Genomic DNA, 230,686 nt, shown 5'->3' with positions numbered 1-230,686 from the left:
GCGAACGCCTACATCAACAACCAGTCCGCCCTTCACTACTTCTTTCACGGTCGCTTCGATGATTTCACCAGCTTGCATTTTTTGCTCAAGATCAGACCAAGAGGATTCCATCGCTACGGCTTTCTTGGAAACAACGAGTTCTTCTTTCTCGTCGTTTAGCTTGATGACTTTCACTTCGAAAGTATCACCAACCGCTACTACATCAGATACCTTTTCAACATGCAGTGGAGACAGTTCGCTGATAGGAATCAGACCATCGTACTTGTAGCCTAGATCTACAAGCGCTTGTTTGTCCTCAACTTTTGTTACGGTCGCTTTTACGACATCTCCTACGGAAATGGTTGTTGCATCCGTCAAGCTTACGTTCGTTTCTTCCATCATTCAAAAGACCTCCTTAATACCATCCAGTCCCAAACGTCTATGTACAGGTTGTGTACAACCTTACTACACGAAGCGGGAGCATGTATATTTTTAACTGTCGCCTGAAGGCTGGCAGTTAGTACTGATGAAGCCAGTAAGTTCCAGCAAATTTAGTATTCGTCCCTTTCGCAATTCTATACCGTTTGCTAAGAGAGATGCTGGTTCCGTAATTGCTTGATGTGCTCCATAATCAGATCGCTCGCTTCCTTCAACGTATCAGCGCTTGCTTTGGCCTCGCGCAGTTGAGTCAGATCGATCGGTTTACCGTAAACGATCTTAATGGAACGAAACGGTCGATATGGCCCGATAATGGCTACCGGAATGACCGCGGCTTCTGACTTGAGAGCAAACATCGCCACACCCGGCATTGCTTCCCCTGGTTCCCCTGTTTTGCTACGGGTTCCCTCTGGAAAGATTCCAAAGATTTTTCCATCTTCCAGCAATTTGAGAGTCGTGCGAATGGCCGCACGATCTCCTGCACCCCGTTTGACCGGAAATGCACCAAATTTGGTAATCAAAAAGGATAAGACCGGAATTTTGAAAAGCTCTTCTTTGGCCATGAAATGAACCTGACGCTCGATACCACTCCCGAGAAGGGGTGGATCCCACAAAGAAATATGGTTGGCACAAAGGATCACTGGGCCTTCCTTAGGTATATGTTCACGCCCGATCACTTGCCAACGAAAGACAAGCGAAAAAATGATGCGGAAAAAACCTCTGAATAAACGATAGTAACTCAATGGGTTGACTCTCCCGTTCGCTCGCAGATTTGCAAGATGCGATCGACCACCTGATCAATGGTCATTCCTGTTGTGTCTACCAAAACGGCATCTTCCGCCTGGCGCAACGGTGCTACTTCTCTCTGCATGTCCCGTCGATCTCGCTCTTCGATTTCTTTTTCCAGCTCAGCCAAGTCGGTCTGGGTACCTTTTGCGAGTAGTTCCTTCCAGCGGCGTTCTGCACGCTCTTGGATGGAGGCCGTCAGAAATATCTTCACATCTGCATCTGGCAAAACATGCGTACCGATATCTCTCCCGTCCATGACGACATTGCCTTGAGTAGCCAATCGTCGCTGGAGCACAAGCATTTGTTCACGTACGGAACCGTAGCTCGCAACAATGGAGGCGTACTGGCTCACTTCTGTGGAACGTATCCAGCTTGTGACATCGATTTCATTCCAGTATACATGTTGCTGTCCGTTTTCCCGAATCAGGTGAATCTTGTTTTTTTGCAAAAGTTCGGAAACTGCAGACTCATCGTTGATAGGGAGCTGATGATGGTGGACTGCCCAAGCGAGGGCACGATACATGGCACCCGTGTCAATGTACACGTATTCCAGTTGTCCCGCTACTTTTTGGGCGACAGTACTTTTGCCTGCTCCCGCTGGTCCATCAATGGCAATGTTCATTACTTCTCACCTGCTATGTACGTTAGTTCGGATGGGAATAAAACAAGAAAAGCTTCTGTCGAAGCCCTTTCCCATTCTTTGTGTGATGAAAAACGATATGGCGTTTTTCGAATTTGGCTGTGACCACTAGCGGTCTAAAAAACGATCCAAGACCGTTTTCTATGTTATCTATAATAGTACCATAGTATGGAAGCATGCGCAAACCCTTAGGGCTCTCTGGACACGCCTTCCAAGCGCTCTGTTTCGATTAATACGAGTCTTGCGGGTACGTACTGAATGAGGACTTCGCCTATAGTCAGTACAATCGCACATACGACAATTCCAATCATGATGCCTTTTTCTACGCGTTTGGAAATGCTGCGAAAACGATCGTTGTACTGACTGGTCAATAGGGTCACTTCCTCTGATGAAGCGTCAATCCACAACGCCTTTTTTGCGAAGCTCTAGCTGTCTCTCGTAACACGCTCTAACCACTTTTGCCCGATCTTGCTCACTGATTTGGGTGAACTTACCCGAAATCCATTGGTGCAAACCTTTTTCTTCTGCCGGTTTTTGTCTGACGATTTCCATCACAACAAAAGCGTGTTGAACCTGTCCACTTTTACTTGGAAGGGAAATCCAAACGTGCAAGTTGTCTTTTTCCTTCAAATGATAGCTTTCCTCACAGCTAAAAGACAGACCACCACCGCTGATATCCAGCGTTCGTGCCAGAAAATGATAGCGTCGAATCGGATCATCCAGTTTGACTGCGATGTCTACCGTGGTGTCAATTCTCAAGTAGTTTCGTCGCTGTGTGCGCACAATCTCCTCTTTGACCGGCAGTTGCAAAAGCAGTACAGGAATGTGATTGCTTTGCCTGCCGACAATCGCAGTGCGGAATTCATAGCGTGAGCCATCCTCGCCAACATACCAAACCAAGCATTCCGTCCCTGGTTGAAATATCCCAGTCCGTCCAGTGTTTTCGCAGGTTGGCAGCTCAATGGAAGCTACATCATCCTTCAAATCTGCCACACGGCTTTTGAAAGTTTGCAGCTCCGTTTCTTCTGAGGAACTCGTGAAGTTTAGTCTTATTGTTTGTCCTATTCGTGGAAGCATCATAAAGTAAATGTTCCTCCCCTTCCCTATCACCCTTTCCATTATATACCCTTTTGTTTCGAATCAGCAAATAGGGAAAGCCGCTAAAAAACTAGCTTTCCCCATGTTTTTTTAAACACTATTGTCCTTCGTTCTGTCCTGATCCCGTTTCCATTTTCACAACTTCTTCTTCTTCTCCATTCATTGCGTTGATATAGACCATGTACGAATTTCCTTCAAAGCTGCCTGTCATCTCCCACGTCAATACTTCTTTCCCATCGTTTTTCCCTTCGATAAGGGCAAGTCGCTGATCGGTTACTTTTACGCTCGGATTGACTTTTTTCCTTGCTTCTTCTTTGGAGAGACGGGGCTGTGAGAGCATTCTTTTTTTGTGATTAAACAGATACTCCGTCGAGTTATAGGCAGTAACCTCTCCATTGTCCAGCGCAATCTCGACGACCACCCCGTCCGGATAAATTCTGACGCCATCCTGAACAGGAACAAACGTAAAGAGTGCGTTGCGATCGTAGCTGTCAATCTCAGAAACCTGCATATTGTCAAATCCATGGTTGTGCAAGAACACGCGACCTTTTTCTTCCGCCTGCTTCATGTCCAGCTTTTCCTCGCCAACGTCACGCTCGTTCATCATCCACACAACTTTTCCACCGCGTTTGGTGACATCGAGGTTAATGGATGTCTTGTGCCCGTTTGGCGTGACACGTACGCTATACGCCGAGTATTCCTGGCCCTTGCCGTTCTCGTTTACTTCTACTTTCGCATCTCCTGGCTTCAACCCGAGAAACGCCAGTGCGTTCTTCTCTGCTTCCTCTTTGGTGGCGGGCTTGCCATCGATCCCTTTGATTCGCTGCTGCTTTTTCTTATCGAGACTCTGTATCCCGACGCCCCAGTCTAAATCAGGATATTCCTGCACTTTTTTCTCAATGGTTTGGAATCCGTCGATGATGGTATTGTCCTCATGGTTATCATTATTCGCTAATGCCGTCTCGACATCCATCCACCTCAATTGTTTGTCCATCGCGAGGGTTTGCACCTTGCGCAGCTCATCCTGGATATCCTTTGCTTGGGTATGCAGGCTCTTCAATGTCTTGTATTCACTTTGACTCAATGGCTGCTTGTCCAGATCACGAACAGCGACACGATAGGAAAAATCTGCGACTCTTGACAGCATTTCTTCGGTTTTACTAAACGCCATCAATGTCAATGGGAGTTGTCCGACATCCGCTTGTGCTGCATAGGCAAGCCGCCAAACATTCGTCAAGATTGGAGTCATTTGTTTGCGAGAGTTGACCACCAGTGATTTGCCAAGCTCATCGTGCAGCTTGTCCACATGATAAGTGAGATCGTGAAAAGCTCGTTGGTATGAGTTCTCCGCTTTGATCAGGACCGAGTTCTTCTCATTGTGCTCCTGATATCCCCACACACCAGCGCCTATTAAGGCAACCAGGGCAACGGGAAATAACACGCGTGCTGTTGCTCCATATACCATCCCTTGCCACTCCTCCTTTGATTACGCATCCATCATCTGCAGAAGATGTGTTTCCCGATCTTTTTGACTTGCGGCCTGGTCCATATCCAACCGGATGTTGCTGTATCCGGGTTAAAATAGTACGTGCAGCCTCCCGTCGGGTCCCAGCCGTTTAGTGCATTCTTCACTGCTTTCGTCGCACTTTCATTCGGTGTAAGCCATATTTGACCATCAGCAACTGCTGTAAAAGCGCGGGGTTCGAATATCACAGCCGAGGGCGTATCAGGAAACGAAGGGCTCTTGACGCGGTTCAAAATAACGGCTGCGACAGCTACTTGCCCTTCAAACGGCTCTCCTCTTGACTCCCCGTAAACAGCATTCGCCATGATTTTCAAATCATTGTCAGAGACCCGAGAAGGATGAAAGCTGGCTTTGGTTTTGGCCGTTTGTTTCTTTGCAGCAGGTGCAGCCATCTGCTCTTTTTGTACGGCAGCTACATTCTTTTCCTTCCAGACAACCTTGTATCCACTCAAGCCCGCTGCTACCAACATCACCAACACACCTGCGATCCAGATTGTACGCACGGCTGAATCCTCCTTGGCATGTATTGAAATCTTTGCATAGTGTTGGTGGAGGAAGATTGGATTATGCATGCAAATCTGGATATAGAAAAAGACCGATGCTATTTGCATCGGCCCACATAGTTTTGTCGCGCTTTTTTCAATTGGGAATGGAAAAGATCAGGACTCGTCAATCCGAAAATGCTTGTCGTTGTCACATAGGCACTGTTTGAACCCTGTTTCTATTTGCCCTCCAGGTTCTCGATGACCACGCAGTGTAAACTTTTCTCCACATACATTGCATTGAATTGTCACTTTTGCTCGTTCGGTTTTTAGCACGCACGTCTCCTCCTTACCGTCTATTGTGGACGTGAAGAGAGATTTTTAGAACCGAAATCGTGTGCTCTTTGTACCTTTTTTAAGCCCTGCCACCATAAAACGAGCATGAATGGGACAATCACTACCAACCAATTTTGCACTGCCAAAAAGATCACGTTGTACAGGGCATGCAAGCAGATCGGCAAGGTAATCGACATCCATAAAAAAAGCCGCTCATGTTTGGCGTCCTTGGAAAACTTGGCCCGTCCGAGATAATAGCCCATCCACACCGCAAACAACGCATGGCTGGATACCGGCAGAAAGGCACGCCAGATGGCGATGTTCGTTCCATTGATAACGAGGTAGAACAAATTCTCCAACGTAGCAAAACCAAGTGACACCGCAACCGCATAAACAATTCCATCGTATGGCTCATCAAATTCCAAATGTTTATAAACCGTAAAATAGATGACCATCCATTTAAAAAATTCTTCCACGACTGCGGATTGGAAAATTTCCGCGACTATGCCATCCCGCCAGTTCCATTCATTCTGCATGATGTACTGGAGCACCATAATTGGTACAACCAGCAGCATACCAAAGATAAACGACCGGATCACCATTGAAATCGGCTCCGGTTCGAGACTGTCACGCAGGTAAAAGTAACTTAAGATGGCGATACCGGGGGCAACTGCCGCGCCGATCAAAGCAATCATCTTTTATTACTCCTTTACACAAGACTATTGTTCATCGTACCATGAATACTGGTTGATGAAAACCCGCTACAGGAGAGAGATCATGTCAAAAAAAATTTTGGTAGTGAACACAGGCGGTACGATTGCCATGTCTGTCGATGACTCAGAAGGCGTAAAGCCATTGGATGATCAAGCAGTCAACAAAATCCTTCCTTTTTTAGAAAAACATGCGGATGTCACCATGAAAAATGTACTCAACCTTCCTAGCCCTCATATGACTCCTGCCATCATGAATCAGCTGCGGCTCGATATTGAGGAAGCCTTTCAACATGATCACTATGATGGCATTGTCATTACCCATGGGACTGATACGTTGGAAGAGACCGCATACTTCCTGGATCTGACATTATCGGTTAACGTCCCGATTGTCGTGACTGGAGCCATGCGCAGCAGTAATGAGCTCGGTGCTGACGGTCCCGTTAATCTCATTTCTTCCGTTCGCGCAGCCGCAGACTCTGACAGTTTGAACAAAGGCGTAATCGTTGTTTTTAATGACGAAATTCACGCAGCACGTCACGTAACCAAAACACACACGAGCAATGTCGCTACCTTTCAGTCGCCACAATACGGACCGATTGGAACCATTGCGAAAAAAAGCGTACAATACCACCATGCTCCACTGGATCGAGAGCATTATGCCATTACCCATGCAGATGCGAATGTGCCGCTGATCAAAGCAGTTGCTGGCATGGAGCCTTCCTGGCTTCAATTTTTGTTGGAGCAATCCATTGACGGACTTGTTGTAGAGGCGTTCGGATTAGGGAATCTCCCTCCCGCCATCATTCCTACCCTCCAGCAATTACTGGACAAAGGCGTGCCAATTGTGCTCGTCTCGCGTTGCTATAATGGCCAGGTGCAGGACATCTATGACTATGAAGGCGGAGGCCGCAAACTCAAAGAGATGGGGATCATCTTCTCCAATGGTTTGAATGGGCAAAAGGCACGTCTCAAGTTAATTGTAACGCTGCAAAAAACACGGACTTTCAAAGAACTGCAGCTGTTGTTCGACCAGTAAAGTATATGACAGTGACCTCCTGGCTCTTCAGGAGGTTTTTTGTCCTTTAACACATAACTTGAACGGTGCTGTTGTGGCGTGGAGGAAACAGGAGAAAACGCTCAGCTTCTTGGGTCACCCCCTGTGGGTTAGACTGCCCGCCCCCATGCAAAAAGCGAAACCGCGGCCAAAGTGGCCCTCTCAGGATGTGTTTCAGAGGTGGCCGCTTAAGAGCGTGTTTCGCTTTTTGCATTCCGTCTCGGTCGGTGTCCCTAAGATCTTCGCTTTTTTCTCCTGTTTCCTCTACGAGCTTTCCACTGGTTTTTAGTTGCCTTAAAAAGATTGAAGAATGTGATCAGTTACGCCAGAGAAGAATATTTCCAGGCGTAGCGACTTGTGGAGTCCTACCAAGCGGAGAAGGGATTCGCGGGCAAAAGAAACGCAACGTGCCCGCGCTACGAAGCAGCTACCACTTTTGCGTTTCCCCGCGAATGCCTTCGGAGCGGACAGTCTCAGCCCCCAGCAGGACGGAGCCTGGAGCCTAGACTGGAAATATTCTTCTCTCCACTACAGCCACATCACACGCCCTCAATAAAAAAGGCCCCGCCATAACGGCGAAGCCATGTTTTCTCAATATATGGAGGGTTGTTTGAAAAATTATACCCAACCGCGGAAGCGAGACGCCTCAGCCATCTTGCGGGCACCAACCATGTAAGCAGACAGACGCATATCAACGCGACGTGTTTGAGACATGTTGTATACACTTTCAAACGAACGAACCATTACTTTTTCCAACTTCTCTTCTACTTCTTCCTCAGACCAGTAGTAGCCTTGGTTGTTTTGTACCCACTCGAAGTAGGAAACAGTCACACCACCGGCACTTGCCAGTACGTCTGGAACCAGAAGAATTCCACGCTCAGTCAAAATCTTGGTCGCTTCCAGTGTAGTTGGGCCGTTTGCCGCTTCTACTACGATTTGTGCCTTGATGTTGTGAGCGTTTGCAGCTGTGATTTGGTTTTCGATCGCTGCCGGAACCAAAATGTCGCATTCCAGTTCAAGAAGCTCTTTGTTGGTAATCGTGTTGTTGAACAGTTTAGTAACTGTACCAAAGGAATCACGACGATCCAGCAAGTAGTCGATATCCAAACCGTTCGGATCATGCAGCGCACCGTATGCATCAGAGATACCTACGACTTTAGCGCCTGCATCATGCATGAATTTAGCCAAGTAGCTACCAGCGTTACCAAAGCCTTGTACTACTACGCGAGCACCTTTTACGTCAATGTTGCGACGTTTCGCTGCTTCACGGATACAAATCGTTACACCTTTCGCAGTAGCTGTTTCGCGGCCATGGGAACCACCCAGCGCAATTGGTTTACCCGTAATGAAACCAGGGGAGTCAAATTCACGGATACGGCTATATTCGTCCATCATCCACGCCATGATCTGTGAGTTCGTAAAGACGTCCGGTGCTGGAATGTCTTTAGTAGGGCCCACAAGCTGGCTGATTGCGCGAACGTAACCGCGGCTCAGTCTTTCCAGTTCGCGGAAGGACATTTCACGCGGGTCGCAAATGATACCGCCTTTACCACCGCCATATGGCAGATCGACGATACCTGCTTTGAGGCTCATCCAGATAGAAAGTGCTTTAACTTCATCCTCAGTAACTTCCGGGTGGAAACGAATGCCCCCCTTGGTCGGACCTACTGCATCGTTGTGCTGTGCACGATAGCCCGTAAACACCTTTACTTCGCCATTATCCATGCGAACCGGAATACGTACAGTCAAAACGCGTAGCGGTTCCTTCAAGAGTTCAAACATCGATTCTTGGTAACCTAGTTTCTCCAGTGCTTCCTTGATCACCGTTTGAGTTGAATGGAGCAAGTTCAATGATTCTTGCTTTTCTTTCCCTTCGGTGCTTTCGGTTACCACGTCTTGATTACCCATTACTTACCACCTCAAAAATGTTTTCGGTCAATGCCGCCTTTAGTATACACGCTTGTATCATTTATGAGAAGCTTAAAAATGTTTTTTTTCCATTTCGAAAACGTTTTCGTGCCTTGTTTTGCATAATCATTCAATTATTTCCCATACATTTTGAAATCGCTTTTACAGACTGCATTTTGTACAAACAGCTTCAAACTCATGTCAGTCATGCTTGTATTGTCCCCAAACTTGTTTCTTTCATTACAGGATTAGTGGATTTATGCCATAATGGAAAAAGTAATAGTGGAAGTTTATTCACGGAGGTGTTTTTATGAAAAAAAAGTCTATTTTGTTTGTTTTTGCCCATCCCGATGACGAAACGTTTGCTTGTGGGATTTCCATTTCCAAATATAGTGAAACCAAAATGGCCAGCACTCATCTATTGTGTGCAACAAAAGGGCAAGCAGGGAAAGCTGGTGAACCACCGTTATGCACACCGGAAGAACTCCCCCGCTTTCGTGAGCAAGAGCTTCGCGACGCTTGTGCCACACTCGGGTTCGATCAGGTAGACGTCTGGGAATATCAGGATAAGTTCCTAAACACAGTGCCCGTAGATGAGCTCGTTACTCGTATCCACCAGGCTATTCACCAGATCCAACCGGAAATCGTCGTCACGTTTGCACCACATGGCATCTCCGGACATCCTGACCATTTGGCGATTAGTCATGCTACTACCCAGGCTGTCATTTCTTTAGGCCCAGATACGAGTGTGCGAAAGCTTTATTATGCGACTCGCTCATCCGAGGAAGGATTTGGTACGATAAAGCCTCCCTTCACGGATCCAATCGAGAGCATTACGACGATCATTTACGCCCCTGAATATATGCCAAAAGTAGCAGATGCCTTGCGAGCGCACAGAACACAGCACCTATCGGTAGAACGCGTTTTCCCAGGTGTAACAAAAGGCGAGCACCATTCTGTTCCGCCAAACAATCATTACATCTTGGCTTGGCACAGTCTTCCGAACTATACCATTCAAGGTAAAGAGGCTGATTTTTTTGACGGCCTAGCATAATCTGTACAGACAGCAACAGCACCTAGTTGGTTGACTAGGTGCTGTTTTATATTCCCAGACATTTCTTTTTTGATTACGTGAAATGCCTGCATATTTCTTTTACAGCATCGTCGGCAACGATCACTTTCCCGTATTCTTCCAACACATAAATCGTTATCGGCGTCGCTTCTCCGTACTCAGAGAGGATCGCAATTAGCTTGTGATAACGCTCCTGATCCAAATCGACTTCCTCCAGTACCAGATGATATTTCCCCTGGTAGAAGTAGGCAGCTCCGCCATTGGTCAAAAGGGCGTTAATGCGATGGGCGGCTTCGACCATATGCTCAAAGTCCCGGAAGGCATACATGATCAAATCGCTTTCTTCCAATGTGACCTCTAGCTCGTATACATCCTCGTCTTCGAATTCTTCTTCTTTTCCGTCCTTTGAGCCCGTCTTGCCTCGCGTTACGATTACGACCATTCCCTGAGCTGGCAAGGCGAACACTTCAACTGCAACAGGCCCTGATACCTCAAACCCTAATTCGTGATAAGCCTGTTCCATCATGTCGTTGAACAGTTCATGAACTTTAGGAATGTCACGCCACATGTCTTCTTTTTCTATCCCGCGCTCTGAGAGGTCGTCAAAAGTTAAAAAGATTCGTATTTTATCTTGACCAAGGCGTTCAACACGCATGACTGTCCCTCCTCGCCATCCAGTCGTACTACAAAATATGATGGTAAGCCTGTAAGAGTTCTCCACATTCTCCGGCGAATACCTGTTGGCATTCATCCATTTTTTGATGGACTGGAAAATACGGGGTAGTCCTATCATATCACATTTAGTTACTGGAACAAAGCTACCATGACACCTACACTGCATTCGCCTATCGATGTCGAATCTACTCACAGAAAAAGAAACTTTGTTGTTACCTGTCATTTCCTGCGCTTTCCCAGGAAAAGTTCCCCTTCATGTTCTTCTTATGTATTTATATTTGGCTCTGCTAGTTCGGGTTCCTTCTCATTCATAAAGGTTTGTACATGAAAAAACGCCCAGAATCGGCGTTTTTCTACGTCTCATATTCACGCAGCCGTTTTTGAATCCAAATGGCCGCCTGTGTTCCATCGCCCATGGCAATCGATACTTGTTGAGAATGCTCATTGATATCTCCAACAGCCCATATGTTGGGATGATCGGTTTCTTTGGTTCGTGGATTCGTATGGATGTGGCCCTTTTCATGAATTTGCACGGAAAAACCACGTAAAAGCTCTGTCAAAGCATGAGCACCAGGAAAGGCAAGAAATGCTCTCTCTACAGACAAGCGTTCACCTGAAGTGAGTACGATTTCTTGCAATTGCCCCGCCGTATGATGAAGAGCACATACTTTTTCCTCTCGATACATAATCCCTCGATGGCTCAGTCCAAAGAGAGCCTGCGTATCCACCTGCACTTTTGCATGGTTAATGACTGTTAACCTGTTTGTATAATAAATAAGTTCCTCTGCCATCGAAACAGCGTGTAGGCCTGCTCCTATGATGGCCGTGTCTTTCTCAACTGTTTCATAGCCGTCACAGTCGGGACACAAGAAAATCGATATCCCTATACAATCAGAGAAGCCGGGGATCGTTGGAAACGGATCACGAATGCCAGTTGCCAAAACCAACGTTCGCGAAGTAAGCGTATGTATGCCATTTTTCGTATCTATCGAAAATAAGCCGCTTGCGTCAGTAGCAAGCTTTGTTACCTCATCTGTAATAAAGATTGCACCGTATTTTTGTGCTTGCTCCCTCCCCACTTGACGCAAAAAATCGCCACTAACCCCCTCCGAAAATCCGAGAATGTTTCGGTAGGCTTTGGCGATTGTTGATCGACCACCCGGCATGTCAATGACTGCAACGCGTCGAAGGCATCTTGCAAGTTGAATTGCGGTTTGAAGCCCTGCAATCCCGCCGCCGACAATGACCGTATCATACTCCACTTGCATCCACCTGCTTATCCTTTTCCCGATAGCATTGCCAGTGGAGCACAATCTCATTACTGAACGAGGGGAACCAAAACAATTTTTCCTTCGACGAGCCCTGCTTCTGATTGAAGCCCGTTGTATTTTGCGATTCGTCCTACATTCGAATTATTTCCATAGTACTTTCGTGACAGCATAAACAACGTTTCACCCTTCTTCACCACATGCTTGACGACCTTCGACTTTGTTGTAGACGGTGTTGAAGCTTTTTTTCCCGGTGTAGCTACTTTGCTAGTAGAAGTACTCGCGATCTGATTTGCCTTGTTTACAGGTGTACCAGTCGAAGTTTGGGCTGGGACTGGGCTTGCAGCAGGTGTCTGTACGCTTGAGGTCGTCTTCACTGCAGCCTCAACAGGTTTTGATTCGGGCGTTTTCGCCTTGGCAGGTGAATTGGTCACGCTTGCATTGGGATCAGCCGTATCAGGAAGAATGACGGATACAGGCTCCTTTTCACCTGCCTTGCTTCCTTGCGAAGTGGCACTCGCTTTGCTTACATCTTTCACTTCAACACTACCAGAAGCCGCGGACTCATGTGGGACATTGGCCCTGTACAACTCGAGACCAATCAACCCGAAAAAGACGAATCCAAACAAGTACAATCCCGGTTGAATCCACTTTTTAAACGAGAACGACGCTTTTGGGCGAGTATGACGGGAGCGTCGGGGTGGTAATGGATTATGCTCGAGATTCACTCTTCCTCCCCCTTTTTCTTGATCGTTTTTTGTAAATAAAAAGCTAACAAGACGTCAATAAGGATATGAGCCACAATCGAGGGCCAAAGGGACTGATAGTGGGAAAACAAGAGTCCCAAAATCCAGCTTGTACCAAATACACTTATGATCATGAGCGGTTTTTTCAAATAACGTACGTGGATCAGTGTAAAAATAAGACTGCTCCAAAAATTCCCGGTAAGCGATTGAATGACCCCACGGAATAGCCATTCCTCTCCCACTCCTACTACCATACAGACGAGAATCGTGGTAGATGGTAACATGGCGCCAAAAACTTTTTCATTGATACTGCCATCATCTTGCCATCGCTTAGGCAAGTAACGATCCATGAAAATACTCGCAATGATAATACCTACGGCTACAAACACGGCCCACAGCACGGCATTCCAGCCTGGCAAAGTAAACAAGGTCAGAGTAGCATCCCAGCCCAGCACCAATAAGCTACCGGCAGCAGCCACTCCCATCACGATTCCTTGTGTCAACCATAGATTCAGCCGAAGAGTGGCTTCATCCACCTCTAGCCGATCTTCCCTCACTCGATGTTTCTCTCCTTTATTTGTTCGGCAAAAGAGTGTCTAACGCCTGCCGCAAATTCCATTTGATTTGTTCATTCTTTACGCTTGCATTGTCATTCGTTTGGAAATACGCATCCTTCGTTAGACCGCATTTCTTACAGCAGTACAGATCAAATTGATGATCATTTTCTTTAAAATACGTATTGATGCTCGAGCGCAAACAGTTTTCTCCTCGTACGTAAGACACCATTTCTGCCAGCTTTTTTTGCTTAAAGCCTTTTCTTTTTTCCGTTTCCTGCCAAATGATTTGAGCCTTCGGATACGACTCTCCCGCAGCAGCGGCTTCGTATGATGCCAGTACTCTTTCCTTATAAAAGGCAAGAAGCGCCCCCATTTCTTCGGATATATCCATCATCGCCAAGGCCTCATTCGTCAAGGGTACTCCGGCGTTGCATAACTGCTCGTATTTTTGAACTTGCGCTTGTGTCGGGTACTCCTTCTCCAGCATGTGCTGATGAATCTGCAAATCGTCCCACGAAAATAAAAGCAGCGCATACCCTGGCTTGCCGTCTCGGCCGATCCGCCCGATTTCTTGTGCGTATGCCTCCAAACTGGCTGGCATTTGATAATGGATGACGTAGCGAATATCTGGCTTGTCGATTCCCATACCAAATGCATTGGTTGCAATAATAACATCCAGCTCTCCCGCGAGAAATTGGGACTGGATCAGCATTCGTTCCATGCTGTTCATGCCCCCGTGGTAACCGTGAACGCGTTTTTTCCCATCGAGTTGATAAGAGGCTGCCAACACATCTACCGCTTGTCGCGTGCTGCAGTAAACGATCCCAGGGCCTTGCAATCGATCTATCTGATCAAATACATACGAACGCCTGTCTCTTTCCTCTGAAACTTCAACCAGATCATAGGCGATATTCGCCCGATTAAGGGACTGCAACACGACGTCTTCCTTTTCAATGGAAAACAAGCTGCAAATTTCCTCACGAACAGTCGCTGTCGCAGTTGCCGTTACAGCCAGAACAGGAGGTGCTCCCAATTGTTTCACGACTTCCGGCAATCGCAAGTAATCTGTACGAAAGTCATGCCCCCATTGCGAGATGCAATGCGCTTCATCAATGGCCATCAGAGACACCCTCGCCCGCTTTAACACTTGTTGGACATAGGACTGTTGAAGTTTTTCTGGAGAAATATACAACAACTTGTACGCGCCTTCTGAGAGCCCTTTTAAGACTTCGCGGGACTCTGTCGGATCCTGCATGCTGTTCAAATAGGTAGCCGGAATTTTTTTTCGCGCGCGAAGCTGCTGCACTTGATCGACCATCAAGGAGATCAACGGGGAAACCACGACGGTCAGACCCGGCAAAAGCATTGCTGGCAGCTGATACGTCACTGATTTCCCGCCACCTGTTGCTAATAACCCGAGAACGCTTCTTCCATGCAGCAGACGCTCAATAATGGACTCCTGACCGGGGCGGAACGAGTCGTATCCAAAATGCAGCTTTAATCTGTCGTACATGAGCTGTTTATTCATTTTGCCCCCCTTGTCGCTCGTGCCAGTGCCAATCGGATTTGCAAATACGTTACTGTCGCTTCCAATTGATCCTTGATGAGCCGGAGTCTGCTTGTATCGAGGCGCTTACTCGTCTCCACGATCTCTTTTGCCAGCTCCTTTGGCAAATACGTTGTCATATCCCATTCCGGACAGCGCAGGGCAATCTCTACCAAATGATCTTCTATTGTACTCTCTTTCATTTGTCGTTTCTTCGCTATGTCTTTTTTGTCACAGCCAGTCTGAAGCAGTGCGTACGTTCGAGCAGCACTTTCAGTCAAACGTGGATCAAGCTTGTGCGATTCTGTGACAAGTTTTGATAAAAGAGGAAAATGATTGCTCTCTGCAAGCAGCGTCTGAATCGACGCGGCAAGTCCGTAACGAAATTGCAGCATGAGATAGCTACGACTCGTTTGGCGAATATCTGCTACTTGCCCCATGGTCTTGCCCACTTGTCCTGCTCCTGACAGTTGACAAAACAAAAGCTCCTGCACACCCTCATCCAAGGGCTCCCACAGTCGATAGAGCTCGTCAGACAGTTTCTGTTTCCAAGCATTTCGCATTGCCCCATCAGCCAATTGGTTTTTAACCCAGCGCTGTGTCGTCTTGTCCGTAACGACCGGAATAAAGCCCAGATCACCATGATGCATTTGTGAGATCGTCTGCACCATAAGATGAAGCCTGCTCCAAAATGGCTCGATTCGCTCCGCCAAATCGGACTGTGTAAAAGGTGCGAACCATACATCAAACCGATATTTTTGGTACGTATGTTTGGCATGCTGCAATCCTGTATCAGAAAAGGTAAATGTCGGCTTCGAGTTCGTTCCAATTGCATCAACAGGTAAAATCCAGCCCGACTGAAATAAAGTTGAAACTATTTTCTCCCAATCCTCTCTTGGAAAACGAGAAAACATCCGATAATACGGATAAAGGGTATACAAATGCACATCTTGCAGTGTCTGATTGGCTTTTCTGCCACGCAGTATGTAGTAGGCTGATTGCAGCGTTCGTTCATTGGCCAGAGGTAACATGGCATTCAAGGCGACCGCACATAAAAGGTCCTGCTCCTCTGCCGCACTGTTCCGACTGTTCATTGGTACTCCTTACATCATTCTATATTTTTCAAAGCGAAGGTAAGCGAAGTAAACTGCATCATGGATTTGGAGGATAGTATGACAAAACGATTGAAAAGAACTGAATTTATGATGGCGTACATGATCATCATAACACTTGCATGCACAGTTGGTGGATTTTTTTTCGGGGCCCATTATATGAAGACACAATTGGAATCGGAACAAGCCGCCGTACTCGAAGCTGAGAAAAAGGAAGCCGAAAAAGAAAAACTGCTGCGTGAGCAAAAGCTTTACAACGAACAGGACTTTATCCGATTTTACTATGCCGTTTATGCACCGATGCTTGATCTGAAGCAAGCACATTTTGATACGATGGATAAATGGAATCAAATGAACGAAACTGAACGGACGGATGGCTTGAAACAGCTCAGCAAATTAGCTGACCAGACAAGGAAAGAGCTGGAGAAGAACGTTCCCTTGCCGACATCCCCCATGCTGAGACAAGCTCACACCACTTTTACGAACAGTGTACGGGCGTATTTGGATAGTATGGAGCAGATTCGTTCCGATCAAAATAATGCTACGCCTGCTTCCATTGGAGCTAGCCTGACGCTTTTCCAAAATAATTGGCTAACCGCACAGGAAATGGTGTATCACTCCATCGCATCTTGGGAATCGGCTTATGTGGTGAAACAAGCCATGCCGAAGCAAGTACCTGAAGCCGTTAACACCGCGCAGTGGAAGCAGTATCCGTTCCATTACCGCACCTATCTCGCAGCTGTCGCCATGTCAGCAAGCAATCAATGGAGCAGCTATAATCCTGAGGACCTGACTGCAAGACTTGATCTGCTCATCGCTTCTAATGAAGTTCAAGCGCTAGGAATCAAGGATTTAGCCGCTGCCGTAAAGATTTTGAACGCGACGGATGCAGTATCTGCGGGAGATTTTAAACGTTTGAATACTCAGCTCTACTCTGTGCTGAAGGCGCCTGAAATCCCTCTTTATAAGTAGTCGTACATTTTTAGACTGATTCAATCTTGAAATCTTGTCACCAAGAGCATACAATGATCTATGATAGTGGACGTACCACTTCGGTATGGGAGGTGAAACCACGATGACTACATGGGTAGATAAAGATACTTGTATTGCTTGCGGTGCTTGTGGCGCCACGGCTCCTGACGTCTTTGATTACGACGATGAGGGCCTTGCGTTCAACAAGTTGGATGACAACTCTAACAGTGTTGAAATCCCGGATATCCTGCATGACGATGTTCGTGATGCTGCTGAAGGATGCCCGACCGACTCTATTAAAGTGGAATAGTATTCCATCTACTAATGGAAGAGACCTCTTACGTACTTCGGTATGTAAGAGGTTTTTCATTTTTCCCTCCTCTCCTCCACTGAACGAATGATCGACAACTTCCCGTTCCTTCTTTTGTGTTTTTTCGGTAAGATAAAAGCAACAGCAAAAACCGAACATTAAAATGCGTTTTTTCCATTTTTTGTGATGTCAATATCTCAATGTTCGTGTTTTGGTCATTTTCATGTTGCTTCAAGCAACAAATTGAGTATTATTCACGAACGATAACCGATATAAAATAATTAATGTTCATTTTTTCTCGTTTTTCTTCTTGACGGTGTTATTTTGACGTGATATCGTAAGTACAAATCTTACGAAACACCTTATAAAACAACAGCGATGACGAAGAAACGCTGTGATTGAGAAATCCCCAGAGAGCCGATGGTTGCTGCGAATCGGCGGTTTCTCCCACGGTTAAGCACTTCTGAGCTGCTGCGTTGAAAATGGACTCACCATCCCAGTAGACGCAAACGGTAGATCCGTTATCTCTTTTAGGTCATGTACCTACCAAGGCTCTTTTTTGAGAAAAAAGGAGCGAATGAGGGTGGCACCGCGAAGCAAAGCCTCTCGTCCCTCACTGTTCTGTAATAGGAGCAGTGTGAGAACGGGAGGTTTTTTTGATATGCACATATTTAGGAGGAGAGAACCATGTTTGCAGACAAAATGATTTTGAGAATCCCTGGCCCTACCCCCATTCCACCACGTGTCCAAACGGCGATGAGCCAACCGATGATTGGACACCGCAGCGGTAAATTTTCCGCTCTTTTCGCTCGTACTGCTGAAAGACTGAAGCCTTACTTTGGCACCAAGCAGGACGTATACATCTTGGCCGGTAGCGGAACGAGTGCTCTGGAGATGGGCGTCGTAAACACGCTCCAACCAGGCGATGAAGCTGCCATCCTCGTCAGCGGTGCATTTGGTGAGCGCTTTGCAAAAATTTGCGAGCGTTACGGTGTAATCGCCCATCGGTTGGAAGTACCTTGGGGAAAAGCAGTAACACCTGAATTGGTTGAAACATTCCTGCAAAAAAAGCCGCAAGTAAAAGCCGTATTCGCTACCTACTGTGAAACATCCACTGGCGTAGAAAATCCGATTGCTGACTTGGCGAAGGCAATCCGCACTCATTCGGACGCCCTCTTCATTGTGGATGCGGTAAGCAACCTCGGTGCGGTTCCATGCGAGATGGACGCTTGGGGTGTCGATATTGTGGTAACTGGCTCGCAAAAAGCTTTCATGCTGCCAACAGGTCTTGCCTTCCTCGCTGCGAGTGAACGCGCATGGCAAGTAATTGAGCAAAACAAATCGCTCGCCTTCTATCTGGACCTGAAAGCATACCGCAAGAGCTTGGCAGAGCAAACAACACCGTATACGCCTGCTGTATCTCTCATTTTCGGTCTCGCCGAGGTATTGGATATGATGGAGGAAGAAGGCTTGCCAGCTATCGTAAAGCGCCATGAACTGATGAGAGATATGACTCGCGCAGCGATGAAAGCATTAAACATCAAACTGATGGCGGAAGATCAGTACGCATCGACGACCGTTACTTCTTGCGATCCTGAGGGTGTCTTTCATGCAGAAGCTCTCCGCAAAATGTTGACTCAGCAATTCAACATCACGATTGCTGGCGGCCAGCAGCACCTGAAAGGAAAGATCTTCCGCATCGGGCACATGGGTTATTGCGAGCCATTGGATGTCCTGCAAGTCATTTCTGCCATCGAATTGTCGCTTCACCAAATCGGTGCCCCAGTTGAGCTGGGTGCTGGTGTAAAAGCTGCTCAGGAGGTGCTCATTGCACATGTATAAAGTACTCATTACAGACCCACTTAGCGAATTTGGAATTCAACAGCTCTTGGACGCTTCTGATGTAGAAGTTGTTCGTCAAACAAACCTCTCTCCTGCCGAACTGATCGATGTGATTGGCGACTACGATGCACTCCTCGTACGCAGCCAAACTCAAGTAACAGCTGAAGTACTCGCTGCTGGCAAAAAGCTGAAGGCAGTCGGTCGTGCCGGTGTTGGGGTCGATAACATTGATATCAACGCTGCCACCCAAGCAGGTATTCCAGTCATCAACGCTCCAGACGGCAACACCATCTCTACTGCAGAGCATTCGTTTGCCATGCTGATGGCTGTCGCTCGCAACATCCCTCAAGCTCACAAGAAGCTGGTAGACGGTACGTGGGATCGCAAAAGCTTCCAAGGGGTTGAGTTGAACAACAAAGTACTGGGAGTCATCGGTATGGGCCGTATCGGTTCAGAGGTTGCGAAGCGTGCGAAAGCATTTGGCATGACCGTCATGGGCTTTGATCCTTTCATGACCGAGGAACGTGCACAAAAGATGGGTGTAACCAACGCAACTGTGGATGAAATTTGCCGCAAAGCAGATTTCATTACCGTCCATACTCCGCTGACAAAAGAAACCCGCCATATCATCAGCACGCGTGAATTCGCGAAAATGAAAGATGGCGTTCGCTTGATCAACTGCGCTCGCGGGGGAATTATTGACGAGAAGGCTCTCTACGAAGCGATTACCACAGGAAAAGTCGCGGGGGCAGCTCTGGACGTTTACGAAGAAGAACCACCTGTAGACAACCCTCTCGTCGGTCTGCCACAAGTGGTAACGACTCCACATCTAGGAGCTTCGACGATTGAAGCACAAGAAAACGTGGCCGTAGACGTATCGGAAGAAATCCTGAAGGTTCTTCGTGACCAGCCATTTAAAAACGCCGTGAATTTGCCTTCGATCCCTGCGCACGTTATGGAAAAAGTCCAACCGTACTTTACGTTGGGTGAAAAGCTGGGCCATTTCCTTGCCCAAGTGACAGTAGGTTCTATTTCGGAGATTTCGATCAAATATAGCGGTGAGTTGACGGATGTAGACACGTCCCCGCTGACTCGCACAGTCCTCAAAGGTGTACTGTCCTTCCGCCTGGGCGAGGAAGTCAACTATGTGAACGCCCCGATTCTTGCAAAAGTGCGTGACATCACCGTAACGGAGCAAAAGGCAGCCCAAAACAAAGGCTTTACGAACTTACTGACCGTTAGCTTAAAAACGACGCAAGAGACACGCACAGTGGCTGGAACGCGACTCAATGGTTACGGTGCGCGTATTGTAAAAATTGACGACTTTGCGATTGACGTAGCGCCTGAGGGCTACCTCCTCTACATCCACCATAATGACCGTCCAGGTGTGATTGGTCGTGTCGGCTCAATCTTGGGTGAAAACAGCGTGAACATCGCAACGATGCAGGTAGGACGCCGTGATATTGGTGGAGACGCGATCATGATGCTGTCTGTTGACAAACCATTGACGCCAGAGCTTCTCGACACGATGGGTGAACTGGCGGAAGTAAAAAGCGTTACACAAATCGAGCTGTAGGCCTCTATCCAAATCGAGAAAACAGACCTGGCTAAATGCCGGGTCTTTTTCTTTACCCTTATTTTGGTTAGAGCTATAATGGGACAAGATAATTCTACACACCAAGGAAGGAGCTTCTTATGACGAACCAGGCATTATTCGCTATTGGTATCTTTTTAGTTACCTATGCATTTATTATTAGCGAAAAGTTACATCGAACCATCGTCGCCATGTCTGGCGGAATTCTCATGGTCTTGTTCGGGATCGTTACACAGGAACAAGCGATTCACCATATCGACTTTAACACGCTCGGCCTACTCATCGGGATGATGATTTTGGTTGCCATTACAGCACAGACCGGCGTATTCAAGTATATGGCCATCCGCGCAGCAAAACTGGCAAAAGGAAAACCGATCCGCATTCTCGTCTACCTGAGCTTGATCACGGCCGTTGCTTCCGCTTTTCTGGACAACGTCACCACCGTTCTTCTCATCGTTCCCGTGACGTTTAGCATTGCACGCCAGCTTGAGCTTAATCCGATACCGTTTTTGATTAGTGAGATCATCGCCTCGAACACCGGCGGGACCGCTACGTTGATCGGTGACCCGCCGAATATCATGATCGGCAGCTCTGTTCCCGAGCTCGACTTTATGAAGTTTCTCGTGAATTTGAGCCCCGTTATCATCGTGATTATGGCTGTAACCGTTGTTTGCTTGGTCCTGATCTATCGGAAGCAGCTAGTTACTTCGCCTGAGTTGAGTGCAAAAATCATGCAGTTAAATGAACGCGATGAAATTACTGACACCCGTTTACTGAAAAAATCCTTAACCGTCATGGCGCTGACGATTCTCGGCTTCATGCTGCATGGAGCCCTTCATTTAGAATCAGCCACGATCGCTCTGACAGGTGCATTTCTGTTACTTCTGCTCACAGGAGAGCACTATCTGGAAGATGCAATCAGCAAAGTGGAATGGAATACGATCTTTTTCTTCATCGGTCTGTTTGTCCTCGTCTCCGGTTTAGTTGAGACAGGTGTGATCGCAAAACTCGCCGATGAAGCGATGAAACTAACGGGTGGAGATTCACTGAAGACCTCCCTGTTGATCCTCTGGTTGAGTGCGATCGCCTCTGCCTTTGTTGACAACATCCCGTTTGTTGCTACCATGATTCCGATGATCAAGGAAATGGGAGCCCTCGGGATTACCAACCTGGAGCCTCTTTGGTGGAGCCTTGCACTTGGAGCGTGTTTAGGAGGGAACGGTACCTTGATTGGGGCTAGTGCCAACGTGATTGTTGCTGGCTTGGCTGCAAAAGAAGGACATCATATCGGCTTTTTCAGCTTTATGAAGGTCGCCTTCCCGCTAATGATCATGTCTATCTTGATTGCTCATGTCTACGTTTACCTGCGCTATTTTATTTGGTGAGGAGGAATCCCTATTGTTCCATTACACCTTTAATGAAGAGGAAATCGAGATCAAGGAACAAATTTCGCAGCAAGATGCTACCTACCACATTGTCGTTAAATCTGAGTCCATGCGAGCACGTGTCAAAGAAGTACGGCGTTATTTTGAGGGGAACAAAGACTACACGGATGTCCTGTTTTTTTCACGAGAGGATGGTTCTTTCGAAGTTATCGTTAGGGCTAACATGATTGAATCCTTTTTGATTCATGCCTTTCGCTTCAAATGCTTGAAATCGATTTGTTGGGAATAAAAAAACTCCGCCGTTTCTACATACGGCGGAGTTTCTTTGTTTACAGAATGGAAAGGATATCGCGAACATCATCGAGAATAAAATCTGCTTTTTCCTCTTCAAACTTGCTGCGCGCGTCTTGACCAGACAGACCAGTCAATGTCGCTGCAAACTTGCAACCGATCGAGCGAGCCGCTAGAAAGTCTGCGAGTGAATCGCCGACAATCAGCACTTCTTCTCCATTTTCGATTGGCAACGAAAAATGGACAGCATCGCTTATCGGTGCATCGAGTCCGAGCAACCCTTTTACATAGGAATAAGGGTGTGGCTTGGACATCGGCGCAAAGCTAGGAAATGCTTCTTCCGCATCGAGTACGTGAGAGGCAGTTACGACACGGTTTGGGTCGAACCATTCCAGTATGTTCATCTCACTGAGTGGAACATGCGTCTCGATGGTAGGGCGTCCTGTTCCAATCCCCAATGTGTATCCTTTTTCTTTTAACGTACGGAACAACTCGACCATTTCTGCTGGTGGTACAATCGGAATCTCGTCAGTCAAGAAGCCCTTCTTGCCTGGCTGCATGGTTTCACGGCCAATCGATGCCGCCACGCGCTCATCACCGAGATACCATTCTTGAAACGTCTTTTGAATCAATTGCCATAGATCACTATTGCGTGAAAACATTTCTGTTGAAATACCGCAACGCTCTTTTGCAATTTGATTCAAGTAGAGCAGCATTTCTGCTTTTTGTGCGGAACCTTTGGCAAAATCAGCGGTGAACGCTGCGTAGTCTACTTGGAAATCAGGAGCATAAGTGGCAGCCCACTCTTTCACTTTTGCCAGTTGCGGTCGATCAATTTGTTCGACAAGAAGGCTAGTTGCTTCTGGAACTTGCGTTTTAACCGCTTCAATCAACCGAATCAACTGATAGGAAAACGCGAGGAAAACCATGTCCCAGTTGGAGTTGATTCCACGTGACTTGATGAAGTTCAGCACTTCATCACGAGCGAAAACTTGCTCGCGCACTCGTCTGATTTGCGCTTCTTCTGGAGCAGGTGTGAATTCCTCGCCTGCAAGGCCCACATACTGCGGGCTGTACAAAAATTCCCACACTGTCAATGCAGAAGCATCAAAGTAACGCTCTTCACTCAACATAACCCCGTCAACATCAAATAAGATCGTTTTGATCATTTCTCTCTACACTCCTATTTGTTTTTATGTAGCATCAAGGCGATTGTAAAAGTCGTTCCCTCACCCAGTTTACTTTGCACACTGATGGTGCCCCCGTGTGCCTCGACAAGGTTTTTCGCGATGGCTAGTCCAAGACCAGTTCCACCTAGTCGTCCACGTGTACGAGCCTTGTCAGCTTTATAGAATCGTTCAAAAACAAACGGCAAATCTTCTTGCGGAATGCCACTTCCTGTATCGCTTATCTCAACCAGCAACGTTTTATCCCCGCGAGCCCGAATGGTGACGCTTCCCCCACTTGGCGTATGTCGCAGCGCATTATCGATCAAGTTCGTTAGTACTTGCTCCATCCGATCAGGATCAATGAGCACATGCGTGTGCGTCGTGGATATTTCGAGGAAGAGATGGATTTCGCGTTCTCTCGCCAAATTCGTGAATTTACGCTGAATGCGCTCCAAATACGGACGCAGTTCCATCGTCTCCTGGAACAATTCAACATGCCCCGCTTCCATCCGTGCCAAGCTGAGTAATTCATTCACCAGCTTGGTCATACGCGCTGACTCGTCATAGATGATCTGTGCCAATTCTTTATGCTCTTCCGGTGTAGCTACGATATCGTCCACAATCGCTTCACTGTACCCTTGCAACATGGATAAAGGTGTTCGCAGCTCATGGGATACGTTAGCTACGAAATCATTACGCATCTTATCCAGTTTGCGCTCCTGCGTGATGTCCCGAAGAACTGCGACAGCTCCACGGATTTGATCCCGATCATTCAAAGGTACCATGACAACGGACCATATCCGTCCTTGAACAGGGATATCCTCTGTCACTTCCTGTCCGGTTTGCAAAACCTGCTGATAGAACGAGAACAGCGGCACAGGCTCATCCAAATGCTCGAAATTCCAATCTCGCAAAAATCGTTCTGCTGGCGGATTCGTTACGGCCAGCTTGCCGTTCGCATCTATCATCACAACACCATCTACCATGCTTCTAAGAACGCTCGCCAGCTGCTCTTTCTCTTTGGACAGTGCATCAACTAACTGATTGAGCTTGCTTGCCATCGTGTTAAAAGAAGCCGCCAGCTCACCAGTCTCGTCTTGGGTCTTAATCGGGATTTCAGCATGAAAGTCCCCTTCCGCAATGCGATGGGCCGTTTCTTTCATCTGACGTAATGGAATCGTAAGACGTGATGAGAGGAAAAAGGCAAATACAGTGGTAGAGACAAATCCGATGACACCAACCACAAAGATTAAAAATCTGACTTCACTAACCGTATCATCAAAATCTTCAATCGCCTGATACATGACCACTGCTCCCGTTTTCCCTGCTGCCATTTCTAAAGGCACGGCGACCGCAAGCAGCTCATGCTTGTTGTTCGTGTGATCAGCGGAATTCTCCACATCAATATAAATCGTTTTGGGAGCAGGATGCTTACCTGCCAGCGCCTCTGGCAAACCCAATGCTGGATTTTGGAGCAATTGTGCTACTGGAATACGAGGGAGCCCAGCCCCCTCGCTCATACCGACTTGCTTGCCTTTTTCATCTAGAATGACCATACCCGTATGATGGACCAAGCCAAACCTGGAAGCCATCTCCATAGCTGCTGTCATATCCGGACTCTGCGCCAAACCGATTGCGATACCGTCTGCCAGATCGTGCAAATTCTTGGACTGTCGATTGCTATAAAAGCTGTCAAAGGATTGAACGAGCAACAAACTAAAGATCGTCAAGACGAGAGCAAATAAGGCAATAATGGTCATCCATAGCTTTCCGACTACACTGCGAAAAATAACGTCCACTTTACTTAGGCACCTCTAGCTTGTATCCGACGCCCCAAACCGTGGCGATCATATTGGCAGCTTGCGGAGAAACACGGTTCAATTTTTCGCGAAGACGCTTGATATGTGTGTCCACCGTGCGCAAATCGCCAAAGAACTCGTAGTGCCACACATCTTTTAACAGTTCTTCACGCGTAAACACTTTATCCGGTGACAATGCCAGATAGTGCAACAGCTCATACTCTTTTGGAGTCAGGCTCACTTCCTGGCCGCTTGCAATGACTTTGTGTGCATCGTGGTCAATGGTCAATTCCGGGAAAACAAGAACAGAATGACTGTTGAATGTCTCTGTCTTCAAATAAGCTGTTGCGGAAGAGCGACGAAGAATCGCTTTTACCCGGTACATGACCTCACGTGGGCTGAACGGTTTCACGACATAATCGTCCACCCCTGCCTCAAACCCGTGAACGCGGTTTGTTTCTTCCCCTTTTGCGGTCAGCATAATAATAGGGGTTGCCTTGAATTCACGAACACGCTGGCATACCTCAATCCCGTCCATTCCTGGCAGCATCAAGTCGAGCAAAATGATATCATAGTCACTTCCCACAGCCATTTCGACTGCTTGCTCTCCATTATCTGCTTCATCAATGAGGAAGTTTTCTCTTTCCAAATACATTTTCAGAAGTCTGCGAATGCGCTCTTCATCGTCCACTACGAGAATACGTGCCATTTTTTCCATCTGGAACACCTCTTGCTCTCATAATATCGTAAAACCGTTAGAAGATAGTCCAAAAAGCTGGTGGTAAAACCAGCTTTTCGAGGAAATTCTACACCCCAGCGTAAGAGTGCAAACCAGCAATGACCAAGTTGACCACGACCAGTGTAATCAAAATAATGACAAACCCGATGACGGACATCCATGCTGATTTTGCACCGATCCATCCTCTGGATAGACGCAAGTGCAAGTAGGCACTGTAGAAGAGCCAAACAATTAACGCCCATACTTCCTTCGGGTCCCAGCCCCAGAATCGTCCCCATGCCTCTTCTGCCCAAATCATCGCAAAGATAAGGGCCCCAAGGGTAAACACCGGGTATCCGATACTGATCGCTCGATAGCTAATCTCATCCAGTAGATCAGGATCGACACTCTCGACGGAAGGCTTGATAGCAGCCCCTAACCGTTTGCGGAAAATCAAGCGCATACCGCCGTAAATAACCACACCTGTAATAACTGACCACAGCATCGTGTTCAATTTACGTGCAGCGTCTTTTCCTTCCATCCAGGTAGGTGCCTCAAAGAGTGGTGACATCGGCCCTTCCTTGATGATGGTTGAATCAGCAGGTGCAACAATTGCAGGCAGGATATACTCTACTTTCGGTTTTACCATCTGTCCTGCTGCATTCATTTCTTCTTTCTTCATCTCGAATACCGTCTTTTGATCCATACGAGCAAACGTAGAATCCATCAAAATGAATCCAACGAGCATCAGGACCACAGCCAGCACGATCTCCAGCCATTTCGTACTTTTCGTGGAAATATGCTGTGGAACGGTACGGATCAAATACATCAGACCCGCTGCAAAACCAACCGCCAAAATCCCTTCACCCAGTGCAGCAGTCGTCACGTGAATATGCAGCCAGTAGCTCTGCAAAGACGGAATTAATGGGGTGATTTCCTTCGGGAACACGTACGAATACGCGAGCATGATAACCCCAAGCGGAAGGACGAACGCTCCAATCGAGGTCAGCTTGTAGATCCGGTAAATAATTAAGTAGGCCAAGATAATACAGTAATCCAAGAATGCCATAAACTCAAACATGTTACTCGTCGGGCTATGGCCGCCGGCTATCCAGCGAGCAATCACATACCCTGTTTGCGCCACAAAACCGATAACGGCTAACCAATACGCAATCCGTCCATAGCGCTCTTCATGTTGTTTGGGATCACGCCCTGCCCAGTTTTTACCCGTCACGGCTACAGCGAAGACGATAGACGAGATTACGTAGAGCAGGAACGCGATATCCAGTAACCAGTCACTCAGTTGAATGAGCTGCACGTTGTTAGTACCCCCTTTGAAGCTTTAGGCCTTGGCCTTCGTTTTATCTTCTATCGTGACAGGGAGCTCCGCTTGTTTAACCAGCCCATCTACTTCTCTGCGCAGACCGAACCAGTTTTTATTCGTGTGAGCTGCTACCAAGATACTTCCCTCTTGCGTCTGTACCCAAACCCGACGATGCTGCCAGAACACACCGATTGCAACACCCGCAAGGAAAATGAATGAACCGAAATAAATTAGTGGCAATGCTTTGTCCACCCGTACATTCAGCCCTGCAATATCGATTAAATCAGGCATTTTGATGTCGAGTGCGTAACGCGGATCATTTTTCTGTGTAAGTATGGTTCCTTCTAGATACACCAATTTTTCGTTATACGTGCCATTTTCTCCAATGAGTTCCAATGCCACCATCGGATTTTTAGGCAAATTGGTTTTCGTGGCCGGCTTCCCGTCTTTTCCCATTACAAAATCGGGGAAGTAATCCAAAATCCGTACCGTAAACCCATCCGCAATGGTTTGCTCGGGCTGTGGATTGTACAGATCAATTTTGATAAGGCCGATCTCTTTTTTATTGTTTTTCAAATCGACCACTGTAAAATTGAGCGCTCCAAGCTGCATCTCTTGCACGCCGCTTTGATAAATGTAGAGACTGTCCTGCTCCATCGGATGATTCACGACGATCGGCCCCCTCTGCACTTCTACCAAATCCGGCTTTTTCCCTGGAACGTCAGCGCTTTTATTTTCATACAAAATGGCCTCTGTCTGGTAGCTCTTCACGATGGCTCCGCCCTTTAGCTCCAGTTGCTCCGGCATTTCTTCTTCCGACCAATACTCTGTCGTGTAGTTCTCATTTTTTATGTAGTAAGGGGTATTCGGAATCGCCATTGTTTGTCCCTCACGCACCCAGACGTACTCGTCCAAGTAAAAGCCAGGCAGGCTTCGCATCAGGGTACCGACCAAAAACAAGATCAGTCCGATGTGATTAATGTAAGGACCCCAACGGCTAAAACGGCCTTTTTCAGCCATAATCGCCCGTTCCGTGCGGAAAATGCGGTATCCTTTTTCTTTCAAAGCCAGAGCGGAGGCGTCCAGTATCGCTTCCTGATTGGCTTCTGGAGCAAGTTCACCCTCTGCAAACAGCTTTTGCCCTTTCAAAAAGGACTTGTGCTGGTTCAATCTAGGCTTGTTTAACGCTTTATACAACGGTACTACGCGGTCCAAACTACAGATAACCAAAGAAGTACCGAGCATAACCAGAAGCGTCACAAACCACCAGGACGAGTACATATTGTGAAATCCAAGGCCGTAGAAAATCGTTCCCAGCGTTCCATACGTTTCCGTATAAAAACGGGCAACATCCGCTTCAGTCGGTACGGGTACCGGTATGTACATTTGTTGCGGAAAGATGGTTCCGACTGCGGACGCCACTAAAATGACAATAATGATACCGATTGCAATTTTGACCGAAGAAAAAAAGTTCCAGACTCGATCGATTACCTTCGTCTTATTTGTTTGAGAACGTCTTGCCATTCCTTCATAACGCATGTCAGGAAACGATGTCTGCTCGTGGACTTCCACATTCAAAGGCTTCCCGCAAGACTCACAGAGCAGCGTCCCAACCGGGTTGGTATGACCGCATTCGCATTTTCGCTGATCCATCATTGCTCCTCACTTACGGCAAGATTTTTGTTATTTTCGACTCAATCATCGCTTCATCTAACTGCCCGATAAAAATGTCCTTCACTTCTCCATCTGGGTCGATGAAAAAGGTCGTCGGAATCGGACCGATTCGGTACAGCTTTGTAATTTGCGATTGGCGATCGAGCAAAATAGGGAAGTCAATCCCGAACTGCTTCACGAATGGTTCTACGGCAACTGGCGATTCTCCGATATTGACGCCGACTACAACCAATCCCTTGTCTTTAAATTTCGTGTATTGCTCTTGCAATGCCGGCATTTCTTCCTTACAGGGTTCACACCACGTGCCCCAGAAATTGAGGACAACGCCCTTTCCTTTCAAACTTTCCAGAGTCAGCTCTGGTCCATTCAATTGCTCCAAACTAAAATTAGGAGCATCGCTTCCTACTTTCACAGCACCGGGGTCCTTCACAAAGCTGGAATAGAGTGCAAAGACCAGCGCTACAAGCAAAACACCCAATACCGCGATCCTGACATATGTACGATTGCTTTTGTTCATGACGCCTTACTCCCATCTACTGCTAATAAATTGCATCCTTTTCCCATTCTATTATAGCGTTCCTAGTTTTTCCGACAGCGCACAACTTATGAACAGATTTTGAACGAATCAATGTCTCGACCGCGGGCTGCGCTTCTTTTGCACCAATCCCCGCTTCAAGCTCTCCACTTCCTCATGAGTAAGCTTGCGAAATTCGCCCGGCTTTAGCCCATCTAATGTGAGAAATCCTAAACGAATTCGCTCCAATGTCAATACTGGATGGCCAATCGCCTCACACATTCTGCGCACTTGGCGATTTCGTCCTTCATGAATGGTCAGTTCTACTAATGCCCTCTGGCTGCTAGACTCTGTCTTCAACAATTTGGACTCACCGGGAGAAGTCATGCCGTCTTCCAAACGAATGCCGGTTGCTAGCTTGCGCACTTTTTCCTGACTGGGGATTCCCCTTACCCATGCCCGATACACTTTATCAATTTCATAGCTTGGATGTGCCAGCCTGTTGGCAAGCTCCCCATCGTTCGTCAAGAGCAGCAAGCCGGAAGTATCGTAATCCAAGCGGCCTACTGGATATACCCGTTCTTTTATTCCCTTCAACAGATCGATCACTACCCGTCTGCCGCGCGGATCTGTGACGCTCGTAATGACACCAGTAGGCTTGTACAGCAAGAGATAGACATGTTGCTCCAGCTTAACCTGCTGTCCATTCACCACAATTTTGTCCTTGAGCGGATCGACTTTTATTCCCTGCTCTCGTACTACTTGGCCATTTACCTGCACCTTGCCTTGCGCAATCAATTCTTCACAATGGCGACGAGAGGCGACTCCAGCATGCGCCAATACTTTCTGTAAACGTTCCATCGTTGGTTCACCTCTACAACATCATACCCATTCTTACTAGTGTGGACAAGAAAAAGGGAAAAACTTCCCCAATCCAGGAGGAAGTTTTACGTGCCTACACTATTTGAACTCTTTTAAGCAAAAATGTAGGAGACAATGAGGAGCGAGAATATGACGCCTGCCAGGTCCGACCACAAGCCTACCTTTAGCGCATAAGCAGAATTGCGAATGCCAACTGCGCCAAAATAAACGGTTAGGACATACAGTGTCGTATCTGTACTCCCTTGCATAGTAGCTGCCAGTCTGCCCAAAAAAGAATCAGGACCGTACTGTGCGATCAGATCTGTTGCAATCGCAAGTGAGCCTGTTCCCGTCAACGGACGAAGCAACGCCAACGGGACCAGTTCTTCCGGAAAATGCAGCAGGTCAAGAAGTGGTTTGAGCGCGCGAAGCAATAGATCCAATGCTCCCGACTCCCGAAACATACTTACCGCCACCATCATGGCGATCAGGTGCGGGAGTATGCGAATCGTAGTGGTTAAGCCGCCTTTTGCTCCATCTACAAACGTCTCGTAGACGGGGACTTGTTTCCGCCACCCATACAACAAGACAAAGGCAATCGTAACGGGAATGGCCCAAAGAGAGAGCAGGGATACCCATTGGTACATAAGGACTCCCCCTATCTGTGTCTTCGTATATGCCGATAACGATACATGCGATCAATCAACAGGGCGACAATGGTGGCAGCAAAGGAAGATAACAGCGTAGTGCCTACGATTTCTACGGGATTCACGGAGCCATACTGCATGCGAATCGCGATCATCGTCGTAGGAATAATCGTAATGCTCGCCGTATTGATCGCCAGTAGCGTACACATGGCAGCCGATGCGTTTTGCTTGTCTGGATTCAACTTTTGGAGTTCTTCCATAGCTTTCAGCCCCATTGGCGTTGCTGCATTACCAAGCCCGAGTAGGTTTGCGCTCATATTTGAGAGGATATATCCCATTGCAGGGTGCCCTTTTGGTACATCGGGAAAAAGGACTTGAATGATCGGTGACAATACCCGCGCCAATAGTTCAAGGAGTCCTGACTTTTCTGCAATTCGCATCATTCCCATCCAAAAGGCGAGAACACTGAGGAGTCCGAGACTAACGGTTACGCCCGTCTTGGCTCCCTCAAACGCTGCTGCGTTGATCGCTTCCATCCGCCCCGTCATGGCCGCAACGACAATGCTAATGACTATAAGCCCGAGCCAGATGACATTAAGCACTCCACAGCCCCCCTGACACTATTACCCAAAACTGCTGCCACATGGATCGTGGACCTTGCGGAGCTGCGAAAGTCGGCGCATCCACACTGACTAGCAACGGAACCTGCCCAATCATCTTCTCTTTTAAATAGAGTTGAAGAAACCCTGCCAGTTGACCATTCATCTGCGATGTTACCGTTGATTCTCCCATAACGACACGCTTGTGAATCCCCTCTGCCTCTGCCGTTTGCAGTGGATACTGAAATGCGTTTGTTGTGACAAGATGAGTCCCTGCTTCCAGTGTGACTGGCGTGTCAGGCTTTACCTCCTGCCCTTTCTTGACCAGCTCTTGCAGCGGATAATTCGCAAAGCCCCAGTCCATCAGCTTGGCGGAGTCGTTCCAGTCATCAGAAGCATTCAGAGTAATCGTCGCCAACTGCCTCCCATCCCGTGTGGCAGAGGAAGCCAGGCAGCGCTTCGCCAGTTTGGTGTATCCCGTTTTCACACCATCAGCACCGTTGTAAAGGTGAAGCATCTTGTTTTTGTTCAGTAGCCGCCGGTCCCACTGTTCGCCTTCCCATGAAATATCCTTGACCTTCGTTGAGACGATTTGACGAAATACCGGATTATGTAAGGCGTAGGCGGACAGCTTTGCCATATCTTCCGGGGTGGAGTAATGCTGGTTACTGTCATCTAAGCCATGCGGATTGGTAAAATTTGTGTGTTCCATTCCAATCATCGCTGCCTTTTCATTCATTAAATACGTGAATCCAGGCACTGATCCTCCGATGTGCGTTGCAATGGTGACGGCTGCGTCATTGCCAGATCGCAGCATCAAACCGTACAGCAGCTCTTCAAGTGTAAGCTTCTCTCCATTTTTCAAGTAGATGGATGAGCCTTCTACGCCTACTGCTTGTGGGGGTACTGTTACCTGTGCATCCAGTTTGCCCATCTCAATCGCTACGATTGCTGTCATCGTTTTGGTCAGACTCGCAATCCTCATTTTTTTCGTACCGTTTTTGGAATAAAGAATTCGTCCACTCTCTACATCGATCAGCGCTGCACCTTCGGCTGACAAGCTGGGTGGAGCTGCAGCAGCTTTTACCATCGCTGCCGGCGTAAGAGCCAGCTGTATAAAAAGAAAAACGACGAGTACGCCGGACAGATATTTTCGTATGTTCATAACCGTCCTCCCCATTTGAAAACTTGGGGCTCACTCATGCCTATTAGGCGAGAGATAAGCCATCGTTATACCACGATACACAGGTTTGTACCATAGTATATGGGGACGAGTCGTATGATAGTACGAAAAACTGTCCGGGCTGTAACTAGTCGTTTGTTGGTTCTTCTGCTTTTCCGAATAGCGCTGATGCTTCCAGACGCGCTTCTTCGATATCAAGATTGACAGGTGGTTCTGGCAAATCCCCCAGTTCCCGTAAACCAAAATGCTCCAAAAATTCCTTGGTGGTCGCGTACAAAATAGGGCGTCCGATCCCCTCTGCTCTCCCCGCTTCGCGAATGAGTTGTTTGGATAAGAGGGTGTTCAGTGCTTTTTCGCATTTAACGCCACGGATTTCTTCAATCTCCGAACGGGTCAGGGGCTGCTTGTACGCAACAATAGCGAGTGTCTCCAATGCTGCTTGCGATAGCGTTGACTGGCCTGGTGATGTTGCTAGCCGTTCGAAATAGGGCACATGCTCGGGCAGAGTGGTCAGTTGATACGCTTTTGCCACTTCCACGATTTGAATACCGCGTCCTGCCCGGCGGAAGTCAGCTTTCATGTCTTCGATCAAGTCGATGACCTCTTCTTCCGACACCTCAGTGATTTCACTGATTTCTTTGGCATCGATTCCTTCATCACCCGAGATGAACAGCAAGCCCTCGATTACGCCTTTCAGCTTGTCATAGTCCATCGGTATGGGCTCCTTCCGTTCCGTTTTCACATATGATGATGTCTTGAAACAATTGATTTTGTACACAGGTAATATGCTTAGCCTTCATGAGCTCAAGCAAAGCGAGAAAGGTCGTCACAATCTCTGTACGCGTCGCCCCTTTAGTAAACAACTCCGAAAACCGAACCATCCCACTGCCACGTACCGCTTGGCGTATCTCCGTCATCCGATCCTTGATGGAGATTTCGTCGCGCGACACCTTGGTCATCGGTTCTTTTTCTTTCGTTTTCTTTACCAGCTTTTCCAGCGCGTTGATTAAATCGTAGAGGGTCACATTCGTTACGGTATGATCCTCTTCACGCACATAAGGAGACAAATTCTCTGCGGGACGCGTAAAGACTTGATTACGACCGATCTCCATTTCTCGCAAGTTCTCAGCAAGCATTTTATAGCGTTTGTACTCCAACAGACGTGCAACCAGTTCTTCACGCGGGTCGATCTCGTCTACATCCATATCGAGGAACTGCTGAAAGACATGCTCCTCCTTTTTGGGTAACAGCATCTTGCTTTTAATAGAGAGGAGCGTAGCCGCCATGACTACGAACTCACTGGCCACATCCAGTTGGAGCTCTTGCATCTTGTCAATCGTCGCGAGGTATTGCTCCGTAATTTCCGCTACCGGTATGTCGTAGATGTCCACCTCAGCCTTGTCGATCAGATGGAGCAACAGATCGAGTGGTCCCTCAAAGGAATCAAGTTTGATGCTGTAAGCCAAAAGTCGTCCCTCGTTTCCGTTAGATGAACACGCTTAAGATACTATTTCCAATTTGTTGAACCAATTCTAGGGCGATCCCATGGGGAATACCAAAAACGATTGAGCTGACCCCCGGGATAAAGATTAATAATAGGAGAATCCACGGCCCGTAGACTTCATAATTGTAAAACTTCCCATCCCAACTCCGTGGAGACAAAAATCGCAGTATTTTGTAACCGTCCAATGGCGGAATCGGCAAAAGGTTGAAAATGAATAGAGCTGTATTGATCAAAACAGAAAATCTTAGTGTCCAATCAATTGCGTAAGCCAATTTTTCATGCATTCCTACTAGTACTCCGGAATTAATTACTACGAAATACACCAAGTAAAACAATACCGCGAGTATCAGGTTAATTAATGGACCTGCAAATGAAACGTAAACAATCCCTAATCGCTTGTTCCCACGGAAATGCAGAGGGTTGATCGGCACTGGTCTCGCCCACCCAAATGGACCAAACAGAATGAGAATCAAACCAAACGGATCAATATGCGGGATTGGATTTAATGTTAAGCGGCCCTCCGATTTCGCCGTATTGTCACCCAGCTTCCAGGCGACAAAGGCATGCGCCCATTCATGCAAAGTGAAAGCGATAACGAACGCAATCAAGCGAAACGGTACCGTTTTCCAATCAAAATGAAAAAGATCCATTGCTTCCTCCAATCATGCGCGTTCAAAAAGTCATCTTTTTGAACAACCCCTGATAAAAATCGTCTATCTTCTAGCATACCAGCAGATAGATAGGCTTACAACCCCATTCCAGCTGGAACCAGCATGCATCCTGACGAAAAAACACCGACAAGGTATCCCTCATCGGTGTTCATGAAACTTCTATTCGCCTACGTTTACTGTACCCATTTTATCGCCTTGTTTGATTGCATCAACGTGTTCCATACCGGAAGTGACGCGACCAAATACTGTATGTACGCCATCGAGGTGAGGGAAAGCATCATACAAGATGAAGAATTGGCTTCCGCCTGTGTCTTTTCCTGCGTGTGCCATGGAAAGGTAACCGCGCAGATGCTTGTGTGGGTTTCCTTTTGTTTCACATTTGATGGTGTAACCAGGACCGCCTGTACCTGTTCCGTAAGGGCATCCGCCTTGTGCTACGAAGCCAGGGATAACACGGTGGAAGGACAGACCGTTGTAGAAGCCTTCGTTAGCCAATTTCTCAAAGTTTGCTACTGTGCCCGGAGCTTCTTGATCGAACAGCTCCAGCTCGATTTGGTTACCATTTTCCATGGTGATGAGCGCTTTTTTCATATGTTGAGCCTCCATACCTTGTAAAGTTAACGTACCCATTCTACCATGGAGAACGATTGACGTCCAATTATCCCTCGATGCGGATCTGCTCTTCTCCAGGCAACTCACAATCGGTAATAAAAACAGTCCCTGCCCTTGCCTTTGCCACCATTTTTACATACGCTGCCTTCTCTGCAACTTGTTCCGCACTGGTGTACTTCCCAGCGTAAAGGACGACACCTGCCATTGACATCGATAACTCCTGACCGTCTCCCATTCTGCGCTTTTCATAAATGTCCGAAAAGTACGGCGTAAAAGCATCCATGATAAACAAAACAACATCATTCGCACACTGCGCGGTCGTAATCAGGATAAAATCATCTCCGCCAATATGACCGATGAAGTCAGACCCGCTTCCGTACCATTTCGAGGCTTCCCGCAACAAGTTCGCGGTTCGAACAATAATCTGATCGCCCACTTCAAACCCGTAGCGGTCGTTAAACCATTTGAAACGGTCGAGATCACAGTAGATGACTACATGATGATCATTCTGTTTCAGCCGTTGATTCAATTCCCTTTCAATCTGCACATTCCCAGGCAATCCTGTCAGCGGATTGGCAGAGCTCGCCATCTCGAGTTTGATGGAAGCCATTTTGTCCAACAGCTTCTGCACGGTAACGATACCGATGTACTCGCCATGCTCATCAATAATAATGACCACATCATATAAATGATAAGCATCTCTGGCCATCGCCCGCTTCGCTACCTCATCCAGCTTGTCGTCTTTGGTAGCTTTGAGCGGGTTGGTATTCATGATTTGAGAAACGGGCCTTTCATAATACAGCGCGATCCCGTATTGACCGCCGAGAATTTGATACAGAGAAAAGCGCATGACAAGTCCAACCGGCATGCCGTTCTCCAGCACAACCACGCTTTCAATCCGCTGATTTTGTTCGAAAATCTCATGGATGCGTCTTACTTTCACGTGCTTTTCAACGCTGATTGTCTTCGCCAAGATTTCCGTCATAGCTGGAGTGGGCAGCATTGGTTCTGCTTCTTGCTCAATCCGCCTTTCCATCGTAAAGTGCAGAAAGTTCATAGCCGTTCCACATAGCTGCGCCATCCCTTTGTCCGGCTTGCCTAAATAGTAGCCCTGTCCATAGATGACACCGACATCCATGAGCGTTTCCAGCTCACGCTCCGTCTCGATCCCTTCTGCTATGATTTTGCAGTTCACTTTGTCAGCAAAGGATACAAACGTCTCCAGCAACGCCTGCTTAATCGGATCGACATCAATATTGCGGATCAATGACATGTCGAGCTTAATAAAGTCAGGGTAGATTTCTGTAATCGATTCCAAGCTGGAGTACCCTGCTCCTGCATCATCTACGGCAATCATATAGCCTTGCTTGCGGTATTCCTCGATGATTTTTCGGAAGGCAGCGTAATTCGTAATCGCGTGGCGCTCTGTAATTTCAAAAACAATGTTTTGTGGCGTCAGCTCATACTCTGCCAAAAGCATCTGCACTTTGCCACGCAACAGAAACGGATCGTCAATCGCCCGTGGGTCCAAATTGATGAACATTTTTTCATGCGGCTTCAGGTAGCGTATATGCTCCAATGCCCGCTTGCGACATATATGCTCCAAGCGAAACACAGTATCCGTCTCTTGTGCATAATTGAACAAGGCAGTGGGAGTTGCAAAGAGACTGTTAACCGGTCCTCGCGCCAGTGCCTCCCATCCCAAAGCTTCGCCATTTGGCAAATGAATGATCGGCATGAAGTGCATCTGAACGTTTTCTTCTGCAAGCAGCTTGTGAAATTGTCTGATGTTCGCATATTTTTCGGAGGTAATCCCATACTTGGCCATATGTACAGCATGTTTGACAGAGGTATACATCTCTTTCACGATATCTTCTCCGATGATTTCCGAATAGCCAATATGGACACGAAGCTCCTCGCGATTGACGAAGCTGACTTGTCGATTTAACTGTCGTTCAGCCAACTCCTGAAAATGAATCGATAGCATTTGACAGTCTTCCTCACTCATCATTTTCGAAAAGGAGGTGTAGATCGCAAAATCATCTCCCCACAGCTTTTGAATCGCGATGATTCTCCCTTTGATTTCAAATGCTTGACGAGCTACAGCTGGCAAAATGCTTTCGAATATATGAAGAACTCTCTTGGCACTGGTATCGCCATAGCGATTCTCTACCTCTGTCAGCTTGACGATATCTATATAAAACATGACGACTTTCTTCTCTCTCTCCACTTCTTGCCGAATCATCGCCTTCATCCATTGGCGTTTGTCCAATGAAATATAGGGTATTCGTCGAAATCGCTTCATAAGAGACGACAACATGATGAACCGCTCCCCCTCACCCTTTCATTATGCCGAGAAAACATTAAGTAATCATGAATGGGAGATGAAGGAAATACAAAACCTTCCCAAACAATCGGGAAGGCTTGTGCATTTTTTATGAAATTTAGCGCATAAGCTGTGCGCGTTTTGGCAAAACATCATGACCGACTACTTCTGCGTACGTTTCACGTCTTACGACTACTTCTGCTTCTCCGTCCTTTACAAATACAACTGCCGGACGAGCGATTCGGTTGTAGTTGTTTGCCATCGAATAACCATATGCACCTGTGCTTGGAACCGCGAGAATATCGCCCGCTTGCGCTTCAGGCAGCTTCACATCCCAGATGAGCATATCACCTGACTCGCAGCACTTTCCTGCAATGGAAACAACCTCTGTGGCAGGTGCATTCATTTTGTTCGCAATCGCTGCTTCATATTCTGCATCGTACAAAGCTGGCCGCAGATTATCTGTCATTCCACCATCGACCGCAATATATTTCCGGACATTTGGAATGTTCTTTTGCGATCCAATTCGGTACAAGGTAGTTCCTGCATCCCCTACAATACTCCGACCTGGCTCGATCCAAATCTCAGGTAGAGGAATCTCCAGCGCTGTGAGCTCTTGGCGAACGATATCTGTAATGGCTTTGATATACGTTTCCGCTGGCTGCGGTGTATCTCCTTCTACATACCGAATACCGAAGCCCCCACCTACATTCAATACCTCTGGCAGGAATCCAAGCTTTCCTTTTGCTTCGCCCAACAGTTCTGTCAAACGTTTGACAGCGACGAGGAAGCCTTCTGTTTCAAATATTTGCGAACCGATATGGCTATGAACTCCTAATAAATGGAGATAATTGCTTTCGTGAGAGAATTGAATCGCCTCAAGAGCCTGACCGTTTTGCACGTCAAAGCCAAACTTGGAGTCGATCTGCCCTGTCGAAATGTATTCATGCGTATGAGCTTCTACACCCGGTGTGACACGCAAGAGAACAGAGACTTTTTCGTTCCGTTCTTCGGCCAATTGCGCAAGGATATGCAACTCATAAAAATTGTCCACAACGAAACAGCCAATTTTGGCATCAAGCGCCATGATTAACTCATCATGAGATTTGTTGTTGCCGTGAAAATGGATGCGTTCTACGGGGAATCCAGCTTGTAGGGCCGTATACAATTCGCCGCCAGATACCACATCGAGTGACAAGCCTTCCTCCTCAACCAGCTTACACATTGCCATCGTGCAAAAAGCTTTGCTCGCGTAAGCAACCTGGAAGGAAAAACCCGTATTGTGAAACGCATTGACAAATTCCCGACATTTGGTGCGAATTTGTTGTTCGTCATACACATATAGAGGTGTTCCGTAAGTAGCAGCTAGCTGTGTCGTATCACAGCCTCCAATTACCAGGTTTCCTTGTTCATTCACTCGACTTGTCCCGTGTAAGTACATGTTTCGTTTCCTCCCCAATTCATTCGCACCGATGATGTATAAAGACAATTTTTTATAGAGAAAGGCAACCGACGAGGAGCGTCAGTTGCCATACAGAAACTTTTGTTCGTAAGGCTTCCCTACAATTTACTACAAGGTTGTGCGTTTGACAATGGGTCATGTCATCCGTTTTCAGAATATTATTGCCGAGAGGAATTTTGCGAGCGAACGATACTCGGCCTGTTGTTTTTGCTTGGCACAGCCAGCCGTACCACAATATCCTTCATCCCTTTGTAGTTGAAAGGAATGAACGGCCATAAGTAAGGCGTATTGAGCGAACGAGTGGAAGCCAAGAAAATCAGGATGAGCGTAAGTCCGATCATCAGTCCCGGTGTAGAGAAAAAGCCCACCATGAGAAGCAGAAACAAGCGAATAAGTCGATTGGCCAAGCTCAACTCATAACTGGGAGTCGCATACATCCCGATTGCCGCCACTGCCAAATACAAGATAACCTCGGGTGCAAGGAGTCCTACCTTGATCGCCACGTCCCCGACCAGAATCGCAGCCAATAAACCTACAGCAATCGAGAGTGGCGCAGGCGTATGAATGGCGGCCATCCGCATCAAGTCCAGGCCGACCTCAGCGATCAAGAATTGTGCCAAAATAGGAATGCTGCCCATCTTTTTGATCCCTAAGAAATGAAGTGGCTCCGGTATCATGGAAGGGTGCATGACCAAAAGCAACCAGATCGGCAAAACAAAAACCGAAGCAAAGATCCCCAAAAAACGAACCCAGCGCAGATAAGCACCGATTACCGGTGTTTGTCGATACTCCTCCGCATGCTGTACGTGATGAAAATAGGTCGCGGGTGTGATCATGACGCTCGGGGATGTGTCTACATAAATCAATACATGCCCTTCCAACAGGTGAACCGCTGCCACGTCAGGACGCTCCGTATAGCGGACGAGCGGGAATGGATTCAACGTCTGCCCAATGATAAATTCTTCGACCGTTTTTTCCGCCATCGGTATCCCGTCTATCTGGATGTTTTGCAGACGTTCCTTCAAGGTGTTGACCAACTCTTCATTCGCTACATCCTGCAAGTAAGCCACAGCTACGTCTGTTTTGGTACGTTCTCCAATTTGCATGATTTCAAAACGGAGCCGTTGGTCACGAATTCTTCGCCGGGTTAGACTTGTATTGGTTATGAGTACTTCTGTAAATCCGTCATGCGCTCCCCGAACGATTCGCTCCGTATCTGGCTCCTGTGGTGAACGATTTGGCAGTATTTTTGCATCGAGAATGATCGCGTGGCAAGATCGGTCAATGATTAGTCCTACTTGACCGACAAGCAATTTGTCCATGAATTCGTCTGTCGTTTCCACCTTGCTGAGCTGGAAGAAAGGGATGAATTTGTGGAACAGCTGGTCGAACGCATCGTCCGCCAGCTCCCGGTCACGTACATCATTCAACTCACGCATGATCTGCGAAATGAGCAAACTTTCCGCGAAGCCGTTTATGTAATACAACAACATTCGTGTATGACCCACATAAAAATCATGGACCCCAATATCAAAGCTCTTACCAACACCAAGTCGGTCGTTCAAATACCTCTGATTCTCTTCAAGATAAGTCGAGATGGGATGCCGTTTTTCCGTGACTTGTGTCATGAGCGCCGCTCCTTTCCATTATCCATTGCACCGCTCTCGTTGTAATGGGACAACCGTTTTGCAAACGATCCCTGCCTTCCATTTTGCCGATATCTCCAATGCCGATGACATTCGGTACATGCAGGGCATTCAAGATATCTACGGTATCTCCATAAATATGATGCTGAAGCTGCTCGTCTGCGTACCCGTCCTTGTCCACCGCTTCTTCTACAATTTGTCCTTGGTTGTTTACGGAATAAGCGACTGTCGCACCCTTGACCCAGCGCGTATTCGAGGCGACTGCAATTGCACCGATTACTTCGATATCAGGATGCTTCACTACGTATTCGAGTGCTCGCTCCCCTCTACCCTTGCCGTAATCTCCGTTGTCATCGAACATGACGATAACAGGATCATAAGGTGTCATTTTAATCAGTTCGACCATCTGATTGCCTCGTAATGGAGTCGGATTCCCGGCAGACAGCGATATACATCGGCCACCAAATTGCTTGGCGACATTCTCGATAACTTTTTGGGCAATATGATCTCCGTCTGTCACCACTATGACTTTCCGGCGTACTGTGTCCATGCTGGGTCACCGCCTTTTAGCCTTTTACTGCCTGAACTTACCCTTTCGGTTTAAAGACGAGAGAGGCAAAAAATCCGAATGCAATCGCAGCCGATATACCCGCACTCGTGACCTCAAAAATCCCCGTTACCACACCGATCAACCCATGCTGCTCAACCTCGCTGATGGCTCCATGGTACAAAGAATGACCGAAGCTCGTAATCGGTACAGTCGCACCTGCGCCTGCGAAATCAATAAACTTGTCATACACACCGATAAAATCGAGAAATACTCCTGCCACGACCAGCGTACTCATGACATGAGCAGGCGTTAGCTTGCCAACATCCAGAAGGAGCTGACCTACTACACAAACCAATCCCCCTACGACAAATGCAATTAGGTACTCCATCATTTTCCTCCTTCAAGTGCAACCGCATGGGCGATGCACGGAATCGAATTGCCCTGTTGATAGCTTACCGGGCTTAAGAGTGCTCCCGTGGCGCAGACCAACACGTTTTTCAGCAACCCACGGTTGAGTTGATCCAGAATGTAGCTATACGTGACCACAGCACTGCTGGCACAACCGCTCCCGCCTGCAAATACATCTTGATCGGGGGAGTAAATCATCAGCCCACAATCGTTGTAGACTTGATCCATGTCGTATCCTTCTGTCAACATGAGCTCCTTTACAATCGGATACCCAACGGCTGCCAGATCGCCAGTCACGATCAAATCATAGGACTGTGGAGAGCGCCCCGTATCTTGAAAATGCGTCTGGATCGTCGAAACAGCTGCTGGCGCCATGGCCGTTCCCATGTCAAACGGGTCTTTAATCCCCATGTCCACTACTTTTCCCATCGTCGCATACGTAATGCGTGGGCCATTTCCCCCAATCCCGACCAATCCTGCACCGGCTCCTGTCACTGTCCACTGGGCACTTGGGGGCTTTTGGCCACCATATTCCGTTGGATAACGATACTGCCTTTCCGCTGTAGCATTGTGGCTACTGCAAGCGGCAATTGCCTTGTTTGCATAGCCTGCGTTTACCAAAGCCGCCGCATTTGCCAGTGTCAGCATCGAGGTAGAACAAGCTCCGTACATGCCCAAAAGCGGAATCGCCACCTTTTCTGCTGCAAAGTTGGTGGTGATGTTCTGATTCAACAGGTCACCGGCCAGAATGATATCCACATCCTTGCCCGTGATACCCGCCTTTTGCAGCAAGGTGTTGACTGCATCCTCCATCAACTGGCGTTCGGCGTCTTCCCACGTTTCTTGGCCTGCATACATATCATCGTGGATCTTATCAAACAAGTGCGCCAGCGGTCCTTCTCCTTCTTTTGGTCCCACAGCAACTGCCGAGCTTTGCAGACGAACATTTTGATCGAAGTGCCAGGTTTGCCGATTGACTCGTTTCACTGGTTGGTTGTTTGACACCGACAGCCCTCCCTTAGAAAAACATGTTGATCAGGCTCTTTAATATTCCCGCAATGAAAGCAGCTACAACCCCAAATACAATGACCGAACCAGCGAGCTTAAACATATTTCCCCCAACGCCGAGCACAAACCCTTCGCTCCGATGTTCGATGGCAGCAGAAGCTATCGAGTTGGCAAAGCCTGTAACAGGCACGGCTGATCCTGCTCCAGCATACTGCCCGATATTGTCATACACACCCAACCCTGTCAGCAAAACGGATAGAAAGATGAGCGTCGCAACCGTTGGATTGCTTGCCGTTTTCTCTGTAAATCCGAAGAAGGTAATATACATATTTTGAATGGCCTGACCCAACAAACAGATGGTCCCTCCTACCCAGAAAGCACGAAACGAGTTAAGCAGAACATTTCGTTTGGGCTGGAACTTGGAAGCCTGCTGTTGATACAGTTGTTTGGTCATCTGCATCGATTGGGGGTTTTTGGATTTTGTTTTGGTTGCCATGCCCTTTCACTCCCTTTGTAAGCTTTCTTCCTATATCCTTCCTTTTTCTAAAGATGCCTATGAATAGTGGTATTTACCATTTCACAGATGGAGCAGCCATTGCAGTAAGGAACCCGTCACTTTTCCCAAAACCACTGCCATCAGCAAAAAGAGAAGACTGCCATCCATGTGGATTCGCTTCGCTAATATTGGGAAGACATTCAGTACCTCCGTCAAGCCTGCGGCGAGTGTCCCGACAAATATCCCAGCAAACATCCCGTAAATCGAAGAAACGATAACCGGCAAATGAGCACCCCAGTGAAAAAAATCAATAAACGTAAAAAAAAGTGCTCCTGCCACCAGAGCCCATTCCAGCAAGCGAATATACCGATGAGCATTCGTTAATTGTGTCAACCTTGGAATGATGTCCAGAACGGTAATAAACGCGACCAGCCCGCTCCCTACTGCAAGACCTCCACCCAGCCCGATCAAAATAAGCAACAAGCACTTGATGACGCTCATTTCTTCGTCCGTTGGTTTTCCTTGTTTTCATTTTGTATGTAGTATTGATCAAGGCTTTGCTGATACATAAACAATTCCACTTCTAGGGGACTAGGCTCTTCGTTGATTTTTTTCTGGAAGATATGATTGAAAAACAGAATCATCCCCAAGCCGATTCCGATGGAGTAAGGAATTTGCATCCACAAAGGCTGGTGGCTTTTTTCACCGGTAATCAAATAGTAGATTCGTTCGTGAACCTGCATCATACTGACATCGGTATGGAAATTCATGATCGCCAATCCTGAGCCAATGAACAGCAAAATCCATACCATCGCCACCAAAATCGGGTTCGATTTCTTTCGTGGATTGAGCACTTCCACAATGATTTGGGGAGAACCCTGGACGTCCAGTTCCACGTCAGGATAGACAGAACGCAGCCTTTTAATCACCTGCATAATATCGATAATGATCAAATTGCCATCCGTTGGCTTTGTCTGGTAAATGGGCATCCGCTTTAACGCTTCCTCGCGCTCTCCATCCCAGTAAAGCTGGCAAATGTCCCCAAGCGTAATCATGGCTTGTGGCTGTACGGCCAATCGCTTTCTCAGGCGCAGAAACAACGCGTCTTTCATGGTACCTTCCCCTTCCATCACATACCTGATTATTCGCTAGTATGTGCCGAGCCACAAAAGCCATGCAAATAAACGGAAATGAACGTTTATTTGCTGACCGCAAGCGGTCACATTCTGTTTAATGAAAAACGTCGAGTCGTTTTTCACAAAACAAAACACCCCAGCCACCTAGTGACCGGAGTGTTTGCATCTGTTAATGCTCAATTTGGTCTTTGATCGTTTGCAAAATGCGCTTCTCGAGCCGCGATACCTGCACTTGCGAGATTCCCAGCCTCTCCGCTACTTCCGACTGCGTCTGATCCTTGTAGTAGCGCAAGTAGACAATAAGTTGTTCCCGCTCGCTCAATCGACTGATCGCATCCTTGAGTGCAATTTTTTCAAACCATTTGTTAACCCCTTCATCCGCAATCTGATCGATCAACGTAATGGGGTCCCCGTCATTTTCAAAAACCGTTTCATGGATGGAAGAAGGTGCCCGATTTGCTTCTTGCGCAAACACAACTTCTTCTGGTGTAATCCCCACCGCGTCCGCTACCTCAGCAATCGTGGGTGCGCGACCGAATTGCTTGTACAGCTCATCCTTTGTTCGTCGTACCTTATTGGCTGTTTCTTTGAGTGATCGACTTACCTTGACTGTACCGTCATCGCGTAAAAAGCGTTGAATTTCTCCAATAATCATCGGCACAGCATAGGTTGAGAATCGAACATCATAGGAGAGATCAAACTTGTCAACGGCCTTCAAAAGGCCAATACAACCGATCTGAAACAAATCATCCGCTTCATATCCACGGTTGATAAAGCGCTGGACGACGGACCAGACCAGCCGAATATTGCTGTTGACGAGAAGCTCTCTTGCCTCAGTGTCTCCAGCCTGACTTTTGGCGATTAACTCTTTTACTTGGTCATTGGTCAGAAATGGTTGACTCGCGTTTTTGATATCGGCACCCATAGGCACTACCCCTAATTTTGCAAGGCTTTGGCAAACGCCAGGCGTTTGGTGAGGCGCACAGTTGTCCCTTTACCCACAACTGTTGCCACTTCCAAAGAATCCATGAAATTCTCCATAATCGTAAAGCCCATTCCAGAACGCTCAAGCTCCGGTTTCGTCGTATAGAGTGGCTGCATTGCCTGCTCCACATCCTCAATTCCTCGTCCATTGTCTTCTACAATCAGATCAATGCTGTCCTCTTCAATTCGCACAGAGATCTGTACCACACCCTCTGGATTTTCGTCATAACCATGAATAATGGCATTTGTAACCGCCTCGGAAATAACGGTTTTAATTTCTTCCAGCTCGTCCATCGTAATATCGAGTTGGGAAATGAAGGCTGCAACTGCTACACGTGCGAATGCCTCATTTTGGCTCAATGCTGCAAACGACACTGACATAAAGTTACGCTGTACCATCATTACGCCACCCCCAGAACATGCAAAGCATCCGCTTCGTTTTCGCGAAACTTGATCACCTTGAATAACCCGGACATCTCAAATATTCGATAGATCGTAGGATTGATCGAGCAGACGTACATTTCTCCAGATCGGGCAGAAATCTGCTTGTATCTTCCCAAAATAACCCCGATACCAGAGCTGTCCATAAACGTCAAATCAGCCAGACTCAGCACAATATGGCGTATAGTAGAGCTACGCAGAAGGTCATCCGCCTTCTTACGCAACTCCTCTGCCGTATGATGATCCAGCTCCCCCTGCAAACGGATCACCAGCACGTCCTGCCGTGTCTCCATCGCAACTCGTAAACTCATAGCTGACACACTCCTTCTCCCTTGATAGAAACTCTCTTTCTTCCTCGGCGAAACCAATTCCTGCCAGCCGACAAAAGAACAAAAAAATCGAGCAGCCGCGCCATTCCAATCGGGGCAACTCGATTCTTTTCGCGCTCATGCTGTCTGTCAGTAGCTAATCAAAACGCTCTTGGTGGTTCGCTTGAGAATCTCCCACATGTTGGCTTTATCTACCTGATCTTCCGGGAACAGATCGATTCGATTTACTTCTTTGCCATCTTTCGTGCGGATGAAAATGTGGCCGATTATTTGGTCCTTTGCTATAGGTGCTTGAACCGCCTCATTGATGACAATTTCCTTCTGGAAGGTATCGACCGATTCTCCTTTTTTCATCAACAAACTAACTGCATGTGGTGTCACCGCGTTGATTTGCGGTTTCTGACCTTTATCCACAACGAGTGTGCGTACAGGTTCTCCCTTTTTGTACATCGGCATCACCTGAAAGTGTGTAAATGCGTAATTGAACATAGTTGATACTTCATTATTGCGCGTTTTTACATCAGGCTCACCCATGACGACTGCAATGACACGCATGTTGTTGCGTTTGGCAGTCGCTGTTAAACAGTATTTCGCTTCCCCTGTGTACCCTGTTTTCAAACCGTCCACCCCTTCATAAAAACGCACCAGCTTGTTCGTATTCACAAGCCAGAAGGGGCTCTCTGTATCTTTTCGCAAATAGTCTTGATACGTACCGGTAAACTTGGTGATGCCTTCATGCTTTAAGAGCTCACGTGACATGATCGCAATGTCGGCTGCGGAAGAGTAGTGATTCTCGGCAGGAAGTCCATTCGAGTTGACAAAATGCGTATTTTTCATGCCGAGCTGTTGTGCGCGTTCATTCATTCGCGCAACAAAACTCTCTTCTGTCCCAGCCAAGTGCTCAGCCATCGCAACTGAGGCATCATTCCCAGAAGCAATCGCAATCCCTTTCAACATGTCCTCTACCGTCATCTCTTCACCGGGCTGTAGAAAAATTTGCGACCCGCCCATCGATGCTGCTCTTTCACTCGTTCGAACCTTATCGGTAAGCTTAAGCTCTCCCCGCTCCACCGCTTCCATGATCAAAAGCATGGTCATTACTTTGGTGATACTGGCGGGTGGCATTTTTTCATTGGCGTTCTTTTCATACAAGACTGATCCCGTATCCGCTTCGATCATCACTGCGGATGACGCTTGTGGGGCAAAATGATTGTCACCCTTTTGCTGTCCAGCCTTTTCTTTGGCAATCGCCATCGGAGAAAAGATGGTAAAGCACATAACGAAGCATAGAGCGAGGTATCCATTCCGTTTCATAGCAGTCTCTTCCCTCCATTCATGGTTTTATTCTCACCATCACGAAAGGAAAATATTCACACAAAAACAGCAAGATTATCTTCTCAAAAGCACATCCGGTATCACGAAAAAATCCCTTCCGCTACCAGCAGAAGGGACACTTTCTTAAATGACGAAACGGCTCACATTTTGCGTTAGCTCGTCCGCCATTTTTTTCAATTGCTCCACGTTTTCATTAATGCGTGCAATCGAATTCAATTGTTCATCCACTGTCTCAACCACACCTGAGATGGATTCACTAATTTCATCCGACATAGTGGCAAGTCGCTGCATGGAGTTCGTCACAACCTGATTACCCGCCGCCATCTCTTCCGAGGTCGCCGTCATCGATTCGCTTTGCTCTGCAGCCGATTGAATCTCTGCCACGATATTTTGGAAAGCAGAACCTACAGACTCTACAGACTGTAAGCCTCCACTCACCATTGTAACGATCTCGTCCATATGCTTGCTCATATCCATTGCCTCATCATTGATCGAATGGGCAATGGCAGCGATACGCTCAGAGAAGGAGCTGCTTTCCTCTGCGAGCTTGCGAACCTCACTGGCTACAACCGAGAAGCCTCGTCCAGCATCTCCAGCACGGGCTGCCTCAATGGCTGCATTCAACGCCAACAAATTCGTTTGCGATGCAATACTCGTAATCATTTCGACGATACTTGTAATTTCACGAGCCCGCTCACGAAGACTGTGCATTTGCCCAGCAGTACGTTCTACCTCATTAGTCGCGCGTCTTACCGTATTGATTACGTTCTCCACTAACTCCATTCCGCCTTGCGCTCTCTCAAACGTACGAGTTGTGGCAACCGATGTAGATTCGGCAGCTACAGCCACCTGTTCAACGCCTTCCGATATTTCCGAGACGGTATTGGCCGTCGCTTGCACTTCATTCGTCTGCGTAGAAACGCGTTGGGCGATGGTTGAAATATTATCCGTAATGACGTTAATGGCTCCTTTGTTCTCTTGCGCAAACAGCGTCAGCTCATCTGTCGCTACGTTCAGCTGTGTAGCTTGTCCCTGTACAAGGGCAATCAGCTTGCGGAGTTCAGCCGCCATCTCATTCATTTTGCGGCCAACCATAGCCAGCTCGTCATTGCCGTTTACCTTTACGTTGATATTAAAATGTCCGGCGCCGATTTGATCCATATCCCGGGCTATCGCGAACAGGGACAGTCGAATCCGCTTCGCAAACCACCAGATCGCCCAAACCGAGAGTCCGATGATCGGCAAGCTGAAGAGCACGAAATACAGCCACATTCCGTCCACTTCACCATACACCTCGTCGGTTCCCGTGGACAAAACCACATTCCATTTCAACATCGGGATCGGTGCGAACGCTGCAAACGAATCAATTCCATGATCCGAGTACAGTAAACTGTTACTTGTCTCATGCTGCATCAGGGATAGCATCTCTTCATAATCTTTGTCACCTGCCAGCACGAGCTTGTTGTTGTTATTCGGATTTTGATGGGCCACAACCAAACCATCTTGTCGAACAACAAATGCGTAGCCATTCTCCATGAAAGAGATCTCAGGAATCTTTTGAATCATTTGGTCAATCGTAAAGCCAACAACGAACAATCGGCTCGTATCATCGGCTTTTTCGCCTACGGGTGTCGCAATATAAAGAAAACTCTTGTTGCTGCCTTCAACGATTTCTTCATCAGAAATGACCAAGGATTTCGTGGTTAGTGCTCTTTGGAAGTATTGCTTTTGCTTGAAGTCAATCTCATTTGTCCCGGTCAAGGAATACAGCGATTTCCCGGTAGCCGTGTCAATCAAATAGATTCTGGATACTTCTTTATGCGCCTGGCGCAATAGAGTAAACTGCTCCATGATAAGCGGCTGCAGCTCTGTCATCATCACACGCTTGGTTGCCGCCGATTTGGTGGAGTTTACAATCGCTTTTATGTCATCTTCCATGCTATTCGCATGCTGGTCAGCCAGCATTTTCGCCTGGTTAGAGGTAATGCTAAACAGCGTTGATTTCGAGAAGGAAAGGGCTATGTATTGCAAAGAACCGATAATAATAAGTACAAGAATTAGACCAAACACAATCATTTTTGTAGCAAGAGATCCTTTTAGCTTTTCCGTTGCTACTTGGCTAGTCAGGTTTACTTTTTTTATCAGATTCGAAATTCCCTCCTTCTTTTTCCATCGTGGCGACAAAAATTTACTCATGCTGCTTGCCCCCTTTATCACTGCTACAATTTTCCAGTGCAAGAACTCCGAAAAAATACCCCTGAAAAATGTGCCTCTGGGTACATATACCCATTTTTTTCAGAGGTAAAACCTCCCTTATGACGGGAAACGAGTTCCGGGCTGCACGAGTAGCCTCGGAACTCGTTATTTGTAGTTGATTTAGTTATACAAATGACAAGCTGCGAAATGTCCTGGCTCTACTTCTTTCCATACAGGTACGGATGCAGCGCACTCCGGCATTGCTTTCGGGCAACGGGTACGGAAATGGCAACCGCTTGGTGGGTTCATTGGGCTAGGTACATCGCCTTGCAATACAATGCGCTCACGATTACGCTCAACTTCTGGGTCTGGAATCGGAATCGCAGACAACAGCGCTTGCGTATACGGATGGAGCGGCTTTTCATACAAAGCATCACTTTCTGCCAGCTCAACCATTTTACCCAGGTACATAACCGCTACACGGTCGGAAATGTATTTTACCATGGACAAGTCATGGGCAATGAACATGTAGGTCAAGCCCATTTTTTCTTGCAGCTGTTCGAGCAAGTTTACAACCTGTGCTTGTACGGATACGTCCAAAGCAGAGATCGGCTCGTCACACACGATGAATTTTGGCTCTACTGCCAATGCACGGGCAATTCCGATACGTTGGCGCTGACCGCCTGAAAACTCGTGCGGGAAGCGGTTCATATGCTCAGGATTCAAGCTCACCAAGGAAAGAAGCTCCTGGATGCGCTCTTTGCGCTTCTGACCAGTCGCCAGGCCATGAATATCCAGCGCCTCGCCAATGATATCCCCGACTGTCATACGCGGATTCAAGGATGCGTAAGGGTCTTGGAAAATCATTTGCATGTTGCGGCGCATCGCCTTCATTTCCTGTTGGTTCAAATTCATAATGCTCTTTCCTTCAAACAGGACGTCCCCTTCAGTCGCATCATACAGTCTCAAGATGGTGCGACCTGCAGTGGACTTTCCACAGCCTGACTCTCCTACTACGCCCAATGTTTCTCCGCGTTTGATCTCAAACGAGATATCATTCACAGCTTTCAGAGTATTATCGCCAATCGAAAAGAACTTTTTCAGATTACGTACTTCAATTAGATTTTCACGTTTATCCACTGATATCCCTCCTTCTACGCACGGTTCTGAGCAAGCGGATGCTGAAGCCAACAAGCTGCTCGCTGAGTCGTGCTGATGTCGTTCAGCTCAGGATCGATCTCTTGGCACACACGCATCGCAGATTCGCAACGCGCAGTGAATCCACAGCCAACTGGCGGACGAAGAAGGTCTGGCGGTGTACCAAAAATCGGTGTCAGTGGCTCGTCACGGTTCAAGTCAAGGCGTGGTACCGAACGAAGCAAGCCTTTGGTGTAAGGGTGTTGCGGATTGTAGAAAATATCGTCAACTGTTCCTGTCTCGATCACTTTTCCTGCGTACATAACGATTACGCGGTCACACATCTCAGCAACAACACCAAGGTCATGCGTGATCAAGATAATGGAAGTGCCTGTTTTCTTTTGCAATTCTTTCATCAGGTCCAAAATTTGCGCCTGAATCGTTACGTCCAAAGCTGTCGTCGGTTCATCCGCGATCAACAGCTTCGGCGAACAGGCGAGAGAGATGGCGATCATTGCACGTTGACGCATACCGCCAGAGAACTCGTGTGGATATTGCTCCACACGTTTCTCAGGTTGCGGAATACCAACCATGGTCAACAGCTCAATAGCACGATCACGCGCTGCAGCTTTCGACATGTTTTGGTGTTTGATCAAGCCCTCGGTAATTTGGCTACCGATGGTCATTGTAGGGTTCAAGGAAGTCATTGGATCTTGGAAGATCATCCCGATATCTTTACCGCGGATTGATTCCATCTCTTTTTTCGACTTCTTGACGATATCCTCGCCATTGAAGAGGATTTGCCCCTTCTTGATTTCACCCGGAGGCATAGGAATCAGCTTCATGAGGGTTTGAGCGGTTACGGATTTACCGCAACCGGACTCCCCTACAATCGCTACAGCCTCTCCACGGTTGACGTGAAAATTCACACCGCGGACTGCTTTTACTTCACCTGCATACGTATGGAAGGATACATGCAGGTCTTTTACATCAAGAATGCGTTCCATAACGACGATCCCTCCTATTTACGCAGGCGTGGGTCTACTGCATCGCGCAGACCGTCACCGAACAAGTTAAATGCCAAGATGGTCACGGAAATAAAGATTGCCGGGAATGTCAAACGCCATGGATAGTACTTCATGGCCGGCAATCCCTCGTTAGACATCGTTCCCCACGATGCAATCGGTGCCGAAACCCCTAACCCGATAAAAGACAAGAAAGATTCTGCGAAAATCGCGGAAGGTACAGTCAAGCTCAACGTTACGATGATTGGACCCAAAGCATTAGGAATCAAGTGTTTGAAGATCAGACGGTTGGCGTCAGCACCAAGGGAGCGCGCTGCCAGTACAAACTCTTGGTTTTTCAATTGAAGGATCTGACCACGCACAATCCGGGCCATACCGATCCATCCCGTTATCGTCAAGGCAAGAATAATCGTTCCAACACCAGGCTCTAAAACAACCATCAACAAAATAACAACCAGCAGGTAAGGAATCGCAAACAAGATATCTGCGAAACGCATCATCATTTCATCTACTCTACCGCCATAGAAACCTGCGATACCGCCCCAGATCACACCAATGATCAGGTCAATGAACGCTGCTGCAAGACCTACTTGCAGAGAGATACGTGCACCGTACCAAATACGCTCAAATACGTCACGACCTAGATCATCTGTGCCAAACCAGTGTTCAGCAGACGGCTTTTTGTTCTTGCCAGCCAGATCCGTCGTAAAATAATCTTGTGGAGTTAGCCATGGAACCACAATGGCACATACAATCAAGGCAGCAATGAAGATCATCGAAATCATTGCGATTTTATTCATTCTCAAACGACGCCAAACGTCAGACCAAAAAGAGAGACTTGGGCGCTTAATTGCTTCAGCTTGACGAAGGTCAACGGAAATTGGCTCAAAATGTTCTTTAGTCAAGTTTTGCACGTGTCATTACTCCTTTCCTGCGTCCGAAAGTTTGATCCGTGGGTCTACCAAGGTGTATGCGATGTCAACAATCAGAATCATCACAACCAGGATAATGGAGTAGAACACGGTCGTACCCATGATTACCGTATAGTCGCGGTTTGTAATGGACAAAACGAATTCGCGACCAAGACCAGGAACACCGAAAATACGTTCAATAACGAATGCACCTGTCAAAATACCGGCAATCAGTGGACCCAGGTAAGTAACAACTGGCAAGAGCGCATTACGGATAGCGTGTTTTACAGTAATGGTAAAAGTGTGCAACCCTTTTGCTTTTGCTGTTTTGATGTAATCTTGACCCATAACTTCAATCATATTGGAACGCGTCAAACGCGCGATAAATGCCATCGGTGATGCGGCGAGTGCCAATGATGGAAGGATGGTGTATTCGAATCCTTCCCATTTCGCGATTGGAAACCAGCCCAAATTAATAGCGAAAATGTATTGGTAAAAGGACGCCAAAATAAAGCTTGGTACCGATAATCCCAAAACGGCGATGACCATTGCAGAATAGTCTTGCCATTTATTATGGTTTAGTGCTGCGATAACCCCTAACGTAATTCCACCAAAGATAGCGAGCAATAAAGCTTGTGCTCCCAAGTGAGCAGAAACTGGGAAACCACGATTAATCATGTCGTTAACAGTTGAAGATTTCTCCGTAAACGATGGACCGAGTTCCCACGTTACTACACCTTTCAAATATTCAAAGTATTGTTCGTGCAACGGCAGGTTCAGCTTGTACTTTGCCTCTAGTGCTGCCTTAATTTCCGGCGGGACCTGCTTCTCGGATGTAAATGGACCACCTGGTACTGCTTTCATGATGAAGAAGGTGGCCGTTACAATTAAGAAGAGCGAGATGAGCATAAAAATGATGCGCTTACCGAGATAACGGATCAACTAACTTACCCCCTTGGTAGATTTTTGATTGCTTTCACGTCCCATGTTTACACTGCGGAACGCTGCCGACACAGTGTAAAAATCGGCTGTGTAAATAACCCTTAGATCTCTTGCAATAAAGCTTCTCTCTCTATTTTCTTTTTGCTGGAAATGATGCCAGCTGATATTTATGGGAAGGGCTTGCATAGCAGAGGGTATATGCGCAACCATATACCCTCTGCCGCAAATCCCGTTTCCTTCGTTATGAAATTACTCGATGTATGCGCCTTTCCAATCCACGTCACCCAGGCCAGTTTGGTGAACGCCTTTCACTTCTGGCTTCTGTACCCAAGATTGCGTGTAGAAGTAAATTGGCATGATTGGCATTTCATCCATCAGGATTTGTTCTGCATCTGCCAAAATTTTCTTACGTTTCTCGAGGTCTGATTCCTGAGCGGATTGGTTCAACAACTCTTTATATTTTGCATTTTCCCAACGCGTATCGTTGTTTCCACCCATTTTATCCTTGTAGAGCTCCAGGAAGTTGATTGGGTCATTGAAGTCACCCAGCCAGCCCATCCGTCCAATCTGGAAGTTACCCTCATGCATATCTTCGAGGTATACTTTCCATTCTTTGTTCTCGAGTTTCACATCTACGCCGAGATTTTTCTTCCATTGGTCTTGGATGGCCTCAGCAATCTTCTTGTGAGCCTCAGATGTATTGTAGGACAAGGTAATCGGTGGCAGCTTGCTCATGCCAATCTCTTTCAGTCCCTCTTCCAAAAGCTTTTTCGCATTTTCTATATCCTTGTCTTTGAAATAGCCATTTGGATTCAGCACCATGGATGGAGGAACAGCGCCTGTTGCCGGGATTTGACCCGTTTGGAGAATGTTGTCGATCAAGCCTTGGCGATCGATCGAGTAGGCAAATGCTTTTCTCACTTTAATATTATTAAATGGCGGCTTTTCGGTATTGAACTTGTACCAGTACGTACCAGCGATTGGATTGGTTTGAATCTTGCCTTGCTCTTTCAATGCTGGAATCGCATCTGTTGGCAAAGCACTCATAGGTGCGCCAGCCCAGTCGATTTCGCCATTTTCGAACATGGAGAGCTCTGTATTTTCGTCTTCTACCATGGAGAATTCGATTTTGTCGAGCTTTACATTGTCTTTATCCCAGTAATTTTCGTTCTTCACGAGCACCATCTTGCTCTTGTGCTCCCAAGATTCGATTTTGAAAGGTCCGTTACCGACGTGCGAACTTGCTTCGCCTGCCCACTTCGGATTTGCATCAATTACTTTTTTGTTAACTGGGAAGTAGGTACGGAATGCGAGCAATTCCAGGAAGTATGGAGTCGGATTCTCCAACTTAACTTCCAGCGTCTTATCGTCAAGTGCCTTCACACCTACTTCATCAAGCTTTGCTTCGCCCTTATTTGCTTTTTCGCCATTCTTCACATAGTACAGTTGATATGCGTAGTTGGAGGCTGTTTTGGGATCGAGAGCACGCTTCCAAGCATACTCAAAGTCATGTGCTGTTACAGGGTCACCATTGCTCCATTTCGCTTCTCTGATTTTAAATGTGTAAGTGAGCTTATCATCAGAGACAGTGTAGCTCTCAGCGGCAGCTTCATGCGGCTTATCGTCGGTACCAATGCGCGTCAAGCCATCAAAGGTTGCCAAGATAATCGCGCCTGAAGTCGTGTCCTCTGCGAGCCCTGGATCAGTTGTAGGCGGCTCTGAGTGCAGGTTCATCTTTAAAACTTGTGGCTTCTTCTCAGCAGCTGGTGTTGCAGGCTGTGAAGGTGCTGGAGTTGCAGTTCCTCCTGCCGGTGGAGCGGCAGCTGGTTGACCTCCACCGCACCCTGCCAGGGCGGTTCCTAATACAGCAATCGAGCTCACAAGTGCAAACACATTCTTTTTCAACGCAATAACCCCCAGTACGTTTTTCTTTTTTGTCTTTTTTCTGAAAATAAAGGACGAAAAAAAATGAAAACTACACGAAGCTGCTTGACTTCGGCTGGAAGGCATCAACCCCTTTCATTGCAGGGTCACCTCGTCGTCTTGAACGAAAGAGAAGGTGTCTTTGTACTGCTTCAGTTCCAGTGAAACGTCTGCAGCTGCAATTCCTTCAATTTGAGAGAGTCGTTCGTTAACAAAGGTGATCAGCTCATCATTACTATGGAAACACGCTTGGATAATCAAGTCGTGCTTACCGCTATAAGCGCCTACAAAGCGTACTGCAGAAAATTTGCTTAATTTTTCTGCCACTTCTTTCTGCAAACCTAGCTTTGTGGTTAACCCGATGATAGCCTGCACATGTAAGCCTAATTTCTCTGGATCGGGTTGAATCACGAATTGGAAAACTCCATCTTGTAAAAGACGAGTGATGCGCGATCGAATCGTTCCTTCGCTCACGCCTAGTTGATGGGCGATTTCTGTATAGGGGATACGCCCATCTTCATGGAGGATTTGCAGAATCTGTCTGTCGACATGGTCCAGCTTTTTCATAAATACGATTTTCTGGGAACCTCCATCATTTTTTTACGAATTTCGCAATAATCTTTTACAAACAGTCTAATACAATAAAAGTAATCTGAAATGATAGCGGTGTCAACGAAATTTGACAAGTAGAATTATAAAACTTTATAAAGTCAATCCTAACAGTAAAATATATTTTATATAATAAAAAACGACTTTTATCTTACTATTGAATATGAAAAACTAGATTTAATCAACAATATTTTTTCGAAAAACTGTATTTTTACTCATAAAACAAGGCGTGCTCATGTGCTGTGCACGCCTTGTTTTATTTGATTAATCAACTAATATCCGGACATTCTATGCTTCGATAATTTTATAAATCAACGGTTGATCTCCGTCGATTGCCGTCGAAATTCGGAAGGCGCCTTCCATTTCTTTCAACGCATTTAGCAGAAGATGGTCTTCGTTGGCATGGATGGTGACCAAAACTTCTCCAGCCTTCACCTGATCCCCGCGTTTTTTGTGCAGAACAAGACCTACTGCCAAGTCAATTGGCATTTCTTTTGTCAATCTGCCAGCACCCAAGACAACAGAGGCATGACCGATCGCTTCCGCATCAATCGCGCTTACATAGCCGTCCTGCTCGGCCGTAACGGTATGAATGATCTTTGCTTGGGGCAGACGAGACAAATCATAGACGTCCTGCTTGTTTCCGCCTTGAGCCTCTACCATTTCCGCCAGTTTATCCACTGCTTTTCCGGAAGCCATCAAATCTTCGAGCTTCTTACGTCCTTCTTCCACATCAGTTTCAAGCCCACCCATAACAAGCATGCGGGAGCCAATAGCCAATACCAGCTCGGTCAAATCGCGAGGACCTTTACCTGCAAGTGTCTCTACCGCTTCTTTCACTTCCAGTGCATTGCCCACAGCAAAGCCAAGCGGCTGGTTCATATCACTGATGACCGCCACCGTTTTACGTCCTACTTGGCTACCGATTGCAACCATTGCATTTGCTAATGTTTCGGCCTCTTCAATGCTTTTCATGAAAGCGCCCTTCCCTACTTTTACGTCAAGCAGGATGGCATCCGCTCCAGCGGCAATCTTCTTGGACATAATGGAGCTTGCAATCAACGGGACAGCCTCTACAGTAGCTGTCACGTCACGAAGTGCATACAGCTTCTTGTCAGCAGGTGTCAGGTTACCAGACTGTCCGATTACGGACACGCCAATATCACGCACCTGCTGCAAAAATTGCTCGCGTGTACGTTCTACTTCGAAACCTGCGAAGGACTCCAGCTTGTCAATGGTGCCTCCTGAGTATCCAAGGCCTCTCCCAGACATTTTTGCCACCGGAATACCTGCTGCTGCTACCAATGGCGCAACAACAAGAGTAGTCTTGTCTCCTACTCCGCCTGTACTGTGCTTGTCTACCTTAATTCCTTGCAGGGAAGACAGGTCAAGCTGTTCGCCTGACCCTGCCATTGCCAAGGTAAGATCTCCCGTCTCTCTCGCAGTCATGCCACGGAAAAAGACTGCCATTGCCCATGCGGACATTTGGTAGTCAGGAATACTTCCATCTGTATAGCCTGTCACCAGAAATTGAATCTCTTCTGTTGTCAGTTCTCCGCCATCACGTTTTTTGGCGATCATATCGACCATACGCATTGTTAATCCCTCCGAATCCGTTACTTACATTTTGGCTACGATACCGTTGACCAGAGCCAGGAATTGCGATTTTACCTTTTCTGTTGTTTCCATAACTTCATCATGGGACAGAGGCTGTTCCAAAATGCCTGCTGCCATGTTGCTAATGCACGAAATACCAAGCACCTTCACACCCATGTGTCGTGCCACGATTACTTCTGGTACAGTTGACATCCCTACAGCATCCCCACCCAGCAGACGAAGCATACGGATTTCTGCAGGAGTTTCGTAGGTAGGACCTAACAGACCTGCGTATACACCTTCACGAAGCTGGATTCCTTGCTCGGACGCAACTTCATGGGCCAGCTTGCGGAGCTGTTTGGAGTAAGCCTCAGACATATCCGGGAAACGCGCTCCCAATTGTTCATCGTTTGCACCGATCAATGGATTGCGGAACGTCATGTTGATGTGATCGGAAATCAGCATGAGGTCGCCTGGGTTGTAGCCTTCGTTAATTCCGCCAGCCGCATTGGTTACAATAATGGTTTCTACGCCGAGGAGCTTCATGACACGGATTGGGAAAACAACGGCATCCAAACCATGTCCCTCATAAAAGTGGAAACGACCTTGCATCGCAACGACTTGCTTGCCTTGCAGCTTGCCAATCACGAGTTGGCCTTTGTGGCCGACGACGGTGGACACAGTGAAGCCAGGAATTTCATGATAAGGTATGATCACCGGATTTTCGATTTCATCTGCCAAAACACCCAGCCCTGATCCGAGTACGAGACCAATGGTAGGTTTTTCTGTCAATTTCGGTTCGATATATGCTACTGCGTCATGGAAATTTGCCAATTCAACTCTCTCCTTTTTTGTGTTTCTTCTATTATATAAATATTTATTTTTACTTAACCTTTATAAATGATTGAGGAAGCTCTTGCCAATCGCTGGAGCAGTTACCCCAAAATTGTCTGCGATGGTCGCACCCAAGTCCGCAAATGTCTCACGGATACCCAAATGTTGTCCAGCTTGAATACCCTTGTGATAGACAAGCAACGGAACATATTCTCTCGTATGGTCGCTGCCATGATGTACAGGATCGTTCCCATGGTCTGCTGTGATTACCAGCAAATCATTTTCTTGTAGCGCTTCCAAAAGCTCTGGAATACGAGCATCGAACTCCATCAAAGCCTGACCATACCCTTCTGGATCACGGCGATGACCGAACTTCGCATCGAAGTCCACAAGGTTAACAAAAGAAAGACCCGTAAACGATTGTTTCATCGTGCCCAGAATTTGATCTACACCGTCCATGTTATCTTTGGTACGAATAGATTGAGTAACGCCCTCATCTGCGTAGATGTCGCCGATTTTGCCAATTGCAATAGAAGCAAGGCCAGCATCTTGCAAACGATTCATGACTGTCGGAGCAAATGGCTTCACGGAATAATCGTGACGATTTGCTGTACGGCTAAAATTGCCCGGCTGTCCAACAAATGGACGAGCAATAACACGAGTAACAGCGAATTCATCACGAAGCGTCAACTCACGAGCAACCTCGCAAATATGGTACAGCTCTTCAAGCGGAACTATCTCTTCGTGGGCTGCCACCTGGAATACACTGTCCGCAGATGTGTAGACAATCACTGCACCCGTATTCATATGCTCTTCGCCAAGCTCCTCGAGAATGTCTGTCCCCGAAGCAACCTTGTTCCCGAGCACCTTGCGACCAATACGTTGCTCAAATTCCGAGATCAGCTCTTGTGGAAATCCATCTGGATACGTGTTAAACGGAGTAGACACATGCAGACCCATGATTTCCCAATGGCCAGTCGTCGTATCTTTCCCCATGGAGATTTCCTGCATTTTTCCATAATGGGCCATAGGAGTTGCTACTGGCGCAACGTTTTGGAGTGGTGCTATATTACCCAGTCCCAATTTTTGCAAGTTGGGCAATGAAAATCCTGCAACTCGTTCCGCAATATGGCCTAAAGTGTTCGCTCCTGCATCATTGAACTTAGGCGCATCAGGTTGTTCGCCAATCCCTACGCTGTCCATGACGATCAAAAAAACTCGTGAATACTGCATGTTAACGCCTCCTGTTTACCAGTCATTCATTTCTATCATCAAGTCGTCAGACGTCTGACCTGATTCAGAAAATTTTTCTCCGCCCGACAATCAGGCGGAGTCGATCGTTTTTTCATACTCATGCTCGCGGATGCGTCTTGGCATAAATGTCCTTAATCCGCGTTCTGGTCACATGTGTGTAAATCTGGGTGGTTGAAATATCAGCATGCCCAAGCATCTCTTGAACAGAGCGCAAATCGGCTCCATTTTCCAGTAAGTGAGTGGCAAAAGAGTGGCGAAGCGTATGGGGTGTAATCTCAGCACGGATGTTTGATTTTTGGGCATATCGTTTAATAATTTTCCAAAAACCTTGCCGTGTAATTTGTTTGCCCAAGTGATTCAGAAATAATGCTGTATCGCCAGTTCCTTTTACCAGCTTGGGGCGCCCTGCCTGCAAATAGTGGCGAACCATTTGAATGGCAACCGAGCCTAACGGAATGATTCGCTCTTTTGATCCTTTTCCCAAGCATTTGACAAAGCCCATATCCAGATTCACATCAGCACTATCCAGATTGACTAACTCCGAGACACGTATGCCTGTCGCATATAAAAGCTCCAGCATCGCCTTGTCCCGCAGCCCGGCAGGATGATTGACAGGAGGACTTTCCAAAAGACGTTCCACTTCCTCAACAGAGAGCACTTTCGGCAAGCGTTTCTCGATCTTCGGTGTTTCTAGGTGAATGGATGGATCTTTGTCTATGTATTTATCCCGAATGAGAAACTGATAAAACGCTCGTATCGATGCCATATTGCGAGAAAGCGTTGCTGTAGCACGTCCTTTTTCCCGTAAAACTAGCAAGTAACCAATGATGTGTGTACGAGTAGAATCCTCTATTCGAGTGACACCTTGCTCCTGTAAATACGAGGTAAAGGCCACCATATCCCGTTGATAGGATTCCAGGGTATTTCTCGATAACCCTTTCTCCACAGTCAGGAAATGAATAAACTGATCAATCAGACTGTCCATGAAGCTGTCCCCTTCAGCTGATAAGTATCTTGTATTGCTTTCCACAAAGAAAAAGAAACTCCTGCTTCTCCAGATAAAAAACTCAAACTTGCATTACTCTCCCGTTAAATAAAAGAGCTGCAGTCGGGCGACATAACCGTCAAAATCCTGTGCCTGAGAGGTATTGATGACTTTTACTACCTTCACTGCATTCCCATGCGGTTCATGATAAGGGTTTGCCGGGAGAAATTTGTCCGCCAGCAAGGTTATAATGCCGTAGGAGAGCAAGGTGCAGGTAATGAAAAGAAGCAAGAAACGAAGCCCCTCCATCACGCGGCGATAAGAGACCTTCATCCGTAAGCCTCCTTACAGACTTTCTTTCATTTATATGCACTTGTCCCTTGCTCCATTCGAATTGATCCTCTCTTAGGATTCCACAGGATTCGGTCTGCCATTACAAAAGCTCCCAAGGAAAAAAGAAAAACTTCTCCGTTACCAGAGAAGTCGACTTTATTTGAAGTCCTCCACGTTCACTTTATCTACACAACGATTGCAGATCCCGTAGAAGGTCAATCGGTGGTCGGTAATATAAAAGTTGTAAACATTCTTGACTTTCTCTTCTGCTGTGACAAGAAGATCTTCAAAAATTTCATCCACCGTACCACAATTGAGGCAAATGAGGTGATGATGGTGATAGGCAGCATTATCATCACGAAGATCGTAACGAGCTACGCCATCGCCAAAATTCATTTTATGAAGGATCTTCAGTTCGCTCAACAGCTCTAATGTCCTGTATACGGTAGCAAGCCCGATTTCCGGTGCTTTATCCTTCACCAACAAGTAAACATCTTCGGCGCTCAAGTGATCTTCTTCATTCTCCAACAACACGCGAACAGTGGCTTCACGCTGTGGTGTCAGCTTGTAGTTCTGTGAATGCAACTGCTGCTTAATTTTCTCTAATTTTTCTTCCAACATTAATGCCCCTCCCCGCTCGCATGAAACCTGTTCCTATTATAGTAGAGGGGCATCGAATAAGTCAAATGCATAAGTTATTACCTGAGAATTATTCTTAATTAAGCACGAGCTGCATCAGCCTAGGGGAAATGAAGGTTTCAAACAAGGCTGCAATCGTCAATACCACGAGCATGCTAAGAACAAGGACGGTATAGCCCATAAAATGCGGCATGATGACATCTCTTTTGCTCAGCACTCTCGTCCGGATGAGTCGAAGGGAAAAGGATATTCCGCTGACACCTACAATAAAAAGGGCCGGGACGACTAATAAATTTTGCGGGAGAACACCCACCATGGCGAATGTTACGCCTTGCCATTGGAGTTGACTCACCAAAAAACCGACGGTGAAACCAACCACGACTCCTTTTAAGAAGAGCATCAACAATATCATGGGCAGGCCAATGATGGATAACCCGAGTACCCACATGATCGCAATGGTCTTGGCATAATGACCAAACGCTTGCTGAAAATGGGCACTGGTCTCAGGGATTCCATCGCTACCAAGACTGTTGAAAAAATATTGCAGAAAACCGTACAGCTCCTGCTTCTGTGATAATGGCAGTGAATTGACGAGGACGGCTCCGAAAATAATGCCCATCGTAAACAGGACGATCGTGAACCAGTAGAGTGACTGATGTTCTCTCGCATAGGATTGGATAGTTTGTCCGACTCGTGAACGCACGTTTCGTCGCCTCCCGCTTCGCTGATTACTGTACAGCTTATGCGGACGAGTTCTTCCCTATGACAACCTACATCGGGACGATCTTTCCGTATGTACCGGCGCCGCCCTTTTGGACAGAGAGCTTCCCCTCTCGTGCTTGTACGATAAGCGAAGCGATTTTCTCTCCGACAACATGGGTGAGCTCTTCTTCGTTCACCCGATGCAATACGTTCATCTGTGTACCAAACGACCGATACAGCTTGTCCAACAATTTCGGACCAATTCCCGGAATGAATTCCAACGGGATTTGCTCGATATAAGGAGGACGGAATGCCGGATGCTGGCCGGCCTCTACATCGGCCAACTGATCAATGCGCGCCGCAACCCCTCGCACAATTCGCTGGAAGCCGCATTCCGGACATTTTCCTGAAGCATCCGCCGCGAGCAATGACTGGCACCCTTGGCACGCTGTCTGATGATATTTGCCAAGCTCGGGATGCAGACCGTAGTTCATATGAACCCCTCTTCCACCGATGCGCTTAATTGCTTTCACCCACTCTGCGAAGGAACGCTCTTGCATATACATGGCTTGATATTCCCTGCCTATCTTCGCCAGAGAATGGGCATCTGAGTTTGTGAGAAAGGTTTTGTCATGTAGCTCGGATATGCGGTCCGCCATAATGGTATTCGCACTCAACCCCAGCTCAACCGCATAGATAAGCGTAGGATTAAGTACTTCAGCCATCGAATCCGTACAGCTTCCATACAACCCTTTATGCGGCGTGAAAATATGTGCCGGGATCAAAAGGCCCTGCAATTGATGGACACAGGCTTGTAATTCCATAAGCGATACGTAGATACGCTGAGAACTTAAATGCACATTTTTGCAGCGTTCAGACAACCACGCGGTAAATTGCTTCATCTCTTGCAGCTTGGGCAGATAAACGAGAAAATGAGCTGCACCACGTCCTGGCTCTTTGATTTCTACTTCGCAACCCAAGATTAGCAAAGTATCTTTGTAGGAAATACCTCCATCCACCTGTTCAGCGGCTACTCCCTTTTCCAAGAGATCTACCAGCTCATCCTGAACCTCGGGCGAATGTGCATCGATGATCCCGATGACATCCATCCCTTTTTTCTCTGAGGCTTCCTCCAAAATTTTGGTGAGTGTCATTTGGCGAGAAGCCGTTATTTTCACAGGTTTACCCGTCCACGTACCACCGATGTGAATATGCATGTCGCAAAAATAGGAAGAAGGCATGGTTCTAGCCACGTTCGCGCAGCATTTTGTTTTCCCACGCAAACAATGCCACGACTGTCTTGGCATCTCGAATTTCTCCACTTTGATGCAGGGCATGCGCTTCTTCCAGTGTCACTTCCAGCACATCAACGAACTCATCCTCGTCCGGCTTGCTTTCTCCTTTTTTCAAACCAGTAGCCACAAAAACATGTAAAATTTCATCCGCGAAGCCTGGCGATGTGTAAAAAGAGCTGAGCGGTGTATACTGACTCGCAACGTAGCCAGTCTCTTCCTCCAGCTCGCGCATTGCACATGCGAGCGGCTCTTCACCTGGCTCCAGCTTTCCTGCCGGGATTTCCACGATCGTACGCTCCAATGGCTTGCGGAACTGTCGCACCACAACCATTTTGTTATCATCTGTGATTGGCAATACGGCAACCGCGCCTTGATGATTCACGATTTCTCGCTTGGCTGTGTTGCCATTGGGCAGAAGCACCTCATCCACCTTGACCTTAATGATTCTTCCGTCATAAATTGGTTGACTGGAAATGGTTTTTTCATATAAGTGATCATATTTACTCACTGTCGTCATCATCCTTTTTCCATAAAGTCGTTCTAAATCGTCGATTCCCTCCATAAGTTGGGAGCATAGAGCTTGTCCACCTTATTGTATCGGAGGAGATCATGAATGAAAACATATGTTAGCGAAAAGCAATTGCGTATGGTTGGGAAAGCTTGGGAGATCAAGGCTGCACTTCGTTTCTGGTCAAATAAAGACCTAACGCTTCAAGCGTACTTGCTGAAACGGGCGAATGCAGGGCGTCGTTAACCGTTTGGGCGATGTAGTCCAGAGTGTTGCCTACAAATTCGGCAGCCAACCATGCCGTCTGAAAAGGAGCGGGATCTTCTTGCCAATTTCGCCCCATTGTAGAAAAGGACAAGCTATACCCCTTTTCCAGTGATGCCAGTTCTGACAGGTCTGGGACTCTTCCCTTTATGAAAATATGCTTCCCCGCGATTTCTATCGCCTTCAATTGCCGTGAAAGAACTTCATCTCTTTCATCCCTGAAAATCGGGATTGCAACAAGGGTGGGACAGAAAACAAATCTGTTCAATAGCGATACTGTGTGGTGACTGACACCATAATGCCTCGTACGTGGGTCCCCAAAGCTGATTCTGGGAATAAAAAAAGGTGTTCCTCCGAGAGTGGATACGGCATGAACGACCTCAGCCAGCTGAATTCCGGAGAAGCCATAAGGTGTCCCCGTACCTGCTACCCCAGGTCCCAGCATACAAACAATAATATCGGCATGCTCTACATGGCGTGCAGCCAACAAGCCACTATGAATCGTCAACGACTCGCGATCTCCGCCCCACGCATGACCTGTCGTCACTGTCGCAGCCAAGCTCCCGATTGCTTTTAATTGATGGACGTGCTGGCTCAAGGCAATCGGCAAGGATGCGCCATCTGGCATGACATATACGATACGGGCATCTGGATTTTTTTTATGTAAAGCAAGGACAGCAACAGGTAGCAGACTGTGCAGCTCTCCGATCAAAACAGGGGTACCTTCCAAGGACAAGTCTTCTTGCACAAACAAAGGGTGGTACGGACTGGCCTGTTCTTCTACCGAATCAACCGCGAGTTGCCAAGGTGAATAGCGCATTTTCATGACATGCCCCCACTCATTCGGAAGGACATCTGTTTCCTCTGGTTGGGTAACTTTTCCGACGACAAAGTGATAACCGCCTGTCCCCAATTCAAGGCGAACAGCGGTTGTATTAATCAGAATTACATCGCCACTTTGATAATCCTCCTGCAAAAAAGACAGCACTCTCTCCATTTTGTATCCTGCAACCGATTCTGTCCGGACTTCGAGTATCTGCATGCCTGATTGCTTTTCCACCACTTTTTGAACCGTCCCCACCGCCAAACGAAGCACTCAGCCTCCCCCTTTCATGCCTGCCTCGTCCCCGAGCTTTCTATTCAGTCTATGATGAACAGTGGTTGTCTCAATCATGCAAACGAGTAAGCAAACGAACAAAAAGGCCGGAACCCCTCGCAAGGAAATTCCGACCTTCTTTTGGTTACTCTTGTACTTCTGCAATAACAGCAAGCACCAGCTCAGCCGCTTTGTTCAGTTCAGCGATTGGCATGCGCTCGTTTTTTGTATGGATTTCTTCATAGCCGATGGCAAAGTTTACGCTTGGCACGTTGTAGCCGTTAAATACGTTACCATCGCTTCCGCCGCCGCTTGCAACCAGCTCAGGATTACGGTCTACACGTTTAACCGCCGCAATCGCTTTTTGTACAACAGGCGTTTCTTCGTTGAATTTGTAGCCGTGGTACATAAAAATAACGTCATTTTCGCAAGTCGCACCCATCTCGGCTGCCACTTCTTCAAATGCTGTTGTCATTTTCTTTACTTGAGCTTCCAGCTTGTCCATAACCAAGCTGCGAGCCTCGGACCAAATTTCCACATAATCGGTTACGATATTGTACGCTTTACCGCCTTCAAAACGACCGATGTTTGCAGTTGTGTCCGCATCGATACGGCCCAGTGGCATGCGGGAAATTGCTTTACTAGCAACCGTTATAGCACTGATGCCATCCTCTGGATTCACACCTGCATGCGCTGCTTTGCCATGAATTTTGGTTACGATGCGGTATTGTCCAGCACCAGCTACTGTAATTTTTCCAACCGGGCCTTCCGAATCGAGGATGAAGCCCATTTCTGCTTTCAGCAGGCTGGAATCCATTGCGCGGGAGCCTACAAGTCCTGACTCTTCTCCAACAGTCAATACGACTTGGATCGTTGGATGTGGCAAGTTTTGCTCTTTCATGCTACGGATGCCTTCAAAGATCGCCGCGATTCCTGCTTTATCATCCGCACCGAGGATCGTCGTTCCATCGGAATAAATGTAGCCATCGCGAATTTGTGGCTTGATTCCGTTTCCTGGTACAACCGTATCCATATGGCTGCTAAACAGGATTGCTGGACCTTTTCCAGTTCCCTCCAAGGTTGCGATCAGATTGTTGGCACCATGTCCGGTTTTCGCTGCTGCGTCATCCTCTTCTACGGTAAAGCCCATCGCAATCAGTTTTTCTTTGAGAACTTTGTTGATCGCTGCTTCGTTCTTCGTTTCACTGTCAATTTGGACGAGCTCCAAAAATTCATTTAACAAACGCTCTTGGTTGATCGTACTCACACTCGTTACCTCCTGATCGTACTGCCCGATTTTGGTACATATTCACAAGTTCCAGTATACCGCAAAAAAATTTTTTCTACTACGTAAACGCCTATGATTCTTTCGGGTATTGGCACAGCTCATACAAAACGCCATTCGCTGCCTTTGGATGCAAAAATCCAATCAACGCATCGTGCGCACCCGCTTTGGGGACCTCGTGAATGAGCGGTACACCTTGCTCTTTTAATGTGACTAGACGACCCGCAACGTCATCTACATCAAAAGCAATGTGGTGAATGCCTTCTCCGCGTTTTTCCATAAATTTTGCTATCGGACTCTCATCACTCAGCGGTTCTAGTAATTCAATATGACTTTCCCCGATCTTTAAAAATGCCACTTGTACTTGTTCGCTCTCCACGATTTCGGTTCCAACCAACTCCAATCCCAATTGCTCGGTATAAAAGGGAAGCGTCTTTTCCAAGCTTTTTACCGCAATGCCGATATGGGCAATTTTTTTCGGTGCGCTCACGAATCATCATCCTTTTGTAAGTGGTTGTCTCATTGGCTACATTTCGGTACAATTTCAGCATGGGCGAAAAAAAGAAAGCCAATGATATCCTTTTCTTCATTCTAGCACAGCCACTTACAGAATCACCTGATAATTTCCTCTACCTTGAAAGGAGGTTTGATTAGAATGAGACACCAGTCACTCTTTGCAAAAATCCTGATCGGCATTCTAATACTCTCACTCATCGTTCCCACGTTTTTTTACTTTCAATAAACGAGTGCTGATAAACAATTAAAAACCCCTTTCCGACCGAAAAGCGGAAAGGGGTTTTTAATTGTTTATCAGCACTCGTTTTTATTTGTATACGTATACGCTGGAAGTTTTCGCATCCCAGCCAACTTTGTAACCAAGATTATCCGTAACGGTACGGATTGGAATCATTGGCATGCCGTTTTTGAGAACAACAGGTGTTGGCAGTTGAATTTCTGTTTTACCTACTTTTGCTGTTTTCGACCCAACTGTAAACTTCACGACTTTGGTTCCACTGATAACAGCAACACTTGTATTGTTCCATTGCGTAGTCAGTGCCAGTGCTTCTTTAAAGAATTGGGCTGGAACCATGGTCGTATTACCATCTGCAATGTAAGGAGCTACAGAGAGAGGATACGATTTGCCATGCAGGGTGAAGTTTGCTGTATTTACTTTAAAGGAAGCCGAGTTTGCAGGAATAGCTGTTGATGGTTGTTGCGGCTGTTGTGGTGTTGGCGTTGCAGGCTTTGGTTGAGCCGGGGAAGGCATCCCTACACCAACAGCACGCGCAAACAGCAATCCTCTTTCTTCGGAAGTAAACACGCTGATGCTATATGTGTTTTTCACAGCAGGGTTTACGATGTTCGCCGCTGGATTGATCACGACATTAGCATTTGTTGCCGCAGGAATATCCTGAGACGGATAAATCAGAACGTTTTGCCCACGAACGGCAACAAAATTCGCACCTACACCATTCACAGAGATGTTAGCTGGCGCGATGTAAGCCGGTACCTTGTAGCCTACCGGGAATACGATCTCGATGAAATCGCGCTGCTTTTGCAGACCAACACCCAATCCTTTGATTGCCACGTTCACACCCGTCTGCTTGCCAAGTGCATTTTGTGTCAATGCGATTGTTGCCGTGCTGTTGTTGGTACCTGTGTTTGGTACAGGTACTGGATTGGTCGGGTTGGTTGGGTTGGTCGGCGTCGGGTTCACAGAAGAGCCACCGATGCTGAAGGATTTTGATTCCAAGGTTCTTCCGGAAACAGTAGCCTTCAACGTATAGCTGCCAGCCGTTCTCGGATTGGAAATCCACGCTCCGTAAGTAACTTCAACCTTCACTCTGCTATTGGCATTGAAGCCGGTTGGCGCTACTAACGCGATTCTATTTCCAACTGCAGTTGCTTTTTTCGCTGGTTTCCCATTGAGTAAAAAGTCTGATGCAGTCAAAATGCCCGGCACCATGTCAGATGATGGGAATTCGAGAATCAATTCCCCATCTGCTTTCAATTCTTTGCTGCCGAAGTCAGCATCAAAGGTGTAGCTGGTGCGAGCTCCTGCGCCCGGATCGGACAGGTTCACTGTAAAGCTGTCGGAAGCGCTGCTAGAGCTTGAACCGTTCTTCGTAATTTCAACATCTTCTGATTCGTATGTAGTTCCATCATATTTCACTTTGAAAACATGCTTGCCTCCGGAATCAGGGTTCTCGATTCCAGCATCCTTGTCAAATTCCAAGGTGATGTAATCATCTGCGTCTGCACCACTCGGAATTTTGACATCAACCGTACTGCCACTAACACTGACAGATTTCGCTGTATATCCGTTTACTTTTACATCCTCTTCATCAATGCTTGATGGCAGCATATTTTTCTCTGGGAAAGTGACAGTAATCGTGGAGCTTGTCTCCAGCTCATCACTACCTTTGAGAGAAATTTTGCCAAGCTTGAGGCTGACTTTTTCTCCTGCTGCTTTGCTGCTCAACGATACGGCATAATCATTGCTAGACTTGCTACTGCTGCTCGAGCTGCTTTTTTTGATATCTACATCATCCGATTCCGAATCCTCGTCGCCCGCTTCTACACTGACGCTGTATGAACCTTTGTCATCGGGATTCGTGATACCGCTCGTAATTTTAATCTTAATTTTATCGCCTTTTTCTAAATCTTCATCTGTCTTGATTGTAATTTCTTCTCCATCAACACTTACTTTCTTCACATCGAAGCTAGCATCAATATCGTCCGAATCAATGTCATCTTCGATATCAAAATCAGAATCGAATTCAATAGTAATGGTTTCTCCACTATCCAGGTCTTCTTCTAGCTTGAATTCAATGGTGTAGTCACTTTCTTTACCTGCACCATCGTTGTCAGCCGTTACAGACAATTTTTCAATAGCATGTGCTTGCTGCGGTACTGACACAAATGGTGTAGCGGCCAGCGCTGATGCCAGCACTATTGGTAGTGCTTTTTTACTTTTCTCCATGTTTTTCCTCCCATGTTTACCCTTAATCTGGAAATTCTCTAGCGGGACGCTACCAGTCTACCACAAATGCTATCTGGTGGGAATCTCTTCTAGTTTAAGAGACACACTGGCTCCACTTGCTAAGACGAGGATGTCTCTAAAAAAGTTACATACGTAATGATCGATTTGGAAAATTTTTTTACGATTCTTTGATCAAAAAAACCAGGTCTTTACTTGACCTGGTTTCTTGACACCTTAGTACAGCTTGGTATCCGGTCCTACATTCTCAAGTTTTTGCTTCACACTTTGCAGGAATCGCCCACAAATCAGACCATCCAGCACGCGGTGATCCAAGGACATGCACAAATTGACCATCGACCGCACTGCGATCATGTCGTTAATGACAACAGGACGTTTTACAATGGACTCGACACTAAGAATCGCAGCTTGCGGAGCATTGATAATCGGCTGGGACAAAACAGAGCCAAAGGAGCCTGTGTTGTTAACCGTAAAGGTCCCGCCTGTCATGTCATCCATCGTCAATTTTCCTGCACGAGTGCGTGCTGCCAGATCATCAACTGCCTTCGCAATGCCAAGAATTGATTTTTGGTCAGCATGCTTAATGACAGGAACATAGAGAGCATCTTCCGTCGCTACTGCGATGGAGATGTTGATGTCCTTTTTCACAATGATTTTGTCATGTGCCCATGTGGAATTGATCATCGGGTACTCTTTCAGCGCTTCTACAACCGCTTTGATAAAGAACGGCAGGAACGTGAGGTTGAGCCCTTCTTTTTTCGCAAATTCGCCTTTTGCCTGATTGCGGAAGTTAACCAGATTGGTCACGTCTACTTCGACCATCGTCCAAGCATGTGGAGCTTCATGCTTGCTCTGTACCATCCGGTTTGCAATCGTACGACGAATAGACGTTACAGGTACAACTTGATCACCACTTGCAACCGGAATATCTACGGAAACAGCAGGAGCCGAAACTGATGCTGCAGGTGCAGGTGTTGAAACCACAGTAGATTGTTCGACTGCTGCCACGGGAGCCTGCGCGACCGTTTCTTTCACGGTCTCAGCTGGCTTTTGGCCGCCCGCGTCGATAATCGCTTGGACATCTTTGCGGGTAATACGACCGCCTGCTCCAGTTCCTACAACGCGGGACAAGTCAATGCCATGCTGCTGTGAAAGCATGACAACAGCAGGTGAATAACGTTGTTTTGGTCCATCGACGACTGGTGCTTGCTGAATGGATACAGCCGGCGCAGCTGCCTTTGGCTGCTCGGTTGCAGGCGCAGGCGCTTGTGGAGCCGTAGTTTCCGGCGTGCTAGCAGGCGCTGCAGCTCCACCTTCCGCACCACTTTCTTCTATATATAGGATCAATGTGCCGACTGCGACTGTCTCACCTTCTGGCACGACGATCTCAGTAACGCGTCCTGAAACAGTAGAAGGAACCTCTGCGTTTACTTTATCCGTCGTCACTTCAGCCAGCGAGTCGTATTTCTTGACCGTGTCGCCTACATTGACCAACCATTTGCTGATGGTGCCCTCGGTCACGCTCTCTCCGAGCTGGGGCATTAGTACTTTCGTTGCCATGATCCTTGGTCCTCCTCGCCTTAAAAGTTGGCCAGCTCGCGCATTGCTTCCAATACTTTTTCCGGGTTCAGCATAAAGTATTTTTCCATCGGCGGGCTGTATGGCATAGCCGGTACATCTGGACCACAAAGACGTTTAATCGGCGCATCCAAATCGAACAGGCAATGCTCCGCTACAATGGCAGCTACCTCACCGCCAACGCCGCCTTCTTTGTTGTCCTCGTGTACGATCAATACTTTGCCTGTCTTCGAAGCAGCTTCTACGATCGCTTCTTTGTCCAACGGATACAGAGTACGCAAATCGAGAACATGCGCACTGATGCCTTCTTGTGCCAGCTTTTCCGCTGCTTGCAGGCAGAAGTGCAGAGTCAAGCCGTAGGAGATGACCGTGATGTCTGTCCCCTCTCGCTTGACGTCCGCTTTGCCAATCGGCAGCACATAGTCGTCCTCAGGCACTTCGCCCTTGATCAAACGATAGCAGCGCTTGTGCTCGAAAAAGAGCACCGGATCTTCATCGCGAATGGCTGCTTTCAAAAGACCTTTTGCATCATAAGGTGTCGAAGGTGCCACTACTTTTAAACCAGGCGTGTTCGTGAACATCGCTTCCACAGATTGCGAGTGGTACAGTGCACCGTGAACCCCGCCGCCAAATGGGGCACGAATCGTGATCGGACAATGCCAGTCGTTGTTCGAACGATAGCGCATTTTCGCCGCCTCACTGACAATTTGGTTCACAGCCGGCATGATGAAGTCCGCAAACTGGATCTCCGCGATTGGACGCATACCGTAAGCTGCCGCACCAATCCCTACACCGACAATAGCGGATTCAGCCAGCGGGGTATCGATCACGCGCTCCTCGCCAAACTCCTCAATCAATCCGTTTGTCGCACGGAAAACACCACCGCGTACGCCAACGTCTTCCCCGAGGATAAACACATTGGAATCGCGACGCATTTCTTCACGCATCGCCATTGTAATTGCATCAATAAAAGAAATGACTGCCATAAAAGATCCCCCCTTATTCCCCGTATACGAATGTCATTGTCGATTCTGGTGTTGGATATGGCGCGTTTTCTGCATATTCAGTGGCTTCATCCACTTCCAGCTGCACGCGGGCGAGCATATCCGCTTCCTTGTGTTCGTCCAAGAGTCCGATCTCTCTCAAATAGGCAGCGAAAACAATCAACGGGTCCTTTTTCTTCGCTTCTTCGACTTCTTCTCTCGTACGATACACACGATCGTCATCGTCACTGGAGTGCGGAACAAGGCGATACATAACAGCTTCGATCAGCGTTGGCCCTTGACCACTGCGAGCACGTTCAACCGCTTCTTTCATGACGCGGTATACTTCAATCGGATCGTTTCCGTCCACACTGACTCCCGGGAAGCCGTAACCGATCGCACGGTCTGCTACACTTTCACAAGCCAGCTGCTTTTTCAGTGGTACAGAGATCGCATATTTGTTGTTTTCGCAGAAAAAGATAACGGGGAGCTTGTGGACACCCGCAAAGTTCGCACCTTCGTGGAAGTCACCCTGGTTGCTGGAGCCTTCCCCGAACGATGCATACACAACAAAATCTTTTTGCTTCATTCTACCTGCCAAAGCCATACCGACTGCGTGTGGCACTTGCGTAGTCACTGGGCTTGAGCCCGTCAAAATATTGTACTTTTTGCCACCGAAGTGACCTGGCATCTGTCTTCCACCGCTATTCGGATCTTCCGCCTTCGCAAAAGCGGACAGCATGCAATCACGGGCTGTTTGGCCAAAAACCAGAACCAAACCAAGATCGCGATAGTACGGGCACAAGAAATCTCTGTCTTTTTCCATCGCAAAAGCTGCTCCCACCTGAGCTGCTTCCTGACCCTGGCAGGAAATCACGAACGGTACTTTGCCCGCACGATTCAACAGCCATTGGCGCTCGTCAATTTTTCTGGCCAACAGCATGTAATAATACATGTCAAGGACTTGCGCATCGGTCAATCCCACTTGCTCATGTCGCTTGGTTGTCATCGTTACATTCCCTCCTCGCTAATTGTGAATCGCTTTTCCGTCGACAGCCTGCGCTGCCTCCATGATTGCTTCGGATAAGGATGGATGCGGGTGAATCGTCTGACCGATCTCCCACGGAGTCGCATCCAGTACACGGGCCAAGCCCGCTTCGGAAATCATATCTGTCACATGTGTACCGATCATGTGAACCCCTAACAAATCATTGGTCTTGGCATCAACGACCAACTTCACAAAGCCGTCATTCTCACCGTGGATCAGGGCTTTGCCCAGTGGCTTAAAGCTGAACTTGCCGATTTTCACATCGTAGCCTTGTTCTTTTGCTTCTTTTTCAGTGAGTCCGACATTTGCGACTTCAGGTCGGCTATACGTACATTTCGGAACCTTGGTGTAATCCATCGGGTGCGGGTTTTGACCAGCCATGTGCTCTACGGCGAGTATTCCTTCATGCGAAGCGACATGAGCCAATTGCAGACCGCCAATAACGTCACCAATCGCATAAATATGAGACTCTGCAGTCTGGAAAAATTCATTAACCACAACTACGCCACGCTCGACTTTGATTTCTGTTGCTTCCAAACCGATGTTTTCTACATTCGCTTGGCGTCCTACTGATACGAGTACCTTTTCGGCTTCAAAAGTTTGGAATCCATCCTTGACTTCCGCCTGAATAGAGACTTTGCCTTCCCCTTTTTCCAACGATTCAGGCAGCACCTTTGCTCCCGTCACGATGTTGACTTTCCGCTTTTTCAACAGACGAGCCAATTCCTTGCTCACTTCTTCATCCTCAAACGGCAAAATACGGTCGGCGTACTCCACAACAGTTACTTCTACACCGAAATCATTGAGCATGGAAGCCCACTCAATCCCGATGACACCGCCACCAACGATGACAACAGAAGCAGGCAATTGCTCCCACTGCAACGCTTCATCGCTTGTGACCACATAAGATCCGTCGATGACCAAACCAGGAAGTGTGCGCGGACGAGAACCTGTTGCCAGCAAAAGGAATCGTGGAACGATCATTTCTTGGTCCCCGTTTTCCTTTTCAATGCGCACAGCACCTGCCTGCGGAGAAAAAATGGAAGGCCCCATGACTCTTCCAAAGCCTTCAAAGACAGTAATGCTGCCTTTTTTCATCAAGTACTGAATCCCTTTGTGAAGTTGGTCGATAATGCCTTGCTTTCGTTCTTGTATTTTCGTGAAGTCATAGCCTACAGTACCGGCCGAGACTCCGTATTTGTCAGCTTCCTTCAGGGTGGAGAATACTTCTGCACTGCGCAATAGCGCTTTGGATGGGATGCAACCACGGTGCAAGCAAGTACCACCGAGCTTTTCTTTCTCCACGATTGCTACCTTCATTCCCAATTGGGAAGCGCGGATTGCCGCTACATAACCGCCGGTACCTCCCCCGAGGACGACTAAATCAAACTCTTGAGACACCACGATCTCTCCTTTCATTCGGAAAGCTACCCTGCGTATTTACGAGAATATGAATATTCAAAGAAAACCGTTTATGTATTCCTGGCCGCCCTCCATAGAAGAGCGGACAGGAGTAAGACTTTTATAGAAGAAACGTGATTAGCGCTTGTAAACAGTCTTGCCGTTTTGCAGGAAAGTATTACGTGATCTTGCCACACTTGCAATGCGCTCTTCCGCCATGCGGTCAGCAGCTTTGTAGGAAGCCATGCCATCACGTTCAGCGATTTCGTAAATTTTCAGGATGCTGTCATAGATCGTTTCTACTTTTTTCAGTGCACGCTCGCGGTTATAGCCTTGCAGTTCATCTGCCACATTGATTACACCACCAGCATTGATCACGTAGTCTGGTGCGTAGATCAGACCCATTTCGTGAATTTGGTCGCCGTGTCTTTCTTCTTTCAGCTGGTTGTTAGCTGCCCCTGCAATCACTTTTGCTTTGAAGAGTGGAATGGTGTCATCGTTGATGATCGCACCCAATGCGCAAGGAGAGAAGATATCGCACTCTACGCCAAAGATCTCGTTAACGCCTACGGCTTTCGCACCGAAATCGTTCACTGCGCGATCTACGTTTTCTTGATTGATGTCCGTTACGATCAAATGCGCGCCTTCTTCATGCAGATGGCGGCACAGATTGTAAGCTACGTTTCCTACACCTTGTACAGCAATCACTCGTCCGGAGAGAGAGTCGGAACCAAACGCCAATTTAGCGGCAGCTTTCATTCCACGGTAAACACCGTAAGCTGTGACAGGGGATGGGTTACCACTGGAACCGAATGCCGGAGAAACACCTGTGACGAAATCTGTTTCCAAGTGGATCATATCCATGTCTGCTACTGTTGTTCCTACATCCTCAGCTGTGATGTAGCGGCCATTCAGCCCTTGGATATAGCGGCCGAAAGCACGGAACAGCTCTTCGCTCTTATGCTCGCGCGGATCACCGATGATGACTGCTTTACCACCACCGATGTTCAGTCCTGCTGCTGCGTTTTTGTAAGTCATCCCACGACCGAGACGCAGTACGTCCACAATCGCCTCTTCTTCTGTTTTATACGGCCACATGCGCGTACCGCCGAGTGCTGGTCCTAATGTCGTATCATGAATGCAAATGATTGCTTTCAAACCGGAATTTTCGTCTTGGCAAAATACCAATTGCTCGTAATCGTACTTTTGCATGTAGTCAAAGATGTTCACTGAAGAAACCTCCCTAGTATCTTTCGTTTTCCGCTTAGGTAAGCAGGCGTAACAGTGGGCTCCATTTGGAGAATTTCCCGTCAAGAGGTATATGCAAAAGTCATGCCAATAAAATCAAACTTATGAAAGCGCTTTATTTACAAGAACGTGGAATGAGCATCCTCACGTCAAGTCTGCATTTTTTTGCATATACGCGCAAAGAATTGCGTGCAATATATTGCACAGTCACATCATTACTCTTCCTGCACATCCATGATGCCCAATTTTTCCATCTTGTAGTACAAACTGCGAATCGCGATTCCGAGGCGCTTGGCTGCAAGGGTGCGATTGCCTTTCGCTGCTGCCAGTTCCCGCAATATGTGCTGACGTTCTGCCTTTTCCACAGCTTCTTTTAACGTGGTACCAGTGGAACCCTCATGCTGGGCCTCTTCCTTTTTGGTTGAAACGATTCTTCTTTCCAGTGGGGGTAAATGCTCCGGCATAATGATTCGCTCGTTGATCCGCATATGAATCATCGCTCGGCCCAGTACATTCTCTAGCTCGCGTACGTTGCCTGGCCAGTGATAGGACAGAAGCATCTGCAATGTTTCTTCATGCAGCTCTTCTACATTCCTTCCGTACTCCAGATTGGCTTTTCGCAGCAAGTGCATTGCAATCGGCTGAATATCTTCCAAGCGCTGTCTGAGTGGAGGGATATGAATCGGTACGACGTGGAGACGATAGTACAGGTCTTCACGGAAACGTCCCGCTCCGATCGCAGCCTCCAGATTCACATGGGTAGCTGCAATGACACGAACATCGATGTTGATCGGCTTCGTTCCACCGACTCGCACAACCTCTCGCTCCTGCAGGACGCGCAAAAGCATGACCTGCATGCTCATGGACAGCTCGCCGATCTCGTCCAAAAAGATTGTTCCACCGCTGGCTTCCTCAAACAGCCCCCGCTTTCCTCCTCGACGCGCACCTGTAAACGCGCCTTCCTCATAACCGAAAAGCTCACTCTCCAGCAGGCTCTCTGAGATCGCTGCACAATTGACCCGGATGAATTGGTTGTATTTTCGTTCACTTGCATTATGTATGGCGTGGGCAAACAGTTCTTTCCCCGTTCCCGATTCCCCACGAAGAAGGACAGTTGCTGGTGTTGACGCCGCTTTTTTGGCTTGCTCGATCGCTTGCTGCATAGGCTCGCTATATCCGATGATATCTGCAAAGCTATATTTAGCCTCCAAATTGCGGATGATACGACGAGCTTTCTCCAGCTCTTCTGACAGGCGCTTGAATTCGGAGACATCGTGAATAACGCCAACGCTGCCTTTCAGTTCCCCATCGACCACAACAGGTGCAACATTGACAACGACGTCCTTGCGCTTTGGTCCCAATTTCATAGGGACGCCTCTCACTGCCTTCTTCGTTTTCAAGACTTGCATATGCATGCTATCGCCTTCTGAAATGTCTACCGTCGCTGGTTTCCCGATAATGTCGTCTTGCGAAAAGCCCGTAAGCCTCGTGTAGGCGGGGTTGATCAAAAGTCCATTCCCGTATTGGTCAACGACTGATATCGCTTCGTCCGACGATTGAATAATCGCTTGCAGCATGCTCTGCAAATCTTTCAAGTTCGTCACTTCTTCTGCCAACGCCATGATTTCTGTAATATCACGGAAAATGGCAACAGCTCCGACAACTTCTCCTCGATCATTCCGAACGGGTACACGGTTTGTAATAATCCGCGTCTGATTCGGCAAGACTTGCTCCTGATTCAATTCGGGAGAGCCTGTCTTTAATACAATATGTAACCGCGTGTTCGGTATACGCTCCGAAACTTTTGTATCCAGCACTTCACTCGCCTCGATGCCCATCAATCGCTCTGCGGCTTTGTTGAACAACGTAATAATTCCTTGGCGATTGACCCCGATAATCGCGTCATGCGTGGAGTTCAGCATCGTTTCCCGCTCCCGCTGATTTTGCATTAAGACTGCAATCAGCTTATCGCGTTCCCGAATCAATTTCATGACGATTCTCGTAAACGTTCCCGGGATAAGCACTGTCTTATCTTTCTTTAATTGCCTGAGATGCTCATACTCTCCCAGGTCCCCTGTAGCTTCTAAAATGACATCCAGATCCTCATCCAAATAAGGCCGATAATCATGATCGACGGGAATCCCCAGTGATTGGGCCAGCAGTATGCCTGGCGCGTCCGGCCGTTGATCGACGACAGCAACGACTTGTAATCGGTCCATCTGGTTTAGCATCCGCAGGAGTGCTGTTCCACCACGTCCCGCACCAACGATGAGCAGCTTGTGCATGCGAGAGACCCCTCACTTTTTGAACAACTACGATCTTACTCGTTACCATTGTACTCCAACAAACCGTTGATGGACAGGCGTTCTTCCCTAACGTGCGCTCGTTCGTGTGCTACAGGTACGGTGGACAAGGCTGTTCGCATCCGATATGATGAAAAGAACGAACTGCAGTTGTTGTGGTAGTTCAGCGTTAGAGAAAGGGGTGAACCACCCTTGGTTTTTCAGAAAATCATTGCACTCTTAATTATGGTAATCCCGGCGGCAATCGCCATGTACGGAATCAAATTAATCCGAGACGCATTCTTCTATTCTGCCTCTCCGGAAGTTGGATTTTTATGGGGAAAACTCATTTTAGGTATATTGGCTTTCGCCATCCCTGTATGGTTTATTGCCGGATTTATTCTCCATCACGAGCGCAAAAAAAATCGCGTACAGCCCCGTTTCATGATTCCTGAACCAGATGACGAGGACTAGACCAAACCGGACGAGCCAGTCTGGTTTTTTTTATGTTCAGCTTCTGTAACTCTTCCCCATTGATCGAGTCGGCGGAGCCAACCGACCTGTTCGATGACGCGGGAAAACGAACAAAATTCTGCCGCAACCTGAAGACACAGGAAAAGCACGAGCATACTCGCCTGTACATAAATCGGTGTCCCGATGACAAAGGAAAAGCCTGCTGCAAAACCCAAGGCATTCGACCCTGTATCTCCCAGCATGATTTTGCCGCCAGCGTCATGAGAAAACATGAGCATACTTGCAACGAAAACAGGGAGCCAAAAAATCCAGTTTGCCATCGCCGCACTGGCCCCACTTGTCCATAAGCCAAAAGCTCCTGCCAGTACTGTTAGGCACCAAAACACTTTGATCGCCCGTCCAGGCCGCAAATCAAACAAGTTAACGATATTGGGGGAGAGTGCAAGTAAACCAAAGGAAACAATGCCTGCCCACAACGAGTTCGAAAGAGAGAGGGAAAGACAAAAAGCCGTGCTTGTCCCGCCAATCAGCTTCCACATGCCGCTGGTCATTCGCCTCTCTCGCCATAGCACGCCGAAATGTCCACGAAAGCCTTTTGCCTCTCGATCTGATGTGCAATCATCACGCCATCCCCAAAAGGCCATTGTGATCATACCTGTTACAAATAAAAAACCGTGCCGGACAAGCTCGCTATTGACCCCTCTAAGCAAAAGGATTCCGATCAGAATTATCCCGGTAATAGCGCTCGAACATACGAGGATGAGCCCCCCTGCTGTCAGTACTGACTCTCCATCGTAATTGAATCGATTCATTCCCAGGGCTTTGAGCTTTTGTGTGCCGATTTTATGCAGCCGGCGGTCAAGCACCAGCGGAAAAACGACCGCGACGAGCATCAAGAGCATCATGATTTTCGTTTCCACTCTTGCCCCTCCCACCATTTCCAGCATAGCGTTCGGCTAATCGCGACAAACTCTTTCCCGCGATGACAGAAGCCTGCCCAATCATTTTTCGTTTCACGGTGCGAAAAAAAGACAGGGACCTCTGCTACACGATACCCTGCCCGCAAAACATCGACAGTGAGCCCTACCTCTAAGCCAAATCCTTTATCCTGGCTCCCCAATCGGTCAAGAAGCTCGCGACGTATTGCCCGTTGTCCCGATAAAGGGGCTCTTGCTTCAAAGCCTGTCAACATCCGGATACCATGATGGGCCAAGCCTTTTGCCAATCCGAGACCTGCTTTTACTTGCGGAGGTGGCAGAATAGCTACCGCCATATCACAGACATCTTGCAGAACTGGCGTAAGCAGATGCGAGGCTTCTGCTGCGCTGTCTCGCAAATCGCCGTCGAGAAGCATGACCACTTCTCCACTGGCGCACTTCCAGCCCAGTTGAACAGCTGCACCTTTCCCTTGATTGTGCGGTGCTCGAATCACCCTATCCGCCCACTTGCTTGCGATGTGTGCCGTCTCATCTTTACTGCCATCATCAACGACGATCAGTTCATCACAAAAAAAGCGTTCACGGATGGCACGGAGAGTATCACCGATAGAAGCCTGTTCGTTGAACGCTGGAATGACGACACTAACTTTTTTCACGCGAGCCCTTCCTCTCAGCCAATCTATTTTGCACTTGCTCCAAAAGAGCCCACTGCTTTGTAGGAGAGTCAGGCACTTCTACGACCTGAATCCAAGAATTCGCCTGTTTTTCCCGTAGCCAAAGCGGGGCATGCCTAGCTACCACCAAAAGCACCCCATCTTCCCAACTGTTTCCATCGCGGTAAGAAACCACTTCCATACCTACTGAATGCATCAGCTGCTTAATCTGTTCAGCAACGCTGCCATCCTCCTGCCAAACATACACTTTGCTTCCTGCAAGTTCATCCACATAGCGTATGCTCATAAGTTGGACAACTTCTTGGTTGCTGAGCTCAACTTCCTTAAGCAATCGATTCATTTGCTGCCTTAATTCATGGTTGCTTTTAAGAGCGCGGTCGTACTTGGCTTCCATATTGGAAAGAATGCCCTTTGTTCCTTGCGTTACCCATGTATGACCTGCCGTCCCTCCTAACAAGATACCTACTCCAAGCGCGACAAATATGGCAGCCAGTGAAATCAAATGATAGCGGAAGGGTATCATGTCTACCTCCATGAAAGTGCGTTGTTCATAAAGTCCACGTCCGCCACTGGGTCCAAATCATCTGTACAGCATGACGGGCGATCGGATTAATGACGAGTGCGGCTGAAACAGGCAGAAGCATAGCGACTATACACCAAGCCCACAGCTTCCATGACTCGCTCGGCCGATAGAGATGACTGACTCCTTTGGCATCAATCAGCTTTGTCCCGATCTTCGTGCGGACCAATAACGTGCTCGCCATACCTTTGCGGCCTTTTTCCAGAAAATCAATCATATTTGTATGGGCACCGATCGTGACGATCAGTTGAGCCTCCTTTTCGTACGCTAACAGCATCGCCACATCCTCGCTTGTACCAGGCGCCGGCAAGACATGATAAGGCAAACCGAGCGCTTTTACACGAGTCGTTCCAGGTGCTGTCCCATTTACAAAAGCATGTACGACGATCTCCGCGCCGCTTTGGAGCGCTCTGTCCGAGACACTGTCCATATCTCCCACAATCAGGTCTGGACGATACCCTGCTTCCATGAGGGCATCTGCACCGCCATCGACACCGATCAAAACAGGACGATATTCCCGAATGTAGGAAGACAGCGTCAGCAAGTCCTCTTTATAATGTTTTCCGCGAACGACGACAATGACGTGTCGCTGTTCCATTTTTGTATGTAATCGCACATGGCAAAGTGGTTTTAAAAAAAGGTCTTTTTCCTTACTGGCGTACAAAAGTGTATTGTCGATAAACGAAGAGAGTGTGTCATCCAACTTATCATGAGCTTCATGCCATCGGTTTAAAATAGATGGAACCGTCACCTGCTGCAGCCTACATACATGGACCCACTTCTCTTCCAATAGGATGTACAGATTTTCTTCGCGTATCGTTGCATACTTGCCCTCGGTCCATTCCATGAACGAATCCGACACATCTACATCCAGCACCTCATAGAGTGTGACACCGTTTGTTAAAAGTTGGCGAGCCCCTTCAGCCGGGTATTGCCCCGTCATGAATGGCGAAAGGTTGAGGACGACTTTTACCCCTCTTTCCAGTAAGGACTGTGCTGCTATCTCATCAACATCTGGATGATCAATGATGGCGATATGACGGGAGTGGAGACGTTTGCATAACTGCTTCGTCTTCAGATCAGCTGCTACGACAGCCGTGTATGAATGTGCTGCAGAACCTTTTTGTTTGCCCACTTTTCCACCTCCGCCCTTAGTATGCTAAATATTTCCTCCTTACATGCAAAAAAGAGGCTGTGCATCAAATGCACAACCTCTTTTAAGCGAAGCGTTTTCAGTTTAATCTACGCACCCTTGAGCATGTAGTAAATGATCAAACCATCTGCGAACAGGAAAACCATCAAAGATACAAAGCCAAATGCTGTTGCAAATTTGTTTTTCGCTCTGATGGAGCTCAAACAGCCCCAAGCAATAAAGAATGTGAAGATAAACATCAGGATGTCAAATAAAACGATTTTCATAAACGACAACTCCTTCACCAAGATGACGCAAACCGGAATACAATGGCAATTCCATTATATAGCTTCATGTATTATGAGACAAGCATATCCAAATTTGTGAACAAAAAGTTTCACAATTATTTCCCTTTTATTGTGCCACATGTTGCGCTGCCTATCCATATACTCCAGCAATCTTGCTCTATCCATTTGTCTTGCCCGGCTACGTGATCATGGATGGTGTGAACGAGGTCTTTCAATTCCGCATCGGTCAATTCATACAGAATGGAGCGGCCTTTTCTTGAAAGCAAGTCTGCTTCCAAATCAGACCAACTATCGTATTCTCGTCTTGTCTCCCATAGCATTGTCTTGTTCACCTGCTCAAGCCCTGCGAGCTTCATGGTGTTCTGCACCGTTGTATCATCCGGCCTGCGTTTTTGTTCGATCGTTAGCAAACGCGGGTATCGGGTAAAAAAATAGCCGCGAAAATGAGTCGGCGAGGCTGGCATATTGACATCGTCCATCGTCCGGTCTTGGATTAAGCAAATTCCTCCTGGTGCCAATAACCTGATGACTTCTTTAAAAAACTTCTGCAAGTCTTGCTCCGGGAAATGGTGGATCAATGCGCGAGCAAATACAATATCCGCACACTGACTCGGCAAGCCGGTTGCGCGGGCGTCCCCCTGTGCAAACGAAATCTTCGGATCGTCAGCACATTGCTCTCTTGCAGCCTCAACCATCACGTGGGAAAAGTCAACTCCCGTGACAGTAGCAGCCCCTAGCCCTGACCAAGCCCTACTGTAAATTCCACCGCCACAACCGATGTCCACGACGTTTTTTCCCACGGGATTGACGAGTGACAGGATCGTTTGACTCCACGAATCATCAGCGGTTCTCCCTGTATAGCTCAACTGGTTTTTCTCAGCGTGAAAATCAATTGTCATTCCTGTTTCGCCTCCATGAACTCCAGTCGGTTTCCAAATGGGTCCTCTGTAAAAAAGCGGATAAGGTGAGGTATTTCTTCGTCAATCCGAAACGATACCCCATTTGCTTGCAGATGCTCCATCAGCGAACCAATGTTTTGCACAAGGAACGCCGGATGTGCTTTTTTCGCGGGAATGAATCCTTCCTCTACGCCAATATGAATCATTTGAGCGCCACATTGAAACCATACACCACCTCGAACGAGAAGCTTCGCTGGCTTTGGAACCTCCGGCATTCCCAACAGCTCACCGAAAAACTTGCGTGCTACGTCCTCCGTTCCTGCTGGTGCTGCTAATTGTATATGATCGAGCCCAATCCATTTATGCTTTGTGGTCATCGTCTTCATTACCTCCTCTTTTTTTGCACAGAACCATCCATTCATCAATCTGATGGGTCATTACTCTGCCTTCCTTTGTGGTAAGTCCTAGATATTCTTTTTGCTCATCTGTAGCGTTCAGCAGCAGTTTTTCCACGCTCTCCTCCTGCTCAGATGATTCGGAAGTGCGCTGAACCCATGGTAAAAATTCAAATCTTTTTTTGCGTGCCTGCTGCTTTTGCGGAGTCAAGCCATTCGCTTCAAGCAAAGCGCCCCATTCACTTATGGAAAGACAGCGAACATGACTGGGATCGCGTGTTTTCTCTATTTCATTTATGAATGCCGAGAGTGACGACTCCTCAGGCGAAACGTTGTCGATAAAAAGAAACAACCCACCAGGGGACAGCACGCGACTCACCTCACGAACAAAAGCCGCTGGATCCGGAAAATGATGAGCCGCGATTCTGCATGTGACGATCTCGAAGGATTCATCCAAAAACGGGAGTGATTCTGCATCTGCCTGTACATACATCACATTCCGGACAAGCACTGCATCATTGGCAGTAGACGCCGCCATGAGCATCGGGCGAGTCAAATCCGTAGCGACGACCAAGCTCACATGTGGAGCCAATGTCCTTGCTACGTGCCCACCTCCTGTGGCAATATCCAGTGCCCGCCACTTCTCTGATGGCTGCAACCACTCCACCATCAGGTCCAGGTCGCTGCCTTTTGCATGTGTTTTGCTTTGCACGTATTGCTCTGCATTTTTGCCAAATTGCGCTTGCACGGCTTGTTTGATCTCCTCATGATTCATCGGGAACACCTCCTGCCCTAATCATATTCCAATGTTTGTCATCCTTGTTATAGAATACAGATAACTAGTTATCGAGAATTTGAATAGGGGGCAACTAACAGTGGACCGAGAAAGTCTTGAGGTATTTTTGACGATTGCTCGTCATGGATCAATTAACCGCGCTGCACAGGCATTATTTTTGGCGCAATCAACATTGACACACCGATTGAAGCAGCTTGAGCGCCAGGTTGGGAGTGCGCTTTTTGTTCGCACTGCCTCAGGCGTCAGTCTTACAGGCGAAGGACGTCGGTTGCTACCAGTTGCTACAAACATCGTGGAGCAAATGCGCTCCTTTATCCAAGAGAAAGAACAGCGCCAATCGATGAACATCGTCGCAGGAAAAGCCTTTGTCGCCTATGAGCTGCCACGGCTTATCGGAGAATATCGTATCGCCCATCCGGGATTTACTTGCTACGTCCGCTCTACGTTGTACGAGGAGTCTCTCAGCGCTCTGCTAACGGGAACGGCCGATATTGCCTTTCTCGGGAGTGAAATGTATCACCCGCACATCCATCAAGAATTCCTTCCCAGCGATCAACTCCTGCTCGTTATGGCCCCGAGCCATCCTTGGGCTAGCGGGTTTCCAGGTTATCAAGCATGGGGGACCGAGGAAATGATAGTGTTCGGGAATCATACCGCTCCTTATCGCCAACGCATTGACCGCTATCTGGCGCAGCAAGGAGTTTTTCCGAATATTATTATGGAATTGGACAGCTTCAATGCTGTTAAAAAAATGGTCGAACGCCAGCTAGGGATCACGATCCTTCCGGAAAGAACCATACAACAAGAGCTAGCGACCGGAAGATTGGTCGCGTACGATATCGCAAACGGTGAATTGGTGCGCCCCACACTCATCGCCTACCTGCACCCAAAAAAAGAGGACGATGCTTTCCAGCAATTCGTCCAATGGATCAAGGATCATTATTAACAAAAGTTCAATGTAGGGTTAGTACCGTAAGCTCCGGGCGACAAAATAAACGAACAGGCAAGATCGTCGTACCCAACCCTCTGTTGGTGTACACAGCCATGCCACCTACCTGATACAATCCTTGTACATATTTACGCCCGTATTGCGGCACCAAGAGATGACCAATGAAGGGCAAGCGCACTTGTCCACCATGGCTGTGGCCGGACAGTTGGAGATGCACGGGATGCTCTGACGCCCTATCAGCAAAATCAGGCTCATGGACCAACAAGATAACGCTGCCCTCTGGCGGGATATTTTCTAACGCTTTTGAAAGATCAGGTACACCATAGAAAATATCATCGACCCCCGCCATATATAACTGCTGGCCATCTTTGTGCACGACAACGTGCCGATTATCCAACACTTCGAATCCAGACGCGGCTAACCCATCCCGAACTTTTTGTTGTTCACCAGCTCGATAATCGTGGTTGCCCAAAACGGCGAATTTGCCTAGTGGAGCCAGGAGCTGATTGAAAAGGGGAACGGCGGCAAACAGAGGTCTCGTCACTTCATCCACGATATCCCCTGTGAAGCAGATCAAATCCGGTTTTTCGCTCTGGATCACGGCAATAACCGACTCTAACTCTTTCGGTTCAAAATAATGACCAAGATGGACATCACTGAAATGAATGAGCTTTGTCCCCTTGAAGCTTTCTGGCAATCCCGGTATCTTGATGGACAATCGCACGACATCAAGGGCTTTTCGTTCCCATACATGACCGTACACGCCAGTCGTTACACCGAGACCAATCAAACCCCCTACCCATTTCGTGACTTTGTGGAGAAATGATTTCCTTGAAATGGGGGCAAGGTTTGGATCATTCACTGTCTTTCGTTCGCTCATACCCATTGACGACAACGTCCAATCTTCCGGTTACCGGGTCAATGAGTAAACCATGGACGTCCACATTCGGTGGGAGGAGCGGGTGATTTTTAATCGTATCCACGCTATTTTTCACACTATCTTCTACACGATCGAATCCGTGCAACCATTTGTGCAAGTTAATCCCTGCATGTTGAAGCGTGGAGAACGTTTGAGCCGAGACTCCTCGCTCCAGCATCTTCTCCATGGTGCGCTTGCTGTCGATTGCACTCATCCCGCAGTCATAATGACCGACAACCATCACTTCTTCTGCATTCAATTCGTAGATCGCCACGAGAATGCTTCGCATGATACTTCCAAAAGGATGGGACACGATTGCCCCGGCGCTTTTTACGTGCTTGATATCCCCATTGTGGATGTTCATGGCTTTCGGCAACAGTTCAACCAATCGCGTATCCATGCAAGAGAGCACGACCAGTCGTTTATCAGGAAACTTGGTGGTTTGGTACTTTTCATATTCATGATTCTCCACAAATTCACGGTTAAATTCGAGAATTTTATCCAAATTGCGCACTTTTACAGCACCTGCCTCGCTCTTAGTAGTATGTATTTGTATCGTATGCTTTTCTATTTTACATAGGAGGATCAAAATCTCGCAAGGGACTCTGGCAGTTTATTATCAAATGGTTCATTTTGTCAGGATGTAATGCTGCTCGTCTAAACGAAATTTTTTTGGAGAAAAGAGTTCCTCGATCGTCGAGTAAATGGGTTCTCTTTTTGTGAATTTGTCACCTATCCATACCCCATACAGTTCAACCTGCGTCTTGTCGTGGTCAAGCAACTCTTCGCACCATGCACGGAGATGCATCATTCTGTCCATCCTTTTTTGATAGTCCTCTACGTATTTTTGATACTGACGGGGCCTCTGCTCTTCTGGGTACATCCCGAGTTTTACTTTATCAGGATGCTTGGAAATGCTAAATCTGCAAGCGCAACCCTCTTCAGTTGTCACCCACCATGCCTGTTTTTTCGGAAAACGCTTGAAAAAATGAGGGCTATTTTCTCGTGACAGCTTGCCCGTCAAAACATAAGGGGAGACTAGCGGATTAGGCTCAATTCCTGGTGTTTCTTTTATCATGACGAATAATTCTAGGCACATTGATTCAGTTCCTCCGGAAAGAGTACTTTTTTAGTTATAGTAAAAATTACCTAACTTTGGTAGAATAATCAAAAACATAATTAGGAGAGTTGCAGATTGAAATTTAGACTAGCCTTAATACTTGCACTAGCACTAATCCTTCCAGCTTGTAGTGAAACTGCAAGCACACCAGAAGTACCGCTACCTGCATATGTATTAGCCATTGACCGATTTGACGAAAGCACCGGAATGTGGATGGTTGCTTTAGCGACAGAATCAAATGATGAAAAGGAATTGCGCGCTTTAGTGGAAAATACTCGGACTCTAGCGAAAGACAAGAAAGAAGAAGTTAACTCCGTTTCTGTGACCATTATCAAACCAGATGGAAGGATTCCTTCCACTGTTACAGCATTTGGCAGAATTGCCTTGACGAGTAAAGGCATGGAACAAACCGGATTGAGTAGTACTTCCGAAATGGTCTTTGAATATAAAAACGCTCCCGCAGCAAGCCCCGAACAACCACCTACTACACCAGCTAAAGAAACAGCTAAGTGAACTCTGTAATTCTATTTAGTAAAATGGTATATTGATGATCAAAGCCAGGGTTAAAATACCTTGGCTTATTTCTTGCCCCGACACAATAGCCAATTCATCAGGTTAAAACTTGGAAAAGCTTTTCTAATTGTTCCTTATTTGCGAATGACTCATCTATCGATAAAAAGGATAATAAGGTAATTGCTTTTTGGGCTTTATTTGCCGCAAACATTTTGTGATGGCCATCCAATAAAAAATGACTATAAACCCATATCTCATCAAAATGATTTAACGGATATTTTATATCTAGGAAAGAAATGCTCAACGCTGTTGGTGTTTCTTTTAAATCCACTCTGTCCATGTAATCATTTATTGCTATAGGATTTAATGATTCACTGGATTGAATGGGTACTATATATTCTTCAATTTTCCTCATACTGCTAATATTCCTTAGCCCAGCCTTATAGTACTCAGTCCCATGTGCCTCTCTTTTCAGCCTAGGATACACCTTCAGCAAAGTTGCCATGTAATGACCATTGGGAATGAGACAGGATAAATCAGACATGAAATCTTGGTCCAGTGTATTTATCCCTTGATTTAATTTGTTGGATATTTTTGTTGGGTTTTTCATATCCATTCCTGAAGCCTCGGCATAAAAAAGACAGGTTTCACAATCTATACCTGTATTGGCTATCTCTTTTTCCTCAATGGCTAGATAGCGCTGACGATAACCAGCCTGCTTATACTCAATAGGTGATGTAGAAGAGCTAATTCTAATTTCTTTATAGGATAGCAGTTTGCTCATTTAATTTAATCTCCGAAGTATTAACCTTTAAATTTTGATGGGTTTTCAACATAACTTTCGATCACATAGCCACAATTTGTACAGATTCTATGAATGATCGCAGAATTAAGAGGAACAAACTTGCCGAAGGGAAACACTCCCGCATCCCCAGCTTGCCTCCCTTTTCCAATCTCTTTACACCCACATTTTGGACACTGCACATTTTGATTTTCCATTTTGCACCTCGCTTTTACTCTGTTTCGAATATTATTATAGATTATACAAACCATTTTTTGTTAATTTATTCTAAGAAAAGGAAGCTATAGAAAATTAGGAGTCAAACTCTACTAAGTCCTACCAACACAAAAAGACACTAGCAAGCAAGTGCTAATGTCCTTTGGTATTGGTTAAAAATCATCTACATGAGTATCTACATCCTAGCTAATCTTCGCCTCAATCCGCAGCTTGTCCGCCACCATGGCAATGAACTCACTGTTGGTCGGCTTCGCCTTGGTGTTGGAAATCGTATAACCAAACAAGCTGGAGATGGAGTCCAGATTACCACGGGACCACGCTACTTCAATCGCATGACGGATCGCACGTTCTACGCGACTAGCGGTTGTATTGAATTTCTTTGCAATGTCCGGGTACAGGACTTTGGTAATCGAACCGAGCAGCTCGACATCGTTGTATACCATTGTAATCGCTTCCCGCAAATACAAATAACCTTTGATATGCGCAGGAACTCCAATCTCATGAATGATGCTGGTGATGCTCGCGTCCAAATTGCGTCCGCGGATTTGCAGAGTAGCTTGCGGTTTCGCAGAAGAAACAAAAGAAGAGGCAGGTTTGGTTGTAATGATTTGACGGATGCGCTGAGCCAGCACCTCCATATCAAACGGTTTCAAAATGTAGTAAGCTGCTCCCAGCTCTACTGCTTTCTTCGTAATTTCTTCCTGCCCGAAAGCAGTCAACATAATAATTTTAGGTTGAGGACTTAAGCGCATGGCCTGAATTTGCTCCAAAACAGCCAAGCCATCCAGATGTGGCATGATGATATCCAAAATTAATACATCGGGTACACGTTCCTGCAGCAGTCGAACTACCTCATTGCCGTTGTAAGCAACACCCACAACATTCATGTCATACTGGCTACTGATGTACTCTTCCAACAGATTCACAAATTCTCGGTTATCATCTGCCAATAACACTTCAATCTTGCTCAAGGTCGTTCCTCCTAACAATGGACGGTCTTTTGGAAAGAAGGTGGCGTTCTAGAGGTTAACAAATCTAAAAGGATTAGTCCATACCATCTTTTTCTCTACAAAAATTATTCGACAAAGCAAATTCCATTCCTGCCAATGACGAAAGATTGAATGATTTAACTGATATTTCGACAAAGAATCCGTTCCTTATGAACCGATTCGTCAAAGGACTGCAAAAATCGGAAAAGCCGCCTCGCTTCGTTCGCGTGACGGCACTTCATTCAGGCAGCTTTGGTTGTATTCGTTCGGGATTCGGCAGTATCTCGCACATTCACGCCAGCATCCTGAAGCATCCATTCAATGTAGCAGCCATATCCGGAAGTAGGATCATTGACAAATACATGCGTGACGGCACCGACGATCTTGCCTTTTTGAATGATGGGACTGCCGCTCATCCCTTGTACAATGCCACCTGTCTTTTCCAAAAGGCGTTTGTCCGTGACTTTAATAATCATCCCTTTGGTTGCAGGAAAATGCTGCTTGACTACGTTTGCGATCTCAATATCGAACTCTTCTACCTTCTGACCTTCCACGACAGTAAGAATTTTGGCTGGCCCTTCCTCTACCTGTTCAGCAAGAGCGATTGGTAACGGCTCTTGATAATAGCTGCGTTTGGGCTCGTCCTTCATTTTGCCGAAAATGCCAAAAGGAGTGTTTTTGGTTATATTTCCGAGAACTTCACTTTCATTGTAGAAACGAGCAAATTTCTCCCCTGGGTTGCCACTTTGTCCTTTTTCAATCGATGTGACACTTGCTTGCACGATCTGGCCATCTCCTACGACAATGGCTTGACCAGTATCAACGTCGGAAATGACGTGCCCTAATGCCCCGTACGCTTTGGAATTTGGATCATAAAAGGTCAGTGTCCCTACTCCTGCCGCTGAATCCCGAATATAGAGACCCATACGGTATTCACTGTCTTTTTTGTCTTTTGCCGGGTGCAAAGTGAGCGAAAGCTTTTCCTTGCCACGAACGACAAGCAATTGAACGGAATGATTCTTTTTCCCCGTTTCGTTAATCAATTTCTTTACGTCGTTCATGTCATTGATGTACATGTCGTTCATTTTGATAATCATGTCACCGACGTGTATACCTGCCTGTTCACCTGGAGAAAACTTGTTTTTACCATCGTCAACTAAATGATGACCGACAACCAAAACACCCGCTGTTTGCAGCTTCACCCCGATTGACTGTCCACCAGGGTACAACCGCAGATCTGGCAATACATTTACTTTTACAGCAGTCAGCGGAATGTTATGCCACTTCACCTGCAATTGGGCTTCCCCAGCCCTACGCGGTTCAACGGACATAGGCCTGCTCAAATCAACGGATACCTCACGCGCCTCTGTCCCGTTAACATGCAAAATATCAGGATTGCTATTGATTAGCGTGCCCATTACCGGCACAGAGACCCGTAGTTGCTCGAGGGACCCTTCCATCAAACGCAATTCACGGGGAAAGGAGGACAGATCGCGGAACGGGGTGGAACTCACGACAAGTGCCGTGATGAGGAGAAGGAGACTTCCCATCCATTTTCTTTTGTTTTGTCGGATCACCAGTAATCACTCCTACCGTTCCCTACCTACACCTACAAAACAAAACGGTCAAGTCCGTTTTGATTGACCGCAAGCGGTCATGAGGGACACCTCCACCTTGTGTACCTTTAATGTTGCCACCAGCCAAGCGGATTATGTCAGGAAAATAACCCACTCAAAACATTAGAAAACCAGGCTTCACAAGCCCTTGGCGAGACCGTCGTTGTACTACCTACAATAAAAAAAGACTGCCAGCTAAATTAGCTGACAGTCTTTCGTTCACGGCCGAGAAGAATCATCTCGCGCGCATGTTCTTCTGTTTTTGCTGTTACCTCAGCCCCGCTTAGCATGCGAGCCAGCTCCGTTACCCGTTCATCATCAGACAAACGATGCACCAGCGTCTCTGTTTCATTCTCGCTCATTTCCTTTTTAATCAGAAAATGCGCGTCTGCCATGGATGCAACCTGTGGCAAGTGCGTAATGCACAAGACCTGGCGCTGCCCAGCGACCCGGGCGAGCTTTTCTGCTATCGCTTGAGCTGCTCTTCCGCTTACACCCGTATCGACTTCATCAAAAATAAGGGTCTCCACTTGATCAGTGCCCGCCAAAATCGTTTTAATGGCCAACATGACGCGAGACAGCTCTCCGCCGGAAGCAATTTTCGCCAAAGGACGCAATGGCTCACCCGGGTTAGGTGAGATTAAAAACTCGATCTGATCCATTCCGTTCGCATCAACGAAGCGCTTGATACCGTCGATTTCTACCCCGTCATCATCCGGCGTCTGTCTGACGTCGATGGCAAAACGAGCACGCTCCATGTGCAGTTCTTTTAGCTGCTGCTCGATCTCTTGTGCGAGTTTTCCTGCACATTCGGAACGAATAACCGACAATTCCAGTGCCTCCACTGCCAAATCGGCTGCAAGCTCCTGCAATTGCTTTTCCACCTGCTGAAGGCGATCTTCGTAGTGATGCATGTCATCCAATTCATCCTGAATCGTGGCAGCATACTCCAAAATATCGTCTACACTTTTGCCATACTTGCGTTTTAACGACTGGATTTGATCAAGACGGCGTTCTACTTCCGCCAATTGCTCCGGTTCAAAATCCATTTGGTACGACAATTGACGAAGGTTATGCACCACATCTTCTATCTGATAGTATGCCGATTGGACCATTTCCAAAATCGGAACGAGCTGTTCTTCGTAGTTCACACCACGCTCAAGCTCGCCCATCGCATGTCCTAACCAATCCATGCCCTTTTGGTCACCATGCAATGCGCGGTATGCATCTTGAATCGTTGAATAAACTTTTTCAATGTTCATCCACTTTTTCCGCTGCTGCATGAGCTTCTCGTCTTCGCCAGGCGTGAGGGTTGCCGCCTCAATTTCATCGAGCTGATATTGCAATAGATCGATACGCTGAACCAGCTCCCGATCATTGCGCGCCATACGCTCCAGATCTTGCTTTGTTTTGCGGTAAGCAGCATACAGGGTGCCGTACTCTTGCTTTGCAGCTCCCAACGCACTTTCCCCATATGCGTCGAGCCAATTGATATGCTTGTCTGACTGCATCAGCATATGCGTATCGTGTTGTCCATGCACCGTAACCAGCCATGGCCCCAACTCACGCAGCATAGCAAGGGTCACGAGCTGTCCATTGATTCGAATGATACTCTTACCTTGATTCGATATATCTCGGCGTACCACAAGCATACCGTCTTGCTCAATCTGGACACCGACATTGTTACAAACGGCAAGTCCAGGGTGACCAGGCGGCAATTCAAACAGCCCCTCCACCTCTGCACGAGGCTCACCGTAACGGACAAAATCAGCCGAAGCCCGGCCTCCTAACAACAGTCCTAGCGCATCGATAATGATGGATTTACCGGCACCCGTCTCCCCTGTCAGGATGTTTAACCCTTTTTGGAAAGAGACTGTCACTGATTTGATGATGGCAAAATTTCGGATCGAGAGTTCCACTAGCATCGCAAGCGACCACCTTCTACAACATTTCCATTAAGCGTTTCGTCACTTCATTGGTATTTTCTTTGGAACGGCAAATAATCAGGATGGTGTTGTCGCCACTGATAGTCCCCATGATTTCTTCCCATGGAAGGTTGTCAATCAGTTCAGCTACCGCATTCGCATGTCCCGAAAGTGTCTTCAGTACAATAAAATGATCGGCTTGGTCAATGCTAATAAAGGAATCCACAAGCATGCGTTTCAGCTTTTGCAGTGGATTGAATTTTTGTTCAGCAGGCATTGAATACTTATATCGTCCATCAGGGAGTGGCACTTTTACCAAGTGTAGTTCCTTGATGTCTCGGGATACAGTCGCTTGCGTCACGTTAAAGCCAGCAGTCCGCAAGCGGTCCACCAGATCATCCTGTGTTTCCACCTCTTGATTGCTGATGATCTCCCGAATACGAATATGTCGTTGCCCTTTGTTCATATGGATTACTCCCATTCCCCTTGTAATTTCGTTCGTATTGCTTCGAAAAAGCCACCTTTTTTCCACTTGATCAGCGGGGTAACACACGGTGACTTTTTAATGTAAATCTGATCGCCGCCCTCGAGTCGATACCCAAACTGCCCGTCAATGGACAGTCCCATCTCTTGATGAATGGCATCCACTTCGACCCGGATCGTTTGATTGCCTGACAGTACCATTGGTCGGGCCGTCAAGGAATGCGGAGCCACCGGTGTCAGTAATAGCATGTCCACATTGGGCGCCACTATTGGACCGCCTGCAGAGAGTGAGTATGCCGTTGATCCTGTCGCCGTAGAGACAATGACACCATCTCCGCTGAACGTTGCGACGTACTCATCATCCAGAAAGACCGCACATTGAATGATCCGGCAAAATGAACCTTTTGCAATCCCTATATCATTCATGGCCGTGTATGTCCCCAGTGTGATTCCTTTTCGCACCAAACAAGCTTCCAGCATGGCTCTCTTTTCAATGTCGTACTTTCCAGAAAGGAGATTGTCTACAGCCTGAGGCAGATGCTCCGGTTCCGCTTCCGACAAAAAGCCCAACGTACCTAAATTAATTCCAAAGATCGGGATAGAGTGACCGGCAAGCTGGCGAGCAATTCTGAGTAGCGTGCCATCGCCTCCCAATACACAAACCAAATCCGCCTGCTTCCCCATCTCTTCTACAGATGCGCCCAGTTCTGGATGCCCTACATCTGGTGCGACATGTTCATCCAGGAATACGTGCGCCCCTCTGTCCTCAAGTAAATACAGCAGTTCCCGTGCAACGATACGTGCTTCGGGTTTTCCTTTGTTCGCTATGATTCCAATTTTCTTCACGTGGTCCACCCCAAAACTGGTTGGTTGGAAATCCTTCTTGAACAACCTCATATTCAAGTATACAACTTCACATGCATAAATAAAAAGCCTCGTTTGTGACAAAACTCCCGAGGCTTTGGTTTTTCATCCTATTTCAAATTCGCATGCGCAGACGCAACTACCTCTGTCACGCATTGCAACCAAGCTTCCGAATCCATGCCGCCCTCACTTTTCTGGACATGCATAACAAATTCAATGTTTCCTTCCCCTCCTGTAATCGGAGAGTAATCCAAGCCTTTCAGTGCGAAACCCAATCCACTGGCAAATTGGCCAATGTCAGTCAGAACGCTCTCGTGTACTTCTGGATCACGGACGATTCCATTCTTTCCGACTCTATCCTTGCCTGCTTCAAATTGAGGCTTGACCAGGGCAAGGACGTCACCGCCATCGAGCAAAAAACGATACAACACAGGCAATATCAATCGCAGAGAAATAAACGATACGTCAATCGATGCTGCGTTTGGGCGTTCATGCTCAAAAGCTTCCGGGTCCATATGACGGAAATTCGTCCGTTCCATGACAACCACTCGCTCATCCTGTCGCAAGCTCCATGCGAGCTGTCCATACCCGACATCAATGGCGTATACAAGTCGCGCACCGTTTTGCAGTGCACAGTCTGTAAAACCGCCAGTCGAAGCTCCGATGTCCATCATAACACGATCCTTCATGTCGATCGCAAAGACCCGCAATGCCTTTTCGAGCTTGAGGCCCCCCCGACTCACATACGGGTGTACCTCTCCCTTCACCGTAATCGCAACATCCTCGGCAAATTTGGTTCCCGGCTTGTCACAGCGCTCGCCAGCTACTTGCACAAGGCCTGCCATTACGGCTGCTTTTGCTTTTTCTCTGGTCTCATAATGGCCTCTTTCGACCAAGAGAACATCGATCCGTTCTTTCCTTACACTCATGCTTCCACTACGCCCTTCGAAATTGGCATCAAGGATCGGACACGAGCAGCGATATTATCAGCTGTGAGACCGACCTCTTGCCGCTGTTCTTTCACACTTCCATGCTCAACAAAATAATCAGGTACCGCAACAACCTGTACATTCATTTCGTGATAGCCTGCACGATTGTAGCATTCAATGACAGCGCTGCCGAATCCGCCCATTTCACAGCCTTCTTCAACCGTAATGATATCGTAGCCTTCCTTTGCCAGACGGAACAAAAGCTCTTCGTCCAAAGGCTTGCAAAAACGTGCATTGACAAGCATCGGCTTGATTCCTTCTTCTTGAAGCTGATTGACAGCCGCCTCAGCAATTTCGAATACGTGACCAAACGAGAGAATCGCCACGTGTTTGCCTTCGCGTACAATCTCCGCTTTTCCGATTGGCAACACTTGCAGATCGTCATCCATTTTGACGCCACGAATTGGCAATCGCGGATAACGATAAGAGATCGGACCGCCTTTATATTCCACTGCTGTCTTCATCATGTGACGCAGCTCATTTTCATCCTTCGGTGCCATAATGACCATGTTAGGAATGATGCGCATGAATGCCACATCGTACATCCCTTGGTGTGTCTCCCCGTCTGCTCCGACGAGTCCAGCACGGTCAACGGCGAAAATCACATGGAGCTTTTGACGCGCGACATCGTGGATCAACTGGTCATAGGCTCTTTGCAAAAAAGTCGAATAAATCGCAAAGACCGGCTTCAAGCCTTGTGTTGCTAATCCTGCCGCAAATGTACATGCGTGCTGCTCTGCAATCCCAACGTCAAACAATCTATCAGGGTACTTCTGTCCAAATGGGATCAAACCTGAACCCGCTGGCATCGCTGGGGTAACAGCCACGATCGATTTGTCTTCATCTGCGAGCTTCATCATCGTATCCGCGAAAACAGACGTATACGTTGGTGCAGATTTCGGTGTATCCCCTGACTCGATTTTATACGTACCGATACCATGCCACTTGACCGAGTCAGCTTCAGCTGGCGCATAGCCTAATCCTTTTTTCGTGATGGCATGAATTAAAACAGGACCTTTTGTATGCTTGGCTGTTTTCAGTGTATCGAGCAAAAGCTCCATGTTATGTCCGTCGATTGGACCAATATACGTAAAGCCTAGCTCTTCGAAGAGAACGCCAGATACGAGCAAGTACTTCATGCTGTCCTTGAAGCGTTCAGCCATGTGAGCTAATTTGCCCCCTACAGCAGGAATGGATTTCAACAATCCTTCGACTTCATCCTTCGCCCATTGATAGTTCTCCGTCGAGCGAATTTTCCCCAAGTAGTTGTGCAAGGCACCAACGTTTGGCGCGATGGACATTTCGTTATCATTTAACACAACGATGACATTCTTGCGCTCATGACCGATGTGGTTCAAGGCTTCCAGAGCCATACCGCCTGTCAGCGCACCGTCTCCGATCACAGCAACGACATGGTTCTTTTCTTTTTTCAAATCCCGCGCAGTCGCCATCCCCATTGCGGCAGACAACGACGTGCTGCTATGCCCGGTTTCCCATACGTCATGCGGGCTTTCCACCATTTTGGGAAACCCACACAACCCTTTGTACTGACGCAAGGTCGGAAACATCTCCCGGCGTCCTGTCAGCATTTTATGTACATATGCTTGATGTCCGACATCCCAGATCAGCTTGTCCTTGGGACTGTCAAAAACATAGTGCAGCGCTAGCGTCAGCTCGACGACACCCAGATTCGGCGCGAGATGTCCGCCTGTTTTCGAGAGCGTTTCGATTAGAAACTGACGGATCTCGGATGCCAATGTATGTAACTGCGGTTGCGTGCACTTTTTCAAGTCTTGAGGATCATTTATAGTAGTAAGCAGCATTGGTATTCCTCACTTTCCACTGTTCGTTCTCCGGCGATTGTGCATGCTGCATATCAATCAAGCCACTAGAAAACCCGGCTTTTCTTATTGCTATAGCCGATTCCGCTTATTTTCAGCTTGATTCATTATAACGGTTTCTTAATAAAAACACCACTTTTGATCAACATATACGAATATGAAGGCGATATCTTGCATTTTCTGGTAAGATGGTTTGGAATACATAATCCGAACAAAAGAGGTGGACGTCCGTGAAGTTCTCACAAATTCAGTATGAGCGCATGGATATGGACAAAGTTGAAGGACAATTCGCGCAATTATTGGAAGCGTTTCAACATGCTTCAAGCTTCTCCGAGCAAGATACGATCATGGCTCAATTGAACAAACTGCGACAAGAAGTGGAATCTGCGCGGAATGTCGCACAAATTCGCCACACAATCAATACAGAAGATCCCTTCTACAAAGCGGAGCAGGACTATTGGGATGATGCAACTCCTTTGTATACTGGCATCGTTTCCCGCTACTATCAGGCGATCGTCGATTCTCCCTTCCGCGCTGAATTGGAAGAAAAATGGGGAGCACAGCTGTTTCGCATCGCAGAGAGCACACTCCGTACATTTTCTCCGGAAGTTATCACTGATTTGCAGGAAGAAAACCGTTTGGCCAGTCAATATGTCGCACTGAAAGCTTCTGCCAAAATCATGTTTGAAGGAGAAGAGCGAAACCTTTCGGAGATGGTTCCTTTTACAATTGCGAAAGATAGAGACATACGAAAACGCGCTAATGAAGCGAAGTATGATTATATGCGGCAACATACGGACGAATTTGATCGCATTTACGATACTCTCGTCAAGGTACGCACACGCATCGCCAAAAAACTCGGCTTCAATAGCTTCGTGGAGCTAGCCTACGCACGTATGAATCGTACCGATTACAACGCAGAAATGGTAGCCAGTTTCCGCCGGCAAGTGCTTGAGCACATCGTTCCAGTAGCGTCAAAGCTCGTTGAACGTCAGCGCCAACGCATTGGTGTCGATACACTAGAGTATTACGATCTTTCCTTTGATTTCGCTACAGGGAATCCAAGCCCGAAAGGCCCGCCGGAATGGATTGTGGAAAACGGGAAAAAGATGTATGCCGAGTTGTCACCTGAAACCGACGAATTTTATAACTTCATGCTAGACAATGACTGTTTAGATCTATTGAGCAAAAAAGGAAAGGCTACAGGCGGCTACTGTGAATACATCAGCCACTACAGACTCCCCTTTATTTTCGCCAATTTTAACGGTACCTCTGATGATATTGACGTACTTACGCACGAGGCAGGGCATGCGTTTCAAGTGTATGTAAGCCGGGATTTTGAGGTTCCTGAATATCATTTTCCAACCTATGAGGCATGTGAAATACATTCGATGAGCATGGAATTTTTGACATGGCCATGGATGGAGCATTTTTTCAAGGAAGATACCGACAAATACAAATTCTCTCATCTGAGCAGCGGTCTCCAGTTCATTCCGTACGGCGTCTCTGTGGATGAGTTCCAGCATGTTGTCTACGAGAACCCAGATATGACCCCGGCAGAGCGTAAACACGCTTGGCGTGAAATTGAGCGCAAGTACCTCCCGCATCGCAATTATGCACAGAATGAGTATCTTGAGGAGGGCGGGTTCTGGCAGCAGCAAACGCATATTTTCCAAAGTCCCTTCTATTACATCGACTACACACTTGCACAGATTTGCGCGTTCCAATTTTGGAAACGATCTCAATCTGAGCCGAAGCAAGCTTGGGAGGATTATTTGACGCTTTGCCAAGAGGGAGGCAGTAAATCGTTTCTCGAGCTGGTACAAGTGGCGAAGCTGTATTCTCCATTTGAGGACGACTGTATACCATCGGTGATTGGCGAGATTGAACAATTTTTAAATAGCATTGACGACAAAAGCTTGTAATAGGTAGTTACACAAAAAAGCTGGCATTTCCCGTATGGGTTGCCAGCTTTCCCTTATTTATTGCGATCACGCACGTAGTCGGCCAAAGGGCTGAGTGCTGAATTCTCGATTCCCGCATCTGCAAGCGCTGCTTTTGCCTCCGCAATCAATTCATCAAGACGCGCCTTCGATTCGGCTAGACCAAGAAGCGATGGGTACGTCGCTTTTTCCCGATCCGCATCGCTGCCAACTGCTTTCCCCAGCTCTTGGGCATCCCCTTCCACATTCAAGATGTCATCCTGAATTTGAAAAGCAAGACCAATGCAAACACCATAGCGTGTCAATGCTTCCATTTGACCTTCGGATGCTTCAGCGAGGTAGCCTCCCCCGCGCAAGGCTGCGATCAAGAGATCACCCGTTTTGTGACGATGAATAAATTCGAGCTGATCGAGGTTTAGGCGCTTGCTCTCCCCTTCGATATCAGCCATCTGTCCGCCAACCATGCCAGTTGCTCCTGCGCGTTTTCCCAGCTCCGCAATCAGTTTCACGGTAGTAGCCGCTGAAACATCCGCGCGATCCATGTAAGCTTCTGCAATGTATGCGAACGCTCTCGTCAGCAAGGCATCTCCTGCGAGAATGGCTGTTGCTTCACCGAATACTTTGTGGTTGGTCGGTTTTCCGCGACGAAGATCATCGTCGTCCATCGCAGGGAGGTCATCGTGAATCAAGGAGTACGTATGTATCATTTCCAAGGCAGCCGCAAATGCCACACCCCGTTCAATCGGCTTGTCCAGTGCTTCGAGGACCGCCAACACCAGCATGGGACGCAGCCTTTTTCCGCCTGCCATGAGCGAATACTTCATGGATTCGTACAAGTTTTCCGGAACTCCTTGCTGCTCAAGGGCAGGCAGGAGTCTTTGTTCTATAAAGGCGGTCTTCTCCACCAAATAACTCTCGAATGTATGCACGCCGATCATGATTCTCCTTCCACGCGAAAAGCCTTCTGCTTTACCTGTCCGTCTTCTTCCACCAACTGGGTAATCTTCGCTTCGATTGCATCCAGCTTTTGGCCACAAATTCTGGAAAGAGTTACTCCTTCCTGATAAAGCGTAATCGCTTCTTCGAGGGGAATATCTCCTTCCTCGAGTCGATTGACGACTTCTTCCAGACGCTTCATCGCGTCCTCGAACTGCATATCAGTCTCTTGTTCTGTTTTCTTGCGAGCCACTCTGCTTCTCCTCCTCCCGGTTCACTTTTTCCACACGCGCAGTCGCACTGCCATCACTTAATCGTACCATGATCTCGTCACCAGGGGCAAACTGTTCCACCGATTTCACGAGTCTGTCATTGGTGTATACGAGTGAGAATCCACGCTGCATGACCTTCAGCGGACTCAGTGCTTCCAACGTAGCTACACGAGCTGCGAATGCCATTCTTTTTTGGTTGAGACGCCCCAGCATCCGTTCGTCCAAGGTGGCGCGGAGTTTAGACAGATTTTTTCTTTTATCCCCGATTTGATCAGCAAGGCGATAGCGCTTGATCTGTTCGTCTAATCTCGCATAGCGTTCGCGTCTTCTTTCCAGCAAATGCTTCATCGATTGTCGCATCCGCAAATGTGCCCGATCCAATCGTTCTGCGGCTTCCTCGAGCCTCCGCTCCGGCTGGCGCATCGCATACGAATTGCTCAAGCGTGTCAAACGGTTTCTCTGCGCTGTCATGGTACCACGCACTGCTCGATGCATCCGTATTTCGAGCTGCCGCACTCTCTCGACCCATTCCAAATAATGCGGTACAGCCAATTCAGCAGCTGCTGTCGGCGTAGCTGCCCGGACATCTGCTACGAAATCAGCGATCGTCACATCCGTCTCGTGTCCTACAGCGGAGATGACAGGGATGAGTGATGCAGCAATTGCCCTCGCTACGTTTTCATCATTAAACGCCCACAGCTCCTCGATGGAACCACCACCGCGCCCTACGATGAGAACATCAATGTCAGGCTGATCGTTCATGATCCGAATTGCGGAGACAATAGATGCAGGTGCATCCGCACCTTGGACAACTGCTGGTGAAAGTACAATCTCTGCCTGCGGATATCGCCTGCGAATCGTCGTGCAAATATCTCGAATGGCCGCTCCTGTCGGAGAAGTAACGACACCGACACGTTTGGGAAAACGCGGGAGCATTCGCTTCCTCTCTGCTGCGAACAACCCTTCTTGAGCCAATTTTTCTTTCAGCTGCTCAAATGCTAAATAAAGCGAGCCGAGACCATCTGGCTGCATTTCTTTTGCGTACAACTGATATGCGCCGTCCCGTTCGTATGCAGAAATAGACCCGCGTACAATTGCTTTTGCCCCATCTTTTGGCAAGAAACGCAGGAAGCGGTTATGGCTCGCAAACATGACGACTTTGATGCGTGACTGCTTGTCCTTTAGCGTGAAATACATATGACCGCTGGAATGGTGGGTAAAATTGGAGATTTCCCCTCTCACCCATATATCTTGCAGGTGGGGTTCCTTTTCCAGCACCAGCTTAATATAACGATTGAGATCACTGACAGATAAGATATCTTGTAATGCCATGCGGCCCCTCCTTTACAAAAACTTGGCTTAGCCGTGCATGTAACAAGGACTATGCAAAAGAATGGATAAAGCTTATGCCTTATCCATTCTATAATAAGTTGCCGATTTTCTTCTATTGTTTTGCTTGCTTTTTTGCTGCCGCAACGGTATTTTTCAGCAGCATCGTAATCGTCATCGGGCCAACACCGCCTGGAACAGGTGTTAAAAAGCTAGCCACTTCTTTGACTTCGTCGAACTTGACATCTCCAACCAGCTTACCCGTTTCGATGCGATTCACACCTACGTCAATGACGACAGCGCCCGGTTTGACATGTTCCTTGCCGATCATATGAGCCCTACCGGTTGCTACGACGAGGATGTCTGCCTTTTGCGTGTATTCCTCGAGATTTTGTGTACGAGAATGACACATGGTTACCGTAGCATTTTCCTGTTGCAGTAGCAATGAGACCGGCTTACCAACGATGTTGCTTCGTCCGATCACCACGGCATGTTTACCTGCCATTGGGGTGCCTGTGCGCTTGATCAATTCAATAACCCCGTGCGGCGTGCAAGGAAGCATCGTATCATTTCCCAATACCATGTTTCCTACACTAATCGGATGGAAACCGTCCACATCTTTTTCAGGTGCTATGGCTTCAATTACCGCATGCTCTGAAATATGAGCAGGAAGAGGAAGCTGAACCAAAATCCCATTAACGTTCGGATTTTCGTTCAACTGTTGAATGATAACCAACAACTCTTCCTCTGTGATGTCAGCGTCCTTCATAATAATCTCGGATGAAATACCGACTTCCTCGCAGCCTTTTGCTTTCCCACGTACATAGGAGTGAGAAGCTGGGTCGTCCCCCACAATGACAACAGTCAACCCCGGTACGATCCCTTGCTTTTTCAATTCAGCTACTTCGTTCGCCAATTCGGCCCGAATACTCTGTGCTACTTCTTTTCCCTGAAGAATGGTTGCAGCCATGGAGAAAATGCCTCCTTTATCAACGTCGATACGTTAAGTGTACCGATTTCCCCCTCAGCTGTAAAGCCGAATTATAAAAAGTTCGCATTTATTTAATGTTCGTCTTTTGCTTCATCCACCCCAACATAGCGACTCCATAGGCATTATCACCGGAGTAAACGGGGTCACAGAAGTACAGCTTCGCCTTCACAGCAGGGTGTTCCAGGCGTTTGATCAGCCGCTCGCGTATGTAATAATTAGCAGCTACTCCTCCAACAATCAAGATGTCCTTCGGGTAGCCTTGCTCTACTGCATGGCGCAATGACTTCTCCAGTGTATTGGCAATGCATTGCTCTGTCGCCCGCGCAATCTCAGCAGGGCTCGTACTGCCCTTCTCCACTTCCCGCAAAAGCGATGCTTCTGGACCAGAAAAACTAAAGGAAAGCCCGTCAACCGCTGAAGAAATCCGAAACCCGCCTGTTGAGTCCTTGGCTAACTGTTCCAACGCGGGACCGGCAGGAAAGGACAGTCCGAGTGCCACACCAATACGATCGACCAGTTGACCTGCGTGCAGATCGATCGTCCCACCGATTTTCTCAATGGCATAACCGGCTGTATGACGCTCGCACAACAACAACTCGCTGGTGCCGCCAGACAAATGCACAGCCAAAAAGCGATCCTCTGTCGGACGCACCTCAGCGGTATATTCCCCCGCCGCGATATGTCCCTCTTGATGAGTCGTCAAGTGCAGGGGAACCCGCAAATAAGTCGCCAACGATTTCGCCAAGCCCTCGCCTACCTTAAATACAGGCATATAAGATCCGTCTTGCGGACGCGGCTTCTCGCTCACGCAAATCGCTGCAATCTCGTAATCCTTCCACTTCATCTCTTCACTTAATTCCGGCAGGTTCATCACATGCTGAAAGACGGCTTCGGATTGTTGCAGTCCGCGCTTGCCCTCCTTTACTTTCAGAAGGCGTTTTGCTTCTGCGACAATTCGGCCGTCTTCCTCAGCCAAGCACAGTGATGTCCGGTAATTGCTCGTGTCGATTCCCAACATTACCTTACTCATGCTTGTATCTCCTACCTGTTACGCCTGCTTGGTTTCACGTGATTGCAAGAAGCTCGACAACACACCGTTAATGTATCGGTGGGACTGCTCGTCGCTAAAGAGCTTCGCGATTTCAATCGCTTCGTTCATCACGACTTTGTCAGGAGTGTCTTGCTCGAACATGATCTCGTAAAACGCCAGACGAAGAATAGCTCGATCTACATTGGCGATGCGTTCCAATTGCCATCCACGCAGATACTTCTTGATTTCTGAATCAATCTCAGTCAAGTTCTTCAATACACCATCGAGGAGATAACGCAAATACTGTGCATTTTCCTCGGATTCTTCCATGACGAGGGCAACCGCATCCGTTAGCGGAACCTCTGCCATATCGATTTGGAAAAGACATTGGACTACTTTTTCTCGTGCTGTTCTTCGTTTCATACCATTCATTCACCTACTAATTAAAATGAGCTCGGACTTTCCTTCTATCACCGAAACTTGCCTGGCAAAATCTTGTCGAGTATTTCACGCAAGTCTTCTTTATGATCGAGCTTGCGACCAATATAATACCCGGTCCCGACAAACACAACAAAAACCAGTGTATCCCAAAATCCCACGAGAAGGTAGATGATGCCTAAAAAAAGTCCGGCCAAAACCCCCATTAGCTTCCCCTTGTGTTCCCACATTAACTCCCGCACCATTTACTTCACCTTCTATTCCACCCGTTTACGAGCCGCGTAGTTTTCCTGCTGAGCTACTTCCGTCACGACAATGGCTACCTCAGAAATGACAACACCAGCAATCCCTTCGACTTGCTCCTTCACGTCAGCCTGTAGCTTCTGTGTCAGTTCAGGCAATGGCGTCTCTCCATCTACTGAAACACGCAGGGTGATAATATTGCCGCTCTCGAGTGCTTTGACTGTCGTTTTCATATCGCGCACTCCTTTAACACGGCGCGCTGCACGCTCAGCAATGGTCTGGATCGTCTGAATCGTAATGTTAACCTCACCCAAATCACTGCGCTGACGGATTCCCCGTTCTACTTTAGGCTTGTTAGAGCGGAAAGAACTGAAAAAGAAGCGAAGGCTAACTACGAGGAAAATGATCGCGACAATGAGATAGGTGATGTTCGTACCCGCCAGCACCTGATCCACGTATGGACGGAAAAAATCTTGCGGGATCAATCCGCTGGTCGCTGCTATCGCGATGCAGGACAAAACAATGAGCGCAAAGCTGTAAATCGTCAAGATAAAGCGGTCAAACAAGTTCACAAGCACCTCTCCTTTCAGCCATGTTTGAAAAAGGAGACAAACACGGCACGCTCCAGAAAACTCCATGAATTTACGCGGAAAGCCTAAACAAAATCAGGTTTTCAAATGAGGAAAATGCCCCCTGTTCGTAGGGGGCATCCATCCGCTGCTTGTTAGCGCACGCGCTGGTGTTCTTCGACCGGTACTGGTGCCGGCGCTTTTTCTTCTGCTTTCAACTCAACATCAACGATATGTACGTTTACTTCAACTACTGAAAGACCTGTCATGCTCTCAATCGCATTTCGTACACTATCTTGAATATTTCGAGCGACTTCCGGGATGCGATGTCCGTATTTAACAATGATCGAAACATCCACCGCTGCTTCGCGGGAGCCAACCTCTACACGCACACCACGTGCTATATTTTTACGGCCTAAACGTTCAGCTATTTCTCCTACGAAACCGCCGCTCATTTGCGCCACACCTTCTACTTCGGACGCAGCCATGCCGGCGATCACTTCCAACACTTCGGGAGCGATCTGGACCTTACCAAGCTCTGTTCTATCTAAATCTGGAGTAAACTCTTCCATGCTTCGCACCTCCCTTTAATTTGTAATTCATTATACCAAGCACACCGTATTTTTACAAATCAGCCCTACTTACTCTTCATCCAGGTTCAAGTCGTAGGTTTCCAAGAATTTCGTATCGAAATTCCCGCTGACAAATACTTCGTGCTCCAATACCTTCAAATGGAATGGAATCGTTGTCGTAATACCCTCTATGACGAATTCGCTCAAGGCACGCTTCATACGGTCAATCGCTTCGTTACGATCCTTGCCCCACACAATCAGCTTGGCGATCATAGAGTCGTAGTAGGGCGGAATGGAATATCCCGCATACACTGCACTGTCTACGCGCACACCAAAGCCGCCTGGCGCCAAATATTCCGTGATACGACCTGGCGAAGGCATGAAGTTTTTCGCAGGATTCTCAGCATTAATGCGGCATTCAATAGCCCAGCCATCCAGTTGGATATCCTCTTGCGTAAAGGACAATGGTTGACCTGCCGCTACGGTCAGCTGCTCCTTGATCAGGTCAAAGCCAGTCACCAGCTCGGTTACAGGGTGCTCTACCTGAATACGTGTATTCATTTCCATGAAGTAGAATTGTCCGTGTTTGTCCAGCAAAAACTCGACAGTGCCCGCACCGTGATAGGAAACGGCCTTTGCCGCCGCAACCGCAGCTTCACCCATTTGTCGGCGCAGCTCTTCACTCAATGCTGGAGATGGCGCTTCCTCGATCAGCTTTTGGTGACGACGTTGGATGGAGCAGTCGCGCTCACCGAGGTATACGGCATTGCCATGCTTGTCTGCCATGATTTGAATTTCCACATGGCGCGGGCCTTCCACGAACTTCTCCAAGTATACCCCTGGATTGCCAAAAGCCGTTTTTGCCTCGTTTTGCGCCTGACGGATCGCTTTTTCCAAATCTGCGTCGTCTACAGCTACACGCATTCCGCGTCCGCCGCCACCCGCTGTCGCTTTGACCATGACAGGATAGCCAATCTCGTTTGCGGTGACTACAGCGTCAGCCACATCTTCGATCAGGCCTTCCGTACCTGGTACAGTAGGTACACCTGCCGTTTTCATCGTATCCTTCGCTGTGGACTTGTCCCCCATCTTCACAATTGCTTCTGGGTCTGGACCGATAAAGGCAATGTTGCAGGCGGTACAAATCTCGGCAAAGTCGGCGTTTTCCGCCAAGAAGCCATAACCAGGATGGATGGCGTCTGCCCCTACCTTGGTCGCTACACTCATGATGTTTGCTATATTCAAATAGCTTTCCTTGGATGCCTTTGGACCAATACAGTAGGCTTCGTCGGCCAGCTTCACATGAAGCGCTTCACGATCCGCTTCGGAGTAGACGGCGACCGTACGAATGCCCAACTCGCGGCATGCCCGGATAATACGCACGGCAATCTCTCCGCGATTGGCAATCAATACTTTTTGAAACATTCCGCTCTCCCCCACCTTATTCTGGCTTCACCAAAAACAATGCTTGGCCATACTCAACCAATTGGCCGTCTTCTACGAGCACTTTCACGATCTCGCCGCTTACTTCTGCTTCGATTTCGTTAAAGAGTTTCATGGCTTCCACGATGCAAACGACTTTGCTCGCAGTTACTTTGTCACCAGCTTGTACGTAAGGCGGCTTGCCTGGTTCTGGTGCGCTATAGAAAGTCCCTACCATTGGAGATACAATCTTGTGGAGATTTGCTTCATCCGATGCTTGTACAGCTGCTTTCGGAGCTTCTGCTGCGACTGGCGCTGCTGCGGCAACTGGCTGAGCCGGGATATGTGCTACTGGTGCTGCAACAGGAGCTTGAACCGCTGGTTGCGTGACGACAATCGTTTCCGTACCATTGGATTTTTTCAGAGACACCTTGGCACCTTCTGTTTCCAAGTTAAATTCTTGAATGGATGATTGATCAATTAACTTAATGATTTCGCGGATTTCATGCATTTTCATTACGAACAAGCACTCCTTCTTTTCTTTCAATAGAGGTTCGTGGAGTCCATTATGTATCCTTTTGGCAAACCATAAATCCATGGTAGCCTGTTGCCTATACCACGTCAAGAAAGGATTTCCCCGCTTCTTTTCCAACAGAAGCGAGAAAATCCTTACCATCATGCCCGTTTCCCTTGTCCCTTATAACGGGGGGCACAACCTAGTTTCTTAGGAAGACTTGTATTCAACGATAATGTTAGTGGCTGGGAGATTCAAGTGTTGCTTCACACTTGCGATGATCTCTACTACTTCATTTGCGCTTAATTTATCTTTTTGTACAATGACTGTCGCCTTGTCATTTTTGACGGTAACTACCGCATCCTGGTAACCACTCGCCTTGAGCATTTCTTCTGCAGTCATCGTAGCACTTTCCATATTGGACAATTCTTCAAACTTGGCCATCGCTTCTGCTACTGCCTGTGGAGAGGAATCCGTGCTGTTTACGATCGCAAGCTGTTCGTCTTTTTGTTGCTGCAGCATGGCTTCGCGTTTCATTTTGTATCCTTGGAAGATTTCACTCGCCGTTTCTGCAACTGGGACAACCGTGTTCGTTGCTGCTGGTTTCGCTTCCGGCGCAGCAGGAGTTTTGGATTCCTGCGTACCACTTTTACCGTCTACCGGAGTTTCCTTTGGAGCTTGATCGACAGGAGTTGCTTGTGGTGCGTGATCTACTTGCTTGGATTCAACAACCACACCGGAAATTTGTTCTTGTTTCTGGACGGCTTGCTCTTGTCCTGATGTTGGGACCTGTTCTTGCGGCCCCTTCACCAAGTAATATCCGGAGAGCACAACCATGACAGCAAGCATTGTCAACAACCATACCGTTTGCTTTCGCAGAATCATTCGCCATTACCTCCTACCCTTTTTTGGGCAATATGGATATTTTATAAGCGGGAACATCCAAAACCTTTTGAACGGCTTCAGTGATCCACGCTTTAACCTGGATGTTATCGGCCCCTTTAGCGACTACCAGGACCCCGCGGACTTGCGGCTTCAGTGTCTTCACGATGACGGGTGCATCTTGCTTCCCACCTTGTACGATGACGACCTGCTCATCTCGTGACTGGTCATTTTGATTGCGGGTTGCCTTTTCTTTGTCCATTTCCTGATTGGTTGAGGAACGAATGTTGCGGTTTTTTTCCACAACCAGCTCTGGTGTTGATTCCAGATTGACCATGACCTCCACTTCGCCTACGCCGACAACAGAAGCGAGAATATCGCGTAGCTGCGTCTCGTAAATGTTTTCGTATTCGGCAATGACATCGGTAGTCGGTGATCCCCCCAGCACCCGGGAAGTTGCATCGCCTCCAGGGGGACCTGGCGCCTCACTCCCTATATCTCCAAATCCGAGTGGCTGATCTTTTTCCACTCTGAGGAAATCCGTCAAAATCATAATGGCTACGCCAATTCCCAATATGACGATGAAATAATGCAGCGGCTTTAGTTTTTGGTTTTTGCCCTTGCTCCCCACTGCGATTTTCTTTTCTTCCTGCATCGTCTCGCCTTGTTGCTTCATGAACAGCGTTTTCAGCTTTTCCCATAATTGGTTCATTGTTTTCACCTCACTTCACTAACGGTATCCGCTACTGTTTTTCTCTTTCTTTCGATTCGTCCGTGATGACAACCTGACTCTTCGAAAGCCCCCACTCTTTGGCGACATCGTTTGTGATTTGCGCGTAAAGTGGATTGTCATGATGAGCTGTTGCTGCCATATCTGATTTGGGATCAGGTTGTATTTCAATTGGTTCGCCAATCGTAATCTCAACAGGCTGGATAGGTTTAATCGGTTCAATCGTGCTCTGCCCTTTTTGCTCTTCCTTGTTCGTGTCACCGACTACCAGCTCGATTCGCTCAAGGGTTGGCTTTTCCGGATTTTGCTGATTGACGGTAATCGTGACATCTTCGACAGTTACGCCGTACTGCTCTTTGACACTGGCTTTTACTGAGGACGCTACCTGTGACTGGACGTAAGCGGTCATCTGTTGGTTTTGTTGACCGAGCAGCTTGTCAGTGATGCGTTTCCACTCTGCCGAAGCAGGCTTGTTCAGCTCTTGTTGGTAGCGATCCAGACGAAAGGCCAAATCTTCCTGCGAGAGGCTGAACAGACTAAACACAGGAGAAATGATCGTCAGCAAAAGAATCAAGCCCATCACCATTTTTACGTAGCGTTGCAGTGTCGTATTGGGCAGGATCAGATCGAGGAAGGCAGCCAAAAGGACGAGCAGGATAATTTTTTTCAACCACAGTGTTAACCACGTCATCTCATCACCTACCGAACCATCATGGAGATGTTGCCCGCTGCAATAATGATCGTAATCGCCAGAAAGAACATCAAGCCAACCGTCGCCAAAGCAGCGAAGACGAACATAAGACTTTTCCCAATCGTACCTAACGCACTGATGATTGGGCTGTTTCCAAGCGGTTGGAGTACGGCAGATGACAGATTATAGATGAGTGCCAGTACCAGTATCTTCAAAGCCGGAAACGCGCATAGCATGATCAGGATCAAAACTCCCGCCAAGCCAACGGCATTTTTGACCAGTAGCGAGGCATTGAGTACGGTATCTGCCGCATCGGAGAACACACGACCAACTATCGGGATGAAATTGCCCGTGATGTATTTCGCTGTTCGGAGAGTGACCCCGTCCGCAACGGCTGAAGTCGCTCCTTGTATGGAGATGATGGCGAGAAAGATCGTCAGAAATGACCCAAGGACACCCATTGCAATATTGCGTAGCAAGGTCGCTAACTGCGTGACTTTGTACCTCTCTGAAAACAGGCTAACGATAGAGAGCATCGCTGAGAGAAACAGAAGCGGGAACACGACGTAAGAGATTATCATGCCGCTGGTGTTGATCATGAAAATAATCAGCGGGTGAAACATTGTGGCCGATGCCAGATTCCCTACCGAAGCAAGCAGCGCGATGACGAGCGGGATCATGGCCAGCATGAAATCAGACATGTTCGCGATTGCGTCTTTGGCATAGGTAATGGCGACGTGAAAGCTGTTGATCGCAAGTACCATCAAGACGAGATAAGTAATCGAGTAGGCCACTGTCGATACCGCATTGCGTTCAAAAGCGTTCTGCATCGTTTCGAGAATCATCGCAAAGACCGTAATGATAATGATAGAGCTGAGCAGCTTGCCATTCATCAAAATCTCATGAAAGATGAATTTTCCTATTCCTTGCAGGACTCCTGAAATACTGAAGTCACCTTCCTGCATGAGGATTTGGATAAAGCCTTCCGATTTCAAATCGGGCAAGTACCCTTTATAGTCTCGCTGCAACTGCTGCCAATACTGATCGACTCGGTCTAGCTGCAAGTGATCGACCTGTTGTTGCACGATTTGATTGATCGGTCCGGCTGCAGGTGCAACAGCGGGTGTCACAGCAGCAGACACAGATACCGGAAACAAGACAAGGAGCAAGAACCAGAACAGAATCAGCTTGCAAGTGTGTGCCATGGACATCCCACCTCCCTTATGCCGGCAACAAGTCGATCACTGTTTCGATAATGATTTGGATGATCGGTACAGCCATAACCAGTATGAGGACTTTTCCAGCGAGCTCGATTTTCGAAGCAATCGCACCTTGTCCAGCATCTCGGGTCATCTGTGCACCGAATTCAGCGATGTAGGCAATTCCGATGATTTTTAGAATCGTTTCCAGAAACACAAGGTTCAGATCTGCTTGAACCGCCAATCTTTCCAAAATCCGAATGACATCTGCTATTTTTCCGACGAGAAAGTAAAAGATGATGACTCCGCTCGCGATCGCCAGCAAAAAGGCGAACATCGGCTTCTGTTCCTTAATGACTAGCGCGAGAATCGTAGCCACCAGTCCTAGTCCGACAATTTGTACAATCTCCATCTGGAGCCCCTCCTCAGTTGAACAGGAAGACGCGTTTTACCTCAGAGAACAAGTCACCGATGTAATGGGACACCATGTACAGGACAATGATGAATCCGACCAGAGTTGCCCAATGCGCTATATCTTCCTTGCCCGCCTGCTTCAGGACCGTATGCAGGATGGCTGTAATGAACCCTACTGCTCCTATCTGGAAAACAGGTGTCAAATCAAAATCCACTGTGAACACCTCGCCTTTAGAACATCAGGATGACGACCAAGAGTCCACCTAAAAAGCCCAAACTCTTGTACATTTTTTCGTACTTTTCCTGTTCTGCCCGAGCCTCCTCTTCCAGCCCTCGCAGGTGGGTGACAGCTAGGCGCAAATGCTTTTGTTGGTCTTCCCGATCGGATGATCCGAGTACCTGACCTAGACTCTCAAGCACCTCTCGTTCTTGTCTGCGCAAGGCGGTTTGAGTCCAGAGTCTATTCATTGCTTGTTGCAAGGCTTCCTCAGCCGAATGCGCCTTTTCTGTCTGCAGGAATTCAGCGGCCAGAAGAAATACTTTCCCTACCTCTTGGGAGACGCGATGACCGACCTTCACAAACGCCCGCTGTAATGGGGTCATCCCGAACACGATTTCCGTTTCGAGCATTTGCAGAGCAACGAGCAGAGCCCGAAGCTGAACGGGACGATTCGCGTAATATTTGCCGATCTGCCAACCAACCATCGACGCCGAAAACAGGATGAGTACGGCTCCCATCAGCTTGACCATGCAACCTTCTCCCTTTCCACCACGTTCATGCTTTGATCATAGATGGCCTGGATTGTTCCGACACCTTTTGCACGGCTGAGTACGATATAGCGGGAAAAGGCTCCATAGCGAATCAGCTTGCCCAGCATGGGGCGTTCGGCTACTTCCTTGACGCTCGCTCCATGAGCCGAGCAAATGACGGCTACGCCTGCATGAATCGCTTCCCAGACTGCGTCGCCATCCTCCGCTCTCCCCACCTCGTCCACAATCAGAACATCAGGAGACATGGAACGAATCAGCATCATCATCCCTGCAGCTTTTGGGCAAGCATCAAGCACATCCGTTCGTGGACCGACGTCGCGTTGAGGAACTCCTTGCAAGCATCCCGCCAGCTCAGAACGCTCGTCCACAATTCCTACCTTGCGACTTGAAGACCACTCGCTCCCGTAGCTGATGGTTCGTGCCATATCACGTAGCAAGGTTGTCTTCCCGCACTGGGGTGGGGAGATGAGCAGCGTGTTCAGCAATTTGCCATCCTCAAACAAATACGGCATGACCTTCCTGGCCGCGCCTTTTTTCTCGCGGGCAATCCGGATGTTGAAGCTGGTCACATCTCTGATTCCCTTCACTTCTCCTTTGTCCAGCACCACTTTCCCAGCAATGCCAATGCGATGACCGCCAACCACCGTGATGTAACCCCTTTTCAACTCTTCTTCCAAGGCATAGAGAGAATGCTGGCTAACCTGATTTAAGAGCCTTGCAGCCTCTTCTGCTGAAAACAGCCATCCTTGCGCGGGTATCGAGGTGATTTGCCCCGACAGTGTCACATAGCTAGATTGTTGGCCAAACCGGACTTCTAGCGGCTGGTTTTGCCGAAGCCGAATCTCTTCCAAATTCTCTCTTACCGCGATAGGAAGGGCCGTCAAAATCGTGCGTAAAGTTGCTGGCAAAATCGCCAAGATCTCATTCATCAGGTACCCTCCTTTTGCAGCATTCTGTCTTTGTCCACTTTGACTTACCTCCATCCTATGCAGAGATGGACGAGATTTATGCAAAAAAAATAGCTTGCTCTCGTGCTAGAACGCGAGTGCAAGCTTTTCCTGTTGGGATCATCGATTATCCGTTTTCTTGTGATCCACCGGCTCTATTACATAGTGTCTAAAACCTTCCTCATCTTTGCCCTCATACAGATAGATTTCTTTTTGGCAGCTAGGGCATGCGAACTCGTAGGTCGTATCGAGATGGGGATCTACTTGTCCTTCAAACATTTGTGCGTCTTCATCATCATCCAAATCGTAGAAAGTCGCGTACTCGTCTTCATCGTCCTCGTCCTCACAATCGACAACCGTTTCGTACAAGTCATCATCATCTTCAAAAAGGTAGAGCTCAATGTCCTCTAAGTCTTCATCCAAGGCCTCTACATAATCCTCTGCCTCTTCCACTCGCGCATGAAGCTCTCTTAGCTGACCCTGCACCTCATTTAGAATCTCAATCATCTCTACCAACATTTTTCCTTCGGAGCTCTTCTCACCCACTTCCAACCCATCTGCCAACCCTTGCAAGTATGCGATTCGATTCGCCAATGATTCTGGCATCCACATTCCCTCCCATCCAATCTCTCCCACATATCGTTCCCCATCGTGATGACATTTACCAATGGAAGGAAATGGATAATCATTTGCGGACGCCAATCAAGATGCAGGAGATCCCCACCAAAATCCAAGCAATTTTGGCAAAGCTAACCCGATCCGACATGCCTAATAAACCGATTGTCGTAGTGGTGATCAAGATGATTGGCCCGACGATTGCAAGACCTGAATTAATGAGCAGAGCTTTTTCGACCTGGTTCACTTTCAAAATGAGCAAAGCTGCAATGATCTCGATACTGCCTGAGAAGACCCTAAGTGCCGCCATACCCATAATTGCTTTTTCCAACATACCGTCTCGTCCTCCCCTCCTTTCACTCTATGCCTGTACCACATCATTTCAGCACTTTTTCCATCACCTCTATAGGCTTTTGCCCTCACTCCTCTCCTCCACTGGGCATACACTGAACCATACGCCTAGAAGAAATGAGGAACTTGCCGATGATAGAGTGTGATCAATCGTTTTTGCCTGACAGCTGGGCAAACCCGTCCGGGCAAATACGAGAGAAGCCCCGTGTGAAGGGCTTAACCATGGTCATTGACAAAGGCCTTGGACTTACCGCTTATTCCGACTTGTTAGCGTTGGCTGCTCCCTATATCGATCTATACAAACTCGGTTTTGGCACCATCGCTCTGTATCCCCTCGAAATACTCAACCAAAAACTGACCCTCGCAAAACAACATGGCGTACACATCATGCCAGGAGGAACTTTTTTTGAAATCGCTATTCGTCACAATACGATTGCAGATTATATGAAGCTGATTCGCTCGCTCGGTTTTACTGCGGTAGAAATATCCGATGGAACGTTCCCTTTATCCTTCGCACAGCGTCAGGAAGCCATTAATTACGCGTTAGACAATGATCTGGTGGTCTACACTGAGGTCGGGAAAAAAGCGGCCGACTATCGCGCATGTCGAGAGGAATTGCTGGAGACGCTTAGCTTTGACCTGCACAATGGTGCCAGTCACGTGATTGTGGAAGCGAGAGAGAGTGGTACTGTCGGCGTATGCGACGGTGACGGCAAGATTGACGATTCCTTTGTCCGAGACATCGTCAATGCCGCCAAGGAAAAAGCCTCCCGACTGATCTGGGAAGCCCCACAAAAAGATCAACAGGTTTGCTTCATCAAAGCCATTGGCAGCGACGTTAATCTCGGAAATATAGCCTATACGGATGTATTCTCTGTAGAGACGCTACGGCGAGGATTGCGCGGCGATACAGCCCTGATCATAGATAGTGGGAGGTGTTTTCCGTGCGAATAGAAGTGGTGCCGACCGTGGAAGAAATTCGTTTTGAACAGATCAACAATCATGTTGTCATCGTCATTGATGTGCTTCGTGCCTCCAGTACGATTGTCACCGCATTAGGCAATGGTTTTCGTAGCGTCATCCCGGTCGAAACCATTGGGCAAGCGAACTCCCTGCGCGCCAACGACTGTATTTTGGCGGGTGAACGCCACTGTAAGAAAATCCCCGAATTCGACTGCAACAACTCGCCAACCGAAATCGCTTCTCTGGGGAAAACGGGGAGCCAGCTTATTCTCACCACGACGAACGGGACTCGCGCGATCCAAAAAGCAGAACGTGCCTCTGCTCTCTTGATTGGCTGCTTCTTGAATGCCACTGCATGCGTGCGGCACGCTCTTTCGTTTCATCTCGATATTACACTGTACTGTGCAGGTACCCGGTCGGAATTCGCTCTGGAGGACGGTCTGGCTGCCGGCTTGATGATCGCGCAGGCACAACAATCGTTACCGACCATCCAAATTTGTGATCTGGGTGAAGTTCTAAAAGCGAGCTACCTTTACTACGCAGGAAAGCTGAACGAACTGCTCCCCCACACAACAACAGGAAAAAGGCTGATCCAGCATCATCTCGCAAGCGATATACGTTACTGCGCTCAAGTGGATCAGTATCAAATCGTTCCTTATATCAAGGAGAAACGCATACTCCCACACCTTGTCTCATAATGTAAAAAGAGAACAGGGACAGGGGTTATGATGCCAATGATGTCTGGAGAAGTGATGCTCGTCATCCTGATCGTTATCGGTCTTATTGGGCGCTCGCCTATTATTGCCACTGCCGCGAGCATATTGTTGGTGTTAAAGTTAACGGCACTGGAGCGTTTTTTCCCAACGGTAGAACGTCGCGGTTTGGAGCTCGGCCTGCTCTTTTTGACCATTTCCGTACTGGTTCCATTCGCCAGCGAGAAAATATCATGGAAAGACGTCACGCCTCTTTTCACTACGGTCGTCGGCTTAACCGCACTGGCTGGTGGGGCCATTGCCACCTGGATGAATGGCAAAGGACTCGATTTGCTGCGCTCTGAGCCACATATGATTGTCGGACTCGTCATTGGCTCGATTATTGGGATTGTGTTTTTTCGCGGGATTCCCGTTGGTCCTTTGATGGCTGCTGGCATTACAGCGTTTGTGTTGAAGCTGTGGGAATGGTTTGGTAGCAAATAAAAAACGAAATCCCCCTCTATTACATGCAGGAGGGGGATTTGTCTTTGCTGTTTTAGCGTTTGGCGTTATTGGACGTCTCAAATGGAACTTCCCAGTTGAGGTCTTGGTATTGGCGCTGTTGGATAGCGTGTGACAGCTTTAATTCTTTCGGCTGTTTTTCAAGGTCGCGGATGAAGAATGTTCCTTCTACGTGCACACGCCCATCCTTACCTCGCTTATAAGTTCCGTTGCGGGAGACATTGTATTTTTGTTTAGACTCATCCTGTGCTGACCATTCGCTCGTGTCAACAATCCCTTCTGGAAGAATGGCCGAGAACGAGATCAGTGCACCCTTTCCAAAATAGGTCTCATTCCCGATTATTTCTTCTTCCTCCGTTGTTTTTAAGGTAAAGCCTGTCAAGGTATAGGTGCTGTCACTGTCCGTCACGGTCACTTTATCCTTTAACAAGGTATCCACCGGGATGGTTGCCTTAAATTTCGATGGCTCATACAGGTACAGGGAGTGCATTTTTAATTTGTACGATTGATCCTTTATTAGTGGAGTTATCCCATTCCATTTCGTAACTCCTTTACCGTCATCATGCACTTTTCCGCGGTACGAGTGCTTTACGTTGTTCTTTCGAATTTGGTTAAGCTCTTCATGCAACGCATCGTCCCATCCTGCTACCACGTTCCCTTTTTCATCGAATATTTGGAACGCGACTCCCATGTCGATAAAATACCTCTCCATTCTCTCCGCTTCTGTGAATACACCTGTTTTTGGCTCTTTTACAATCCAGCCGTTTTGCTCTTTCCATTTTTGGATTTGTTCTTCTCTTTCTTTTGTCCAGTTAATTTCCATTTCCATCATACTCGTGCTCGGTACCGTCATCATGTTTTGCAGAACGATCTCAATTCCATTTGTCGTGTATTTTTGTCCGATCTCTGTATAGTTCGCCACTGCCCTTGCCTTTTTCATATCAACCGGAAACTCTACCTTCCAGCTACCTTCTTTCCCATTCAACATGCTTGCTTCGACACCGACGATCATCTCATCTGGTAATGACTTGCTATCTTTCAAGAATCGGAAAATATCATGGCTGACGACAAGATATTCGCCTTCTTGACCGTAGGAATAGCCTCCACCCCCAGGATTTAGGTCTTCACCTGACTTGGTTTTGTAAATAAGCGAAAATGCGTCTTTTTCCGGATCAAACGGGATACGCTTGCCATTTTGATCCACGATATTGGCAATAATCGCCATCCGTGCTGGGTCTGCAACCACTTCTTTGACAACCAGTGTAATCCCTTGATCCGTCACCTTTTTATTGATTTCCTGGACATAACCCTTCTCTGCTGCCTGCTTCATTCCTTGGTCGATGCCTTGTATGGATTGTATGACACTGTTTACGTAGCTCGCAAAAGTTGGAGATACCATGGACCCAAACGTAATGATTGCCGTGACACTCGCTACGGCTAACGCAGTTTTCTTCAAAATGTTTACACTCCTTTTTTTCCAGTTTGGTTTTGGCTTCGGCAATTTCACTTGCTCTAATGCCGTCATCACCTGGGCAGTAAAATCTGTGGGCAACGCACTTGGAACGTGCAGGCTCGGAAACTCCTCGCCGCTATCCTCTTCCTCCATCATCTGCCGCTGACAGAGCAGGCAGTCTTCGACATGTCGTTCCAGCAGTCTAGATTCACCTGCAGATAGCTCATCAGCCAAATACTTGCGCAACTCTTCAGTTTTGGAGCAATTCATAGATAGCAGCACCTCCTGACATTTCTTGCGCGATACTAGCCCGGAGCTTTTTCTTGGCGTGATGGATACGCATTTGTACAGTTGTGACCGGAACATGCAAAATTTCACTAATTTCTTTGTAGCTCATCTGTTCCAAGTATTTCAGCAAAAACACAACGCGGTATTCTTCACCCAACGCCATGATTTGCTGCTGCAAGGTATCTTGCTTTTCTTTTTCCAAATAAGCTTTTTCGGGTGTATCGGATTCTATCAGCCTTGTCTCTTCCAAAGGTGTTTTGGCGTAGTGCTTATTCTTGCGCCACGCATCTATACACAAGTTGGACGCAATCCGATACAGCCAGGCCAAAAAAGCATCGGTCGGCTTATACTTATCCAATTGACAGTACGCTTTAATGAATGCCTCTTGTGTCAGGTCTTGGGCATCCTGTTGCTGCCCCGTCATTCGATAAAGATAGCTGTATAATCGATCTTTGTACTTGTCGACCAGGTGCGCGTAGGCATCCCGATGCCCTGTTTGTACCTGTTGTATGAGCAACCAATCATCCTGCAAAGGAAATCCTCCCATTTCAAAAAAGTTCGCTGCGCAGCGTTCGTTTTGGCAGGTTCATATGGATTAACGGATCATTTTGTATTTTCTTTCCAAAAATGATTACATTTTTTAAAAAAGTTTGAGTTAACATAGTGGAGGAGAAGAAAAAGCACAGGTCTCTTCGACTCTGACACGCCCGCAAGGGGGATTCACTGTCCGTCTCCACTTAAAAAAAGGGGACCGTCGAGCCAAAGCCACCCTACGGGCGGAAGTTTCTCAAGGAAGAAGTGTTCGACAAGCGTGGCCCCTTTTTGAAGTTCCGGCTGGGTAGGCGTTGTCAAGGTCTGCGAGCCCTGTGCTTTTTCTTCTCGCCAGCTTTGTTAGTCGAGTAATCGACAGCATAAGAAAACCGCCCTTGATAAGGCGGTCGAATGGCGCGTCCATCATTTCCATGAATGGTAGATATTTTCCGCATACCTGGTAATGGCTTCATCGTACTCTGGATACGGATATCCGAGGCTTTCTGCCACCGCTTTGGCGTACTTTCGAAATAGCTCATAGCAAGTGAATAACGCTTCCCACATGTCTGCGTAGCCACTTTCGCGATAAGTGGACAGTAGCGCTTCCCAATCTTCTTCAGGAAGATGGTGTTCGATAAATTTGCAGTTTTTCCCGACACTAAAGGTAAATCCTTTCTCACATCCGATTTGCCAAGCCATCATTCGCAATAGATTCGGTCGGGCGATTTCGTTGAGATGGTCAATCGCAAACAGGATTTCTTTTCTCGCCAGACCTTTGACAACGTAAGTAGAAACCATCCAAAATTCATTGCAGCAGTCATCAAACTCTCTAGCAGTTGGCTTTTTGATCCAATATTGATGATCGGAAGCGATCACCTCGTGTTTGACAAGCTCGTCCTTATCCAGCAAAACCTCAACCAGGCCGTCGCTATCGGCAAAATACTGCTCTGTCTCGTCTATCGGAATCAACGTCAGATCTACTTTATTTCCATCCTCAAATAGCATGAGATAGGAAAACCAATTCCCTAACTCGGACGGAAAAAGCTCCATATCCTCCGGTTTTTGCATCATGATCCGATTCCCAAAAATATCGAGCCATTGATCATTTTCCTTGAAAGAATCCATCTCTGTCACAAAATACGAAATATCATAATCTTGGAATGGATCAGCGGGTATATTTTTGTTCGTGCGTGACCCTTCCAAGGTTACCAAGCGGATTCGATCATCCCTCCTGGCGAAATCGATCAGCATGCCCATCATTTCTTGTTCCGTTCTCAATGCAGTACCCCTCCACCCTACTATTTCTCCGTTCCATTTACTTTAGTGGAACTGCATAATTTTTACAATACTGCATCAATAAAGGAGAAGCAAATAAAAAAAGCTGCACCCATATGGGCACAGCTTTTTCTTGCAATCCATACTTTTACGCGCGGGAAACGTATGCTTCCGTACGAGTATCAATGATCAGACGCTCTCCTTCTTCTACGAAGAGAGGAACGTTTACTACGAAACCAGTTTCCAAGGTTGCTTTCTTTGTTACGTTGGAAGCAGTGTCACCTTTTACACCTGGCTCACATTCGGTTACAACGAGTTCAACCGTATTCGGCAATTGAATGCCGATTGTTTCTCCGTTGTACTGCATGATTTGCACGTTCATGTTTTCCTTGAGGAAACGCAGTTCACGCTCGATTTGGTTGCGAGTGAACGTCATTTGCTCGTATGTCTCGGTATTCATGAAAGTGTACTCGTCTCCGCTCGCATACAAATATTGCATGGTGCTGGATTCGATGCGGGCAGGGTTAACTTTTTCACCGCCACGGAAAGTCATTTCCGTCGTGTTGCCGTTGCGCAGGTTGCGCAGTTTGGAGCGAACGAAAGCCGCACCTTTACCTGGTTTTACGTGTTGGAATTCTAGCACGGTATAAATATTGCCATCCACTTCGATTGTCAAACCGGTACGAAAATCGTTTACAGAGATCATGGTAGTCCTCCCAAATCAATCAATAACAGAATAAGTATAAATTACACAGGCAAAATGAGCAACTCTTTCGTGGACCTGTTCAGGTTCTCATGACCATCAGCTGTAATCCACACATCGTCTTCGATCCGAACGCCACCAAGTCCTGTTACATAAATGCCTGGCTCCATTGTCACGAGCATACCTGGCTCCAATACGAAGGTGCTGACAGTCGACAGCCCCGGCAGCTCGTGAACTTCCAGTCCGAGGCCATGACCTGCACTGTGTCCATATGCGTCACCATAGCCTGCTGCTGTGATGATATCTCGCGTTGCTGCGTCAGCGTCTTTTGCGGATACACCTGGCTTCAGTGCTTCTAAACCTGCCAACTGCGCACGCAGAACGATTTCGTAGATTTCACGCATTTTCGGGTCTGGCTCTCCCACAGACAACGTGCGTGTGATGTCGGAATGGTAGCCCTGATAAGCAGCACCAAAGTCGAGCGTAACCATTTCCCCTGCCTGAATCACTTTCTCGGAAGCTCGTCCGTGTGGCAGAGCGCCGCGCACACCTGACGCTACGATCATATCAAAAGCAGAGCCTGTCGCTCCTTGTTTGCGCATGAAGTATTCCAATTCCAAAGCAACATCGGATTCACGCACACCTGGCTTGATGTAGCCTTGAATATGCGTAAAAGCCGCTTCTGCGATCCGAACCGCTTCACGAATAATGACCATCTCAGATTCGTCTTTAAACATGCGGATTTTTTCAAGCAGACCGCTTGTTGGTACCAGCTCTACTCCGTCAAATCCTTTGTTCCAATCCTGATAGGTGCTAAAGGACACGCTGCTCTCAAATGCCAAGCGCTTGATCCCTTTTTCTTGCAGGAGCTTTGCAATCGCTTCAACAGCTTTTCTCTCGTTGTTTACCACCGTAAAATCTGGTGCCTGTTCTTGCCCTTGTTCCACATAGCGGAAGTCTGTGACGAGAAACGCCTCTGTTTCGGTGACAATTACCCATCCCGTTGAACCTGTGAAACCACTCAGGTAGAAGCGATTCTCTGTTTTTTCGGTAATAAACGCCTCTGCTCCAACTTGTGTCAGTGCCTCGCGCAATTTATGCAGACGTTGTTTCATGACAGCCTTTTCCCCTTTTCGAAAGCTATTATTTTTTTCCGATTTTACGGACGAGCGCTCTTAGTGCCCATTCATATCCATCGATTCCCAATCCGACAACTTGTCCAATCGCGATAGGAGCGATAACCGAGTGATGGCGAAATGGTTCCCGTGCATGAATATTGGAGATATGTACTTCAATCGTTGGCAGAGCAACACTGGCCAATGCGTCTCGGATCGCATAGCTGTAATGGGTGAATGCCCCTGGATTGATCAAGATGCCGTCATGGACACCTCTCGCCTGATGAATCGCGTCGATGAGGACACCTTCGTGATTCGATTGGAGATGCTCAAGCTTTCCACCCAACTCATCCATGACACCCTTCAGGATTGTCACCACATCCTCCAGCGTTTCCCTTCCGTAAACATCCGGCTCCCTTGTCCCCAATAAATTCAGGTTGGGCCCGTTCAGTACCAAGACGGAAGTCATCGACCATCCCTCTCCCTATAAAAGTTTTTTTATTAATGAAACATTTTACCACAAGCTGGTCTGGTTCCATAGTAGGCATTCATCTATGCAACATTACGAACATTGTTACATCCATTTTGACAAGGAATGGAGAAATCCTCCTACCTTGTGGACTCATTCCATGCATGATTCTCGTCTGACTGCTCGAGTATGATTGTCATTCCAATGAACAAGCCAAATGTCAAATACCAAGCGGCTTCCGTACTTAAAGTGGCGACCTCCCAATTTGCGATATGAAAGAAAAAGCCCGCTATCACTAACATGACTGCCCCGTAGACGAGTCCCAGCCACCACGCACGGATCCGGCTAAAAAGCAAGCTGAACACAAATGAGGCAACGGCTGTTTCAACGAACAGCACGATAGCACCAAGGCACACGCTCGTAAACGTATTTTCATCCTCGATGCTGATAAAAGGACGTGCAAACGATCCGACTCCGTACGGGGTCATGTTCAAAAAGTGAGCCATCAAACGAACGAGCCCCCAAATGATCGTTCCCCAGAATGCGACCTCCAAAATCTTCGAAGTGGAGATTCTTTTACTCCCTTGCCTGCCTTCTTCCGTATGGGATACGCGTTCTTGCTTGTGCTTTCGTCCTGTTTTGCTTATTTCCATTTCCATCACCTCTGTTCTCTAGTATGCTCTTCCTCTAAGCTTTTCACTTTTACTTTACATTTGTTGGAAAAGTGCGAACTCCTTGTAGCTTCAAGTCGCCATTTCCGTTAATATAGTGGTAAGGATGGTGATTGTATTGGCGCAACAAAACGTACCTAGCTACGGCGGTCAGGCCGTCATCGAAGGAGTTATGTTCGGTGGCAAAACCATGACTGTTACGGCTGTTCGCAAAAAAAATCATGAAATTGAGTATTTTGAATCCCCACGATCGGAATATAAATGGATTACTACGCTGAAAAAGATTCCGTTTGTGCGTGGGATTGTTGGTTTGGTCGAAGCCAGCGCCAATGGGGCCAAACATCTCAACTTCGCCTCTGAACAATACAGTATGGAGTCTGGAGAAGAAGTTTCTGAAAGTCCATCGAAGCTCACCATGATTTTAGGTGTTGCTGTCGTCGGGGTACTTTCTTTCCTGTTCGGCAAATTCGTATTTACACTCGTTCCCGTTTTCCTGGCCGACTTTTTACTCGGAAAATGGGTACCGGATGGCGTTCCTCAAACGTTGGCTGAAGGCGGATTTAAAATCTTGCTCCTCCTCGGCTACATTACAGCAATTGCACAAGCTCCGTTGATTAAAAGGCTTTTTCAATACCATGGAGCCGAGCATAAAGTGATTAACGCATTCGAATCCGGGGTAGAATTAACAGTAGCCAATGTACAAAAATTTTCCGCTCTGCATTATCGTTGCGGCAGTAGTTTTCTCATTTTCTCAGTGTTCGTCGGTGTAGTGATTTACTCACTGTTCAGTTATGACTCCCTGACGGAGAGGGTCGTACAACGCATTGTTCTTTTGCCACTGGTAATCGGCGTCTCTTACGAGGTTTTGCAGTGGACAAACAAGCTCCGTGATGTACCAGTCCTACGTTACCTTGGTTATCCAGGATTGTGGTTGCAAAAGATCACGACTCGTGAACCAGATGACAGCCAAGTCGAGGTAGCCATCGCTTCATTCCAAAAGATGCGGGAGCTTGATCAGAAGCACGTGCAGGAAAGAATGGTTACGACCGGATAACGTGAGGCATTTTTATTCCCATAGAGGTGAAGCCCTATGTTACGCCGCATTCCACCAGTGATTCTGATAGTGATCGTACTGGCGATTTACGGATTTTTGATAACACTCATCAATGATCCTGTCAGCACGATTGTCATCTTGGGATTATCCGTTGTACTTTTCTTGGTCGTGCGCAACTATTTACAAACCGGCTCCTTCTTTTCACAAGGCGCAGGCTCTGGCAAACCTAGACAGCCAAAGGTCAAGGTGAAGCCAAAGCCCTCCATTGCTCGGCAAGCTGTGAAGAAGCAGTCGACTACCCCGAGAAAAGATCATCCATTTCGTGTGATCGAAGGCAGCAAAGGGAAGCAAAAAGAGAAACAAGACGAAAAATCGCAAAATAATATCTCCCACTAAAAACAAGAACAGGTTGCCTGAATCGGCGACCTGTTTTTTTATTAGACCAACATTTTCGGAGAGCTATTGCGAAACACTTTGACGTAATCTTCAAAATCCCATTGCGCCAAAAATTTGTGAGCCGCTACCTCCCCTGACTCAAACAATTGTTGCCTCATTTCTTTAGACAGCTGAAATTGGGTGGTTCTCACCCCTAATGTATGGATGAAAATCGTCCGAACGGCTTTTGCCTTTTCCACATACAGGCGGTCATGAGCATCGAGCATGGTCGCCAGCAATCCCCGAGAGAAGGAAAAAAGACCTTTGATGCTAGTCGCTTCTCTCTTGTCCTGATCATCACTCAGACGAAAACCAATCGTCGGCCACCGCGGAGTCCCGGGTACATCAAATAACCACACGGGATAGTTACTCAATAATGCGCCATCGACAATATAGTGGACATGTCCAGTACTTTGCAGCTTTGCAGGCTGAAAAAAGAACGGGATAGACGAAGACATGCGAACCGCTCGTGCCACAGGAAAATGATCGGGTTCTACACCATATCGTGGCAAATCGTCGGGAAGTATAAGCATTTTTCCGTCAGTGACATCAGATGCAACAACTTTCAGCTTACCAGGAGGAAGATCTCCGAATGTTCGCACTCCTTTTCGCTGTAACAACTCCTCTATGAACAATTCGATTCGATCTGCTCGATAAATCCCTTCCCGCACGACTAGTTCATAGATTGGCCCGATGAGAGGGAGCCTGCCCAACCCCGAGTGCTTGAGAAAGTGAAGGTAATCCAGCTCTTCAAAGATCGGTTTCAACTCATGGCTAGAATAGCCTGCGCCGAGCAAAGCTGCAACAATGGAGCCAGCCGAGGTACCCGCGAGTCTTTCCCATGTGTATCCATTCTCCTCCATGACTCGCAAGGCACCGATAAAAGCGATTCCTTTTACGCCGCCACCTTCAAAGACTGCATCCGCTTTCACCTTGTTTCCCTCCCTAAAATTCCTCCCCATTCTCCATGTATAAGACGACGGCTCTTCCGTTACCACAAAGAAAAACGCAAGCCTGGTCGGCTTGCGCTATAATACGATAACGATATAGACTATTCCTCTTTTTGCTCATCTAACAAACGAATGTTACGAAGCTCTTCTATACGCTTTGGATCTGCCTCGAAGTACTGAACCAGATACTCCAGGCATGTAATCGATTCCCAGCTCAGGTGGTGCTCGATTCCTTCCACATCCTGATAAATATGCTCTTCATCCAAGCCAATGATCCGCATAAATTCTTCCAGAAGACTGTGACGGTCCACTAAGCGTTTTCCGATTTTCTTCCCTTTTGGCGTCAACACAAGTCCACGGTATTTTTCATAAACGAGATACTTGTCTTTGTCCAGCTTCTGAACCATTTTCGTGACCGAAGAGGGATGTACTTCCAACGCTTCAGCAATATCGGAGACACGAGCATAGCCCTTTTCTTCAATTAAGTTGTAAATGCGTTCCAAATAGTCTTCCATACTCGGCGTCGGCGGCATTGTGAACCCCTCATTTCCAAACCGTTATTTCATCTAGCCAAAAAAGGCACGTAGAAATATGATACCGTGTAATGAGAACCATTTGCAAGAGAAAAGTACCTATCGCAGCTGTTTTTCTGGTGTTGGGTTCATCATTTGGACATATTGTACGAGTTGTTGACCCAATTGCTCCATGCGCGCCTGCAAGCGCTCATCCTTCAGCTTGCCTTCAGGTGTAAAGGCATTGTATGCACTTGGGATGGAAGGGCTAGATGGCAACGGCCATGCGTGCAGGTTGCGCATGATTAACTGCAACGTGTTGACCGTGTTCGTAGCACCCATGCTTCCCCCAGCGACGCCAATAATGGCAACCTGCTTGTCACGCAAAATGCGCGCTTCTAAGAAGTCAATGGCATTTTTCAAAGCACCGGTCATTGTGCCATGGTATTCAGGCGAACCGATTACAAGGCCATCTGCATCAGAAATCGCTTTGACAAACCGATGGACAATTTCAGGATACGTACTGGTATCATCACGATCATCATACAGCGGCAGCTTCCAGTCCGCGAGATGAATCATTTCAACATCGGCACCTGCAGCCTTCGCGGCTTCAAGTACAATATGAATCGCTTGTTTTGTCGTAGAGTTGGCATTCATGCTTCCGGCTATTCCTACAATTTTCATGGTTTCACCCCATCGATAATCTAAATACTGGTATGTTCATCATTATATTCCATTAAGTATATTTTGTAAACATTTATGTTTATTTAATATCATCTGTTCTGAACTGACGTGTTTGTCTCATACACTTGTACCAAGTTGCAAGTGAGGATGATGCCTATGGACAAAGTCGCTTGGCATATCGCCGTGCTTTTTGCAGGGTCTGCGTTAGGTGGATTCTACTTGGGTGGATATGAGTGGTTACGCTTTTTTACTTATTTCGGTTCCTGGGGGACAATAGGCATTGCACTTGCGGCTCTTGGTCTCGGATGGTTCGGCGTCCAGCTGTTGACCTTTTGCCATCGGAAGCAAATTCGCTCCCTGTACGAGCTGTACTACGTATTGTGTGGCGAAGCGTTCGCTTCTAGCCTATCTGTTATCACCCACATTCTGCTGTTGGGCTATACAGGGGTCATGCTTGGGCAACAGGCAGATTTCCTACTGGAGGAGCTCTCTCCTCTATGGTTCATCCTTCTAACCATTGCAGCCATCTTCTTTATCATAAATCGTTGGAGATGGATTGTCACTGCAACAGCCATATCTCTATCCATCGGTTTCTTATTATTCGGATTGATTTTCAGCGCACAATCCCATGTGCCATTACCGAGCTTGGGTTATCAAATGAATGTGAACTGGCTGATTCACGCCGTATTTTTCCTTGCCTTGCATTTTCTTATTAGCTTGGCCACGACTCTACCTTTGGCAGTACGTGCGGCCCATGAGCGAACAGTTCAGATAGGGGCTATCATCGGAGCTGGAATCTTCCTTTTGTTCACGGTGTTAGGTCAAGCTATTCTTCTTGCCCACTGGCATGATGCCCACTCCTCTGTACTGCCTTTCAAACAAATTTTGGTTCAACTGATGACGGGTGGCGATTGGCTACTCGCTATCCTTTCACTCTTGCATGGCGGAGTCATTCTCGCAGCCCTACTCTACTCGTTGACACATCCAATTGCAACACGTCAACACCTGCAAATGCTGCCATTGATCATCGTCATGCTGCTTACCGTCTTTGTATTCTCTCTCCTCACACTCGTTGTTCCTTGGAGTATGTCTGTAATCGCCAGTGCAGCGACCTATTGCGGCATGTTCTTAATCGGCTGGTACGTTTGGAAGCATCAGAATTGACCTGATTGTCTACTCGTAGCTCCTGTGGTCAAGACAGAATCTTGACCACTTTTTTTGCATTACCACAAATAAAAAACGTCCCCCCAAGGAGACGTTTACTGCAAAGCCTCACTTTCCGCTCTTAGCTGTCCCCCAATTGGAGAACCCAGCGGATAAGCTGGCGTTGTTTGTTCCGTAATTTTGTGGATTGCTGAAAGAACCGCCTTTGTCGCCGTTGCGATTTGTTTCCGATCAATTTGGGACAGGGAATCATCTGTTGCTTGTCCAGTCCCTGCACTCGTCACAAGTCCCGTAGGAATGCCTGCGGCGGCCAAATAACCTGCTGCACCGTTTCGTTCGCGCGTCCTATCCTTGTCGGAAGGAGACACCCCCGCTGCTCTCAGCAGTTGGATTGGCAGATTTTCATTGCCCAGCGAATTGGTTGCAACAAGCTCTGCCTTTTGACTCCCCACCCCATCGACATAGAAGGCTGCAATCATGGCTTGTCGCTCTGTAGCTGATAAGGCATTCACATAAGCAATCGGTCCTCTGCTTCCCGAAGTAACCGCACCGAAGCTTACGAACCTCACTTCCGTATCAATCGACTTGTAAGCCATATCACGCGCTATCTCGAGTAAGGCCGCTACACCGGAGCCATTGTGATTTGCCCCAACAGATAACCCAGCGGAATCATGGTGAGCGGATACCATGACGACCTGCCCGGTATCGTTTTGATTGGGCTTTCGGCTTGCTACGATATTATACGAGGTTTGCTTAGTGGTTACGGCTCCTTCTACCTTTACGGTTCCCTTCACAGGCCGCTTGTCCATGATGCGTTTTTGGAGCTTCGTGCCATCCGCCTTGGACAAAGCGATCACAGGAACCGCCATATCCAGGGGTTCGCCCAGTGAAGCATTCCAACCTTCCTCTCGATCATTCCAGATGATAAGAGCAACGGCTCCGGCAGCCGCTGCTTGGCGTACTTTTTCTCCGAACGGAATCTCACCTCGCTTGACCAAGGCAATCTTCCCCCGAGATGCATCATTCGCAAAATCAACCGCTCTTCCCAAGCCTGCATCCACCACTTCTGCTGTCGCGGTTCCATTGATCCCAAAAGCAAAACTACTTACTGTCCATTTTTGACCAGGCCATTCTTCCATCGTCAGTGATAGAGAAGTAGGCTTTCGGTACGTATAATAAGAAAAAGGATCGAGCTTGGTCTTGTACCCGTAAGATCGTAGTGTATTTTCCACATAGACAGCTGCTGCAAATTCCGTTTCAGTAGCAGGTGGACGGGCTGTTCTCGCCAATTGCTCGACATGGCCGTACAAGCGTTCAGGATCGATCCAGTCTTGCGTTTCCTCTGCATGAGCACGATGTGAAAGGAAAGGTATCGGCAATATCGTTCCACAGACAAGCAAGGCACATAGCGCATAGTGACGGACAGATCGCATGGCACTCTCCCTTTCCTTCGCTGTTTGCTATTTATTATGGGCGGTTATGACAAAAAGAGTCTAGTCAGAATAGTTAGTCAAATAACCTCATCCTGCGCCATCTCTGGTCAACTTTCGTTTCCCTTCTCCCAAAACGTCGATTTTTCGAGTGACTTCCCTCCATATGAATTCTTAATAGAAAGGTGCTTTTCTCCGTAAAATTATTGATAAAGAAAAGGCGACTTTCAAATTGACCTATGTCCTTCCCTTTTGCTAATGTGGAATCAACAAAAAACCGTTTGAAAGAAACGGATTGGAATCCATTGAGGGGGAAGTATCATGCTGTATGTAGATGGCAAATGGGTAGAAGACGGGCAAGTCGCAGTTCATCCAGAAGACCGCGGTTACAACTTTGGAGATGGCATATATGAGGTAGTACGTATTTATAAGGGCCGCATGTATCAATGGGATGGACATCTTACCCGTTTGTTCCGAAGTGCCAAAGAAATAAAAATGGAGCTTCCATGGAGCGCAGAAGAGCTGACAGACTTAGCGAATCAGCTGATCGCCAAGAACAATATCACGGAGAATGATGACGCCAGCCTTTACCTGCAAGTATCTCGTGGCGCCTCTCCCCGTGTACACGATATTCCGTCCGGGATCAAGCCTGTGATCATGGGCTTTGTCCGTCGCAAGGATCGTCCTGTCGCCGATATGAAAAAAGGCTGGACCGCTCAGCTCGTCGAAGATATCCGCTGGCTGCGTTGTGATATCAAAACGCTCAATCTGCTAGGGGCTGTTCTTGTCAAACAATACGCAAAGGATGCAGGTGCCCAAGAATCGATTTTGCACCGCAACGGCATCATCACAGAGTGCAGCTCCTCCAATTTGTTCGTCGTGAAAAATGGCGAGCTGTATACGCATCAGGCTGACAATCTGATCCTGCACGGAATTACTCGCCAAGTGGTCATTGATTTGGCTCGGAACAATGGCATCACTGTACATGAAGAAGCATTCGACATGGCTTTCTTGAAGCAAGCCGATGAAATATTCCTCACCAGCACGACCGCGGAAATCATGCCGCTCATCTCGGTAGATGGCGTCGCTGTCGGCAACGGACAGCCAGGACCTGTCGTGCTTACGCTACAAGACTTGTTTGAACAGCATATCAACACGAGTGTTCTCGTGTAATGAAAAGAAGCTCTCCCGGTATGCGTATACATCCGAGAGAGCTTTTCTTTATTGTTTAACGACGCAAATTCCATTCGTCTGTAGCATAGCGCGTACTCACGAGTTCTTCTGCCAAAGCGAGTTCTTCATCTGTAAGCGTTGAAGGGATCAGCTCCACTTCCAATCCGGATGCAAAGCCTTTCGAGAACGCCTCGATGGATTCTTGGAGACTGATTGGCCGAGGGCTTACTTGGTTGATCGTCACTGCTTTTTGACGGAAGCTATCGATCATCCGTTGTTTTACCCGCTCCGATGGGAAATGCAAGAGCGAGAACAGCAAATCTACGTCCATATCAAGCAGAATAGAGCCGTGCTGAAGAATAACACCCTTTTGTCGGGTCTGAGCGCTTCCCGCTACTTTTTTCCCCTCTACCACGAGCTCATACCAAGAGGGCGAATCGAAGCAGGCGGATGATCCTGGAGAATTGTATTTTTCCTTCTCCTCTTCACTTGCCAAGGAGACCATTTCCGCCGAGAGTCCAAGGTTTTGGAAGCCGTGCAGAAGTCCCAAGCTGATGATTTTGTAGGCTTCCGTCACACTCGAAGGCATTTTCGGATGGTCTTCGGATACGATGACACTGTATGTCAGCTCCTGATCGTGGAGAACAGCACGCCCTCCCGTCGCTCTGCGAACAAAACCCAGTCCTCTATTTTGAACTTCCTCCAGGTTGATTTCCTTGATGGCCTTTTGGAAATAACCAATCGACAGTGTCGCCGGGTCCCACGTGTAAAAACGAACGGTCGGGGGAACCTTGCCCTCACTGTGCAACTGCAAAATTGCTTCATCTACTGCCATATTCATCGCGGGTGACATTGCTTCTGTCACGATATAGCGCCACTGTTCCATTTATGTACCTCCTCATTCACAACGCCTTCATTGTACGCTTCTGGCATGAAGGACGGCAAGCCTCTGATGGGCTAATTTGAGCAGAAAGAAAAGCCGCCCGTAACGACAGGCGACTTTTCCTGGAATCTAGAATTATGCTTGCGGTTGATAACGCAGAATTGGCTTTCTTGCCGCTGTCGCTTCATCCAAACGTTTGACCACAGTGGTATGAGGAGCCTCCTGAACGATTTCTGGCGTTTCCTCGCACTCGCGGGCAATTTGCAGCATAACGTCGATGAACTCATCGAGCGTTTCTTTTGTCTCGGTTTCGGTCGGTTCGATCATGAGGCACTCGTCCACGATCAACGGGAAGTAGATCGTTGGCGGGTGATAGCCGAAGTCGAGCAAGCGTTTTGCAATATCGAGCGTGCGTACGCCCAGCTTCTTCTGGATTACACCAGACAGGACGAACTCATGCTTGCAGACGCGATCAAATGGCAGATGATAAGCCGTTGCCAGACGACGCATCATGTAGTTGGCAGAGAGCACCGCATTTTGGGAAACTTGCAGCAAGCCTTCTGGCCCCATCGTACGGATGTAGCTGTGCGCACGAACGAGAATGCCGAAGTTTCCGTTGTAGCCTTTGACGCGACCGATGGAAGCCGGACGATTGCTGTCCCAGTAGAAGCTGCCGTCTTCCTTTTTCGCTACGATTGGTGTAGGCAGGAATGGCTCGAGAATTTTTTTCACGCCGACCGGACCTGCACCCGGACCACCACCGCCGTGTGGTCCTGTAAACGTTTTGTGCAAGTTCAAATGCACAACGTCGAAGCCCATGTCTCCCGGACGGGCAATTCCCAAGATCGCGTTCGCATTCGCACCATCGTAGTACAAGAGACCGCCGGCTTCATGGACGATTTTCGCCATTTCCACGATATCTTCTTCAAACAATCCGAGTGTATTTGGGTTCGTCAGCATCAAAGCAGCCGTATCAGGCCCTACTGCATCACGCAGCGCTTGAATGTCAACCAGTCCACGCTCGTCAGATGCAATGGTTACGGTATCCAAGCCAGCTACAGCAGCAGATGCCGGATTCGTACCATGTGCGGAATTCGGCACGATTACTTTGGTACGATGTCCTTCCCCGCGGCTCTCGTGGTAGGCGCGGATCATCATCAGACCTGTCCACTCGCCCGCAGCACCAGCAGCTGGTTGCAGGGTAACTGCGTCCATGCCTGTAATTTCACCCAGTTCTTCTTGCAGGTTGTACAGCAGCTCCAAAGCGCCCTGAACGGTTTCTTCCGGTTGGTACGGATGTGTCTGAGCAAAGCCAGCGTAACGGGCAACATCTTCGTTAATTTTCGGGTTGTATTTCATCGTGCAAGAACCGAGCGGATAGAAGCCATTGTCTACCCCGTGGTTGCGACGAGACAGTTCGGTATAGTGACGAACCAATTGCAGCTCAGATACTTCTGGCAGCTCAGCTGGCGTTTCGCGAATGAGGTGTTTTGGCAAAAGACTTGCCACTTCTACTTCTGGAACATCCAATGCCGGCAAATTGTAGCCCACACGGCCTGGTTTGCTCATTTCAAAGATCAGTGCTTTCTCCTGGTCGTTACGCACGTGTGATCGCCTCCAATTCAGCCGCCAATGTGTCAATTTCTTCTTTGGTACGCAGCTCGGTTACTGCAAGCAAGGTATGATTCGCAAACTCTGGGTAGTCGAGTCCGAGATCATAGCCCCCGATGATTCCTGCAGCCAACAGCCCTTTGTTCACTTCTGCAACTGGTTTGTTCAGCTTCACCACAAACTCGTTAAAGAACGGTGAGGTAAATACGATCTCCAAGCCTTTTGCTTGCAGGGCATTCTTGGCGTAATGAGCTTTTTGCAGGTTCATCATCGCCATTTCTTGTACACCCTGCTTGCCTAGTGCTGTCATGGCAATGGAAGCAGCCAATGCGAGCAGCGCTTGGTTTGAGCAGATATTGGAAGTCGCTTTTTCACGACGAATATGTTGTTCACGCGCTTGCAGCGTCAATACGAAGCCGCGTTTGCCATTTTCGTCCTTCGTTTGACCGACGATACGACCTGGCATTTTGCGCATCAGTTTGGATGTAGTAGCAAAATATCCGCAATGTGGTCCACCAAAGGATGCTGGGATACCGAATGGCTGCATGTCGCCCACTACGATATCTGCGCCCAATTTGCCCGGCGCCTCCAGTACACCCAACGCAAGCGGATTGGAGGATGTGATCAACAGTGCGCCTTTTCCGTGCGCAATTGGTTCAATCGCTCCCAAGTCCTCTACATTTCCGAAGAAGTTCGGATACTGCACGATGACCGCTGCTGTGTTTTCATCTACAAGGGCTTCCAGAGCCGCTGTATCCGTAACGCCATCGCTGTTGATACCTACTTCAACCAGCTCGACGTTTTGTCCATACGCATATGTTTTCAAAACACCGCGCGCTTCCGGATGTACAGCACGGGAAACGATGACGCGCTTTTTGCCAGTGTGACCCGCAGCCATCATCGCTGCCTCTGCCAAAGAAGTCGCGCCGTCATACATCGAGGAGTTGGCTACCTCCATGCCAGTCAGCTCACATACCATCGTTTGAAACTCAAAAATCGCTTGCAGCTCACCTTGGCTGATTTCTGGCTGGTAAGGTGTATAAGCGGTAAAGAATTCACCGCGGAGCAGCATGTGATTGACTGTGCTCGGCGTGTAATGTTGATAAACACCCGCACCTAGAAAGTTAACATGTGTGCTGAAGTTTACGTTTTTATTTGCGAGGTGTGTAAAATACTTCACCAAATCTGGCTCGGAAAGTGCTTCTGGAATATTCAAAGCACCTTTGAAGCGCACTTCTTCCGGAATATCAGCAAACAGTTCTTCTACACTCGAAATGCCGAGGGTTTCCAGCATTTCGCGCTTGTCCTGATCAGTTTGGGGCAGGTAGCGGTATTTCACGGACGGTGTCCTCCTCTAAAAGGATGTATGTGGTAGATCGCTTAGTTTTTTGGGCGTTTATAAAATGGAGCGGCAACGACTTCTGCTTTCAGACGTTTTCCGCGGATTTCTACTTCTACTTGTGTGCCTAACGCAGCATGCTCGGTTTTTACCAGAGCGAGACCGACGTTTTTCTTCAAGGTTGGAGATTGTGTTCCCGTCGTCACTTCGCCAATGAGCTCTTCCCCCACATAGACGGGATAATGCGTGCGCGGAATCCCACGGTCGATCATTTCGATCCCTACCAGCTTGCGTGGGGCACCGTTTTCTTTTTGTGCCTTCAGCACTTCTTGACCGATGAACGGCACTTTTTTGTCTACCTTGACAGCAAAGCCAATGCCCGCTTCGATCGGAGTGATGTCTTTGCTGAGCTCTTGGCCGTACAGTGGCAGCTTGGCTTCAAAACGAAGCGTATCGCGCGCACCGAGACCGCACGGCAACAGACCTTCTTCTTTTCCTGCATCAAGCAAGATGTCCCACAGCTCTGCTGCACGATCGGCATCCAAATAAATCTCGAAGCCATCTTCACCAGTATAGCCAGTGCGGGAGACCAATGACGGAATACCGCTCACTTGCACATCACGCTCAAAACGGAAAAAGCCGATTTGAGACAAATCTGTAGTCGTCAGCTTTTGCAGAATGGATTCTGCCAAAGGACCTTGAATCGCGATTTGTGCTGTTTCTGGCGAAATATTCTCAATCGTTACCCCTGGAATCAGATGTTCTTCTAGCCACGCATAGTCTTTGTCGATATTCCCCGCGTTGATGACGAGCAGGTAATGATCATCTGCATATTTGTAAACAAGCAGATCGTCTACCGTCCCCCCATCTGGGTAACAAAGCACACTGTACTGCGCCTGCCCGACTGCCAGCTTGGATACGTCATTCGTAGTCACACGCTGGAGATAAGAAAGAGCGTTTTCCCCTTTTACGTCCACTTCTCCCATATGAGAAACATCAAATAGACCAGCTTTTGTCCGAACGGCTTCATGCTCTTGACCAATGCTTGTAAACTGCACCGGCAGATCCCAACCTCCGAAGTCGATGGTTTTCGCGCCATACTTTGCATAAGAATCAAATAGTGGCGTACGTTTCAAATTGGACATGTGGCACCTCCTGTGAACAATAAGATCTTAGAAAACTTGGCTCGCTGAGCCTTTGGCGAGGCCTTAGTTGCACTTATGTCGATAGGAGTCTTATCGACCAAAACAAAACAGAGGGGGAAAAACGGGTACACCAAAATAATGGCGCCCATTTCTCCTCCTCTGTCCTTGGTACCTGAGAGTTACCTTGCGAATCATGTGAGGACTCTATCGTTCCCCACTTGCAAGTTTCCCCTTTGGTGGCTCATGTGAGCTCTCTCCAGAGTTGCGTCCAGTAGAGGTACTTTTGCCTGAGAGATTCACCGTTACCGGCTTGCTCCTTCGGCGCTGCCAAACATTCAAGCAGTCTCTCCCTACTACCTTCATTCGCGGTTGTTACATGGTCATACATAAGTTTTTGCTATCATTTCCATACTAATGGATGTACTACCTCTTTATCCTACCATGAGAGTCCAAAGTTGAAAATATACAAATTAACAGTCAGATTCAGAAAAACTTAACGAAACACATTGACAATAGATAAATGTTCAGTTTTTTGGCATTAACCATGAAAGTTATGGCAGAGCTATGTAAAGGAGTATCTTATATGCCGAATGTTCCTATTTCATTTGATACGAGCTGGATCAATCCGCTTACAGAACGCATGCAAGAAGATGGCCCTTGGGATAAGTGGGAGCTGTTCAAGCTCACATTGGAAGCGGAAGAAGCCATGGCTGTTCGCGAATTTGACCAGTTGCAATGTCTGAAATACCTTCCACTCTTGTCGCCATTTCCTCATCAGTTGGAGACGGCGAAACGTGTCCTGTTAGAGATGCGCGGTCGTGCCATCCTCGCAGATGAGGTCGGTCTGGGGAAGACGATTGAAGCAGGCTTGATCATGAAGGAGTACATGGTTCGCGGCTTGGCTAAAAAAATTCTCGTTCTGGTTCCAGCCTCTCTCGTGATTCAATGGACAAAAGAGCTTCATCAAAAATTCGGCATTGCAGCAGTCGCGCAAAAAAAAGAATATATGTGGCGGCAGCATGAGGTCGTTGTCGCATCGATTGATACAGCAAAACGTGATCCTCACAGGCGTCACGTACTCGACATCGATTACGACATGCTCATTATCGACGAGGCCCATAAACTCAAAAATAAACGGACACGCAACTATCAGTTCGTCAAAGAGATCCGCAAAAAATACTGCCTGCTCCTTACCGCAACTCCCATTCAAAATGAGATGGACGAGCTGTACAACCTCATCAATTTGTTAAAGCCAGGCCACCTTGGCCATACTTCCACCTTCTCTACCAATTACGTAGAGGGCAAACGCCAATCCAAAAACAGCGAGAAATTGCGGGAAGAAATTGAAAAGGTCATGATTCGTAACAAACGAAGTGATGGCGGTATCCAATTCACCAGCCGTCGCGTTCAGTCGATTCCGATTGACCTTTCCCCTGAGGAAATGACTTTGTACGAAGGTGTAACCCGCTTTGTCCGCGAGCAATACCAAACAGGATTTGGGGTTGGCGGCTTCAACTCTCTCGCTCTGATTACCTTGCAGCGAGAGGTCTGCTCAAGTAAGGAAGCTGCGTTCATGACGCTGTATAACATGCACCAGCGTACCGGCGAAGACTCTCCCTTGCGCTCACAAATTCTTGAGCTAGTCGAGTTGATCAAACAAATAGAGACGCATTCCAAAGCTGCCAAAACGGTTGAGCTCATTCAACAAATCAACGACAAAGTGATCATTTTTACAGAGTATCGGGCAACACAAAACTATTTGCAAAAGTATTTGCACGACCACGGCATTACTTCTGTCCCCTTCCGCGGCGGCTTTAAACGCAGTAAAAAGGACTGGATGACTGATCTTTTCCAAAATCGTGCACAAGTCCTGATCGCGACGGAAGCAGGCGGGGAAGGCATCAATTTGCAGTTCTGTAATCAAGTGATCAATTACGACATGCCTTGGAATCCCATGCGAGTGGAGCAACGAATCGGTCGTGTCCATCGCCTGGGCCAAAAAAGAGATGTGCACATTTACAATTTATCGACAACAGGAACGATCGAGGAGCACATTCTCAAGCTGCTGTATGAAAAAATCGACCTGTTTGAAATGGTCATTGGCGAACTCGATGATATCGTGGAACGCTTGAATTTAAGTCACTCCTTGGAAGACAATTTGGTTCAAATTATTATGGATTCCCGCTCCTCCAAAGAAATGGCGCTGAAGCTCGATAACATTGGACACGCGATTCGGGCAAGCAAAGTAACAAAAGATGCCGTCCCGCTTTCTGAGGCGGCTGACCAATAACTCTTGTTGGATACGAAAAAGAAATGAGGTCTCCTGATGCAGCAACAACAGGTCAGACAATTTGTCGAGCGGTATTTGGCGACTTTTTCTGCCCATATCGTCGAATCTCATCCGGATTATTTCACAGTCAAACTCCCTGTCGAGGTGGACAAAGATATCGGCAATCGCCCTTTTTACTGGAGCTGGGTGGATAAGATGAATTTGGCTTATCAGCCATTGGTGCTCACCTTTACTTTTCATCCGGATTGCATGCCTGAGGGTTTGCGATCCGAGCATCTGCATCTAGGGGCTGCCCGCATGCAACAAATTTTCGCTTCAGCCAAAAAGCATGGCAGCTTTGTCTGTATGTACGAGCAACAAGGCGGCCTTTTAGGCAATGCCGGTAAGCGTCGGTCAACCCCTCTCGTGCCTTGGCTCGGGATAAACTTGAAGGTTTCCCTGCTTTGTGACAAGCGACGTGACATTTTATTGTATTTGGGGATCAATTTGCATCAGCCACGTCTGGTGAAGGATTTCACTTCGTTTTTATTTTCACTTTCCTTGACCCCTGCGATCCCCGACTACTATTACACGTTGGATCGAAAGGTAACCATACAGGAAGCCCTCCAAATGGCACAGCAAGAAGTGGAACATACATTGGAACAAGAAGATCAGCAATGGGCAGAGGACGCGCGTACACGTTTGAGCGAAGAAATGGCCATCTTGGAAGCATACTATGAAGAATTGGCACGCCGTGAACCACAAGATGAGCAGAGAAACGCAGACGAAACCGAAGAAGAAGCAGAGCAACCAGAGTCGTCACTCGAACAAGAAGCCCCGCATCCCGAACCTGATCCAGCTGGGCCATCTTCTGTCGAACAGCCATTAGCTTTTGACGAATACCGGGCTTCTGGCGGACGAATCCTCGACTTTTTACGTGCAAATGGAATCCAAACCACTCCACGCGAAGAGATTCATCAGGCAGAATGGAAAAAGAGCACGCCAGATGAGGAAAGACAACGCCGAAAAGACGAGCTGGCATGGCAATACGAGCCGCGGATCGAGGTGTCGTTCATCAACGGTGGCTTGTTCTATTTATCTTCCGTTCCTCCGCTCATGCGGTCATCGAAAGCAAAAAGCATGCGACATCTCCCCGCATCAGGGCGAATCATGTAAAAGATCAACGAGAAAATGTGAAACAGAAAAGACACGTTGCAACAAATCTTTTTGTCATAGCTGGTTACAATAGGAATAGGTTAAGCCTTTACAAAAGGTGGTGCATAGTTGTGACCAGACGATTTCTTCCTTTTATCGCTGCTCTTTTGTCTCTGATGCTGCTTTCTTTACCAGCTTTTGCGCAAGACGAAGCAAGCTGGGACAAGCAATTCCAAGCACAAATTCGAGAATGGATGGATGCAATCGCAAGCCGAGACCCTCAATTCAAGCAATGGCAAGACGCAAAGACGGACGTGCAAACACTTGGTGCAGGACAGCATCAATGGCTGGTAAGTATAAAAAAAGCGGACAAGCAAGTAGGGTATTTGGTGATAGGCGAATCACCTGATTCCACTTCCCATGAGAAATTTGTTCTGCTGGAGTACGGTGTTGGGGAGTACATCTTGTTCGATGACGCTTTTGCTCCGAAAGAAATCGCGGCAGAGCCAGTTTATGACGGGTTCGCTTCCTACTGGCTGATCACCCAGAAGTCAGATACACAAATGGTCAATGCAAAAACGGGAGAAATGTATCCCACTTCCTTTCAAATTAGTGAGCCCGCTGTCGATGCTTTTGCAGGCGAGCAGCTCATACAAAATGGACAACGCCTGACTCAAATGAGAATTTTAAGTGCTGCCGAGGCTGATCCTTTTGATCATATCGGGTGGGTCAGCCAAATGAGTACAACGGATACAGACGTGTCCTGGAACCAATTGTGGCAGCAAAATTATACCTCTCCGGTTACCTTAGCCGTCCCGATTCATCAGTCACAGGTTTTGGCACCCTTTGTCGTGGGGTCCCTGCATTTATGGAATGACCAAAATGCTTATGTGGGCGTATGGGATGAGGGCCTGCGCTTTGTCCCGTATTCGTATGCCCATCGCGTCGGACGATTTTTCGTAAACGAAACAAGCTCTCCTGCCGAATAACCGGTTGGAGAGCTTGCTTTTTACGTTTTTGATTCACCGATGTTCTGTAGGAGAGAGACGTTCATGAACGGCATGAAAAATTTCATTGACCGTCATTCCCTCTGCATTAATGACGGGAGCTCCTGTAATCGTTTTGTTTTGATTACCCAGCACGTTGATATCCTGGCCTGTAATGACAATCGCATCTACAACCTGCTGCCAGTTGCCTAGATCAACAACATCGTAACCATTTTGACGCAGCATCTTGCACACTTCAGACAGGGAATTTTCTACCGCTACTCTCGCCATATGCACCCTCCGTCTTCGATCATGATAAGTTTATGAATTTTATTTGCGCCACAACAGTCGAATGGACATGGGAATAGCACCAAACCAGCGTGACGACCAGGACTCGCGTGGAGTCTTACGCAAACGGCGTTCATCTTTTGGGGTATCCACGTACTGAACAAACAGTTTCGTCAGGTACTTTAAATATTCCTGAAAGGACATCGCACTCGACCTCCTTCTTACTCGTGGATTCACACCACGGCGCAAGCGCTGTCCCCTCTATTGTTTCCCGTCCTGCGCTCTTTCAACCACTTGGCTCGTAATTTCCATCACAATATCGGAAAGACTCTTTCCTGTCGTATCCACCTGAATCGGTGCGAAATCGTATACACCTGCGCGCTCCGCCATTAAGGTTTTTACCCTTGTCGCTACTCCTCCTGCCAACAAGGGTCGGCCTGTATCGTTTTCCAAACGCTTGATAAGCTCCTCTTCCGTGGCATGCAGCGCGATTACGATGCCTTGCTCCATCATCATCTCTACGTTTTGCTTCCGCAATACAGCTCCTCCCCCAGTTGTTACTACCTGAGATCCTGCTGCCAGTAATTGTGCAAGACGTTTCGTCTCGACGTCTCGGAAATACGCTTCGCCTTGATTGGTGAAGATTTCTGGAATGCTGCGACCTTCGCTTTCCACAATCGCATCATCCAAGTCTGTATGCTTCATTCCCAAAGAGGCAGCGAGTGCGGCGCCAACCGTGGTTTTTCCCGTTCCCATAAATCCGACCAACACCAGGTTTTTCATTTTGTTTCTGCCGCCTTTCCAATCGTTCGGTGCGTATTGATCTTCACCGTTTTTTGTTGTTGATTGTACGCTGTCTCATATCCCAATGCTTTTTCAAAAAAGGACAGTGGAACCATCGTACGTTCTTTGATCTCGATTAACGGGCTGCCTAAATCTATTCGCTTCCCATCTACATCAGCAAAGCGCTCCCGTTCCTTTATAAATACTTCACGTCCATTTCCTTTTACGCGGATCATTTGTTTCTTGTCGTCCCAGCTAATCGCCAATCCCATTTTCTCACCGAGCTCACGCAGCGGAATATACACCGTATTTTGGGTGACCCGAGCCGGAATCGATGGATAAAAGCTCATGTTATTGATGATCGTGGTGATATAGGGCTCCAATTGCACTGCACCAAAGCCACTCTTATTTGCACTAGTGGTATACAGGGTGAAATATTTCGCTTCCCCTTGCAAAGTTTGCCCAAGCGCCTGATCGAGATGCTCTGCACCAATGACACTGCCATGATAATTTTGCTGGACGCGCTGCAAGAATCGCTTATAGGCGTCGTCACCGATTTTGCGACGCAGGTTGTCGAACAGGAGTGCGCCCCGCGAATACCAGGTCAGCTTAAACTCCTCTTCAGTGGCAAACTTCTGCAATGGCTTGTCCAGCTTTCCATTTGGATAACGCTCTTGCAAACGTTTGACATCACGGTTGTACTCATCCAGCAGCGTCGTAGCTGATTGGGCACCATAACGCTTCTGCAAGTAATGAGACACGCCGAGCTCCACCAGCCCCTCATCAAGCCACCCATGCGAGGACTCCAATGTAGCCACACTGTTGTACCACCAAAGATGCCCTACCTCATGCGGCAGCCAATGATCGATCAGATTGTTGTAATGCATGTCTCTTTTGAATACGGCGAGATTCGCGTATTCCATGGCGTACGTCGTTCCTGTACTTGTTTCCGCAATCGCCACGTGCGGATACGGCAACGGACCGTACATATCGATAAAAGTAGGAAATACCGATTGGGCAATGGTTTTGATTCTTTCGATGTTACCTTTATCAACGGAAGCAATATCAACCGTTAAATTCGGAGCAAATTGAATGGTTTCGATGTGATAAAGCGGACTTCCGACCAGTCCAAAGTTCAACAGATTTTTTGCTTGATAATGGACTTGCTGCTTACTGCCACCGATGGACTTCGTTTGTCCTCTGCCCCAAGAACTGACCCATTTGTAGCCTTGTGGCGAGGTAAATGACACATCGTAATCCCCATAGTGGTAAACGAATGGATCACCAAAATCAACGCGTTGCGGCGGGTTATACCAAACACCTTTTTGATTTTGGGCACCGAGCATCGGGTACCATGTCGTCAACGTCCATATATCGTCTTTGACCCCAAAACGTGTGCCCCTGCGCGGAACCGGGTTCTCGAATTCAATGGTCAAGGCGCCACGAAGCTCCTTGCCAAGAGGATTTGCCAGCTTCACCAGCGATTGACCACGTTCAAAAGAAAGCGGCTTGTCCTTGTAGCGAATCGACTTCACCGTCATTTTGTTCCAAAGGTAGTCGTAAATATACAGCCGTACATCTGGCGTTTTCGGGTTGTCGAATTCCAAGATCATGTTTCCGGTTATTTTTGCTTCGGACGTATGTAATTCAGCTTGAATCTTATATACAGGGTTCAGATCCTTTACATAAGACGGCAGAGGCGGATCATAAGAAAATGGATCGACGAACGTTTGCTCCTCCTCCGGTGATTGATTCATGGCAATGATTTGAGAAATAGCTGGCCAATACGCGACGACTCCAACTGAGCCAAAAAAAACGAGGATCGTCACACATACTAGCAAGCTCGTTTTATGTAGTGATTTCATGACAGCCCCCATATGATAAACCGCCCGGCGGCAGGCGCTATATGTTTTTGTTTCATTGTAGCAAATATATGTCAAACTGAGTAGAAATTCAGGAGATTCTGTAGAGAAAACGCCTGATTTGACGATGGTCTCCCCTGGGTAAAATAAAAAAGCCGCCACTCATTGTATCGTAATGATTGGCAGCTTTCTTTAGCTTTTACCAGGTTTCGTACATAATTTTTCCGGTCTGGCTAAGATCATAGCCCCCGACTGCTTCCAATTCCTTTTGAAACGGACGCGACCCGAGAACATCAAGAACGGCCTGAATGAGCGGTTCGTTGTTCTTGTTTTTCAACAAAACGAGGTCATAGCGCTCACGCACGGTTGGGACAAACTCCACGCCGACGAGTGAAGCTGCCTTTTCAATTCCCACCCCTACGTCTGCTTCGCGCCGCGCTACTACCCCTGCGACCGCCAGATGATTCGACTCTTCCCGTTCAAAGCCACTCACGTCATTCCCCGCTATTTTTGCAAGTCGAAACTGCTCTTCAATCAACGTGCGTGCACCGGACCCTTTTTCCCGATTGACCATGCGAATGCCCGGCTTCGTAAAATCGCTCCATGCTTTGATCTGTTTCGGATTGCCAGCCTGCACGTAGAATCCGGCCCAACGTGACAACATATTGATGACAACATAACGATGCCCACACAAAATGCGACGAATATACGGGACATTGTATTCATTGGTATCCCCGTCGTACAAGTGCGTGCTGACGATATCAGCCTTACCTGTATACATCGCCACGAGGCTGTTCAGAGAGCCTACGTACGAGCGAAGCGGTCGGTATGCCTCATCCTTTTTCTCCAAATGCCCCGCCAGTAGGTCCAAGCTAACATCCTGCCCGCTGATAATGATATTGCGGCCTGTACCAGCCTGCTCATGCCGTGACAATTGCTGAGCTTGTCCTGTCTCGCGGATGCTAACGGCTGAGGCTTGTCTGTACTCTCCCTTTGCTTTCGCCTTATACGCTTCCAGATCGCTTTCGTCTACGCGCATTTGCCGACCGACGCGATAAGCAGGCAGCTCTCCTTTTTTAATCAGATCGTAAACTGTCAGCTTGGAAATACGTAGAATTTTTGCTATTTCTTCGGTGGTATAAGAATTTTGTTGACTCATGACCCGCCTCCGTTATCTCCTTTGCTCTATTTTCAAACAAGTGTCGTAAAATCGCAATTGATTATTCATTACGAATCCATATAATCTAGTTATGTCCAGTTATAATTAATTATAACTTAATATAATTATGGAGGTCTTTTTTATGAAGAAGCACTGGTTTGCTATTTTCGCGGCATTTTGCTTGATGCTGACAGCTTGCTCGACAACACAAACAGCACCACAAGCAAGTGAGCCGGCCAAAACCGATGCAGTAAAGGTCGAACTGATGATTTCTGCTGCTGCTAGCTTGACGGATGCCTTGAGTGAGTTAAAAACCCAATATGAAACGGAACACCCGGGAACGACTCTCACCTTTAACTTCGGAGGCTCGGGCAAACTCGCCACACAAATTACACAGGGCGCTCCATCAGACGTATTTTTGTCCGCTAGTAAAAAAGACATGGACGGTCTAGAGGAACAGCAACTGATTATCAAAGACACACGCCAAGACTTCACGAAAAACTCGCTTGTTCTCATTGCCGGTAACACAAGTGCTGTGACTATCTCTTCTTTTGAAGAGCTGACCAACGCAGCGATCAAGCATATTGCCGTCGGTGAGCCTGAGACAGTCCCTGCTGGACGATATGCGAAAGAAACATTGGATACGCTGAAAATGTGGGATTCTCTATCCGCACAAATGGTATTTGGCAGTGATGTTCGCCAAGTTTTGACCTTCGTAGAATCCGGGAACGCGGAAGTCGGGATCGTCTATTCCAGTGACGCTGCAGCTTCGAAAAATGTAAAAGTACTAGCGACTGCCAAGCCTGAATGGCACAAGCCGATCGTTTATCCAGGTGCGGTCGTCAGCGCATCGAAAAATCCGGATGCAGCAAAAGCTTTTCTTGCCTACTTGACAAGCGACAAAGGAAAAGCGATCTTACAGAAGTACGGGTTTCAATAAACCAATCGAATTGAATTGGAGGTGGCAAGCGTGATCGAAACCAATCTCACTCCTTTGATGCTCTCCCTTAAAGTAGCTGCGCTCTCCACCTCCTTTGTATTTGTCCTTGGGATGGTTTTTGCCAGATGGATGACACAAAAGGATTTTTGGGGGAAGAATGTCCTGGAGTCCTTCTTTTTGCTTCCCCTTGTTCTACCTCCCACTGTTGTCGGCTTTGGCTTGTTGATGCTTTTCGGAAAAAACGGTTTTCTCGGCCAGCTATTGCATGAATGGTTCAATATTACCGTCGTCTTTACGCTGACAGGAGCCGTTATTGCCTCGATTGTCGTTTCCTTTCCGTTGATGTATCAGAGTGCAGTCGCTGCCTTCACAGGAGTGGATCGTCGTTTGGAGAATGCGGCACGCACGATGGGCGCTTCGGAATGGCGATTATTCTGGACCGTTACCTTTCCCTTGGCTTGGCCTGGCCTGTTGGCTGGGTTTGTTCTTTCTTTTGCCCGTGGTTTAGGGGAGTTTGGCGCTACGCTGATGCTCGCAGGCTACATCCCTGGGAAAACCGATACGATTCCCGTCGCCATTTATTTTGCTGTTGAGGCTGGTCAAATGGATAAGGCATTGTTTTGGGTCATCATTATTGTTTCCTTGGGGATGGGTACGACTCTCTGGCTGAATTGGTGGAGTCGTCGCAATGTACGCAGGTACGCCAATCAAAAGTAAGGCAGGTGAATGGTACATGCTCTTTGTCCACATACAGAAGCGTTTGCCTGATTTTATTCTGGATGTGTCCTTTTCGGTGCAAAAGGAAATTGTCGTGCTGTTCGGACCATCCGGCTCTGGCAAAACAACGATATTGAACAGTATTGCAGGTCTGGTTCATCCTGATACTGGCGTTATCCAATTAAATGAGAACGTCTTTTATCGTGAAGGACAGAAGCCGCTTCCCGTACAAAAACGCAACATTGGGTATTTATTTCAAGATTATGCGCTGTTCCCTCACATGACCGTCGAGCAAAATGTTCGATACGGTTTGAAAAAGGGGCATGAGCTGAATTTGGCTCCATTGCTGTCCACAGTGGGAATCGATCATCTGCTGCAAAAATATCCTCATCAGTTATCCGGGGGACAAAAACAACGGGTGGCACTCGTACGTGCGCTTGCTACTGAACCAGACATTCTGCTCCTTGATGAGCCTTTATCGGCGCTGGATGCGGATACGCGTAAACAATGCCAGGATGAGTTGCTTCGCCTTCACGCTATGTGGAACATCCCGTTTCTGCTGGTCACCCATGATCGTGAAGAAGCCGAGAAGCTCGCGGATGTCATTTTCCTGATCGATAACGGCACAATCAAAGAACGGAAAAATGAAAAAAGCCATTCAGCAACGTCCATTTCCCGATAATGGGATGGCATTGCTGGATGGCTTTTTACCTATCGAGCTGTGATTGGTTCAATTTTCACATCGTTTTGCTTTGCCCATTTATGTACCTCACCAAGGAATTGCAGGACGTCATGGCTCTCGTGATGGACACAAAGGGTATCGGCTGCCAAGTCAATGTGCTCGCCATTAACTGTCTGTACTCTTTGTTTTAAAACGAGCTGACGTGTCTGCTCCATGCGTTCTTCCTTACTGATCAGCACGCTTCCTTCCAACTCACGCGGAGCCAATCGACCATTCGGCAAATAAGCCCGTTCTGCAAATACTTCCTCTGCCACCTGAAGACCGTGTTCCAAGCCTGCCTCTACAAGCTTGCTGCCAGACAACGCATAGAGAATCAGTTCTTCATCAATATCCGCAATGGCTTGGACAACCGCTTCGGCTAGCTCAGGGCGTTCAGCCGCTTCGTTATACAGCGCGCCATGCAATTTCACATGGTGAAGCTCCCCGCCGAGTGCTTTTGTAGTTCCAGCCAAGGCTGCAACTTGATACAGCACCAGCTCATACACTTCATTGACAGACAAGTTCATCGAACGACGTCCGAAGCCTTGAATATCTGCATAACCGGGATGTGCCCCGATTTTCACATCATGCTTGAGTGCAGCTTCGATTGTTCTGCAAATAATATGTGGATCCCCTGCATGCAATCCGCAAGCAATATTAACGGAGGTGATCCATTTCATAATCCCCAAATCCTCTGATTGTCGGCCTCTGCTGAAGCCCTCTGCCATATCGCAGTTAATATCCAGATGAATCATGTATGCTCACCTTTCTTTCTCTAATCTATCCATTGAAAACGCATTCATACGCGTGGCTTCTCGTTTTCTTCCACTTTAGCATACCATGTACGCCAGTTTAACAAAAGCAAAAAAGCTGCCGAAAAATGGCAGCTTATGAACAACTATGTCGAACCAACGGTTGCTTGACTGCTTTCTTCTGTCTGTAAGGTTTCTGCTAGTGCCATTACCTGGTTCTTTTCTTGTTTATAATCGTATTCCTTTGCCTTATCCGGTCTGGCATTGTTGTACTCTACCGGGATCTCATGGCGATGGGAACGTTCAATTTTCGTTACAAAGTGCAGCTTTTCCATTATGCGAATCGTTTCGTCCAACAAATTGGCATCTACATACATCGAAACGTAATTTAAGCGCTTGGAGATGTAATGAATGGTGCCAAATTTGCGTAAATTTTTGGCGGCACGCGTGTTTTTCACCCACACGGCGACCCCAAGGCGTCGCTCTCTCATGTTTTGCCGTCGGTCTCCTTCCCAATCGTGGTATACTTGCTGGTGAAAGCTTATTACAGAAAGGAATCGTGGTCTATGCTGGCTACGTTTTATCATCAATTCGAGGAAGCGCTTCACCGCGAAAAAATCGTGACCCATAGCAGTTGGCAAACATATGCAGGCCAGCGCTTTTTCTATGTAAGCAGTACGCTCCCTGCTCCTCTCTTAACAAAGCAGCTCATGGAAACAGGAGAGCGTCTGACCACTGATACCAAATTAAAGCCAGAATGCATTTACGTGCGTTCAGATAACGTACAGCATGTGTACCGCTTCCGTTTTCGCGTACCTGACGAAAAGCAATTTTGCTGCGGCAATCTTTGTGAAGACTGTTTTCTGCTGCGCCAAAACGAATCGGGAACAGCGTAAATTACGATGGCTTTTTCACACTGCAGCCGCAGCTTCCGCCTGTCCCGCACCCACTGCCCTGGGCCTCTAAAAATGGATTGTTGCTCGGTACTTTGATCGTTTCCGATACGGAATGAGCAATGGTTCTACTCACCTGATACAAGAGCTCATCCAGAGCACCCTCTGCTCGCTTGAATGCCTGTACGGAATCCCTCAGTTCAATGTTGCGCTTCAGTTCCCGTACTTCTTTGGATATATGATTGTAATCCGGGTGATACTTCCCGAACCGTTGCACATCTTCGTACTGTTCCTTCTTAGCCTCGAACACGACGAGCAGACGTTGCACTTCCTCATCTGCTTCCATTTGGCGTTTGGCCTCCAGATACTCCGAGACCTCGCGCGATTGGTTAATCATCGTGGACAGCTCATGAGACTCCATGATCAACTGCGTCATATCCACAGCTTCCAATGTTTTCATAAAGCGAGACCTCCTTTCGCCGTAAAGCTTGAAAACTTTACGTCATTCCTGATTGTATCACGATGCACACCCTTAGTACAGATATTCGGGCACTACAATGCGCACTCGCTCGATGTTCTCAAGACGGTAACTCTGCTTGCCGCCCTGTCCGGCAATCGTAACCATCCAGTACCCCATTTCCAGGCGGACTTCTGTCGGTAGCCCTCGCAGCTTTTCTTTTCCGCTTTGCTGGATCTCGACTTCCAGCTTCAGTTCTATTGCGCGCTTAAACAAATCCCGCATGGATTGTGGATGATAAGATTGAAAATGCTTCGTCCACATTTTGGGTAGCGCGGCTATTTGCTCATTTTGCTCAGGGAACGTGTTTTCAATAGCATAACCGTCCCAAGGCCGTTCGATGAGGAGCAAACCTTTATTCCCAGCTTGACTGTTTTGTCGTGACTGGAACTCTTTGCTTCCGCTGGAAATATGCGACAGCACTTGCGGCTCATAGCCATAGTGTCGCAGTAATCGGATCAGTTCTTTTTCCTGCGAGAACGGAATCAAAAACGAAGTCGGCGATATCACTTGGGTAAGAAATGGGCGAAAGTCAGGAATGTCGCGCCATTCCTCCAGAAATCCAGCATGTGCTGTCCGTACGAGGAGGTACGGCTCCATTTGAATCTGCCTTGCTGTTCTCGCCCATTGGCTCACAACCTCAATCAAGCTCTCGGGCAACGGATGAACACAGGAGGCACGGAGCTTTTCGATGACTTGCTCCTCCGTCCCTCCTTGTGCCAAATACGATTGCAACAGCCTTGCTTGCAATTCACCCCGAATCAATTGCCCATCAAATTGGAGCTGGCAAAATCGGCTGATTTCCCATACATCCAACAACGGAACAAGAGGTGGGATTGTTATGGCACCTGTGGGGTCCACAAACCAGCCTTCCTCCGACGATAATCGCGGCAAACTGCTCCAACGCCAAAAAACCCCTCGTTCTTCGTCCATCCCGAGCTGAATCCAGCCCAAGCCTAACAACAAATGCATCCATTGCTCCACAATTAACTCCTCTGCATTGTCGGGCAAAGGGAATCCTGCTTCTTTTAGCATCCGCAATTGCTCATGGAGGGAACACCACTGCTCGACAGGAACCTGTCTCATCAATTGAATGAAAAATTCCCACCAGTCGCCATGCGGCAAAAATTGTTCCATGACGAGTTGGTACATTTCTTCCCAACGTACGAGGGGCCGTTGATGCAGCCATTGCTTCATTCGATCAAGATCGAGTACGAGTTCTCGCTCTTCCCTATGCACCAAGCTCAATCTGAGGGCAATATCAAGGACAACGGTCAAGGATAAGCCCTCTCTTTGTTCCTGATCGAGTGGCGGAATCACGATTCCTTTTACATGCTCGTCTGTCAGTGAAAGCAGCGGCAGCATTTTTTGCGACATCCTGCGATGAATGCTTCCTTTTTGCGTAATAGGAATTTGATTGTCTCGAATAAACAACAGAAGCCCAAAAAGATCCAGCTGTATCCCTCTGCCTGCTGATATATAATAAGGGAGCGTTTTTGAAAACGAAACAAAAGCCTGAGAGCCTTCCGGCAGCATTTGATTCGTCAACTGCTCTCGAACCTCTTGTGGCATCAAATAGCCAATCTCACTCCACATTTTCCGTACAGTCAAGATCAGTCCAAGCCGTCGCAATTTCGTCAAGCCGACTGACAGATGTCTGTGCTCTTTTGACGTTTCGCGTTCCCAGGTTCGTTTGCTAAAAAAACCTCTCGTCGCTTTGGTTACGAAAAGCCGGATAACGGTTCGTTCCAACTCATCTGCCTGTTTCCACACTTGCCCAATAAAAACGGGGTCCAATAATCTCGCTGTTAACTCTTGCTCTTCGGCAATCTGATATCGTTTGGTTTGTTCATGTAGAATCGCTTGTCGCGTTGATTCGGACAGGTATTCCAGCGAATCCTTCACACGCACGCCTGTCACCTCAGTCTATATGATGTTCGATTCATTACTTTTACCAATTGGAGGGATCTTGATGTTGCATGTATTTCCTAGTTTGCTCTTAACAGCAACCTTGGCAGTAACGGGTACACAAGTCTTGTCACCTCAACATCCTACCGTATCTGAGCCTGTGGCGAAAGAGGCTGTACAAGCAGATGCGACTTACGAGGCCGTTGCTGCTCCATATCCGCCTGCCGTGCAGGAAGCTTTGAAAAAAGTTCGAAAAAATGGCGGACACACAATCGTCCGTGCCAATGGAAAATCCTATGTTGTCGTGGGTGCGGGACAGCGCCCTACAGGAGGATATCGTTTAGTAGCGGATCAAGTCAAGCGGACAGGCCCTCATGCCTTTGCCGTACACGTTCGTGTACAAGCACCAGCAAAAGGTTCGATGAAAACCCAGGTCATCAGCTATCCGACTTTGGTGATTGCCCTTCCAGACCAGCAAGCAAAAGTCAGTGTGCATATGCGCTAATCTATCCACGAAAAAAGCCGACAGTTCGAATGCCACAAGGCGTATCGAAGTCGGCTTTTTTCCTTTTCCCAACAGTTAGCCTTGCTTATCAGGGCTTTACCTCAATGGAAAAGCTCTCTGCAACACCATACGACTCGTGGTTATTATGGGCCAATTCTACCTTGACCTCATGCTTCCCAGCCGGGATATCCTTCAATACATAGCTAGGTTCAAATACTTTGGCGATCTTTTTGCCGTCGAGGTACAGATGAACATGCCCTTCCCCGTGCTTGTTTTCTTTCCCCATGTTTTCGAGGGAAAAAGAGAAGTTCGTAACGGCCAATTTGAGCTGCAAATCATCTTTCTCAAGGGTATGCGTCACAGCGAGTGTCGGCGCTGCATGATGAGCGTGCGACTCGTCTGCTACCACTTCGGTTTGCTCTTGTTGGTTCGCATACACAAACCATTCCACACCAGCCGCAATGGCAATCAATAGAAACAAACGGAAAAGAAATCGTTTGGTTTTCACCGGAGCTGCTCCCTTCCAAAATGAGTCTTACCCCAGTGTGCCCGACTCCTGATTGGTTCATTCATCCATTTTTACATCATGATCTCCCTGCTATCCATACATACTCAGCTTTCCAATAGGCAAAAGTAACCACAAGATCTTTTGAGGAGGTCAATGACTGCGTATGAATGCATGGAACGAAACTCTTTCTATTTTTGCTTTAGGAGGAGTATATGAAATCGGCAAAAACATGTACGGGATTCAATGCGGGGATGAAATTGTCCTCATCGATTGTGGTTCGAAGTTCCCTGATGAGAGTTATTTAGGAATTGATCTGATCATACCAGACATTAGTTATCTGCTGGAAAATCAAGAAAAAGTACGCGCCTTGATTGTCACGCATGGGCATGAGGATCACATCGGAGGCATTCCCTATTTTTTAAGACAATTAAATGTCCCTGTTTACGGTACCCGTTTAACGTTAGGACTTATTGAATTGAAGCTGAAGGAGCATAACTTGCTTCATCAGTCCACCCTCATCTCTATCGATCGTCACTCAACCATTTCATTAGGCTCGCTCACGATCAGCTTTTTTCAAACAAACCATAGCATTCCTGATTGCTTGGGTGTCGTGTTTGAGACTAAAGCAGGCTCTATTGTGCATACGGGCGATTTTAAATTTGATTTAACTCCGGTGCACAAGCAATCCCCTGATTTGCACAGAATGGCTGAAATCGGGCAGAAAGGTGTATTGGCCTTGTTGTCGGAGAGTACCAATGCGGAGCGCCCTGGCTTTACTCCATCAGAAAAACACGTGGGAGATCGCCTGTTAGAAGCATTTAGTAAGGCACAGCAGAAAATATTTGTCTCGACGTTCGCATCCAATGTATACCGCCTTCAACAAGTCATTGATGCCGTAGAAGCGACGAATCGAAAGCTAGCTTTGCTGGGCCGAAGTATGGTCAATGTGGTCAAAATCGCATCGGAACAAGGCTATTTACGTATACCAGAAGACATGCTGGTGGAAGTCGAGGAAGTGAGCGAGCTCGATCCCGCCCGTGTCGCCGTCCTATGCACGGGAAGCCAAGGCGAACCCATGGCCGCTTTATCTCGATTGTCGACCTCCGGGCATCGACACATTAAAGTAGAACGCGGTGATACTGTCATCCTCTCTTCTTCCCCCATTCCAGGGAACGAGCGGAATGTAGCACGTATAGTCGATAACTTGTTTATTATGGGTGCCAACGTTATTTACGGCTCTGGGACAGGCATGCATGTGTCCGGTCATGGCTTCCAAGAAGAGTTGAAGCTCATGCTCACTCTCATGAAGCCAAAATACTTTATCCCCATTCACGGTGAGTATCGGATGCTCCATCAGCATCGTCTGTTGGCTGAATCCGTCGGCGTTGATTTCGAGTCCGTTTTCATTGTAAATAACGGGGATGTCGTGGATATTCAGGATGGTGTGGCGGTCCAGGAAAGAAAAATCCCTGCCGGAAATACCTTGGTCGATGGTTTAGGCATCGGTGATGTAGGAAATGGAATATTACGGGATCGCAAACATCTTTCGGAAGATGGCATTCTCGTGATCGTTGTGACGCGCAGTAAAACCGACGGCAAAATTTTGTCGGGTCCCGACCTAATTTCTCGCGGATTCATTCATGCCCCGGAATCAGAGGGCCTGTTGGAAGAAATGACTCGCATTGCATCTGAGGTGATCAACAATCTGCAGGAAGCGAATGTAAGCCAGTGGAACCGCCTGAAGCAAGGAATGCGGGAATCCATTGGGAAATTCGTATATGCCAAAACAAAGCGCAGACCCATGATCCTGCCGATTATTATGGATGTGTGAGGGAAAAGCCTTCTTTCCGGAGGGCTTTTCTAGCATGATATATTCAATCTTGTGGTGATTTTAAATGGTAAAATAGTTAGGCTCTTTACATTTCCCTTCTATCCCGAAACTAGCCATTCTGTTATCAATTCGTCGTTGAAATTAGTGCCGGGACATTTTGTAAAAGCATCATTTGAATTACCTCTGGAATTTATTGATTCGAAGTTTAAGAAGATAATGACATCAGAAATTGAACATAAATGGGGACAGAAAACCATCATCGTCATTCCGTATAATCTTATAGATGAGTAGGGAAAAGCCTTCTTTCCTGAAGGCTTTTCTATTAGGATGATTTAGCCGGATAAATACCATTTCGATAAAGGACAGCCATATGGCTGTCCTTTATTCATCGTAGACTTCTAAACGCAACATGAAAGCAGCTTATAGAAAATAGAAGCTTTAATCCGGTAATACTGTATTTTACTCATTCCTATTCAGGCCAAATTTAATAATTTGTAGGCTTTTCATTTCGAAGTAGACTGGATAAAATTAGAAAAAACTAAACTATAAGGTGATCTGAATGAAAACGCTCTTCCTTATGCTATCTTTAATTTTCGCAAGTCTTTCTTCTGACCAGCCTGACCAATCCACGAGTGTCTTTATTTCTGAAGGTGATAGTATGGCCCCTACCTTGAACAACAACGATCGTTTTCTTGCTGATAAAACCTACTATGACTCCCATCCAATTCAACGTGGGGATATCGTTATTTTCCAAGCCGAGAAAGATCGACAATACGTTAAAAGGGTTATTGCGCTGCCGGGAGAAACGCTTGAATATAAAGATGATATTCTCTACATCAATAACAAAGCTGTCGACGAACCATACTTAGCATCAGCAAAAAATGTAGCCAAAAAAGAAAATCTCAATCTGACTGAGGATTTTGGACCTATAACTATCCCCGAAGATACAATATTCGTTATAGGTGATAATCGATTGAATAGTCTAGATAGTAGAATTATCGGTCCGATTCATGTCAATCAAATATTAGGCAAGATGACTAACAAGTTGCCCTCAAATTAATTCGTTATATTTTTCCACGCTCCGTTTAAAGAGCGTGGATTTTTAACTCCCGAAATATTTTTCTTTTTTCCTCAAAATATCTTCTTCGCATCCCGCTCTTCCTTCAAAATCTCTACAGCCTCGCGAAAACGCATAGAGTGAACGACTTCCCGCTCCCGCAAAAACTTCAAGCTGTCCTGCAAATCAACATCATCGGTCATGTCGATCAGCCATTGATACGTCGCGCGGGCTTTTTCTTCCGCTGCGATATCCTCGTAAAGGTCGGCGATTGGATCGCCCTTGGCAGCGATATAGGCAGCCGTCCACGGTACACCACTGGCATTGTTGTAAAAGAGCGCTCGATCATGATTGGCGTAATGGTCACCCAGTCCCGCTTCCTTCAACTCTTCGACAGTCGCGTCTTTCGTCAGCTTATACACCATCGTGGCAATCATTTCGAGATGCGCAAACTCTTCGGTAGCGATATCGGTTAATAATCCAACCACTTTATTCGGGATCGTATACCGCTGGTTCATATAGCGCAGAGCGGCTGCCAGCTCTCCATCCGCCCCTCCGTATTGCTCAATCAAGTACTTCGCCATTCTTACATCGCACTTACTGACACGAACCGGATACTGCAGTTTTTTTTCATAGATCCACATCGGTTTCGTTATCCCTCTCTTCTAAACTTGCCAAGGCCATGGATCATCATTCCACTGCCACGGATAGCCTGAATAGCTGCGGCCAAGATTTTGCAAGGGCCCATACAACTTCTCATACTCGTTTGCCAAAACCCAGCGCTGTTCCGTTAAATCGTTAAACTGCTGGAGCGCATTCTGATCTGTTGGATGCGTATCTAAGTAAAGATTTAGCTCTACCAGCACAAAGTCAATCGCTTGCAGCTGTTCAAGCAATGCGTAATATTGTTCATCGCCAAATTTATTTTCAGCTGTCATGAGTGCCCCCTCCCCAAATGACTCTGTCTGGGATCATAAGGGCTAAAAAGTGCCGGCCATAGCGTACCTAATTTCAACGCTTCCATCGGGCTATATTGTGGCAAGTTCTCCGGCTGAAACGTCATGAACAGCTGAGGGGGCACCTGGTACGTCTTTACCCGAATAGGCGGACAAGGATCGTAGGGACCAACGTACGGAAAGTAGTCGCGTGTTTGCGAATGCAATGCCAATATCCTCCTCCAACTTGCATTGTCTGTTCCTTCATGACTACACTATGCAGCCCACCCAGTAGGCGTGATTACTACCCCAAAAAGAAAAACCGCTCTCCTCCTATAAGGAAAGCGGCTAATACCTACGATTACACCTGTCCAGTCCATTTCCCTTACCAAAATGCCATGAAGTCCGAAATACCGAGTAGGACAAACACAATTCCAGCCCATTTTTGCGTTACTGCCCCCCATTTCCTTGTGTTCTTCATGAGAGAAGGGCTATCACTTGCAACGGCAAGCAGCAGTAAAACGATGAGCAGCGGCAGCCCCGTCCCAAGTGCAAATACTGTCGGAATGATCGGCCCGAACGAGCTCGTGAACATCAAAGGCATCGTCAGTCCAAAATAGAGCCAAAACATGGTCGGACAAAACCCGAGGGAAAAGGCAACGCCAAGCCAAAAGGATTGTGTCTTTCCCTCAAATCGCTCCGAAAAACGCTTGATTTTTTCCTCAAAGGATTGCGTATGTAGAAATGGCAGTCGAATCCATCCGATTAAGAACAATCCAATCAAAATAAACATCGGTGCCAATAATTTTCTCGCCCACTGAAACAAAGGAATTGCTTGTGTTGAGAGTTGTTCGCCGAACGCAAATACGATTGCTCCCAAAGCAGAATACACGGCTGCTTTGCCAAGGATGAACATCCATACATGACCTCGAAAACTACCTTTGACGACGACATTCTTCCCGAGCACAGTAAAAGCAGCCACATTCCCTGATAACTGACACGGTGCAAACGCCCCGACGATCCCGAGCAACAACGCTCCAATCAACGGTGCTTGTTCACCCATTCCGTAATACAAATCGGAAAAAGGCTTGCTGATCCATGCTCCGTATTGATACAAGTACGAATACCAATCCATGCTTCTCCTCCGCTGGGTCTTCCTGTTCATTTATTTTACAGAAAGGTTGTGAGGAAACAATGAAGAAAGAAAAAAAGAAAGGCATTCGCCTCCCCCTTTGGTTCATCCCGTCACTTGCAAGCGCCCTATCATGCCGCTTTCTTTGTGTCCAGGGATCGTACAATAAAATTCATAGGTTCCTTCCTCCAATGCCTTCCACACTGTTTCAACAGACTCTCCCGGTTTGGCGTGCAAATGAACCACACCCTCAGCCATTGCTCCATGATGATGTTCCGTGCTTAATTCTGAAATCGTAACGATTTTTCCATGAGACACAACCTCGATATCGTGCTCTACATTGCCGTCATTTTGAAAGACGACCTTGATCTCCGTATTTTTTTTCACGGAAAATTGGTTCGGTTTATACGAAAAGTCGACGGCTGTGAGGTTGATTTCTGTCGGGCGATCGCCTGCATAAAGAGCCGGGGATGGAAACGGTAGTGATTGAAACCAGAAGAAGACGGCAAGCAGCAACACAGCTGGAGTGGCAGGATGATGAAAAAAGGAGGACCACTTCGATTCTTTTTTATTGGAATCAATCAGCTTGGCTACGAGCAGCATACATACGGTATAGAGCATGACGAAAACAAACAGGAGAGGCTCTACTTTTTCCGCCGGAACCATCTCACCCAGCATGGCACCCATCATCCCTCCCATGACGCCAGATAGGATTCCTTCTACAATACTCAGGATCGACAAGGGAACTCCTAGCAAAAAACCAGAAAATCCACCTGCCAGCATTCCCCACATAGTAGATACATAAAGGTCTCCTCTATAAACATCGCCGAGGATCAACCCACCGATCAAGCCAATCATCATACTAACAGACATCGTGCTCATCATGCCTTGCATATGATCGATTCCCTGCTTTCGTCGCCGCCATATAAACCATGTAAAGCAAACGTAAGCGAAACTGACGTAGATTAGGACCTGATACACCGCGCCCAAGATACCACCCCCGAGTATATTCCCCTCATTGTAAGGTATGTCCTACGCCAACAAAATAGGACAAAGCGAACTAGAAAAGGACACCCTCGTTGGATTCCTTCATTCTGCACTTCCCCATCTAAAATCAGGCCACGGCTACGAGTGCGCGTGTGTAAGGGTGAGAGGGATGATTCAAATCCCTCACGACCACACTCGACCACTTCCATGCCGCACACAACTAATAGCAACATAGCTATATTCCGCAATAATAAAAAAGCTTCATTTCTGAAGCTTTTTATTTCATCAGCTTATTCATCGTGGTTAACAGCTCGTCAATGACTGCGCTGTCCCCTTCTTGGATGCGTTCAATCACACAGGATTTCATATGCCCTTCCAAAAGGATGCGTCCCACTGAATTTAGGGCAGATTGTACCGCAGCAATTTGATTCAAGACATCATCACAATACACATCCTTCTCCACCATGCCTTTAATCCCGCGAATCTGTCCCTCAATCCGATTGAGGCGCGCCTGTAAGTTTTGCTTGGTCTTTTCTGAATGATGACTGTTTCGATCAGATGTATGACAAGACTGAACAACGTTCAATTCTGCACTTGACAATGAGATTCCTCCCCTAGCAAACATACGCTTCGATTATAATCAGAATTTTCAAAATGTAGCAAGTTCCATATTCACATATCCCTCAGGAAGACAGCCCCAATTCTTTTCGGACATTTTCCAATCCATATCGCTCGACAAACTTGAAAAACTTCTCTCTCTTTTTCCCTTGCGTCTGATACAACGTAATGATGCTTTGGACGATGGAGGATAATTGTTCTTCCTTCACCTGCTCGACCAGGAGCTCGGCTGTTTTGGCCTCCATTGTTTTCGATTGGCCTCCGACGTAGATTTCAAAGGTTTCTTTTCGCTTGACGATCCCGATATCTTTTACCAACGGCTCTCCACAGGCATTTGGGCATCCCGTATAACCGACTCGCATCGTAAAAGGAACGGTCATTCCTGCAATCGTATCATTCAAATTTCTCGCTGCCTCTAGCCCTTCAATCTCTGCTCCCTTGCAAAAAGAACAGACAGACAAATTCTTCACAACAGAGCCCGTTTCGTACACGCATAAGCCTTTTTCACGCAGCGCTTTTTTGGCATCCTCAGCCTTCTCTTCGTTCATCTCGACAAGAAGCTGCTGAAAGGTAGAAAGTTCAATTTGTGCATCCTCGCCAACGATTTGACCAATCGCCACCATATCTGTTGGCGTAAACACAGATCCGCCGACACGAATCTCTGGACTTACAGCAAACTGTACACGCTTCAAAAGGCATTCCTCCTGCACGATTTGAATTTGTATATTCGGTCAACCGAAAGCGTAAGAAAGGCTGCCATTCTACAAATACAGCCTTTCCCGCTCCCTTTGCTTAAACGACATCGTACCCTTGATCTTCAATGGTCTCTTTTACATTTTCCAGCGAAACAACGGATTCATCAAAAGTCACGCTTACTTGATTGTCAGCAAGGCTGACCGTTGCTTTGCTAACCCCGTCTAGTTTTTGAAGAGCACCTTCGATAGAGATGACGCAGTGATTGCAGGACATTCCTTGTACGTTCAAAGTGACATTCATTTTACATCCTCCTTTGTGTTTGGGAAGCTTAGCTTGATTACATTTTACGATACCCCTGTAGGGTATGCAATACCCAATTTTACTTTTCCTGCTGTGTACATACAAAAAAGCTCCCCATCTGTAAATGACAGGGAGTCTTCCTTACTCTTCTTGACTGAGATGATTTCTGGTGGGAACAAAAAACACTTGCTCCACCTCATTCGCAGATAATGGGCGACTATAATAGTACCCTTGAATTTCCTTGCAATGATTTTCTGTCAAAATGTCCAACTGATCCTTCGTTTCAATGCCTTCTGCAATTACATCCAATTTCAGATGCTTTGCCATCGAAATAATAGTGGCCACAATGGCTTTATCGTTATCATTTCGAGACAGGTCGGTTATGAAGGAGCGGTCAATCTTTAATTTGTGGATCGGGAACTTTTTCAAATAGCTCAAAGAGCTGTAACCGGTTCCAAAATCATCCAAGCTGATTCTCGTTCCGATTTTGTTTAACTCATGCAGGATACTGATCGATACTGCCGGGTCCATCATCATGCTCTCTGTGATTTCCAGTTCCAAAAAGTGCGGGGCAAGCTTGGTTTCCTCAAGGATATTTTTGATGTACTGGACGAGGTTCCGTTGATGGAATTGATGAGAGGACAAGTTGACGGAGACAGGTATCAACGGCCCCCCTTTATCATGCCACTGCTTCATTTGCCTGCATGCTTCGCGAAGCACCCATGTACCGATCTCATAGATCAACCCTGTCTCTTCAGCAATCGGGATAAACACTCCTGGTGAAAGCATCCCTTTGGTCGGATGATTCCACCTGACGAGTGCCTCCACTCCGATCATGCGATTACTTTCCGAATGAAATTGAGGTTGGTAGTACACTACCAGCTCATTTCGTTCAATAGCTTTTCTGAGATCACGTTCTATTTCAATATTTTCCAGCAATTGGACGTCAAAATCGGGCGTGTAGAACAGATGACCGTTTTTCCCCTGTTTTTTCACCTCGTACATGGCCGTATCCGCTTTTTTGAGCAGCGCAACAGCATCTGTTCCATGGTCTGGGAATATCGCCGTTCCAATACTTGCTGATATGTAAAATTCACTGTCTTTTAGCGAGAATGGCTGTTTCAACGCTTCAATGATCTTGTCCGCTAAACTCGCCGCTTCCCTTCGGTCCGCTCCTGTTTCGCAGAGGATCGTAAATTCATCGCCACCCATCCGTGCAATTGTTGCCTGGTACCCTTCCGCACTCTTTACGATTCTGTCGCTGACCCCCTGCAAAAAGATATCGCCGTAAGAGTGTCCCAAGGAATCATTGATCATTTTGAACCGATCAATGTCGATAACCATGACGGCAAAGCTCGATGAATCTTGGCTGCTTTTTTCAATGGATTGATGAAGGACTTGATTAAACTTTCTTCGGTTCGGTAAGTCGGTCAGCTCATCGTGATAAGCCAAATACCTGATTTTTTCTTTCACGCGATTCTCTTCGGTAATATCCTTTACAATGATGTGATTCCCAACAACTTCTCCCTCAATCTCAACCGGGACATTGAGTACACTCAGTTCTACGCGATTCCCGTTCGGATGTAGTATGGTGGTCTCAAAATGATTGCGAATGGGCTGAAAAGACTGGTCAAAAGAATCCTTGGTGATGTCCCTTTTCTCCTCAACAATATGCAAGCCAATTTTTGATACATGTTGATTGATGAATTCTTCCTCCCGCAGTCCACCAATCTTTGTGACAGCCGGGTTCATTTTGATAATACATCCACCTGTATCTAAGGAAATAATGCCGTATTCATTATTTTTATAAAGGGAACGATACCAGCTTTCATTTTCCTGAATGACCGTATCTTTTTGCGAGAGTCGTTTATTAATAAACAAGCCGAACAATGTAATGCCGATCAGTAAAAAGGTAGCCAAGACAATGATATAGGCCAAGGTCTCCGGCTCAATCTGCGTTTCCACCTCTGTTGTCGGCAGTTCCGTTACGTAGAAATGCGCTGCGACCATCCCGGTGTAATGCATACCTGCGATTGCAGCTCCCATAATGAGTGAACTGCCCAATTTGTATAAATACGCATATTTCGACTGATCACGGCGAAAGTAAAACAAAAGCCAAAGTGCCGCTGCCGAAGCAGTCGCTGCAATGATAATGGATAAAATGACAATCCACATATCATATGTAATTTCGATAATCATCGCGGCCATTCCAACGTAGTGCATCCCAGATATGCCAGCAGCCATCAAAATTCCCGCGATACCTAACTGTCTTGCATGTAGGTTGCTTTTCGTGACGGTAAACAAAGCGATGCTTGAGACAAAAATGGCAAGAATAACGGATAGGATGACATACTCCATGTCATACAGAACCTTAATGGGGAGGGTTAGTGCCAGCATTCCGACAAAATGCATGGACCATATTCCAAGCCCCATCGTTGTGGCACCAAAAATCAACCAGAGTAGCTGATGCTTCCCCTTACTTGTACTCACTCTGGCTGCCAGGTTGAGAGCAGAAAAAGAAGCTGCAACCGCGATTAAATAAGATAGTATCACTAGGAAACTGTCGTACGTCCCATGTATCTGGTGATCCAAACTCCTTCACCGCTTTCCTTTTGTTAATCTGGATGGTCTCACTTAAACCATGCTGCCTGATTCACTATAGCGATTTACCTGCAAGAAGGAATCGATTTCTTTTCCGGGCAGCGGTTTACTGTAGTAGTATCCTTGGACTTCATTACACATTTGTTCCTTTAGAAAATCAACATGTTCTTGTGTTTCTACACCCTCTGCAATAACAGCAATTTTCATGTTGTGTGCCATATGGATGATCGTTTTAATAATCGCTTGATTCCGCGGATTCAAATTCCGGACAAAGGATTGGTCGATTTTGAGCCGATCAATCGGAAATTGACTGAGATAGCTCAAAGAACTGTAGCCCGTCCCGAAATCATCGATACTGATGCTAATCCCGAGACCTTTCAAGCGATTCAAAATCCGAATCGTATAGTCTACATCGAGCGCCATGCTTTCCGTGATCTCCAGCTCCAAGTATTGCGGAGATAAGCCCGTTTCTTCCAGGATAGAGGTAATCATCTCAATGAGATTGTTTTGCATAAATTGGCGCAAAGATATATTCACCGCAACAGCCAGCTGTGTAAAGCCTGCTTCCTGCCACACTTTTGTCTGTTGGCATGCCGTTCGCATGACCCATTCTCCAAGCGGTACGATTAAGCCTGTTTCTTCTGCGATCGGGATAAATTGAATAGGTGGGATAAGACCAAGGTCTGGATGTTCCCAACGAATCAACGCCTCCATGCCGATAATCTGGCCCGTCTGCAAACGAATCTTCGGCTGGTAATGCAGCGTAAATTGTTTCTCATCCAAAGCTTTTCGCAGCTCTCTTTCAAGCTGCAGCTTTTTGGCTAAAACCTGATGCAGCTCCTCCGAAAAAAATTGATAGTTATTTTTCCCTTGCTCTTTGGCCAAATACATGGCAGCGTCCGCATGCTTCAACAGCGCCTCAATATCGTCTCCATCATCCGGATACATGCTGATGCCGATACTTGGTGTGATGAAGATTTCGATATGGTCTAACGTAATCGATTCGGACATGCTCGTAATGATTCGCTGCGCAATTTCACCAACCTCCTTGTGTGTGACACCCGTGAGAAAGATGGCGAACTCATCTCCGCCTAATCGAGAAACAGAATCCCCTTTTCGCAAACAACCGATGAGACGATTTGCTACTGCTTGTAAAAGGACATCCCCGATGGAGTGACCAAGCGTATCATTTATGTTTTTAAATCGATCCAAATCGATGAACATGACGCCGATTTTCTCGTCTTTTTGTTTTGCTTTGAGCATGGCCTTTGTCAGTTTTTCATGAAAAAGCGTTCGATTTGGCAGGTTGGTTAAGGAATCGTAATGGGCCATGTACCGAATCGTTTCTTCCGCCTTTTTCCTCTCGGTGATGTCAATCATGGAGCCTACCATTTCCACGATCTCGCCGTTTTCCTCGATAGGTGACAACGTAATATAATAATCATTTCCGGATAATTTCAGTTCGAAGGTAACAGGCTCGCCAGCAAATGCTCTGCGAAAATAGCGTTCCAATTGCTCCGCTACCTCATAAGGAAAGATTTCATACGACGTTTTTCTCAGCATTCTCTCAGACGTCAGCCCAAGCTCTTCGGCAATTTTCCCTTCACACAAGGTATAGGTGATTTTCCCTTTCGGATCTGTCACGATCTTGAACACGCAGTTTTGCAAGTTTTGGACCGTCCTGCGAAAATCATTCTGCAATGCTTCTGCCAAAGCTGCCTCTGCTTCAATGCGGTCGGTAATATCCGTCCGGATCGAAACATATTGATACGGAACTCCCCGGTCGTCTAGAAATGGCACGATGGTCGTATTCATCCAATATTCATTGCCGTTTTTGGCGCGATTCTTCACTTCGCCCTTCCAGACTCGTCCTTGCTTGATCGTTTCCCACATCAATTTAAAAAACGACTTGGAATGATAGCGAGAGTTAATGACCCGATGTGTATTGCCAACTAATTCATCCATTTCGTATCTGGAGATTTCACAAAACTTGTCATTTACATAGGTAATGACGCCTTTGTCGTCTGTAATCGCTACAATCGAAGATTCATCAAGGGCATTTTTGATATCGTGCAAGTCCTTCATCGTCTTTGAAAGCGAATCTTCCATCTGCTTTCGTTTCGTGATGTCCGTCCCGATTGCCACGTACTGATACAGGAATCCACTATCGTTCATGAACGGCACTAACGTCATGCTAAGCCAATATTCCGTACCGTCCTTTGCCCGATTTTTCATCTCGCCTTTCCATACTTTTCCTTGGCTAATGGTATCCCATAACGCTTTAAAATAGTTTCGCGGATGGAAGCCAGAATCGACGATGTTATGGTTTTTTCCGATTAATTCCTCTCTAGTAAACTTGGATATTTGACAGAAGTTGTGATTGACGTAGGTGATGATTCCTTTTTCATCAGTTATCGAAATAACAGATGACTCTTCCAATGCAGATAATGCATACTTTACATCTCTGATATGATTAAACACATGACACCCCCGTCTGATCTACCACTTATCTTCGAAATTTATGGATGGAATGCTGCAGCTCTTCGGCCATTTCGGAAAGCGTGCACCGTCAACTTCATAATAGTTGTTTCCTCCATCGTAATTCTACGAATTATCTCTTCTTTCTGTGAAAAATGTAAGTATTTTATAATCCCTTTCTCTTATGTAACGGCATTTTCCATAGGTCTTTTGACCTTTATTATCATACAACATCGTTCTGTAACATTTTTGAAATTCTTTTCGACAAGGAAAAAGCCCCGTCTGCCAAGGCGGACGAGGCTTACCTTTCCATTTATGCGGCTCATGTTTCTTGCATGTCTTATCGTTTTGGCGCCCGAAAACCTGCTTGCTGCGCTTCTTCCTCTGTCGCAAACCACATCTCCGCTTTTGTTTGCTCGTAGCTAGCCGAGCCAGGAACGTGATAGATTTTCTCGCCTTTGCTGTTGATATTGCCCTTGATGGTCTTGCCTTCTGGTGGTGCGGTGTCTGTGGTGGTATCGTTCTTGGACTGTTTTTTTGGCTTGGCTTTTTCCTTAGGAGCCTCTGCCTGCTCCCCTTCTAAAGCCCACAGTCCGCGATTCTGCTCCCGCGCCTCCCGCTCCGCTGCCAGGAACAGTTCAGCTTGGGCTACATTCGGTGGGATCGTCATGATCCGGGCGTAGCCGTCACGAACGAGCTTTTCATTGACAAAGGTACCGTCTTCCAAATATACGTAGGCAAGCAAACGCTTGTATTTGTCAAAGGGCTCGACATCAAACTTCAGCTTGACCTTTTTGCCAGTCAAAAGCTCCTTGGAGTAATTACTCGCTTCTTTCCCATACGGTTCGACTGGATGGTTGGGTTTCACTGTCTCTGGGGTGTCTACGCCAATCATACGGACTTTTTCCCCGCTGTCCAGCTCGAATGTATCGCCATCCACCACTCGTTTGATCACAGCACCCATCTCGCCGTTAGCTTCTGGCTGGCCGGACGATCCACATGCCGATAGCAAAAGAACCACTGCGAGCAGATACATGGTTAATCGTTTCATAGACTTCCTTCTCCTCTTCTACGTTGCATTGTTTTCCAGCGTAGTGGATTTGTCAACGCAGGTCAATAGGAGAGAAAAAAGTACAAACGTTTGCTTGTAAACGGGAAAAGATTAACCCCACCCCAGGAAATCAGGCAGGAATGGGCTGAGAAATACGGTATGGATGAAGCTGAACTTGGCTGGTTTCTGCATACACTAAATTCTGAAACAAAACCTGTATTCCCTGATGAGTACGGCGAATTGATCGGTGTGCTGCCTATTATGAAAACAACTGTGCTTGATGGTTTTACCTACACATTGACACATGCCATGCAACACAAGAATTTGAGCATCGTTCATGTCGAGATAAAATCGGGAATGACCGATGACGAAAACATGGGTAGGATACGCCCGCATCTCATGCTCGAAATCGCAAGCTCACAGGAGCACCATGTCCGCAAAAGCGGAGCGCGCGGCTCTGACCGAGAAATCTCCCTGCAGTTTATGGTCAGCCCTGCCCTCCCCGATCAACTCGATCGTGTTGGCTTCTCCTTGACCCCCTACGCAGCGCCCCGGGAACTGCCACCGCGCGAGTATGTTTTGGATAAAGTAGTCCATTTTGGGTAACGAAAAAAACGACCTTCGCGCAAGGTCGTTTTGTCTATACGTCCAGACTTTAGTCACGATCGGCACTAAACAAGAACAACAGGACGACCACGACAATAATAATCCATATAAATTCCTCGTTTTCGCGATCAAAAAAACCGTCGAACAGACCCATGGTGGAGTCCTCCTTTCCTTCTCGCTACAGCCTATGCAAAAGGCTAGACACGTGCCAGTAGTTGGAAGAGCCCAAAAGTGAAAGGCGTGTTCAAAAGATGATTTTTTGAAAAACCTCTCCAAGAATGTACTATTTACAAGTAGACAAGATCAAATGCGTGTATGTACCCAGCTGTCTTACTTCATTCGTAAAACCAAGATGAACAAGCTCCTGCAGTAATCGGGAGCGATCTGCATAACAGCGATCCTGTATATCTGCTATCACTCTCGTTTGACCTGCCTCCTCCAAGGCATTGAGATGGTCTTGTCTATGCCTCTCGTCCACAAACATCAAATCGGCAATGACCAATCTCCCCCCTAGCTTCAGTACGCGGCGACATTCCGCCAAGGCAAGCTGCTTCTGATCATCCGTCAAATGATGCAAAGCGTAGCTCGTAGCCACAAAGTCAAACCGATTTTCTAAAAACGGAAATGCGAAAAAGGTTCCCAGCTTCGTCTCGACCTCTGGGTGTTTCGCTCTGCATTGCTTCAGCATTTGCGGAGATTGGTCGAACCCGCTCATCCTAGCTCCTTTTTTCACGAGACGACCTGCGAGGTTTCCAGTACCTGTTCCGGCATCCAGACCGCACTCTCCCGGTTTGACCGCAACTGTCGCGACGACCTCCTCCAGTACGTTTTCGTACGATTCATGACCATTCCCGCCCTGTACCCATTCGTCGTAGCGATCCGCCCATTCATTAAAATTCCATCGATCCACCCAGTTATCACGTGTCTGCTTCAATCGCTTGTTCGCCTCTGCCAGTGTAAACAGCTCTCCGGGATCAATCGTCTCTCTGTCCCTGATTCGCTCAATCATCACTTCTGTCGTTTGGATGACCTTGCTCATTTCTACCCACCTTGTATACATAAACGAACGCTGCAGCTCTAAATAATGGAGAAGACTGCCTTCCTGATCCTTCATTTGAATCAGGAGTTCCCGAATGTCTTCTACCGCCATCCCGACCTCGCGCAGTGTAATGATGGTTTGCAGTCTCCAGACATCTTCCTCTGTGAACTGGCGATATCCGGACGCATCTGCTTTCGAAGGTTTGATTAGCCCTTTTTCTTCATAATATCGAATCGCACGCGGCGTTATTTGCAAGCGATGGGCCATGTCTTTGATTTGCATGGAACTCTCTCCCTGTATCAATCTTTCCTTATCATAAACCTTGACGCAGCGTGAATGTACAGAACGAAAGAAAAAAGCTGCCGGATTCTTTCCGACAGCTCGTTTCTACCTCATTAATGTGTCGCAGGTTCAGAAATTTGTTGGAGAGCGTCACTCGCCTCATCGTGGTGAACTTGACGAACAGCCATATCTCCCAATGCCACAATACCGACCAGCTTGCCATTATCGACAACGGGCAGGCGACGAATTTGATGCTGGGCCATAACCTTTGCAGCTTCATCAACCGTCATTCCCGGCTGACCGAGAATAATGTCCCGGGTCATAACAACCTCGGTTGCAGTCGATCCTTCATGCTTTTCAGCCAAACCGCGAATCACAATATCACGATCCGTAATCACGCCGATCACATCATTTTTTTCATCCACAACCGGAATGACCCCTACATTCCAATCGCGCATTTTGCAAGCCACTTCATACACATTATCCTTAAGCGTCACAGTAGCGACATCTTTTGTCATAATTTCGCGCAGTGTGCGATTTTCCAGCTTTGCCATTTCATTCTCCTCCTTTTGGTAATCAACGATTGTAGTTTGTCCGCTCATCTATCGTTTCATTCGCAAGAAAGAGTATGATATATTGCGCTTCTTCCAAAAACAGACTATGATTAATAAGTGAATATCTCACCCATTTTTAGGAGGAAAAAGAATGGTCATTAAGGACACGGGGATTGGCACAAAAGAAGTCTTTTTCGCCGATCTGGAGCACTACATGAGCGAACTCGGCTTTGATCGCGGCGCTTGGGATTACAAGCATGCTACATACGATTATAAAATCCAAGATAAAGGCAATGTCTTCTACCTGCGTATCGAAGCGAACGTAACAGAAGGCAAACTGGAGGATACGCACGCTGTCCTGAAGCTCGAAGATCCTTACATGGGCAAACATCTTTTCCCACACGGTCTGGATTACGATTACCCAATGCCGGACTCCGTTGTGAAAACAGCGAAATTGAAGCTGCAAATGCTGGGCGAGAAGCTGTCCTCACACTAAAAAATGAAATGGCACGGTGTACAGAGAGGAATCCCCTCTCTGTTTCACGTAAAGGGGGGTATTTTTATGAAGACGAGGGGCGTTCCTGACTTCTTGCTCCTGTTTTTGACCGCCCTACTTGTTGGGTTTGGCATAACCATGGTGCTCAGCTCCAGCTCTATTTTCGCTTTGACCAGCTTTACAAGCGGGGGCTGTAAATATTGTGGCGGCGATGAGCTCTATTTCGTAAAGCGACAATCCATTTTCTTACTGGTGGGTGTCTTTGGAATGCTGGTCGCCATGAACATTCCCTTCTCCTTTTATAAAAGGAATTTCTTATTGATTGCGCTGGTCAGCTTCTTTTCCTTGCTCCTGGTGCTCATACCGGGGATCGGCTATGAAAATAACGGAGCTCAATCTTGGTTTAAGTTCGGTTCAGTTACCATTCAGCCTGCAGAGTTTGCCAAGCTTGGCCTCATCCTGTACTTGGCAGCCATCATCTCCAAAAAAGGAAACGGAATACTGAAGCTCAAATCTGGTTTGATGCCACCACTGATGGTAACAGGAATATTTTTTATGCTGATCGTCGTCCAACCCGACCTCGGTTCTGCCGCCATCTTGCTCGGTTGCGCTTTGATCGTCATGATCTGTGGCGGTGCCAAAATCCGTCACCTCTTCGGACTTGGTGCCCCTGTTGTGACTGTTGCATTATTGGCATACATCACAGCGAAGCCACATGCCTTGAACCGGATCTACTCCTTTCTCAACCCGTGGAGTGATACAGATGGCACTGGCTACCACATTATTCAATCCTGGATTGCAATTGCACATGGCGGTCTGACTGGGACAGGCTTTGGAAAAAGCATTCAAAAGTATTTGTATTTGCCAGAGATGCATACTGATTTTATTTTCGCGATCCTGACAGAAGAGCTTGGTTTTATCGGCGCCTCTCTGTTCCTTTTGATCTATTTGCTTTTCTTGCTTCGCGGTATCCATATTTGTCTGCGGGTAAAAGACACCTTTGCCAGTCTTGCCGGTATCGGTGTTGTCAGTATGTTCGCCATACAGGCCCTCTTAAACATTGGTGGAGTAACGGGTCTGATTCCTTTGACAGGCGTACCATTGCCGTTTATCAGTTATGGTGGCTCCTCCTTGCTCGTATGTCTGCTCGCCACTGGCTTTTTGCTCAGTATTTCGCGGGAAGTCAGTCGACAGAAGGTAGAAGAGCAATTGCAAAAACAGCCATATGCCATGTAAGAACATACATAAGGGATACCGGATGCGTCCAGTATCCCTTTTTCTTACTCATTTCGAAGGAGTTCGATTGTTTCCACCCGTACATTCACGGCTTCCACATAAAGACCTGTCATTGTTTCCACCGCTTCTTTTACTTTTTCCTGCAGGACGTGACAGACGTGATGGATCTGAACCCCATAACGGACGGACACACGCATGTCAATGGTGACTCTGTCGTCTATTACGGATACGGTAATGCCTTTCGAGCCGCCATTCAGTTTTTTCGCCAAATCTTGATAGATTCCGCCAGAACGGACTGTGACTTCCAACACTTCTTCAACAGCAACACCAGCAATGATCGCGATCACCTGATCTGCTACTCTGATTTCGCCAAGCCTGTCAGCCATCAGGACGCCCTCCTCTTCGCCCGTTTCGTACTTCTCCCACTGGTTTCCTTTACCTTTTCTTTCATTATAAACAAATCATGCTTGGGCTTGGAAGGAAATTTGTTTTTTTCTCTCCGTTAGTGTCGGAGACGTGCAATGAATGTCAACGAGTGTCAACTGATTTGCGGCAAGCGCCTCCCGCAATACCGGCTCCAGAGCTTGTACCTCTTTGACGACCTTGCCACTGATTCCGCAAGCATGCGCCAATTGTTGAAAATCTGGATTCCGTAACTTTACTCCAAAAGGGATGAAGCCCGCCTGACTCATTTTGACCTCTTCTAATCCCAATGTCCCATTGTTCACCACGAGAATCACAATTGGCAACTGGAGTTGGGCCGCTGTCAGAAGTTCTGCCAGATTCATTTGCAATCCCCCGTCCCCAGTGACGCAGACGACCTGCTTTTCAGGATAGGTTAGCTTTGCAGCCACAGCCGCAGGCAACCCGAATCCCATCGTTCGCCACTTCCCGGAAAAGAGTGGGGTCTGTTTTTTCCCACGGAACGCACGATTAAACCAGATCGTGTGCTCACCCGTATCCAAGACGATAATCGCATCTTCATTTACTACTCCCCCAAGCGTATGCATCAAGGTTTGTGGCTTTACTTGTTCACTCGCTTGTTGGATGACTGCTTGCTCTGTCTCCTTGCCAAACTCTCCATGCCAACGCTTGATCTGTTCCTGCCACGCATCGTCCGGTTTGCGCGATTGCAAGCGTCTCATCCAGATCGGAAGGACATCGTCCAATTCAGCTGTGACAGACTGGAGGTAGGGATGTGCATGTATCGATCCAGGCTGATGATCTACTTGAATAACGGACAGCCTCTTTGGCAAAAAAGCGCGAGGGAACCAGCTCGCTCCGAAAATCAGCAACAAATCTGCTTCCGCTAAGGCATGTAAAGCTGTTTCGCTGCCCCCCTCTCCCCATCCGCCGATCACAAGTGGATGAGATTCATTTACCGCCCCTTTTGCTCCGAGCGACAGCAACACACCTGCCCCTAGCTGTTCCGCTAGTTTTACACACGAATCCGCCGACTTGCGAGCACCGATTCCAAGCAGTATGAGAGGCTTTTGCGCCTTCGCAACCTGCTCGCAAGCCAGCTCGATCTCCATCCGATCAGGATAAATGGCATGTGGAATGCGTGGGAGTGCTGCAAGGGCAGCATCTGAAGTCGTTTGGGGAAAGACGTCCTTGCAAATGGCGAGATGTGTCACTCCTTTTTGCTGCATAGCCATGACAAATGCTTTGTGCAAAGCACTTTGGATTGCATCTGGATGCGTAATCGTCGTCGAATAAAAACTGATGGGACGTATCATGTCCTCTTGTGAGAGAAATTGCTTGTACGCGCCACCCAGCTTGTATGTCTCCACTTGACCTGTAATCGCAATGACAGGTGCGCGATCCGTATGCGCATCTGCCAGTCCATTCAGCAGATTGACGAAACCCGGCCCCATCGTTGCAGTACAAACAGCCGGATTTCCCGTCAGTTTTGCTTCCGCACTTGCCATCATGGCCGCAGCAGATTCATGCTTGCAGGCAATGTATGGAATGTCGGATTGCTTCGCGATCTGATCCAGCCAGGCAAAGATTCCGTCACCTGCCACCCCGTATATTCGTTTTACTCCCCATCTAATCAATTGTTCCGTCAAATATTGCGCGACCTGCATCAAATCTTCCCCTTCCAGGACAAAGTGCACATACATTACTCGTAGTCTACGCATTCTCCAATATTTTACTAAGGCCAAAATGACGGAAGTTGGAGAACCTAACAATAATCAACTGATATTCAAATCCATACCCGAAGGAGGGTAAGAAATGAAACAGCCTGTCAAATGGCTGCTAGCTGTAGTAGTATTCGCACTTCTGGTTACGACTGCGGTTATGGTATCTCCCTTGCGCTCGGATGCATTCAGTAAGCAGATCGTCAAAGTAGGGGCAGAAGGCTCAGACGTGCGTGAAATGCAGTATCGCTTGAAGCACCTTGGATTTTATACAGGAAAAGTAGACGGCGTATTCGGATGGCGTTCTTATTGGGCGTTGCGTAACTTTCAGTATGAGTTTGGCTTAACCGTTGACGGTGTCCTCGGGGCGCAGACAAAAGTAAAGCTGTACAACGCAACGAAAAATTATAAGCCCACGGCTACTGATCTCAGGGTGCCACAAACCGCTACACCTGCACCATCGAAGCCTTCTAAGCCTACCTATCACGCAGCCGGGGTATCGGAGAACGACCTGCGCTTGATGGCGAATGCCGTTTACGGAGAGGCGCGTGGAGAGCCTTACATTGGCCAAGTGGCAGTAGCGGCTGTTATTCTAAACCGGACGAAAAACCCGGCCTTTCCCAATACACCAGCAGGCGTTATCTTCGAACCTCGTGCCTTTACAGCTGTGGCGGATGGTCAGATTTGGCTGACACCGAACGAACAGGCAAAAAAAGCAGTGAATGACGCACTCAAAGGGTGGGACCCATCAGACGGAGCCATTTATTATTTCAACCCGGATACTGCTACATCCGGTTGGATTTGGAGCCGCCCTCAAATCAAAAAGATCGGCAGACACATTTTTTGCCGCTAGCTTTCCATAAAAAAACAGGCACGACAGTGAACTGCGTGCCTGTTTTCCTATTCTCGTCTCATTTTGAACGTTGTGATTGCATATGCTGGGCCATTTTGACGAATCGCTCTTCCGGTTCTGTGGTCCCGCAAACGCCACATTGTATCATGTAGTTCTCACCTTTGTACGGCTGGTGAAACATATCGAGCTGTTCTTGATTGAGTTCTGCTACGACTTCGCCTGACTGCGGGTCCAGTCTTATATAGCGAGGAGTCTGCTCGATGACAGTGAACCTCATCCGATTCGATTTACATGTCGGGCACAACAAAGGCTGGGTCATAAAAAACACCTCACTTTTCTTGTTCATGGTTAGTTTTGTCCAGAACAGGAACTCTATACCTATGAGGTACTAGGGATGAGTAAAAATTGCTGAGGTGATGATATGAACTTGAAACTCTTTTTCTCATTAGTAGGCGGGAGCATGCTATTAGCTCTTTACGCCCACTATTTTTCTGGTAATGAAATGCTCCAATTCGTCACGTCTTCACTTGCCATCATTTTTTTGGCGGCTTGGCTCGGAAAATCGACAGAGAGCGTCGCCCATTATGCTGGGGACCGAATCGGCGGCTTTCTTAATGCTACCTTCGGAAATGCCGCCGAACTCATTATTGCTTTTTTTCTGGTGAAAGAAGGCTTGTTCGATATGGTCAAAGCCTCTATTACGGGTGCGATCATCGGAAATATGCTGTTGGTTCTTGGCTTGAGCACGTTACTAGGCGGTCTCAAGTACAAGGAACAAACCTTCAACAGCAGGCTGGCAAGTCACAATGCTTCCCTGATGACACTCGCGATCGTTGCTTTGTTCATACCGGCAGTCTTCATGTTTGAGCTGCCTATGATCAAGGTGGAGATCATCAGCATCGTCATCGCCAGCCTGCTCATCATTGCCTACATTTTGTGGCTCATCTTTTCGATGATTACCCACAGCGATTTTTTATCGGATATCGAGCCGCAAGAAAGTGATGCGGTATGGTCGAAGGGTGTCTCTCTCCTGATGCTTGCTGTCTCCACCTTTTTCGTAGCCGTTGTCTCGGAATGGCTGGTAGAGGGAGTACACCATGTATCCGAAACGTTAGGGTGGTCGGAGTTATTCGTCGGTGCTTTTGTTATTGCGATCATCGGGAATGCCGCAGAGCACAGCGCTGCCTTGCTTTTGGCACTAAAAGGACGCATCGGTGCAGCAGTCGAGATTGCGATCGGCTCTAGCTTGCAGATTGCCTTGTTCGTAGCCCCTACTCTCGTCATCATCAGTCTCTTGCTGGGCAACCCTATGAACATCGTGTTCACTACCTTTGAATTGGCTGCGATCGGCGTTGCTACCTTTATTACGATTTCCATCACGCGGGATGGCGCTACAAACTGGTTTGAAGGCGTACTTCTGTTGACGGTGTATATTATTTTGGGTACGGTCTTTTTCTTCGCGTAAGTCTCTTTCACAAAAGAAAGGCTCCGCCATTTTATGTGGCGAAGCCTTTCTTTTCTTACCATATACCCAGCATTTGCAGGAAAACTGCGAGAATCGCGATAGGTGCTACATATTTAATCAGGAGGAGCCAAATGATAAACAGGCGTTTGCCCAGAGAAGTATGTGCTCCCAGTTCATTTATCAATGTCTCACGCTTCATTTTCAAAGGAACGAAGATCGAAATGAGCAGCGCTCCAAGCGGCATCAAGATATTGCTGACCAAAAAGTCCATCGCATCAAAGATAGACTTGCCGAACAGCGTAACCTCGCTCCATACGCCGAATGACAAAGCCGACGGAACACCGACGATAAAAATCAACAGACCAATCACCCAAGCGAGACGCTTGCGCTTTGTTTCGTCCCCCTTTGCAAGAGATGCAACGATAATTTCCATCATCGAAAAAGCCGAAGTCAATGTTGCGAAAAGGAATAGAGCCAAAAAGATTAACAGAAAAATGCTACCGAAGGCAATTTGTTCAAACACAGAAGGCAGTACGATAAACAGTAATCCCGGCCCTGCTGTTGGCTCTACTCCAAGGGAGAAGACTGCAGGGAAAATCGCCAAACCGGCAAACAGCGATACGAGCAGATTCAAACTGACAATCGATCCGGCAGAACGAACCAGACTTTCGTTTTTGGCAAGGTACGAGCTGTACGTAACCATGACGGACACCCCGACGCTCAACGCGAAAAAGGATTGGCCCAACGCATACAGGATCGATTCAGCAGTCAGCTTGGAAAAATCAGGACGCAGAAAGAAGGAAACACCCTCCATCGCCCCATCCAGCGTCAAGGAACGAACCATCAATACCATGAATAAAAGGAACAAACCAGGCATCATGTACTTGTTGGCGGACTCAATTCCACTCTGTACGCCTCTCGCTACTACCCATGCGGTAATGAGCATGAAAACCAACTGGGCAACTACTGCACTAACAGGATCACCGATTACGTCACCAAATACTTTATCATACGCTGGCCCTTGCAATTGACCTGTAAAGCCGCGAAGCAGATAACTAAGAATCCAGCCTCCCACCACACTGTAAAAGGACAAGAGCAAGAAGCAAGTGATCACCCCAAGGCGACCAATCCAATGCCAGAGTGACCCGGGCGCAATTGTTTGATACGCACTGATCGCCTCTTTTTGTGTACTGCGTCCGATTGTGAATTCTCCCAGCAACAACGGAAGACCAATTGCTAACGTAAAGATGATGAATAGCAGAAAGAACGCTCCACCACCGCTCGTTCCGACCATATAAGGAAATTTCCAAATGGCCCCCAGTCCGATCGCCGAGCCTGCTGCTGCCAAGATGAAGCCGAGCCTGCTCGTCCATTGTTCGGCTTGTTTCATAGTTTTCACCCTCCAAAGTTATTCTTTTCATGCTCAAAAATGGATACAAAAAAACCCGCCCCATAAAGGGACGAGTTACTTACTTCTCGCGGTACCACCCTACTTAGACATCCCTTACAGGCGATGCCTCGCTTCGTCATTGATAACGGGTATGACCCGGACTCTCCTACTGGCGGCGCCTGCGTTCAGAGGTCAGCTCAAGAGTGAATTCAACGGGGCTTACATCAGGCTGCTCTCAATCTATGGCAGCCTTCCCTGTCATGCAGCAGGTCCGTTTACTAGTCTCTTTCCTTGCTTGTTTCTATGATTCGGTTATTGAGCGTCTCCCGAAAATAAAAAAACCCGTCCAAAAAAGGGACGAGTTATTCGCGGTACCACCCTGATTAAGTGCACGGGATACAAAAATCCCCTTCACACTTCTCTCCATCATTGATAACGGGAATGACCCGATTCCTCCTACTAGGCAAAAAGCCATTAAGAGGGCTGCTCAGGAGGGAATTCTACGGGGCGCGCTTCAAAGCTGCTTACAGTCTAAGGCAGCTTCTCCCTGACAAGCGGTGATTCCGCATACTAGTCTCCGTCATCGCATTTCAAAATTAATAAAAAATTATAGAATTTAATTTAATATAAATACAAGAAATAGGCAAGTGTTTTTTCTTTCAACAAAATGAAAAGCGAGGATGATCGCCGCTCTCCTCGCCTTACTTTTGATTAAACAGTTCATGAAGATGGGCTAATTTACGTTCCAATGAACCCATAATTTCTCGACCAATGTCTTCACTAATCAGTCCCAAGCGGACCGCGTACTCTACTTCACGAGAAAGCCCGAACATTTGGGTATCCAGCACTTCTTCATACAGTGGGCACTGCGGCATGGTCAGGTTTTCCATCTGTACGTCGATCAGCTTGTAAATTTTGTCGGCGTCTGCTTGAAGCAACGCTAGCGCTTTTTGTTCCAGATCGGGAACCTTAATTTCTGTCAAAACCTATCCCTCCGTTTGCCTCCATCCTTATCATACATAGTACGCGATTCTGGGCCATTTGAAAAGGGGAGAAGACAGATCAACTGCAAGAAGCTAAAAGATACCAAGCTTCCACTCTTTTGAGAGCAGCTCCAACAGCTTGACACCTGCTACCGAATTTCCTTTATCATCCAAAGATGGACCAAACACACCAATGCCCATTCGCTGTGGCACTGTTGCCATAATACCGCCGGCAACCCCACTTTTCGCGGGGATTCCTACGTCAATCGCAAACTCTCCAGAGGCATTATACATCCCACAAGTCACCATGAAGGTCTTGCAGATTCGAGCTACCTCTTCTGGAATCACTCGCTCACCCGTATTCACGAGAATTCCGTCTGCTGCAAGCACCATCCCTAGTGTAGCTACTTCCTTTGCTGTCACTTCTATCGAGCAATGGCGAAAATACAAATCAAGCGTCTCTTCTACATCCGTTTCCAGAATGCCGCTGTCCTTTAGAAACCAAGCGAGGGCACGATTGCGATCAGCCGTTTTCTTTTCAGAACAATAGACAGCCTGATTGATAGAAAGATGAGGATTCCCCGTCATTTTCCGCATTAGAGCCAGGACAGCATCTAGCCGTTCGTCCACGTTGGCACCGCGAATCATTCCCGCAACTGCAATGGCGCCTGCATTGATCATCGGGTTCAGTGGTTTATGGGATTCGGTCGTCTCCAACTTAATAATCGAATTAAACGGGTCTCCAGTTGGTTCCTTCCCCACATGCCGAAACACGTATTCCTTCCCGTTCTGGCATAAGGCGACGATCAGAGAGAAAATCTTGGAGATACTTTGCATCGAGAAAGGCACATCTGTATCCCCAGCAGAAAGGATCGTCCCATCGGGCAAGCATACAGCCACTCCCAATTGATGTGAATCGACTTTTGCCAATTCAGGGATGTAGGACGCTACACTTCCCTTGTGTGTATACTCAAGTGATTGGTTGCGTATTCGCTCCAATTGTTCGGACGCTTGTTTCAAATCCATCGAAAAACCCCTCAGTCTATTACGTCGATGTATATAGATTCGATTGTAGATTTCTACTTGCCCCATGTCAAATTATCCCTACTTCTGCACGGCGTGCTCCAATCGTTCCATCGCTTCGACTAGAATGGATCTGGGGCAGGCAAAATTGATTCGCATAAACCCTGCACCCTCTCTCCCAAAAGTCGTACCGTCGTGCAAACCGAGCTTTGCATCCTCGCGAATGAGCTTGTTCAACTCCGCCTGACTACGTCCTAGCTGTCTAAAATCCATCCACCCCAAGTATGTCGCTTCCGGAATTGCCATGGATACCCCAGGAATACGAGTCGATAAAAACTCATGCACATAGGCTGCATTCCCACGCAAGTAGATCAACAGTTCTTCCAGCCATGCTTCTCCATGTTGGTAGGCAGCAATTGTTGCTTCCATCCCAAACAGATTCAGATTCTCATAGCCCATTTTGGATGCTGTGACCTGGAACTCTCGCAATAACTGCTGATTTTCTGTCATCAAATAAGAAGTGTACAAACCAGCCAAATTAAATGTTTTGGCGGCTGATAGAAAGGTGACGCTCTGGTTGGCCAGCTCCGGTGCCAGCGAATAGTAAGGCGTATGAACATTTGGCTCATAGACCAAATCCGAATGAATCTCGTCGGCAACCACAAGCACGCCATTTTCTACACACAATCTTCCCAAGCGCTCCAGCTCTTCTCTGGTCCATACTCGCCCGATTGGATTATGCGGCGTGCAGAGCAGCATGAGCTTCACCCGCGGGTCGCTCAGCTTTTGTGCGAGATCATCCCAATTCATTTCATAACGGCCGTCACGCTCCAAGAGTGGGCTGGTGACGACATGACGTCCGCGATTTTCGACTGCATGGTAAAAAGGATGGTACACAGGCGTCTGGATCAAGACACCATCTCCTGGGGCTGTATAGGCCTCTACCGCTACGTGAATGCCGGGAACGACCCCAGGTATCCCTGTCATCCAGCTCACTTCTACCTCTACACCAAATCGCTTGTGTATCCACTCTTTCAAGCTCTGATAAAGGGCATTTGACTTCAACGTGTATCCGTATATCGGATGGCTCGCCCGTTTGATCAGTGCCTCTGTGATTTCAGGAGCACAAGCAAAATCCATATCCGCCACCCATAGCGGAAGCATCCCTTCTCCGTTCACTTTTGGATTCTGAATCTCCCATTTGACACTATCTGTCCCTCTGCGTTCGATGCGCTGATCAAAATCGTACACGTTCGTTCCCTCCCCTTAATCCCTTCACATACATACAGAATAAACCGTCTTTTTCCAATTGTCCAAGCTTCTGGTGTACAAAAAAGAGCCGCCCTGATGAGCGACTCTCTTCTTACGATGAATAGATTAACGAGCGTATACGCCAGGACCAAATGGGAGGTCCAGGAAGTACCATGCCGTCAATTGCAAGATCCAAACGACCAGGAAAACGATTGCAAATGGAGTCATGGTAGAGAAAATCGTTCCCATTCCTGCATTCTTATTATACTTCTGATAGAAAGCCAGGAAGAGCGGGATGTACGGATTCACAGGTGAGATCGTATTGGTTGCAGAGTCCGCAATCCGATAAGCGACTTGGATAAACGCCGGATTGTAATCCAACAGCATCAGCATTGGCATGAATACAGGTGCAAGGATCGCCCACAGCGCTGAACCACTCGTGATAAACAAGCTACAGACACCTGTGAAGAGTGTAAAGGCAATAATGATCGGCAAGCCTGTCAAGCCCATGTTTGTCATGAGTTCTGCGCCATTGACAGCCATTAAGATACCAATGTTGCTCCAGTTGAAGAACGCGATGAACTGCGCTGCTGTAAACGCTAACACAATAAAGCCGGACATATCCTTGATGGCTTCGGACATGTAGTGCGGAATGTCCCTGGATGTTTTAATCAGTCCCATTGCTCTACCATACACAAACGATACGGTCACGAAGAACAACAGGATGATGGGAATGATCCCTTTCAAAAACGGTGATGTCAAGAAGTCACCTGTCTTTGGATCACGCAACAGTGAACCTTCTGGAACGACCAGCAATCCGACAATGACCACGAAAATCAACGCTGCGATACCAGCTTTGCGCAGTGCTTTGTTTTCTTGTGGAGTTACTTCTTCGAATTGTACGTTTCGATCGCCGTGATACGCGCCAAGACGTGGTTCGATAATTTTATCGGTAATCCATCCTCCAAAGAAGGCGAGGATCACAACGGAAGCGGACATGAAGAACCAGTTATCTACTGGTGTAACCATTGCATTCGGATCAATCGTTTTCGCTACTTCGGTACTGATCCCTGCCAAGAGAGCATCTGTACCCGCAATAAAAAAGTTCGCTGTAAAACCGGAGGATACACCAGCCATACCAGCTGCAAAGCCTGCAATCGGGTGACGCCCCATTGCCAAGAACACGAGACCGCCAAGCGGAGGAATAATAACCATGGCTGCATCAGAAGCAAGATTTCCCAAAATACCGACAAAGACAATCGCATAGCTGACAACCGATGCCGGAATGCCTGCCATCATTTTGCGTAGAACTGTCGTCAAAAGACCGATTTTTTCTGCCAGTCCAATTCCAAGCGTCATCGCCAGAACGAGACCAAGCGCTGGAAATTCAATAAAGTTTTTCAGCATACTTGTTAAAATCCAGTGAATACCTTCGACGCTAAGCAAACTCTTAACGGCAACCTCTTCGCCTTTTGCAGGATGTATAACCGAAAAATCCATGGCTGCGAGGATTGCAGAGACTACCATCAATACGCCACACAAAATAATGAACAGTACAAATGGATGCGGGAGTTTATTCCCTACCGTTTCAATCCATTTTAAGATACCTTTTTGCTTCATCAGATCTGCTTGCACATTCGTGCCTTTCGCCATAGTTTCGCCCCCTAAGTCGTTTGAATTCCCTGAATGTTCCTGCGGCTTTGCAACCATCCTCGGGATGAATGATTTGGTCTTCCTTCTCTAGCGCTCATCGCCGTTGATGGTTCAGCGGGAGAAAGACGAAGTGAGCTTCCCTTTTTCGTGAAAGCCCTTCCAAAAATCGAAAGGCTTGTACACAATGCCTTTTATCTGACCCTCCCTCTTTTAGTAGGAGTTCAAATATCGCAAACAAAGTTCACTCTCACATAATAACTTTCTAATATGATTATATAATCTATAAACTGCATGTCAATAATTTTTAGACTATTTTATGAAATTTTCGCTTTTTGGATAATTGCTGTCATTTGCGAGTCTATAGTAATATAGAGATTGATTATGAATGACCACGGAGGAATGACGTATGTCTGATGTTATCGTGTTCAAAGGGGCCATTGCTTTCCCTATTACATTGGATCCAACCGTTTGGGTTTTTGATGAACGCAAATTCGATCTGAAAACATACTCGGGTGAAGATGATAGCTCACTAGCTACGCAAGCAAAGTATCTGCATGGCACAGGGACCCAGTGGGATAAGGAATTGCGCGAGGGGGCTACGCTTCCTTCCGAACGAAAAAGCTTAGCCGAAGAACGTAAAGTGCTCGAAGGCGAGTACGGAATCCGTCTCGATCCCTTCATTACAAACGCTGAGCCCCTACCAGAGGTGACTCATGTTCGTCTTCACCGCGAGGATCAGGAAGCGATCGTTCTTCCCCTTGCAGAGGCAAGAAGAGCCATCCTGCAATTCTCCAAAGACGGCAAGCCTATTAAAGAGGATGGTCCTGTGTACTTTTATCTGCCGGAAGTGTTGCTGGCAAATGAAGCACCGATCAAAGGAATTACTGCTTTGGAGTTTATTACCGAGCAAGCGTAAGATAACAAGAGCCATCCTCCTTCGAAAAAAGAGGATGGCTTTTGCCATATGTTACGTATGTGTGATGATTTTGCTCTTAGGCGCTGAACTGCGTGATACGGATATTCCGATGCTGTAGTTCTTCGCGAAGCAATTCGATAAAAGCTGCATCTAGTTGAAGGTCGACAGCTCGATGATATACTTCTATCAACATTTGGTCACTTAAGTATTTCACCTTTGCTCACCTCCATCACTAATATGAGCCCATTGTAACAGAAGCATTTGTATCGAACAATCGTTCGGATATCCACAACCAATGTGGACATCTTGTTGGTAACATGTGGGCAAATTGTGTGTAACTTATAAGCATCCAAGCATTTCCTTTGTGGATGTTTTTTTCCTTTTATCCACAGTCAGTCGAAATTTGTCGAACGAATGATAGGACTATTCTGCCATAATAACCCCCTCATGAAAAAAAGCCACCCTGTACAGGATGGCTTTCTTAGTTGCTTTTATGCGTTTGCAGCTTCTGTCACGTGCAGAACTTGCTTGATGCGATCAATTGCCCAATCCAGGTCTTCTTTGCTGATGACGAGTGGTGGTGCAAAGCGAATGGTCGTCTCATGTGTCTCTTTGCACAGGAGTCCCAGTTCTTTTAGTTTTTCGCAATATGGACGAGCCGCTGTTGTCAGCTCCAAGCCAATGAACAGACCGCGACCGCGAATTTCCTTGATGATCGGGTTATTGATTTCTTTCAATTTGTCCATGAAGTATGCGCCCATTTCCAGGGAGCGCTGTACAAGACCTTCGTCAGCCAATACATCCATAGCTGCAATGGCAACCGCACATCCGAGTGGATTTCCGCCAAAGGTAGAACCGTGGGAGCCTGGCTCAAATACACTCAAGATTTCTTTATCCGCTGCTACTGCGGAAATCGGGAACACGCCACCACCAAGAGCTTTCCCCATGATGTACATGTCTGGTACTACATCTTCCCAATCGCTGGCAAACATTTTACCTGTGCGACCGAAGCCCGTTTGGATCTCATCGCTGACCAAGAGTACATTGTTTGCTTTACATACCTCTTGTGCCTGCTTCAAGAAGCCCTCTTGCGGAATGATGATCCCTGCTTCGCCTTGGATCGGCTCCAGCATGAATGCTGCTGTATTCGGTGTAATCGCTTGCTTAAGCGCTTCGATATCGCCATAAGGAATGATTTTGAAACCAGGTGTGAATGGTCCAAAGCCGCGTCTGTACTCTTCTGCTGAAGAGAAGGAAGTTACAGTGACAGTACGACCATGGAAGTTGCCTTCACATACGATGATTTCTGCTTGGTTCTCTGGTACTTTTTTCACGTCATAAGCCCAGCGACGAACCGCTTTGAGTGCCGTCTCAACTGCTTCTGCACCTGTGTTCATTGGCAGGATCATTTCTTTTCCTGTCACCGCAGAGAGTTTTTCGTAGAATTCACCCAGTTGGTCATTGTAAAAAGCTCGGGAAGTGAGCGTTACTTTATCGGCTTGATCTTTCAGAGCTTGGATGATACGTGGATGACGATGCCCTTGGTTCAGCGCAGAATATGCACTCAGCATATCCAGATATTTATTGCCTTCCGGATCGTGTACCCATACACCTTCTGCTTTGGAAATAACGATCGGTAGCGGATGATAGTTGTGCGCACCAAATTTTTCTGTTTGTTCAATAACCACGTTTGTTTTACTCATGTCGTTAGCCTCCTTCAAGATCACTTGCTAAAATTATCTAGCAAGAACGATGCCAAACAGGAAAACCCCACAAAGCCGATCCAATCCGATCAGATAAGCAAAATAATTTTGCATCTCGCATTCATATTCTTTTGCAGTGCATAATGTTTTTGCACTCATTCCCTTTATGCTATGATACCCTCATAAGGAAAGGCTGGTGACCACCGTGTCGTCTTCTACGCATAATTCTTCAGCTGACACTTTCTTGCGCATTTATGAACATATTTTGGACAGAATGAATGAAGGTGTACATGTCATCGATTCGGACGGGACAACGATTGTCTACAATTCCAAAATGACCGAGCTGGAATCGATGACCAGACAAGACGTTTTGCACAAACCTTTGGCAGAGGTCTTTCAGTTCCCGTCTGGACAGGAAAGTACCTTGCTCACATGCTTGCGTACCGGAAATAGCATTCGCAATACACGCCAAACGTATTTCAATGACAAGCAAAAAGAAATTTCAACCATCAACAATACGTACCCCATCATTGAAAATGGCAAGATCATCGGTGCAATGGAAATCGCGAATGATGTCACCAAAATGGAACGATTGATCAGAGAAAACCTGCTGCAAAAAAACGGGTCACGCTACACATTCGAGCACATTATCGGGAGAAGTGGTCCTATTCTCGATGTCATAGAGAATGCCAAACGCGCAGCACGCACCTCCTCATCCGTATTGGTAGTCGGTGAAACTGGTGCCGGGAAAGAGCTGTTCGTGCAAAGCATTCATAATGCCAGTCTGCGTGCATCTGGTCCCCTTATTTCACAAAACTGCGCTGCGCTTCCAGATAGCCTAATTGAAGGGCTTTTGTTTGGAACTGCTCGCGGAGCATTTACCGGCGCAGTAGAGCGACCTGGATTGTTTGAGCAAGCGGAAGGCGGAACACTTTTTCTCGACGAAATCAACTCGCTTAGTATGCCACTACAGGCAAAATTGTTGCGTGCTCTGCAAGAGAAGTCGATTAGACGTATTGGTGACACAAAGGATCGGTCGATCGATGTACGAATCATTGCGGCTATCAATGAAGATCCTGTTGAGGCAATCGCCAATTCGCATTTGCGAAAAGACCTGTACTATCGTCTCGGAGTCGTCACGTTATTTCTTCCCCCGCTTCGGGAACGGAAGGAAGATATTCCGATGCTGGTCAGCCATTTTATCGAAAAGTACAACGACCTGTTCCAAATGGAAGTAAGAGGCATCAGTGACGAGGTTCTGCAATTTTTTATCCAGCATGACTGGCCTGGCAATGTGCGTGAACTTCAGCACTTGATTGAGGGGGCCATGAATCTGATGATTGACGAATCAACCATCCGCTATGAACACTTGCCCTTGCACTTTTTGCGTCGTATGCCAGCTGGTTCCGTGACAGTCGAACAACCCTCCCCTCACACGTTGCCTTTTGTGGACGAAGGAAAGCCGCTAAAGGAAACCATGCAAGAATTTGAAACAGCATATATTCACCATGTTGTGGAACGCTATAACGGAAATATTTCACGAGCAGCCAAGGAATTGCAAATCAGTCGTCAAAGCTTGCAATATCGTTTGCGTAAGCTGGGGATTAAAGGATAGGGTATACAAATTAAAAGCGTTCTGGTTTGAGTCAACATAGTGGAGAAGAAGTGTTCGACAAGCGTGGTCCCCTTTTTGAAGTTCCGACTGGGTAGGCGTTGTCAAGGTCTACGAGCCCTGCGCTTTTTCTTCTCGCCAGCTTTGACGGTTCATCGTTACCTTTTATAAATTGCTAGTCCAGTTATTACCTTATCAATTTTAATAAACGCCAAGAGATTTGGCGTTTTTTTAATTATTTTGCATCTACTGCCGAATCATTTTGCGCTTTTTTCCAGTATATACCTGAAAAATATTATTTTCATAAATTATTTCATTTGGTATCATTCTTGCAGAGCATATATCGCTATCGCGCCTGAAAACGCATACATCCATTTAACATACTCGCGTGAAGGAGAGGGTTATATGTCCCAAAGCAACATGGAACAGCACAATCAATTGAAACGAACGATGAACAGCAGACACCTCTTTATGATTTCTCTTGGCGGCGTAATCGGAACCGGGTTATTTCTCGGATCAGGTTATACAATTAGTCAGGCAGGACCAGTTGGTGCCATTATTTCCTATTTAGTCGGCGGCTTTATCATGTACCTGACTATGCTATGTCTGGGCGAGCTGACAGTTGCCATGCCAGTGGCCGGTTCGTTCCAAACATATATGACCCGCTTTGTTAGCCCCGCACTTGGGTTTGGTGTAGGCTGGTTGTATTGGCTTGGTTGGGCCGTGACCGTTGCTTTAGAGCTGTTGTCATCAGGATTGCTGATGCAACGATGGTTCCCTGACTCACCCGTATGGATGTGGTGCGCGATCTTCGGTGCAGTGCTCTTTTTGTTAAATGCCTTGTCGGCTCGAGCGTTTGGTGAATCCGAGTTCTGGTTTTCTAGCATTAAGGTAAGCGCTATCATTCTGTTTATCATTTTGGGTGGAGCTGCGATGTTTGGCTTGATCGATCTAAAAAACGGTCAACCTGCTCCCATGTTCTCCAACTTTACTGAAAGCCCGCTTCTCCCCTTGGGGATTACAGGCTTGTTGATGACGATGATAACCGTGAACTTCTCCTTTCAAGGTACCGAGCTGATCGGGATTGCCGCAGGAGAAAGTGAGAATCCAGAGAAGACTATCCCGAAAGCCATTCGAAACACAGTTTGGCGCACACTCGTTTTCTTCATTCTGGCAATTGCCATTGTGGCAGCGATGATCCCACACCAACAGGCGGGTGTGATTGAAAGTCCTTTCGTCATGGTATTTGACAGCATTGGAATTCCTTATGCGGCTGACATTATGAACTTCGTTGTCCTGACTGCACTTCTGTCTGTTGGCAACTCCGGTTTGTACGCAGCAACTCGTATGCTTTACTCCCTATCCAAAGAAGGAATGGCTTCGAAAAAGCTTGGGGCTGTAAATGGAAAAGGGATTCCGATGAACGCTTTGTTGATTACGTTTGCAATTGCTCTCTTGTCTCTTCTGTCCGGTATTTTTGCAGAAGATACAGTGTTCATGGTATTGCTGTCTATCGCTGGTCTCGGCGCACAGGTGGGTTGGATCTCCATCTCGGCTTCGCAGCTCGCTTTCCGTCGCCATTACCTGAAAAATGGCGGCAAGCTGGAGGATCTGAAGTTCCGTACACCTTTGTACCCCATCCTGCCTTTGATTTCCTTGATCTTGAACTTGCTCGTTCTCGTGAGTCTGGCATTCGATCCAGAACAGCGCATCGCCTTGTACTGCGGAGTTCCATTCATGATTGGTGCGATATGCGTGTATCAATTCCATTTCAAAAAGAAACTTGAAAAATAAGCTCAAAAAGAAAAGCTTGCAGCCCCCTCTTTCAAGAAGGGACTGCAAGCTTTTCATGTTTTATATGCGATGCGATAGGCTTGGCAATGCTACAATGAGATTCGGACAATTTCCGTAACGACTACCATGGCAAAGACTGCAAATCCAAGGGAACTCGTTACCAGCAACATGCGCTTCAGCTTTTTCATATCTTCCATAAAATTCCCTCACTTTCTTGCGCCAATCATCTTTATCGTTATATACGTATGAACGATGGAAAATGTTTCATTTCGCCCAAAAATATTTACGATCGAGCTATTTTCTTCAGATCATTCCCGATTTGTCCGGTTTGTTGTTCCATGCGATGCAGCATCCAGGCCACCCAAAACCCGATGACCAAGCAAATGGTCCACGGCAACCACGGCGTTTGCAAGCGCAGCCCGACATCGTACACCCATCCTCCCGCTACCTGTCCGAATGAACCCCCGATAGCAATCGAATACCCGTTGAAGCCGTAATAGGCGCCTACCAAGTCCTTGGGAGCAAAACGAGGAACGACATCCACCAGATTCGGAACAGCAATCATGGTGCCCAGTGCAAAAAGGAACACATCCAAGAGAATGAGCCACAATGAATCGGCAAACGTGAACAAAAATAGTCCCACACTCATAAACAACGTCCCGATGCCAATCAAGGTAAGCCTTTGCTGATAACCCTCCAGCAATTGTGTCACTTTCATTTGGAATAAGATCACAAACAGCGAGAGCGCAGAAAGCACGATCCCTACATTCACCTTGCTATGTGTAACATTTTCAACGAACAGCGGAATCGTTAAAAACACCTGCATATTCAAGTAATAATACCCCATCAAAATAAAGGTATATCGTACAAACAGCTTGTCCTTTACTACCGTGGACATACTTTCCCATATACTATGCCGTGTATTCGTGGCGCGAATCGGTGGGAATAAAAAGAAGATCACGATTGCATTCACTCCGAAGACGGCCCCTGCAAACAACGAAATGTACGTAAAATCAATAGCCGAGAGTGCTGTCCCCACGATTTGGGAACCGACAACCGCAATATTACCAAGCACATTGCGAAGGGAGAATACTTCTTTTCGGATAGCCTCCGGTGTAATAATCGCATAGGCAGCAGAACAAGCAGGCTCAAACAGCGCCCCACCCAATCCGGAAAGAATCGCGGCAACAAAAAAGTGCCACGTCTCGGTACAAAAAGCGAACATCGCAAAGCCAACGGCACGTACGCCCAATCCGAGGAACATGGCCCCTTTGTATCCGAAGGCATCCGCGATCACGCCGCCTAAAAAGGCAAGACCTTGCTGGGAGAACTGTCTGACACTCAGGACGATCCCTGCCATCGCCAGTGTCCAGCCGATGCTGCCCGTCAAATACAAAGTGAGATATGGGATTAATGCATAAAAACCCATATTCATCATAAAAGATGTGCTTAACAGCAACTTTACTGAAAAGGGCGTTTCTCGCCACCATTCCCACTTCATCCCAATACCCCTCGCTCTCCCGATAGCCCATATGAAATAAGGATATCCCCAGCTTAGCGAACAGGGTATAATTTGGGAAACGAACATTTTTGTATATGGTAATCAAATATTTAGATAAGAGGGATTCCAACTGTATGGACTTCGAACAATTACGCGCTTTCTACACATTGGCCCAAACGAAAAATTTCACCAAGGCTGCGGAAATGCTCCACTTAGTCCAGTCTACGGTGACAATGCGAATCAAGCAACTGGAAGAAAAAGTTGGCAAACCTCTTTTCATTCGTGATAAAAGAAGTGTTGAGATAACCCAAGCGGGCTTAACCCTTTTACCGTATGCAGAGAGAATCCTCAAACTGTCCCATGAAGCGCTAAATGAAGTCGCTTCCCTCCAGCCTTATGAAGACTATTTATCGATCGGCAGCCTAAACGCGATCTGGACATCTACCCTCGAGCCGATCTTGAAAGAGTACCACTATCGGTATCCACAAATTGCCATCAGCACAAAGACAGGGCATTCGTCCGATGTCATCCAGTATTTGCTGGACAACGTGATCCAAATCGGAATCGTGTACGTTCCCCCATCCTTGCCCAACTTTGACGTTATTCCAACGTGGGATGATGAAATTGTCTTGGTTTGCTGTCCAGAGAGCCCCATTGCCGCATCTACACACGTCGATTCGCGCGAGCTGCGCAATCTGCCGCTGCTGTATATGAATTGGGGCCCTCCTTTTAACGAGTGGATTAGACAGACACTGCCGCGTAATTACGTACCCAAGCTGACAGTAGACAAAGCGGAGCTCGCCATCGATTTGATCAAAGAAGGTCTCGGCGTGAGCTTGTTGACGCGCTCTACCGTCAAAGCCGAGCTTGCGGCAGGTACCTTGAAGGAACTGATCATAACAGGCAATAAGCCTCCCAAACGCTCGGCGTACATCGTCTTGCCGAAGGACAAAAAAAATAAACCCAGCGTAGAAAAATGGCTGAGTTTAATGAGTGAATTAGGATATTCCACCTAGCTGCTGATTACCTGGAATGCGGTATGGGGTCGACGACCGTGCTTCGTCTCCCCATCCATTCTTCATAGCCAAGACGAAGGAGAAAGTACCAGCACATCGACAGGAAAAAGCCGGTAAGCACATCACTCAAATAATGAACCCCCAAGTACACACGGCTGAACGCGAGCAATGCCACGAAAATAAAAACCGCAGGCTGCACGAGCGACGACCATCTTTTCTCCGCAAACCATTGGGCAATCCAAAACGCGACCATGCAATAGAAAGCTGGTCCAATCATCGCATGACCACTCGGAAACGAAAAAGACTCCGGCAGCTCAATCAGATTGACGCCACTCGGTCTAGGTCGAGCAAAGAACCTCTTTAATAGCTCATTCGCTACTTCGCTGGCGCCAAGGGAAATGAGAACAAACATTGCCTCCACACGATATTTCTTTATGTATAGGACAACGATCATAATCACCGCTACTGGTACAAGGAACATGCCTCCACCCAGATTGGTTACAAAACGGAAAAAAGCAGTCCCTGCATCCGAGCGAATCGACTCCGCAAATGCGATGGCAGCTTGATCCATACCTGCCACTTTCTCCGCTACATAGAGGGTAAACATGATCGTAGCAAGAACAGCAAACGTAAGGGCTCCGCGTACATATCCATTTTTTCTAGTTGTCTGATTCATTGTTGATCTCCTCTTTCCATCAAAAAGCGCAAGGACTCAGAAAATCGCTGATCGTCTTCACGCGTGCGAGCAGCAGGCCCCTTCGTACGACCTCCCCCGCGACGATATCTCGCTTTTTCATTTCGTTCTTCTAAATGAAACGCAATCCGTTCCGGGTCAAAAACCATCCCGTGCGGTGTCAGAGCATAGGCTCTCTTCCCGAGAATGAGAGCTGCCAGACCAATATCCTGCGTCACCACGACATCCCCTGAACTCGTTTCGTTCGCCAGCTTCATATCTACCGCTTGTGGTCCGGCATCTACCGTAACATGATTTGCGTTGCCGATTTGATGATTATAGCTGGCAAAGGTCAAACAGATCCAGTCTAGCTCTTTGCACAATGCTTGGGCAGTTAAGAGAGCCTGGCGCGGACAAGCATCCGCATCGATAAGAACACGTCCTTTTGACATGGTTGCTCCTTTCGTGTGTATTTCTCTCCCCGTACCGATTCATTTTTGGTATGATGGAGGTGGAGAGGAGTGAGTTCACCTTTGCGCTATCAATTTATCCATGATGAACGTCTAGGTATACGACTTCCCGTGCTGCATCTGGAATGGGAAGATTATTCGAATGTAGAAAGAGCGGACATGTTGCTGGAATGGGAAGAAATCCGCGCGACCATTCCGGATCAAATACACCGGGTAGAGAAGGTCATCATTGAGAAAACCAAACAAATGTCCGAAGAAGAAAATTTCGTAAGATCTTGCGAATTGAACAGCGAAATCCACGAATTGGCCAGTGTTATTAATGATCTTAATATATGGTTCCGTGTCCAGCAAGACCATGACTCCAAAACCCATCAATAATTCGTTTATAAAAAGCAACAGCTCCTTGGCTTCATGTTTAGCCTCGGAGCTGTTTTTTCGTAGGAACGCTATGCTTTTTTTCGCTTGCGACCAATTTCTAACGCCTTCAGCCCTGCTACATGCGGGGCGGCCATCGAAGTGCCATTCAGCTTTTTAAACTGATTCCCCGGCCACGTAGACAAAATATCAACCCCGGGTGCCTTCATATTTACGCCCTTCCCTCTCGCACTGAATGATGCCAATTTTCCCGTTTGATCAATCGCACTGACACCTAAGACACCATCGTACCGCGCTGGATACTCCGCTTCTCCCCCTCCGTTGCCTGCAGAAGCTACCAACACGATTCCTTGCTTATGGGCCCGATCAACCGCTCTCGCCATTGCTTCACTATATTGAGGCATGCCAAAGCTCATATTGATAACATCCATCTTATTGGCAATCGACCATTGCAAGGCCTGCAAAATAGTCGACAAAGATGATTTCCCCTCATGATCAAAAGCACGGACGTCATACAAATGGGCCTCTGGAGAAACTCCGACAATTCCTCTTTGGTTCATCTCGGCAACGATGATCCCCGCGACATGCGTACCGTGTCCATTTTGTTTGCCGCCCACTAGCTGGATGCCACCCTTAATTTGGTCCCTCAAATCAAAATGATCGCGGGAGATTCCCGTATCAATGACAGCGACCTTGACGCCTGCTCCACGCCCCTTTCGCCACAATCTTTGTGCCCCCACATATCGCACGCCCCACGGGATTTCATCCTCCCCTTCCGCATGGACACTTACGGTAATATTCTCTTCCACCATCGCTTTATATCTTCGAAAAAGCTCCTCATGCTGCTCAAAAATCTTTTGTTTGACACACAAGCAAGAAAGGTCATCATAGCATCGCCATGGAAGTCTCTCGGTTTTGGTCAGAACCTTGGTTTTCAAATCTGACAGTATCTCGGTAAACGGCGTATCCCGATGAAAGCTGACAATTTTCAACCCACTAGCCTCCTGTCATGCGTCGTTCTGACTCATCCTATGTCACGGCTCCCTCTATGGGTTTGGGCCATTGCACAACGTTGAGCAAAATAGGCGAATAGCCGCGTGAATCTGTCCAAGCGAACTCCCTTGCTTTTCCATATAACTGCATAGGGCAGGCGTATTCCTTTGAAAGGAGCGAATCATCATGGCAAAAGCAAAAGGAAAAGCAAGTTCAAAAGTCAAGCTCAAAGCGAAGGGCAGTCCGCGTGACTTGTTGAAATCCATCAACAAGAAAAGCAAGAAAAAATGGACAATGGGCGATGTTCGATCGCTGGCAAAAAACTTCTCCATGAAAGACTTGAAGGATGACAAGAAATTAAGCGAGCTGATTAAAAAAGTCAGCAAGGCCGTCGGCGTCAAATTATCCGACCAGCAAATGTCCAGTGTAAAAAAACAAGTGCATGATCGCCTCGGATAAGATAGGTATCCCCTTGGCTTCGCCCTCTTTGGCGAAGCCTTTTTTACAAAACAAAAAAGAGAGCGAAAAATCGCTCTCCCTCCTGGCGAAGCTAATGCTTGGTATTTTCGTTAATCGCAAGCGCAAGCAACGATAACGAGCAATACGAACAACACCAGTATTAAAGCAAAGTCGTCAAATCCTCCGTTGAACAGACTCATTCGCTTTCCCTCCTTTGCCAGCAACTAGTCATACTGTATGTGCGAATGCTCAAGGTTGATTGGACCATCGCCTATACAAGACCGTTTTTCCCGGTTTTTTACACAATTACTGGCAAATTGAAAGGAGATTAGCTCGCTTGTCTTTCCACTGGCGCTGGCAGTCCATACTGCTTTTTCATGACTTGACGCCAAAACGGAATCGTCCGTTGAATCATCGGTCCCGTTAACAGCGCTATCAATATCGTACCGATTGACACAGGTCCACCCAAAGCGGCGCCTGCAAGCAGTACGGTTACTTCTATGATGAGTCGGACTCGCTGGATACTCCAGCCAAGTCGCTCGTTCATCGCCAGCATAAAGCTGTCGCGCGGACCTGCCCCAAGAGAAGGAGACAAATACATCCCGATCCCGACACCCAAAACAACAACACCTGCGAGAAACATCAAGAGCCTCGCCCAGATTGATTGCAGCTCAGGAATAAAATCCAACCATAAAATAAGATCGAGAAAAACGCCAAAGCAAATCATATTTAAGAACATTCCAAAATTAGGCTTCATTTTTGCCACCAAATAAGTGGCGAAAATGACAACGACTCCTACGATCTGAGACCATAGGCCAATCGTTAATCCAAATGTTTTTTGCAAGCCAATGTGAAAGGTTTCCCAAGGTGCTACGCCGAGGTTTGCTTTAATGGCCAGTACCGTACCAAATGCACCGACGAACAAGCCTAGTACAAACATCATGTAGCGTACTGCGATCGACCTGTTGAACCCTCTGCCAGACACGACTACTCATCTCCTGACGATGTGTTTTTACTTCCAGCCTGCAATGACTTCGTAAAAAAGCCCGTCCTTCCGGTAATACGCTTCGGATTTGGAGAAGTTCAGGTAGGTCTGTGCATCTGCAAGCTGCTCTCCCGTCAAAATGACCTGGCGCTGCTTGTTCACATCGTCTCGATATTCGACGACGAGACTGACTTCTTCCGATTGACAATGTTGAATAAGTTCTTCTGGTGTAGCAAAGGTAATCCTCTTCATGCTCCCCCACCTCCTCCATCGTAATCATTCATTATAGCAGGGATTATGGCTATCTCCCATTGTTTCTCTCTCGCTTTACAGAAATGCTGCCAAGATCATCTGCCAATTGAGTCGCCGGAAAAATTTGCTGCGCCTCTGCCAACAAATCCTCCATCGAAAAATCTCCCTCTTCATCTTCATAACGCGGACTGAAGTGAGTCAGACACAGTTCTTTCACGCCCGCTTCTTTGGCAATTTGAGCCGCCTCGCGTGCTGTGGAATGTCCGCTTCTGATCGCCAGCTCCTTGTCGTGATGGGCGTAGGTCGCTTCGTGAACGAGCAAATCTGCCCCTTTTGCCAGCTCCAAAACAGCTTGGCTCGGCTCCGTATCTCCACTAAAGACGATTTTGCGTCCTGGCTGCGGCTCCCCAACGAAGTCCTTCCCGTCCAGAACACGACCATCCTCGAGCGTGACCTGTTCTCCTCTCTTCAAGGCTCCAAATAACGGCCCTGACGGCACCCCGGCCTGCTTTGCCAGTTCTACTTGAAATGCTCCTGTCTTTTCCTTTTCCATCACGGCATAAGCAAACGAAGGCACGCGATGCTTCGCCATTCGACAGCTCACCACGATCTCTTCGTCCTCGTAGATTACGCCCTCACTGACGATTTTTATTTCCAATGGATATTGCAAATGAACCGGACTTGCCTCCATGACAGCTCGAAAATATCGGTCGAGTCCCGGTGGTCCGTACAGCTCTAACGGAGTCGGTTCGGTATTGCGCAAAGACCGGCTCGCAAGCAGTCCGATCAGTCCGTACAGATGATCCCCATGCAGATGGGTGATAAAGATTTTATCCAATTGACTAATTTTCATCGGTGCTCGGAGTAGCTGGTGTTGAGTCCCCTCACCGCAGTCAAACAACCACCATTTGCCTGCCTGTATAAATCGCAAGCCTATCCCACTTACGTTTCTTCGCGTAGTGGGTGCACCTGATCCGGTGCCTAAAAATGTAACGATCACGCTATGTCCATCTCCTTTGTGGCCTTCCCTCATCATGTGCCTGTCTCTATCTCTAGGCATTCACCCTTTTTTGTCTGGGCGCATAGCCTACAACATACAAAGCCTAGCAAGGAGGGACTCCTAATCATGAAACGATTTTTGGCGCTGGGGCTGGCCGCTTTTCTCGCTATGACGGCTGTATTGACTGGCTGCTCCAGCACTCCCGAAAAAATAAGAATTGGTGAAGTGACTCGTTCTTTGTTTTACGCCCCGCAATATGTCGCACTTGAAAAAGGATTTTTCAAGGAAGAAGGACTGGAAGTGGAGCTCTCAACCATTCCCGGCGGAGATAAAGTGATGTCGGCTCTGTTATCTGGCGGTATCGAGGTCGCGCTCGTCGGCTCCGAGACCAGCATCTACGTCTCTCAGCAAGGTGCTGCTGATCCAGTTGTCAACTTTGCGCAGCTCACGCAGACAGACGGTACCTTCCTCGTCTCCCGCACCAAAATGGATGACTTTACTTTCGACAAGCTAAAGGGCAGTGTCTTCTTGGGTCAACGTAAAGGCGGCATGCCGCAAATGGTCGGAGAGTATGTACTCAAAAAGCACAATATCAATCCGCAAGGCGACCTGGAACTGATTCAGAATATCGAATTCAAAAATATTGCGTCTTCCTTCGCATCTGGTACCGGAGAGTATGTACAGCTGTTTGAACCGGAAGCCTCCCGCTTTGAACAGGAAGGAATCGGCCATGTCGTCGCCTCTTTTGGCAAAGAGAGCGGAACCGTTCCCTACACCGTCTTTATGACAAAACAAAGCTATATAGACAGTAACGCAGCAGCTATCCAAAAGTTTACCAATGCGGTCTACAAAGGGCAACAGTGGGTTGCCAGCCACAGTGCAAAAGAAACGGCTGATGTGATTGGCAAGTACTTCGAGCAAATCGAACCAAAGATTCTGGAAACTGCTGTACAGCGTTACCTGGAACAAGGCTCCTATGCGACAGATCCCATTCTGGACGAAAAGGAATGGAACCAGCTACAAGATATTATGGATTTCGCTGGTGAGTTAAAGCAACGCGCTGATTACACCAAGCTCGTAAACACCACTTTTGCTACCCAATCCAAGGAAGGGAAATAGGCCGTCATGAAGCAGATTTCTTCTACGCCGGCAAAAATAGAACTCGGCCACGTGACCCATCTTTATTTATCCACGACCAGGGCGTTCATGGCGGTCCAAGACATTAACCTGCGCGTGGAGGAAGGCGAATTCATTTGTCTGGTTGGTCCCAGCGGTTGTGGAAAGACGACGCTGCTCTCACTCATTGCAGGGCTTGAGAAACCGACAGCAGGCAAGGTGTGGATCGACGGAAGAGAAGTCAACGGAACGTCTAGGCAAGTAGGCTACATGCTTCAGCAGGATTATTTGTTCAACTGGCGCTCCATCGAAGACAACGTGTTTCTCGGACTCGATATCCAAGGCATCCGTACGAAAGAAACAGAGGAGTACGCCCTGCATCTGCTGGATGAAATGGAATTGTCTGATGTGCGCAAATCCTCTCCCATGCAGCTGTCAGGCGGCATGCGGCAACGGGTTGCACTCGTCCGAACACTCGCCTGTCAACCTGATGTGCTGTTGCTTGACGAACCATTTTCGGCATTGGACTACCAGACCAAACTCAAGCTCGAAGACTTGATCTTTTCAACGTTGCGTCGGCATAAAAAAACGGCAGTCCTTGTGACACATGATCTTTCCGAATCAATCGCGATGGGTGATCGCGTTTATATCTTTTCACGCAATCCGGGACGCATCAACAGCGAGATTGTCGTACCCAGCCCGATTCGGGATGCTCTGCCATTCGACGCCAGAAATCATGATGGATTCCAAGACTTATTCCATCGTGTGTGGAAAGAGATGGAGGTAGTATCTGATGCAGCCAAAGGAAATTGAATCCGTCCATCGTCGCTACTTGCAGCTAGAAAAACGTATGAGCTTTTCGGTCTTTTCCACACAACTGTTCCTCTTTCTCGTTTTTCTCGGCTTATGGGAGCTCTTGGCTCGAACAAACACCATTAATGCACTCATCTTCAGCTATCCCTCCAAGATTTGGGCTCAATTTTGGTTGCAGCTGCAAGATGGCAGTCTTCTCCCGCATGTCGGCTTGACCGTATGGGAAACAATTGTCGGCTTTCTCTTAGGAACGATTCTAGGAACCGTCATGGCAACGATCATATGGTGGTCCCCTTTTCTCTCCCGCGTACTAGAGCCTTATCTGGTTATTGCCAACAGTATGCCAAAGGTAGCCCTCGGTCCGGTTTTCATCGTCGGCTTTGGTCCAGGTTTGCTCTCTGTCATAGCGATGGGGTGCGCGATCTCGGTCATTATCACCACGATCAACGTCTACACCAGCTTCAAGGAAGTCAATCAAAACTACGTCAAAGTCGTGCAAACACTCGGGGGGAGCAAACGGCAAATCTTTACGCTCGTCATTTTGCCTGCTACCATCCCAACCCTTCTCGCAACGCTGAAGGTGAATGTCGGACTTTCGTGGGTGGGCGTCATCGTCGGAGAGTTTCTCGTATCCCAGCAAGGCTTGGGGTATTTGATTATATACGGCTTTCAAGTGTTTAATTTCACCCTGGTCATGATGAGCTTAGCCATTATCGCGGTTATCGCTACCCTGATGTATCAAGGCGTAGCCTATATAGAGCGGCGGCTCACCAGCCAGTTCAAATAGATAGCTTCTAAAAAACGGTGCCAACCATCAACCGGGGATGATTGCACCGTTTTTTCGTGGACCAACATGTTTTGACGAGGTTAGGGGGCGACGATCTCGACCTTAATTCTATCTGGGTCCTCGAAAAACAAAGCGTAATGCCCTTCGCCTCCAGCATGCGGATGCCGATCCTGATAAAGCAAAGAGATTCCGCGACGAGCAGTTTCTTCCCGCAGCTTTTCCACATGTTCTCGATCCCGTGCGTAGAATGCCAAATGATTCAAACCGACACGACAACGATGATACGGAATGTCGAGGAATCGCTCTTCTGCCTGGACAAAAACCAGATAGGTACCGTTCTGTTTCCAGCTTACCCCACTCGCCCATTCTTGATATCGCGTATAGCCCAGCTCCCCCTCCAGCAACCAGCCCCAAAAATCTTTGGAGCGCGCCAGATTAGAGACATACACTTCCACATGATGCAGCATCGCACAGTCCCCCTTTTTACAGAAGAAAAACGCCCGACAGCGAATTGCCGGGCGCTCTAGCTATCGATTTACTTCCAAAACTTCCACTTGCTCTTCTTCGTCGTCGGATCGTCCATTTGGCTTTCGACGACTTTCTGTTGAGCGGCTGCTTCTGCTTCGAGCGCTCCAGGTACTCGATTCAGGAAGTGATCAACCATAGGCTTGTAGTTATCTGGCAAATGCTCTTGCATATTTCGCAGGATGACGATTGCCTTTTCCATTTGATCGGTCGCCAACAGAGCGTTGGCATAGTTGAAGCCTGCATACGGATACGGGAAATGTGGCGTCCAGAACTTTTCACAAATCTGAATCAACTGATACACATAACCCGCTTGTCCCAATTCACCTGTCACAGTCATGACGACCTCAAAGCGGTCTTTCGCTCCTTCAATCGCTACTGTGTACCATTTCATCGCATTTAGGAGGTCCTCCTCCGTCAAAGCAAGACGAGCCAGCTGTAGCTGTGGTCTCCAAGCGCCTTCTTTACTTGCCAGCGCCTCCAGCTGCCCTTTCAGTTCATCCTTTTTCCCTCTTTGCAAGAAGCTCTCGACAAACATGTTCAAGCCATTTTCTTGATTCGGGTCTTTGTGCAGACCTGTATGTAGGGTCTCGAACGCTTTTGGCTCATCTCCCTCAAACGCGAAGATTTTTGCCAAATTGGTGCAAGCCGTACCTGAGGACGGGAATCGTTCCAGACAATCTGTCAGGATTTTTTTAGCGCTTTCAAACTCTCTCGCCTGCATATGAACGACTGCACGAAAAATGAGAGCAGACTCGATTGGACCGTATAATTCGAGAAGCCTGTCGGCAGCGACAGCGGCTTGCTCATGAAATTGACCCTTCACCAACTCCATCGCAAAATCGCGAAGCTTATCTTTTTCATCCCAGTACTTATCCAGATTTTGCGGAATTATTTTTTTCTGGTAATCCTCTCGGGACATATCGATGGTTTGACCAAGCTCATTGGTAAACGTCACAAATTCAGACATGAAACAGCCTCGCTTTCATTTCCTCACAAAAGTTTCAAAAGAACGATTCTCCACACAAAGAAAACCGCCAATTAGATCCATGCTTTGATATTTACTTTACGGATAAATTCCTCCATTGATTCCTTCGCGGGTTCGTCATTTGCCTCTTCTGCATCTTCCATGCCCATCAGTTGTCGAAACAGTGCTTCGTTCCTTGTCGCCAATGCAAAATCAAGTAAAGCCTCATGCGAGATGCGATTTGCTTCTTCCTCCAGCAATTGCTCCTCCAAGGCAATATCCTCTTCTACAACAGCGATATGCTTATCAATTTTCGGTATGCGTAAAACCCAGGAAAATGCGCTGTCCGGATTGCGGTCACGAGCAATCAGGTAACCGTATTCACCCAAAGGCAAACCTTGCTCGAAGGAGTCGGCTACAATGACGACGCGTTGTCCAAGCTTGAACATGAGCGTCAACTCCCAATAAAGATTAATTCTAATCATACTAAATTGTATGTGTTCTTGGGAAGAGCAAACCCCAAGGATAGGCAAACGCACAAAAAGTTTGTTGCCCGAACCAAAATAAGGTACAATTTTTACTAGTGAATGGATATTGGTAATGAGGTGTACAAGGTATGGGTGAAATGTCTACAGGGTTTTCCCTGTTTATCGTTGGCTGGACCATTGTTCTCGTAAGTCTTATGGCGATTGGCGGGTATTTCATGTTCCGCAAATTTCTCAAGTCCATGCCCAAGCAAGACGGAAAATCTGACTTGGATTGGCAGGATCATTACATTGATCAGACACGTTCACTCTGGACAGATGAGGGTCTGACTTTGCTCAATGAATTGGTTGATCCTGTGCCACAGTTGTTTCGTGATGTTGCGAGACGTTCCATCGCAGCGAAAATCGGCCAGATCGCGCTGGAAGAGAAAGCAACCATCATTACAACAGATTTGATTGTAAAAGGGTACATCGTAGCAACCCCCAAACGTGACCACAAATGGCTCATTGCCCACCTGAAATCCAAAGAAATCGACTACACGCCTTATGAGAAATATTTGAATGCCGAGGGGTAATTGAAACTTCCTGTGGGGTCATCCGTAAAAAAGGTAAGACCTTTTTGGCAAGGAGACGATGTGGATGTCAGTCCTACTCACGATTTTGGGGATCGGTTTCGTTATTTTGATCGTTGCGATTGTTATTGTGGCGGTCCTCTTTAAGAAAGGCGCCCGGTTCTTGTGGAAAATGACCGGACGTGGCTATCGCAAGTATAGCAGCAGTGATTACCGATATCGGCCTTTATGGAAGATGGGGCATCGAACATACGGACATCGTCACTATCGTCGCAAATATTCCAGCCATAGTGGATTTTTTAGCAGCTAACGGTATTAAATTGAGAAGGCACTCAAACTCGTTTGAGTGTCTTTTTTGTGTGGAAAAATCGAAGTTCGGATTTTTTAAAACAACTGTTCTAAAAAACAAATTGAACGATACACTAAACTGTAATTAAATGTAAATCAAGGAGTGGGAGAAATGTTGAAAAATCAGCTAAAAAAATGGGTTTGCCTAGGTACAGCTGTTTGCGCGTTAACTTTTGGTTCGCAAGCAGCATTCGCCTCTGATGGATGGGGTGATACGAGAGAGCAAGCCATTCACTTAGGTCTTGGTGCAAGTTACAGTGATACACTTCAGGACTATAATGATGTCGACTGGTACTATCATCAGAACAATTCAGGTTCTCAAAAATCGGCTGCGATCATTTTGCAATCCCCGCCAAACGAGAATTATAATTTGTTGGTCATTCAAAGAGATGCCCAAGGATACGAATACACGACTGACTTAGCGAGTTCAGGAAATGGCGGGCAAGAATGGATGATATTTGGGATCAATCCCGGAACGAAGGTGTGGTTCAAAGTTTATGGAAATACCACCTCTGACAATGATCGCTATAGTAACTACAGGATTGAATTGAGAGAACACTAAGGAAGTTCCCCCAAAAAAGCAACAAACCTCCAAAACCACAAGACTCGTGGCGCTGGAGGTTTGTATTATTTAAGCATCGCTGCTTTTTTTGTTTACGTTTTGCGGCCCTCCAGATACTCCACCCGATACCAGGAATGCCATGACTTCAGAGCTTTCCGTATCAAGCAGCTGTACCTGATCACTCGGAAACAACAGGAGATTTCCTGCAAAATTGTACGACTGTGGCAAATAGACAGCTACATGGTCTGTGAGACCGAAAGAATCGAGGCTTTCCTTTGTAATAAACCCAATGGCCTTCGCATTTCCATCCTTGGACAGCGTCACGAGCACCGGCTTGTCGAAGCTCTTCTTCTCCCCTACAAACGCACCGATCAAATCCTTGATGGATGTATAAATGAGTTTGATAAACGGCACTTTCTCAAAAACGGTGGACACGAGCGAAAGCACTCCGCGTGTCAGCACATTGGATGCAAGGAAACCTACAATCGTGATGCCGAGTATGGTCAAAAGGAAGCCAAGTCCTGGAATTTGTAGATTAAACCAGTTGTGGACCAGCAGATAGAACCAGTTATCCACGGTCGTGAAAATCCAGTATAAAATATAAATCGTCACTGCCAAAGGAATGACAAACAATAACCCCTCTAAGAAATAGCGAATGAAACGCTTCATCTCTCTTCTCCTCTCTCCTAACCACCTTACCGTAATTATTGTACCTGATTGGATTGCCATCTGCTATGATGAAGAAAAAAAGAGAAAGTAGGGAAATTCATGCAAGCACTTGTCACACCTCAATGGCTCAAGGATCATCTGAACGATGAAAATTTGGTGATCGTCGATTGTCGTTTTGCTTTAAGTGCTTCTGAAGCAGGTGCAGAGGAATACACGAAGGATCATATCCCGGGAGCCCTCTACTTTCATCTGAATCGTGACCTTTCTGGCTCCAAAAGCGAGCATGGTGGACGGCATCCTCTACCAGATACGGATCTGCTGGCAGCCCATTTTTCAAATGCAGGAATCGATGCCAACACAATTGTCATCGCCTACGATGATCAGGAAATGGCCATGGCAGGACGTCTATGGTGGCTGCTGCGATACCTTGGTCACGATCAGGTAGCTGTACTCGACGGCGGATACGCTGCTTGGAAAAAGGCTGGCTATGAGGTAACAGCAGAAGTCCCTACTGTACAAGCTCGTCAGTTCGTCCCCCATGTCCGCCACGACATGCTGATTGACATGGAAGGTGTCAAAAAACGCAGCGAGCATACTGTTTTGCTCGATTCTCGTGCGCCAGAACGCTACCGCGGCGAGAACGAACCCATTGACGCAAAAGCAGGTCACATACCCGGGGCACACAATTTCTTTTACAAGGACAACCTCACTCCTGATCAGACGATGCTTCCGGCAGACGAGCTGCAAAAGCGTCTGGCTCCATACGCTGATAAAGAATTGATCGTCTATTGCGGCTCAGGTGTGACAGCTTGCTCCAATTTGCTCGCTTTCCATGCTGCCGGTCGAACAGATGTGAAATTGTATCTGGGCAGCTGGAGTGACTGGAGCTCGTATCCTGATAATCCGGTAGCTACTGGCGAAGAGTAATTCCATATTTGGATTGGCGGCGATCGTTTCCCTATGTTACTGAGGAGCGGTCGCCTTATTTTTTCTTCCTCTATCATTTTCGCTATCATTCATAGATAATAATTATCATTATCACAAACTTGTGTACTTGCCTGAAAAGGTGGATGGATTCATGAAGCATAACGAAGAATACGAGCCTAGACGTCAAATGTCACTTAGCGAGGTTCGAGCCTATATGATCTGTAACTTCGATCGTCCGTTAAACGTAACTACGTTGGCAGCGATGGCGAACCTGAGTCCGAGCTATTTTGGGGATTCGTTCAAGAAGGCTTACGGACAAAGTGTCATGGACTATGTTACGAGTCTGCGAATAAATCACGCCAAGCGATTGCTACGCGAGACGGATATGAAGCTGCGGGATATTGCGAAAACAATCGGGTATAACGATGAGTTTTACTTTAGCCGGAAATTCAAAAAGGAAGTGGGTGTGTCCCCCTCCGCGTATGAAAGAGCTTCCGGGCGCAAAGTAGCCGTCTATTCCCCTTCCCTGCTGGGACATCTAGTGGTACTGGGGATTATACCAGTCGCTGCTCCTTTGGATGCGAAGTGGACCCCCTATTACTATCAGCAGTATCAGCAACAGATCGCGGTTCATCTCAAAGCGGTCGAAACACCGTGGAACGATGACGATCAGGAAATCATGCTTATGGCTGCCAAGCCGGATGTTGTCATTAGCCACATAGAGCTTCCCGAAACTACCAGGCAACGCTTGTCCGCACATGGCATAGACCTCTTGACGCTCCAATCTACTGGCTGGAGAGAGCAATTACGTGAAGTTGCCAGTTACACGGGAAAAGAAGCAGCTTGTGACTCCTGGATCGCTTTTTATGAAGCGAAAGCTGCTGCCGTTCGCGCAGACTTGCAGTCCGTGCTCAAACAAGATAAATTTGCGATCATTCGACTTTATCGGGATGGCATCCATCTCTACAGCAACAAGGGTATGAAGGAGCTTCTGTGTGATGATTTGCAGCTTTCTCTTGTGGAAGAGGAAACGGAAACTTGCAATCGGCCAATCACGCTTGAGCAGCTTGCGAGCTTAGAACCCGAGCGAATCCTGTTGTTCATTTGTCTGGATGAGTCGACACGCCTAAGCTGGCTGACTCTTCAGCATCATTCGCTTTGGAGAAGACTTCGTGCTGTTCAAAATGGGTACCTCTATCCCTTGCCTTCCAATCCGTGGTACGAGTATTCACCGGTTGCCATGAACCGGATGCTGGATGAAATGCTGTTAATGGTAACGGGGAAAAGTCCAAATGCGATTCAAGGTGTTGTCCATGGAGCCCCTATCTTGGGTGAATTATAATGTTTTCGAGTGAGAAACATTATCAACGAGAGGGGATTCCACATGTATGGCAAAGAAAACTAGCCTGGCGCTGATGCTGACTACGACGATGCTCGTTGCTGGTCTTACAGCAGGCTGCGGGAACAACGCAAGCAATGAGGCATTGACGCAGAAGGTCGATTCGTCCGCGACTGAGAGTGCCGAAGGATTGGCAAAGAGCTCTTCTGACCAGCCTGCCTACCCGCGGGTACTAAAAGATGAAATGGGTAACGAGGTGACTTTGCCTTCCTCACCTGCCAAAATATTCGCTCCCAATCTGGAAGATACATTGGTCGCACTAGGCGTTGCTCCGGTCGTGCAGTGGTCAACTGGCTCCAGACCAAAAATGTATTTGCAAGATAAGCTAAAGGATGTGCCGTCCATTACCTTCGCAGGTGGGTTGCCTCCAGAGCCGGAAGCGGTTATGGCCCATGAGCCAGATCTCATCCTCTTGCACAATGCCAACCATATCGAAAGCGGTGTGTACGATAAATATAAGATGATTGCTCCAACGTATGTGTTCAAGCAAGCAAATGCTGAACTTGAATCTTCCGTACGCGTGGTTGGCGACCTGCTGGGCAAGTCGGCGGAAGCTGAACAAGCTTTGCAGAAGTATAAGGAGCATGTCGGGTCAGCCAAAAAGGTGCTGGCCCCCCATATCCAGGGCAAAAAAGCAGCAATCATCCGCTTCAATGGCAGAGGGATGTTCTTCATCAAGTATGATTTCTTCAGTGGATATGTACTAACCAATGAGTTAGGCTTTTTGCCGAGCCAGGTTGTATCCGGCGGTGGCATTCATTTATCACTAGAGAGCTTGCCTGATTTGGATGCGGACTATATTTTCCTCATTAATGACGCTGGTACGGGGGATGCATTCGAGAAAGAATTGACAGAAAGTGCTGTTTGGAAGAGCATGGAGGCTGTGAAGAACGGTCGTACGTTTAAAGTAGAGGGAGATCACTGGTTAAGTGGCGGTCTGATCGCACATATGAAAGTCATTGACGATGTGAAAGGATTGATTGCAAAATGAGAATTATCGAGAAAAACGGCTACTCCCCTCGTAATTGTGTAGAGTGGACACTGCAATCAAGCCAAGGTCGTGACTATCGGATTATGATTGCGATTCCGGAAGCTGAAGCTCCTCCTGAAGGGTATGCGGTTATTTATGCCGTGGATGGCGATGCGATGTTCGGAACGATTGCCGAGACGGTGAAGGTGCAAACCCGTAAGCCCAAGGGCTTCAACCCAGCCATTGTTGTAGGAATCGGCTACCCATCACGTCTGCCATTTGACATGGACCGCCGTTGTTACGATCTGACCATGCCTGTAGACGCGGCTACACTTCCTGAACGACCAAATGGGCAGCCTTGGCCAGAGCATGGCGGAGTTGATTCGTTCCTCGATTTCCTTGAACAGCAGCTGATGCCAGCTATTTCTTCCGAATGGCAAATAAATCCGAACAAACAGGCCATTTTCGGCCACTCCTTAGGTGGGCATTTTACACTCTATACGATGTTCTCGCGTCCGAAGCTTTTCTCACACGTCGTATCAGGCAGCCCTTCCGTCTGGTGGGGCAACGACGAGGTATTGAGGGAGCAAGAGCGCTTTATCGCCCAATGGAAAGGGGAACACGAACTTAAACTTCTTGTCATTGTTGGCGGCGATGAGCTCACCTTCATGGTCGAGGGTGCACAACGGGTCGTCGAGCGCATGGAACCACTCGCTACCAAAGGTGTTCAAGTAAGCTACATCAAATTCGAAGATGAGGGCCACGTAAGCGTGCTGCCTTCCGCTATTAATAGACTGGTGCGGTTTGTGCTTACGGATTAGCCCTCTGAAACTACTTTCGTAAACGTAAAGGACTGACAAATGATACGATATATTCGTTTATTGCTTCATTTCGGCTATCAAGAAGCCATGTCTTGCTTGTTTCCGGTCTTTATATTTGCTTCGCTGGCCTTATCCAAGTTCGTCACCATTCCTGGTTTGCCGAGGTATGACCTCCTGCTTTTGCTCTGCTTGCTCTTCCAGATCTTCATGTTGAAAAGCGGCTTGGAGTCTCGGGACGAATTGAAGGTCATCACGGTCTTTCACGTGATCGGGCTGTGCTTGGAAATATTCAAGGTGCATATGGGATCTTGGAGCTATCCAGAGGATGCGTACAGCAAGCTGTTTGGCGTTCCTCTTTACAGCGGCTTCATGTACGCCAGTGTCGCGAGCTACTTGTGTCAAGCGTGGCGCCGACTAGAGGTCTCACTTTCCGGCTGGCCGAATCAGATTATCGCTACCACTTTGGGAGCAATGATCTATCTGAACTTTTTCACCCACCATTATATTTGGGATTTGCGTTGGGTGCTGATGGCAGCTATTTTCATTGTCTTCTGGAAAACACGTGTTTATTTTAGCGTCGCGAACGAGCGATTTTTCATGCCCATCCCTCTTGGTTACTTTTTGATCGGCTTTTTCATTTGGATTGCGGAAAATATAGCGACGTTCCTCGGCGCCTGGAATTATCCGAATCAAAGAGCAGGCTGGGAGCTGGTGCATCTCAGTAAAATCAGCTCGTGGTTTTTACTTGTCATCGTGAGCTTTATTATTGTGGCGGAATTGAAGCATGTAAAAGCCAGAAGATCTCAATCCCACGATAGCAAGAAACACATGTAAAAAGCCTATCTACTCTTTCGTACGGAACGTCAAAGGGTGGATAGGCTTTCTCTTTTTCTTCTTATTTGATTACGGTGCTCAATACATTCTCAATCATTTGGCGGTTGGCAATGACACCTGTGTAAAGCCAGCTGGAATCTTTCGCAAACGAATAGGCATTTCCATTCTTCACAGCAGGGATATTCGCCCATACTGGATCTTTTTGCAGCTGTTCCACAGTAGTTGGATTATTGGTTACGATAAACAAGTACTCGGCATCGAGTTCAGCCAATTTCTCCATGGAAATCGCGTTCCAGTTTGCTTCTCCTGACTTGGAGATTTCCTGAACGATGGCAGGAACCTTAAACCCGAGGTCCTTGTAGAGCACATCCCCGCTAGACAAGTCCTGACGTGCTACGTACACATTTTTCCCCGTCATCCACAGTGCTGCCGCTGATTTTTCCCTGATCGCTTGCTGCAGCTTTTGTTTGGACTCGGCTGCAAATGTCTCATAATCCGCCAGCACTTTCTTCGCTTCTTCTCCCTTGTTGAGGACTTCTCCTACTGTCAGGAGCTCTTTTCGCCAATCGCTGTTCTTTTCTCTTCCAATGGTATAAGTAGGAGCGATTTTGGAGTACTGGCTATACTTGTCCCCTTGGATCAGGGCCGCGCTATCCAAAATAATCAGGTCAGGGCTGTGACTCATCACGACCTCCGGTGGCAAATCATAAGGAATCGCTGGAATACCCGCCAGCTCTTTTTGCAGGTAGCCTTGTACCTGGCTGTTCCCTACTGACCATTGAGCAACTGGCTTGACACCCAACGCTACTAAATGATCCTCCAGATAAGAAGCGATTACGCGCTGCGGTTGGGCTGGGACTGTTACTTCATTTCCCATCGCATCCTTCAGTACCCGTGGAGATTCAGCCGCTGGTGTCGCAGTCTGGCTGTTGCCCGTCTGTGTCTCTGGATTCGCAGCGTTCGGCTGGCCAGAGCAAGCACTCACGATTGTAACTAGGCTTGCCAATACTACGCTGGCTATCGAAAGTTTGGCTGTTTTTTTCATTGGTGCGTTCCTCCATCTGAGTCATGCCATCAAGCAGCGACAATTGCCAACTCGACCGCATTTCCATTGAGAATAATTATCAAAATCACAATGGGTATTATAGCGGATTATGGCAAAATGCTCAACATTTTGTTCATGGAAACGAAAAAAGACCCCCTGCTTACTTACTAAGCAGCAAGTCCTTCTTCTCCCTACTTTTTATCCTCTTAGCGTGGAACCCCGCTTAACAAGAATCGATGCAGTCCCCCGATCAGACATACGCCAGCTGTTACAAAAAATGCAATGAAGTAGGAATGGTGCCAATTCCCCAGCAAGCCTGCCAATACTGGGCTCAATACCGCTCCGATCGACAATACGGCTGAGTAAATACTAAACACGCTCCCGTATAGCTCTCGGGGTGAATGTACCGTCAAAATGGTCGCAAAAGCTGGGAACAGCATCCCAAAGCACGCACCGAAGAAAAACATCATGACGTGAATCGGAATCGCCAGCCCGATTGCGAGAGCGTACAGAAGAAGGCTGAGCACACCCAATCCAGCAAACGTTCTCGTCTCGACCGGGACGCGATGCAGCCAAAACTGGCACAGAATCGCAAGTGCCCCCAACCCTTTCAAGCTGAACAATATACCGGTAACTGCCGGGGACATCCCTTGTTTTTGGATGAGCAAAGGCACTTCATAGATGATCGTTCCTTGGGCGTAAATGATCGCAAATCCCCCAAGAAACGCAGGGTACAGCATTCGATTTTCCAGGATGGCGGTAAGGCTCTGCTTGCCTCCACCTTTGATCCGTGGCGTAGACGGCGCGCTTCCCTCTACTCTCTGGGGCAACATCATCCAAGCAAAAACGCCAGCAATAATCATCATGTAGCCGAGAATCACGAATGATTGACCATAGCCGAACTGTACCGCCAAAAAGCTACCGACTGCCGGGGATACGATACCTGCCGAGGTAAGGACCAATCCCTTTTTACCCATGATCTCGCTCTGCTCAAGTGCCGTCTTTCCTGTTTCTCCGAGCAAGGCAGAACAAGCAGGAGAGACAAACGCCATCAAAAACCCGAGCATCAGCCGAAAAGTGAAGAAACCCGCGGTATTTTGCACGATGCCTTGACCAATCAGCATCACGCCAGCCAAAATCAATCCACCTGCAATAAACCATTTTTTCGGATAGCGATCGAGAAAAGGGCCAGCGAGCAGGTTGCCTGTCAAATTACTGATCGCATACCCGCCGAGCACGAAGCCGATCATCGCAGCGGATACACCCAATACGTTTAAATACGGCGCAAGAAGAGGCGTCTGCGCGTGCATGTCAAAGGATACAAGAAACAAAACCACTAACAGGAGAGCCCTCAAAGCATTCCCTTCCTCTCTAACGGCCTGTCTTTGTCCCAGTATATGAAGGGAATGGTACAAGTAGGATAGCTAAATAAGAGGGAAGATTCAGAATAAATGTAGCATTTAATTTTGTATTACCGTAATATTTACTGTAATACTGTAATCATTTTTGATCAGGAGGTGACTTTTTGGAGCACGTTTACAAAAAAATACGAGCACTTCGTATACAGCAGGAGCTTACTTTAAAGGATTTAAGCGAGAAATCAGGATTCTCCGTCAGTTTTTTATCACAAGTAGAGCGTGGCAACAGCTCGCTCGCGATTACCTCTCTGCAAAAAATTGCGGAATGTCTGGGAGTCCCCATTACATACTTCTTTGAAGTAAAAGAAGATGTCACGTACCACACGCCCATTGAAAAGCGTCAAACGTTGCAGATAGAAGGTTCACCAGTGAAGTACATTCGAATTGGTGGGAATTTCCCCGACAGAGCGCTTGAACCCCTCCTCAACGTGCTGCCACCCGGACAGATAAAGCATGTCGCCTTTCAGCATCCCGGTGAAGAGTTTTACTACGTGGTAAAAGGATGTGTCACCATCGTCGTCGACGGAACGGAATACCATCTCGAACAAGGAGACACGATCCACTTCCCTTCCTCTCTCCTTCATACGTGGTACAATCCTTCCACTCTTGAAGAAGCCGAGATTCTGTCCGTTTTGACGCCTGTCATTTTTAGAAGCTAACCTTGTCTACCAATATAAAAGGGTGATCTGGATGCAAGAAAGACTGGAAAAACTGCACGCATATATGGAAAGCAGGAAACTGGACGTATTGTTTATTACGCATCCCAAAAACGTGTTCTATTTTACCGGATTTTTGACAGAGCCACATGAACGTTTTATGGGCCTCGTCTTGGTGAGAGGCGAATCCCCCTTCCTCTTCGTTCCACTGCTGGACGGTGAAAAAGCCCGGGAGGCTTGTCCTGCCATTATGATTTACACGCATGACGATTCACAGAATGCACTAACCGTGCTTCAGCATCTGCTGCCGACTCCCCTCTCTCACATTGGTGTGGAGAAGAACCATTTGACAGCAAAAACATATGAGGCACTCGTATCAATGGTGCACGCTACAGAAGCAGTGGATGTCGGAGAATTGCTGTGTAGTATACGCGTGGCTAAGGATGAATCTGAAATCGCTACGATCAAACGTGCTATTTGGGTGATGGAGGAATCCCTGCGCCGTACGCTCCCTCTGATATCCGTAGGGATGACGGAACTGGACGTCGTCGCAGAGCTGGAATACCAGATGAAGAAGCTAAAAGCCCAAGGCCCTTCCTTTTCAACGATTGTACTGGCTGGAGAAAAAGCAGCACTGCCCCATGGTGACCCAGGGGATCGGCTGATTGCGGCAGGAGAAGTTTTGTTGATTGACGCAGGGGTGTATGTCGATGGGTATGTATCGGACCTGACTCGTACTTTTGCAGTTAGGCAACTGAGTACAGAATTGCTTGACATGTACGATACGGTCTTGCAAGCGAATCTGGCCGGGATAAAAGCCGTTCGACCAGGCACTCCGATTGCAGATGTTGACCTAGCTGCACGAGCTGTCATTGCCGACCGGGGCTATGGAGAATTTTTCATCAATCGTGTCGGGCACGGAATCGGATTGGAGCTTCATGAGGCCCCTTACGTTCATAGCCAGGCAGAAGGAGAACTCATCCCAGGCATGGTCTTCACGATTGAACCGGGCATTTATAACACGCAGATCGGTGGCATCCGCATTGAAGACAACGTGCTCGTCACGAAGGATGGCGTAGAGGTATTGACGTCTTTTCCCAAAGAGTTGCAAATCATCGGATAAATAATAAAAGAAAAGGCTGGTGTCGTTCCTTTGAAAGTGCTGGAAACAGATCGTCTCATCCTCCGCTGGCAAACTGCGGAAGACGCTGATTTTGTCTTGAAACTGATGAATGAGCCTTCTTGGATTCGATTTATTGGCGATCGTGGTCTTCGTACGACGGAAGACGCCCGCAACTATATTTTGAATGGTGCTGTCTCGATGTACGAGAGTCATGGCTTTGGTCTGTATTTGGTAGAGCTCAAGGAAGGAAATGTTCCGATCGGCTTATGTGGACTGATCAAGAGAGATTCGTTGGAAGATGTCGATATCGGCTTTGCATTTCTGCCCGCATATTGGGGCAAAGGCTACGCGTATGAGGCAGCCTCTGCCGTTCTTGCCCATGGAAAAGAAGTTATTGGTTTAAAGCGCATCGTAGCAATCACCAACCCCGATAATGCATCTTCTGCCAATCTTCTAAAGAAAATTGGCCTGCAAGAAAAAGGGATGATTACCCTTCCAAATGATACGGCAGAGGTCAAGTTTTTTGCCATCGAGTTCTAGTCCATGCTGTCCAAATGAGTCGTGGAATTCGTGAAATGGATCAGACGTCCGTATTCGTTATACTCCAACAAGTGGATACCTGTGTCGCCTGTGCCAAAGTAAATGTCGTGCAAGACAGGCAGCTGCAAGAAGCTTTCGATGATTCTGGAGATCATGCCGCCGTGGGAAACAATCGCAATTCTTTTATAGGAAGTACTGTGATGTCTGATTGCAGAATAGATTTGCTCCCCGCGTGCGCGGAATTCGATCTTGCTCTCGCCATCTCCGCCTAGCTTTTCGTGTGGCAAGATTCCCCATGGAAACGGGACTTCCTCTAAGGGTTTGCCTGCCAGGTCTCCATTATTGTGCTCTTGCAGCTCGTGTATGTACTGAACGGGACAACCTACTGTGTCAGCCAAAATAGAAGCGGTCTCACTGGCTCGCTTGAGTGTGCTCGCCCAAATAAAGTCTGGAGGAAACTGCTCCAAAACGCGCGCTGCCATGCGCCGTGCCTGTTCACGCCCTTCTTCTGTCAAAGGAAAATCTGCCTTGCCTTCATGTACATTCAAAATATCGGCTTCGGATTGTCCATGCCGAATCAACAAAATTTGCATCGTTTTGCCCCCTCATGGCGGATAAAGAGGGCCTCGCCGTGATCGGGAGGCCCTGCAATTCCTTTTTCAATTAAGAATGAACGGTTTTCAAACCGAGAGAACTCTCGTGGAACTTGATATTCGAGTACTTATCCATCGCGACACGCAGCTGGTACTCGCTCTCAAACAGCATAACCGGACGGCCATAACGGTCGGAAACGGTTCGGTTCTTCACAGCATCGAGGTCTGCTTTCTCCCCTTCGAGCCAGCGAGCGATTTGATACGGCATACGCGTCAGCATGATGTCTACCCCGTACTCGGCTTTCAATCGGTATTCCAGTACCTCGAACTGCAGCACACCTACCACGCCAAGAATCAGCTCTTCCATCGGATGGGTGCGGAACAACTGTACCGTTCCTTCCTCGGTCAATTGCATGATCCCTTTTTGGAATTGCTTGTGCTTCATCGCGTCCTTCACCATCACCTTGGAGAAAAACTCCGGCGAGAAGTGCGGCATTTCTTCGTACTCAAACGATTTTCCGACACAGAGCGTATCGCCGATCTGGAAAATGCCCGGGTCGAAAAGACCGATGACATCTCCCGCGAACGATTCGTCGACTATTTCGCGATCCTGTGCCATAAACTGTACCGGCTGCGCCAATTTGATGTCTTTGCCAAGACGGACGTGCTTGACTGACATTCCCCGCTCAAACTTGCCGGAGCAAATACGCAAGAAAGCGATGCGATCTCGGTGAGCTGGATTCATATTGGCCTGGATTTTGAAGATGAAGCCGGAGAACGCGTTCGAATATGGATCGATCAAGCCTTCTGTACTCTTCTTCGCAGAAGGTGCTGGCGCCATTTGCAGGAAGTTGTCCAGGAATGTTTGTACACCGAAGTTATTGATGGCACTACCGAAGAAAACAGGCGTCAGTTGTCCTTTGTTGATCAGTTCCGGATCGTATTCATCTCCCGCAACATCCAGCAGGGAGATTTCGTCCTGCAATTGCTGCCACAGGTCTTGACCGACACGATCACCGATCAATGGATCTTCTGCTCCCTCTACAGGGAAAAAGGAAATTTCCTCGTGCTGTGTATTGCTTTGATACAGCTCGACACGAGACTTCATGCGGTCAAATACGCCGCTGAAATAACTGCCCATCCCAATCGGCCAGTTCATCGGATAAGAACGAATACCCAGTACGCGCTCAATTTCTTCCAAGAGCTCGAATGGATCTTTTCCGTGACGGTCCAGCTTGTTCACGAACGTAAAGATTGGAATACCCCGCATCCGACAGACCTTGAACAGCTTGATCGTCTGTGCCTCTACCCCTTTTGCTACGTCGATAATCATCACAGCAGCATCAGCAGCCGTCAGCGTACGGTACGTATCTTCACTGAAGTCCTGGTGACCAGGTGTATCCAAAATGTTGATGTGATGTCCGTTGTATTCGAAATCCATCGCACTGGACGTAACGGAGATTCCACGCTTTTTCTCGATCTCCATCCAGTCAGAGGTGGCATGCTTGGAATTTTTGCGCCCTTTGACCATCCCTGCTTCACGGATGGCTCCACCGTAGTAGAGCAGCTTTTCCGTCATTGTCGTTTTACCCGCATCCGGGTGGGAGATGATGGCGAAGGTACGGCGCTTTGCTATCTCATTTTCCCATTGGGGATTGGATTGACTCATCTTCATTCTCCTGTCATCGCAAATAAGTAACACATTCGTTTCCTCTACGATTATACCGACAAATGCTTGCCGCATCCACCTAGTAATTTTTCTTGCAGGATCGGCAAAAATAATGATTTCAAAGATGATCGTATAAGCGCATCGAAGGCCACGCAAAAGGCTTTGCGTAGCCAAGTTTCCTAAAAACCGATATAATATTCAGTAGTAAAATTTTTTTGACTGCATGACTTACATATTGATTGCCAGAATATGACAAATCTACAGGAGGAACCCTATGTCAACGACTGTTGAAACACGTGCGGCCGAATTCCGGGACTATGTGAAGAAAATAACCAGCTACACGCAAGCACTGAACGTTCTTTATTGGGACAAGGCTACACAAGCGCCTCGCAATGGAATGGATGCCCGTTCCGAAATCATCGGGACATTGGCTGGCGAGCAATTCAAGCTGGCGACGTCTAAAGAAATGGAAGCGCTTTTGACGGAGCTGAGTGAGCCATCTGTTCTCGAAACATTGGATGAAATTACCCGTCACAGTGTACTGGAATGCAAAAAGGAATTTGACCGCAACAAGAAAATTCCTGCTGACAGGCATCAGGAGTACGTCGTATTGACCGCCAAGGCAGAAACGGTGTGGGAAGAAGCTCGTGCCAACAACGACTTTTCCATGTTCCAGCCGTACCTGGAGAAAATCGTGAACTTCCAGCTCGAGTTCATCGAATATTGGGGACATGATGGCAAAAACAAGTATAACACCCTCTTGGACATGTATGAGCCTGGCATGACTGTCGATCAGCTCGATCCGATCTTCGCCACCTTACGTGAGAAAACCGTCAAGCTGGTAAAAGCGATCGCCGACTCCCCGAACAAGCCAGACACATCATTCTTGACGAAAAACTTCCCTGTGGCCGACCAGGAAGCTTTCAGCCGTTATATTCTCGAGAAAATCGGGTACGACTTCAAATCTGGCCGCATGGATCGCAGTGCGCATCCGTTCTGCACCACCTTCAACCCTGGTGATGTCCGCATTACGACACGCTACGCTGAAAATGATTTCAATTCTGCGCTCTTCAGTTGTATTCACGAGGCTGGCCACGCGATGTACGAGCAGAACATCAATCCAGACCTGCTGTTCACACCACTGTGCGATGGTACCTCCATGGGGATTCACGAATCTCAATCCCGCTACTGGGAAAACATGGTCGGACGCAGTCTGCCGTTCTGGAATCACTTTTTCGCTGACTTGCAAAAAGCGTTTCCTACCCAGTTTGAAGGCGTGTCTGTCGAAGACCTGCATCGTGCGGTTAACGCTGTTACTCCTTCCTTTATCCGGACAGAAGCAGATGAGTTGACGTACAACCTGCATGTCATGATCCGCTACGAAATCGAGAAAGGCTTGATCAATCAAACCATTCAAGTGGCTGATCTGCCAAAAATCTGGAACGAAAAAATGAAAGAATACCTGGGTGTCGAGCCTCCAACAGATGCATTGGGTGTGCTTCAGGATGTACACTGGTCAGGCGGAATGATCGGGTACTTCCCGACTTACTCGCTGGGTAATGTGTATGCGGCACAGTTCGTACACGTTATGGAGAGTGAGATCGACGGCTACGAAGAACTGATCGCAAAAGGCGATTTCGCACCGATCCGTGAATGGCTCAAGGAAAAAATCCATCAATACGGCAAAATGAAAAGTCCTCGTGAACTCGTTCAAGCAATTACTGGCGAAGGCACAAATGCGACTTACTTGATGAATTATCTTGAGAAAAAATATACAGACGTATACAAGCTGTAAGCAGTTCTACCCTTGCTATCCAATGTTCTCCCTGCTCAGGGAGGACATTTTTATTATATGCAGTTACCTTTCGTAACCTACGTACATAAAAGTGCATCCTTCCCCCCGCGGATAAATGCTAGTACACTGCACAATATACATGAGATTCCTATTGTCTTGAAAAAGGAGTGTTATCGATTGGCTATCGATCTAAAAGGAAAAACCGCAATCATTACAGGAGCAGGTAAAGGCATTGGTCGCGCTACTGCAATTGCTTTGGCAAAAGAAGGCGTGAATCTCGGCCTCTTGGCTCGCTCTGAGGAAAATTTGAAGCAAGTAGCCAAGGAAGTAGAAGCATACGGCGTGAAGGTTGCGATTGCGACAGCAGACGTCTCCAACTATGATGATGTCACGACAGCCGTTACCTCTATCAAAAACGAACTGGGTCAAATTGATATCCTGCTCAACAATGCAGGCGTCGCTAAATTCGGCAAGTTCCTGGAGCTTGAAACAAGCGAATGGGAGCAAATCATCCAAGTCAATCTAATGGGCGTATACTACGTGACTCGCGCTGTACTCCCGGGCATGATTGACCAAAACTCCGGTGACATTATCAACATCTCCTCCACTGCTGGGCAAAAAGGAGCTCCTGTCACCAGCGCGTACAGTGCGTCCAAGTTTGGTGTTCTTGGTCTGACTGAATCGTTGGCTCTGGAAGTGCGCAAACACAACATTCGCGTAACGGCACTTACGCCTAGCACAGTAGCAACCGATATGGCAATTGACTTGGGTCTGACCGACGGAAATCCTGAAAAGACTATGCAGCCTGAGGATATTGCTGAGTTCGTAGTTAGCCAGCTGAAGCTGAACAAACGCATTTTTGTGAAATCCGCTGGACTGTGGTCCACCAATCCATAGAAATCACATGACAAAAAAGCGAAAAGAGTCCGTTCATACAGGCGGATTTCTTTTCGCTTTTTTTCGAAGCCCTGTGAAAACGCTTCTTTTTTGTTCACTTTCTATCCACGATTTCTTCACGCCTTATTCACACCTGCCCAACCAAAAATGCCCTCAACTGGAGTATGATGAACATGTAAAACATTTCCACAAAGTGGAGGGTATCCTTATGATACAAATGCTGTCGAATTGGTTGTGGGGGAATGAAGAACAAGAAGTCGTTCCATTCGAGACGAAAAGATACGTCCGGAATGAAATGGAGCAATTCACGTTCAATGAGCCACAGCAAGTGCTGCCGTATCCGCATCCCCAGCTCTAAGATCCAATACTTGATCCAATATAATCTGAAGCTGCCGAAACTGGCAGCTTTTTTTGCTTCTTTCTGAAAGCGCTCACTGATGTGCTACAATGTGGTAAACAGGAGGGGTTCGCTTTGGTCGAGTTCACAGAAAAATGGTTGCCCACATACATTCGCCGCGATTTAGCGGTCTTGTTTTGCGGTATCAATCCAGGACGTATATCGGCTACGACGGGTTTCCACTATGCCAATCCAGCCAACCTGTTTTGGCGCGGATTGTACGAAGGCGGCTTGACACCTCACAAGCTCTTGCCCGAGGAGACCGCTACTCTCTTGGACTACAACTATGGCATTACCGATCTGGTCTCACGCCCTACCCGCTCCGCAACAGACCTGCGTAACGAGGATTATGCCGCAGGGGCAGAGCTGTTCGTCCAAATGATCCAGACCTACCGGCCTCGTGTCATTTGTTTTAACGGAATAACTGCTTTTCGTCACGCAACCGGACAAAAAAAAGAGGCAATTTCACTGGGGCTGCAGCCAATCAGGTACTTTGGGACAGAAGATTGGTCTGGCAGCTATGTATTCGTCATCCCGTCTACCAGTGGGGCTAACGCATCATTTACACGTGAGGAACGGATTGCCAAATTTACTGAGCTAAGTCATTTTTTACGCGAGATGAATTGGCACCCTCTTCCCCGCCCTGCTAAGTAGATCCTTCAGTGTCAACTACTCCTCTTCTTCCGTACAATACTTGTAGCTCTGTATGCAAGGAGGGGCATCAGCTGTGGACGACCTCATCAAAAAAATCCAGCACAAATACGACATGACTGTTCTGCATCACAAAACCATTCGCGATACATCCAAATCACTCGTCATTTACTTGGAAACAACCAATGGCAAATTCATCGGAAAATCTTTCCCTCTGCAAAAGGAACGTTTACATTTCATTCTGAATGCAGAAGCGCATTTGCGCAAAAACGGCGTACTCATCCCCGACATTCAACGTACCAAAAATCAAAAGCGCTACATAACTCATAAAGATAATCTTTACGTTCTCCACCAAAGATTATCCTGGTCAAATATTGCGTATAATTCTCCTATTCGAATGGAACGGGTCGGCATGGTTTTAGGTAAATTTCATGCGAGGTCGCTCGGTTTTTCCTCCAAGCATGGCAACCTTTACAATGGCGCAGAAAAATGGTCCCTGGAGTACAAGACAGATTTAGCTGCCCTTGAGAAGTGGGAGCTTAAACACGCCGGGAAGAATAATCAAAAATACGCTACTATCGCGGAATACCTTCCTTTTTTTAAACAAGCAGGGCTGACAGCCAAGAAACACTTGATATCCTCTCCATACTTCTCGAAATGGAAAAGGGAACCACTGACCAACCACTTTCTCTGTCACGGAGATTTTAACAATGGGAATTTGCTCGTCAGTAATCAAAGAATTGCGATCATTGACTGGGAGGACGTTCGTTACGATTTTCCGTCCAAAGACATTGCACGTGTTCTATCGCTTGCTATGCGAAAAAGTAACCAGTGGAACGAGGAATTGTTTTCTCATATATTGCGTGGCTATCTCCAAGAAAATCCCCTATCGATTGAGCAACTGCATTTGCTCTTTGTCGATCTCGCTTTCCCGCATATCATTGAGCGTTTTTTACGCAAGAAGCTGTATGCCCAGATGAACCTTGCTGAGATTCAACAGTTTTGCAATAGGGAAGCCCTCAAAACCGCCTTTATGTTAGACGAAGTGAAGGCCCATGTATATTAGACACAAGGCTATAGCCTGTCTATTCACATAGGCCTTCCCTATTTAACTGGTGTATACGGTTAAGTCTGGGCTATCTTCACCAATGAGCTTTGCTGGCGCGTATATTGAATGAGCTCCGCCGCCATCTCGTAATAATTGAAAGGTGTAATCAGATAGATGCCATTGAAGTAACGAACGGCCGTGTCGACCAATTCCTTCGCGATTGCGATTCCTTCCTGTCTGGCGGCCTCTCCCTGTACCTTTTTCATCCGTTCCAGAGCTTCGGTCGACAGCTTGATTCCCGGCACTTCATTATGAAGGAACTCCGCATTGCGCGAGCTGGTAAGCGGCATGATCCCGATAAAGACAGGAATGCCGATATGCTTCGTCGCCTCGTACACATTCCGAATGGACTCGGCGTCGTACACAGGCTGCGTCATAATGTAGTCCGCGCCTGCCTCGACCTTCTTTTCCAAGCGGGAAACGGCAGCATCCATATTTCGGACATTCGGATTAAAGGCTGCGCCCACGATAAACTGGGCTTTTTGCTTTAACGGACGTCCAGAGAACGAAACACCTTCGTTCAATTGCTTCACCATGCGAATCAAATCAAACGAGGTCACATCAAATACCGAGCTGGCACCTGGCAAGTCACCAAAGCGCGATGGATCACCAGTAATCACCAATATTTGGTCAATCCCCAAAGCGTGCAGCCCCATTAAGTGCGATTGCTGCCCAATCAGATTGCGGTCCCGGCAGGCAATGTGCAAGAGCGGATCGATTCCATGCCTGCTCTTCATGAGTGCCCCGAGAGCCATGTTGCTCATCCGCACTGTCGCCAGCGAGTTATCCGCCAACGTAATGGCGTCCGCTCCTGCTTTGTGCAACTCGCAGCATCCGTGGAGAAACTGGTCTGCATCCAGATCACGCGGCGGATCAAACTCAACAATGATCGTCGTTGCTGTTTTTACGCGCTCGACAATGCTTGGTTTCTCCCTCTCCCTCGTGTTCTGCACAGAAATCGAAGGACGCTCTCCAGCTACGATGGTCGGGTTCACACGCACTTGTGGCTCAAGTGACTCAAGTGCATCCGCAATCGCCTTCACATGGGCAGGCGTGGTTCCGCAGCATCCGCCAATCAACCGTACCCCCTGCTCACGCAAGCGAAGCGCACTCTGTCCAAAATATTCAGGTGATGATTTAAAGGCGTATTCCCCGTCAGTCATCCCCAGACGCCCCGCATTCGGGAAAACGGATAAAAGTGCATCTTCTGGAATTACGGTATTTTCAAACGAACGTAGCAATTCTGCGGGACCAAGGCGACAGTTTAGTCCAATCACGTCAGCGCCTGCTGCTTTCAGCTCGGAAAAAGCGTCTGTCAAAGCGTAGCCATCACGTGTGCGCCCTACTTCCAAAGTGGCTAACTGCGCGATTACAGGCACATCTGTGAGCGGGCGGATTACCTCGATCGCCAGAAGCAGCTCCTCCAAGTCCAGGAACGTCTCCAGAATCACTCCGTCTACCCCCGCATGCAACAGAGCAATTGCCTGTTCCTCATACTGGTCACGGTATTCATCCAAAACCTTTTTCTTCACCCGTCCAGCCAAAATCGATCCGATGCTCCCAGCCACATAAGCATCATCCTGTGCGGCTTCCCGTGCAATGGCGACTGCTAGCCGGTTAATCCGCGCTACCTTATGCTCCAGACCGTAACGACTCAACGCATCTCGGTTGGCAGAATACGTATTGGTCTCCAGGAAACGTGCACCGGCCTGATAGTAAGAGGTATGAACTTCATGCACCAAACGAGGGTTGGATAAACACAGCTCCTCAAAGCTGACGCCAACTGGGACGCCCAGCCCGTGCAGCTGGGTCGCCATCGCACCATCTCCGACAAGCAGGTGGTCTTTCAAATAGGCTCGTAAATCTTTCTTTCTCGTCGTCAACTCAATCCCTTCTCTCCTATTTTCATTTATACGTGGTCGGTTTTTAGACTTCAAAAATAGATGGACCTGCGTTGAAGTAACGTGCTTCAGGATGAGCAAATACCATCGCCGATACGGAAGCTTCTGGCTCCATCATGAAGCCCTCTGTCAACTGAACGCCGATATCCTCTGGACGCAACAGACGGAACAACTGCGCCTGATCCTCCAGATTCGGGCAAGCAGGGTAGCCGAAGGAGACACGAATGCCCTGATATCTAGCACCGAAGCGCTCGAGCATCGTCATCTCAACCGGATCCGGTATGCCCCACACGTCTCGCATGACGTGGTGAATTCGCTCTGCAAATGCCTCTGCCAGCTCCAATGCCAAGGCTTGGAGGACATGAGAGCGCAAGTAGTCACCACGCTCTTTGAGCTCTGTAGATTTTTCGCGTATCCCTCCCCCAGCCGTTACGGTCAGGAATCCGACATAATCCATTTCCTTGCTCTCCACTGGTCGCAAGAAGTCGGACAGGCAAAGATGAGGTTCTTCCAGCTGACGCGGGAACGAAAAGCGCTCCAGCAGCTTGCTGTGGTCTTTTGGATCATAGACCAAAATATCGTTGCCATCTGACTGAGCCGGGAAGAACTGATACACACCGTGTGTCGTAATGGTTCCTTTTTGCTTCGCTTCATTTAATAGCTCTTCCACAATGCCGTACAGTTCCAGTACCTTCTCGTCGCCTGCCTCGATCAATTTATCTACATTTCCGCGAACACCGAGGTGTTTCCCAAGGAGCATCCGCAAGTTCAAATACGGTTGCAGATGGCTGAGCGGGTATTGTCGCAGTACATGTCGTTCACAATCGGGCGGCAGATGGATCGGAACCGTTCTGCTGATGGCTGAGCGCGCTGGCAAAGGTGCTTTTTTCTCCTCGACAACAGGCTGAGCCGTTGCGACTGCTTCCAGCAGATGCTGCTGTTCCTCTACCAAGCGATCACGTTCTTCCGGATTTTGCAGACGATTCACGAGCTCCAGACCATCCATGGCGTCTTTTGCGTATAAAACAATTCCGCGGTATTCCGGTGCGATCCGGTTCGATGTGAACTTGCGCGTCAACGCCGCACCGCCAACCATCATTGGAATATCAATGCCTGCATCACGCAGGTCTTGTGCTGTAATGACCATTTGCTGCGCGGATTTTACCAAGAGTCCAGACAAACCGATGGCATCCGGCTTTTCTTCTCTGCATGCGGCAATCAGTTGCTCTGGCGGTACCTTGATCCCCAGGTTCACGACATTGTAGCCGTTGTTTGACAAAATAATTTCCACGAGGTTTTTTCCGATGTCGTGCACATCGCCTTTGACGGTCGCCAGCAAGATTTTCCCCTTGGCAGCGGCATCGCTTTTTTCCATGAATGGCTCTAAAAACGATACGGATGCCTTCATAACTTCCGCGCTCTGCAATACTTCTGCCACGATCAGCTGGTTGCCGTTGAACAAGCGACCGACCTCTTCCATCCCTGTCATCAGCGGACCGTTGATGATCTCGAGCGGTGTGTATTTATCCAGAGCCAGCTTCAGGTCTTCCACCAGACCATCCTTGGAGCCTTCGACTACATAACGAGCCAAGCGTTCTTCGAGCGTTAACGAGGAGACTTCCACGCGGACTTCCTTTTTCTTTTGGCGATAAAATTCGGTGAAGGCCGCCAATGTCTCATCATTTGTCTCGAATAGTAGGGCTTCTGCCAGCTTTCTCTCGTTTTCTGGAATCGAAGCGTAGCGCTCCAGCTTTTCCGTGTTGACGATGGCGTAATCAAGCCCTGCGAGAGTGGTGTGGTACAAGAAGACCGCATTCAGCACTTCCCGACCCGCAGGAGGCAAGCCGAAGGAAACGTTACTGACACCCAGGATCGTCTTGCAAGCAGGCATCGCCTGTTTGATCAAACGAATGCCTTCTACCGTTTCCTTTGCAGAGCCAATGTATTGTTCATCCCCTGTCCCTACTGGAAAGACGAGTGGATCGAAAATAATATCCTGTGGCTTAATTCCATACTGGTTGACGAGAATGTCGTATGAGCGCTGCGCGACCTCCAGCTTCTTTTCGCGAGTGACAGCCATACCCGCTTCCTCGATCGTTCCGACGACAACAGCGGCACCGAATTTGTGAATAAGCGGCGCCACTTCCTCAAAACGCTCCAACCCGTCTTCCAGGTTGATCGAGTTGAGAATGGCCTTCCCTTGCGAATAGCGAAGTCCCAGCTCCATGACCTTGGCATCTGTCGAGTCGATCATGAGGGGCGCTTTTACTTTTTTCACGATGAACTGTAGGAATTTTTCCATATCTTCGTATTCATCACGGTCGGGGTCAGCCAAGCATATATCGATGACATGTGCGCCGCGCTTCACTTGGGCCCGGGCAATATCAGATGCTTCTTCATAGTGACCAGCTGCAATCAGATCACGGAATTTTTTGGAACCGATGACATTGGTCCTCTCCCCTACCAGCAGGGGACGATTATCATCTTCGACGTAAACGACCTCAATCCCGGAGACCGCGCTCAGCGGTTCTACATCTGCACTGCGCGGCTTGCAGTCTTTCAAGGCTTCTGCCATCGCTTGAATATGGGCTGGTGTTGTTCCACAGCAACCGCCAGCGACGTTTATCCAGCCCTGTTCAGCGAACGCCCGCATTTTCGAAGCGAGTCCCTGTGGCGTTTCATGGTAATGGCCGTTCTCGTCTGGCAAGCCTGCGTTCGGATAACAGCTGACCGCACATTGGGCTATTCCAGACAGTGTCCGCAGATGATCACGCATGAACTCTGGTCCTGTCGCACAATTCAGACCAATAGAGACTGGCTTTATATGCTCCAAGGAGATGTAAAACGCCTCGATGTTTTGGCCCGCCAGCGTTGTGCCCATCGGCTCAATCGTACCTGACAGCATCATGGGGAGCTCCTGCCCAAGCTCTTCAAAAGCTTTGCGAATCCCGATTCCGCCAGCCTTGACGTTCAACGTATCTTGCGAGGTTTCCAAAAGAAGAACATCGGAGCCACCGATAATCAGACCTTTTGCCTGACGATAATACGCCTCGACCAGTTCTTCGAAAGTGACACCGCCTGTCAACGAAAGGGTTTTGGTCGTCGGTCCCATTGCACCTGCTACATAACGCGGCCACTCCTCCGTGGAATAGGCATCCACCGCTTCTCTGGCCAAGCGAGCTGCCGCTATATTGATCTCAAGGTCTTTCTCTGGCACATCGTACTCGGCCAAAACGATGGAAGCAGCACCAAACGTATTTGTCTCGACGATGTCTGCGCCCGCCTCTAAATATTTCTCGTGAATCGAACGGATCACATCTGGTCTTGTCAGGTTCAGAAGTTCATTACAGCCATCATAGGCTTCACCGCCGAAATCATCGGCAGTCAGGTTCGCCTGTTGAAGCATGGTGCCCATTGCACCGTCCAGAATCAGAATTTTCCGGGAAAGCTGTTCGCGAAAAGTTGGTTTCATTGACGTGCCCCTTTTCTCCCTTGCATCGGCTTATTCTCCGTAATTGGGTAAACAAAAAAATCCTCTTCTTTGAAAGAAGAGGATTTGTCAGCAGATACGTTAACGCCTGAGACATCCTCTTATCTTTCAAAGCACGTAGCTTTGCTGGAATTGGCACCGGATTTTTACCGGTTGCCGAGGCTTCATCAGGCCAGTCCCTCTGCCTCTCTGGATAAGAGTCGTACACTTGTCATTTAGTTGTTTTACGAAATGTCTTGAATGTTTGCAAGTATCTTAACACCCCCTTTGTCTCCCCGTCAATTGTGAATTGTCTATTTTTTGCTGAACCTCTTCTCTTTCGCGCCCATTTTTGTCTAAGCTGGGCATCCGCCCAGTCCAATATCGGCATTCGTGTATAGACTGGAGTATAACGGAAAGGAGGGGAAACAAAGATGAGTACATCTTACTGCGGAAACGGATTCTTCGGTGACTGCTTCGCAATCGTGCTCGTGCTGTTTATCCTGTTGGTAATTATTGGGTGTTCGTGTGACGACTGTTAGATAAGTGTGTAAAAAAGGCTATCCCAAAAGCCATGAGGAATGGCTGCGGGATAGCCTTTTTTTCTTGTTATTTGGTGATGATCTTGCCTGTCACGGCATCCAGAGTAATATATTTAAGCGCCAGCTTTTCGTCACTCCACGGCACATACGCCAGCTTTGGTTGAGATAATTTTCGCCCATCCACATCTTTCATCAAATAGACCAGCTTCAAAGGCATGACGCGTAAATACACTTCAACAGCCTTGTCTTTCGAAACGATCTGGTCGGATGCTGGAAGCTCCACCACCTTGTGTGTCTCTCTGTAGTTGTGAAACATTGTCACTTTGCCAGAAGACGGATCGACTGTTACCGAATAAGCCGCTTTTTGCGCTCGATCCTGTACAGGAATGCCATCCTTGCTGATGAAATATCTGAATTCCCATTCGCCCGATGACACAGGATTCGCTTCGCCTGGCTGTATAACTTGTGCCAACTGCACTTCTTTTACGCCTGGATCGACGTATTTATGCAGAAAGGCGAGTGCAGCCTCTTCCGCTTGCTCGCGTTTGACTGTCACTGCTGTATTAGAACGCGGTGTTCCCAGCCCGACGACACTGCCTGTTTCTGCAAGGACTTCTACGCCGATATACTTGTCATTTTTATCATTCCAGACGTATTCCTTGCGTCCGTCACTGTTACTCTCACTCTCTCTATAGGTCGAGTCATCCACTTGTATGCCGAATTCCGCTTGCAGCAGTGCTTTTGCCTCATCCTTGGAGCGAACCTTGACGTATTCCTTTGGAGATTCGATCGGATGTGCTTCCTTCGTATTCAACTGATCATAAGCAAGCCCGTTATCTCCCGTTCCATACACAATCTTGCCATTGGTCGCGTCGATATGCCACTCCGTACCATCTTCACGTCCTCTTTGCATGAAGGAAACAGCGGGTGTGTACTCCAGAATAGGTTGCCATTTCTCCCCTTGTTTTGATTCTGACCGTATTCTCGGGTTCTGCACGTATCGAAGCTTCATATGCTCACTCAGCTCTTTGATGGCTTCCTCTTCTGACACAGCAGTCGATACATCCGGGTACTGCGACGGCTCGAATGTTTCGGGCTCCATCCTGAAATATTGGACGTGGCCAGAGTCAGTTGTTATTATGCTAATTTCATCAGACAACACTGGCAGTTCGTTATGATAGCGCAGATACACCCCTGGATCGTTGGCGTCCAATAACCGATAGTTATCACTATCCGCACCGAGCAGTTTGTTCAGGAACTGTCGCTCTTGCTGCAAGGCTTTTTCTCCTTCTGCTTCTTTCCGGCTCGCTGCTTCCTTTTCATCCCTATTCAAAAGCCTATACGATTCCAGTGCTTGACCATTTCCATAGATCACAAGAGAAACCTGATGCCCCTCCTTGTTCGTTTTCCCCAAGATGAATGACATGCCATCGTGGTTCTTTTCTTTATCCAAAAGAAGAAGGGATGGGCTCAAATCGGGCATGGCATCTGTCAGCTTGGTGAAAAAGGCTTGTTCGCTCTTGTTCAATCGCCCGAAAAACGCGATTTGCTCACGTTCGTCAATTCCAACCGACAATACGTCGAACGGAACGGGCTGGCCGTTTTCCATACGTTGATAATTCACGCTCATCCATGGGCCTTTTACCCTATACTCGTCGGTATAGATCTGAGTCTCGACGTACTGATAGGACTTGCTTCCCTCCCCAAGGAAAGCTTGTAAAAATGCGTTTGCTGCATTCTCCGCAGTCTTGGCTGATGGCAATTTCCCTTCCTTCTGTTCTCCCCGATCACCATTGATTGTAAAGCTCTCAATTTGTCCTGTCTGTATATCATAAGCAACATTGGCACGAGCATTATCGCCTTCCAGTAACATGAGGTCACTGATTCCATGGCTTGTACGATCCACTCTTATTCTCATGTTGCTCAAAGCTGGAATCGCCTTTTTCAATGGTAAAATAGCCTCTTCCGGCGAAACCTTTACGCTGCTCTGATTGGCCTCTGTATTCTTTTTATCCGTTGCAGTTGTTGCCACCGCATTCGTTCCATTTTTCCCACTCGGCATCTGTGGAAACCAACCTTGTTGATGCAAGCCCACAGCTGTTACCGCCAAGCACGCAGCCAGCGATCCAGCCATAAATAATCTGTTTCGATTCTTGTGTTTATTCTGTGCAATCGCACCTCTGATCCGGAATTCCATCTCCTTTGTAAACCTCACTTCCTCCACCGATTCCTCACTTGCACTTCGTACCGCTTCACGCATTTGCTTATCTACGTCCATTCCAATCCCTCCTTTTCACACAATGCCTTAAAATGTTTTCGGGCCCGGGACAATTGGGTTCGTACGGCATCTTCTGAAATATCCAACACTTGCGCAATCTCTTTTATCGACAAATCTTCATAGTAATGAAGTACCATGACTTTTCGGTACAGCGGCGAGAGCTTCATCACCTGCTCCGCTACTTGTACCTTGCTCATTCGTCCGATGACTGCCGATTCAACGTTTGACTTGTCTACTTTTTCCGGTGGTGCTTCCTCTTTGGAGAGGTATGTAGAAAAAATTTGGCGAAAGGACCACGAACGCAAATATTTGCGGGACTCGTTGATCGCGATTCGATAAAGCCACGTTTTCACACTGCTCTGATGGCGGAATTGATCTAGCCCCCGATATGCCTTTAGAAACACTTCCTGGGTAATGTCTTCTGCGATTCCCCGATCCTTGACGATCAGGTATGCGAGCTGCACGATGTTATCCCCATAGTCGTTCATTAGCCTTGTCAGCTTTTCTTCGTTGGTCAGTTTCAGCGTCCAGTCGGCTTCACTGCTTTTGGCACTTGCATTCACGCACTGTTCACCCCCTTGTTGTTCCTGATGTGATATGTATTTGATCCAGCTGGCTTGTTTTTGTGACAGGATTATCCAAAAGTTTTTTCTTTCTGCCCCTCTGCTGCACCCGGTTGCCCCACTTTCATTGTCAGCGCACACTGCTTTTGCTATCATGAGGCTTATTGTAGAGCGAAAGGAACGAGATGACATGGATGCCTTGCAAGCACGTGAAAAAGACAAATTTCTGTCCTGTTTGGAGACCATAAAAGAACTATCCAAATCCGATTTTGAAACCTATTCCATCGTTAAGAATACCGAAACCGGGGAACATTATCTCCACTATTTTTTGTCCCACATTAACTTGTCCGAGGGAGGCAGAAGAGACGATTACGATCACTTCCTGCCAATTGAATCCGACGATATTTTAGGGATCATGTTTGGCGAACAGCCGTATCAGTTCCCGGAAAACTGGCGCTCCGCTTATTTGCGCAGTGGGAATGACAATCGATTGATCCCCTTCGATCCATCGGAAAATTACGATCTGGACGAGGCCGCTGCTGCCGAGCTGGCCATGCTCGAAAAGCTGGAACAGTACAAAGAGCAAATGATGAACGCAGATAACCTCAGCGCGGAAGAAAGAGAAGAGCTGACCAAGCAATATTTCGCGGAATTAGATAAGATTTTAAAAAAACCTTGATCGAGGCACTCTTGCATCCTGACGGTATAAACAGCTATAATTCTAGAGAAACAAATGAATCGTTGATGAGGAAAGTACTCCTTGTGCGAGGACGAAAGCGAGTCGGGGACGGTGTGAGCCCGATGCCAAGCCATGTGAGGAAGCGCCCCTCGGAGATGCGACCTGAACATCCAATGAGCCATCATGGGCAACGGATCGTGTAGGGCTATGCCGGGACTGCCCGTTACAGCAGATCAAGCGGTTTTTGCCTTCCAGTTTCATGGGAGGGAAAAACAACAAGAGTGGCACCGCGGGAGTATAACCTCTCGTCTCTTTTTCACAGGAGACGTAGAGGTTTTTTTATTTGAAAGGGGTAGAAATTTAGATGAGCTACAAACACCAAGTCGCTGAAAAGATTGCCGCTGCGCTCTCCTCGATGGGCGTAGACACACTGACAAAAGAAGCCGTATACGGCATGCTGGAAACCCCACCAAACCCTGCAATGGGCGATGTTGCTTTCCCTTGCTTCCAATTGGCAAAAGCGTTACGCAAAGCCCCACCGATGATCGCAGCTGAGCTGGCTGGACAGCTCTTTGGTGCACCCTTCCGCGAATCGCAAGCAGTTGGTCCGTACGTGAACCTGTTCCTGGATCAAGAAAATGTGGCAGAGCAAGTAATCGGAACCATCCTAACCCAAGGCAGCACATACGGAAGCAGCAGCATCGGTCAAGGACGCAAAGTACCAATTGACCTCTCCTCTCCGAATATCGCGAAGCCATTTTCCATGGGTCATCTGCGCTCTACTGTAATCGGAAACGCGATTGCCAATATCATGGAAAAGCAAGGCTACGAGCCAGTGCGCATCAATCACTTGGGTGACTGGGGAACGCAGTTCGGTAAACTAATCGTTGCGTATCGCCTCTGGGGTGACGAAGCAAAGGTAAAAGCAGAACCGATCAAGGAGCTGCTCAGCCTCTACGTACGCTTCCACGAAGAAGTCGAGAACGATCCTACTCTGGAAGACCAAGGCCGTGAATGGTTCAAAAAGCTCGAGGATGGCGACGAAGAAGCACAACACCTGTGGAAATGGTTCCGTGATGAATCCCTCAAGGAATTCATGAAGATCTACGACCTGATGAACGTAGCCTTCGACTCCACCCACGGTGAAGCATTCTACAACGACAAAATGGATCGCGTGGTTACGTTGCTCGAGGAAAAAGGTCTCTTGACTGAATCCGACGGTGCGATGGTTGTGAATCTCGATGAATACAACATGCCGCCATGCCTGATCAAAAAATCAGACGGCGCTACCCTGTACGCAACGCGTGATTTGGCTGCTGCCCTCTTCCGCCACGAATCATACGATTTTGCAAAAGCACTCTATGTCGTAGGAAACGAGCAACGCCTCCACTTCCAGCAGCTCTATAAAGTGTTGGAAAAAATGGGCTATGCGTGGTCCGCGAATATGCACCACATCCCATTCGGCATGATGCTCAAGGACGGCAAGAAAATGTCCACGCGTAAAGGGAAAGTTGTTCTCTTGGAAGAAGTGTTGGCACAAGCCATTTCTGATGTCCAAAAAGTCATCGAAGAGAAAAACCCTACGCTGTCCAATAAAGAAGAAGTGGCTCGTCAAGTCGGGGTAGGCGCAGTTATTTTCCATGACTTGAAAAACTTCCGCCTCAATGATGTCAACTTCTCCTGGGAAGAGATGCTGACCTTCGAAGGGGAAACGGGACCATACGTGCAATACGCACACGCACGTGCATGCTCGCTGCTGCGCAGAGGTGGCTACCAGCCAGCAACGACGGCGAACCTGGCTTCCGGTGCGCTCGACAGCAAAGAGGCTTGGGCAGTGATTACCCTCTTGAACGCGTTCCCAGAGGTAATCGAACGTGCTGCCGATAACTTCGATCCGTCGCAAATCGGCAAGTATGTAATCGACTTGGCGCAAACGTTCAACAAGTTCTATGCCAATGTACGCATCCTGGCTGAGGAAGAAGATGTGAAAGCATCCCGTCTCCAGCTCGTAGCAGCAGTCGTTGCTGTGCTGAAGGAAGGTCTGCGTCTGCTCGGTCTGGCTGCTCCAGAAGAAATGTAAGAAAGAATACGAAAAGCCGGTTGCCTTCCTCGTTGGGGAAGCGCCGGCTTTTTTGATTGTCCCGTGTCATCCTCAATCATCTGTGAGATAATGGAGCGATGGCAGATGAAAGAGGTGAGCAACGATGGGAAGAAGTGTACATTTCGGCAAGACGGATTTTACCTTGCGTCTCACTGGCTTGCATACGTTCTTAGCCTTGAAGAGCACGATCACGTTACCGTATCAATCGATCAAGCATGTTGAGGTCGGTTCTTTTGTTCCGCCAAAATGGATGTTGCGCATGCCTGGGACGTCTCTTTCACCTTTGAACATATATGAAGGAAGCTTTCAGTATAAAAATGAATGGTACTTCCTTTCTTTTACCCAGACTGATTCGTTGTTGATTCTAGAAGTAGAGGGTCATGTCAAATATCAGCATGTGATTGTACAGCTGGAAAACCCAACAGAAGTAGCGGCCACATTGAGAAAATACGTACGTCAACAAAAGGCCCCCTGATAAGCGATCACGCTTTCATGGCAAGAAGCCCCGACCTATCAACGTTCGGGGCTTTTTCATTTGCACATGTGTAGTTTACATCGTCAAATTTTCATAAATCACTGACATTCCCATGCCACCTGCCATGCATAGCGTCACCATGCCATACTTCTCGCGTCTGCGCATCATTTCGTTCATCAACGTCACAGTCAGTTTGGCACCAGTGGCTCCCACAGGGTGACCCAAGGCAATCGCGCCTCCATTGACATTCACCTTGCTCGTATCCAACTCCAGGCATTTGATCACAGACAAAGCCTGGGCGGCAAATGCCTCGTTCAATTCGATGAGTCCAATGTCCCCCTCCGTCAATCCCGCTTTCTCCAGTACCTTTTTTGTGGCGGGAACTGGTCCGATCCCCATCACGTCAGGTTCGACTCCTGCGCTGGCAAAAGCCTTAATTTTCACGAGCGGAGTTAAACCCGCTTCCTCCGCC

The 230,686-nt window shown here is 47.5% G+C and carries 241 protein-coding genes, 3 riboswitches and 3 other annotated features (2 of these 247 only partly in view); of the genes, 63 read left to right on the top strand and 178 right to left on the bottom strand.

Annotated elements, in window-relative coordinates:
* The 9 genes from rpsA to prsW form a co-directional block, all read right to left on the bottom strand.
* Positions 1-381 carry the start of a 30S ribosomal protein S1 gene (rpsA, locus tag FB479_RS11590; RefSeq protein WP_088907210.1) on the bottom strand. Its footprint begins 792 nt before the window's first position, so only the first 381 of its 1,173 coding nucleotides appear in the window; the start codon lies at positions 379-381; its stop codon lies beyond the left edge, outside the window.
* A 185-nt stretch (positions 382-566) separates the two neighbouring features.
* Entirely contained in the window at positions 567-1,160 is a 594-nt protein-coding gene (locus FB479_RS11585) for a lysophospholipid acyltransferase family protein (protein WP_142065181.1), read from the bottom strand.
* Entirely contained in the window at positions 1,157-1,828 is a 672-nt protein-coding gene (gene cmk / locus FB479_RS11580) for a (d)CMP kinase (protein ID WP_106653009.1), read from the bottom strand. The genes FB479_RS11585 and cmk overlap by 4 nt, the downstream gene beginning before the upstream one ends.
* Before the next feature lie 206 nt (positions 1,829-2,034).
* The gene (locus FB479_RS11575) at positions 2,035-2,226 is read right to left on the bottom strand and encodes a hypothetical protein (RefSeq protein WP_244911670.1); all 192 of its coding nucleotides are present in this window, start codon (positions 2,224-2,226) and stop codon (positions 2,035-2,037) included.
* 16 nt (positions 2,227-2,242) lie between these two features.
* Positions 2,243-2,926: a flagellar brake protein gene (locus FB479_RS11570; RefSeq protein WP_106653007.1), complete on the bottom strand. Its 684-nt coding sequence runs from the start codon at positions 2,924-2,926 to the stop codon at positions 2,243-2,245.
* A 115-nt stretch (positions 2,927-3,041) separates the two neighbouring features.
* A complete protein-coding gene (gene ypeB / locus FB479_RS11565; RefSeq protein WP_142065178.1) occupies positions 3,042-4,409 on the bottom strand; it encodes a germination protein YpeB in 1,368 nt (455 codons plus the stop codon).
* A gap of 32 nt (positions 4,410-4,441) precedes the next feature.
* Entirely contained in the window at positions 4,442-5,080 is a 639-nt protein-coding gene (locus FB479_RS11560; protein WP_106653005.1) for a cell wall hydrolase, read from the bottom strand.
* Positions 5,081-5,128: 48 nt separating this feature from the next.
* On the bottom strand, positions 5,129-5,287 hold the full coding sequence (locus FB479_RS30475) for a hypothetical protein (RefSeq protein WP_007716480.1): 159 nt from the start codon (positions 5,285-5,287) through the stop codon (positions 5,129-5,131).
* Positions 5,288-5,307: 20 nt separating this feature from the next.
* Entirely contained in the window at positions 5,308-5,982 is a 675-nt protein-coding gene (prsW, locus tag FB479_RS11555; RefSeq protein ID WP_106653004.1) for a glutamic-type intramembrane protease PrsW, read from the bottom strand.
* An 82-nt stretch (positions 5,983-6,064) separates the two neighbouring features.
* Between prsW and FB479_RS11550 the strand changes: the two genes are divergently transcribed.
* Positions 6,065-7,036 (top strand): asparaginase, encoded by a 972-nt coding sequence (locus FB479_RS11550; protein WP_106653003.1) that lies wholly within the window; start codon positions 6,065-6,067, stop codon positions 7,034-7,036.
* Positions 7,037-7,672: 636 nt separating this feature from the next.
* On the opposite strand, the gene FB479_RS11540 is transcribed toward FB479_RS11550, so the two are convergent.
* The gene (locus FB479_RS11540) at positions 7,673-8,962 is read right to left on the bottom strand and encodes a Glu/Leu/Phe/Val family dehydrogenase (protein ID WP_142065172.1); all 1,290 of its coding nucleotides are present in this window, start codon (positions 8,960-8,962) and stop codon (positions 7,673-7,675) included.
* A gap of 310 nt (positions 8,963-9,272) precedes the next feature.
* Here FB479_RS11540 and FB479_RS11535 point away from each other — a divergent pair, with 310 nt between their 5' ends.
* Positions 9,273-10,016, top strand: coding sequence for a PIG-L deacetylase family protein (locus FB479_RS11535; RefSeq protein WP_142065169.1), 744 nt, complete (start codon positions 9,273-9,275; stop codon positions 10,014-10,016).
* A gap of 73 nt (positions 10,017-10,089) precedes the next feature.
* On the opposite strand, the gene FB479_RS11530 is transcribed toward FB479_RS11535, so the two are convergent.
* The 6 genes from FB479_RS11530 to FB479_RS11505 all read right to left on the bottom strand — a co-directional run bounded on the left by FB479_RS11530 (position 10,090) and on the right by FB479_RS11505 (position 15,920).
* A complete protein-coding gene (locus FB479_RS11530) occupies positions 10,090-10,689 on the bottom strand; it encodes a genetic competence negative regulator (RefSeq protein WP_007723994.1) in 600 nt (199 codons plus the stop codon).
* Positions 10,690-11,062: 373 nt separating this feature from the next.
* The gene (locus tag FB479_RS11525) at positions 11,063-11,977 is read right to left on the bottom strand and encodes an NAD(P)/FAD-dependent oxidoreductase (RefSeq protein ID WP_142065166.1); all 915 of its coding nucleotides are present in this window, start codon (positions 11,975-11,977) and stop codon (positions 11,063-11,065) included.
* Between the two features lie 50 nt (positions 11,978-12,027).
* A complete protein-coding gene (locus FB479_RS11520) occupies positions 12,028-12,705 on the bottom strand; it encodes a LysM peptidoglycan-binding domain-containing protein (protein ID WP_142065163.1) in 678 nt (225 codons plus the stop codon).
* Positions 12,702-13,280 (bottom strand): CPBP family intramembrane glutamic endopeptidase, encoded by a 579-nt coding sequence (locus FB479_RS11515; RefSeq protein ID WP_142065161.1) that lies wholly within the window; start codon positions 13,278-13,280, stop codon positions 12,702-12,704. The genes FB479_RS11520 and FB479_RS11515 overlap by 4 nt, the downstream gene beginning before the upstream one ends.
* Before the next feature lie 16 nt (positions 13,281-13,296).
* Entirely contained in the window at positions 13,297-14,808 is a 1,512-nt protein-coding gene (locus tag FB479_RS11510; RefSeq protein WP_142065159.1) for a RecQ family ATP-dependent DNA helicase, read from the bottom strand.
* Positions 14,805-15,920, bottom strand: a complete 1,116-nt coding sequence (locus tag FB479_RS11505; protein WP_142065158.1) for a YpbB family protein — start codon at positions 15,918-15,920, stop codon at positions 14,805-14,807. The genes FB479_RS11510 and FB479_RS11505 overlap by 4 nt, the downstream gene beginning before the upstream one ends.
* 78 nt (positions 15,921-15,998) lie before the next feature.
* Between FB479_RS11505 and FB479_RS11500 the strand changes: the two genes are divergently transcribed.
* The 6 genes from FB479_RS11500 (at position 15,999) to FB479_RS11475 (ending at position 22,330) form a co-directional block, all read left to right on the top strand.
* A complete protein-coding gene (locus tag FB479_RS11500) occupies positions 15,999-16,910 on the top strand; it encodes a hypothetical protein (protein ID WP_106652995.1) in 912 nt (303 codons plus the stop codon).
* A 103-nt stretch (positions 16,911-17,013) separates the two neighbouring features.
* Positions 17,014-17,220, top strand: coding sequence for a ferredoxin (locus FB479_RS11495; protein WP_047068940.1), 207 nt, complete (start codon positions 17,014-17,016; stop codon positions 17,218-17,220).
* Positions 17,221-17,589: 369 nt separating this feature from the next.
* Positions 17,590-17,837, top strand: a binding site (T-box leader).
* 70 nt (positions 17,838-17,907) lie between these two features.
* On the top strand, positions 17,908-19,062 hold the full coding sequence (locus FB479_RS11490) for a pyridoxal-phosphate-dependent aminotransferase family protein (RefSeq protein ID WP_106652994.1): 1,155 nt from the start codon (positions 17,908-17,910) through the stop codon (positions 19,060-19,062).
* On the top strand, positions 19,055-20,638 hold the full coding sequence (serA, locus tag FB479_RS11485; RefSeq protein WP_106652993.1) for a phosphoglycerate dehydrogenase: 1,584 nt from the start codon (positions 19,055-19,057) through the stop codon (positions 20,636-20,638). The genes FB479_RS11490 and serA overlap by 8 nt, the downstream gene beginning before the upstream one ends.
* 119 nt (positions 20,639-20,757) lie before the next feature.
* Positions 20,758-22,041: an ArsB/NhaD family transporter gene (locus FB479_RS11480; RefSeq protein WP_106652992.1), complete on the top strand. Its 1,284-nt coding sequence runs from the start codon at positions 20,758-20,760 to the stop codon at positions 22,039-22,041.
* 13 nt (positions 22,042-22,054) lie between these two features.
* On the top strand, positions 22,055-22,330 hold the full coding sequence (locus tag FB479_RS11475) for a hypothetical protein (RefSeq protein WP_232029926.1): 276 nt from the start codon (positions 22,055-22,057) through the stop codon (positions 22,328-22,330).
* Between the two features lie 40 nt (positions 22,331-22,370).
* On the opposite strand, the gene FB479_RS11470 is transcribed toward FB479_RS11475, so the two are convergent.
* The 53 genes from FB479_RS11470 to FB479_RS11205 form a co-directional block, all read right to left on the bottom strand.
* A complete protein-coding gene (locus tag FB479_RS11470; protein WP_106652991.1) occupies positions 22,371-23,501 on the bottom strand; it encodes an HAD family hydrolase in 1,131 nt (376 codons plus the stop codon).
* Positions 23,502-23,515: 14 nt separating this feature from the next.
* Positions 23,516-25,300 (bottom strand): ATP-binding protein, encoded by a 1,785-nt coding sequence (locus FB479_RS11465; protein ID WP_142065156.1) that lies wholly within the window; start codon positions 25,298-25,300, stop codon positions 23,516-23,518.
* 1 nt (position 25,301) lies between these two features.
* Entirely contained in the window at positions 25,302-26,018 is a 717-nt protein-coding gene (locus tag FB479_RS11460; protein ID WP_012686105.1) for a response regulator transcription factor, read from the bottom strand.
* Between the two features lie 88 nt (positions 26,019-26,106).
* Positions 26,107-27,336: a c-type cytochrome biogenesis protein CcsB gene (gene ccsB / locus FB479_RS11455; RefSeq protein WP_142065154.1), complete on the bottom strand. Its 1,230-nt coding sequence runs from the start codon at positions 27,334-27,336 to the stop codon at positions 26,107-26,109.
* A gap of 24 nt (positions 27,337-27,360) precedes the next feature.
* Positions 27,361-28,995, bottom strand: a complete 1,635-nt coding sequence (gene resB, locus FB479_RS11450; RefSeq protein ID WP_142065683.1) for a cytochrome c biogenesis protein ResB — start codon at positions 28,993-28,995, stop codon at positions 27,361-27,363.
* A 13-nt stretch (positions 28,996-29,008) separates the two neighbouring features.
* Positions 29,009-29,533: a thiol-disulfide oxidoreductase ResA gene (gene resA, locus FB479_RS11445; RefSeq protein ID WP_106652987.1), complete on the bottom strand. Its 525-nt coding sequence runs from the start codon at positions 29,531-29,533 to the stop codon at positions 29,009-29,011.
* Positions 29,534-29,641: 108 nt separating this feature from the next.
* On the bottom strand, positions 29,642-30,391 hold the full coding sequence (locus FB479_RS11440) for a pseudouridine synthase (RefSeq protein ID WP_106652986.1): 750 nt from the start codon (positions 30,389-30,391) through the stop codon (positions 29,642-29,644).
* Positions 30,392-30,504: 113 nt separating this feature from the next.
* Positions 30,505-31,038, bottom strand: coding sequence for a spore maturation protein (locus FB479_RS11435; protein WP_007724050.1), 534 nt, complete (start codon positions 31,036-31,038; stop codon positions 30,505-30,507).
* 11 nt (positions 31,039-31,049) lie between these two features.
* A complete protein-coding gene (locus FB479_RS11430; RefSeq protein ID WP_106652985.1) occupies positions 31,050-31,640 on the bottom strand; it encodes a nucleoside recognition domain-containing protein in 591 nt (196 codons plus the stop codon).
* Positions 31,633-32,802, bottom strand: coding sequence for a D-alanyl-D-alanine carboxypeptidase family protein (locus FB479_RS11425; protein ID WP_142065152.1), 1,170 nt, complete (start codon positions 32,800-32,802; stop codon positions 31,633-31,635). The genes FB479_RS11430 and FB479_RS11425 overlap by 8 nt, the downstream gene beginning before the upstream one ends.
* Positions 32,803-32,947: 145 nt before the next feature.
* Entirely contained in the window at positions 32,948-33,532 is a 585-nt protein-coding gene (gene scpB / locus FB479_RS11420; RefSeq protein ID WP_106652983.1) for an SMC-Scp complex subunit ScpB, read from the bottom strand.
* On the bottom strand, positions 33,522-34,286 hold the full coding sequence (locus FB479_RS11415; RefSeq protein WP_106652982.1) for a segregation/condensation protein A: 765 nt from the start codon (positions 34,284-34,286) through the stop codon (positions 33,522-33,524). Before FB479_RS11415 ends, scpB begins: the two co-directional genes overlap by 11 nt.
* A 19-nt stretch (positions 34,287-34,305) precedes the next feature.
* On the bottom strand, positions 34,306-34,974 hold the full coding sequence (locus tag FB479_RS11410; protein ID WP_106652981.1) for a site-2 protease family protein: 669 nt from the start codon (positions 34,972-34,974) through the stop codon (positions 34,306-34,308).
* Positions 34,975-35,154: 180 nt separating this feature from the next.
* Positions 35,155-35,586: a peptidylprolyl isomerase gene (locus tag FB479_RS11405; RefSeq protein WP_106652980.1), complete on the bottom strand. Its 432-nt coding sequence runs from the start codon at positions 35,584-35,586 to the stop codon at positions 35,155-35,157.
* A 67-nt stretch (positions 35,587-35,653) separates the two neighbouring features.
* On the bottom strand, positions 35,654-37,927 hold the full coding sequence (locus FB479_RS11400) for a GGDEF domain-containing protein (protein WP_142065149.1): 2,274 nt from the start codon (positions 37,925-37,927) through the stop codon (positions 35,654-35,656).
* Positions 37,928-38,051: 124 nt separating this feature from the next.
* The gene (lysA, locus tag FB479_RS11395) at positions 38,052-39,374 is read right to left on the bottom strand and encodes a diaminopimelate decarboxylase (RefSeq protein ID WP_142065147.1); all 1,323 of its coding nucleotides are present in this window, start codon (positions 39,372-39,374) and stop codon (positions 38,052-38,054) included.
* Positions 39,375-39,553: 179 nt separating this feature from the next.
* Positions 39,554-41,023 (bottom strand): spore germination protein, encoded by a 1,470-nt coding sequence (locus tag FB479_RS11390; protein WP_142065145.1) that lies wholly within the window; start codon positions 41,021-41,023, stop codon positions 39,554-39,556.
* Positions 40,977-41,591, bottom strand: coding sequence for a stage V sporulation protein SpoVABEA (spoVAEA, locus tag FB479_RS11385; RefSeq protein ID WP_142065142.1), 615 nt, complete (start codon positions 41,589-41,591; stop codon positions 40,977-40,979). Before spoVAEA ends, FB479_RS11390 begins: the two co-directional genes overlap by 47 nt.
* 37 nt (positions 41,592-41,628) lie before the next feature.
* Positions 41,629-41,979, bottom strand: a complete 351-nt coding sequence (gene spoVAE / locus FB479_RS11380; protein ID WP_106652975.1) for a stage V sporulation protein AE — start codon at positions 41,977-41,979, stop codon at positions 41,629-41,631.
* Complete coding sequence (gene spoVAD, locus FB479_RS11375; protein WP_142065139.1) at positions 41,979-43,004, bottom strand: stage V sporulation protein AD; 1,026 nt, start codon at positions 43,002-43,004, stop codon at positions 41,979-41,981. Before spoVAD ends, spoVAE begins: the two co-directional genes overlap by 1 nt.
* A 13-nt stretch (positions 43,005-43,017) precedes the next feature.
* Positions 43,018-43,503: a stage V sporulation protein AC gene (gene spoVAC / locus FB479_RS11370; protein ID WP_106652973.1), complete on the bottom strand. Its 486-nt coding sequence runs from the start codon at positions 43,501-43,503 to the stop codon at positions 43,018-43,020.
* A gap of 81 nt (positions 43,504-43,584) precedes the next feature.
* Positions 43,585-44,004, bottom strand: a complete 420-nt coding sequence (locus tag FB479_RS11365; protein WP_142065136.1) for a stage V sporulation protein AB — start codon at positions 44,002-44,004, stop codon at positions 43,585-43,587.
* Entirely contained in the window at positions 44,001-44,615 is a 615-nt protein-coding gene (locus FB479_RS11360; protein ID WP_106652971.1) for a stage V sporulation protein AA, read from the bottom strand. The genes FB479_RS11365 and FB479_RS11360 overlap by 4 nt, the downstream gene beginning before the upstream one ends.
* A 193-nt stretch (positions 44,616-44,808) precedes the next feature.
* Positions 44,809-45,564: an RNA polymerase sporulation sigma factor SigF gene (gene sigF, locus FB479_RS11355; protein ID WP_005827375.1), complete on the bottom strand. Its 756-nt coding sequence runs from the start codon at positions 45,562-45,564 to the stop codon at positions 44,809-44,811.
* 11 nt (positions 45,565-45,575) lie between these two features.
* The gene (gene spoIIAB, locus FB479_RS11350; RefSeq protein WP_106652970.1) at positions 45,576-46,025 is read right to left on the bottom strand and encodes an anti-sigma F factor; all 450 of its coding nucleotides are present in this window, start codon (positions 46,023-46,025) and stop codon (positions 45,576-45,578) included.
* Complete coding sequence (gene spoIIAA / locus FB479_RS11345; protein WP_106652969.1) at positions 46,025-46,375, bottom strand: anti-sigma F factor antagonist; 351 nt, start codon at positions 46,373-46,375, stop codon at positions 46,025-46,027. Before spoIIAA ends, spoIIAB begins: the two co-directional genes overlap by 1 nt.
* Before the next feature lie 147 nt (positions 46,376-46,522).
* A complete protein-coding gene (locus tag FB479_RS11340; RefSeq protein ID WP_142065133.1) occupies positions 46,523-47,707 on the bottom strand; it encodes a D-alanyl-D-alanine carboxypeptidase family protein in 1,185 nt (394 codons plus the stop codon).
* Positions 47,708-47,851: 144 nt separating this feature from the next.
* Positions 47,852-49,924, bottom strand: coding sequence for a methyl-accepting chemotaxis protein (locus tag FB479_RS11335; RefSeq protein ID WP_106652967.1), 2,073 nt, complete (start codon positions 49,922-49,924; stop codon positions 47,852-47,854).
* Between the two features lie 180 nt (positions 49,925-50,104).
* Entirely contained in the window at positions 50,105-51,064 is a 960-nt protein-coding gene (locus FB479_RS11330; RefSeq protein WP_106652966.1) for an ABC transporter ATP-binding protein, read from the bottom strand.
* A 14-nt stretch (positions 51,065-51,078) separates the two neighbouring features.
* Positions 51,079-52,068 (bottom strand): ABC transporter ATP-binding protein, encoded by a 990-nt coding sequence (locus tag FB479_RS11325; protein WP_106652965.1) that lies wholly within the window; start codon positions 52,066-52,068, stop codon positions 51,079-51,081.
* A 14-nt stretch (positions 52,069-52,082) separates the two neighbouring features.
* On the bottom strand, positions 52,083-53,000 hold the full coding sequence (locus FB479_RS11320) for an ABC transporter permease (RefSeq protein ID WP_142065130.1): 918 nt from the start codon (positions 52,998-53,000) through the stop codon (positions 52,083-52,085).
* Positions 53,001-53,006: 6 nt separating this feature from the next.
* Positions 53,007-53,939: an ABC transporter permease gene (locus FB479_RS11315; protein ID WP_115984424.1), complete on the bottom strand. Its 933-nt coding sequence runs from the start codon at positions 53,937-53,939 to the stop codon at positions 53,007-53,009.
* Between the two features lie 249 nt (positions 53,940-54,188).
* The gene (locus tag FB479_RS11310; RefSeq protein ID WP_106653153.1) at positions 54,189-55,844 is read right to left on the bottom strand and encodes a peptide ABC transporter substrate-binding protein; all 1,656 of its coding nucleotides are present in this window, start codon (positions 55,842-55,844) and stop codon (positions 54,189-54,191) included.
* A gap of 114 nt (positions 55,845-55,958) precedes the next feature.
* Positions 55,959-56,429, bottom strand: coding sequence for an Lrp/AsnC family transcriptional regulator (locus FB479_RS11305; protein WP_012686077.1), 471 nt, complete (start codon positions 56,427-56,429; stop codon positions 55,959-55,961).
* A gap of 330 nt (positions 56,430-56,759) precedes the next feature.
* The gene (locus FB479_RS11300) at positions 56,760-58,067 is read right to left on the bottom strand and encodes a pyrimidine-nucleoside phosphorylase (RefSeq protein WP_142065127.1); all 1,308 of its coding nucleotides are present in this window, start codon (positions 58,065-58,067) and stop codon (positions 56,760-56,762) included.
* Positions 58,068-58,091: 24 nt separating this feature from the next.
* A complete protein-coding gene (locus tag FB479_RS11295; RefSeq protein WP_056492641.1) occupies positions 58,092-58,901 on the bottom strand; it encodes a purine-nucleoside phosphorylase in 810 nt (269 codons plus the stop codon).
* 60 nt (positions 58,902-58,961) lie between these two features.
* On the bottom strand, positions 58,962-60,134 hold the full coding sequence (deoB, locus tag FB479_RS11290; RefSeq protein WP_142065124.1) for a phosphopentomutase: 1,173 nt from the start codon (positions 60,132-60,134) through the stop codon (positions 58,962-58,964).
* Positions 60,135-60,252: 118 nt separating this feature from the next.
* Positions 60,253-61,140: a site-specific tyrosine recombinase XerD gene (xerD, locus tag FB479_RS11285; protein ID WP_106652961.1), complete on the bottom strand. Its 888-nt coding sequence runs from the start codon at positions 61,138-61,140 to the stop codon at positions 60,253-60,255.
* Positions 61,141-61,233: 93 nt separating this feature from the next.
* Positions 61,234-61,473 carry a YqzK family protein gene (locus FB479_RS11280; protein ID WP_106652960.1) on the bottom strand — a complete coding sequence of 80 codons (240 nt, stop codon included), beginning with the start codon at positions 61,471-61,473 and terminating at the stop codon, positions 61,234-61,236.
* Positions 61,474-61,629: 156 nt separating this feature from the next.
* A complete protein-coding gene (gene fur, locus FB479_RS11275) occupies positions 61,630-62,094 on the bottom strand; it encodes a ferric iron uptake transcriptional regulator (protein WP_007720739.1) in 465 nt (154 codons plus the stop codon).
* A 94-nt stretch (positions 62,095-62,188) separates the two neighbouring features.
* Positions 62,189-62,815, bottom strand: a complete 627-nt coding sequence (gene spoIIM, locus FB479_RS11270; RefSeq protein ID WP_142065121.1) for a stage II sporulation protein M — start codon at positions 62,813-62,815, stop codon at positions 62,189-62,191.
* Between the two features lie 67 nt (positions 62,816-62,882).
* The gene (locus tag FB479_RS11265; protein ID WP_142065118.1) at positions 62,883-64,055 is read right to left on the bottom strand and encodes an endonuclease Q family protein; all 1,173 of its coding nucleotides are present in this window, start codon (positions 64,053-64,055) and stop codon (positions 62,883-62,885) included.
* A gap of 4 nt (positions 64,056-64,059) precedes the next feature.
* Complete coding sequence (locus FB479_RS11260) at positions 64,060-64,617, bottom strand: NUDIX domain-containing protein (protein ID WP_047069480.1); 558 nt, start codon at positions 64,615-64,617, stop codon at positions 64,060-64,062.
* 160 nt (positions 64,618-64,777) lie between these two features.
* Positions 64,778-65,977 (bottom strand): DUF3866 family protein, encoded by a 1,200-nt coding sequence (locus FB479_RS11250; RefSeq protein WP_142065112.1) that lies wholly within the window; start codon positions 65,975-65,977, stop codon positions 64,778-64,780.
* A 145-nt stretch (positions 65,978-66,122) separates the two neighbouring features.
* Entirely contained in the window at positions 66,123-67,244 is a 1,122-nt protein-coding gene (locus FB479_RS11245) for a M20/M25/M40 family metallo-hydrolase (RefSeq protein ID WP_142065109.1), read from the bottom strand.
* A 91-nt stretch (positions 67,245-67,335) separates the two neighbouring features.
* A complete protein-coding gene (gene mce / locus FB479_RS11240; protein WP_142065105.1) occupies positions 67,336-67,752 on the bottom strand; it encodes a methylmalonyl-CoA epimerase in 417 nt (138 codons plus the stop codon).
* Between the two features lie 333 nt (positions 67,753-68,085).
* Entirely contained in the window at positions 68,086-70,245 is a 2,160-nt protein-coding gene (locus FB479_RS11235) for a copper amine oxidase N-terminal domain-containing protein (protein WP_106652953.1), read from the bottom strand.
* 234 nt (positions 70,246-70,479) lie between these two features.
* Positions 70,480-71,823, bottom strand: coding sequence for a dihydrolipoamide acetyltransferase family protein (locus tag FB479_RS11230; protein ID WP_142065102.1), 1,344 nt, complete (start codon positions 71,821-71,823; stop codon positions 70,480-70,482).
* A gap of 20 nt (positions 71,824-71,843) precedes the next feature.
* Positions 71,844-72,827 (bottom strand): alpha-ketoacid dehydrogenase subunit beta, encoded by a 984-nt coding sequence (locus FB479_RS11225; RefSeq protein WP_106837606.1) that lies wholly within the window; start codon positions 72,825-72,827, stop codon positions 71,844-71,846.
* A gap of 13 nt (positions 72,828-72,840) precedes the next feature.
* A complete protein-coding gene (locus FB479_RS11220; RefSeq protein WP_106652950.1) occupies positions 72,841-73,833 on the bottom strand; it encodes a thiamine pyrophosphate-dependent dehydrogenase E1 component subunit alpha in 993 nt (330 codons plus the stop codon).
* Positions 73,834-73,851: 18 nt separating this feature from the next.
* Complete coding sequence (gene lpdA, locus FB479_RS11215) at positions 73,852-75,273, bottom strand: dihydrolipoyl dehydrogenase (protein ID WP_142065099.1); 1,422 nt, start codon at positions 75,271-75,273, stop codon at positions 73,852-73,854.
* Positions 75,274-75,411: 138 nt separating this feature from the next.
* The gene (locus tag FB479_RS11210) at positions 75,412-76,503 is read right to left on the bottom strand and encodes a Glu/Leu/Phe/Val dehydrogenase dimerization domain-containing protein (protein WP_047068882.1); all 1,092 of its coding nucleotides are present in this window, start codon (positions 76,501-76,503) and stop codon (positions 75,412-75,414) included.
* A 233-nt stretch (positions 76,504-76,736) separates the two neighbouring features.
* Positions 76,737-78,806 carry a sigma 54-interacting transcriptional regulator gene (locus tag FB479_RS11205; protein ID WP_142065096.1) on the bottom strand — a complete coding sequence of 690 codons (2,070 nt, stop codon included), beginning with the start codon at positions 78,804-78,806 and terminating at the stop codon, positions 76,737-76,739.
* Positions 78,807-79,016: 210 nt separating this feature from the next.
* Here FB479_RS11205 and FB479_RS11200 point away from each other — a divergent pair, with 210 nt between their 5' ends.
* Positions 79,017-79,277, top strand: coding sequence for a DUF2627 domain-containing protein (locus tag FB479_RS11200; RefSeq protein WP_106652947.1), 261 nt, complete (start codon positions 79,017-79,019; stop codon positions 79,275-79,277).
* Here FB479_RS11200 and FB479_RS11195 read toward each other — a convergent pair.
* The 8 genes from FB479_RS11195 to FB479_RS11160 form a co-directional block, all read right to left on the bottom strand.
* Positions 79,274-80,197, bottom strand: a complete 924-nt coding sequence (locus FB479_RS11195) for a UDP-N-acetylmuramyl pentapeptide phosphotransferase (protein ID WP_255438364.1) — start codon at positions 80,195-80,197, stop codon at positions 79,274-79,276. The two genes, FB479_RS11200 and FB479_RS11195, sit on opposite strands and share 4 nt — an antisense overlap.
* Positions 80,179-80,871 (bottom strand): glycosyltransferase family 2 protein, encoded by a 693-nt coding sequence (locus tag FB479_RS11190; protein ID WP_142065088.1) that lies wholly within the window; start codon positions 80,869-80,871, stop codon positions 80,179-80,181. The genes FB479_RS11195 and FB479_RS11190 overlap by 19 nt, the downstream gene beginning before the upstream one ends.
* Positions 80,858-81,412, bottom strand: coding sequence for a copper transporter (locus FB479_RS11185; RefSeq protein ID WP_142065084.1), 555 nt, complete (start codon positions 81,410-81,412; stop codon positions 80,858-80,860). Before FB479_RS11185 ends, FB479_RS11190 begins: the two co-directional genes overlap by 14 nt.
* A 25-nt stretch (positions 81,413-81,437) precedes the next feature.
* Positions 81,438-82,604 (bottom strand): putative cytokinetic ring protein SteA, encoded by a 1,167-nt coding sequence (gene steA / locus FB479_RS11180; RefSeq protein ID WP_142065081.1) that lies wholly within the window; start codon positions 82,602-82,604, stop codon positions 81,438-81,440.
* 107 nt (positions 82,605-82,711) lie between these two features.
* Positions 82,712-82,888: a DUF2759 domain-containing protein gene (locus FB479_RS11175; RefSeq protein WP_106652942.1), complete on the bottom strand. Its 177-nt coding sequence runs from the start codon at positions 82,886-82,888 to the stop codon at positions 82,712-82,714.
* Positions 82,889-83,004: 116 nt separating this feature from the next.
* The gene (locus FB479_RS11170) at positions 83,005-83,808 is read right to left on the bottom strand and encodes a class I SAM-dependent methyltransferase (RefSeq protein ID WP_142065078.1); all 804 of its coding nucleotides are present in this window, start codon (positions 83,806-83,808) and stop codon (positions 83,005-83,007) included.
* Positions 83,805-84,185, bottom strand: coding sequence for a VOC family protein (locus FB479_RS11165; RefSeq protein WP_142065075.1), 381 nt, complete (start codon positions 84,183-84,185; stop codon positions 83,805-83,807). Before FB479_RS11165 ends, FB479_RS11170 begins: the two co-directional genes overlap by 4 nt.
* Complete coding sequence (locus FB479_RS11160) at positions 84,169-84,978, bottom strand: class I SAM-dependent methyltransferase (protein ID WP_142065072.1); 810 nt, start codon at positions 84,976-84,978, stop codon at positions 84,169-84,171. Before FB479_RS11160 ends, FB479_RS11165 begins: the two co-directional genes overlap by 17 nt.
* A 100-nt stretch (positions 84,979-85,078) precedes the next feature.
* Between FB479_RS11160 and FB479_RS11155 the strand changes: the two genes are divergently transcribed.
* Positions 85,079-85,945 carry a LysR family transcriptional regulator gene (locus FB479_RS11155; RefSeq protein WP_142065069.1) on the top strand — a complete coding sequence of 289 codons (867 nt, stop codon included), beginning with the start codon at positions 85,079-85,081 and terminating at the stop codon, positions 85,943-85,945.
* 7 nt (positions 85,946-85,952) lie between these two features.
* Here the strand turns inward: FB479_RS11155 and FB479_RS11150 are convergent, their stop codons facing one another.
* The 3 genes from FB479_RS11150 to FB479_RS11140 form a co-directional block, all read right to left on the bottom strand.
* A complete protein-coding gene (locus FB479_RS11150) occupies positions 85,953-86,834 on the bottom strand; it encodes a metallophosphoesterase (protein ID WP_142065067.1) in 882 nt (293 codons plus the stop codon).
* Positions 86,803-87,381, bottom strand: a complete 579-nt coding sequence (locus tag FB479_RS11145) for a beta-class carbonic anhydrase (RefSeq protein WP_106652936.1) — start codon at positions 87,379-87,381, stop codon at positions 86,803-86,805. The genes FB479_RS11150 and FB479_RS11145 overlap by 32 nt, the downstream gene beginning before the upstream one ends.
* 114 nt (positions 87,382-87,495) lie before the next feature.
* On the bottom strand, positions 87,496-87,966 hold the full coding sequence (locus FB479_RS11140) for a hypothetical protein (RefSeq protein WP_142065064.1): 471 nt from the start codon (positions 87,964-87,966) through the stop codon (positions 87,496-87,498).
* A 96-nt stretch (positions 87,967-88,062) separates the two neighbouring features.
* On the opposite strand from FB479_RS11140, the gene FB479_RS11135 reads away from it, so the two are divergent.
* On the top strand, positions 88,063-88,500 hold the full coding sequence (locus FB479_RS11135; RefSeq protein WP_142065061.1) for a hypothetical protein: 438 nt from the start codon (positions 88,063-88,065) through the stop codon (positions 88,498-88,500).
* A gap of 97 nt (positions 88,501-88,597) precedes the next feature.
* Here FB479_RS11135 and FB479_RS11130 read toward each other — a convergent pair whose 3' ends face one another.
* The 8 genes from FB479_RS11130 to dxs all read right to left on the bottom strand — a co-directional run bounded on the left by FB479_RS11130 (position 88,598) and on the right by dxs (position 98,207).
* On the bottom strand, positions 88,598-89,284 hold the full coding sequence (locus FB479_RS11130) for a hypothetical protein (protein ID WP_142065058.1): 687 nt from the start codon (positions 89,282-89,284) through the stop codon (positions 88,598-88,600).
* 416 nt (positions 89,285-89,700) lie between these two features.
* The gene (spo0A, locus tag FB479_RS11120; RefSeq protein WP_016739922.1) at positions 89,701-90,489 is read right to left on the bottom strand and encodes a sporulation transcription factor Spo0A; all 789 of its coding nucleotides are present in this window, start codon (positions 90,487-90,489) and stop codon (positions 89,701-89,703) included.
* 260 nt (positions 90,490-90,749) lie between these two features.
* The gene (spoIVB, locus tag FB479_RS11115; RefSeq protein WP_106652933.1) at positions 90,750-92,084 is read right to left on the bottom strand and encodes a SpoIVB peptidase; all 1,335 of its coding nucleotides are present in this window, start codon (positions 92,082-92,084) and stop codon (positions 90,750-90,752) included.
* Between the two features lie 239 nt (positions 92,085-92,323).
* On the bottom strand, positions 92,324-94,048 hold the full coding sequence (recN, locus tag FB479_RS11110; protein WP_142065052.1) for a DNA repair protein RecN: 1,725 nt from the start codon (positions 94,046-94,048) through the stop codon (positions 92,324-92,326).
* 16 nt (positions 94,049-94,064) lie between these two features.
* On the bottom strand, positions 94,065-94,514 hold the full coding sequence (gene ahrC / locus FB479_RS11105; RefSeq protein ID WP_047068862.1) for a transcriptional regulator AhrC/ArgR: 450 nt from the start codon (positions 94,512-94,514) through the stop codon (positions 94,065-94,067).
* A gap of 5 nt (positions 94,515-94,519) precedes the next feature.
* Complete coding sequence (locus FB479_RS11100; protein ID WP_106652931.1) at positions 94,520-95,377, bottom strand: NAD(+)/NADH kinase; 858 nt, start codon at positions 95,375-95,377, stop codon at positions 94,520-94,522.
* A 128-nt stretch (positions 95,378-95,505) separates the two neighbouring features.
* Positions 95,506-96,324 (bottom strand): TlyA family RNA methyltransferase, encoded by an 819-nt coding sequence (locus FB479_RS11095; protein ID WP_106652930.1) that lies wholly within the window; start codon positions 96,322-96,324, stop codon positions 95,506-95,508.
* Complete coding sequence (gene dxs / locus FB479_RS11090) at positions 96,321-98,207, bottom strand: 1-deoxy-D-xylulose-5-phosphate synthase (protein WP_142065049.1); 1,887 nt, start codon at positions 98,205-98,207, stop codon at positions 96,321-96,323. The genes FB479_RS11095 and dxs overlap by 4 nt, the downstream gene beginning before the upstream one ends.
* Positions 98,208-98,455: 248 nt before the next feature.
* Here dxs and FB479_RS11085 point away from each other — a divergent pair, with 248 nt between their 5' ends.
* Positions 98,456-100,150 (top strand): M3 family oligoendopeptidase, encoded by a 1,695-nt coding sequence (locus FB479_RS11085; RefSeq protein ID WP_142065046.1) that lies wholly within the window; start codon positions 98,456-98,458, stop codon positions 100,148-100,150.
* Between the two features lie 53 nt (positions 100,151-100,203).
* Here the strand turns inward: FB479_RS11085 and FB479_RS11080 are convergent, their stop codons facing one another.
* The 21 genes from FB479_RS11080 to FB479_RS10980 form a co-directional block, all read right to left on the bottom strand.
* Complete coding sequence (locus FB479_RS11080; RefSeq protein ID WP_106652927.1) at positions 100,204-101,106, bottom strand: polyprenyl synthetase family protein; 903 nt, start codon at positions 101,104-101,106, stop codon at positions 100,204-100,206.
* The gene (xseB, locus tag FB479_RS11075; RefSeq protein WP_048032540.1) at positions 101,103-101,357 is read right to left on the bottom strand and encodes an exodeoxyribonuclease VII small subunit; all 255 of its coding nucleotides are present in this window, start codon (positions 101,355-101,357) and stop codon (positions 101,103-101,105) included. The genes FB479_RS11080 and xseB overlap by 4 nt, the downstream gene beginning before the upstream one ends.
* Positions 101,326-102,708, bottom strand: a complete 1,383-nt coding sequence (xseA, locus tag FB479_RS11070; protein ID WP_142065043.1) for an exodeoxyribonuclease VII large subunit — start codon at positions 102,706-102,708, stop codon at positions 101,326-101,328. Before xseA ends, xseB begins: the two co-directional genes overlap by 32 nt.
* Positions 102,709-102,820: 112 nt before the next feature.
* On the bottom strand, positions 102,821-103,675 hold the full coding sequence (folD, locus tag FB479_RS11065; RefSeq protein WP_142065040.1) for a bifunctional methylenetetrahydrofolate dehydrogenase/methenyltetrahydrofolate cyclohydrolase FolD: 855 nt from the start codon (positions 103,673-103,675) through the stop codon (positions 102,821-102,823).
* Positions 103,676-103,763: 88 nt separating this feature from the next.
* On the bottom strand, positions 103,764-104,726 hold the full coding sequence (locus tag FB479_RS11060) for a tRNA (adenosine(37)-N6)-threonylcarbamoyltransferase complex transferase subunit TsaD (protein WP_106652924.1): 963 nt from the start codon (positions 104,724-104,726) through the stop codon (positions 103,764-103,766).
* A gap of 18 nt (positions 104,727-104,744) precedes the next feature.
* Complete coding sequence (gene nusB, locus FB479_RS11055) at positions 104,745-105,149, bottom strand: transcription antitermination factor NusB (RefSeq protein WP_088907127.1); 405 nt, start codon at positions 105,147-105,149, stop codon at positions 104,745-104,747.
* 47 nt (positions 105,150-105,196) lie between these two features.
* Positions 105,197-105,409 (bottom strand): DUF2273 domain-containing protein, encoded by a 213-nt coding sequence (locus tag FB479_RS11050; RefSeq protein WP_106652922.1) that lies wholly within the window; start codon positions 105,407-105,409, stop codon positions 105,197-105,199.
* A gap of 12 nt (positions 105,410-105,421) precedes the next feature.
* Entirely contained in the window at positions 105,422-105,979 is a 558-nt protein-coding gene (gene amaP, locus FB479_RS11045; RefSeq protein ID WP_106652921.1) for an alkaline shock response membrane anchor protein AmaP, read from the bottom strand.
* 152 nt (positions 105,980-106,131) lie between these two features.
* A complete protein-coding gene (locus FB479_RS11040; RefSeq protein ID WP_106652920.1) occupies positions 106,132-106,548 on the bottom strand; it encodes an Asp23/Gls24 family envelope stress response protein in 417 nt (138 codons plus the stop codon).
* A 69-nt stretch (positions 106,549-106,617) separates the two neighbouring features.
* Complete coding sequence (gene accC, locus FB479_RS11035) at positions 106,618-107,973, bottom strand: acetyl-CoA carboxylase biotin carboxylase subunit (RefSeq protein WP_142065037.1); 1,356 nt, start codon at positions 107,971-107,973, stop codon at positions 106,618-106,620.
* A gap of 16 nt (positions 107,974-107,989) precedes the next feature.
* Complete coding sequence (gene accB / locus FB479_RS11030) at positions 107,990-108,487, bottom strand: acetyl-CoA carboxylase biotin carboxyl carrier protein (RefSeq protein WP_106653151.1); 498 nt, start codon at positions 108,485-108,487, stop codon at positions 107,990-107,992.
* Between the two features lie 207 nt (positions 108,488-108,694).
* Positions 108,695-109,369 (bottom strand): SpoIIIAH-like family protein, encoded by a 675-nt coding sequence (locus FB479_RS11025; protein ID WP_142065034.1) that lies wholly within the window; start codon positions 109,367-109,369, stop codon positions 108,695-108,697.
* A 13-nt stretch (positions 109,370-109,382) separates the two neighbouring features.
* Entirely contained in the window at positions 109,383-110,078 is a 696-nt protein-coding gene (spoIIIAG, locus tag FB479_RS11020; protein ID WP_142065031.1) for a stage III sporulation protein AG, read from the bottom strand.
* A 31-nt stretch (positions 110,079-110,109) separates the two neighbouring features.
* Positions 110,110-110,787 (bottom strand): stage III sporulation protein AF, encoded by a 678-nt coding sequence (gene spoIIIAF / locus FB479_RS11015; protein ID WP_142065028.1) that lies wholly within the window; start codon positions 110,785-110,787, stop codon positions 110,110-110,112.
* A gap of 8 nt (positions 110,788-110,795) precedes the next feature.
* The gene (gene spoIIIAE, locus FB479_RS11010; protein WP_106652915.1) at positions 110,796-111,992 is read right to left on the bottom strand and encodes a stage III sporulation protein AE; all 1,197 of its coding nucleotides are present in this window, start codon (positions 111,990-111,992) and stop codon (positions 110,796-110,798) included.
* Positions 111,993-112,008: 16 nt separating this feature from the next.
* Entirely contained in the window at positions 112,009-112,398 is a 390-nt protein-coding gene (spoIIIAD, locus tag FB479_RS11005; RefSeq protein WP_016739903.1) for a stage III sporulation protein AD, read from the bottom strand.
* A gap of 13 nt (positions 112,399-112,411) precedes the next feature.
* Positions 112,412-112,615, bottom strand: a complete 204-nt coding sequence (gene spoIIIAC, locus FB479_RS11000; protein WP_007725726.1) for a stage III sporulation protein AC — start codon at positions 112,613-112,615, stop codon at positions 112,412-112,414.
* Between the two features lie 16 nt (positions 112,616-112,631).
* The gene (gene spoIIIAB / locus FB479_RS10995; RefSeq protein WP_142065025.1) at positions 112,632-113,150 is read right to left on the bottom strand and encodes a stage III sporulation protein SpoIIIAB; all 519 of its coding nucleotides are present in this window, start codon (positions 113,148-113,150) and stop codon (positions 112,632-112,634) included.
* Positions 113,138-114,100 (bottom strand): stage III sporulation protein AA, encoded by a 963-nt coding sequence (spoIIIAA, locus tag FB479_RS10990; protein WP_142065022.1) that lies wholly within the window; start codon positions 114,098-114,100, stop codon positions 113,138-113,140. Before spoIIIAA ends, spoIIIAB begins: the two co-directional genes overlap by 13 nt.
* Before the next feature lie 138 nt (positions 114,101-114,238).
* Positions 114,239-114,724: a CD1247 N-terminal domain-containing protein gene (locus FB479_RS10985; RefSeq protein WP_106652913.1), complete on the bottom strand. Its 486-nt coding sequence runs from the start codon at positions 114,722-114,724 to the stop codon at positions 114,239-114,241.
* A gap of 79 nt (positions 114,725-114,803) precedes the next feature.
* On the bottom strand, positions 114,804-115,067 hold the full coding sequence (locus tag FB479_RS10980) for a YqhV family protein (RefSeq protein WP_007725730.1): 264 nt from the start codon (positions 115,065-115,067) through the stop codon (positions 114,804-114,806).
* A gap of 149 nt (positions 115,068-115,216) precedes the next feature.
* On the opposite strand from FB479_RS10980, the gene comA reads away from it, so the two are divergent.
* From comA to FB479_RS10965, 3 genes are read left to right on the top strand one after another with little or no spacing between them, the layout of a single operon-like run.
* Positions 115,217-116,038, top strand: a complete 822-nt coding sequence (gene comA, locus FB479_RS10975) for a phosphosulfolactate synthase (RefSeq protein ID WP_106652912.1) — start codon at positions 115,217-115,219, stop codon at positions 116,036-116,038.
* Positions 116,029-116,745, top strand: coding sequence for a 2-phosphosulfolactate phosphatase (locus FB479_RS10970; protein ID WP_106652911.1), 717 nt, complete (start codon positions 116,029-116,031; stop codon positions 116,743-116,745). The genes comA and FB479_RS10970 overlap by 10 nt, the downstream gene beginning before the upstream one ends.
* A 36-nt stretch (positions 116,746-116,781) precedes the next feature.
* Positions 116,782-117,243, top strand: coding sequence for a DUF441 domain-containing protein (locus FB479_RS10965; protein ID WP_047068835.1), 462 nt, complete (start codon positions 116,782-116,784; stop codon positions 117,241-117,243).
* A 52-nt stretch (positions 117,244-117,295) separates the two neighbouring features.
* Here FB479_RS10965 and FB479_RS10960 read toward each other — a convergent pair whose 3' ends face one another.
* The 7 genes from FB479_RS10960 to FB479_RS10930 form a co-directional block, all read right to left on the bottom strand.
* The gene (locus tag FB479_RS10960; protein ID WP_142065019.1) at positions 117,296-118,984 is read right to left on the bottom strand and encodes a DUF4179 domain-containing protein; all 1,689 of its coding nucleotides are present in this window, start codon (positions 118,982-118,984) and stop codon (positions 117,296-117,298) included.
* Positions 118,965-119,534: an RNA polymerase sigma factor gene (locus FB479_RS10955; RefSeq protein ID WP_106652909.1), complete on the bottom strand. Its 570-nt coding sequence runs from the start codon at positions 119,532-119,534 to the stop codon at positions 118,965-118,967. The genes FB479_RS10960 and FB479_RS10955 overlap by 20 nt, the downstream gene beginning before the upstream one ends.
* A gap of 422 nt (positions 119,535-119,956) precedes the next feature.
* Positions 119,957-120,811 (bottom strand): aminoglycoside 6-adenylyltransferase, encoded by an 855-nt coding sequence (gene ant(6) / locus FB479_RS10950; protein WP_142065016.1) that lies wholly within the window; start codon positions 120,809-120,811, stop codon positions 119,957-119,959.
* 145 nt (positions 120,812-120,956) lie between these two features.
* Positions 120,957-121,514, bottom strand: a complete 558-nt coding sequence (efp, locus tag FB479_RS10945; RefSeq protein WP_047068830.1) for an elongation factor P — start codon at positions 121,512-121,514, stop codon at positions 120,957-120,959.
* A 41-nt stretch (positions 121,515-121,555) separates the two neighbouring features.
* On the bottom strand, positions 121,556-122,626 hold the full coding sequence (locus FB479_RS10940; RefSeq protein WP_106652907.1) for a M24 family metallopeptidase: 1,071 nt from the start codon (positions 122,624-122,626) through the stop codon (positions 121,556-121,558).
* Positions 122,627-122,654: 28 nt separating this feature from the next.
* The gene (aroQ, locus tag FB479_RS10935) at positions 122,655-123,095 is read right to left on the bottom strand and encodes a type II 3-dehydroquinate dehydratase (RefSeq protein ID WP_106652906.1); all 441 of its coding nucleotides are present in this window, start codon (positions 123,093-123,095) and stop codon (positions 122,655-122,657) included.
* Positions 123,096-123,235: 140 nt separating this feature from the next.
* Positions 123,236-123,748, bottom strand: a complete 513-nt coding sequence (locus FB479_RS10930) for a YqhR family membrane protein (RefSeq protein ID WP_142065013.1) — start codon at positions 123,746-123,748, stop codon at positions 123,236-123,238.
* Positions 123,749-123,872: 124 nt separating this feature from the next.
* On the opposite strand from FB479_RS10930, the gene FB479_RS10925 reads away from it, so the two are divergent.
* Both FB479_RS10925 and FB479_RS10920 read left to right on the top strand, forming a co-directional pair.
* Positions 123,873-124,820, top strand: a complete 948-nt coding sequence (locus FB479_RS10925) for a DUF1385 domain-containing protein (protein WP_017247982.1) — start codon at positions 123,873-123,875, stop codon at positions 124,818-124,820.
* Positions 124,821-124,856: 36 nt separating this feature from the next.
* Positions 124,857-125,216, top strand: coding sequence for an ABC transporter C family protein (locus tag FB479_RS10920; protein WP_106652905.1), 360 nt, complete (start codon positions 124,857-124,859; stop codon positions 125,214-125,216).
* A 41-nt stretch (positions 125,217-125,257) separates the two neighbouring features.
* Here the strand turns inward: FB479_RS10920 and FB479_RS10915 are convergent, their stop codons facing one another.
* From FB479_RS10915 to FB479_RS10905, 3 genes are all read right to left on the bottom strand, one after another.
* The gene (locus tag FB479_RS10915; RefSeq protein ID WP_142065010.1) at positions 125,258-126,187 is read right to left on the bottom strand and encodes a patatin-like phospholipase family protein; all 930 of its coding nucleotides are present in this window, start codon (positions 126,185-126,187) and stop codon (positions 125,258-125,260) included.
* Positions 126,188-126,306: 119 nt separating this feature from the next.
* Positions 126,307-126,738, bottom strand: a complete 432-nt coding sequence (gene mntR / locus FB479_RS10910) for a transcriptional regulator MntR (protein ID WP_017247979.1) — start codon at positions 126,736-126,738, stop codon at positions 126,307-126,309.
* Positions 126,739-126,837: 99 nt separating this feature from the next.
* On the bottom strand, positions 126,838-127,401 hold the full coding sequence (locus FB479_RS10905) for an NADPH-dependent FMN reductase (protein WP_142065007.1): 564 nt from the start codon (positions 127,399-127,401) through the stop codon (positions 126,838-126,840).
* A gap of 156 nt (positions 127,402-127,557) precedes the next feature.
* Between FB479_RS10905 and FB479_RS10900 the strand changes: the two genes are divergently transcribed.
* Positions 127,558-128,565 (top strand): hypothetical protein, encoded by a 1,008-nt coding sequence (locus tag FB479_RS10900; protein ID WP_106652902.1) that lies wholly within the window; start codon positions 127,558-127,560, stop codon positions 128,563-128,565.
* Between the two features lie 95 nt (positions 128,566-128,660).
* Here FB479_RS10900 and FB479_RS10895 read toward each other — a convergent pair whose 3' ends face one another.
* A complete protein-coding gene (locus tag FB479_RS10895) occupies positions 128,661-129,998 on the bottom strand; it encodes a M28 family peptidase (protein WP_142065004.1) in 1,338 nt (445 codons plus the stop codon).
* 318 nt (positions 129,999-130,316) lie between these two features.
* Here FB479_RS10895 and dat point away from each other — a divergent pair, with 318 nt between their 5' ends.
* Positions 130,317-131,168: a D-amino-acid transaminase gene (dat, locus tag FB479_RS10890; RefSeq protein ID WP_106652900.1), complete on the top strand. Its 852-nt coding sequence runs from the start codon at positions 130,317-130,319 to the stop codon at positions 131,166-131,168.
* 55 nt (positions 131,169-131,223) lie between these two features.
* Here the strand turns inward: dat and FB479_RS10885 are convergent, their stop codons facing one another.
* From FB479_RS10885 to gcvT, 4 genes are all read right to left on the bottom strand, one after another.
* Positions 131,224-132,054, bottom strand: coding sequence for a lipoate--protein ligase family protein (locus FB479_RS10885; RefSeq protein ID WP_142065001.1), 831 nt, complete (start codon positions 132,052-132,054; stop codon positions 131,224-131,226).
* 132 nt (positions 132,055-132,186) lie between these two features.
* Positions 132,187-133,656: an aminomethyl-transferring glycine dehydrogenase subunit GcvPB gene (gcvPB, locus tag FB479_RS10880; RefSeq protein WP_142064998.1), complete on the bottom strand. Its 1,470-nt coding sequence runs from the start codon at positions 133,654-133,656 to the stop codon at positions 132,187-132,189.
* Entirely contained in the window at positions 133,649-135,001 is a 1,353-nt protein-coding gene (gene gcvPA / locus FB479_RS10875; protein WP_142064995.1) for an aminomethyl-transferring glycine dehydrogenase subunit GcvPA, read from the bottom strand. The genes gcvPB and gcvPA overlap by 8 nt, the downstream gene beginning before the upstream one ends.
* A gap of 41 nt (positions 135,002-135,042) precedes the next feature.
* Positions 135,043-136,146 carry a glycine cleavage system aminomethyltransferase GcvT gene (gene gcvT, locus FB479_RS10870; protein ID WP_142064992.1) on the bottom strand — a complete coding sequence of 368 codons (1,104 nt, stop codon included), beginning with the start codon at positions 136,144-136,146 and terminating at the stop codon, positions 135,043-135,045.
* A gap of 149 nt (positions 136,147-136,295) precedes the next feature.
* A riboswitch (glycine riboswitch) is annotated at positions 136,296-136,411 on the bottom strand.
* A 1-nt stretch (position 136,412) separates the two neighbouring features.
* Positions 136,413-136,508, bottom strand: a riboswitch (glycine riboswitch).
* 221 nt (positions 136,509-136,729) lie between these two features.
* Between gcvT and FB479_RS10865 the strand changes: the two genes are divergently transcribed.
* The 3 genes from FB479_RS10865 to FB479_RS10855 all read left to right on the top strand — a co-directional run bounded on the left by FB479_RS10865 (position 136,730) and on the right by FB479_RS10855 (position 140,559).
* Positions 136,730-138,436, top strand: coding sequence for a DEAD/DEAH box helicase (locus tag FB479_RS10865; protein ID WP_106652895.1), 1,707 nt, complete (start codon positions 136,730-136,732; stop codon positions 138,434-138,436).
* Between the two features lie 36 nt (positions 138,437-138,472).
* Positions 138,473-139,591 carry a YqhG family protein gene (locus FB479_RS10860; RefSeq protein ID WP_106652894.1) on the top strand — a complete coding sequence of 373 codons (1,119 nt, stop codon included), beginning with the start codon at positions 138,473-138,475 and terminating at the stop codon, positions 139,589-139,591.
* 110 nt (positions 139,592-139,701) lie between these two features.
* The gene (locus tag FB479_RS10855) at positions 139,702-140,559 is read left to right on the top strand and encodes a hypothetical protein (RefSeq protein ID WP_106652893.1); all 858 of its coding nucleotides are present in this window, start codon (positions 139,702-139,704) and stop codon (positions 140,557-140,559) included.
* A gap of 33 nt (positions 140,560-140,592) precedes the next feature.
* Here FB479_RS10855 and FB479_RS10850 read toward each other — a convergent pair whose 3' ends face one another.
* From FB479_RS10850 to FB479_RS10830, 5 genes are all read right to left on the bottom strand, one after another.
* On the bottom strand, positions 140,593-140,847 hold the full coding sequence (locus FB479_RS10850; protein ID WP_106652892.1) for a YkuS family protein: 255 nt from the start codon (positions 140,845-140,847) through the stop codon (positions 140,593-140,595).
* A 39-nt stretch (positions 140,848-140,886) separates the two neighbouring features.
* Entirely contained in the window at positions 140,887-141,048 is a 162-nt protein-coding gene (locus FB479_RS10845; RefSeq protein ID WP_106652891.1) for a YqzE family protein, read from the bottom strand.
* Between the two features lie 57 nt (positions 141,049-141,105).
* Entirely contained in the window at positions 141,106-141,627 is a 522-nt protein-coding gene (locus FB479_RS10840) for a shikimate kinase (protein WP_142064989.1), read from the bottom strand.
* Entirely contained in the window at positions 141,624-143,492 is a 1,869-nt protein-coding gene (locus tag FB479_RS10835) for a stalk domain-containing protein (RefSeq protein ID WP_142064986.1), read from the bottom strand. Before FB479_RS10835 ends, FB479_RS10840 begins: the two co-directional genes overlap by 4 nt.
* A 196-nt stretch (positions 143,493-143,688) precedes the next feature.
* On the bottom strand, positions 143,689-144,648 hold the full coding sequence (locus FB479_RS10830) for a helix-turn-helix transcriptional regulator (protein ID WP_106652888.1): 960 nt from the start codon (positions 144,646-144,648) through the stop codon (positions 143,689-143,691).
* A gap of 142 nt (positions 144,649-144,790) precedes the next feature.
* Between FB479_RS10830 and modA the strand changes: the two genes are divergently transcribed.
* The 3 genes from modA to FB479_RS10815 are packed head-to-tail and all read left to right on the top strand — an operon-like array spanning position 144,791 to position 146,987.
* The gene (gene modA / locus FB479_RS10825; RefSeq protein ID WP_142064983.1) at positions 144,791-145,588 is read left to right on the top strand and encodes a molybdate ABC transporter substrate-binding protein; all 798 of its coding nucleotides are present in this window, start codon (positions 144,791-144,793) and stop codon (positions 145,586-145,588) included.
* A 30-nt stretch (positions 145,589-145,618) separates the two neighbouring features.
* Positions 145,619-146,305 carry a molybdate ABC transporter permease subunit gene (gene modB, locus FB479_RS10820; RefSeq protein WP_106652886.1) on the top strand — a complete coding sequence of 229 codons (687 nt, stop codon included), beginning with the start codon at positions 145,619-145,621 and terminating at the stop codon, positions 146,303-146,305.
* 16 nt (positions 146,306-146,321) lie between these two features.
* Complete coding sequence (locus tag FB479_RS10815; RefSeq protein ID WP_106653149.1) at positions 146,322-146,987, top strand: ABC transporter ATP-binding protein; 666 nt, start codon at positions 146,322-146,324, stop codon at positions 146,985-146,987.
* A 29-nt stretch (positions 146,988-147,016) separates the two neighbouring features.
* Here the strand turns inward: FB479_RS10815 and FB479_RS10810 are convergent, their stop codons facing one another.
* Both FB479_RS10810 and FB479_RS10805 read right to left on the bottom strand, forming a co-directional pair.
* Entirely contained in the window at positions 147,017-147,781 is a 765-nt protein-coding gene (locus tag FB479_RS10810; protein ID WP_106652885.1) for a LamB/YcsF family protein, read from the bottom strand.
* 143 nt (positions 147,782-147,924) lie between these two features.
* Complete coding sequence (locus FB479_RS10805; RefSeq protein WP_007725782.1) at positions 147,925-148,269, bottom strand: YlbG family protein; 345 nt, start codon at positions 148,267-148,269, stop codon at positions 147,925-147,927.
* 75 nt (positions 148,270-148,344) lie between these two features.
* On the opposite strand from FB479_RS10805, the gene FB479_RS10800 reads away from it, so the two are divergent.
* Positions 148,345-148,674: a hypothetical protein gene (locus FB479_RS10800; RefSeq protein WP_142064980.1), complete on the top strand. Its 330-nt coding sequence runs from the start codon at positions 148,345-148,347 to the stop codon at positions 148,672-148,674.
* A gap of 1 nt (position 148,675) precedes the next feature.
* On the opposite strand, the gene FB479_RS10795 is transcribed toward FB479_RS10800, so the two are convergent.
* Both FB479_RS10795 and FB479_RS10790 read right to left on the bottom strand, forming a co-directional pair.
* On the bottom strand, positions 148,676-149,131 hold the full coding sequence (locus tag FB479_RS10795; RefSeq protein ID WP_142064977.1) for a YlbF/YmcA family competence regulator: 456 nt from the start codon (positions 149,129-149,131) through the stop codon (positions 148,676-148,678).
* 72 nt (positions 149,132-149,203) lie between these two features.
* Positions 149,204-151,099: a hypothetical protein gene (locus tag FB479_RS10790; protein ID WP_142064974.1), complete on the bottom strand. Its 1,896-nt coding sequence runs from the start codon at positions 151,097-151,099 to the stop codon at positions 149,204-149,206.
* Between the two features lie 61 nt (positions 151,100-151,160).
* On the opposite strand from FB479_RS10790, the gene FB479_RS10785 reads away from it, so the two are divergent.
* The gene (locus FB479_RS10785; protein WP_106652881.1) at positions 151,161-151,601 is read left to right on the top strand and encodes a protease complex subunit PrcB family protein; all 441 of its coding nucleotides are present in this window, start codon (positions 151,161-151,163) and stop codon (positions 151,599-151,601) included.
* An 88-nt stretch (positions 151,602-151,689) separates the two neighbouring features.
* On the opposite strand, the gene FB479_RS10780 is transcribed toward FB479_RS10785, so the two are convergent.
* Positions 151,690-152,109 (bottom strand): thioredoxin domain-containing protein, encoded by a 420-nt coding sequence (locus tag FB479_RS10780; RefSeq protein ID WP_106652880.1) that lies wholly within the window; start codon positions 152,107-152,109, stop codon positions 151,690-151,692.
* Between the two features lie 163 nt (positions 152,110-152,272).
* Between FB479_RS10780 and FB479_RS10775 the strand changes: the two genes are divergently transcribed.
* The gene (locus tag FB479_RS10775; RefSeq protein ID WP_106652879.1) at positions 152,273-153,940 is read left to right on the top strand and encodes a ribonuclease J; all 1,668 of its coding nucleotides are present in this window, start codon (positions 152,273-152,275) and stop codon (positions 153,938-153,940) included.
* A gap of 559 nt (positions 153,941-154,499) precedes the next feature.
* Positions 154,500-155,000, top strand: a complete 501-nt coding sequence (gene lepB, locus FB479_RS10765) for a signal peptidase I (RefSeq protein WP_106652878.1) — start codon at positions 154,500-154,502, stop codon at positions 154,998-155,000.
* 71 nt (positions 155,001-155,071) lie between these two features.
* Here the strand turns inward: lepB and FB479_RS10760 are convergent, their stop codons facing one another.
* From FB479_RS10760 to FB479_RS10710, 11 genes are all read right to left on the bottom strand, one after another.
* Complete coding sequence (locus FB479_RS10760; protein ID WP_007725798.1) at positions 155,072-155,641, bottom strand: manganese catalase family protein; 570 nt, start codon at positions 155,639-155,641, stop codon at positions 155,072-155,074.
* A gap of 21 nt (positions 155,642-155,662) precedes the next feature.
* On the bottom strand, positions 155,663-155,935 hold the full coding sequence (locus FB479_RS10755; RefSeq protein ID WP_106652877.1) for a spore coat protein CotJB: 273 nt from the start codon (positions 155,933-155,935) through the stop codon (positions 155,663-155,665).
* Positions 155,932-156,159, bottom strand: a complete 228-nt coding sequence (locus tag FB479_RS10750) for a spore coat associated protein CotJA (protein ID WP_106652876.1) — start codon at positions 156,157-156,159, stop codon at positions 155,932-155,934. The genes FB479_RS10755 and FB479_RS10750 overlap by 4 nt, the downstream gene beginning before the upstream one ends.
* Before the next feature lie 158 nt (positions 156,160-156,317).
* Positions 156,318-157,067 carry a cytochrome c biogenesis CcdA family protein gene (locus FB479_RS10745; RefSeq protein WP_142064971.1) on the bottom strand — a complete coding sequence of 250 codons (750 nt, stop codon included), beginning with the start codon at positions 157,065-157,067 and terminating at the stop codon, positions 156,318-156,320.
* Between the two features lie 102 nt (positions 157,068-157,169).
* Positions 157,170-157,958 (bottom strand): cupredoxin domain-containing protein, encoded by a 789-nt coding sequence (locus FB479_RS10740; protein ID WP_255438360.1) that lies wholly within the window; start codon positions 157,956-157,958, stop codon positions 157,170-157,172.
* A 370-nt stretch (positions 157,959-158,328) separates the two neighbouring features.
* The gene (locus FB479_RS10735; RefSeq protein ID WP_106652872.1) at positions 158,329-158,652 is read right to left on the bottom strand and encodes a metal-sensitive transcriptional regulator; all 324 of its coding nucleotides are present in this window, start codon (positions 158,650-158,652) and stop codon (positions 158,329-158,331) included.
* Positions 158,653-158,734: 82 nt separating this feature from the next.
* Entirely contained in the window at positions 158,735-159,361 is a 627-nt protein-coding gene (locus FB479_RS10730; protein WP_106652871.1) for an NAD(P)/FAD-dependent oxidoreductase, read from the bottom strand.
* A gap of 100 nt (positions 159,362-159,461) precedes the next feature.
* Positions 159,462-159,665, bottom strand: coding sequence for a copper chaperone CopZ (gene copZ / locus FB479_RS10725; RefSeq protein WP_088907078.1), 204 nt, complete (start codon positions 159,663-159,665; stop codon positions 159,462-159,464).
* 141 nt (positions 159,666-159,806) lie between these two features.
* Positions 159,807-162,257, bottom strand: a complete 2,451-nt coding sequence (locus tag FB479_RS10720) for a bifunctional diguanylate cyclase/phosphodiesterase (protein WP_142064969.1) — start codon at positions 162,255-162,257, stop codon at positions 159,807-159,809.
* A 42-nt stretch (positions 162,258-162,299) separates the two neighbouring features.
* Positions 162,300-164,747, bottom strand: a complete 2,448-nt coding sequence (locus FB479_RS10715; protein WP_142064966.1) for a bifunctional diguanylate cyclase/phosphodiesterase — start codon at positions 164,745-164,747, stop codon at positions 162,300-162,302.
* A gap of 337 nt (positions 164,748-165,084) precedes the next feature.
* The gene (locus FB479_RS10710) at positions 165,085-165,795 is read right to left on the bottom strand and encodes a thermonuclease family protein (protein WP_142064963.1); all 711 of its coding nucleotides are present in this window, start codon (positions 165,793-165,795) and stop codon (positions 165,085-165,087) included.
* A gap of 159 nt (positions 165,796-165,954) precedes the next feature.
* On the opposite strand from FB479_RS10710, the gene FB479_RS10705 reads away from it, so the two are divergent.
* Positions 165,955-166,401: a hypothetical protein gene (locus tag FB479_RS10705; RefSeq protein WP_142064960.1), complete on the top strand. Its 447-nt coding sequence runs from the start codon at positions 165,955-165,957 to the stop codon at positions 166,399-166,401.
* A 283-nt stretch (positions 166,402-166,684) separates the two neighbouring features.
* Here the strand turns inward: FB479_RS10705 and FB479_RS10700 are convergent, their stop codons facing one another.
* Together FB479_RS10700 and FB479_RS10695 are read right to left on the bottom strand one after the other, a co-directional pair.
* Positions 166,685-167,722, bottom strand: a complete 1,038-nt coding sequence (locus FB479_RS10700) for a MerR family transcriptional regulator (RefSeq protein ID WP_142064957.1) — start codon at positions 167,720-167,722, stop codon at positions 166,685-166,687.
* Positions 167,723-167,835: 113 nt separating this feature from the next.
* Positions 167,836-168,276, bottom strand: a complete 441-nt coding sequence (locus tag FB479_RS10695) for a CBS domain-containing protein (RefSeq protein ID WP_106652865.1) — start codon at positions 168,274-168,276, stop codon at positions 167,836-167,838.
* A 151-nt stretch (positions 168,277-168,427) separates the two neighbouring features.
* On the opposite strand from FB479_RS10695, the gene FB479_RS10690 reads away from it, so the two are divergent.
* On the top strand, positions 168,428-168,772 hold the full coding sequence (locus tag FB479_RS10690; RefSeq protein ID WP_047068784.1) for a YugN family protein: 345 nt from the start codon (positions 168,428-168,430) through the stop codon (positions 168,770-168,772).
* A 66-nt stretch (positions 168,773-168,838) separates the two neighbouring features.
* On the top strand, positions 168,839-170,008 hold the full coding sequence (ftsW, locus tag FB479_RS10685; RefSeq protein WP_106652864.1) for a putative lipid II flippase FtsW: 1,170 nt from the start codon (positions 168,839-168,841) through the stop codon (positions 170,006-170,008).
* A 44-nt stretch (positions 170,009-170,052) separates the two neighbouring features.
* On the opposite strand, the gene FB479_RS10680 is transcribed toward ftsW, so the two are convergent.
* Together FB479_RS10680 and FB479_RS10675 are read right to left on the bottom strand one after the other, a co-directional pair.
* Positions 170,053-170,394, bottom strand: coding sequence for an Asp23/Gls24 family envelope stress response protein (locus tag FB479_RS10680; RefSeq protein ID WP_106652863.1), 342 nt, complete (start codon positions 170,392-170,394; stop codon positions 170,053-170,055).
* Positions 170,395-170,469: 75 nt separating this feature from the next.
* Positions 170,470-172,098: a thiamine pyrophosphate-binding protein gene (locus FB479_RS10675; protein WP_142065681.1), complete on the bottom strand. Its 1,629-nt coding sequence runs from the start codon at positions 172,096-172,098 to the stop codon at positions 170,470-170,472.
* A 148-nt stretch (positions 172,099-172,246) separates the two neighbouring features.
* On the opposite strand from FB479_RS10675, the gene sleB reads away from it, so the two are divergent.
* A complete protein-coding gene (gene sleB, locus FB479_RS10670) occupies positions 172,247-173,005 on the top strand; it encodes a spore cortex-lytic enzyme (protein WP_142064954.1) in 759 nt (252 codons plus the stop codon).
* A 58-nt stretch (positions 173,006-173,063) separates the two neighbouring features.
* On the opposite strand, the gene FB479_RS10665 is transcribed toward sleB, so the two are convergent.
* Entirely contained in the window at positions 173,064-173,324 is a 261-nt protein-coding gene (locus FB479_RS10665; RefSeq protein ID WP_142064951.1) for a hypothetical protein, read from the bottom strand.
* A 102-nt stretch (positions 173,325-173,426) separates the two neighbouring features.
* Between FB479_RS10665 and cax the strand changes: the two genes are divergently transcribed.
* Complete coding sequence (gene cax / locus FB479_RS10660) at positions 173,427-174,470, top strand: calcium/proton exchanger (RefSeq protein WP_142064948.1); 1,044 nt, start codon at positions 173,427-173,429, stop codon at positions 174,468-174,470.
* Positions 174,471-174,525: 55 nt separating this feature from the next.
* On the opposite strand, the gene FB479_RS10655 is transcribed toward cax, so the two are convergent.
* The 5 genes from FB479_RS10655 to FB479_RS10635 all read right to left on the bottom strand — a co-directional run bounded on the left by FB479_RS10655 (position 174,526) and on the right by FB479_RS10635 (position 180,770).
* Complete coding sequence (locus FB479_RS10655; RefSeq protein ID WP_106652859.1) at positions 174,526-175,860, bottom strand: sodium-dependent transporter; 1,335 nt, start codon at positions 175,858-175,860, stop codon at positions 174,526-174,528.
* 63 nt (positions 175,861-175,923) lie between these two features.
* Positions 175,924-176,161, bottom strand: a binding site (T-box leader).
* Between the two features lie 49 nt (positions 176,162-176,210).
* Positions 176,211-176,453 (bottom strand) — a binding site (T-box leader).
* 108 nt (positions 176,454-176,561) lie between these two features.
* On the bottom strand, positions 176,562-176,843 hold the full coding sequence (locus FB479_RS10650; RefSeq protein ID WP_007725848.1) for an Fpa/YlaN family protein: 282 nt from the start codon (positions 176,841-176,843) through the stop codon (positions 176,562-176,564).
* A 93-nt stretch (positions 176,844-176,936) separates the two neighbouring features.
* A complete protein-coding gene (glsA, locus tag FB479_RS10645) occupies positions 176,937-177,869 on the bottom strand; it encodes a glutaminase A (protein ID WP_106652858.1) in 933 nt (310 codons plus the stop codon).
* Positions 177,870-177,947: 78 nt separating this feature from the next.
* Positions 177,948-179,117 (bottom strand): MalY/PatB family protein, encoded by a 1,170-nt coding sequence (locus tag FB479_RS10640; RefSeq protein ID WP_142064945.1) that lies wholly within the window; start codon positions 179,115-179,117, stop codon positions 177,948-177,950.
* A 126-nt stretch (positions 179,118-179,243) separates the two neighbouring features.
* Positions 179,244-180,770 (bottom strand): AbgT family transporter, encoded by a 1,527-nt coding sequence (locus FB479_RS10635; protein ID WP_142064942.1) that lies wholly within the window; start codon positions 180,768-180,770, stop codon positions 179,244-179,246.
* A gap of 406 nt (positions 180,771-181,176) precedes the next feature.
* Between FB479_RS10635 and FB479_RS10630 the strand changes: the two genes are divergently transcribed.
* Positions 181,177-181,686 (top strand): molybdopterin-binding protein, encoded by a 510-nt coding sequence (locus tag FB479_RS10630; protein ID WP_106652855.1) that lies wholly within the window; start codon positions 181,177-181,179, stop codon positions 181,684-181,686.
* Between the two features lie 76 nt (positions 181,687-181,762).
* On the opposite strand, the gene sda is transcribed toward FB479_RS10630, so the two are convergent.
* Together sda and FB479_RS10620 are read right to left on the bottom strand one after the other, a co-directional pair.
* Positions 181,763-181,900 (bottom strand): sporulation histidine kinase inhibitor Sda, encoded by a 138-nt coding sequence (gene sda, locus FB479_RS10625; RefSeq protein WP_007725857.1) that lies wholly within the window; start codon positions 181,898-181,900, stop codon positions 181,763-181,765.
* A 277-nt stretch (positions 181,901-182,177) separates the two neighbouring features.
* Entirely contained in the window at positions 182,178-183,389 is a 1,212-nt protein-coding gene (locus tag FB479_RS10620; RefSeq protein ID WP_106652854.1) for an ornithine--oxo-acid transaminase, read from the bottom strand.
* A gap of 196 nt (positions 183,390-183,585) precedes the next feature.
* On the opposite strand from FB479_RS10620, the gene FB479_RS10615 reads away from it, so the two are divergent.
* Both FB479_RS10615 and FB479_RS10610 read left to right on the top strand, forming a co-directional pair.
* A complete protein-coding gene (locus FB479_RS10615) occupies positions 183,586-185,004 on the top strand; it encodes a sigma-54 interaction domain-containing protein (RefSeq protein WP_106652853.1) in 1,419 nt (472 codons plus the stop codon).
* A 402-nt stretch (positions 185,005-185,406) separates the two neighbouring features.
* Positions 185,407-186,795 carry an amino acid permease gene (locus FB479_RS10610; RefSeq protein WP_142064939.1) on the top strand — a complete coding sequence of 463 codons (1,389 nt, stop codon included), beginning with the start codon at positions 185,407-185,409 and terminating at the stop codon, positions 186,793-186,795.
* Positions 186,796-187,078: 283 nt separating this feature from the next.
* Here FB479_RS10610 and FB479_RS10605 read toward each other — a convergent pair whose 3' ends face one another.
* On the bottom strand, positions 187,079-188,296 hold the full coding sequence (locus tag FB479_RS10605; RefSeq protein ID WP_185746353.1) for an MDR family MFS transporter: 1,218 nt from the start codon (positions 188,294-188,296) through the stop codon (positions 187,079-187,081).
* A 134-nt stretch (positions 188,297-188,430) separates the two neighbouring features.
* Between FB479_RS10605 and FB479_RS10600 the strand changes: the two genes are divergently transcribed.
* Positions 188,431-189,312, top strand: coding sequence for a LysR family transcriptional regulator (locus FB479_RS10600; protein ID WP_017247917.1), 882 nt, complete (start codon positions 188,431-188,433; stop codon positions 189,310-189,312).
* Positions 189,313-189,319: 7 nt separating this feature from the next.
* On the opposite strand, the gene FB479_RS10595 is transcribed toward FB479_RS10600, so the two are convergent.
* The gene (locus tag FB479_RS10595; protein ID WP_142064936.1) at positions 189,320-189,988 is read right to left on the bottom strand and encodes a phosphatase PAP2 family protein; all 669 of its coding nucleotides are present in this window, start codon (positions 189,986-189,988) and stop codon (positions 189,320-189,322) included.
* Entirely contained in the window at positions 189,985-190,437 is a 453-nt protein-coding gene (locus FB479_RS10590; RefSeq protein ID WP_106652850.1) for a YaiI/YqxD family protein, read from the bottom strand. The genes FB479_RS10595 and FB479_RS10590 overlap by 4 nt, the downstream gene beginning before the upstream one ends.
* Positions 190,438-190,506: 69 nt before the next feature.
* On the opposite strand from FB479_RS10590, the gene FB479_RS10585 reads away from it, so the two are divergent.
* Positions 190,507-190,833 (top strand): hypothetical protein, encoded by a 327-nt coding sequence (locus FB479_RS10585; RefSeq protein ID WP_106652849.1) that lies wholly within the window; start codon positions 190,507-190,509, stop codon positions 190,831-190,833.
* A gap of 68 nt (positions 190,834-190,901) precedes the next feature.
* Here the strand turns inward: FB479_RS10585 and FB479_RS10580 are convergent, their stop codons facing one another.
* On the bottom strand, positions 190,902-191,822 hold the full coding sequence (locus FB479_RS10580; RefSeq protein ID WP_106652848.1) for a S8 family peptidase: 921 nt from the start codon (positions 191,820-191,822) through the stop codon (positions 190,902-190,904).
* 187 nt (positions 191,823-192,009) lie between these two features.
* Here FB479_RS10580 and FB479_RS10575 point away from each other — a divergent pair, with 187 nt between their 5' ends.
* The gene (locus FB479_RS10575) at positions 192,010-192,282 is read left to right on the top strand and encodes a stage VI sporulation protein F (RefSeq protein WP_106652847.1); all 273 of its coding nucleotides are present in this window, start codon (positions 192,010-192,012) and stop codon (positions 192,280-192,282) included.
* A gap of 110 nt (positions 192,283-192,392) precedes the next feature.
* Here FB479_RS10575 and FB479_RS10570 read toward each other — a convergent pair whose 3' ends face one another.
* The 4 genes from FB479_RS10570 to rnz all read right to left on the bottom strand — a co-directional run bounded on the left by FB479_RS10570 (position 192,393) and on the right by rnz (position 194,519).
* Positions 192,393-192,482, bottom strand: a complete 90-nt coding sequence (locus tag FB479_RS10570; protein ID WP_106652846.1) for a YjcZ family sporulation protein — start codon at positions 192,480-192,482, stop codon at positions 192,393-192,395.
* Between the two features lie 128 nt (positions 192,483-192,610).
* Positions 192,611-193,267: a YczE/YyaS/YitT family protein gene (locus FB479_RS10565; protein ID WP_106652845.1), complete on the bottom strand. Its 657-nt coding sequence runs from the start codon at positions 193,265-193,267 to the stop codon at positions 192,611-192,613.
* Between the two features lie 27 nt (positions 193,268-193,294).
* Positions 193,295-193,519, bottom strand: a complete 225-nt coding sequence (locus FB479_RS10560; RefSeq protein ID WP_106652844.1) for a hypothetical protein — start codon at positions 193,517-193,519, stop codon at positions 193,295-193,297.
* A 49-nt stretch (positions 193,520-193,568) separates the two neighbouring features.
* Positions 193,569-194,519 (bottom strand): ribonuclease Z, encoded by a 951-nt coding sequence (rnz, locus tag FB479_RS10555; protein ID WP_142064933.1) that lies wholly within the window; start codon positions 194,517-194,519, stop codon positions 193,569-193,571.
* A gap of 126 nt (positions 194,520-194,645) precedes the next feature.
* On the opposite strand from rnz, the gene FB479_RS10550 reads away from it, so the two are divergent.
* From FB479_RS10550 to FB479_RS10540, 3 genes are read left to right on the top strand one after another with little or no spacing between them, the layout of a single operon-like run.
* Positions 194,646-195,638, top strand: coding sequence for an ABC transporter substrate-binding protein (locus FB479_RS10550; RefSeq protein ID WP_142064930.1), 993 nt, complete (start codon positions 194,646-194,648; stop codon positions 195,636-195,638).
* Positions 195,639-195,644: 6 nt separating this feature from the next.
* The gene (locus FB479_RS10545) at positions 195,645-196,448 is read left to right on the top strand and encodes an ABC transporter ATP-binding protein (RefSeq protein ID WP_142064927.1); all 804 of its coding nucleotides are present in this window, start codon (positions 195,645-195,647) and stop codon (positions 196,446-196,448) included.
* On the top strand, positions 196,429-197,235 hold the full coding sequence (locus FB479_RS10540) for an ABC transporter permease (protein ID WP_142064924.1): 807 nt from the start codon (positions 196,429-196,431) through the stop codon (positions 197,233-197,235). The genes FB479_RS10545 and FB479_RS10540 overlap by 20 nt, the downstream gene beginning before the upstream one ends.
* Positions 197,236-197,315: 80 nt before the next feature.
* Here the strand turns inward: FB479_RS10540 and FB479_RS10535 are convergent, their stop codons facing one another.
* From FB479_RS10535 to FB479_RS10525, 3 genes are all read right to left on the bottom strand, one after another.
* Complete coding sequence (locus tag FB479_RS10535; protein ID WP_142064921.1) at positions 197,316-197,702, bottom strand: VOC family protein; 387 nt, start codon at positions 197,700-197,702, stop codon at positions 197,316-197,318.
* A 68-nt stretch (positions 197,703-197,770) separates the two neighbouring features.
* Entirely contained in the window at positions 197,771-198,730 is a 960-nt protein-coding gene (locus FB479_RS10530) for a tetratricopeptide repeat protein (RefSeq protein WP_142064918.1), read from the bottom strand.
* Positions 198,731-198,801: 71 nt separating this feature from the next.
* Positions 198,802-199,176: a hypothetical protein gene (locus tag FB479_RS10525; protein WP_012685928.1), complete on the bottom strand. Its 375-nt coding sequence runs from the start codon at positions 199,174-199,176 to the stop codon at positions 198,802-198,804.
* Between the two features lie 167 nt (positions 199,177-199,343).
* On the opposite strand from FB479_RS10525, the gene FB479_RS10520 reads away from it, so the two are divergent.
* The 3 genes from FB479_RS10520 (at position 199,344) to FB479_RS10510 (ending at position 200,694) form a co-directional block, all read left to right on the top strand.
* Positions 199,344-199,787, top strand: coding sequence for a DUF2621 domain-containing protein (locus tag FB479_RS10520; protein ID WP_106652837.1), 444 nt, complete (start codon positions 199,344-199,346; stop codon positions 199,785-199,787).
* A gap of 64 nt (positions 199,788-199,851) precedes the next feature.
* The gene (locus tag FB479_RS10515; protein WP_106652836.1) at positions 199,852-200,094 is read left to right on the top strand and encodes a hypothetical protein; all 243 of its coding nucleotides are present in this window, start codon (positions 199,852-199,854) and stop codon (positions 200,092-200,094) included.
* 150 nt (positions 200,095-200,244) lie between these two features.
* Positions 200,245-200,694 (top strand): hypothetical protein, encoded by a 450-nt coding sequence (locus FB479_RS10510; protein WP_106652835.1) that lies wholly within the window; start codon positions 200,245-200,247, stop codon positions 200,692-200,694.
* A 69-nt stretch (positions 200,695-200,763) separates the two neighbouring features.
* On the opposite strand, the gene FB479_RS10505 is transcribed toward FB479_RS10510, so the two are convergent.
* On the bottom strand, positions 200,764-201,363 hold the full coding sequence (locus FB479_RS10505; RefSeq protein WP_142064915.1) for a DUF502 domain-containing protein: 600 nt from the start codon (positions 201,361-201,363) through the stop codon (positions 200,764-200,766).
* A gap of 99 nt (positions 201,364-201,462) precedes the next feature.
* On the opposite strand from FB479_RS10505, the gene FB479_RS10500 reads away from it, so the two are divergent.
* The 5 genes from FB479_RS10500 (at position 201,463) to FB479_RS10480 (ending at position 206,314) form a co-directional block, all read left to right on the top strand.
* A complete protein-coding gene (locus FB479_RS10500; RefSeq protein ID WP_142064912.1) occupies positions 201,463-202,290 on the top strand; it encodes a sulfurtransferase in 828 nt (275 codons plus the stop codon).
* Between the two features lie 151 nt (positions 202,291-202,441).
* Positions 202,442-203,632: a helix-turn-helix domain-containing protein gene (locus tag FB479_RS10495; RefSeq protein ID WP_142064909.1), complete on the top strand. Its 1,191-nt coding sequence runs from the start codon at positions 202,442-202,444 to the stop codon at positions 203,630-203,632.
* Positions 203,633-203,678: 46 nt separating this feature from the next.
* Positions 203,679-204,680 carry an ABC transporter substrate-binding protein gene (locus FB479_RS10490; protein ID WP_142064906.1) on the top strand — a complete coding sequence of 334 codons (1,002 nt, stop codon included), beginning with the start codon at positions 203,679-203,681 and terminating at the stop codon, positions 204,678-204,680.
* Positions 204,677-205,480, top strand: coding sequence for an alpha/beta hydrolase (locus FB479_RS10485; protein ID WP_142064903.1), 804 nt, complete (start codon positions 204,677-204,679; stop codon positions 205,478-205,480). The genes FB479_RS10490 and FB479_RS10485 overlap by 4 nt, the downstream gene beginning before the upstream one ends.
* A 39-nt stretch (positions 205,481-205,519) precedes the next feature.
* Entirely contained in the window at positions 205,520-206,314 is a 795-nt protein-coding gene (locus FB479_RS10480; protein ID WP_142064900.1) for a DUF817 domain-containing protein, read from the top strand.
* 61 nt (positions 206,315-206,375) lie between these two features.
* Here the strand turns inward: FB479_RS10480 and FB479_RS10475 are convergent, their stop codons facing one another.
* A complete protein-coding gene (locus FB479_RS10475) occupies positions 206,376-207,359 on the bottom strand; it encodes an ABC transporter substrate-binding protein (protein ID WP_142064897.1) in 984 nt (327 codons plus the stop codon).
* A 206-nt stretch (positions 207,360-207,565) separates the two neighbouring features.
* Positions 207,566-208,714 (bottom strand): MFS transporter, encoded by a 1,149-nt coding sequence (locus tag FB479_RS10470; protein ID WP_142064894.1) that lies wholly within the window; start codon positions 208,712-208,714, stop codon positions 207,566-207,568.
* Positions 208,715-208,884: 170 nt separating this feature from the next.
* Between FB479_RS10470 and FB479_RS10465 the strand changes: the two genes are divergently transcribed.
* From FB479_RS10465 to FB479_RS10455, 3 genes are read left to right on the top strand one after another with little or no spacing between them, the layout of a single operon-like run.
* The gene (locus FB479_RS10465) at positions 208,885-209,436 is read left to right on the top strand and encodes a helix-turn-helix domain-containing protein (RefSeq protein ID WP_142064891.1); all 552 of its coding nucleotides are present in this window, start codon (positions 208,885-208,887) and stop codon (positions 209,434-209,436) included.
* Positions 209,437-209,467: 31 nt separating this feature from the next.
* A complete protein-coding gene (locus FB479_RS10460; RefSeq protein WP_142064888.1) occupies positions 209,468-210,556 on the top strand; it encodes a M24 family metallopeptidase in 1,089 nt (362 codons plus the stop codon).
* Positions 210,557-210,586: 30 nt separating this feature from the next.
* Positions 210,587-211,096, top strand: coding sequence for a GNAT family N-acetyltransferase (locus FB479_RS10455; protein WP_255438353.1), 510 nt, complete (start codon positions 210,587-210,589; stop codon positions 211,094-211,096).
* Here FB479_RS10455 and FB479_RS10450 read toward each other — a convergent pair.
* Positions 211,093-211,689 (bottom strand): histidine phosphatase family protein, encoded by a 597-nt coding sequence (locus FB479_RS10450; protein ID WP_142064882.1) that lies wholly within the window; start codon positions 211,687-211,689, stop codon positions 211,093-211,095. The genes FB479_RS10455 and FB479_RS10450 overlap by 4 nt on opposite strands.
* 70 nt (positions 211,690-211,759) lie before the next feature.
* Positions 211,760-213,358, bottom strand: a complete 1,599-nt coding sequence (locus FB479_RS10445) for a peptide chain release factor 3 (RefSeq protein ID WP_106652818.1) — start codon at positions 213,356-213,358, stop codon at positions 211,760-211,762.
* A 274-nt stretch (positions 213,359-213,632) separates the two neighbouring features.
* Between FB479_RS10445 and FB479_RS10440 the strand changes: the two genes are divergently transcribed.
* The 5 genes from FB479_RS10440 (at position 213,633) to FB479_RS10425 (ending at position 218,164) form a co-directional block, all read left to right on the top strand.
* Positions 213,633-215,153 (top strand): carboxypeptidase M32, encoded by a 1,521-nt coding sequence (locus tag FB479_RS10440; protein ID WP_142064880.1) that lies wholly within the window; start codon positions 213,633-213,635, stop codon positions 215,151-215,153.
* Positions 215,154-215,330: 177 nt separating this feature from the next.
* A complete protein-coding gene (locus FB479_RS10435) occupies positions 215,331-216,050 on the top strand; it encodes a 3-ketoacyl-ACP reductase (RefSeq protein WP_048032431.1) in 720 nt (239 codons plus the stop codon).
* 208 nt (positions 216,051-216,258) lie between these two features.
* The gene (locus FB479_RS30470) at positions 216,259-216,408 is read left to right on the top strand and encodes a hypothetical protein (protein ID WP_162837744.1); all 150 of its coding nucleotides are present in this window, start codon (positions 216,259-216,261) and stop codon (positions 216,406-216,408) included.
* Positions 216,409-216,522: 114 nt separating this feature from the next.
* The gene (locus tag FB479_RS10430) at positions 216,523-217,101 is read left to right on the top strand and encodes a mismatch-specific DNA-glycosylase (protein ID WP_142064877.1); all 579 of its coding nucleotides are present in this window, start codon (positions 216,523-216,525) and stop codon (positions 217,099-217,101) included.
* Positions 217,102-217,174: 73 nt separating this feature from the next.
* Positions 217,175-218,164, top strand: coding sequence for a phosphotransferase (locus FB479_RS10425; RefSeq protein ID WP_142064873.1), 990 nt, complete (start codon positions 217,175-217,177; stop codon positions 218,162-218,164).
* 59 nt (positions 218,165-218,223) lie between these two features.
* On the opposite strand, the gene FB479_RS10420 is transcribed toward FB479_RS10425, so the two are convergent.
* Positions 218,224-220,089, bottom strand: a complete 1,866-nt coding sequence (locus FB479_RS10420; RefSeq protein ID WP_142064870.1) for a bifunctional homocysteine S-methyltransferase/methylenetetrahydrofolate reductase — start codon at positions 220,087-220,089, stop codon at positions 218,224-218,226.
* A gap of 43 nt (positions 220,090-220,132) precedes the next feature.
* Positions 220,133-223,579, bottom strand: coding sequence for a methionine synthase (gene metH / locus FB479_RS10415; protein ID WP_142064867.1), 3,447 nt, complete (start codon positions 223,577-223,579; stop codon positions 220,133-220,135).
* Between the two features lie 116 nt (positions 223,580-223,695).
* Positions 223,696-223,797, bottom strand: a riboswitch (SAM riboswitch).
* A 213-nt stretch (positions 223,798-224,010) separates the two neighbouring features.
* On the opposite strand from metH, the gene FB479_RS10410 reads away from it, so the two are divergent.
* On the top strand, positions 224,011-224,118 hold the full coding sequence (locus FB479_RS10410; RefSeq protein WP_083995026.1) for a YjcZ family sporulation protein: 108 nt from the start codon (positions 224,011-224,013) through the stop codon (positions 224,116-224,118).
* Between the two features lie 67 nt (positions 224,119-224,185).
* Here the strand turns inward: FB479_RS10410 and FB479_RS10405 are convergent, their stop codons facing one another.
* Together FB479_RS10405 and FB479_RS10400 are read right to left on the bottom strand one after the other, a co-directional pair.
* A complete protein-coding gene (locus FB479_RS10405) occupies positions 224,186-226,396 on the bottom strand; it encodes a YcdB/YcdC domain-containing protein (RefSeq protein ID WP_142064864.1) in 2,211 nt (736 codons plus the stop codon).
* Positions 226,387-226,959, bottom strand: a complete 573-nt coding sequence (locus FB479_RS10400) for a sigma-70 family RNA polymerase sigma factor (protein ID WP_142064861.1) — start codon at positions 226,957-226,959, stop codon at positions 226,387-226,389. The genes FB479_RS10405 and FB479_RS10400 overlap by 10 nt, the downstream gene beginning before the upstream one ends.
* Positions 226,960-227,149: 190 nt before the next feature.
* On the opposite strand from FB479_RS10400, the gene FB479_RS10395 reads away from it, so the two are divergent.
* The 3 genes from FB479_RS10395 to FB479_RS10380 all read left to right on the top strand — a co-directional run bounded on the left by FB479_RS10395 (position 227,150) and on the right by FB479_RS10380 (position 230,214).
* A complete protein-coding gene (locus FB479_RS10395) occupies positions 227,150-227,638 on the top strand; it encodes a hypothetical protein (RefSeq protein ID WP_106653145.1) in 489 nt (162 codons plus the stop codon).
* 364 nt (positions 227,639-228,002) lie between these two features.
* Positions 228,003-229,718 (top strand): arginine--tRNA ligase, encoded by a 1,716-nt coding sequence (argS, locus tag FB479_RS10385; RefSeq protein WP_142064858.1) that lies wholly within the window; start codon positions 228,003-228,005, stop codon positions 229,716-229,718.
* Between the two features lie 124 nt (positions 229,719-229,842).
* Positions 229,843-230,214: a hypothetical protein gene (locus FB479_RS10380; RefSeq protein ID WP_142064855.1), complete on the top strand. Its 372-nt coding sequence runs from the start codon at positions 229,843-229,845 to the stop codon at positions 230,212-230,214.
* 75 nt (positions 230,215-230,289) lie between these two features.
* Here FB479_RS10380 and FB479_RS10375 read toward each other — a convergent pair whose 3' ends face one another.
* Positions 230,290-230,686, bottom strand: partial view of a thiolase family protein gene (locus tag FB479_RS10375; protein ID WP_142064852.1) — the 3' portion only. Its footprint extends 785 nt past the window's final position; only the last 397 of its 1,182 coding nucleotides appear in the window; the start codon falls outside the window, past its right edge — the gene reads right to left on this strand; the stop codon is at positions 230,290-230,292.

Origin of the sequence: Brevibacillus sp. AG162 (genome assembly GCF_006715575.1) — a bacterium.
Taxonomy (GTDB): Bacteria; Bacillota; Bacilli; order Brevibacillales; family Brevibacillaceae; genus Brevibacillus; species Brevibacillus brevis.
This window is presented reverse-complemented; position numbering and strand designations above follow the sequence as displayed.

Bases quoted from the DNA above. Each gene is read 5' to 3' on its own strand.
- FB479_RS11405 (WP_106652980.1), bottom strand. From the start codon at position 35,586: ATGAAAAAAGCGCTCATCACCATGGAAAATGGTAACCAAATCGAGCTG.
- FB479_RS10760 (WP_007725798.1), bottom strand. From the start codon at position 155,641: ATGTGGATCTATGAAAAAAAACTGCAGTATCCGGTTCGTGTCAGTAAG.
- FB479_RS10405 (WP_142064864.1), bottom strand. From the start codon at position 226,396: ATGGACGTAGATAAGCAAATGCGTGAAGCGGTACGAAGTGCAAGTGAG.
- FB479_RS11175 (WP_106652942.1), bottom strand. From the start codon at position 82,888: ATGAAAATCGTTTTATTTGACATCCTGATGTTTATCTTCACATTCTTT.
- FB479_RS11050 (WP_106652922.1), bottom strand. From the start codon at position 105,409: ATGGTGCGGGAGTTAATGTGGGAACACAAGGGGAAGCTAATGGGGGTT.
- FB479_RS10755 (WP_106652877.1), bottom strand. From the start codon at position 155,935: ATGACAGCTGAAAATAAATTTGGCGATGAACAATATTACGCATTGCTT.
- FB479_RS11150 (WP_142065067.1), bottom strand. From the start codon at position 86,834: ATGGGTATGAGCGAACGAAAGACAGTGAATGATCCAAACCTTGCCCCC.
- FB479_RS11265 (WP_142065118.1), bottom strand. From the start codon at position 64,055: ATGCCTTCTTCCTATTTTTGCGACATGCATATTCACATCGGTGGTACG.
- FB479_RS10840 (WP_142064989.1), bottom strand. From the start codon at position 141,627: ATGAAAAACCTGGTGTTGGTCGGATTTATGGGAACGGGAAAAACCACG.
- folD (WP_142065040.1), bottom strand. From the start codon at position 103,675: ATGGCTGCAACCATTCTTCAGGGAAAAGAAGTAGCACAGAGTATTCGG.
- FB479_RS10835 (WP_142064986.1), bottom strand. From the start codon at position 143,492: ATGAAATCACTACATAAAACGAGCTTGCTAGTATGTGTGACGATCCTC.
- FB479_RS11170 (WP_142065078.1), bottom strand. From the start codon at position 83,808: ATGACAATTGATTTTCACGCTGAGAAAAACCAGTTGAGCTATACAGGG.
- FB479_RS11390 (WP_142065145.1), bottom strand. From the start codon at position 41,023: ATGACACAAGTCACGGAAAAACGGCATCCCATCTCGACTTATCTTGAA.
- xerD (WP_106652961.1), bottom strand. From the start codon at position 61,140: ATGGACAGTCTGATTGATCAGTTTATTCATTTCCTGACTGTGGAGAAA.
- FB479_RS10515 (WP_106652836.1), top strand. From the start codon at position 199,852: ATGTCAGTCCTACTCACGATTTTGGGGATCGGTTTCGTTATTTTGATC.
- FB479_RS10510 (WP_106652835.1), top strand. From the start codon at position 200,245: ATGTTGAAAAATCAGCTAAAAAAATGGGTTTGCCTAGGTACAGCTGTT.
- FB479_RS11165 (WP_142065075.1), bottom strand. From the start codon at position 84,185: ATGACCACAAAGCATAAATGGATTGGGCTCGATCATATACAATTAGCA.
- FB479_RS11500 (WP_106652995.1), top strand. From the start codon at position 15,999: ATGACAAAACGATTGAAAAGAACTGAATTTATGATGGCGTACATGATC.
- FB479_RS10380 (WP_142064855.1), top strand. From the start codon at position 229,843: ATGGGAAGAAGTGTACATTTCGGCAAGACGGATTTTACCTTGCGTCTC.
- FB479_RS10690 (WP_047068784.1), top strand. From the start codon at position 168,428: ATGGTCATTAAGGACACGGGGATTGGCACAAAAGAAGTCTTTTTCGCC.
- FB479_RS10560 (WP_106652844.1), bottom strand. From the start codon at position 193,519: ATGAAGAGGATTACCTTTGCTACACCAGAAGAACTTATTCAACATTGT.
- FB479_RS10845 (WP_106652891.1), bottom strand. From the start codon at position 141,048: ATGTCCTTTCAGGAATATTTAAAGTACCTGACGAAACTGTTTGTTCAG.
- FB479_RS10895 (WP_142065004.1), bottom strand. From the start codon at position 129,998: ATGCGATCTGTCCGTCACTATGCGCTATGTGCCTTGCTTGTCTGTGGA.
- FB479_RS10500 (WP_142064912.1), top strand. From the start codon at position 201,463: ATGCAAGCACTTGTCACACCTCAATGGCTCAAGGATCATCTGAACGAT.
- sigF (WP_005827375.1), bottom strand. From the start codon at position 45,564: ATGGGTGCCGATATCAAAAACGCGAGTCAACCATTTCTGACCAATGAC.
- aroQ (WP_106652906.1), bottom strand. From the start codon at position 123,095: ATGACTTCCGTCTTGGTACTGAACGGGCCCAACCTGAATTTATTGGGG.
- FB479_RS10550 (WP_142064930.1), top strand. From the start codon at position 194,646: ATGAAACGATTTTTGGCGCTGGGGCTGGCCGCTTTTCTCGCTATGACG.
- FB479_RS10440 (WP_142064880.1), top strand. From the start codon at position 213,633: ATGTCAACGACTGTTGAAACACGTGCGGCCGAATTCCGGGACTATGTG.
- FB479_RS10695 (WP_106652865.1), bottom strand. From the start codon at position 168,276: ATGGCAAAGCTGGAAAATCGCACACTGCGCGAAATTATGACAAAAGAT.
- FB479_RS10410 (WP_083995026.1), top strand. From the start codon at position 224,011: ATGAGTACATCTTACTGCGGAAACGGATTCTTCGGTGACTGCTTCGCA.
- FB479_RS10740 (WP_255438360.1), bottom strand. From the start codon at position 157,958: ATGCAAGGCATGATGAGCACGATGTCTGTTAGTATGATGATTGGCTTG.
- FB479_RS10475 (WP_142064897.1), bottom strand. From the start codon at position 207,359: ATGAAAAAAACAGCCAAACTTTCGATAGCCAGCGTAGTATTGGCAAGC.
- spoVAE (WP_106652975.1), bottom strand. From the start codon at position 41,979: ATGGAGTACCTAATTGCATTTGTCGTAGGGGGATTGGTTTGTGTAGTA.
- gcvT (WP_142064992.1), bottom strand. From the start codon at position 136,146: ATGTCCAATTTGAAACGTACGCCACTATTTGATTCTTATGCAAAGTAT.
- FB479_RS10635 (WP_142064942.1), bottom strand. From the start codon at position 180,770: ATGGCGAAAGGCACGAATGTGCAAGCAGATCTGATGAAGCAAAAAGGT.
- argS (WP_142064858.1), top strand. From the start codon at position 228,003: ATGAGCTACAAACACCAAGTCGCTGAAAAGATTGCCGCTGCGCTCTCC.
- FB479_RS11560 (WP_106653005.1), bottom strand. From the start codon at position 5,080: ATGCAAATAGCATCGGTCTTTTTCTATATCCAGATTTGCATGCATAAT.
- deoB (WP_142065124.1), bottom strand. From the start codon at position 60,134: ATGCAGTATTCACGAGTTTTTTTGATCGTCATGGACAGCGTAGGGATT.
- FB479_RS11060 (WP_106652924.1), bottom strand. From the start codon at position 104,726: ATGAGTAAGGTAATGTTGGGAATCGACACGAGCAATTACCGGACATCA.
- FB479_RS11530 (WP_007723994.1), bottom strand. From the start codon at position 10,689: ATGCGTGTTGAACGCCTTGGTCAAGATAAAATACGAATCTTTTTAACT.
- metH (WP_142064867.1), bottom strand. From the start codon at position 223,579: ATGAAACCAACTTTTCGCGAACAGCTTTCCCGGAAAATTCTGATTCTG.
- FB479_RS10850 (WP_106652892.1), bottom strand. From the start codon at position 140,847: ATGGCGAGAGTAGCGGTAGAAAATTCCCTGTCTGAAGTGTGCAAGATG.
- FB479_RS10785 (WP_106652881.1), top strand. From the start codon at position 151,161: ATGTTGCATGTATTTCCTAGTTTGCTCTTAACAGCAACCTTGGCAGTA.
- FB479_RS10495 (WP_142064909.1), top strand. From the start codon at position 202,442: ATGAAGCATAACGAAGAATACGAGCCTAGACGTCAAATGTCACTTAGC.
- FB479_RS11040 (WP_106652920.1), bottom strand. From the start codon at position 106,548: ATGGAAGAGTTTACTCCAGATTTAGATAGAACAGAGCTTGGTAAGGTC.
- FB479_RS10675 (WP_142065681.1), bottom strand. From the start codon at position 172,098: ATGCAGGTCGCGCAATATTTGACGGAACAATTGATTAGATGGGGAGTA.
- FB479_RS11225 (WP_106837606.1), bottom strand. From the start codon at position 72,827: ATGGCAGTCATTTCTTTTATTGATGCAATTACAATGGCGATGCGTGAA.
- FB479_RS11300 (WP_142065127.1), bottom strand. From the start codon at position 58,067: ATGCGTATGGTCGATATGATCGCCAAAAAACGTGATGGCGGAGAACTG.
- FB479_RS10860 (WP_106652894.1), top strand. From the start codon at position 138,473: ATGCAGCAACAACAGGTCAGACAATTTGTCGAGCGGTATTTGGCGACT.
- FB479_RS10395 (WP_106653145.1), top strand. From the start codon at position 227,150: ATGGATGCCTTGCAAGCACGTGAAAAAGACAAATTTCTGTCCTGTTTG.
- FB479_RS11400 (WP_142065149.1), bottom strand. From the start codon at position 37,927: ATGTTGTCGTCTCTTATGAAGCGATTTCGACGAATACCCTATATTTCA.
- spoIIAB (WP_106652970.1), bottom strand. From the start codon at position 46,025: ATGATGGTACAGCGTAACTTTATGTCAGTGTCGTTTGCAGCATTGAGC.
- FB479_RS10450 (WP_142064882.1), bottom strand. From the start codon at position 211,689: ATGCAAATTTTGTTGATTCGGCATGGACAATCCGAAGCCGATATTTTG.
- dxs (WP_142065049.1), bottom strand. From the start codon at position 98,207: ATGCTGCTTACTACTATAAATGATCCTCAAGACTTGAAAAAGTGCACG.
- FB479_RS10900 (WP_106652902.1), top strand. From the start codon at position 127,558: ATGGACAAAGTCGCTTGGCATATCGCCGTGCTTTTTGCAGGGTCTGCG.
- FB479_RS11550 (WP_106653003.1), top strand. From the start codon at position 6,065: ATGTCAAAAAAAATTTTGGTAGTGAACACAGGCGGTACGATTGCCATG.
- FB479_RS10830 (WP_106652888.1), bottom strand. From the start codon at position 144,648: ATGAGTCAACAAAATTCTTATACCACCGAAGAAATAGCAAAAATTCTA.
- FB479_RS11535 (WP_142065169.1), top strand. From the start codon at position 9,273: ATGAAAAAAAAGTCTATTTTGTTTGTTTTTGCCCATCCCGATGACGAA.
- FB479_RS10925 (WP_017247982.1), top strand. From the start codon at position 123,873: ATGGTGATTGTATTGGCGCAACAAAACGTACCTAGCTACGGCGGTCAG.
- FB479_RS11095 (WP_106652930.1), bottom strand. From the start codon at position 96,324: ATGAGTGTAAGGAAAGAACGGATCGATGTTCTCTTGGTCGAAAGAGGC.
- FB479_RS11360 (WP_106652971.1), bottom strand. From the start codon at position 44,615: ATGAAAGACGCGTTGTTTCTGCGCCTGAGAAAGCGATTGGCCGTACAG.
- FB479_RS10595 (WP_142064936.1), bottom strand. From the start codon at position 189,988: ATGAATCAGACAACTAGAAAAAATGGATATGTACGCGGAGCCCTTACG.
- FB479_RS10745 (WP_142064971.1), bottom strand. From the start codon at position 157,067: ATGGATTGGTATTCGTACTTGTATCAATACGGAGCATGGATCAGCAAG.
- spoIIIAB (WP_142065025.1), bottom strand. From the start codon at position 113,150: ATGGTCAAGCTGATGGGAGCCGTACTCATCCTGTTTTCGGCGTCGATG.
- FB479_RS11130 (WP_142065058.1), bottom strand. From the start codon at position 89,284: ATGAGCAAACTGCTATCCTATAAAGAAATTAGAATTAGCTCTTCTACA.
- spoIIIAG (WP_142065031.1), bottom strand. From the start codon at position 110,078: ATGAACCAATTATGGGAAAAGCTGAAAACGCTGTTCATGAAGCAACAA.
- FB479_RS30470 (WP_162837744.1), top strand. From the start codon at position 216,259: ATGATACAAATGCTGTCGAATTGGTTGTGGGGGAATGAAGAACAAGAA.
- FB479_RS11140 (WP_142065064.1), bottom strand. From the start codon at position 87,966: ATGTGCCTAGAATTATTCGTCATGATAAAAGAAACACCAGGAATTGAG.
- FB479_RS10705 (WP_142064960.1), top strand. From the start codon at position 165,955: ATGGATGAAGCTGAACTTGGCTGGTTTCTGCATACACTAAATTCTGAA.
- FB479_RS10960 (WP_142065019.1), bottom strand. From the start codon at position 118,984: ATGAATTGCTCCAAAACTGAAGAGTTGCGCAAGTATTTGGCTGATGAG.
- FB479_RS10885 (WP_142065001.1), bottom strand. From the start codon at position 132,054: ATGGAACAGTGGCGCTATATCGTGACAGAAGCAATGTCACCCGCGATG.
- FB479_RS11410 (WP_106652981.1), bottom strand. From the start codon at position 34,974: ATGGATCTTTTTCATTTTGATTGGAAAACGGTACCGTTTCGCTTGATT.
- FB479_RS10630 (WP_106652855.1), top strand. From the start codon at position 181,177: ATGTCTGATGTTATCGTGTTCAAAGGGGCCATTGCTTTCCCTATTACA.
- FB479_RS10775 (WP_106652879.1), top strand. From the start codon at position 152,273: ATGAATGCATGGAACGAAACTCTTTCTATTTTTGCTTTAGGAGGAGTA.
- FB479_RS10460 (WP_142064888.1), top strand. From the start codon at position 209,468: ATGCAAGAAAGACTGGAAAAACTGCACGCATATATGGAAAGCAGGAAA.
- FB479_RS10535 (WP_142064921.1), bottom strand. From the start codon at position 197,702: ATGCTGCATCATGTGGAAGTGTATGTCTCTAATCTGGCGCGCTCCAAA.
- fur (WP_007720739.1), bottom strand. From the start codon at position 62,094: ATGTTGGAAGAAAAATTAGAGAAAATTAAGCAGCAGTTGCATTCACAG.
- spoIIIAA (WP_142065022.1), bottom strand. From the start codon at position 114,100: ATGAATGAGATCTTGGCGATTTTGCCAGCAACTTTACGCACGATTTTG.
- FB479_RS11305 (WP_012686077.1), bottom strand. From the start codon at position 56,429: ATGAAAAAGCTGGACCATGTCGACAGACAGATTCTGCAAATCCTCCAT.
- FB479_RS10800 (WP_142064980.1), top strand. From the start codon at position 148,345: ATGCTGGCTACGTTTTATCATCAATTCGAGGAAGCGCTTCACCGCGAA.
- FB479_RS10540 (WP_142064924.1), top strand. From the start codon at position 196,429: ATGCAGCCAAAGGAAATTGAATCCGTCCATCGTCGCTACTTGCAGCTA.
- FB479_RS10930 (WP_142065013.1), bottom strand. From the start codon at position 123,748: ATGGAAATAAGCAAAACAGGACGAAAGCACAAGCAAGAACGCGTATCC.
- FB479_RS10795 (WP_142064977.1), bottom strand. From the start codon at position 149,131: ATGAAAACATTGGAAGCTGTGGATATGACGCAGTTGATCATGGAGTCT.
- scpB (WP_106652983.1), bottom strand. From the start codon at position 33,532: ATGGACTATGACAAGCTGAAAGGCGTAATCGAGGGCTTGCTGTTCATC.
- FB479_RS11460 (WP_012686105.1), bottom strand. From the start codon at position 26,018: ATGGAAAAAATGGCACGTATTCTCGTAGTGGACGATGAAGAGCGCATT.
- nusB (WP_088907127.1), bottom strand. From the start codon at position 105,149: ATGAAACGAAGAACAGCACGAGAAAAAGTAGTCCAATGTCTTTTCCAA.
- FB479_RS11340 (WP_142065133.1), bottom strand. From the start codon at position 47,707: ATGAAACGGAATGGATACCTCGCTCTATGCTTCGTTATGTGCTTTACC.
- FB479_RS11505 (WP_142065158.1), bottom strand. From the start codon at position 15,920: ATGAACAGTCGGAACAGTGCGGCAGAGGAGCAGGACCTTTTATGTGCG.
- FB479_RS11570 (WP_106653007.1), bottom strand. From the start codon at position 2,926: ATGATGCTTCCACGAATAGGACAAACAATAAGACTAAACTTCACGAGT.
- FB479_RS11495 (WP_047068940.1), top strand. From the start codon at position 17,014: ATGACTACATGGGTAGATAAAGATACTTGTATTGCTTGCGGTGCTTGT.
- spoVAC (WP_106652973.1), bottom strand. From the start codon at position 43,503: ATGGCAACCAAAACAAAATCCAAAAACCCCCAATCGATGCAGATGACC.
- FB479_RS11230 (WP_142065102.1), bottom strand. From the start codon at position 71,823: ATGGCAACGAAAGTACTAATGCCCCAGCTCGGAGAGAGCGTGACCGAG.
- FB479_RS10810 (WP_106652885.1), bottom strand. From the start codon at position 147,781: ATGATTCATCTGGATATTAACTGCGATATGGCAGAGGGCTTCAGCAGA.
- FB479_RS11025 (WP_142065034.1), bottom strand. From the start codon at position 109,369: ATGATTCTGCGAAAGCAAACGGTATGGTTGTTGACAATGCTTGCTGTC.
- lepB (WP_106652878.1), top strand. From the start codon at position 154,500: ATGAAAACGCTCTTCCTTATGCTATCTTTAATTTTCGCAAGTCTTTCT.
- FB479_RS10610 (WP_142064939.1), top strand. From the start codon at position 185,407: ATGTCCCAAAGCAACATGGAACAGCACAATCAATTGAAACGAACGATG.
- FB479_RS10980 (WP_007725730.1), bottom strand. From the start codon at position 115,067: ATGTTGGAAAAAGCAATTATGGGTATGGCGGCACTTAGGGTCTTCTCA.
- FB479_RS10700 (WP_142064957.1), bottom strand. From the start codon at position 167,722: ATGCAAATCAAAGACATGGCCCATCGCTTGCAAATAACGCCGCGTGCG.
- FB479_RS11525 (WP_142065166.1), bottom strand. From the start codon at position 11,977: ATGCAAGTGGAGTATGATACGGTCATTGTCGGCGGCGGGATTGCAGGG.
- FB479_RS11510 (WP_142065159.1), bottom strand. From the start codon at position 14,808: ATGAATAAACAGCTCATGTACGACAGATTAAAGCTGCATTTTGGATAC.
- FB479_RS10665 (WP_142064951.1), bottom strand. From the start codon at position 173,324: ATGACCCAGCCTTTGTTGTGCCCGACATGTAAATCGAATCGGATGAGG.
- FB479_RS10620 (WP_106652854.1), bottom strand. From the start codon at position 183,389: ATGAGTAAAACAAACGTGGTTATTGAACAAACAGAAAAATTTGGTGCG.
- serA (WP_106652993.1), top strand. From the start codon at position 19,055: ATGTATAAAGTACTCATTACAGACCCACTTAGCGAATTTGGAATTCAA.
- ypeB (WP_142065178.1), bottom strand. From the start codon at position 4,409: ATGGTATATGGAGCAACAGCACGCGTGTTATTTCCCGTTGCCCTGGTT.
- cmk (WP_106653009.1), bottom strand. From the start codon at position 1,828: ATGAACATTGCCATTGATGGACCAGCGGGAGCAGGCAAAAGTACTGTC.
- resB (WP_142065683.1), bottom strand. From the start codon at position 28,995: ATGGATCAGCGAAAATGCGAATGCGGTCATACCAACCCGGTTGGGACG.
- comA (WP_106652912.1), top strand. From the start codon at position 115,217: ATGATAGAGTGTGATCAATCGTTTTTGCCTGACAGCTGGGCAAACCCG.
- mntR (WP_017247979.1), bottom strand. From the start codon at position 126,738: ATGCCGCCGACGCCGAGTATGGAAGACTATTTGGAACGCATTTACAAC.
- FB479_RS10575 (WP_106652847.1), top strand. From the start codon at position 192,010: ATGGCAAAAGCAAAAGGAAAAGCAAGTTCAAAAGTCAAGCTCAAAGCG.
- FB479_RS11440 (WP_106652986.1), bottom strand. From the start codon at position 30,391: ATGGAACGTTTACAGAAAGTATTGGCGCATGCTGGAGTCGCCTCTCGT.
- spoIIAA (WP_106652969.1), bottom strand. From the start codon at position 46,375: ATGAGTTTACGAGTTGCGATGGAGACACGGCAGGACGTGCTGGTGATC.
- FB479_RS10590 (WP_106652850.1), bottom strand. From the start codon at position 190,437: ATGTCAAAAGGACGTGTTCTTATCGATGCGGATGCTTGTCCGCGCCAG.
- FB479_RS11280 (WP_106652960.1), bottom strand. From the start codon at position 61,473: ATGAAGGTCTCTTATCGCCGCGTGATGGAGGGGCTTCGTTTCTTGCTT.
- spoIIIAE (WP_106652915.1), bottom strand. From the start codon at position 111,992: ATGGCACACACTTGCAAGCTGATTCTGTTCTGGTTCTTGCTCCTTGTC.
- FB479_RS10865 (WP_106652895.1), top strand. From the start codon at position 136,730: ATGCCGAATGTTCCTATTTCATTTGATACGAGCTGGATCAATCCGCTT.
- FB479_RS10530 (WP_142064918.1), bottom strand. From the start codon at position 198,730: ATGTCTGAATTTGTGACGTTTACCAATGAGCTTGGTCAAACCATCGAT.
- FB479_RS10920 (WP_106652905.1), top strand. From the start codon at position 124,857: ATGTTACGCCGCATTCCACCAGTGATTCTGATAGTGATCGTACTGGCG.
- FB479_RS11220 (WP_106652950.1), bottom strand. From the start codon at position 73,833: ATGACAACCAAGCGACATGAGCAAGTGGGATTGACCGATGCGCAAGTC.
- glsA (WP_106652858.1), bottom strand. From the start codon at position 177,869: ATGGATTTGAAACAAGCGTCCGAACAATTGGAGCGAATACGCAACCAA.
- FB479_RS10940 (WP_106652907.1), bottom strand. From the start codon at position 122,626: ATGAAACAACGTCTGCATAAATTGCGCGAGGCACTGACACAAGTTGGA.
- FB479_RS11425 (WP_142065152.1), bottom strand. From the start codon at position 32,802: ATGAACATACGAAAATATCTGTCCGGCGTACTCGTCGTTTTTCTTTTT.
- copZ (WP_088907078.1), bottom strand. From the start codon at position 159,665: ATGAATGTCACTTTGAACGTACAAGGAATGTCCTGCAATCACTGCGTC.
- spoIIIAD (WP_016739903.1), bottom strand. From the start codon at position 112,398: ATGGAGATTGTACAAATTGTCGGACTAGGACTGGTGGCTACGATTCTC.
- FB479_RS10480 (WP_142064900.1), top strand. From the start codon at position 205,520: ATGATACGATATATTCGTTTATTGCTTCATTTCGGCTATCAAGAAGCC.
- ftsW (WP_106652864.1), top strand. From the start codon at position 168,839: ATGAAGACGAGGGGCGTTCCTGACTTCTTGCTCCTGTTTTTGACCGCC.
- FB479_RS10505 (WP_142064915.1), bottom strand. From the start codon at position 201,363: ATGAAGCGTTTCATTCGCTATTTCTTAGAGGGGTTATTGTTTGTCATT.
- FB479_RS11490 (WP_106652994.1), top strand. From the start codon at position 17,908: ATGTTTGCAGACAAAATGATTTTGAGAATCCCTGGCCCTACCCCCATT.
- ahrC (WP_047068862.1), bottom strand. From the start codon at position 94,514: ATGAACAAAGGGCAACGACATATTCGTATTCGGGAGATCATCAGCAAT.
- FB479_RS10985 (WP_106652913.1), bottom strand. From the start codon at position 114,724: ATGCCAGAATCATTGGCGAATCGAATCGCATACTTGCAAGGGTTGGCA.
- FB479_RS10815 (WP_106653149.1), top strand. From the start codon at position 146,322: ATGCTCTTTGTCCACATACAGAAGCGTTTGCCTGATTTTATTCTGGAT.
- modA (WP_142064983.1), top strand. From the start codon at position 144,791: ATGAAGAAGCACTGGTTTGCTATTTTCGCGGCATTTTGCTTGATGCTG.
- FB479_RS10490 (WP_142064906.1), top strand. From the start codon at position 203,679: ATGGCAAAGAAAACTAGCCTGGCGCTGATGCTGACTACGACGATGCTC.
- accC (WP_142065037.1), bottom strand. From the start codon at position 107,973: ATGTTTCAAAAAGTATTGATTGCCAATCGCGGAGAGATTGCCGTGCGT.
- FB479_RS11160 (WP_142065072.1), bottom strand. From the start codon at position 84,978: ATGAATCATGAGGAGATCAAACAAGCCGTGCAAGCGCAATTTGGCAAA.
- FB479_RS10805 (WP_007725782.1), bottom strand. From the start codon at position 148,269: ATGAGAGAGCGACGCCTTGGGGTCGCCGTGTGGGTGAAAAACACGCGT.
- cax (WP_142064948.1), top strand. From the start codon at position 173,427: ATGAACTTGAAACTCTTTTTCTCATTAGTAGGCGGGAGCATGCTATTA.
- spoIIIAF (WP_142065028.1), bottom strand. From the start codon at position 110,787: ATGACGTGGTTAACACTGTGGTTGAAAAAAATTATCCTGCTCGTCCTT.
- FB479_RS11235 (WP_106652953.1), bottom strand. From the start codon at position 70,245: ATGGAGAAAAGTAAAAAAGCACTACCAATAGTGCTGGCATCAGCGCTG.
- FB479_RS11470 (WP_106652991.1), bottom strand. From the start codon at position 23,501: ATGATCAAAACGATCTTATTTGATGTTGACGGGGTTATGTTGAGTGAA.
- FB479_RS10445 (WP_106652818.1), bottom strand. From the start codon at position 213,358: ATGAGTCAATCCAATCCCCAATGGGAAAATGAGATAGCAAAGCGCCGT.
- resA (WP_106652987.1), bottom strand. From the start codon at position 29,533: ATGAACAAAAGCAATCGTACATATGTCAGGATCGCGGTATTGGGTGTT.
- FB479_RS11080 (WP_106652927.1), bottom strand. From the start codon at position 101,106: ATGATCGGCGTGCATACATTCGAGAGTTATTTGGTGGAGAAGACCGCC.
- accB (WP_106653151.1), bottom strand. From the start codon at position 108,487: ATGAAAATGCATGAAATCCGCGAAATCATTAAGTTAATTGATCAATCA.
- FB479_RS10600 (WP_017247917.1), top strand. From the start codon at position 188,431: ATGGACTTCGAACAATTACGCGCTTTCTACACATTGGCCCAAACGAAA.
- efp (WP_047068830.1), bottom strand. From the start codon at position 121,514: ATGATCTCTGTAAACGATTTTCGTACCGGTTTGACAATCGAAGTGGAT.
- FB479_RS10605 (WP_185746353.1), bottom strand. From the start codon at position 188,296: ATGAAGTGGGAATGGTGGCGAGAAACGCCCTTTTCAGTAAAGTTGCTG.
- sleB (WP_142064954.1), top strand. From the start codon at position 172,247: ATGAAACAGCCTGTCAAATGGCTGCTAGCTGTAGTAGTATTCGCACTT.
- spoVAEA (WP_142065142.1), bottom strand. From the start codon at position 41,591: ATGGACACAGTACGCCGGAAAGTCATAGTGGTGACAGACGGAGATCAT.
- FB479_RS10545 (WP_142064927.1), top strand. From the start codon at position 195,645: ATGAAGCAGATTTCTTCTACGCCGGCAAAAATAGAACTCGGCCACGTG.
- lysA (WP_142065147.1), bottom strand. From the start codon at position 39,374: ATGTACTTACACGGGACAAGTCGAGTGAATGAACAAGGAAACCTGGTA.
- FB479_RS11205 (WP_142065096.1), bottom strand. From the start codon at position 78,806: ATGCACAAGCTGCTCATCGTTGGTGCGGGACGTGGTGGAACAGCACTC.
- FB479_RS10485 (WP_142064903.1), top strand. From the start codon at position 204,677: ATGAGAATTATCGAGAAAAACGGCTACTCCCCTCGTAATTGTGTAGAG.
- FB479_RS10680 (WP_106652863.1), bottom strand. From the start codon at position 170,394: ATGGCTGACAGGCTTGGCGAAATCAGAGTAGCAGATCAGGTGATCGCG.
- FB479_RS11540 (WP_142065172.1), bottom strand. From the start codon at position 8,962: ATGGGTAATCAAGACGTGGTAACCGAAAGCACCGAAGGGAAAGAAAAG.
- FB479_RS11185 (WP_142065084.1), bottom strand. From the start codon at position 81,412: ATGATACCCTTCCGCTATCATTTGATTTCACTGGCTGCCATATTTGTC.
- FB479_RS11325 (WP_106652965.1), bottom strand. From the start codon at position 52,068: ATGGAACGCATTCTTGATGTAAAAGACCTGCATGTATCCTTCCATACG.
- FB479_RS11365 (WP_142065136.1), bottom strand. From the start codon at position 44,004: ATGAGCGTCATCAAGTGCTTGTTGCTTATTTTGATCGGGCTGGGTGGA.
- FB479_RS10570 (WP_106652846.1), bottom strand. From the start codon at position 192,482: ATGAGTCTGTTCAACGGAGGATTTGACGACTTTGCTTTAATACTGGTG.
- dat (WP_106652900.1), top strand. From the start codon at position 130,317: ATGCTGTATGTAGATGGCAAATGGGTAGAAGACGGGCAAGTCGCAGTT.
- FB479_RS10520 (WP_106652837.1), top strand. From the start codon at position 199,344: ATGGGTGAAATGTCTACAGGGTTTTCCCTGTTTATCGTTGGCTGGACC.
- FB479_RS11480 (WP_106652992.1), top strand. From the start codon at position 20,758: ATGACGAACCAGGCATTATTCGCTATTGGTATCTTTTTAGTTACCTAT.
- prsW (WP_106653004.1), bottom strand. From the start codon at position 5,982: ATGATTGCTTTGATCGGCGCGGCAGTTGCCCCCGGTATCGCCATCTTA.
- FB479_RS11335 (WP_106652967.1), bottom strand. From the start codon at position 49,924: ATGAGTAAATTTTTGTCGCCACGATGGAAAAAGAAGGAGGGAATTTCG.
- FB479_RS10655 (WP_106652859.1), bottom strand. From the start codon at position 175,860: ATGAAACAAGCCGAACAATGGACGAGCAGGCTCGGCTTCATCTTGGCA.
- FB479_RS11435 (WP_007724050.1), bottom strand. From the start codon at position 31,038: ATGTACCAATGGGTATCCCTGCTCTCTCTTTGGGCCATTCCCGTTACG.
- recN (WP_142065052.1), bottom strand. From the start codon at position 94,048: ATGCTAGTGGAACTCTCGATCCGAAATTTTGCCATCATCAAATCAGTG.
- FB479_RS10525 (WP_012685928.1), bottom strand. From the start codon at position 199,176: ATGTTCAAGCTTGGACAACGCGTCGTCATTGTAGCCGACTCCTTCGAG.
- xseA (WP_142065043.1), bottom strand. From the start codon at position 102,708: ATGGCATTACAAGATATCTTATCTGTCAGTGATCTCAATCGTTATATT.
- FB479_RS10965 (WP_047068835.1), top strand. From the start codon at position 116,782: ATGATGTCTGGAGAAGTGATGCTCGTCATCCTGATCGTTATCGGTCTT.
- FB479_RS10710 (WP_142064963.1), bottom strand. From the start codon at position 165,795: ATGAAACGATTAACCATGTATCTGCTCGCAGTGGTTCTTTTGCTATCG.
- FB479_RS10905 (WP_142065007.1), bottom strand. From the start codon at position 127,401: ATGAAAATTGTAGGAATAGCCGGAAGCATGAATGCCAACTCTACGACA.